The organism is Thermoanaerobacter brockii subsp. finnii Ako-1 (assembly GCF_000175295.2).
Lineage (GTDB): Bacteria > Bacillota > Thermoanaerobacteria > Thermoanaerobacterales > Thermoanaerobacteraceae > Thermoanaerobacter > Thermoanaerobacter pseudethanolicus.
In genome coordinates, this window is the sequence record NC_014964.1 from 115,344 (window position 1) to 346,029 (window position 230,686).

The 230,686-nt window shown below is 35.1% G+C and carries 181 protein-coding genes, 4 tRNA genes, 10 pseudogenes, 4 CRISPR repeat arrays and 2 riboswitches (2 of these 201 only partly in view); of the genes and pseudogenes, 155 read left to right on the forward strand and 40 right to left on the reverse strand.

Going from position 1 to position 230,686, the window contains the following annotated elements:
- The 5 genes in view from cas6 to THEBR_RS00645 are tightly spaced (at most 19 nt apart) and all read left to right on the forward strand, a layout consistent with a single transcriptional unit that may run on beyond the window.
- Nucleotides 1-375, forward strand: the end of a protein-coding gene (gene cas6, locus THEBR_RS00625; protein WP_004399630.1) for a CRISPR-associated endoribonuclease Cas6. 381 nt of this gene lie to the left of the window's left edge; only the last 375 of its 756 coding nucleotides appear in the window; the start codon falls outside the window, past its left edge; it ends in the stop codon at nucleotides 373-375.
- Between the two features lie 19 nt (nucleotides 376-394).
- Nucleotides 395-2,158, forward strand: a complete 1,764-nt coding sequence (locus THEBR_RS00630) for a TIGR02556 family CRISPR-associated protein (RefSeq protein WP_012268881.1) — start codon at nucleotides 395-397, stop codon at nucleotides 2,156-2,158.
- Nucleotides 2,159-3,070, forward strand: a complete 912-nt coding sequence (cas7b, locus tag THEBR_RS00635; RefSeq protein WP_012268882.1) for a type I-B CRISPR-associated protein Cas7/Csh2 — start codon at nucleotides 2,159-2,161, stop codon at nucleotides 3,068-3,070.
- A 12-nt stretch (nucleotides 3,071-3,082) separates the two neighbouring features.
- Complete coding sequence (cas5b, locus tag THEBR_RS00640; protein ID WP_003871404.1) at nucleotides 3,083-3,796, forward strand: type I-B CRISPR-associated protein Cas5b; 714 nt, start codon at nucleotides 3,083-3,085, stop codon at nucleotides 3,794-3,796.
- Nucleotides 3,780-6,134 (forward strand): CRISPR-associated helicase/endonuclease Cas3, encoded by a 2,355-nt coding sequence (locus THEBR_RS00645; protein ID WP_012268883.1) that lies wholly within the window; start codon nucleotides 3,780-3,782, stop codon nucleotides 6,132-6,134. Before cas5b ends, THEBR_RS00645 begins: the two co-directional genes overlap by 17 nt.
- A gap of 182 nt (nucleotides 6,135-6,316) precedes the next feature.
- Nucleotides 6,317-9,488: direct repeats of the CRISPR family, unit length 30 nt; unit sequence GTTTTTAGCCTACCTATAAGGAATTGAAAC.
- Nucleotides 9,489-9,639: 151 nt separating this feature from the next.
- On the opposite strand, the pseudogene THEBR_RS00650 reads toward THEBR_RS00645, so the two are convergent.
- The 5 genes and pseudogenes from THEBR_RS00650 to THEBR_RS00670 all read right to left on the reverse strand — a co-directional run bounded on the left by THEBR_RS00650 (nucleotide 9,640) and on the right by THEBR_RS00670 (nucleotide 22,845).
- Nucleotides 9,640-10,859, reverse strand: a pseudogene (locus THEBR_RS00650) (IS110 family RNA-guided transposase).
- 326 nt (nucleotides 10,860-11,185) lie between these two features.
- Nucleotides 11,186-12,620: direct repeats of the CRISPR family, unit length 30 nt; unit sequence GTTTTTAGCCTACCTATAAGGAATTGAAAC.
- A gap of 151 nt (nucleotides 12,621-12,771) precedes the next feature.
- Nucleotides 12,772-13,992 (reverse strand): annotated as a pseudogene (locus tag THEBR_RS00655) (IS110 family RNA-guided transposase).
- 438 nt (nucleotides 13,993-14,430) lie between these two features.
- Nucleotides 14,431-15,651, reverse strand: a complete 1,221-nt coding sequence (locus THEBR_RS00660) for an IS110 family RNA-guided transposase (RefSeq protein WP_003869923.1) — start codon at nucleotides 15,649-15,651, stop codon at nucleotides 14,431-14,433.
- A 322-nt stretch (nucleotides 15,652-15,973) separates the two neighbouring features.
- Nucleotides 15,974-18,145: a CRISPR direct-repeat array (repeat unit 30 nt; unit sequence GTTTTTAGCCTACCTATAAGGAATTGAAAC).
- A gap of 152 nt (nucleotides 18,146-18,297) precedes the next feature.
- Nucleotides 18,298-19,518: an IS110 family RNA-guided transposase gene (locus tag THEBR_RS00665; protein WP_003869923.1), complete on the reverse strand. Its 1,221-nt coding sequence runs from the start codon at nucleotides 19,516-19,518 to the stop codon at nucleotides 18,298-18,300.
- A gap of 322 nt (nucleotides 19,519-19,840) precedes the next feature.
- Nucleotides 19,841-21,471: direct repeats of the CRISPR family, unit length 30 nt; unit sequence GTTTTTAGCCTACCTATAAGGAATTGAAAC.
- Nucleotides 21,472-21,624: 153 nt separating this feature from the next.
- Nucleotides 21,625-22,845, reverse strand: coding sequence for an IS110 family RNA-guided transposase (locus THEBR_RS00670; RefSeq protein WP_012268884.1), 1,221 nt, complete (start codon nucleotides 22,843-22,845; stop codon nucleotides 21,625-21,627).
- 138 nt (nucleotides 22,846-22,983) lie between these two features.
- Here THEBR_RS00670 and THEBR_RS00675 point away from each other — a divergent pair, with 138 nt between their 5' ends.
- From THEBR_RS00675 to serA, 14 genes are all read left to right on the forward strand, one after another.
- Nucleotides 22,984-23,712, forward strand: a complete 729-nt coding sequence (locus tag THEBR_RS00675; protein WP_009052111.1) for a peptidase E — start codon at nucleotides 22,984-22,986, stop codon at nucleotides 23,710-23,712.
- A gap of 328 nt (nucleotides 23,713-24,040) precedes the next feature.
- A complete protein-coding gene (gene cas4, locus THEBR_RS00680; RefSeq protein WP_003867574.1) occupies nucleotides 24,041-24,538 on the forward strand; it encodes a CRISPR-associated protein Cas4 in 498 nt (165 codons plus the stop codon).
- Complete coding sequence (cas1b, locus tag THEBR_RS00685) at nucleotides 24,535-25,527, forward strand: type I-B CRISPR-associated endonuclease Cas1b (protein WP_004399636.1); 993 nt, start codon at nucleotides 24,535-24,537, stop codon at nucleotides 25,525-25,527. Before cas4 ends, cas1b begins: the two co-directional genes overlap by 4 nt.
- A gap of 16 nt (nucleotides 25,528-25,543) precedes the next feature.
- The gene (gene cas2 / locus THEBR_RS00690; RefSeq protein ID WP_003871087.1) at nucleotides 25,544-25,807 is read left to right on the forward strand and encodes a CRISPR-associated endonuclease Cas2; all 264 of its coding nucleotides are present in this window, start codon (nucleotides 25,544-25,546) and stop codon (nucleotides 25,805-25,807) included.
- 120 nt (nucleotides 25,808-25,927) lie between these two features.
- The gene (locus THEBR_RS00695; protein ID WP_012268885.1) at nucleotides 25,928-27,853 is read left to right on the forward strand and encodes an NAD(P)/FAD-dependent oxidoreductase; all 1,926 of its coding nucleotides are present in this window, start codon (nucleotides 25,928-25,930) and stop codon (nucleotides 27,851-27,853) included.
- Nucleotides 27,854-28,113: 260 nt separating this feature from the next.
- Nucleotides 28,114-28,893 carry an MBL fold metallo-hydrolase gene (locus tag THEBR_RS00700; protein WP_003871085.1) on the forward strand — a complete coding sequence of 260 codons (780 nt, stop codon included), beginning with the start codon at nucleotides 28,114-28,116 and terminating at the stop codon, nucleotides 28,891-28,893.
- Between the two features lie 454 nt (nucleotides 28,894-29,347).
- Nucleotides 29,348-30,760, forward strand: coding sequence for a group II intron reverse transcriptase/maturase (gene ltrA, locus THEBR_RS00705; protein WP_012268886.1), 1,413 nt, complete (start codon nucleotides 29,348-29,350; stop codon nucleotides 30,758-30,760).
- A 239-nt stretch (nucleotides 30,761-30,999) separates the two neighbouring features.
- The gene (locus THEBR_RS00710; RefSeq protein WP_003867580.1) at nucleotides 31,000-31,440 is read left to right on the forward strand and encodes an ACT domain-containing protein; all 441 of its coding nucleotides are present in this window, start codon (nucleotides 31,000-31,002) and stop codon (nucleotides 31,438-31,440) included.
- 12 nt (nucleotides 31,441-31,452) lie between these two features.
- Nucleotides 31,453-32,709 (forward strand): homoserine dehydrogenase, encoded by a 1,257-nt coding sequence (locus THEBR_RS00715; protein WP_012268887.1) that lies wholly within the window; start codon nucleotides 31,453-31,455, stop codon nucleotides 32,707-32,709.
- Between the two features lie 3 nt (nucleotides 32,710-32,712).
- Nucleotides 32,713-33,768 carry a threonine synthase gene (thrC, locus tag THEBR_RS00720; protein ID WP_009052114.1) on the forward strand — a complete coding sequence of 352 codons (1,056 nt, stop codon included), beginning with the start codon at nucleotides 32,713-32,715 and terminating at the stop codon, nucleotides 33,766-33,768.
- The gene (thrB, locus tag THEBR_RS00725) at nucleotides 33,758-34,684 is read left to right on the forward strand and encodes a homoserine kinase (RefSeq protein WP_012268888.1); all 927 of its coding nucleotides are present in this window, start codon (nucleotides 33,758-33,760) and stop codon (nucleotides 34,682-34,684) included. The genes thrC and thrB overlap by 11 nt, the downstream gene beginning before the upstream one ends.
- Before the next feature lie 449 nt (nucleotides 34,685-35,133).
- Nucleotides 35,134-40,464 carry an SH3 domain-containing protein gene (locus tag THEBR_RS00730; protein ID WP_012268889.1) on the forward strand — a complete coding sequence of 1,777 codons (5,331 nt, stop codon included), beginning with the start codon at nucleotides 35,134-35,136 and terminating at the stop codon, nucleotides 40,462-40,464.
- Between the two features lie 203 nt (nucleotides 40,465-40,667).
- Nucleotides 40,668-41,750, forward strand: coding sequence for a pyridoxal-phosphate-dependent aminotransferase family protein (locus THEBR_RS00735; protein ID WP_012268890.1), 1,083 nt, complete (start codon nucleotides 40,668-40,670; stop codon nucleotides 41,748-41,750).
- A gap of 13 nt (nucleotides 41,751-41,763) precedes the next feature.
- Entirely contained in the window at nucleotides 41,764-43,359 is a 1,596-nt protein-coding gene (serA, locus tag THEBR_RS00740; RefSeq protein ID WP_012268891.1) for a phosphoglycerate dehydrogenase, read from the forward strand.
- Between the two features lie 48 nt (nucleotides 43,360-43,407).
- On the opposite strand, the gene THEBR_RS00745 is transcribed toward serA, so the two are convergent.
- Complete coding sequence (locus THEBR_RS00745) at nucleotides 43,408-44,226, reverse strand: histidinol-phosphatase (protein WP_012268892.1); 819 nt, start codon at nucleotides 44,224-44,226, stop codon at nucleotides 43,408-43,410.
- A gap of 359 nt (nucleotides 44,227-44,585) precedes the next feature.
- Here THEBR_RS00745 and THEBR_RS00750 point away from each other — a divergent pair, with 359 nt between their 5' ends.
- The 7 genes and pseudogenes from THEBR_RS00750 to THEBR_RS00790 all read left to right on the forward strand — a co-directional run bounded on the left by THEBR_RS00750 (nucleotide 44,586) and on the right by THEBR_RS00790 (nucleotide 53,276).
- Nucleotides 44,586-46,187 carry a CTP synthase gene (locus THEBR_RS00750; RefSeq protein WP_012268893.1) on the forward strand — a complete coding sequence of 534 codons (1,602 nt, stop codon included), beginning with the start codon at nucleotides 44,586-44,588 and terminating at the stop codon, nucleotides 46,185-46,187.
- Between the two features lie 261 nt (nucleotides 46,188-46,448).
- A complete protein-coding gene (locus THEBR_RS00755) occupies nucleotides 46,449-47,492 on the forward strand; it encodes an IS30 family transposase (protein WP_011025138.1) in 1,044 nt (347 codons plus the stop codon).
- A gap of 649 nt (nucleotides 47,493-48,141) precedes the next feature.
- Nucleotides 48,142-49,552, forward strand: a pseudogene (ltrA, locus tag THEBR_RS11965) (group II intron reverse transcriptase/maturase).
- A 161-nt stretch (nucleotides 49,553-49,713) separates the two neighbouring features.
- Nucleotides 49,714-50,544, forward strand: coding sequence for a DeoR/GlpR family DNA-binding transcription regulator (locus THEBR_RS00775; protein WP_013570768.1), 831 nt, complete (start codon nucleotides 49,714-49,716; stop codon nucleotides 50,542-50,544).
- Nucleotides 50,510-51,442 carry a 1-phosphofructokinase gene (gene pfkB, locus THEBR_RS00780; RefSeq protein ID WP_012268895.1) on the forward strand — a complete coding sequence of 311 codons (933 nt, stop codon included), beginning with the start codon at nucleotides 50,510-50,512 and terminating at the stop codon, nucleotides 51,440-51,442. Before THEBR_RS00775 ends, pfkB begins: the two co-directional genes overlap by 35 nt.
- Nucleotides 51,443-51,447: 5 nt before the next feature.
- Nucleotides 51,448-51,894, forward strand: a complete 447-nt coding sequence (locus THEBR_RS00785; RefSeq protein ID WP_012268896.1) for a PTS sugar transporter subunit IIA — start codon at nucleotides 51,448-51,450, stop codon at nucleotides 51,892-51,894.
- Between the two features lie 23 nt (nucleotides 51,895-51,917).
- Nucleotides 51,918-53,276 (forward strand): PTS fructose transporter subunit IIC, encoded by a 1,359-nt coding sequence (locus THEBR_RS00790; RefSeq protein WP_012268897.1) that lies wholly within the window; start codon nucleotides 51,918-51,920, stop codon nucleotides 53,274-53,276.
- Nucleotides 53,277-53,304: 28 nt separating this feature from the next.
- Here the strand turns inward: THEBR_RS00790 and THEBR_RS00795 are convergent, their stop codons facing one another.
- Together THEBR_RS00795 and THEBR_RS00800 are read right to left on the reverse strand one after the other, a co-directional pair.
- Nucleotides 53,305-53,616 carry a hypothetical protein gene (locus THEBR_RS00795; RefSeq protein ID WP_012268898.1) on the reverse strand — a complete coding sequence of 104 codons (312 nt, stop codon included), beginning with the start codon at nucleotides 53,614-53,616 and terminating at the stop codon, nucleotides 53,305-53,307.
- A 1-nt stretch (nucleotide 53,617) separates the two neighbouring features.
- Nucleotides 53,618-54,055, reverse strand: coding sequence for an Hsp20/alpha crystallin family protein (locus tag THEBR_RS00800; RefSeq protein ID WP_004399058.1), 438 nt, complete (start codon nucleotides 54,053-54,055; stop codon nucleotides 53,618-53,620).
- 163 nt (nucleotides 54,056-54,218) lie between these two features.
- Between THEBR_RS00800 and THEBR_RS00805 the strand changes: the two genes are divergently transcribed.
- Nucleotides 54,219-55,127 (forward strand): CPBP family intramembrane glutamic endopeptidase, encoded by a 909-nt coding sequence (locus THEBR_RS00805; protein ID WP_012268899.1) that lies wholly within the window; start codon nucleotides 54,219-54,221, stop codon nucleotides 55,125-55,127.
- A 112-nt stretch (nucleotides 55,128-55,239) separates the two neighbouring features.
- A complete protein-coding gene (locus THEBR_RS00810) occupies nucleotides 55,240-56,253 on the forward strand; it encodes a LacI family DNA-binding transcriptional regulator (RefSeq protein ID WP_004399054.1) in 1,014 nt (337 codons plus the stop codon).
- A 13-nt stretch (nucleotides 56,254-56,266) separates the two neighbouring features.
- Here THEBR_RS00810 and murC read toward each other — a convergent pair whose 3' ends face one another.
- Entirely contained in the window at nucleotides 56,267-57,661 is a 1,395-nt protein-coding gene (gene murC / locus THEBR_RS00815) for a UDP-N-acetylmuramate--L-alanine ligase (RefSeq protein WP_012268900.1), read from the reverse strand.
- 174 nt (nucleotides 57,662-57,835) lie between these two features.
- On the opposite strand from murC, the gene purR reads away from it, so the two are divergent.
- The 40 genes from purR (at nucleotide 57,836) to THEBR_RS01010 (ending at nucleotide 101,370) form a co-directional block, all read left to right on the forward strand.
- Nucleotides 57,836-58,660, forward strand: coding sequence for a pur operon repressor (gene purR / locus THEBR_RS00820; protein ID WP_012268901.1), 825 nt, complete (start codon nucleotides 57,836-57,838; stop codon nucleotides 58,658-58,660).
- 142 nt (nucleotides 58,661-58,802) lie between these two features.
- Nucleotides 58,803-59,081 carry a septation regulator SpoVG gene (spoVG, locus tag THEBR_RS00825; protein WP_004399029.1) on the forward strand — a complete coding sequence of 93 codons (279 nt, stop codon included), beginning with the start codon at nucleotides 58,803-58,805 and terminating at the stop codon, nucleotides 59,079-59,081.
- A gap of 105 nt (nucleotides 59,082-59,186) precedes the next feature.
- On the forward strand, nucleotides 59,187-60,560 hold the full coding sequence (glmU, locus tag THEBR_RS00830; RefSeq protein WP_004399028.1) for a bifunctional UDP-N-acetylglucosamine diphosphorylase/glucosamine-1-phosphate N-acetyltransferase GlmU: 1,374 nt from the start codon (nucleotides 59,187-59,189) through the stop codon (nucleotides 60,558-60,560).
- A 5-nt stretch (nucleotides 60,561-60,565) separates the two neighbouring features.
- Nucleotides 60,566-61,516: a ribose-phosphate diphosphokinase gene (locus THEBR_RS00835; RefSeq protein ID WP_012268902.1), complete on the forward strand. Its 951-nt coding sequence runs from the start codon at nucleotides 60,566-60,568 to the stop codon at nucleotides 61,514-61,516.
- A 444-nt stretch (nucleotides 61,517-61,960) separates the two neighbouring features.
- Nucleotides 61,961-63,373, forward strand: a complete 1,413-nt coding sequence (ltrA, locus tag THEBR_RS00840; protein ID WP_012268903.1) for a group II intron reverse transcriptase/maturase — start codon at nucleotides 61,961-61,963, stop codon at nucleotides 63,371-63,373.
- A 139-nt stretch (nucleotides 63,374-63,512) separates the two neighbouring features.
- Nucleotides 63,513-64,196 (forward strand): response regulator transcription factor, encoded by a 684-nt coding sequence (locus tag THEBR_RS00845; RefSeq protein WP_003867604.1) that lies wholly within the window; start codon nucleotides 63,513-63,515, stop codon nucleotides 64,194-64,196.
- 2 nt (nucleotides 64,197-64,198) lie between these two features.
- The gene (locus THEBR_RS00850; RefSeq protein WP_003867605.1) at nucleotides 64,199-65,611 is read left to right on the forward strand and encodes a sensor histidine kinase; all 1,413 of its coding nucleotides are present in this window, start codon (nucleotides 64,199-64,201) and stop codon (nucleotides 65,609-65,611) included.
- A gap of 264 nt (nucleotides 65,612-65,875) precedes the next feature.
- Complete coding sequence (locus tag THEBR_RS00855; protein WP_012268904.1) at nucleotides 65,876-67,237, forward strand: S1C family serine protease; 1,362 nt, start codon at nucleotides 65,876-65,878, stop codon at nucleotides 67,235-67,237.
- Between the two features lie 128 nt (nucleotides 67,238-67,365).
- Complete coding sequence (gene pth / locus THEBR_RS00860; protein ID WP_012268905.1) at nucleotides 67,366-67,920, forward strand: aminoacyl-tRNA hydrolase; 555 nt, start codon at nucleotides 67,366-67,368, stop codon at nucleotides 67,918-67,920.
- Nucleotides 67,921-67,951: 31 nt separating this feature from the next.
- Nucleotides 67,952-68,320 (forward strand): hypothetical protein, encoded by a 369-nt coding sequence (locus THEBR_RS00865; RefSeq protein ID WP_012268906.1) that lies wholly within the window; start codon nucleotides 67,952-67,954, stop codon nucleotides 68,318-68,320.
- 5 nt (nucleotides 68,321-68,325) lie between these two features.
- Entirely contained in the window at nucleotides 68,326-71,823 is a 3,498-nt protein-coding gene (gene mfd, locus THEBR_RS00870; RefSeq protein ID WP_012268907.1) for a transcription-repair coupling factor, read from the forward strand.
- A 65-nt stretch (nucleotides 71,824-71,888) separates the two neighbouring features.
- Nucleotides 71,889-72,794 carry a peptidylprolyl isomerase gene (locus tag THEBR_RS00875; RefSeq protein ID WP_009052126.1) on the forward strand — a complete coding sequence of 302 codons (906 nt, stop codon included), beginning with the start codon at nucleotides 71,889-71,891 and terminating at the stop codon, nucleotides 72,792-72,794.
- Between the two features lie 105 nt (nucleotides 72,795-72,899).
- Nucleotides 72,900-73,451, forward strand: a complete 552-nt coding sequence (gene spoVT, locus THEBR_RS00880) for a stage V sporulation protein T (protein WP_003867613.1) — start codon at nucleotides 72,900-72,902, stop codon at nucleotides 73,449-73,451.
- A 72-nt stretch (nucleotides 73,452-73,523) separates the two neighbouring features.
- On the forward strand, nucleotides 73,524-74,378 hold the full coding sequence (gene yabG / locus THEBR_RS00885) for a sporulation peptidase YabG (RefSeq protein WP_012268908.1): 855 nt from the start codon (nucleotides 73,524-73,526) through the stop codon (nucleotides 74,376-74,378).
- A gap of 176 nt (nucleotides 74,379-74,554) precedes the next feature.
- Nucleotides 74,555-75,598, forward strand: a complete 1,044-nt coding sequence (locus THEBR_RS00890) for an IS30 family transposase (protein ID WP_011025138.1) — start codon at nucleotides 74,555-74,557, stop codon at nucleotides 75,596-75,598.
- A gap of 325 nt (nucleotides 75,599-75,923) precedes the next feature.
- A complete protein-coding gene (locus tag THEBR_RS00895) occupies nucleotides 75,924-76,193 on the forward strand; it encodes a Veg family protein (protein WP_003867615.1) in 270 nt (89 codons plus the stop codon).
- A 106-nt stretch (nucleotides 76,194-76,299) separates the two neighbouring features.
- Entirely contained in the window at nucleotides 76,300-77,826 is a 1,527-nt protein-coding gene (locus tag THEBR_RS00900) for a DUF3794 and LysM peptidoglycan-binding domain-containing protein (protein WP_012268909.1), read from the forward strand.
- A gap of 98 nt (nucleotides 77,827-77,924) precedes the next feature.
- On the forward strand, nucleotides 77,925-78,794 hold the full coding sequence (ispE, locus tag THEBR_RS00905) for a 4-(cytidine 5'-diphospho)-2-C-methyl-D-erythritol kinase (protein WP_012268910.1): 870 nt from the start codon (nucleotides 77,925-77,927) through the stop codon (nucleotides 78,792-78,794).
- A complete protein-coding gene (locus THEBR_RS00910; RefSeq protein ID WP_012268911.1) occupies nucleotides 78,787-79,464 on the forward strand; it encodes a GntR family transcriptional regulator in 678 nt (225 codons plus the stop codon). Before ispE ends, THEBR_RS00910 begins: the two co-directional genes overlap by 8 nt.
- Before the next feature lie 5 nt (nucleotides 79,465-79,469).
- Nucleotides 79,470-80,198 carry a nucleotidyltransferase family protein gene (locus THEBR_RS00915; protein WP_003867621.1) on the forward strand — a complete coding sequence of 243 codons (729 nt, stop codon included), beginning with the start codon at nucleotides 79,470-79,472 and terminating at the stop codon, nucleotides 80,196-80,198.
- 68 nt (nucleotides 80,199-80,266) lie between these two features.
- A complete protein-coding gene (locus THEBR_RS00920; protein ID WP_003867622.1) occupies nucleotides 80,267-80,479 on the forward strand; it encodes a CLC_0170 family protein in 213 nt (70 codons plus the stop codon).
- Nucleotides 80,480-80,489: 10 nt separating this feature from the next.
- Nucleotides 80,490-82,094, forward strand: a complete 1,605-nt coding sequence (locus tag THEBR_RS00925; protein ID WP_009052131.1) for a spore germination protein — start codon at nucleotides 80,490-80,492, stop codon at nucleotides 82,092-82,094.
- A complete protein-coding gene (locus THEBR_RS00930) occupies nucleotides 82,078-83,187 on the forward strand; it encodes a GerAB/ArcD/ProY family transporter (RefSeq protein WP_003867624.1) in 1,110 nt (369 codons plus the stop codon). The genes THEBR_RS00925 and THEBR_RS00930 overlap by 17 nt, the downstream gene beginning before the upstream one ends.
- A complete protein-coding gene (locus THEBR_RS00935) occupies nucleotides 83,171-84,322 on the forward strand; it encodes a Ger(x)C family spore germination protein (protein WP_003867625.1) in 1,152 nt (383 codons plus the stop codon). Before THEBR_RS00930 ends, THEBR_RS00935 begins: the two co-directional genes overlap by 17 nt.
- A gap of 69 nt (nucleotides 84,323-84,391) precedes the next feature.
- Nucleotides 84,392-85,027, forward strand: coding sequence for a stage II sporulation protein R (spoIIR, locus tag THEBR_RS00940; protein ID WP_012268912.1), 636 nt, complete (start codon nucleotides 84,392-84,394; stop codon nucleotides 85,025-85,027).
- 93 nt (nucleotides 85,028-85,120) lie between these two features.
- Nucleotides 85,121-85,831, forward strand: a complete 711-nt coding sequence (sleB, locus tag THEBR_RS00945; RefSeq protein WP_012268913.1) for a spore cortex-lytic enzyme — start codon at nucleotides 85,121-85,123, stop codon at nucleotides 85,829-85,831.
- A gap of 9 nt (nucleotides 85,832-85,840) precedes the next feature.
- A complete protein-coding gene (ypeB, locus tag THEBR_RS00950) occupies nucleotides 85,841-87,175 on the forward strand; it encodes a germination protein YpeB (RefSeq protein WP_009052134.1) in 1,335 nt (444 codons plus the stop codon).
- Between the two features lie 65 nt (nucleotides 87,176-87,240).
- Nucleotides 87,241-87,438, forward strand: coding sequence for a small, acid-soluble spore protein, alpha/beta type (locus tag THEBR_RS00955; protein WP_009052135.1), 198 nt, complete (start codon nucleotides 87,241-87,243; stop codon nucleotides 87,436-87,438).
- Between the two features lie 132 nt (nucleotides 87,439-87,570).
- The gene (locus THEBR_RS00960; RefSeq protein ID WP_009052136.1) at nucleotides 87,571-88,650 is read left to right on the forward strand and encodes a D-alanine--D-alanine ligase family protein; all 1,080 of its coding nucleotides are present in this window, start codon (nucleotides 87,571-87,573) and stop codon (nucleotides 88,648-88,650) included.
- 27 nt (nucleotides 88,651-88,677) lie between these two features.
- Nucleotides 88,678-89,100: a YwiB family protein gene (locus THEBR_RS00965; protein WP_012268914.1), complete on the forward strand. Its 423-nt coding sequence runs from the start codon at nucleotides 88,678-88,680 to the stop codon at nucleotides 89,098-89,100.
- Nucleotide 89,101: 1 nt separating this feature from the next.
- The gene (gene argS / locus THEBR_RS00970) at nucleotides 89,102-90,790 is read left to right on the forward strand and encodes an arginine--tRNA ligase (protein ID WP_012268915.1); all 1,689 of its coding nucleotides are present in this window, start codon (nucleotides 89,102-89,104) and stop codon (nucleotides 90,788-90,790) included.
- A gap of 46 nt (nucleotides 90,791-90,836) precedes the next feature.
- Nucleotides 90,837-92,576, forward strand: coding sequence for a MutS-related protein (locus THEBR_RS00975; protein ID WP_004398976.1), 1,740 nt, complete (start codon nucleotides 90,837-90,839; stop codon nucleotides 92,574-92,576).
- Between the two features lie 32 nt (nucleotides 92,577-92,608).
- On the forward strand, nucleotides 92,609-93,253 hold the full coding sequence (locus tag THEBR_RS00980; protein ID WP_004398975.1) for an MBL fold metallo-hydrolase: 645 nt from the start codon (nucleotides 92,609-92,611) through the stop codon (nucleotides 93,251-93,253).
- A gap of 690 nt (nucleotides 93,254-93,943) precedes the next feature.
- Complete coding sequence (locus THEBR_RS00985; RefSeq protein WP_004398974.1) at nucleotides 93,944-95,398, forward strand: TolB-like translocation protein; 1,455 nt, start codon at nucleotides 93,944-93,946, stop codon at nucleotides 95,396-95,398.
- 154 nt (nucleotides 95,399-95,552) lie between these two features.
- Entirely contained in the window at nucleotides 95,553-96,488 is a 936-nt protein-coding gene (locus tag THEBR_RS00990; protein ID WP_012268916.1) for an ABC transporter ATP-binding protein, read from the forward strand.
- Nucleotides 96,489-96,498: 10 nt separating this feature from the next.
- Complete coding sequence (locus tag THEBR_RS00995) at nucleotides 96,499-97,614, forward strand: ABC transporter permease (RefSeq protein WP_012268917.1); 1,116 nt, start codon at nucleotides 96,499-96,501, stop codon at nucleotides 97,612-97,614.
- The gene (locus tag THEBR_RS01000) at nucleotides 97,615-98,754 is read left to right on the forward strand and encodes an ABC transporter permease (RefSeq protein WP_004398968.1); all 1,140 of its coding nucleotides are present in this window, start codon (nucleotides 97,615-97,617) and stop codon (nucleotides 98,752-98,754) included.
- A gap of 70 nt (nucleotides 98,755-98,824) precedes the next feature.
- On the forward strand, nucleotides 98,825-99,628 hold the full coding sequence (locus tag THEBR_RS01005) for an REP-associated tyrosine transposase (protein ID WP_012268918.1): 804 nt from the start codon (nucleotides 98,825-98,827) through the stop codon (nucleotides 99,626-99,628).
- A 50-nt stretch (nucleotides 99,629-99,678) separates the two neighbouring features.
- Complete coding sequence (locus THEBR_RS12575) at nucleotides 99,679-99,810, forward strand: hypothetical protein (RefSeq protein ID WP_019908103.1); 132 nt, start codon at nucleotides 99,679-99,681, stop codon at nucleotides 99,808-99,810.
- 288 nt (nucleotides 99,811-100,098) lie between these two features.
- Entirely contained in the window at nucleotides 100,099-101,370 is a 1,272-nt protein-coding gene (locus THEBR_RS01010; protein ID WP_004398963.1) for an MFS transporter, read from the forward strand.
- Here THEBR_RS01010 and THEBR_RS01015 read toward each other — a convergent pair whose 3' ends face one another.
- From THEBR_RS01015 to THEBR_RS01035, 5 genes and pseudogenes are all read right to left on the reverse strand, one after another.
- On the reverse strand, nucleotides 101,371-102,336 hold the full coding sequence (locus THEBR_RS01015; protein WP_003869652.1) for an ABC transporter ATP-binding protein: 966 nt from the start codon (nucleotides 102,334-102,336) through the stop codon (nucleotides 101,371-101,373).
- A complete protein-coding gene (locus tag THEBR_RS01020) occupies nucleotides 102,333-103,316 on the reverse strand; it encodes an ABC transporter ATP-binding protein (RefSeq protein WP_012268919.1) in 984 nt (327 codons plus the stop codon). The genes THEBR_RS01015 and THEBR_RS01020 overlap by 4 nt, the downstream gene beginning before the upstream one ends.
- A gap of 11 nt (nucleotides 103,317-103,327) precedes the next feature.
- A pseudogene (gene opp4C / locus THEBR_RS01025) lies at nucleotides 103,328-104,256 on the reverse strand (oligopeptide ABC transporter permease).
- A gap of 13 nt (nucleotides 104,257-104,269) precedes the next feature.
- Nucleotides 104,270-105,235 (reverse strand): ABC transporter permease, encoded by a 966-nt coding sequence (locus tag THEBR_RS01030; RefSeq protein ID WP_004398960.1) that lies wholly within the window; start codon nucleotides 105,233-105,235, stop codon nucleotides 104,270-104,272.
- 61 nt (nucleotides 105,236-105,296) lie between these two features.
- Nucleotides 105,297-107,039, reverse strand: a complete 1,743-nt coding sequence (locus tag THEBR_RS01035) for an ABC transporter substrate-binding protein (protein ID WP_003869656.1) — start codon at nucleotides 107,037-107,039, stop codon at nucleotides 105,297-105,299.
- 518 nt (nucleotides 107,040-107,557) lie between these two features.
- Here THEBR_RS01035 and THEBR_RS01040 point away from each other — a divergent pair.
- From THEBR_RS01040 to THEBR_RS01050, 3 genes are all read left to right on the forward strand, one after another.
- Nucleotides 107,558-108,232, forward strand: coding sequence for a beta/alpha barrel domain-containing protein (locus THEBR_RS01040; RefSeq protein ID WP_003869657.1), 675 nt, complete (start codon nucleotides 107,558-107,560; stop codon nucleotides 108,230-108,232).
- 50 nt (nucleotides 108,233-108,282) lie between these two features.
- Entirely contained in the window at nucleotides 108,283-109,416 is a 1,134-nt protein-coding gene (locus THEBR_RS01045; RefSeq protein WP_012268920.1) for an aldo/keto reductase, read from the forward strand.
- Between the two features lie 276 nt (nucleotides 109,417-109,692).
- Nucleotides 109,693-110,976 (forward strand): C40 family peptidase, encoded by a 1,284-nt coding sequence (locus tag THEBR_RS01050; RefSeq protein ID WP_012268921.1) that lies wholly within the window; start codon nucleotides 109,693-109,695, stop codon nucleotides 110,974-110,976.
- Nucleotides 110,977-111,000: 24 nt separating this feature from the next.
- Here THEBR_RS01050 and adhE read toward each other — a convergent pair whose 3' ends face one another.
- Nucleotides 111,001-113,619: a bifunctional acetaldehyde-CoA/alcohol dehydrogenase gene (adhE, locus tag THEBR_RS01055; RefSeq protein WP_012268922.1), complete on the reverse strand. Its 2,619-nt coding sequence runs from the start codon at nucleotides 113,617-113,619 to the stop codon at nucleotides 111,001-111,003.
- Between the two features lie 306 nt (nucleotides 113,620-113,925).
- Between adhE and THEBR_RS01060 the strand changes: the two genes are divergently transcribed.
- The 9 genes from THEBR_RS01060 to polX all read left to right on the forward strand — a co-directional run bounded on the left by THEBR_RS01060 (nucleotide 113,926) and on the right by polX (nucleotide 126,175).
- Nucleotides 113,926-114,396 carry a methylated-DNA--[protein]-cysteine S-methyltransferase gene (locus THEBR_RS01060; protein ID WP_003868677.1) on the forward strand — a complete coding sequence of 157 codons (471 nt, stop codon included), beginning with the start codon at nucleotides 113,926-113,928 and terminating at the stop codon, nucleotides 114,394-114,396.
- A gap of 34 nt (nucleotides 114,397-114,430) precedes the next feature.
- The gene (locus THEBR_RS12205) at nucleotides 114,431-114,583 is read left to right on the forward strand and encodes a hypothetical protein (protein ID WP_012268614.1); all 153 of its coding nucleotides are present in this window, start codon (nucleotides 114,431-114,433) and stop codon (nucleotides 114,581-114,583) included.
- 155 nt (nucleotides 114,584-114,738) lie between these two features.
- Nucleotides 114,739-115,182: a MarR family winged helix-turn-helix transcriptional regulator gene (locus THEBR_RS01065; protein WP_009052150.1), complete on the forward strand. Its 444-nt coding sequence runs from the start codon at nucleotides 114,739-114,741 to the stop codon at nucleotides 115,180-115,182.
- Nucleotides 115,183-115,292: 110 nt separating this feature from the next.
- Entirely contained in the window at nucleotides 115,293-117,518 is a 2,226-nt protein-coding gene (locus tag THEBR_RS01070) for an ABC transporter ATP-binding protein (RefSeq protein ID WP_012268923.1), read from the forward strand.
- On the forward strand, nucleotides 117,515-119,398 hold the full coding sequence (locus THEBR_RS01075; protein WP_012268924.1) for an ABC transporter ATP-binding protein: 1,884 nt from the start codon (nucleotides 117,515-117,517) through the stop codon (nucleotides 119,396-119,398). The genes THEBR_RS01070 and THEBR_RS01075 overlap by 4 nt, the downstream gene beginning before the upstream one ends.
- A gap of 71 nt (nucleotides 119,399-119,469) precedes the next feature.
- A riboswitch (TPP riboswitch) is annotated at nucleotides 119,470-119,572 on the forward strand.
- A 62-nt stretch (nucleotides 119,573-119,634) separates the two neighbouring features.
- Nucleotides 119,635-120,273: an energy-coupled thiamine transporter ThiT gene (gene thiT / locus THEBR_RS01080; protein ID WP_003868682.1), complete on the forward strand. Its 639-nt coding sequence runs from the start codon at nucleotides 119,635-119,637 to the stop codon at nucleotides 120,271-120,273.
- A gap of 246 nt (nucleotides 120,274-120,519) precedes the next feature.
- On the forward strand, nucleotides 120,520-121,056 hold the full coding sequence (locus THEBR_RS01085) for a phosphatase PAP2 family protein (RefSeq protein WP_009052152.1): 537 nt from the start codon (nucleotides 120,520-120,522) through the stop codon (nucleotides 121,054-121,056).
- 63 nt (nucleotides 121,057-121,119) lie between these two features.
- Nucleotides 121,120-121,282: riboswitch (M-box (ykoK) riboswitch) on the forward strand.
- A 380-nt stretch (nucleotides 121,283-121,662) separates the two neighbouring features.
- Nucleotides 121,663-124,350 (forward strand): magnesium-translocating P-type ATPase, encoded by a 2,688-nt coding sequence (gene mgtA, locus THEBR_RS01090; protein WP_012268925.1) that lies wholly within the window; start codon nucleotides 121,663-121,665, stop codon nucleotides 124,348-124,350.
- A gap of 94 nt (nucleotides 124,351-124,444) precedes the next feature.
- On the forward strand, nucleotides 124,445-126,175 hold the full coding sequence (gene polX, locus THEBR_RS01095) for a DNA polymerase/3'-5' exonuclease PolX (protein WP_012268926.1): 1,731 nt from the start codon (nucleotides 124,445-124,447) through the stop codon (nucleotides 126,173-126,175).
- A gap of 162 nt (nucleotides 126,176-126,337) precedes the next feature.
- On the opposite strand, the gene gltA is transcribed toward polX, so the two are convergent.
- The 4 genes from gltA to THEBR_RS01115 all read right to left on the reverse strand — a co-directional run bounded on the left by gltA (nucleotide 126,338) and on the right by THEBR_RS01115 (nucleotide 131,419).
- Nucleotides 126,338-127,738 carry an NADPH-dependent glutamate synthase gene (gltA, locus tag THEBR_RS01100; protein WP_003868129.1) on the reverse strand — a complete coding sequence of 467 codons (1,401 nt, stop codon included), beginning with the start codon at nucleotides 127,736-127,738 and terminating at the stop codon, nucleotides 126,338-126,340.
- Complete coding sequence (locus tag THEBR_RS01105) at nucleotides 127,725-128,603, reverse strand: sulfide/dihydroorotate dehydrogenase-like FAD/NAD-binding protein (RefSeq protein WP_009610935.1); 879 nt, start codon at nucleotides 128,601-128,603, stop codon at nucleotides 127,725-127,727. The genes gltA and THEBR_RS01105 overlap by 14 nt, the downstream gene beginning before the upstream one ends.
- Nucleotides 128,604-128,802: 199 nt before the next feature.
- Nucleotides 128,803-129,861 carry an NADP-dependent isopropanol dehydrogenase gene (locus THEBR_RS01110; RefSeq protein WP_041589967.1) on the reverse strand — a complete coding sequence of 353 codons (1,059 nt, stop codon included), beginning with the start codon at nucleotides 129,859-129,861 and terminating at the stop codon, nucleotides 128,803-128,805.
- Between the two features lie 514 nt (nucleotides 129,862-130,375).
- Entirely contained in the window at nucleotides 130,376-131,419 is a 1,044-nt protein-coding gene (locus THEBR_RS01115; protein ID WP_011025138.1) for an IS30 family transposase, read from the reverse strand.
- Between the two features lie 215 nt (nucleotides 131,420-131,634).
- Between THEBR_RS01115 and THEBR_RS01120 the strand changes: the two genes are divergently transcribed.
- The 12 genes from THEBR_RS01120 (at nucleotide 131,635) to THEBR_RS01180 (ending at nucleotide 150,654) form a co-directional block, all read left to right on the forward strand.
- Nucleotides 131,635-132,846 (forward strand): iron-containing alcohol dehydrogenase, encoded by a 1,212-nt coding sequence (locus THEBR_RS01120; RefSeq protein ID WP_013570770.1) that lies wholly within the window; start codon nucleotides 131,635-131,637, stop codon nucleotides 132,844-132,846.
- Between the two features lie 271 nt (nucleotides 132,847-133,117).
- Nucleotides 133,118-134,845: a [Fe-Fe] hydrogenase large subunit C-terminal domain-containing protein gene (locus THEBR_RS01125; protein ID WP_013570771.1), complete on the forward strand. Its 1,728-nt coding sequence runs from the start codon at nucleotides 133,118-133,120 to the stop codon at nucleotides 134,843-134,845.
- Nucleotides 134,842-136,020 carry a PP2C family protein-serine/threonine phosphatase gene (locus tag THEBR_RS01130; RefSeq protein ID WP_003868134.1) on the forward strand — a complete coding sequence of 393 codons (1,179 nt, stop codon included), beginning with the start codon at nucleotides 134,842-134,844 and terminating at the stop codon, nucleotides 136,018-136,020. The genes THEBR_RS01125 and THEBR_RS01130 overlap by 4 nt, the downstream gene beginning before the upstream one ends.
- Before the next feature lie 384 nt (nucleotides 136,021-136,404).
- Nucleotides 136,405-137,439, forward strand: coding sequence for an N-acetyl-gamma-glutamyl-phosphate reductase (gene argC / locus THEBR_RS01140; RefSeq protein WP_012268930.1), 1,035 nt, complete (start codon nucleotides 136,405-136,407; stop codon nucleotides 137,437-137,439).
- Between the two features lie 46 nt (nucleotides 137,440-137,485).
- Nucleotides 137,486-138,706 (forward strand): bifunctional glutamate N-acetyltransferase/amino-acid acetyltransferase ArgJ, encoded by a 1,221-nt coding sequence (gene argJ, locus THEBR_RS01145; protein WP_012268931.1) that lies wholly within the window; start codon nucleotides 137,486-137,488, stop codon nucleotides 138,704-138,706.
- Nucleotides 138,703-139,602 carry an acetylglutamate kinase gene (gene argB, locus THEBR_RS01150; RefSeq protein ID WP_012268932.1) on the forward strand — a complete coding sequence of 300 codons (900 nt, stop codon included), beginning with the start codon at nucleotides 138,703-138,705 and terminating at the stop codon, nucleotides 139,600-139,602. The genes argJ and argB overlap by 4 nt, the downstream gene beginning before the upstream one ends.
- Nucleotides 139,589-140,773 (forward strand): acetylornithine transaminase, encoded by a 1,185-nt coding sequence (locus tag THEBR_RS01155; RefSeq protein WP_012268933.1) that lies wholly within the window; start codon nucleotides 139,589-139,591, stop codon nucleotides 140,771-140,773. Before argB ends, THEBR_RS01155 begins: the two co-directional genes overlap by 14 nt.
- Before the next feature lies 1 nt (nucleotide 140,774).
- Nucleotides 140,775-141,845 (forward strand): glutamine-hydrolyzing carbamoyl-phosphate synthase small subunit, encoded by a 1,071-nt coding sequence (gene carA / locus THEBR_RS01160; protein ID WP_012268934.1) that lies wholly within the window; start codon nucleotides 140,775-140,777, stop codon nucleotides 141,843-141,845.
- The gene (carB, locus tag THEBR_RS01165; protein ID WP_012268935.1) at nucleotides 141,832-145,050 is read left to right on the forward strand and encodes a carbamoyl-phosphate synthase (glutamine-hydrolyzing) large subunit; all 3,219 of its coding nucleotides are present in this window, start codon (nucleotides 141,832-141,834) and stop codon (nucleotides 145,048-145,050) included. Before carA ends, carB begins: the two co-directional genes overlap by 14 nt.
- 13 nt (nucleotides 145,051-145,063) lie before the next feature.
- A complete protein-coding gene (locus THEBR_RS01170; RefSeq protein ID WP_012268936.1) occupies nucleotides 145,064-146,296 on the forward strand; it encodes an argininosuccinate synthase in 1,233 nt (410 codons plus the stop codon).
- Nucleotides 146,277-147,602 carry an argininosuccinate lyase gene (gene argH / locus THEBR_RS01175; protein ID WP_003868143.1) on the forward strand — a complete coding sequence of 442 codons (1,326 nt, stop codon included), beginning with the start codon at nucleotides 146,277-146,279 and terminating at the stop codon, nucleotides 147,600-147,602. Before THEBR_RS01170 ends, argH begins: the two co-directional genes overlap by 20 nt.
- A 298-nt stretch (nucleotides 147,603-147,900) precedes the next feature.
- Nucleotides 147,901-150,654: a calcium-transporting P-type ATPase, PMR1-type gene (locus THEBR_RS01180; RefSeq protein ID WP_012268937.1), complete on the forward strand. Its 2,754-nt coding sequence runs from the start codon at nucleotides 147,901-147,903 to the stop codon at nucleotides 150,652-150,654.
- Between the two features lie 53 nt (nucleotides 150,655-150,707).
- Here the strand turns inward: THEBR_RS01180 and vapC are convergent, their stop codons facing one another.
- Nucleotides 150,708-150,974, reverse strand: a complete 267-nt coding sequence (gene vapC / locus THEBR_RS12325; protein ID WP_012268617.1) for a type II toxin-antitoxin system VapC family toxin — start codon at nucleotides 150,972-150,974, stop codon at nucleotides 150,708-150,710.
- Between the two features lie 231 nt (nucleotides 150,975-151,205).
- On the opposite strand from vapC, the gene gpmA reads away from it, so the two are divergent.
- The 8 genes and pseudogenes from gpmA to THEBR_RS01220 all read left to right on the forward strand — a co-directional run bounded on the left by gpmA (nucleotide 151,206) and on the right by THEBR_RS01220 (nucleotide 157,606).
- A complete protein-coding gene (gpmA, locus tag THEBR_RS01190; protein ID WP_003868146.1) occupies nucleotides 151,206-151,961 on the forward strand; it encodes a 2,3-diphosphoglycerate-dependent phosphoglycerate mutase in 756 nt (251 codons plus the stop codon).
- A gap of 91 nt (nucleotides 151,962-152,052) precedes the next feature.
- Nucleotides 152,053-152,574 carry a ferritin gene (locus THEBR_RS01195; protein WP_003868147.1) on the forward strand — a complete coding sequence of 174 codons (522 nt, stop codon included), beginning with the start codon at nucleotides 152,053-152,055 and terminating at the stop codon, nucleotides 152,572-152,574.
- Between the two features lie 246 nt (nucleotides 152,575-152,820).
- Nucleotides 152,821-154,606: pseudogene (locus THEBR_RS12585) on the forward strand (FAD-dependent oxidoreductase).
- Between the two features lie 24 nt (nucleotides 154,607-154,630).
- Nucleotides 154,631-155,011 carry a NusG domain II-containing protein gene (locus tag THEBR_RS01205; protein ID WP_013570772.1) on the forward strand — a complete coding sequence of 127 codons (381 nt, stop codon included), beginning with the start codon at nucleotides 154,631-154,633 and terminating at the stop codon, nucleotides 155,009-155,011.
- Nucleotides 154,983-155,537 (forward strand): Gx transporter family protein, encoded by a 555-nt coding sequence (locus THEBR_RS01210; RefSeq protein ID WP_012268939.1) that lies wholly within the window; start codon nucleotides 154,983-154,985, stop codon nucleotides 155,535-155,537. Before THEBR_RS01205 ends, THEBR_RS01210 begins: the two co-directional genes overlap by 29 nt.
- Nucleotides 155,538-155,550: 13 nt before the next feature.
- Nucleotides 155,551-156,033 (forward strand): polyprenyl synthetase family protein, encoded by a 483-nt coding sequence (locus THEBR_RS12590; protein ID WP_279624944.1) that lies wholly within the window; start codon nucleotides 155,551-155,553, stop codon nucleotides 156,031-156,033.
- On the forward strand, nucleotides 155,964-156,518 hold the full coding sequence (locus tag THEBR_RS01215) for a polyprenyl synthetase family protein (protein WP_279624945.1): 555 nt from the start codon (nucleotides 155,964-155,966) through the stop codon (nucleotides 156,516-156,518). Before THEBR_RS12590 ends, THEBR_RS01215 begins: the two co-directional genes overlap by 70 nt.
- Before the next feature lie 50 nt (nucleotides 156,519-156,568).
- Nucleotides 156,569-157,606, forward strand: a complete 1,038-nt coding sequence (locus THEBR_RS01220) for an FAD:protein FMN transferase (RefSeq protein ID WP_012268940.1) — start codon at nucleotides 156,569-156,571, stop codon at nucleotides 157,604-157,606.
- A 223-nt stretch (nucleotides 157,607-157,829) separates the two neighbouring features.
- On the opposite strand, the gene THEBR_RS01225 is transcribed toward THEBR_RS01220, so the two are convergent.
- Entirely contained in the window at nucleotides 157,830-158,861 is a 1,032-nt protein-coding gene (locus tag THEBR_RS01225) for an IS6-like element ISTps1 family transposase (protein ID WP_012268941.1), read from the reverse strand.
- A 124-nt stretch (nucleotides 158,862-158,985) separates the two neighbouring features.
- On the opposite strand from THEBR_RS01225, the gene THEBR_RS01230 reads away from it, so the two are divergent.
- A complete protein-coding gene (locus THEBR_RS01230) occupies nucleotides 158,986-159,402 on the forward strand; it encodes an FMN-binding protein (RefSeq protein WP_003868154.1) in 417 nt (138 codons plus the stop codon).
- Nucleotides 159,403-159,467: 65 nt separating this feature from the next.
- Here THEBR_RS01230 and THEBR_RS01235 read toward each other — a convergent pair whose 3' ends face one another.
- Nucleotides 159,468-159,845, reverse strand: coding sequence for a desulfoferrodoxin (locus THEBR_RS01235; protein WP_003868275.1), 378 nt, complete (start codon nucleotides 159,843-159,845; stop codon nucleotides 159,468-159,470).
- Between the two features lie 256 nt (nucleotides 159,846-160,101).
- Between THEBR_RS01235 and THEBR_RS01240 the strand changes: the two genes are divergently transcribed.
- The 3 genes from THEBR_RS01240 (at nucleotide 160,102) to hydF (ending at nucleotide 162,977) form a co-directional block, all read left to right on the forward strand.
- Nucleotides 160,102-160,257: an ATP-binding protein gene (locus THEBR_RS01240; protein ID WP_232195895.1), complete on the forward strand. Its 156-nt coding sequence runs from the start codon at nucleotides 160,102-160,104 to the stop codon at nucleotides 160,255-160,257.
- 72 nt (nucleotides 160,258-160,329) lie between these two features.
- Complete coding sequence (locus tag THEBR_RS01245) at nucleotides 160,330-161,748, forward strand: aspartate ammonia-lyase (protein ID WP_012268942.1); 1,419 nt, start codon at nucleotides 160,330-160,332, stop codon at nucleotides 161,746-161,748.
- Nucleotides 161,749-161,750: 2 nt separating this feature from the next.
- Entirely contained in the window at nucleotides 161,751-162,977 is a 1,227-nt protein-coding gene (hydF, locus tag THEBR_RS01250) for a [FeFe] hydrogenase H-cluster maturation GTPase HydF (RefSeq protein WP_012268943.1), read from the forward strand.
- Nucleotides 162,978-162,987: 10 nt separating this feature from the next.
- On the opposite strand, the gene THEBR_RS01255 is transcribed toward hydF, so the two are convergent.
- The gene (locus THEBR_RS01255; RefSeq protein WP_003868279.1) at nucleotides 162,988-164,226 is read right to left on the reverse strand and encodes an MFS transporter; all 1,239 of its coding nucleotides are present in this window, start codon (nucleotides 164,224-164,226) and stop codon (nucleotides 162,988-162,990) included.
- Between the two features lie 18 nt (nucleotides 164,227-164,244).
- The gene (locus THEBR_RS01260; RefSeq protein WP_012268944.1) at nucleotides 164,245-165,552 is read right to left on the reverse strand and encodes a tetratricopeptide repeat protein; all 1,308 of its coding nucleotides are present in this window, start codon (nucleotides 165,550-165,552) and stop codon (nucleotides 164,245-164,247) included.
- Nucleotides 165,553-165,704: 152 nt separating this feature from the next.
- Here THEBR_RS01260 and yabN point away from each other — a divergent pair, with 152 nt between their 5' ends.
- The 7 genes from yabN (at nucleotide 165,705) to THEBR_RS01295 (ending at nucleotide 170,700) form a co-directional block, all read left to right on the forward strand.
- The gene (yabN, locus tag THEBR_RS01265) at nucleotides 165,705-167,192 is read left to right on the forward strand and encodes a bifunctional methyltransferase/pyrophosphohydrolase YabN (RefSeq protein ID WP_003868281.1); all 1,488 of its coding nucleotides are present in this window, start codon (nucleotides 165,705-165,707) and stop codon (nucleotides 167,190-167,192) included.
- A gap of 77 nt (nucleotides 167,193-167,269) precedes the next feature.
- A complete protein-coding gene (locus tag THEBR_RS01270) occupies nucleotides 167,270-167,545 on the forward strand; it encodes an HU family DNA-binding protein (protein ID WP_003868282.1) in 276 nt (91 codons plus the stop codon).
- Nucleotides 167,546-167,599: 54 nt separating this feature from the next.
- Nucleotides 167,600-167,845 (forward strand): RNA-binding S4 domain-containing protein, encoded by a 246-nt coding sequence (locus THEBR_RS01275; RefSeq protein ID WP_003868283.1) that lies wholly within the window; start codon nucleotides 167,600-167,602, stop codon nucleotides 167,843-167,845.
- A 55-nt stretch (nucleotides 167,846-167,900) separates the two neighbouring features.
- Nucleotides 167,901-168,881: a SpoIID/LytB domain-containing protein gene (locus tag THEBR_RS01280; protein WP_012268945.1), complete on the forward strand. Its 981-nt coding sequence runs from the start codon at nucleotides 167,901-167,903 to the stop codon at nucleotides 168,879-168,881.
- Nucleotides 168,882-168,981: 100 nt separating this feature from the next.
- The gene (gene yabP / locus THEBR_RS01285) at nucleotides 168,982-169,278 is read left to right on the forward strand and encodes a sporulation protein YabP (RefSeq protein WP_009052175.1); all 297 of its coding nucleotides are present in this window, start codon (nucleotides 168,982-168,984) and stop codon (nucleotides 169,276-169,278) included.
- 108 nt (nucleotides 169,279-169,386) lie between these two features.
- Nucleotides 169,387-170,046: an extracellular solute-binding protein gene (locus THEBR_RS01290; RefSeq protein WP_003868286.1), complete on the forward strand. Its 660-nt coding sequence runs from the start codon at nucleotides 169,387-169,389 to the stop codon at nucleotides 170,044-170,046.
- A gap of 24 nt (nucleotides 170,047-170,070) precedes the next feature.
- Complete coding sequence (locus tag THEBR_RS01295; protein WP_038016417.1) at nucleotides 170,071-170,700, forward strand: MtnX-like HAD-IB family phosphatase; 630 nt, start codon at nucleotides 170,071-170,073, stop codon at nucleotides 170,698-170,700.
- Between the two features lie 3 nt (nucleotides 170,701-170,703).
- Here the strand turns inward: THEBR_RS01295 and THEBR_RS01300 are convergent, their stop codons facing one another.
- A complete protein-coding gene (locus tag THEBR_RS01300; protein ID WP_003868288.1) occupies nucleotides 170,704-172,323 on the reverse strand; it encodes a putative manganese-dependent inorganic diphosphatase in 1,620 nt (539 codons plus the stop codon).
- 77 nt (nucleotides 172,324-172,400) lie between these two features.
- Here THEBR_RS01300 and yabQ point away from each other — a divergent pair, with 77 nt between their 5' ends.
- The 15 genes and pseudogenes from yabQ (at nucleotide 172,401) to THEBR_RS11970 (ending at nucleotide 185,610) form a co-directional block, all read left to right on the forward strand.
- A complete protein-coding gene (gene yabQ, locus THEBR_RS01305) occupies nucleotides 172,401-172,877 on the forward strand; it encodes a spore cortex biosynthesis protein YabQ (RefSeq protein WP_003868289.1) in 477 nt (158 codons plus the stop codon).
- 68 nt (nucleotides 172,878-172,945) lie between these two features.
- Entirely contained in the window at nucleotides 172,946-173,233 is a 288-nt protein-coding gene (locus tag THEBR_RS01310) for an FtsB family cell division protein (protein ID WP_012268946.1), read from the forward strand.
- Between the two features lie 87 nt (nucleotides 173,234-173,320).
- A complete protein-coding gene (locus THEBR_RS01315; protein ID WP_012268947.1) occupies nucleotides 173,321-173,743 on the forward strand; it encodes a S1 domain-containing RNA-binding protein in 423 nt (140 codons plus the stop codon).
- Between the two features lie 79 nt (nucleotides 173,744-173,822).
- Entirely contained in the window at nucleotides 173,823-174,728 is a 906-nt protein-coding gene (locus THEBR_RS01320; RefSeq protein ID WP_003868292.1) for a Ppx/GppA phosphatase family protein, read from the forward strand.
- 97 nt (nucleotides 174,729-174,825) lie between these two features.
- A tRNA-Leu gene (locus tag THEBR_RS01325) sits at nucleotides 174,826-174,915 on the forward strand.
- Nucleotides 174,916-174,919: 4 nt separating this feature from the next.
- Nucleotides 174,920-174,996, forward strand: a tRNA-Met gene (locus THEBR_RS01330).
- 7 nt (nucleotides 174,997-175,003) lie between these two features.
- A tRNA-Met gene (locus THEBR_RS01335) sits at nucleotides 175,004-175,080 on the forward strand.
- A 121-nt stretch (nucleotides 175,081-175,201) separates the two neighbouring features.
- Complete coding sequence (locus tag THEBR_RS01340; RefSeq protein WP_012268949.1) at nucleotides 175,202-176,428, forward strand: ROK family transcriptional regulator; 1,227 nt, start codon at nucleotides 175,202-175,204, stop codon at nucleotides 176,426-176,428.
- A 124-nt stretch (nucleotides 176,429-176,552) separates the two neighbouring features.
- Complete coding sequence (locus THEBR_RS01345) at nucleotides 176,553-177,842, forward strand: extracellular solute-binding protein (protein ID WP_009052235.1); 1,290 nt, start codon at nucleotides 176,553-176,555, stop codon at nucleotides 177,840-177,842.
- A 66-nt stretch (nucleotides 177,843-177,908) separates the two neighbouring features.
- On the forward strand, nucleotides 177,909-178,856 hold the full coding sequence (locus THEBR_RS01350) for a carbohydrate ABC transporter permease (protein ID WP_012268950.1): 948 nt from the start codon (nucleotides 177,909-177,911) through the stop codon (nucleotides 178,854-178,856).
- Between the two features lie 15 nt (nucleotides 178,857-178,871).
- A complete protein-coding gene (locus THEBR_RS01355) occupies nucleotides 178,872-179,705 on the forward strand; it encodes a carbohydrate ABC transporter permease (RefSeq protein ID WP_012268951.1) in 834 nt (277 codons plus the stop codon).
- A gap of 39 nt (nucleotides 179,706-179,744) precedes the next feature.
- Nucleotides 179,745-181,577: a glycoside hydrolase family 66 protein gene (locus THEBR_RS01360; protein ID WP_012268952.1), complete on the forward strand. Its 1,833-nt coding sequence runs from the start codon at nucleotides 179,745-179,747 to the stop codon at nucleotides 181,575-181,577.
- Nucleotides 181,578-181,594: 17 nt separating this feature from the next.
- Nucleotides 181,595-182,686 carry a glycoside hydrolase family 15 protein gene (locus tag THEBR_RS01365; RefSeq protein WP_012268953.1) on the forward strand — a complete coding sequence of 364 codons (1,092 nt, stop codon included), beginning with the start codon at nucleotides 181,595-181,597 and terminating at the stop codon, nucleotides 182,684-182,686.
- A 4-nt stretch (nucleotides 182,687-182,690) separates the two neighbouring features.
- Complete coding sequence (locus THEBR_RS01370; RefSeq protein WP_013570773.1) at nucleotides 182,691-184,376, forward strand: glycoside hydrolase family 66 protein; 1,686 nt, start codon at nucleotides 182,691-182,693, stop codon at nucleotides 184,374-184,376.
- Nucleotides 184,377-184,771: 395 nt separating this feature from the next.
- A pseudogene (locus THEBR_RS11970) lies at nucleotides 184,772-185,610 on the forward strand (IS3 family transposase).
- Between the two features lie 411 nt (nucleotides 185,611-186,021).
- Here THEBR_RS11970 and THEBR_RS01385 read toward each other — a convergent pair.
- The 5 genes and pseudogenes from THEBR_RS01385 to THEBR_RS01395 all read right to left on the reverse strand — a co-directional run bounded on the left by THEBR_RS01385 (nucleotide 186,022) and on the right by THEBR_RS01395 (nucleotide 188,318).
- Nucleotides 186,022-187,239 carry an IS256 family transposase gene (locus tag THEBR_RS01385; protein WP_012268955.1) on the reverse strand — a complete coding sequence of 406 codons (1,218 nt, stop codon included), beginning with the start codon at nucleotides 187,237-187,239 and terminating at the stop codon, nucleotides 186,022-186,024.
- An 88-nt stretch (nucleotides 187,240-187,327) separates the two neighbouring features.
- Nucleotides 187,328-187,462, reverse strand: a pseudogene (locus THEBR_RS12730) (UPF0236 family transposase-like protein); the annotation flags it as partial.
- On the reverse strand, nucleotides 187,450-187,578 hold the full coding sequence (locus tag THEBR_RS12735) for a hypothetical protein (protein ID WP_003868302.1): 129 nt from the start codon (nucleotides 187,576-187,578) through the stop codon (nucleotides 187,450-187,452). The pseudogene THEBR_RS12730 and the gene THEBR_RS12735, both read right to left, overlap by 13 nt.
- Nucleotides 187,579-187,810: 232 nt before the next feature.
- On the reverse strand, nucleotides 187,811-188,095 hold the full coding sequence (locus tag THEBR_RS01390; protein ID WP_003868303.1) for an SHOCT domain-containing protein: 285 nt from the start codon (nucleotides 188,093-188,095) through the stop codon (nucleotides 187,811-187,813).
- A 31-nt stretch (nucleotides 188,096-188,126) separates the two neighbouring features.
- Nucleotides 188,127-188,318 (reverse strand): SHOCT domain-containing protein, encoded by a 192-nt coding sequence (locus tag THEBR_RS01395; protein WP_013570774.1) that lies wholly within the window; start codon nucleotides 188,316-188,318, stop codon nucleotides 188,127-188,129.
- 258 nt (nucleotides 188,319-188,576) lie between these two features.
- On the opposite strand from THEBR_RS01395, the gene THEBR_RS01400 reads away from it, so the two are divergent.
- From THEBR_RS01400 to THEBR_RS01410, 3 genes are all read left to right on the forward strand, one after another.
- On the forward strand, nucleotides 188,577-189,272 hold the full coding sequence (locus tag THEBR_RS01400) for a response regulator transcription factor (protein ID WP_012268958.1): 696 nt from the start codon (nucleotides 188,577-188,579) through the stop codon (nucleotides 189,270-189,272).
- A complete protein-coding gene (locus THEBR_RS01405; protein ID WP_013570775.1) occupies nucleotides 189,235-190,620 on the forward strand; it encodes a sensor histidine kinase in 1,386 nt (461 codons plus the stop codon). Before THEBR_RS01400 ends, THEBR_RS01405 begins: the two co-directional genes overlap by 38 nt.
- Nucleotides 190,621-190,694: 74 nt before the next feature.
- The gene (locus THEBR_RS01410) at nucleotides 190,695-190,943 is read left to right on the forward strand and encodes an SHOCT domain-containing protein (RefSeq protein WP_009053008.1); all 249 of its coding nucleotides are present in this window, start codon (nucleotides 190,695-190,697) and stop codon (nucleotides 190,941-190,943) included.
- 231 nt (nucleotides 190,944-191,174) lie between these two features.
- On the opposite strand, the pseudogene THEBR_RS11685 reads toward THEBR_RS01410, so the two are convergent.
- Nucleotides 191,175-191,270: pseudogene (locus THEBR_RS11685) on the reverse strand (DUF1540 domain-containing protein); the annotation flags it as partial.
- Nucleotides 191,271-191,687: 417 nt separating this feature from the next.
- Between THEBR_RS11685 and THEBR_RS01415 the strand changes: the two are divergent.
- From THEBR_RS01415 to THEBR_RS01440, 6 genes are all read left to right on the forward strand, one after another.
- Nucleotides 191,688-192,053 (forward strand): ArsR/SmtB family transcription factor, encoded by a 366-nt coding sequence (locus THEBR_RS01415; protein ID WP_009053006.1) that lies wholly within the window; start codon nucleotides 191,688-191,690, stop codon nucleotides 192,051-192,053.
- Between the two features lie 20 nt (nucleotides 192,054-192,073).
- Nucleotides 192,074-194,173, forward strand: coding sequence for a heavy metal translocating P-type ATPase (locus THEBR_RS01420; RefSeq protein WP_012268960.1), 2,100 nt, complete (start codon nucleotides 192,074-192,076; stop codon nucleotides 194,171-194,173).
- A gap of 170 nt (nucleotides 194,174-194,343) precedes the next feature.
- Complete coding sequence (gene cysK / locus THEBR_RS01425) at nucleotides 194,344-195,282, forward strand: cysteine synthase A (protein ID WP_009053004.1); 939 nt, start codon at nucleotides 194,344-194,346, stop codon at nucleotides 195,280-195,282.
- Nucleotides 195,283-195,358: 76 nt separating this feature from the next.
- A complete protein-coding gene (gene nifS / locus THEBR_RS01430) occupies nucleotides 195,359-196,513 on the forward strand; it encodes a cysteine desulfurase NifS (protein ID WP_009053003.1) in 1,155 nt (384 codons plus the stop codon).
- Complete coding sequence (gene mnmA, locus THEBR_RS01435; protein ID WP_012268961.1) at nucleotides 196,510-197,640, forward strand: tRNA 2-thiouridine(34) synthase MnmA; 1,131 nt, start codon at nucleotides 196,510-196,512, stop codon at nucleotides 197,638-197,640. The genes nifS and mnmA overlap by 4 nt, the downstream gene beginning before the upstream one ends.
- A gap of 70 nt (nucleotides 197,641-197,710) precedes the next feature.
- Nucleotides 197,711-200,104, forward strand: coding sequence for a heavy metal translocating P-type ATPase (locus tag THEBR_RS01440; RefSeq protein ID WP_009053001.1), 2,394 nt, complete (start codon nucleotides 197,711-197,713; stop codon nucleotides 200,102-200,104).
- 214 nt (nucleotides 200,105-200,318) lie between these two features.
- Here the strand turns inward: THEBR_RS01440 and THEBR_RS12740 are convergent, their stop codons facing one another.
- Together THEBR_RS12740 and THEBR_RS01445 are read right to left on the reverse strand one after the other, a co-directional pair.
- On the reverse strand, nucleotides 200,319-200,465 hold the full coding sequence (locus THEBR_RS12740) for an ATP-binding cassette domain-containing protein (RefSeq protein ID WP_081448153.1): 147 nt from the start codon (nucleotides 200,463-200,465) through the stop codon (nucleotides 200,319-200,321).
- Nucleotides 200,455-201,090: an EAL domain-containing protein gene (locus tag THEBR_RS01445; protein ID WP_009053000.1), complete on the reverse strand. Its 636-nt coding sequence runs from the start codon at nucleotides 201,088-201,090 to the stop codon at nucleotides 200,455-200,457. Before THEBR_RS01445 ends, THEBR_RS12740 begins: the two co-directional genes overlap by 11 nt.
- Nucleotides 201,091-201,186: 96 nt before the next feature.
- On the opposite strand from THEBR_RS01445, the gene THEBR_RS01450 reads away from it, so the two are divergent.
- The 3 genes from THEBR_RS01450 to THEBR_RS01460 all read left to right on the forward strand — a co-directional run bounded on the left by THEBR_RS01450 (nucleotide 201,187) and on the right by THEBR_RS01460 (nucleotide 204,383).
- Nucleotides 201,187-201,897: an N-acetylmuramoyl-L-alanine amidase family protein gene (locus THEBR_RS01450; RefSeq protein ID WP_003867780.1), complete on the forward strand. Its 711-nt coding sequence runs from the start codon at nucleotides 201,187-201,189 to the stop codon at nucleotides 201,895-201,897.
- Nucleotides 201,894-202,232 (forward strand): phage holin, encoded by a 339-nt coding sequence (locus tag THEBR_RS01455; protein WP_003867781.1) that lies wholly within the window; start codon nucleotides 201,894-201,896, stop codon nucleotides 202,230-202,232. Before THEBR_RS01450 ends, THEBR_RS01455 begins: the two co-directional genes overlap by 4 nt.
- 249 nt (nucleotides 202,233-202,481) lie before the next feature.
- On the forward strand, nucleotides 202,482-204,383 hold the full coding sequence (locus THEBR_RS01460) for a DUF4914 family protein (protein WP_009052999.1): 1,902 nt from the start codon (nucleotides 202,482-202,484) through the stop codon (nucleotides 204,381-204,383).
- Between the two features lie 297 nt (nucleotides 204,384-204,680).
- Here THEBR_RS01460 and THEBR_RS01465 read toward each other — a convergent pair whose 3' ends face one another.
- Both THEBR_RS01465 and tdh read right to left on the reverse strand, forming a co-directional pair.
- On the reverse strand, nucleotides 204,681-205,868 hold the full coding sequence (locus tag THEBR_RS01465) for a glycine C-acetyltransferase (RefSeq protein WP_003867784.1): 1,188 nt from the start codon (nucleotides 205,866-205,868) through the stop codon (nucleotides 204,681-204,683).
- 19 nt (nucleotides 205,869-205,887) lie between these two features.
- Nucleotides 205,888-206,934, reverse strand: a complete 1,047-nt coding sequence (tdh, locus tag THEBR_RS01470; RefSeq protein ID WP_003867785.1) for an L-threonine 3-dehydrogenase — start codon at nucleotides 206,932-206,934, stop codon at nucleotides 205,888-205,890.
- A 224-nt stretch (nucleotides 206,935-207,158) separates the two neighbouring features.
- On the opposite strand from tdh, the gene nifJ reads away from it, so the two are divergent.
- Nucleotides 207,159-210,674 carry a pyruvate:ferredoxin (flavodoxin) oxidoreductase gene (gene nifJ, locus THEBR_RS01475; protein WP_009052997.1) on the forward strand — a complete coding sequence of 1,172 codons (3,516 nt, stop codon included), beginning with the start codon at nucleotides 207,159-207,161 and terminating at the stop codon, nucleotides 210,672-210,674.
- A gap of 26 nt (nucleotides 210,675-210,700) precedes the next feature.
- Here the strand turns inward: nifJ and THEBR_RS11695 are convergent, their stop codons facing one another.
- Nucleotides 210,701-210,862: a CDIF630_02480 family spore surface protein gene (locus THEBR_RS11695; protein ID WP_009052996.1), complete on the reverse strand. Its 162-nt coding sequence runs from the start codon at nucleotides 210,860-210,862 to the stop codon at nucleotides 210,701-210,703.
- Nucleotides 210,863-211,018: 156 nt separating this feature from the next.
- Here THEBR_RS11695 and THEBR_RS01480 point away from each other — a divergent pair, with 156 nt between their 5' ends.
- Nucleotides 211,019-211,426, forward strand: a complete 408-nt coding sequence (locus tag THEBR_RS01480) for a DUF1284 domain-containing protein (RefSeq protein ID WP_003867788.1) — start codon at nucleotides 211,019-211,021, stop codon at nucleotides 211,424-211,426.
- A gap of 6 nt (nucleotides 211,427-211,432) precedes the next feature.
- On the opposite strand, the gene THEBR_RS01485 is transcribed toward THEBR_RS01480, so the two are convergent.
- The 4 genes and pseudogenes from THEBR_RS01485 to THEBR_RS01500 all read right to left on the reverse strand — a co-directional run bounded on the left by THEBR_RS01485 (nucleotide 211,433) and on the right by THEBR_RS01500 (nucleotide 214,861).
- Entirely contained in the window at nucleotides 211,433-212,293 is an 861-nt protein-coding gene (locus THEBR_RS01485) for an ABC transporter permease (RefSeq protein WP_009052995.1), read from the reverse strand.
- Nucleotides 212,290-213,192 (reverse strand): ABC transporter ATP-binding protein, encoded by a 903-nt coding sequence (locus THEBR_RS01490; RefSeq protein WP_009052994.1) that lies wholly within the window; start codon nucleotides 213,190-213,192, stop codon nucleotides 212,290-212,292. The genes THEBR_RS01485 and THEBR_RS01490 overlap by 4 nt, the downstream gene beginning before the upstream one ends.
- A 4-nt stretch (nucleotides 213,193-213,196) precedes the next feature.
- Nucleotides 213,197-214,357: a DUF2275 domain-containing protein gene (locus THEBR_RS01495; protein WP_012268962.1), complete on the reverse strand. Its 1,161-nt coding sequence runs from the start codon at nucleotides 214,355-214,357 to the stop codon at nucleotides 213,197-213,199.
- A gap of 2 nt (nucleotides 214,358-214,359) precedes the next feature.
- Nucleotides 214,360-214,861, reverse strand: a pseudogene (locus THEBR_RS01500) (RNA polymerase sigma factor SigX).
- Nucleotides 214,862-215,058: 197 nt separating this feature from the next.
- Here THEBR_RS01500 and THEBR_RS01505 point away from each other — a divergent pair.
- The 15 genes and pseudogenes from THEBR_RS01505 to THEBR_RS01575 form a co-directional block, all read left to right on the forward strand.
- The gene (locus THEBR_RS01505) at nucleotides 215,059-216,000 is read left to right on the forward strand and encodes a DMT family transporter (RefSeq protein WP_013570777.1); all 942 of its coding nucleotides are present in this window, start codon (nucleotides 215,059-215,061) and stop codon (nucleotides 215,998-216,000) included.
- A gap of 266 nt (nucleotides 216,001-216,266) precedes the next feature.
- Nucleotides 216,267-216,557: pseudogene (locus tag THEBR_RS01510) on the forward strand (class I SAM-dependent methyltransferase); the annotation flags it as partial.
- A gap of 68 nt (nucleotides 216,558-216,625) precedes the next feature.
- Nucleotides 216,626-216,700, forward strand: a tRNA-Glu gene (locus THEBR_RS01515).
- A gap of 144 nt (nucleotides 216,701-216,844) precedes the next feature.
- Nucleotides 216,845-219,190: a stage II sporulation protein E gene (gene spoIIE / locus THEBR_RS01520; protein ID WP_012268966.1), complete on the forward strand. Its 2,346-nt coding sequence runs from the start codon at nucleotides 216,845-216,847 to the stop codon at nucleotides 219,188-219,190.
- A gap of 161 nt (nucleotides 219,191-219,351) precedes the next feature.
- Entirely contained in the window at nucleotides 219,352-220,728 is a 1,377-nt protein-coding gene (tilS, locus tag THEBR_RS01525; protein WP_012268967.1) for a tRNA lysidine(34) synthetase TilS, read from the forward strand.
- A gap of 25 nt (nucleotides 220,729-220,753) precedes the next feature.
- The gene (hpt, locus tag THEBR_RS01530) at nucleotides 220,754-221,299 is read left to right on the forward strand and encodes a hypoxanthine phosphoribosyltransferase (protein ID WP_003867797.1); all 546 of its coding nucleotides are present in this window, start codon (nucleotides 220,754-220,756) and stop codon (nucleotides 221,297-221,299) included.
- 71 nt (nucleotides 221,300-221,370) lie between these two features.
- Nucleotides 221,371-223,206: an ATP-dependent zinc metalloprotease FtsH gene (ftsH, locus tag THEBR_RS01535; protein WP_003867798.1), complete on the forward strand. Its 1,836-nt coding sequence runs from the start codon at nucleotides 221,371-221,373 to the stop codon at nucleotides 223,204-223,206.
- A 173-nt stretch (nucleotides 223,207-223,379) separates the two neighbouring features.
- Nucleotides 223,380-224,762, forward strand: a complete 1,383-nt coding sequence (locus tag THEBR_RS01540; RefSeq protein ID WP_003867799.1) for an ATP-binding protein — start codon at nucleotides 223,380-223,382, stop codon at nucleotides 224,760-224,762.
- A 25-nt stretch (nucleotides 224,763-224,787) separates the two neighbouring features.
- Complete coding sequence (locus THEBR_RS01545) at nucleotides 224,788-226,455, forward strand: formate--tetrahydrofolate ligase (protein ID WP_012268968.1); 1,668 nt, start codon at nucleotides 224,788-224,790, stop codon at nucleotides 226,453-226,455.
- 10 nt (nucleotides 226,456-226,465) lie between these two features.
- On the forward strand, nucleotides 226,466-226,831 hold the full coding sequence (locus THEBR_RS01550) for a hypothetical protein (RefSeq protein ID WP_012268969.1): 366 nt from the start codon (nucleotides 226,466-226,468) through the stop codon (nucleotides 226,829-226,831).
- A gap of 277 nt (nucleotides 226,832-227,108) precedes the next feature.
- On the forward strand, nucleotides 227,109-228,659 hold the full coding sequence (locus THEBR_RS01555) for an acyl-CoA carboxylase subunit beta (protein WP_003867803.1): 1,551 nt from the start codon (nucleotides 227,109-227,111) through the stop codon (nucleotides 228,657-228,659).
- 12 nt (nucleotides 228,660-228,671) lie between these two features.
- Nucleotides 228,672-228,929 (forward strand): OadG family transporter subunit, encoded by a 258-nt coding sequence (locus THEBR_RS01560; protein ID WP_003867804.1) that lies wholly within the window; start codon nucleotides 228,672-228,674, stop codon nucleotides 228,927-228,929.
- 17 nt (nucleotides 228,930-228,946) lie between these two features.
- Nucleotides 228,947-229,345 (forward strand): biotin/lipoyl-containing protein, encoded by a 399-nt coding sequence (locus THEBR_RS01565; RefSeq protein WP_003867805.1) that lies wholly within the window; start codon nucleotides 228,947-228,949, stop codon nucleotides 229,343-229,345.
- 136 nt (nucleotides 229,346-229,481) lie between these two features.
- Nucleotides 229,482-230,009 carry an ECF transporter S component gene (locus THEBR_RS01570; protein ID WP_003867806.1) on the forward strand — a complete coding sequence of 176 codons (528 nt, stop codon included), beginning with the start codon at nucleotides 229,482-229,484 and terminating at the stop codon, nucleotides 230,007-230,009.
- A 47-nt stretch (nucleotides 230,010-230,056) separates the two neighbouring features.
- Nucleotides 230,057-230,686, forward strand: partial view of a type III pantothenate kinase gene (locus THEBR_RS01575; RefSeq protein ID WP_003867807.1) — the 5' portion only. The gene runs 138 nt beyond the window's last position; 630 of the gene's 768 nt are visible here — the first part of the coding sequence; it begins with the start codon at nucleotides 230,057-230,059; its stop codon lies off the right edge, out of view.

A 230,686-nucleotide genomic window follows, 5' to 3' on the forward strand; every position in this document is an offset into this window, starting at 1 on the left:
AAAAATAAAGCAAGGATAAAATTTATTTCTCCAGTTGTGATGTATACTACTTTAAAGGATGGTGACATAAAGTATACTTATTATTATTCCCCTTGGGATGAAAAATTTTCTCCTCTTTTACTTAATAATCTGCTTAAAAAGTATGAATTAGTATACAAAATAAAAGCGGAAGATCCATATTTTAAGCTTTATCCCTTATCAGAAAAGGAAGATAGGAGATATTCAAAGATGATTAAATACAAAAATGTTTATGTGAAGGGATGGATGGGTATATACGACGTAGAAAGCAGTCCTGAATTATTAGAACTTGCTTACTATACAGGTTTGGGTGCAAAAAACTCCCAAGGATTTGGATGTTTTGAGATAATTGGGTGAAAGAAAGGAGGGAGAGAGGATGATAACAGCAATAAAAGAGTTAGGGGAGATGGTGTTAAAATCTCAAAACAAAACTTTGCTGGACGTACTTATAGAAAATCCAAATCAAGATGGTAGATACTCTAAAATAATTGCTATAAATTTCATTGTAAAAGAAGATGAGATTGAATATGAAGGAATTAGACTTGAAGAGTATGACGATTCAAAAATAAGTAGATACCTTTTTACAGATACAGGTGGTAATGCTCCTGGATATACCCCTGCTGCAAAAATAACAGAAGTGCCAAAAACATTTAATGGCAAAATAAAAAATTGGTTTAATAAGGTGCTAAAAGACAAGTCTATAAAAATCGATGAAAAAGATAGAGCTTTTCTTGAAAGAATAAAAGACATATTAGAAGAAAAAAGTGATGAAATTATCAAAGAAGCAGAGAAAATTCGAGGAGATTTTCCCAAAAAAGAAGGATTATCTCTTATACTCAAATTTAATGTAGATGGAGAGTACAAATATATTGGTGATTTTAATGTATTTAGAGATTTGATGCTACAATTAGACAGTCAAAAGTATCAGAAAATTTATGCGGAAGATAAAGTATGTTCAATTTGCGGACAAAAGAAAGATATTGTTTTTGGTACAGTTGATACATATAAATTTTATACAATTGACAAACCAGGATATATTGCAGGCGGCTTTAATGAAAAAGAATCATGGAAGAACTATCCTGTATGTGCAGAATGTAGACTTGCTTTAGAAGAAGGGAAGAGATACCTTGAAAATGAACTTACTTTTAGATTTTATGGTTTGGAGTATCAGTTAATACCTAATTTCATTATAGGAAAAGAATTTGTAAGAAAAGAAGTACGAGAAATATTTGAGAGTTCGGAAAGACTTTTGTCTCTTAAGAGAGAAGTAAAAAAGAGATTTATTGGAGATGAAGATGAGATATTAGATTACCTGGCTGATGCAGAAGATTCTATGACTGTCAATTTGTTGTTTTTAAGAAAATCAAATTCAGCAGAAAGGATATTGCTTTTAATAGAAGATGTGTTTCCTTCTCATTTAAGAGAAATTTTTAATGCGAAAGAACAAGTAGATAAAATTTTTGGCAATAGTTTTACTTTTAAAAATATAAGAAGCTTTATGTCTAAATCTGACTCAAATAAAAGGGATAATGATTTGGACGGTTATTTTCTCGATATAACTGATAGGATTTTTAGAGGAAGGCCAGTGGATTTGGGATTTTTATACAACCTTATAATGAAAAAAATAAGAGAAGAGTTTGTGAAGGATGGTTATTATAAAGCTGCAACTGCAGATGGGTTAATGACGATAGCTTTTCTTGAAAAAATGAAATTGATAAAAATGGAGGTTATCCCAATGGAGGAAAGAATATTTGATAGCTTTTTTGCCAAATATGGTCCTACTTTTGAAATGCCTTTAAAAAGAGGACTTGTTCTTTTAGGGGCTTTAACAGAACTTTTATTGAGAAAACAGTACTCAGATAGAGAAGCTAAGCCTTTCATGAAAAATTTAAAAGGATTAAAAATGGATGAAAAAGACATAAAAGGTCTTCTTCCTAAAGTGCAAAATAAACTTGAAGAATACGATTCTTTTGAAAAAGGTAAAAGACTCTTAGCGAAAGAAGCTTCTAATTATCTTCTCTTAGCGGGAGATAATTGGAATATGTCTGTTGACGAAATAAATTTTTACTTTGCTTGTGGTATTAATTTAGCTGATGAATTGACAAGTATTATTTATAAAAAAGAAGGGGAGGAAAAATAAATGGAAAATGTTATTAAAAATCGTGCAGAGATTTTATTTCTCTATGATGTGAGCTTTGCAAATCCTAATGGTGACCCTGTAGACGAAAACAAGCCGCGTATAGATGAAGAAACGGGAATAAACATAGTGACAGATGTAAGACTTAAAAGGACGATAAGGGATTATCTTGCTTATTACAAAGGCAAAGAGGTGTTTATAATTGAAACAAGAAAAGATAATGGAGAACTCAGGACAAAAAAAGATAGGATAGAGGACTTTGGTACAAATGAAGACATAATAGCAAAATGCATTGATGTGAGATTATTTGGAGCTACAACTGCAGTAAAAGACAAAATGATGATTCTTACAGGTCCTGTCCAATTTAAATATGGTAAATCTCTTCACAGAGTAAATTTAATGTACGTAAAGGGTACAACGGTTATGCCTTCTGGAGAAGGTAGAGAACAAGGAACTTTTACAGAAAAATACATATTGCCCTATTCGCTAATTGCTTTTTATGGGATTGTTAATGAAAATGCTGCAATAAATCAGAATATACCTTTGACAGATGAAGATGTTGATTTGATGTTAGAAGGAATGTGGAATGGTACCAAAAATTTAATGTCAGGTTCAAAAATTGGACATATGCCAAGATTATTAATAGAAGTGGTATACCAAGAGAACAACTATCAAATAGGTGAGCTTGAAAAACGCATAAAATTTGTACATGAGATGGAAGACGAAGAAATAAGAGATATACAAGATGGCAAACTCGATATAACAGAACTTGTGGCAGTGCTAAAACAAAACCAAGAGAAAATAAAATTGATAAAATACATTTACGATGATAGAGTTACATTTACATGTAATGGAGAAGAATGTACATTAGAGAAAGCTTTGAAAGGATTAAACATTCAAAAACTCCAATATTAAGGGGATATAGAGATGAAGACTTTAGTTTTTGATGTGTTCGGGGACTATGGACATTTCAGAAAATACTATACTACTTCTTCCCCGCTTACTTTTTCCTTTCCACCACCCCCAACTGTCAAAGGCATGTTGGGGGCGATAGCGGGGATTGACAAAAAAGAATATCTCAAAGTTTTTTCAGAGGAAAACTGCAAAGTTGCTATCAGGATATTGAACCCTATTAAAAAAATCAGATTGGGACTGAATTTAATAAATACAAAAGGGAATTACTGGATACCTTATAAAGCTAAAAATCATGAGGCGAGAACGCAAGTGAAGACAGAATTTGTAAAAGATGCAGCGTATCGGATTTACTTTATGCATAAAGATAATGATTTATTTGAAGACATAGTGGAAAAAATAAAAAATCGCCGAAATGTGTATACTTTGTCTTTAGGGTTAAGTGAAATGATTGCTGATTATAAGTTTATAGGGGTATATGAAGCAGAAGAAATAGAAAATGCAGAAGTAGATATTTTATCAGTACTACCATTTCAATCTATTGTAGAGGACAAAATTTATTTTGAAAATGGCAAAAAATATTTTAAAGAAAAGATACCTGCAGGTATGAATGAAGATAGGGTTGTTTTGAGTTACGAAGATGTTTTATATGAAGTAAATGGACAAAGCATAAAGTGTCATGTAAAGAAATGTTGGGAGGTTAAGGGTGAACATGTCATCTTTTTCTGAATTATACTCCCATCCTGACAAATTTTTAGAAGACCATCTCATCAATACTTCTAAAATAATTAGAAGCTACTTTAACGAAAAAAAGGTGGCGATAATAGATAAAGAGACTTTCTTAAAAACAGCTACTATAATTTCTTTATGCCACGACTTTGGAAAAGCGACAAATTATTTTCAAAAGTATTTGTTTACTGAAAACGAGAAAGAGAGAAATAAATTAAAAACAATGGAAGAAATGCACCATTCTTTATTATCTGCAGTTGTAGCCTTTTATTTGGTTAAAAATGAAATAAATGCTCAGGATAGAAAGGGGATATTGTTTCCTTTTATAGCTTTTTTAATTGTTAAAAATCACCATGGAGATTTAAAAAATGTTTTTAATGAAGTTATATTAGATGATAAAGAGTTAGAAGTACTTAAAAAACAGCTTAACAGTATAGATGATGAAAAATTACAAGTATTAAATGGAAAGCTTAGAAATGCTGGCTTAAATGAAAATTTGACTAAATCAGCGATAAATGATTATATTGATAGTATTAATTCTGAATTAAGAAAAATCAAAAGAGAATTAAGAAGACTTAAAGAGGAGCAAGATGTTTCTATATATTTATTATTAAACTTTTTGTTTTCTTTACTTGTTGATGCCGATAAAACTGAAGTTGTTGTTGGAATTGACAATATAAAACGGCCAGAAATAAAGTTTGAAGAGCAGCTTGTAAAAGAGTATAAAGCATCTTTTCCAGATAAAGAAAGTAAAATTAATTTATTGAGAGAGGAAGCCTATAAAGAAGTATTAGAGAAGGATATAGATATTAAACAAAAAATAATGTCTATCAATCTTCCTACAGGCCTTGGCAAAACGTTGACTACAATTGCTTTTGCGATGAAATTATGGGCCAAATTGTATAAAGAAACCGGTGTAAAATATAGAATTATTTATTCTTTGCCATTTTTAAGTATTATAGAACAAAATTCTAATGTGCTTGAAGATTTGTTAAGATACAATGGAATTCAACCAGATACAGAAATAATATTGAAACATCATCATTTGTCAGATATAAGATATACTAAAAATAATACTGAATTTGAAGATGAACAAGCCAAAATATTGATAGAAGGATGGAATTCAGAAATAATAATAACTACTTTTGTTCAATTTTTTCATACATTAGTGTCTGAAAAAAATAAAACTTTGAGGAAGTTCCACAGATTAGCGAATTCTATAATTATACTTGATGAAGTCCAATCAATACCATTTAAATATTGGCTTTTGACAAAAGAACTTTTAAAAGCGGTTGCAAATGAATTAAATTCATATATAATTTTTGTAACTGCTACTCAGCCGTTAATATTTAGAGAAGAGGAAATTTATCCATTAGTAGCCAAGACTAAATATTTTACTCAAATGGATAGGGTAGAAATTATTCCCAAATTGAGTCGAGATATTACCTTAGAAGAGCTAAGCGAAATGTTTGATTTAAATGATGGTAAAAGCTATCTTTTCATACTAAATACCATAAAATCTGCTCAACAATTTTATAATATATTAAGGGCTAAGATACCTAATGATGAAATAATTTACATGTCAACACATGTAGTACCTATGGAAAGGATGGAAAGAATAGAAAAAATAAAAGAAGGTAAGATAAGGTTTGCTGTAACGACTCAATTAGTAGAAGCAGGGGTAGATATTGATTTTGATGTTGTTGTAAGAGATATAGCACCTCTTGATTCTATTAATCAATCAGCAGGAAGGTGCAATAGGAACTGGAGAGGAAAAGGAGAAGTCTATGTTGTATCATTGATAGATGAAAAAGGTCAAAAATATTCAAAATATGTTTATGATAAAATATTACTTGGCATAACGCGTGAAATACTAAGTAAATATGATACTATAAAAGAGCAAGAACTTTTGAAGATTATAGAGAAATATTATCAAGAAGTATCAGAGAGAATGTCCTCAAATGAAGGAAGAGAGCTATTAGATGCTATATACACATTGAGGTATGATAGCGAAGATGGAAATATGTGTATTTCCAAATTTGAATTAATTGAAGATGACTATTATAAAGTAGATGCATTTATTGAATTGAATGATGAAGCTAAAGAATTGTGGCATAAGTATGTTGAGCTTAAAGACATAAAAAATCTATTTGAAAGGAGAAATATTTTTAATCGATTTAAAGCTGACTTTTATAAATATGTAATATCAATACCTGCAACAGTGGAAAATATGCCTCCTGATATTTGGGGTTTTAAGTATGTAAATTATGATAGTTTAAATGATTATTATGACAAAGAAACAGGTTTTATAACAAAAGGAGTCACAAGTATATGGTAACAAATTTGTCGTCGATCCCAAATAAGGCAAAAACACCTGGGGATAGACGACATTTTTATTTTTCTGATTTTCATAAAGTAATTGATTTTATTGGACAATATGGTATAATAAAGTCAAGATACTTGACAGAAATTAAAAAATTGTAAGGTGTATAATGTGCTATTTATGCATGTTAGAATGAGGTTTTTAGCCTACCTATAAGGAATTGAAACAGCTGAAAGACATTTTAAAGTAGCAGGGCAAGGTACAGGTTTTTAGCCTACCTATAAGGAATTGAAACAGTCTATCTTGGCCGACAGGTCTATCCCGATGTAACGGTTTTTAGCCTACCTATAAGGAATTGAAACACAAAAGCGACATGACAATTACTTGCATGAATGGCAAGTTTTTAGCCTACCTATAAGGAATTGAAACGCAACATTGGCAAATGAGCTCAAGACGAAATTTAATGTTTTTAGCCTACCTATAAGGAATTGAAACGGCCGTACCTCGGTCCAGGCGATCCGAGGTTGAGGGTTTTTAGCCTACCTATAAGGAATTGAAACATTTATAATCTACAGATAAAACATAAGTTGTGCCTGGTTTTTAGCCTACCTATAAGGAATTGAAACTGCATTTCCCCACCTTCGCGGTAAAGCTCCACGAACGGTTTTTAGCCTACCTATAAGGAATTGAAACCCAAGAGCGAAGGCAGCGCCAAATGCGCCGGCATTAGTTTTTAGCCTACCTATAAGGAATTGAAACCGAGACCCAGAGCGGCAAGTTTGACATGATCAAGAAGTTTTTAGCCTACCTATAAGGAATTGAAACCGCCGAATTCAGCTGGAAGCATGGGGAGTGGAAGGAGGTTTTTAGCCTACCTATAAGGAATTGAAACATACTATCACGGCATAAGGCACAAAAGATTGTTTATATGTTTTTAGCCTACCTATAAGGAATTGAAACAAGTATAATCAAAGCGGATGTGCTGACCCAACAGTTTGTTTTTAGCCTACCTATAAGGAATTGAAACACGTATAGCTTCAAACTGGCCGTAATTATAGGCAAAGTTTTTAGCCTACCTATAAGGAATTGAAACATTTTCGACGATATACAGAAACCCACAACAATCCAGAGGTTTTTAGCCTACCTATAAGGAATTGAAACATTTATTGACATGCGGCATATTCGGATTTGGATGGCGTTTTTAGCCTACCTATAAGGAATTGAAACTTTGCTGGTGCTCCAGAATGGTGCGTCCGGTTCTTTGGTTTTTAGCCTACCTATAAGGAATTGAAACTTGACAATAAAATCGCTTTTTCTGTTCAATATCCTATGGTTTTTAGCCTACCTATAAGGAATTGAAACTGCAAAATTTCAGAAAATTTCAGGAAAGGAGGTATGCGGTTTTTAGCCTACCTATAAGGAATTGAAACTGGGATGGTCGGATAAAAAAATTGCTGAACAATTAGGGTTTTTAGCCTACCTATAAGGAATTGAAACAGATACTTTTTAACTTCTTTATATATTTAATAAAAAGTTTTTAGCCTACCTATAAGGAATTGAAACACCGATTCTTGTTCCTGCTGATTGTAGCAACATCAACGTTTTTAGCCTACCTATAAGGAATTGAAACAAACCCGTAGACCGTCATACCGTGAAATCCTCACCGGGTTTTTAGCCTACCTATAAGGAATTGAAACGCCTTTTTGTCTAACACTTGGAATGCTATTAGCACGGTTTTTAGCCTACCTATAAGGAATTGAAACACACAACTGAGGTGACTGTAAGCCGATGGAAGCAAAGGTTTTTAGCCTACCTATAAGGAATTGAAACGTTTAGGCACATCGTTTTCGCAGTTGCCGTTGCTAAGGTTTTTAGCCTACCTATAAGGAATTGAAACTGAGATTAAGGATTATCTTGTTGCTGACTGGGAGTTAGTTTTTAGCCTACCTATAAGGAATTGAAACACTCTTGATACTTGATTGCTTCTCTTTCTGCATTCCAAGTTTTTAGCCTACCTATAAGGAATTGAAACCAGCACTCTTCCACCCCGCCGTTGACTAGTACGTTAAGTTTTTAGCCTACCTATAAGGAATTGAAACTAATGATTGATTCTTCTCTGCCGTCTTTATAAAGCACAGGGTTTTTAGCCTACCTATAAGGAATTGAAACAACAACATATTATCAAAATTATGAAATTTCACAAACGGTTTTTAGCCTACCTATAAGGAATTGAAACACAAGCTCGCCTATCTTTCCACCAGCTGACTGCATGTTTTTAGCCTACCTATAAGGAATTGAAACAATCCTGGCCCCGGGCAAAGACCACTTCTTCATGCTCCGTTTTTAGCCTACCTATAAGGAATTGAAACTGTAAACGAGGGAAAGGATGAAAAAAAAATGATAAAGTTTTTAGCCTACCTATAAGGAATTGAAACTGATATTTAAGCGCGCGATGTGGAGGGGTCTCGTGGGTTTTTAGCCTACCTATAAGGAATTGAAACCGTGCCTGCAGACTGCAATGCCTACGACGTCATGGAGTTTTTAGCCTACCTATAAGGAATTGAAACAGTACTAAAGATTGAGGAGGTATAAACATGGAAGAGGTTTTTAGCCTACCTATAAGGAATTGAAACCAGCCTGTTGCTTATAATTAAGGTAACAGCAGGTTAGGTTTTTAGCCTACCTATAAGGAATTGAAACAGCTGTTCCTGCAAGGATGCGATGGTTGCAGTTTTTTGTTTTTAGCCTACCTATAAGGAATTGAAACCCACCTTTTTTACCTCAATTAGTTCTATAGTATTAAAGGTTTTTAGCCTACCTATAAGGAATTGAAACAAACTAGTGATGGATATGTTGATTGGCTAAGTATTGAGTTTTTAGCCTACCTATAAGGAATTGAAACTTGCTTTAGCAAGATTGTTATTTTTTAACATATTACGTTTTTAGCCTACCTATAAGGAATTGAAACGAAAAGCAGTTGGAGGAGGCAAAAGAACATGAAAAGGTTTTTAGCCTACCTATAAGGAATTGAAACCAGTATTGAAACATTAAAAAATAATGCAGAGCTGAAGGTTTTTAGCCTACCTATAAGGAATTGAAACCCTGTAGCACCTTTGTAGTTATCTAAAACCTCAATGGGTTTTTAGCCTACCTATAAGGAATTGAAACTAATATCCTGAAACAAAGAAAAAACGCTGAATCTCAGGTTTTTAGCCTACCTATAAGGAATTGAAACTAGAGCCTTTTAATATTGCAAAGGAAAAGGTGCTTTCGGTTTTTAGCCTACCTATAAGGAATTGAAACATCGCTTAAATTGTTCTTCTGTTAATTCATTCTCTGGTTTTTAGCCTACCTATAAGGAATTGAAACAGTATTAAAAATTAAGGAGGTTTAAAAAATGGAAAAGTTTTTAGCCTACCTATCCTGAAAATAGTGTCTCTCAAAAAGGCAACAAAAAACTAAACCCATACCGATGTAAAAATATGGGATAAATAAATGGTTAATAAAGTTAAATTAAAAGTTAAGACACTGCAGATTCGACCGTGACCTTAAGGCCTAAAGACTCTAGCTTTTTTAAAGATTGACGAATAATCATATTACGCTTTTTCTCTTCATAATAAGTAGGACCTAATTCAATATATGGTTGCTTTTGCTTGAGAATATGATAAACTATAATTAAAATGCTATGTGCCACTGCAACTGCTGCACGGTTTGCTCCTCTTCGAGCAGCGATGCGGTGGTACTGACTTGAGAGATAAGTATCTTTTGCCCTTGAGGCAGCTCTGGCAGCTTCAATAAGAGAGCTTCGCAATTTTTGGTTACCTTTTCGAGTTCTTGCAGACTTTTGTTTACCAGCACTTTCATTATGACCTGGACACAACCCTGCCCAAGAACACAAATGGGCAGCAGAGGGGAACTGTTCCATATTCGTGCCGATTTCGGCTATTATTTGTTCTGCAGTTCTTCTTCCGACTCCAGGGATTGTATCCAGCAGTGCCAGGTCTTTTTCAAAAGGGAGCATTCGATTTTTAATTTCTTCGTCTAATTTTGCTATTTCTTCATCAAGGTAATCAATATGTCTAAGCTGTATTTCCAGAAGCATCCTTTGGTGATGATTGATCAAGCCTTTTAAAGCGCGTTTTAGTTCATCCATTTTATTTTTAGCTTGCCTTGAGAAAGCTCAGCCAGGGTTTCGGGATTTTCTTCACCATTTATAATAGCCTCAAGTATAGAACGACTGGATGCCCCGTTGATATCAGAGACTACCGAAGACAGTTTGATATTAGCTCCTTCTAAAACCTTTTGTATGCGATTAAGTTCTCTTGATTTTTCTTCAATGAGGCTTTTTCTATAGCGTACAAGCTCGCGAAGTTCTCTTTGTTCACGATCTGGCACAAAGCTGCCTTGCAAAAGGCCATGTTGTAAGAGACTTGCTATCCACTCAGCATCTTTTACATCGGTTTTTCTACCAGGGACATTTTTAATATGCTTAGCATTGACGAGTAGGATTTTAATGCTCTCAAGCTCAAGTAGATTGTAAATAGGTTTCCAATAAGAGCCGGTACTTTCCATAGCAACAACAGAACAACCTTTAGCTTTAATAAATTCTTTTAATGCAATAAGGTCATCGGTCATAGTTGAAAAAGTGCGGATTTCTTTACCTTCTGGTGTTATTATACAAGCTACGACATTCTTTTTATGGACATCTAATCCGCAAACGTGAGAGTAAACTAAATCCATGAAAGAGCCAACTCCTTTTTTAAAATTTGAACGATAGCGACTGTAAAATTGAAGAGCTGGTGCAACAACCATAAGGGGTTATTCTATCCTGCGTGCTTCCCGTAAAGGGAGCAACAATCTGTGGTGCACCTGGTCGTTGGAGTCTGTCTATGAGTCGGGCTCAAAGCACCAAGGTAAGAACGACCTTTCTTCACCAGCCGCTGTACTGATTATATCATCAAAAAAGGACATTTTCATCCTCTGCTGGTGCCGCATTTGCGGCATGGGAGTCTATAAGGAATTGAAACCTAATTTGCTTTAAGCTTGTTGCTACAAGATAGACCTTGGTTTTTAGCCTACCTATAAGGAATTGAAACCGCCGAGGTCTTCTCCTGTCGCGATATAATGCGACAGGGTTTTTAGCCTACCTATAAGGAATTGAAACGGCAATAGTTTTATTACGTCCAAAACAAACTAAAAGGTTTTTAGCCTACCTATAAGGAATTGAAACAAAGGGCGGTTAAACTGCCTGAAAACGGCATAGTGGGGTTTTTAGCCTACCTATAAGGAATTGAAACCATGGAAGCAGCAGCCGAGGCCACAGGTGGAGTTTATGGTTTTTAGCCTACCTATAAGGAATTGAAACATGCACCTTGCTTTAGGAGTGCATAAGCCTCTCTCCCGGTTTTTAGCCTACCTATAAGGAATTGAAACTAAAGCAAAAAACCAGTGGCTTTGCTGCAAGGGTTGAGTTTTTAGCCTACCTATAAGGAATTGAAACAGCTGTTGTTTTGACATATTCATCATCCTTTCTGAAGTTTTTAGCCTACCTATAAGGAATTGAAACTGACATTGTCTTCTTTAATTACCTTTCTTATGAAATCCGGTTTTTAGCCTACCTATAAGGAATTGAAACGCAGGCAACCCAAAGCGGATGCATTTATGGATTGGGTTTTTAGCCTACCTATAAGGAATTGAAACATTAAGTTGTTGGGCCATGATATCAGGGGCAATAACGTTTTTAGCCTACCTATAAGGAATTGAAACTAAGAACCTGTCATAATCTTTTCATTCTTATTTCTAGTTTTTAGCCTACCTATAAGGAATTGAAACAAGGAATTTTGGCTAATAAGCTTGAAAACTTCCATCGTTTTTAGCCTACCTATAAGGAATTGAAACCAAAAATTCTGTACTTTATACCGTTGATTTTTTTATGGTTTTTAGCCTACCTATAAGGAATTGAAACTACGCAGTACATACAGCAAAGAAGCAGATATTACAGGGTTTTTAGCCTACCTATAAGGAATTGAAACTAGCACCGGCATCCAGTAATCATCATGGAAATTATGAGGTTTTTAGCCTACCTATAAGGAATTGAAACCCATGACGTGGCGGCATCATTACAATAAGACGATTAAGGTTTTTAGCCTACCTATAAGGAATTGAAACTCTACCGTGACGGGTCGGTGGTCCAGCCGACCGAATAGGTTTTTAGCCTACCTATAAGGAATTGAAACGTCCATCTTTTTATATTAGCCATCATTATCACCTCAACGTTTTTAGCCTACCTATAAGGAATTGAAACTGGATTACGTGGGCATAGAGAACAAGGTTGACGCCAGTTTTTAGCCTACCTATAAGGAATTGAAACCATAGGCCGTGGCTGGGCCGGTATCGGGTATAACGGTTTTTAGCCTACCTATAAGGAATTGAAACGGTATATAAACGTCTACGACAATGATGAAGATGTATGTTTTTAGCCTACCTATAAGGAATTGAAACAGAGGAACAATTGGAATGTATGAAATAGGACAAAGAGTTTTTAGCCTACCTATCCTGAAAATAGTGTCTCTCAAAAAGGCAACAAAAAACTAAACCCATACCGATGTAAAAATATGGGATAAATAAATGGTTAATAAAGTTAAATTAAAAGTTAAGACACTGCAGATTCGACCGTGACCTTAAGGCCTAAAGACTCTAGCTTTTTTAAAGATTGACGAATAATCATATTACGCTTTTTCTCTTCATAATAAGTAGGACCTAATTCAATATATGGTTGCTTTTGCTTGAGAATATGATAAACTATAATTAAAATGCTATGTGCCACTGCAACTGCTGCACGGTTTGCTCCTCTTCGAGCAGCGATGCGGTGGTACTGACTTGAGAGATAAGTATCTTTTGCCCTTGAGGCAGCTCTGGCAGCTTCAATAAGAGAGCTTCGCAATTTTTGGTTACCTTTTCGAGTTCTTGCAGACTTTTGTTTACCAGCACTTTCATTATGACCTGGACACAACCCTGCCCAAGAACACAAATGGGCAGCAGAGGGGAACTGTTCCATATTCGTGCCGATTTCGGCTATTATTTGTTCTGCAGTTCTTCTTCCGACTCCAGGGATTGTATCCAGCAGTGCCAGGTCTTTTTCAAAAGGGAGCATTCGATTTTTAATTTCTTCGTCTAATTTTGCTATTTCTTCATCAAGGTAATCAATATGTCTAAGCTGTATTTCCAGAAGCATCCTTTGGTGATGATTGATCAAGCCTTTTAAAGCGCGTTTTAGTTCATCCATTTTATTTTTTAGCTTGCCTTTGAGAAAGCTCAGCCAGGGTTTCGGGATTTTCTTCACCATTTATAATAGCCTCAAGTATAGAACGACTGGATGCCCCGTTGATATCAGAGACTACCGAAGACAGTTTGATATTAGCTCCTTCTAAAACCTTTTGTATGCGATTAAGTTCTCTTGATTTTTCTTCAATGAGGCTTTTTCTATAGCGTACAAGCTCGCGAAGTTCTCTTTGTTCACGATCTGGCACAAAGCTGCCTTGCAAAAGGCCATGTTGTAAGAGACTTGCTATCCACTCAGCATCTTTTACATCGGTTTTTCTACCAGGGACATTTTTAATATGCTTAGCATTGACGAGTAGGATTTTAATGCTCTCAAGCTCAAGTAGATTGTAAATAGGTTTCCAATAAGAGCCGGTACTTTCCATAGCAACAACAGAACAACCTTTAGCTTTAATAAATTCTTTTAATGCAATAAGGTCATCGGTCATAGTTGAAAAAGTGCGGATTTCTTTACCTTCTGGTGTTATTATACAAGCTACGACATTCTTTTATGGACATCTAATCCGCAAACATGAGAATAAACTAAATCCATGAAAGAACCAACTCCTTTTTTAAAATTTGAACGATAGCGACTGTAAAATTGAAGAGCTGGTGCAACAACCATAAGGGGTTATTCTATCCTGCGTGCTTCCCGTAAAGGGAGCAACAATCTGTGGTGCACCTGGTCGTTGGAGTCTGTCTATGAGTCGGGCTCAAAGCACCAAGGTAAGAACGACCTTTCTTCACCAGCCGCTGTACTGATTATATCATCAAAAAAGGACATTTTCATCCTCTGCTGGTGCCGCATTTGCGGCATGGGAGTCTATAAGGAATTGAAACTTCGCCATGTGGCTTCGTAGTTTATAACCGCAATCCGTTTTTAGCCTACCTATCCTGAAAATAGTGTCTCTCAAAAAGGCAACAAAAAACTAAACCCATACCGATGTAAAAATATGGGATAAATAAATGGTTAATAAAGTTAAATTAAAAGTTAAGACACTGCAGATTCGACCGTGACCTTAAGGCCTAAAGACTCTAGCTTTTTTAAAGATTGACGAATAATCATATTACGCTTTTTCTCTTCATAATAAGTAGGACCTAATTCAATATATGGTTGCTTTTGCTTGAGAATATGATAAACTATAATTAAAATGCTATGTGCCACTGCAACTGCTGCACGGTTTGCTCCTCTTCGAGCAGCGATGCGGTGGTACTGACTTGAGAGATAAGTATCTTTTGCCCTTGAGGCAGCTCTGGCAGCTTCAATAAGAGAGCTTCGCAATTTTTGGTTACCTTTTCGAGTTCTTGCAGACTTTTGTTTACCAGCACTTTCATTATGACCTGGACACAACCCTGCCCAAGAACACAAATGGGCAGCAGAGGGGAACTGTTCCATATTCGTGCCGATTTCGGCTATTATTTGTTCTGCAGTTCTTCTTCCGACTCCAGGGATTGTATCCAGCAGTGCCAGGTCTTTTTCAAAAGGGAGCATTCGATTTTTAATTTCTTCGTCTAATTTTGCTATTTCTTCATCAAGGTAATCAATATGTCTAAGCTGTATTTCCAGAAGCATCCTTTGGTGATGATTGATCAAGCCTTTTAAAGCGCGTTTTAGTTCATCCATTTTATTTTTTAGCTTGCCTTGAGAAAGCTCAGCCAGGGTTTCGGGATTTTCTTCACCATTTATAATAGCCTCAAGTATAGAACGACTGGATGCCCCGTTGATATCAGAGACTACCGAAGACAGTTTGATATTAGCTCCTTCTAAAACCTTTTGTATGCGATTAAGTTCTCTTGATTTTTCTTCAATGAGGCTTTTTCTATAGCGTACAAGCTCGCGAAGTTCTCTTTGTTCACGATCTGGCACAAAGCTGCCTTGCAAAAGGCCATGTTGTAAGAGACTTGCTATCCACTCAGCATCTTTTACATCGGTTTTTCTACCAGGGACATTTTTAATATGCTTAGCATTGACGAGTAGGATTTTAATGCTCTCAAGCTCAAGTAGATTGTAAATAGGTTTCCAATAAGAGCCGGTACTTTCCATAGCAACAACAGAACAACCTTTAGCTTTAATAAATTCTTTTAATGCAATAAGGTCATCGGTCATAGTTGAAAAAGTGCGGATTTCTTTACCTTCTGGTGTTATTATACAAGCTACGACATTCTTTTTATGGACATCTAATCCGCAAACATGAGAATAAACTAAATCCATGAAAGAACCAACTCCTTTTTTAAAATTTGAACGATAGCGACTGTAAAATTGAAGAGCTGGTGCAACAACCATAAGGGGTTATTCTATCCTGCGTGCTTCCCGTAAAGGGAGCAACAATCTGTGGTGCACCTGGTCGTTGGAGTCTGTCTATGAGTCGGGCTCAAAGCACCAAGGTAAGAACGACCTTTCTTCACCAGCCGCTGTACTGATTATATCATCAAAAAAGGACATTTTCATCCTCTGCTGGTGCCGCATTTGCGGCATGGGAGTCTATAAGGAATTGAAACAGGTCAAACCTGGGGCAAAGACTTACGACGGGAAAGTTTTTAGCCTACCTATAAGGAATTGAAACTGCCATCACCTATCATACTATCTCCATCCACTCTTAGTTTTTAGCCTACCTATAAGGAATTGAAACCCATCTCAGACCGTGCAGAAAGCAACTTGTCTAATTGGTTTTTAGCCTACCTATAAGGAATTGAAACAACTATGACATATAAAATTTAATGTGCCTTGTGGAGGTTTTTAGCCTACCTATAAGGAATTGAAACCCAGTACCGTAGCTTCCTACAAATATGATGCCTACTCGTTTTTAGCCTACCTATAAGGAATTGAAACTTTCCCTCTATATATTCAACAGGTTCAGGATATTTACGGTTTTTAGCCTACCTATAAGGAATTGAAACTTGAAAGTAAATTAGGAGAAAGATTTCGTGCAAGAAGGTTTTTAGCCTACCTATAAGGAATTGAAACCGTGTTCCCAAAAAAGTGGACATGGTTCTTGTTCTTCGTTTTTAGCCTACCTATAAGGAATTGAAACATTATTTGCTCAATAGCCGAGCAGAGAACGGATTTGCCTGTTTTTAGCCTACCTATAAGGAATTGAAACTTTCCTCTCGGACCGCCCCATCCATTACAGCAGCCGGTTTTTAGCCTACCTATAAGGAATTGAAACCATGCTCTCTCTGTAGTTGTGCGGCTGTTCCCGGTGGGGTTTTTAGCCTACCTATAAGGAATTGAAACTCTACCAATGCATGGACGATATGCAGGACACCTGGGTTTTTAGCCTACCTATAAGGAATTGAAACGCGAACCCATACTGCAAAGCCTCTTCTGCTGTCATCGTTTTTAGCCTACCTATAAGGAATTGAAACATGCTTCCATCTTTTTTCGCCTCCTCAGTATCTTTCCGTTTTTAGCCTACCTATAAGGAATTGAAACACAATAAGGCGATCCCGGCGCTGATTGATTTAAACGGGTTTTTAGCCTACCTATAAGGAATTGAAACGTTAATACGGCCGGCATGTTTGTCTTGCGAAGCACGGTTTTTAGCCTACCTATAAGGAATTGAAACCCTCGGACGATGCTAAAGCAACTCTTTCACCTTGCAGGTTTTTAGCCTACCTATAAGGAATTGAAACCAGAAAAGTGTATCATTGTGTATCATGTTTCTTGAGTTTGGTTTTTAGCCTACCTATAAGGAATTGAAACCACATTTCAGCAATTCTCGATACTATTGCATCGCCTGGTTTTTAGCCTACCTATAAGGAATTGAAACGAAGAAGAGGAATAGAGAGGGTTTACTCCCTCTCTTCGTTTTTAGCCTACCTATAAGGAATTGAAACTTTTGTCCGAGGGACTTGGTCTAAACGTGGACAGCGAGTTTTTAGCCTACCTATAAGGAATTGAAACAGATCTTTTTGAGGACAATTACCTTTCCGTCTATATGTTTTTAGCCTACCTATAAGGAATTGAAACTGTGTATTACATTGCCTTGTTTATCAAGTGGTTGTATAGTTTTTAGCCTACCTATAAGGAATTGAAACTTACGTGCGCAAAGATGGCAGCATCTTCCGAGGCAGAGGTTTTTAGCCTACCTATAAGGAATTGAAACATTATCTCTTGAAGCGCCTTTGCAGTGTCGAATTTTTGTTTTTAGCCTACCTATAAGGAATTGAAACTTTGGAATTCCTTTAGGCGCTCGAACTCACCCATCTGGTTTTTAGCCTACCTATAAGGAATTGAAACAAATACTCGCCGGCGCGAACCTTAATCTTCACCGGCCAGTTTTTAGCCTACCTATAAGGAATTGAAACCCCATAACCTTGGGAACACAAATTATATGGTGAACATGTTTTTAGCCTACCTATAAGGAATTGAAACAGAAACTCGCAGAACCCGGCCAACCTGCTGGCTATAGGTTTTTAGCCTACCTATAAGGAATTGAAACATAAAAAAGTTCCCCGTTGTTACCTCATGTTGCTGTGTTTTTAGCCTACCTATAAGGAATTGAAACCAAGATAAATGGGATAGCCTTGTTGAGGCAGCAAAAAGTTTTTAGCCTACCTATAAGGAATTGAAACCCAACGCTCCCGGTGGTCTTGCGCTGTTCTGGAGTAGTTTTTAGCCTACCTATAAGGAATTGAAACATGTCTAACCTATCAAGTACGTCTTTTATTGCTTGGTTTTTAGCCTACCTATAAGGAATTGAAACTGGATAGCAAAGGCAAGTGCAGAACTGGATAAAAAGAGTTTTTAGCCTACCTATCCTGAAAATAGTGTCTCTCAAAAAGGCAACAAAAAACTAAACCCATACCGATGTAAAAATATGGGATAAATAAATGGTTAATAAAGTTAAATTAAAAGTTAAGACACTGCAGATTCGACCGTGACCTTAAGGCCTAAAGACTCTAGCTTTTTTAAAGATTGACGAATAATCATATTACGCTTTTTCTCTTCATAATAAGTAGGACCTAATTCAATATATGGTTGCTTTTGCTTGAGAATATGATAAACTATAATTAAAATGCTATGTGCCACTGCAACTGCTGCACGGTTTGCTCCTCTTCGAGCAGCGATGCGGTGGTACTGACTTGAGAGATAAGTATCTTTTGCCCTTGAGGCAGCTCTGGCAGCTTCAATAAGAGAGCTTCGCAATTTTTGGTTACCTTTTCGAGTTCTTGCAGACTTTTGTTTACCAGCACTTTCATTATGACCTGGACACAACCCTGCCCAAGAACACAAATGGGCAGCAGAGGGGAACTGTTCCATATTCGTGCCGATTTCGGCTATTATTTGTTCTGCAGTTCTTCTTCCGACTCCAGGGATTGTATCCAGCAGTGCCAGGTCTTTTTCAAAAGGGAGCATTCGATTTTTAATTTCTTCGTCTAATTTTGCTATTTCTTCATCAAGGTAATCAATATGTCTAAGCTGTATTTCCAGAAGCATCCTTTGGTGATGATTGATCAAGCCTTTTAAAGCGCGTTTTAGTTCATCCATTTTATTTTTTAGCTTGCCTTGAGAAAGCTCAGCCAGGGTTTCGGGATTTTCTTCACCATTTATAATAGCCTCAAGTATAGAACGACTGGATGCCCCGTTGATATCAGAGACTACCGAAGACAGTTTGATATTAGCTCCTTCTAAAACCTTTTGTATGCGATTAAGTTCTCTTGATTTTTCTTCAATGAGGCTTTTTCTATAGCGTACAAGCTCGCGAAGTTCTCTTTGTTCACGATCTGGCACAAAGCTGCCTTGCAAAAGGCCATGTTGTAAGAGACTTGCTATCCACTCAGCATCTTTTACATCGGTTTTTCTACCAGGGACATTTTTAATATGCTTAGCATTGACGAGTAGGATTTTAATGCTCTCAAGCTCAAGTAGATTGTAAATAGGTTTCCAATAAGAGCCGGTACTTTCCATAGCAACAACAGAACAACCTTTAGCTTTAATAAATTCTTTTAATGCAATAAGGTCATCGGTCATAGTTGAAAAAGTGCGGATTTCTTTACCTTCTGGTGTTATTATACAAGCTACGACATTCTTTTTATGGACATCTAATCCGCAAACATGAGAATAAACTAAATCCATGAAAGAACCAACTCCTTTTTTAAAATTTGAACGATAGCGACTGTAAAATTGAAGAGCTGGTGCAACAACCATAAGGGGTTATTCTATCCTGCGTGCTTCCCGTAAAGGGAGCAACAATCTGTGGTGCACCTGGTCGTTGGAGTCTGTCTATGAGTCGGGCTCAAAGCACCAAGGTAAGAACGACCTTTCTTCACCAGCCGCTGTACTGATTATATCATCAAAAAAGGACATTTTCATCCTCTGCTGGTGCCGCATTTGCGGCATGGGAGTCTATAAGGAATTGAAACCCTATCAGCTCCGGTGGCACCCCAAACGCAATAGCGTTTTTAGCCTACCTATAAGGAATTGAAACGATAGCCTTCAGCTATTAACTTTGCCGCTTCCAATTGGTTTTTAGCCTACCTATAAGGAATTGAAACGCTGGTGCTTATTATTGGAAAGGATATAAACAAGCAGTTTTTAGCCTACCTATAAGGAATTGAAACCGCTGTCGTCTTTGTTAAAGGACCTGTACCCTGCAGTTTTTAGCCTACCTATAAGGAATTGAAACAGATATTGTTCAATATTGCATTTATCTCCGCTTCGCTTGTTTTTAGCCTACCTATAAGGAATTGAAACTGTAGAAAATGTCAAAAAACATCAAAAAGGAGGTGTGGTTTTTAGCCTACCTATAAGGAATTGAAACAGTAAATACGGGAACAGAAGCAGCACCCGTGTGGAGTTTTTAGCCTACCTATAAGGAATTGAAACCATTGCCACTACTTGCAGCAGCAGGAGCATCTATAAGTTTTTAGCCTACCTATAAGGAATTGAAACCGTAGAAATAGACCCACCATTTCATCCAGACACACACGTTTTTAGCCTACCTATAAGGAATTGAAACCTGATTGAGTACTAGGGAGGGAGAGAGATGTATCCGTTTTTAGCCTACCTATAAGGAATTGAAACAGCGCTTGAGGATGCATACATGAATAATACAATTTTAGTTTTTAGCCTACCTATAAGGAATTGAAACCGCCCAAAATGGCGCTTAAAACGGCTGCAAATTTGTCGTTTTTAGCCTACCTATAAGGAATTGAAACCCAGCCTGTAATGCAGGGTCGCCTACAAATCCGACGTGTTTTTAGCCTACCTATAAGGAATTGAAACTTCTTTAGATATACTTAAAAGCAATGTAGAGAAAGGTGGTTTTTAGCCTACCTATAAGGAATTGAAACCGAGTGAAAAGATGATACCATGTCGCTTTGAAATGAGGTTTTTAGCCTACCTATAAGGAATTGAAACTCCCTAGTAGTTTAGCCATATCAGCTTGTTTTAAAGTTTTTAGCCTACCTATAAGGAATTGAAACAGCTCTTTCATTAATTTTGCAGCTTTGTCTGTCGGAGTTTTTAGCCTACCTATAAGGAATTGAAACTTGCCAAGCTGTTTTGCTAATTTGCTCATTTTTGCCGTTTTTAGCCTACCTATAAGGAATTGAAACTCGATATAATAGCTCTAAACGTTTGGCTTTGCTTTGTGTTTTTAGCCTACCTATAAGGAATTGAAACATATCCTCGCCAGATACACATTGCTCGCTAACATACAGGCGTTTTTAGCCTACCTATAAGGAATTGAAACTAACGCAGACGTGGGAGGTTGCCGTGGATTCGGTTGGTTTTTAGCCTACCTATAAGGAATTGAAACTCATAATCTATCAAACCGCTTGCTATTGCAAGCATGAGTTTTTAGCCTACCTATAAGGAATTGAAACACATTGTTTGTAGTTTTGGTATGTTCTGTTGTATACGTTTTTAGCCTACCTATAAGGAATTGAAACTATCATTCCAACTACCAACTTTTGTTAAATAATATTCTCGTTTTTAGCCTACCTATAAGGAATTGAAACTATGCTGCATACGTCGAATACGGCACAAAAAAGATGGGTTTTTAGCCTACCTATAAGGAATTGAAACCCATGTTGGTTTTACGCTCAATCTCGGTTACGTAGAAAGTTTTTAGCCTACCTATCCTGAAAATAGTGTCTCTCAAAAAGGCAACAAAAAACTAAACCCATACCGATGTAAAAATATGGGATAAATAAATGGTTAATAAAGTTAAATTAAAAGTTAAGACACTGCAGATTCGACCGTGACCTTAAGGCCTAAAGACTCTAGCTTTTTTAAAGATTGACGAATAATCATATTACGCTTTTTCTCTTCATAATAAGTAGGACCTAATTCAATATATGGTTGCTTTTGCTTGAGAATATGATAAACTATAATTAAAATGCTATGTGCCACTGCAACTGCTGCACGGTTTGCTCCTCTTCGAGCAGCGATGCGGTGGTACTGACTTGAGAGATAAGTATCTTTTGCCCTTGAGGCAGCTCTGGCAGCTTCAATAAGAGAGCTTCGCAATTTTTGGTTACCTTTTCGAGTTCTTGCAGACTTTTGTTTACCAGCACTTTCATTATGACCTGGACACAACCCTGCCCAAGAACACAAATGGGCAGCAGAGGGGAACTGTTCCATATTCGTGCCGATTTCGGCTATTATTTGTTCTGCAGTTCTTCTTCCGACTCCAGGGATTGTATCCAGCAGTGCCAGGTCTTTTTCAAAAGGGAGCATTCGATTTTTAATTTCTTCGTCTAATTTTGCTATTTCTTCATCAAGGTAATCAATATGTCTAAGCTGTATTTCCAGAAGCATCCTTTGGTGATGATTGATCAAGCCTTTTAAAGCGCGTTTTAGTTCATCCATTTTATTTTTTAGCTTGCCTTGAGAAAGCTCAGCCAGGGTTTCGGGATTTTCTTCACCATTTATAATAGCCTCAAGTATAGAACGACTGGATGCCCCGTTGATATCAGAGACTACCGAAGACAGTTTGATATTAGCTCCTTCTAAAACCTTTTGTATGCGATTAAGTTCTCTTGATTTTTCTTCAATGAGGCTTTTTCTATAGCGTACAAGCTCGCGAAGTTCTCTTTGTTCACGATCTGGCACAAAGCTGCCTTGCAAAAGGCCATGTTGTAAGAGACTTGCTATCCACTCAGCATCTTTTACATCGGTTTTTCTACCAGGGACATTTTTAATATGCTTAGCATTGACGAGTAGGATTTTAATGCTCTCAAGCTCAAGTAGATTGTAAATAGGTTTCCAATAAGAGCCGGTACTTTCCATAGCAACAACAGAACAACCTTTAGCTTTAATAAATTCTTTTAATGCAATAAGGTCATCGGTCATGGTTGAAAAGGTGCGGATTTCTTTACCTTCCGGTGTTATTATACAAGCTACGACGCTCTTTTTATGGACATCTAATCCGCAAACGTGAGAATAAACTAAATCCATAAAAGAACCAGTTCCTTTTTTAATATTTGTACGATAGCGACTTTAATATTGAAGAGCTGGTGCAACAACCATAATGGGTTATCTGATTTAATGGTTTTAGGTCCTGTGATCTAATTCATTTATAAACGGGGTGAGGATATGAAAAAGGTAGTTGCCATAGGAGGAGGAGAGATTTCAAAATTTGAAACTTTTAAGATAGATGAAGAAATAGTCAAACTAACTGACAAGGCTAAGCCAAAAGCCCTTTTTGTACCAACGGCAAGTGGCGAACCTGAAGCGTATTGTGATAATTTTGACTTTGTCTATGGTAAAATGCTTGGATGTGAGACAGATATTTTATTCTTGATAAAAGATGATCCTGATAGTTCACAGATAGAGAAGAAGATCTCATGGGCAGATTTGATTTATGTCGGTGGTGGTAACACAAAAAGGATGATGGAGATCTGGAGATCGAAAGGTGTCGATAAGATGCTTATCGATGCTTATCAAAGAGGAACGGTACTTTCAGGGTTGAGTGCGGGAGCCATATGCTGGTTCAAATATGGATTCAGCGATTCACAGAGATTTGAAAATCAAGAAAACTGGCATTACACTAAAGTTGAAGGATTAGGGCTTTTCGATGCAATACTATGTCCTCATCTTAACGAGGAAAATAGAAGGGAACTTTTTGAGAAATTCATGATAGATTTCGAAGGAGTGGGTATAGGACTAGAAAATGGTTGCGCAATTGAAATCGTAGACGATACTTTTAAAATCATAAATTCTTTTGAAAATGCACATGCCTATGTGTTCAGAAGAAGTGAAAATAAATTGTTTGTGGATGAGATAAGGCATCGTGATTATATTCCATTCAATTTGCTGATTTAAATATAACAGGTTTTTAGCCTACATATAAGGAATTGAAATTAGGTAAAGGCATATAAAACATGAAGAAGAGACTATAGTTTTAAACTTTTATTAAAATTTCAAACAAAATAGAAAGGTTAATTGAAAATAGAAAAGATTAAACATTTTTTAATGATGAACAATTGGAGGTATTTAAAAATTAGGTAAACCAATCGAAGATAGGGAATATTCAGATGACAAGATAATGTAGTTAGAGTCATTAATAGCTGATAAGTTTATGTATTCCGGTTTTGATGAGGATTAAAAATAGTTTAATTAAAAAATATAAAAAACTTTTATAGGTGATACTATGGAATTTGAGGTTACAGGGGCATTGATGCAAAGTTATACCATTTGTAAAAGGCAAGTTTGGCTTATGGCACATCAGATAGTGCCTGACCAAGAACATCCTTATATTGAAATAGGTAGGCTTATTGATGAAAATTCTTATCAAAGGGATAGAAAAAAGATTCATTTTGAAAATGTGGTATTAGACCTTGTGAGAATGGAAAAAGATAATATTTTAATTGGCGAGGTAAAGAAAAGTTCAAAAGCGGAAGATAGTGCTAAAATGCAACTTTTATTTTATCTCTACAAGTTAAAGCAAAGCGGAATAACTGCAAAAGGGCAACTTTTTTTTCCAGAAGAAAGGAAGAGGGAAGTAGTAGAACTTACACCAGAATTTGAAAGAGAAGTTATAAAGGCAATTGAAGAAATTAAAGATATAGTATATAAAGAAAAGCCACCTGCTTTTATAAAAATTCCATATTGTAAAAATTGTGGGTATAAGGAGTTTTGTATGTCATGAAAAAAACGATTTATATTTTTTCAGATGGGGAATTAAAAAGAAAAGATAATACTCTATTTTTTGAAGGAGAAAATGGAAGAAAATTTATACCAGTAGAAAATACTTCTGAAATAATGGTTTTTGGAGAAGTAAGCCTTAACAAAAGACTTCTTGAGTTTTTAACACAATCAGAGATTATACTTCATTTTTTCAATCATTATGGATATTATGTAGGGTCTTATTATCCAAGAGAACATTTAAACTCAGGCTATATGATATTAAGACAAGCTGAGCACTATAATGATGAAAGTAAAAGGCTTTATCTTGCTCAAAAATTTGTCGAAGGAGCTTATAAGAATATAAGGCAAGTTTTGAAATATTATTCAAATAGAGGCAAAGATTTGGAAGATGTCATTTATTCCATAGAAAAATTAGGGGAGAGCGTTGATTCAACTTCTACAATAAATGAATTAATGGCAATAGAAGGTAATATTAGGGAATATTATTATAAGGCTTTTGATGAGATAATTCAAAACCCAGATTTTAAGTTTGACTTTAGAAGCAAAAGACCACCTCAAAATTTTTTGAATACATTGATAAGCTTTGGAAATTCTTTGATGTATACGACAACTTTAAGTGAAATATACAAAACCCACTTAGACCCGAGAATAGGTTTTTTGCATGCGACCAATTTTAGACGTTTTTCTTTAAATCTTGATGTTTCAGAGATTTTTAAGCCTATCATTGTAGATAGGACTATATTTACCTTGCTTAGCAAAAAAATGGTTACTAAAGAAGACTTTGAAGAAGATGCAGAAGGATTATTACTTAAAGAAAAAGGGAAAAAAGTATTTGTGCAGGAATTTGAAGATAAGCTTGCTACAACTATTAAACACAGGAATCTTTCTAACAATGTTTCTTATAGAAGACTTATAAGGTTAGAGCTGTATAAATTGGAAAAACACTTGATTGAAGAAGAACAGTACAAGCCTTTTATTGCACAATGGTAAATTTAGGTGATAAGATATGTTTTTAATTTTAGTATACGATGTGAATGAAAAAAGGGTCAATAAAGTCTTAAAAACTTGCAGAAAATACCTTCACTGGGTTCAAAATTCTGTTTTAGAAGGCGAAATATCAGAAGCCAATCTTAAAAAACTAAAAATAGAGCTTTCAAGAATAATAGACAAAGATGAGGATTCAGTTATTTTTTATATTTTACGGACTACCAAATATTCTGAAAGAGAAATCCTTGGGCTTAGAAAAGGTGGAGAAGACATAATTATATAAAATTTACATTTCAAAGCAAATAAAGACAAAAATTTAACAAAGCAGGAATTGACTATTTTATGTCGAATTTAATAGTTATGAACATTATTTTAAAATACACTGCACAAAAGGAGTGATATAATGGAGCTTACAAAGCCAATAAAAATAGGCAATTTAAGTTTAAAAAATCGGGTAGTAATGGCGCCTGTTAAAACTGGTTATGCTACACCAGAGGGACAGGTTACAGAGGAGCTAATTCAATATTATGTAAATAGGGCAAAAGGGGGAGTGGGTTTAATTGTTTTAGAATCAGCATATGTAGACCTCTCAGGGAAAGAAATTCCGCGTCAATTAGGTATTTATGATGATTCAATGGTAGAGGGGCTTCGCCGCCTTATTACCCCCCTACAGGAGGCTGGTAGCAAAGTCGCAGTTTATATTAATCATGCAGGGCGGATAGCAAATCCAATGGTAACTAAATTACCCCTTATCGCACCTTCTTCAATAGCTTGTCCAACTATTGGAGTTGAACCACAAGGAATACCTCATGAGGACATAAAGAAATGGCAAAATACTTACGTAAAAGCTGCTGTCAGAGCTTATGAAGCTGGTGCAGATGCATTGGAAATTCAATTTGGACATGGTTATCTCATTCACCAGTTTTTGTCACCTCATACTAACAAGAGAGAGGATGAATATGGTGGCAGTTTTGAGAATAGAATTCGCTTTGGGATGGAAATATTAGATGAAATAAAGAAAGAGATAGGTGCTGATTTTCCAATTATTGTACGCATTAGTGCTGATGAATTTGTGCCGGGAGGTTGGGCATTAGAGGATGCAATCCGTCTGGCTAAAATATTAGAAGATAAAGGTGTTGCTGCTATTGATGTTTCTTTAGGAAGTAGCTGTGAGTCTGGTGCTATTACATTGCAAACTTTGGGAACGCAAAAAGGATTGGCATGGGAATTTGCTTCAAAAATAAAAAAACAGGTCAATATTCCTGTTATCGCTGTTGGGCGAATCAATACGCCAGAATTGGCAGAAGAAATATTGGTATCAGGCAAAGCTGATTTAGTTGCTCTTGGACGTCCTTTGGTGGCTGATCCGCTATTTGTAGAAAAAGCTACCTCAGGACGCAGCAAGGAAATACGCCGTTGTGCTGCTTGTCACCAAGGCTGTTTAGATGAATTAAGAGCAGGACGCCGTTTTGGTTGTAATTTCAACCCATCAGTTGGCAAGGAGGAGGAAATCGAAATACAAAAAGCACCTCAACCTGGAAAGAAAGTATTTATCATTGGTGCTGGACTTGCAGGCTTGGAAGCAGCTTATACTGCTGCTGCAAGAGGACATAAAGTATACATTTATGAGGAAAAAGGAGAGATCGGAGGTCAAGTTTTGCCCGGTTCTGTTCCTCCTCACAAAGAAGAATTGAAAGGCATCGTGGAATACTATAAAGAGGTACTTCCAAAGGTTGGTGTCACTTTAAATCTTAATCATAAAGTTACAGCAGAAGAAATAGCAAAATGGGAGGCTGACGAAGTCGTCTTTGCGACAGGAGGACAGCCAATTGTACCACCTATTCCCGGACTTAAAGAATACGGCTTTTTGACAGCTGTGGAAGTATTAAGAGGAGAAAAACAAGCAGGCGATAAAGTTGCTATAATTGGTGGCGGCTTGATAGGCATGGAAACTGCTGATTATCTCTCAGAACAAGGCAAAAAGGTAATGGTTATTGAGCTTTTGGAGGAAGTAGCAAGAGACATGGGAGTTTTTGAGAAGATTCTCATTATGAAGCGCTTAAAAGAACGAGGTGTTGAAATTTATGTAAAAACTCGTTTAAAGGAAGTAGGAAAGGCCCTTTTGGTGGAGACACCTGAAGGGGAAAAAGAGCTGCCACTTCCCGATACTATAGTTTTAGCCGTAGGTTTAAAACCAGATCCTTCGCTTTACGAAGAGGTTAGTAAGATTTTACCACAAGAAAAGCTTCATGTTATAGGAGATGCTAAAGAAGTGAGAAAGATTGTTCACGCTATTTCTGAGGGACGTAATTTAGGTCTTTCCCTATAAGAGGGGTTATTCCCCTCTTATATTTTTAAATTATCAACTTATCCACAAATGTATGTGAATATGTTGATAATTTAATGTTGAAAGTCTTTCTGCTAGAATTATGAGGAATTTTTGAGCTATGAAAAATTTGCACACAGATCGAATGTGAATAATTACTTTTCCTTTAAAAAGAAAATTTCTTCACTTGCCTTAGAAAAATTGTTATAATTAATTGTGATAGCAAAAGAAAGGGGGATACCCGCAATGCGGGTATATTGGCTATGAAGTTTTGTTCCTTGAGGTCAGGAAGCAGTGGAAATGCTATTTACATAAATCATAAAGATGTACATATACTTGTTGATGCGGGTTTAAGCGGTAGAACAATTGAAAAAGCATTACTTAACATAGGGATAAACCCTAAAAGTCTATCTGCCATTCTTATAACTCATGAGCATAAAGATCATATTATCGGAGCCGGGGTACTTTCAAGGAGATACAATATACCTATATATGCCAATAAAGCTACATGGGAGGTAATGGAGAAAGACATAAAAGAAATTTCCGAAAAAAACAAACTCTATTTTACCACAGGAGAAGAATTTGAAATTGGGGATGTAAAAATAATGCCCTTTAAAAAGTCTCATGATGCCGTGGAACCGGTAGGTTTTTCCTTTAAATGTGGAGATAAAAAAATTTCCATTGCTACTGATTTAGGATACATGACGAGAGGTGTTGCAAATCATCTTATAGGTTCCGATATAGTACTTTTAGAAGCAAACCATGATATAGAAATGCTTATCAATGGTTCATATCCATGGCCTCTTAAAAAAAGGATTTTATCTAATTTAGGGCATCTTTCTAATGATGCTGCAGCAGACACTCTCATGAAGCTGTTTAAAATGAAAGCGATAGGGATAGCTTTTTTAGGCCATTTAAGCCAAAATAACAACAGACCAGAACTTGCCTTTGCGACTGTTACAAATGTACTTAAAAAATCAGGAGTAAAATTTGAGGTGCGTATGGCTTTAAGAAATATTGAAAGTGATTTAGTAGAAATATAAACAGGGCCTATTTTGCGAGGCCCTGTTTTTGTATGTGCGCCCGGCATGGGCGATAACTAGGCGGTGAAAGTCCGCTGTGGGCTTGGTAGTGGGAACCACTAGCCAAGAGCAAGGGTGTCCATCGTGAGGTGGAATCTGAAGGAAGCTTAAGGCAAAATCTCGGTCTGATGAATAAGAACCAGATAAGAGGCTGAATTGGGATGGATGAGTTTGCGTAACAAAACGAAGTCCAACACTACCCGAATCCCATACAGTAAATCTGGCAGATATATGAGATGAAAGTTATCGTTCTTACCCGGGGAGGTCTCAAGGATAAGTCATGGGAGTAAAATCTGAAGTGACAACCCATGCAGTGATGTATGGCTGAACCTTGAGAAGTCAGCAGAGGTCATAGTACTTATCTAGACATGAATAGATAAGGAAGGACCGAACGTTAGGAGGTTTTGGAAATCTTATGGACTCGAAAGATATGCAGAGACTGCAGACAACTCAACAAAGAGGCTATCCGTTGAATAGAGAAATGGAATTTCAAAAGACAACGGAAGTGCATAGTATATCATCGGCGTCGGAAGATGGAAGAAACGAGGTACAAAGATATACCAGCAAGATGCTTGAAATGATAGTAGAACGAGGGAACATGGAAGCAGCATACAAGCGCGTTGTTGCAAATAAAGGAAGCCATGGAGTCGATGGGATGGAAGTAGATGAACTTCTACCGTATCTCAAAGAAAACTGGGCAACCATAAAACAACAACTGCTGGAGGGGAAATACAAACCACAACCAGTGCGAAGAGTAGAAATTTCCAAACCAGATGGAGGAGTAAGACTACTAGGAATACCTACAGCACTAGATAGGCTAATACAACAAGCAATAGCCCAAATACTAAATAGAGTCTACAACCATACATTTTCTGATAGCAGTTATGGATTTAGACCAGGACGCAGTGCAAAAGACGCAATAAAAGCCGCAGAAGCATATATAAATGAAGGATATACATGGGTTGTAGATATGGACTTAGAAAAGTTCTTTGACAGAGTAAACCACGACATAATAATGTCCAAACTAGAAAAGCGGATAGGAGACAAAAGAGTACTAAAGTTAATAAGAAGATACTTAGAATCAGGAGTAATGATAAACGGAATCAAAGTATCAACAGAAGAAGGAACACCCCAAGGAGGGCCATTAAGTCCCCTATTAGCAAACATAATGTTGGACGAACTAGACAAAGAACTTGAAAAGAGAGGACACAAATTCTGTCGGTACGCAGATGACTGCAACATATATGTAAAAAGCAGGTCTGCAGGAAACAGAGTAATGAAGAGCATAAAGAAATTCATAGAAAGCAAATTAAAATTAAAAATCAATGAAGCAAAAAGTGCTGTAGATAGACCATGGAGAAGAAAATTTCTTGGATTTTCATTCTACACAAAAGAAAACGAAGTAAGAATAAGAATCCATGAAAAATCCATCAAAAGGTTTAAGGAAAAAGTAAGAGAAATAACCAATCGGAACAAGGGAATAAGCATGGAAAACAGAATAAAAAGACTAAATCAAATAACAACAGGATGGGTCAACTATTTTGGATTAGCAGACGCAAAAAGCATAATGAAAACCCTTGACGAATGGATAAGGCGAAGACTAAGGGCATGTATATGGAAACAATGGAAGAAGATAAAAACGAAGCATGATAACCTAGTAAAACTAGGAGTAGAAGAACAAAAAGCCTGGGAATACGCCAATACAAGGAAAGGCTACTGGAGAATATCCAATAGCCCAATCCTAAATAAGACTCTTACAAATAAATACTTTGAAAGCATAGGTTATAAGAGTTTATCCCAAAGATATCTAATTGTACACAATTCCTAATGAACCGCCGTATACCGAACGGTACGTACGGTGGTGTGAGAGGACGCTGAATAAAATAATTATTCAGCTCCTACTCGATTATTATTGCTGTCCATGGTACACCTGGAGCTTTAAATTTTCAATATTAGTTTTTTGTTTAGTAAACGTAAACCGCTATTGATTTTTATAATTTAATGTGATAAAATGTATTCCATATATGGAGTAATGTTTATACAACAAAAACAGTGGAGGTGAAATCCATGGGAGAAGATGGAAAACTCTATATAATAAGAGAAGAAATCCTTTCGGACTCTCTTAAAAAGACTTTAAAAGTGAAAGAATTATTAGAATCGGGCAAAGTGAAAACCATCAATGAAGCAGTAAAACAAGTAGGTATATCTCGCAGTGCTTTTTACAAGTATAGAGATTATGTTTTTCCTTTTTCTAAGTTTAGCAAAGGAAAAATCATAACTTTATCTATGGTGTTAGACCATATGCCAGGAGTGCTTTCTTCTATTTTGGACGTGGTAGCAAATGCGAGGGGGAATGTTGTCACCATAAATCAAAGTATGCCTTCTATGGGGGTTGCCAGCGTAACTATTTCTATTGATACCCAGTACATGGAAATGAGTTTGGAAAATTTCCTTGAGAAATTATCCAGTCAAAACGGAGTTAGGAAAATAGAAATTTTAGGAGAATGAGAGGGATTGAGAATGAAGATAGGACTAATGGGCCTTGGCACAGTTGGAACAGGTGTAGTTCATTTAATCAACCAAAACGGTAAAAACATTGAAAAAAAGATAGGTGAAAAGATTGAGATAAAGAAGATACTTGTGAAAGACCCCAATAAAAAGAGGACACCTCTTGCAGAGGGAAAAATAACTTTTGATGCAAATGATATTTTAGAAGATGAAGAAATAGATGTAGTGGTAGAAGTGATGGGGAAAGAACATCCTGCTTTAGAATATATCATAAAAGCTCTCAAAAAAGGTAAGCATGTTGTCACTGCAAACAAAGAAGTCATAGCAGTTCACGGTAAAGAGCTAATAAAACTTGCGACAGAAAATAAAGTAAGTCTTCTCTATGAAGCATCAGTTGGTGGTGGTATTCCCATCATCAGGCCATTAAAACAATGTCTTGCGGCAAATAAAATATACGAAATCAAAGGAATATTAAACGGAACTACAAATTATATATTAACAGAAATGAAAGAAAAAGGTTTTGACTTTGAAGAAGTCTTAAAGGAGGCTCAGCAAAAGGGTTACGCAGAAGCAGACCCGACAGATGACGTGGAAGGTTTTGATGCGGCAAGAAAACTTGCTATACTGTCCACTTTAGCTTTTAACAAATTCATTTTGCCTGAAAAAATTTACACAAAAGGTATAAAGTCTATTTCTAAATCTGACATAAAATATGCGGAAGAATTGGGGTACAATGTAAAACTCATTGCTTACGCAAAAATTGATGAAGAAGACCGTTTAGAAGCGTGGGTACATCCTGTCATGATAAAGAAAGATAATCCTTTAAACGGTGTAAATGGGGTTTTTAACGCTATTTTAGTTGATGGAAATGCAGTAGGGGAAGTCATGTTTTATGGTCAAGGTGCAGGTATGATGCCTACTGCCAGCGCAGTTGTTGCGGACATAATGGATGTAAAAAACCATATTGTAATTCAAAATGGGTGCGAAGATGGAGACCTTCTCCCTATTGTGGATACTGTATCCAAATATTATATAAGACTCATAGCCTTTGATAAACCTGGCGTAATGAGCAAAATTACTGGTATATTAGGAGATAAGGGAATAAGTCTTTTGTCTGTGGTGCAGAAAGGGGTTTTGGGAGATACTGCGGAGATTGTTTTGATCACTCATATTGCGAATACAGGGAAGGTATTTGAAGCCTTAGAGGAAATACAAAATCTGAAGGAAGTAGAATGTATAGAAAGTGTCATAAGAGTAGAGGGGGAATAATTAATGGGATGGGAAGGTCTAATAAAAGCATATAGAGAATTTATGCCTAAAATAAAAGAGGAAAACATAGTTACATTAAAAGAAGGTAATACACCTCTTTATGAGGCTGTAAATCTTCAAAAGCTTTTTCCAGGCATAAAAATATATCTGAAATACGAAGGATTAAACCCAACAGGTTCTTTTAAAGACAGGGGCATGACTGTAGCAGTGTCGCAGGCAAAAGAAGAAGGTTCTAATGCAGTTGTGTGTGCTTCAACAGGAAATACTTCTGCTTCTGCAGCTGCCTATGCAGCAAAGGCAGGACTTAAGAGCATTGTACTTATACCCGGCGGCAAAATTGCTTTAGGAAAGCTTGCTCAAGCCATTGCTTATGGTGCTAAAGTCATTGCTATAGATGGAAACTTTGATGATGCTTTAAGATTAGTCAGAGAAATTTCACAAAAATTCCCTATAACGCTGGTTAATTCCATAAATCCATATAGGTTGGAAGGACAAAAGACAGCTTCTTTTGAAATATGTGACGAACTTAAAGATGCTCCTTCTTATGTTGCGCTTCCTGTGGGAAATGCGGGGAATATAACAGCCTATTGGATGGGATTTAAAGAATATTATAATGCAAAAAGAATAACGAGGCTTCCTAAAATGTTAGGTTTTCAGGCGGCTGGAGCTGCACCTATAGTTGAAAACAGAGTAATTGAAAAACCTGAGACTATTGCAACAGCGATACGAATAGGTAATCCAGCCAGCTGGGAAAAGGCAGTTGCTGCAAGAGATGAGTCAGGTGGACTCATTGACAAAGTCACAGATGAAGAAATACTGGAGGCTTATGCGCTTTTAGCTAAGAGCGAAGGAATTTTTGCAGAGCCTGCTTCAGCAGCTTCTATTGCAGGAGTTATTAAGAAATACAAGGAAGGATTTTTTAAAGAAGGAGAATCTGTTGTTTGTGTCTTGACGGGAAATGGATTAAAAGATCCAGATACTGCTGTTAAATTAGGTGGCGAGATAAAAACGATAGAGGCGAATCTAAAAGCATTGGAGGAAGTTTTATATGGAGAGTGACATGGTAAAGGTAAAAGTTCCAGCCTCTTCTGCAAACTTAGGGCCCGGTTTTGACTCTATAGGAGTAGCACTAAATTTGTATACAGAAATTTCTATGGGATTTATAGAAGAAGGGCTCTTGATAGAGGTTTCAGGAGAGGACTATAAAGAAATTGAAACAACTGAGAATAATCTTGTCTATAAAGCGGCTAAAAAAGTTTTTGAAAAAACTGAGACACAATATGAGGGATTAAAAATAGAGATAAAAAATGGTATTCCGATAGGTAGTGGTCTTGGAAGTAGTGCGGCAGCAATAATTGGCGGAATGCTAGCAGCAAATGAACTTGCAGGGGGTATTTTAACACATAAGGAAATTTTAGACCTTGCGGCTTCTATGGAAGGACATGCCGATAATGTAGCTCCTGCTCTAAATGGAGGACTGAATGTAACGGTTTTTGACGGTAATACTACTTATTATGTAAAAAAAGAATTAGAAGAAGAATTAAAATTTATTGCCTTTACTCCCAAAAAACTTTTAAAAACAGAGATTGCAAGAAATATATTGCCCCAAAAAATAGATTTTAAAGATGCTGTATTCAATACAGGTAGGTCTTCTCTTTTAACAGCAGCTTTGTTTAGTGGAAGGTACGATTTGTTAAAGATTGCTTCTCAAGATATGCTACATCAAAAATATCGCTCTAAACTTATACCTGAAATGTATGCCTGTTTTGAAAAAGCTTTAGAAGCAGGTGCTTATTCTGTTTTTTTAAGTGGAGCAGGCCCCACAATTATGGCTATTTGTCCAGAGGAAAAGGTAAAAAGAGTAGTTTATGAAGTAAGCAAGGTATATATTGACCGGGGAATAGACTATAGAGTGTATAAACTTCACTGCGAAAATAACGGTGCCCAAGTTTTGAAGGCTTCTCTATCAATATAGAGGAGCTTTTTTTAATTATAATATTTATTTTTTTAAAATAAGTGTATGATAGGTTTAAAAAATAATAGAAAATGTTTCTTTACTTATTACTGGGATGGAAAACAGAGACAAAAAGTATTTACCAAAATAATAAAAACAGATAATAAATACTTAAATTTTAAAATATTTTAGTTATATATAGGTCATATGTAGTATATGTGGAAACTTTTTGGTTTTAGTGAAAATGAATAAATTCTTGCAATATTATAATTTTATAAATAAAAAAATTAGTATCCTCAAGAAGGAAAAAAATGATTTATATAGAATAATATTGAATAGAATGTTTATAATGCATTAAGGGCTTGTTCCCTTAGAAATAGATAGTTTATAGAATGGGGGGGATGAAAGGGGAAAAGGATAGATTTTTGTCGAAACAAATACAAAAGGGGTTGCAAGGGGGTTAAGATTTTATGGCCAAAAAGTTTCTTGTTTTTCTTGTTGTTTTTACTTTAGTATTTAGTGCTTTTGGTACTTTTGGCTATTCACAACAAATACCTACATCAGAGTATTCGAAACTTATAATTGATTTCTTAAAGGTCGATTACAATCTTTTAAAGCAAATTGCTCAGGATAACTTTAAACAAAATTTTCAACCTTATCAGAGTAAATCAAAAATTGCAGAGCGTCTGGGAAAAGAAATACAAAATTTAGGAGAGGACGCTCAGCAAGAAATTGAAAAATATTCTCCCGATGAGACAGTAAGAGTTATTATAGAATTACAACAAGACAGCGTTGCATCTTATGCTTTAAAAGCTAACAAAACTCTTAAAACTTTAGCAGAAACTGAAAAAGCAAATATATTAAATAAAATTGCTCAACAGCAAAATCAAGTAAAAAATGAATTAACTAAAAATTTTAACTTTAAGGTAAGACATATTTATAAAACAGCAATAAATGGCATAAGCGGCGAAGTAAAAGTCAAAGATATAGAAAAAATTAAGCTATTACCAGGAGTAAAGGATGTAAGAATTGCAAATGAGTATTTCCTTGATATGACATCGGCAGTTTATTCAACAAATGCTCCTACTGTGTGGAATGAATTAGGGTATAAAGGGGAAGGAATGGTTGTAGCAGTTATAGATACAGGAATAGATTATAGACATCAGGATATGAAAGTTGCAGACCCAAATCGGGTGAAATTGACTAAGGAAAAAGTGCAGCAAATAGCAGCTCAGACAGGCCTTCCTTATAAATATTTCACAGAAAAAGTGCCAGTTGGTTGGAACTGGGCAGACAACAATGATGAAATTATAGACATAGGTGCTACACAGTCAATGCATGGACAACACGTTGCGGGAATTATTGCAGCAAATGGTAATATTAAAGGTGTTGCACCTGAAGCGCAGCTCATAGTAGAAAAGGTATTTACAAACAATCCCAATTTCCCATCAGCTTTTTCAGACGATATAGTAGCAGGTATTGACCATGCAGTTGCCTTTGGAGCAGATGTCATAAACATGAGCCTTGGTTCAACAGCGGGTTTTGTGCGTCCTGATGATCCTGAGCATGTTGCAATAAAAAATGCAGTTGACAATGGCGTGATAGTTGTCGTTTCAGCTGGTAACTCCAGTTATTCGACGAGCGCAGAATTTTATCCATATGCAATGGATCCAGATATAGGAACTGTCGGTTCGCCTGGATTGTGGCTTGATGCTATTCAAGTAGCTGCTTCTATAAATCCTGGACTTACAGGAAAAAGCTTTTCTGTAAATCCTGCACCACAAGGATTTGACAAAGTAGTATACTCTGTAGGAAGTCCTTCAGACCATGACCCTATTGACCCTGCAGATGTATTAAAAGGGGAATATGAGGTAGTATACTGCGGATTAGGTAAGCCTGAGGATTTCCAAGGCAAAGATGTATCAGGCAAAGTTGCTCTTATTTCAAGAGGCTCTATTACATTTAACGCAAAGACAATAAATGCACAAAATGCTGGCGCAGTAGCTGCAATAATTTACAACAACACTACAGGGACAATATCAATGGCTTTAGGAGAAGGTACAAAAATTCCTTCTGTGTCTATTTTAAAAGATGCAGGTCTTGCAATTAAAGCCTTGTTAGATCAAGGGCAAAAAGTTACAGTAAAATTTGATGGTGCTATAGCGACTAATAATTTAGGAACTCCTCCTGGAGACAATGTAACAGACTTTTCTTCATGGGGTGTCACACCAAGCTTTGACTTTAAACCAGAAATAATGGCACCTGGCGGCGGAATATATTCAACACTTAACAAAGATTCTTATGGCTTAATGAGCGGTACTTCTATGTCATCTCCTTATGTGGCAGGTGCGATGGCGTTAATTGCAGAAGTTCTTAAAGAGAGGGTTGCTAAAGGCGAATTGAAATTTGAAAATGGCAGAGATTTTGTTGAAATGGCTAAAATAATGGCAATGAATACAGCTAAAGTTATAATTGATACAAACGACAATGCTGCTCCTTATACAGGTAAAATCTTAAGAAGTCCTAAGCCTTATTCACCGAGACAACAAGGAGCAGGTATGATTCAAATAGATAAGGCAATTGAGACACCTGTTACAATTACAGATGCAAATGGAAAAGCCGGTATTGCCCTTGGCAGTATTGGAAATAGTGTAACATTTACATTGATTCTTAAAAATCACAGCAATAGCGATGTTACGTATAACTTGAAAGATGAGTATGGAGTTTTGACAGATTATGTTCTTTGGGGATTTAACTTTGCCGAAACAACAACCCTTACAGGGGCGACGGTTAAATTTGACAAAGATACTGTGACAGTGCCTGCAAACGGACAAGCGACTGTAAATGTCACACTGATAATTCCACAAAATGCGCTACAAAATATTTTTGCAGAAGGATTTTTAAGCTTTATTCCCCAGGACAGCAGCCTTCCAAAGTTAAGTGTACCTTATACAGCTTTTTATGGCAGTTGGGATGAGCCGAGAATTATAGATTCACCTCTTTATGAGGATGACACTTATTATGGACTTACAGGTATGGCAGGAGTTATAAACAATGAATTATATTTCTTAGGAAATCTTGGTAGTAAAACACCTGATCCATCTACAATTGCTATATCTCCTAATGGCGATGGTGTATTTGACTTTGTACAACCAGTGCTTTCCTTCTTAAGAAATGCAAGAGAATTTAAAGTAAGTGTTGTAGATGAGAATGGAAATGTAATAAGAGAGATAACTCAAGAAGAGTATATAAGAAAGAATGTAGCAGCAACTTCTATGGCGAGAATTTCTGATTCTTGGATATGGGATGGTACAGCATTTAACCCCGCAACGGGAGAATTTGAAGTAGCCCCTGATGGGCAGTATTATATGTGTTTTGAATCAAAGATAGATTATCCAAATGCTAAGACACAACTTCTTGAAATGCCTGTTAAAGTTGATACAATAGCTCCTGAGGTTATGATAAATAAAGACTACATTGATCAATATGGCTACTTGAAAGACATATATATTTCTAATGGGAAGGCTACAATTGAATGGGGAGGTCAGGATGAAGGTTCAGGAATAGATTCTTATATTATACTTACTGGTAAGATTGATCCTATAACAGGAAATGTTACAAATGTGGAAGCAAAAGCATTACCAAGTGATGCAAATGTAGCAGACGTTTCAATTCCATATCGCTATACATTTATTGCTGTAGTGGGAGTAGATTATGCAGGAAATGTTTCTGAAACCACAATAGGGCAAAATGGATGCATTGCATTTAATAGCGACATAAAAGATAATTTTGGACCTGTAATCAATGTAGTTGAACCACAGGTAGGAGAAATAATTAATACGAGAGATATTGTTGTTTCAGGGAATATACAAGATGAGACAACGTTTATGGGTAAACTTTATATTAATGGTGAATTAGTGCCAGTTGACGAAAACAACAATTTCAAGACAACAGTACACTTTGACAGTGATGGAAGACAAAAGATACAATTCCTTGCAATTGATCATTTATATAATGAAAATGATCCATCAACTCATGAGCACAAAACAGAATTTGAAGTGCCAATTTATATAGACACTACAACTCCTGAAATTACTTTAGATACAAAGAATCTTAAAGGTTATATTTCGCCGAATGATATAAGCCTTATTATTAGTGGAAATGTACATGATACAGGATTTGGGTATAAACTTTATATAAATGGCAACATGAAGAGCAACAAAGAGGCAGACGATTATACGACTTTTGACGATACTTTTGCGGAAAAAATATCTCTTAGCAGAGAAGGCGATACTTTTATTTTGATAAAAGCAATAGATGAAGCAATGAATACTGCAGAAGTTAAAATAACTGCAAGGGTATATACTTCTGAAGTAGAAAATTACGCTATGCTAACTTATGAAGGAAATCAGATTAAAGTGCCTCTTGAAAATGTAGATTTAGTTTCGGTTGCTGCTGAGCCAAATCAAATTGAAATACCAGCAGGTAAAACAGCAAAAGTAGCTATTACTGCTGAGTTTAAAGATAGGACAGTAGATGTGACAAATAAAGTAAGATTTGAATCAGCAGATGAAAGCATTGCAAAAGTAGAAGCTGATGGAACTGTAAAAGGTATAAAACAAGGTGAAACGACAGTAACTGCAATGTATCAAAATAAAACTGTGGAAATAAAAGTTAAAGTTGTAGCTCCAGTACAAGAGGGAATAGAAGTACAACCATCTTCTATAGAAGTTCCAGCAGGTTTGACGTCAGCTATTAAAGTTTACAGTATTCTTTCAAACGGTGAAAAAATAGAGGTGACACAATCTGCAAAATATACAGTAGCAGATAAAACTATTGCTGAATACAACAATGGAGTTGTTAAAGGACTTGCGAAAGGTAATACAATACTTAAAGTTGAATATTCAGGTAGCTCTTTTGAGGTTCCAATTAAAGTTACTGAAGCTGTACTTAGAGATATAATAGTTCAGCCATTGTTAATAGAAGTACAAATAGATGGAACTTACCAGATGAAAGTTACAGGAATATATTCTGATGGTACAGAGAAAGATATAACAAAAGATGCCAATTATACCTCTAAAGACACAAGTATTGCTACAGTAGATAAAGGGCTTGTGAAGGGGGTCAAAAAAGGTACTACTGTAATTAATATAAATTATGGTGGGAAAACAATATCTGTAAATGTAACAGTAAAAGAGAAACCGCAACTTCAAGGCGTTGTAAAAGCATTAGCTCTCAATGTAAGAGAAGGAGCAAGTACTTCCACAAAGGTGATAGGAGTGCTTCCTCGTGGTACAGTAGTAACACTGCTCGAGGAAGTGAATGGATGGTATAAGATAAATTACAATGGCAAGACAGGGTATATATATGGAGTATATGTTACTGTAATGCCAAGCTCTTCTGAAGTAAAGACTGGAAGGGTTACAGCTTCGGTTCTTAACGTAAGAGAGGAAGCGAGCACTTCAACAAAAGTTATAGGAACACTTTCTAAAGGTACAGTAGTAACACTGCTCGAGGAAGTGAATGGATGGTATAAGATAAATTACAATGGCAAGATAGGGTATATATATGGAAAATATGTTGATGTGATATCAAGTTCATCTGATGTAACTATCATAAAAACTGTAAAAGTCACTGCTAAAAGTGGACTGAATGTGAGAGTTAGCAATTCTACAAGCGCAGCAAAATTAGGAGTAGTTCCTTATGGGGCAGAACTGAAAGTAGTTGGAGAATACAATGGTTGGTATAAGATATTGTATAAGGGTGGATTCGGATACGTATATGCCAAATATACAAAATGAATGAGAAGATAGCAAAGCCGAGTTAGCGGCTTTGCTATTTTTTTAAAACAGAGGAATCTAAAAATTTTGATGTTTGCCTATAAGGAATCGTTATTTTTCTAACAATGTCTTTGTATAATAGACAAATGTATTTTTTACTATTGCATTTTTTACTTTATTGATTTATCATATTAAATATACATCTAGTAACAAGGAGTGATAAAATGAAAGAAATGATATTGATGACACCAGGGCCTACAATGGTGCCGGAAGATGTAAAAAAAGTTGCGGGTGCACAACCTTTACACCATAGAACGGAAGATTTTTATGAATTATTTTCTAATCTCAATAAAAATTTAAAAGAAATATTTAAAACTAAAAATGAAGTTATCACGTTGACCTCATCAGGAACAGGTGGAATGGAAGCTGTCATTGCAAATCTTTTTTCCACGGGAGATAAAGTATTAGTCGCCAGTATAGGTTATTTTGGAGAAAGATTTTATGATATAGCAAGAGCTTATGGCCTTGATGCAGAACTTCAAGACTTTGGCTGGGGAAACGCCGTAGACCTTGACGTATTAGAAGATAAATTAAAAAATGGCAATTACAAAGCCCTTTTAGTTACCCATAATGAAACTTCCACAGGAGTTACAAATAACGTAAAAGAAATTGCAAAAATTGCTAATAAATACGGGGTAGCAATTGTCGTTGATGCTGTAAGCTCGTTAGGTGGTATACCCCTTGAAATGGACGAGTGGGGTATTGATGCAGTAATAACCTGTTCTCAAAAATGCCTTATGTCGCCTCCTGGACTTAGCTTTGTCGCTTTAAGTGAAAGAGCATGGAAAATGGCGGAGACTTCTAATCTTCCAAAATATTATTTTAACTTAAAAAAAGCGAAAGAAGGCGTTTTAAAGCCCAACCCCGATACTCCTGCTACTCCTGCTGTCTCTACAATAATGGCTGTAGCAAAAGCGACAAATATGATTTTGGAATTTGGACTGGATAATGTATACAAAAGGCAAGCCAACTATGGGAAAAGAGTGAGAGAATACGTAAAGAATTTGGGGCTAGAACTGCTGCCAGAAGAAGACATAGCTTCTGATTTAATAACTGCTATAAAAGTTCCTGAAAAATACAAAGCATCAGAGATTATAAGCCACATGAAAGAAAAACATGGGGTATTAATAACAGGAGGGCAAGGACCTTTAAAAGGGAAAATTATAAGAATAGGTCACATGGGTTATGTGACTGAAGAAATGCTTACTAAAACTCTTGAGGCGTTGAAAGACGCAACAGAGTGGTAAGGAGGGATATAACTTGAGGATAATTGTCACAGAGAAAATATCAGAAAATGGCATTGAATATCTAAAAAAACACGCTGACGTAGACGTGAAAACTAATATTTCAAGAGATGAGCTTTTAGAAATTATTAAAGATTATGACGCCATTATTGTCAGAAGTGCTACAAAAGTAGATAGAGAACTTATCGAAAAAGGTGAAAGATTAAAAGTCGTAGGTCGTGCGGGAAATGGCGTTGACAACATTGATGTGACAGCAGCTACTGAAAAAGGAATTCTTGTTGTAAATACTCCTGCTGGAAATACTGTAGCTGCTGCAGAATTGACCATTGGCCTTATGCTGGCTATAGCCAGAAATATACCGCAGGCATATCATGCTGGTCTTAATGGAGACTTTAGAAGGGATAAATTCAAAGGCGTTGAATTGAACGGAAAAACTGTAGGCATAATAGGTTTGGGTCGAATCGGTTCCCTTGTTGCTGCAAGGTTGGCAGCATTCAACATGAGAGTAATTGCTTACGACCCTTATATGCCTGATAGCCGTTTTGAAAAATACGGTGTGGAAAAAGTTACTTTAGATGAATTGCTTCAGCAATCAGACTTTATAACAATTCACCTTCCGAAAACGGAAGAGACCAAAAAAATGCTCAGCGAAAAAGAGTTCAAAAAAATGAAAAAGGGAGTTAGAATAGTAAATGCCGCACGAGGAGGCATCATTGATGAAAAAGCTCTTTACAATGCCATTAAAGAGGGTATTGTAGCGGCAGCAGGGTTAGACGTTCTTGAAGTAGAACCAAAATATAACGTAGAACGACAAGATTTTAACAATCCACTTCTTGAACTACCAAATGTCGTTTTTACGCCTCATCTTGGAGCTTCAACTTATGAAGCGCAAGAAAACATAGGCATATCCATTGCTCAAGAAGTAATTTCGGCTTTAAACGGTAATCTATACGGAAATATAGTAAATTTACCCGGCGTGAAATCCGACGAATTTTCACAGCTGAAACCTTATATGAAATTGGCTGAAGCCATGGGAGCATTTTATTATCAAATAAATGATACTCCTGTTAGATTAGTTGAAGTGATATATAGAGGAGAAATTTCGAAAACTAATACAGATATTGTTACTCTCTATGCTCTTAAAGGCTTTTTAAAGCCTGTATTAGAGGAGGATGTAAGTGTTGTAAATGCAAAATTAAGGGCAAAAGAAATGGGGATAGAAGTTGTAGAGGGTAAAATCGAAGAAATAAACCACTATTCAAGCCTTATCATTCTCAAGATTACAGATACCAATGGCAAAACAACACAATTTGCAGGAACCACATACGGAGAAGAAGTGAGGATTGTAGAGTATATGGGACATAAAGTAAATTTTGAACCTACGGAGTACATGCTATTTGTCAAGAATAAAGATGTACCAGGGGTTATAGGTCACATAGGGAACGTATTAGGAGACTTTGGCATAAACATCTCAACTATGCAAGTAAGCCCCAATAAAAATGATGGAACCGCATTAATGATTGTAAGTACAGACAAAGAAATCCCTGATGAAGCAGTAGAGTCTCTAAATAAATTAAATAGCATAATAAAAGCAAGAGCGGTAAGGGGTTAATATAAAAAAAGGAGCAAGTTTTTTCTTGCTCCTTTAAATATTATAAGGTTAAATATTATAAGGTGTTCTTTTTCTCCCTTCAAAATAATAAAGAGTATTTATCCCGTATGATTTTACATAAGCATAAGCTTTGTCAAAATCTCTTGCCACATCGTAAGGATTATGGGCATCAGAATTTACTACAATAGGTATATTATATTCCTTGATCATTCCCATTATTTCTTTTGAAGGATAGATTTCTCCTACGGGTTTTCTAAGCCCTGCAGTAGAAACTTCAATTACTATACCTGTTTTAGAGATTTCCTCAATATTTTGCCTTATTTTATCAAAAGTATAAGGCTTTGCCCTAAATCCAAAAATTTTTACAAGGTCAATATGTCCTATAATATCGAACAGACCTGTTTTAGCCATTTTTTCAATTATATTAAAATACTCAAGATAAACCTCATCAGTATCACGACTTTTCCACTCTTCTATAGATTCTTCAAGGTCTATTCCCCAATCTTCAATCCAATGAACAGACCCTATAACATAATCCCATGGATAAGGTTCAATAAATTCTTTTATTTCTTTTTCTTTTCCTGGGAAGTAGTCCGCTTCAATGCCCAATTTTACAGGCAAACCCATTGCTTTTGCTTCAGTAATTAATTCAACATACTCAGAAATGTTTTGGTTCATGTAGTTTTTTATCCATTCGCTTCTAAAACCGTCACTTTTATACGCATTGTACCCTTCTTTAAATCTATGTTCGTGTTCAGAAATGCCAATCTCAGTTAAACCTTTTTGTAGTGCTACATCAATGAACTTCTTAAGCCATTCTATTGTATAAGGCCCATTTTCTATGTGGACGTGATAATCTGCAGCCATAATTTTTCCTCCTTAAACAACTCAAAATCCTCGTTTTTCTCTTTAGCATCTTAAAACATTATAATATTTTGCAAAAACTAATGCAACTTGTGTTATAATAATTACAATAGGTGTTTTATTTTGTGAAGTGAGGGGTTCCATCCTCTTTACAATCACCTAAAAATACTATATAATAAATGAGTATTTATTTTTACGAGGTGTTTTTTTATGTACTGGCGGTATTGTAAAAAAACCAAAAAATCCATTTAAATCTAAAAGGGATACGAGTCTCTATTTTTCCAAAATAGAGATTTTTTTATGGGTTAAAAATACTTAAAAATTAATCATAAAAAACGATAATACACTTAAGAGGTGAGATAATGACAAAATATATTTTTGTAACAGGAGGAGTTGTATCCTCTCTTGGGAAAGGCATAACTGCTGCATCATTGGGAAGGCTTTTAAAAAGCCGCGGCATATCAGTTGCTATTCAAAAATTTGACCCTTATATAAACGTAGATCCCGGCACAATGAGTCCATACCAACATGGTGAAGTTTTTGTTACAGAAGATGGGGCGGAGACAGACTTAGACCTTGGCCATTATGAGAGGTTTATAGACATTAACCTTACCAAAAATAGCAATGTAACTGCAGGTAAAGTGTATTGGTCTGTCATCACAAAAGAGAGAAAAGGGGATTATCTTGGTGCCACAGTGCAAGTGATACCTCACATAACGAACGAAATTAAAGAAAGAGTATACAGAGTTGCAAAAGAAAAAAATGTGGACGTAGTAATAACAGAAATTGGCGGAACAGTAGGAGACATAGAAAGCCTTCCTTTCCTTGAAGCTATAAGACAAGTAGCAATTGAACAAGGTAAAGACAATGTTATGTTTATCCACGTCACATTAGTACCTCATCTTGGTAATACAGGGGAATTAAAAACAAAACCTACTCAACATAGCGTTAAAGAATTAAGGTCAATAGGTATTCAACCGGATATGATTGTATGCAGAACAGAACTTTCTCTAACGCAGGACTTAAAAGAAAAAATCGCTCTTTTTTGCAATGTAGATGTAGAAGCGGTTATAGAGAATAGAGATGTAGAATCAATTTATGAAGTACCATTGGAATTCGAAAAGCAAAAAGTAGATGAATATGTGCTAAGAAGATTAAATTTGCCCCTTGGCCAATCGGATTTAAAAGAGTGGAGAGAATATGTAGAAAGAGAAAAAAATCCCATAAAAGAGGTAGAAGTAGCGTTAGTAGGTAAGTATGTAGACCTTCATGATGCATATATAAGTGTGGTAGAGGCATTAAAACACGCAGGGGTTTATCATAGCGCTGCTGTGAATATAAGATGGGTAAATGCAGAGCATGTGAATGATGAGACAGTAGAAACACTTTTAAAAGGTGCAGACGGTATATTAGTGCCTGGAGGATTTGGCGATAGAGGCGTTGAAGGGAAGATAAGAGCTATACAATATGCAAGGGAAAACAAAATCCCTTATCTTGGATTGTGTCTTGGTATGCAATGCGCTGTAATAGAATTTGCAAGAAATGTAGCAGGACTAAAAGGAGCTAATTCTACAGAATTTGACCCAAATACTTCCTATCCTGTAATAGACCTTATGCCTGAACAAAAAGATATAGATGAAAAAGGCGGTACCATGAGATTAGGAGTGTATCCTTGCAAAGTGATTGAAGGTACAAAAGCTTATCAGGCTTATCAAGACGAATTAGTATATGAAAGGCATAGACATAGGTATGAATTTAATAACCAATACAGAGAACTTTTAACTTCAAAAGGCCTTGTACTTTCAGGACTTTCTCCTGATGAACGGTTGGTGGAAATAATAGAATTAAAGGACCATCCTTATTTTGTAGCATCCCAGTTTCATCCAGAGTTTAAATCAAGGCCTTTAAAACCTCATCCTCTGTTTAGGGATTTTATAGGGGCTATATTAAAGATTAAAGGGTAATTTTTGTGGGGGTAAGATGATTGTACCCCATAATTTATATGTGAAATAGGTATTTAAACAATTAGCTAATAAATCCGAAAATATATATATAAAAGTAAATAAAATACAACTGATGAGTTGAAAAATTTATTTGCAAATTATAAATAAAAAAAGGGGGGTTAGTTGTATAATTAAATGCAACAGATAAAAGAATAGAAACCATAGTGAAAATCGTGTATGATATAGGTGTCAACTAAACATCATACAAGGAGGATTTTCACTATGGTTCATAATAATGATACCACAAAAAAGCGTTCTTTTAAACACTTAAGTAGCTATGAACGAGGAGAAATCTATGCATTACTCAAAGAAGGAAGAAGTATTCGGTATATTGCTAAAAAACTTAATCGATCTCCAAGCACTATAAGCCGTGAAATTAAACGTGGAACTACTACACAACTTAGAAGTGATTTATCTTCTTATACAAGCTATTTTCCTGAAACCGGTCAAGCTATCTACGAAAAAAATCGCTCAAATTGCGGAGCTAAATTTAAAGTAGCTAAAGCAGAAGATTTTTTGAAATATGCTGAAAATAAAATATTAAATGAAAAATGGTCACCAGATGCAGTTGTAGGCTATTGTAAAAAAGACCCAAGCTGGAATAATAAAACTATTGTTTGTACTAAAACACTGTACAACTATATAGATAGAGGATTATTAAAAGTTAAAAACATTGATTTACCTTTAAAACTACGTTTAAAACCAAGAAAGAAACAAAATCGTAAAAATAAACGTATTATGGGTAAAAGTATTGATTTTAGGCCTAAAGAAGTTGAAAGCCGTGAAGTTTTTGGGCATTGGGAAATAGATACGTTAATTGGCAAGAAATCTAATGACAAGGTCCTTTTAACATTAATAGAGCGTAAGACTCGCCATGAAATAATATTCTTATTAGATGCAAAAGACAATAAATCTGTTAAAGATGCATTATCAAAATTAAAAGATATGTTTGGTGACAATTTAAGCAAGGTCTTTAAAACAATAACATCTGATAATGGTACAGAGTTTAGTGATTTAGAAAGTGCTCTTTTAGAATATGGCGTAGAAGTATATTATACACATCCATATTCATCTTGGGAAAGAGCTACAAATGAACGACATAACGGTCTTATACGACGTTTCATCCCTAAAGGTAAAAGTATTAAAGATTTATCTATAGATACGATAAAGAGAGTAGAAAACTGGCTTAATAACCTTCCACGAAAATTGTTAAATTACAAAACGCCTAAGGAATACTTTTATGAAGAGCTGGCAAAAATCTGTTAAGCCCATCCATTATAAAGTTTAGAGCTCGTTCGTGATTTGTCAAGGGCAGGCTTCGCCTGACTTTAACCCTTGACAAATCACGACCTTCGCTCAACTTGTTAACTAAGATGGGCTTAAGGTTATATATGATTTGTTCCAAATCCTATATCTACATGATTTTCATTAGGTGTTGCATTTAATATTGCAATTTATAATAAAAAAAGGGGTAGAAAACTACTCCTTTTTTTATGTGCGCCCGGCATGGGCGATAGCTAGGCGGTGAAAGTCCGCTGTGGGCTTGGTAGTGGGAACCACTAGCCAAAAGCAAGGGTGTCCATCGTGAGGTGGAATCTGAAGGAAGCTTAAGGCAAAATCTCGGTCTGATGAACAAGAACCAGATAAGAGGCTGAATTGGGATGGATGAGTTTGCGTAACAAAACGAAGTCCAACACTACCCGAATCCCATACAGTAAATCTGGCAGATATATGAGATGAAAGTTATCGTTCTTACCCGGGGAGGTCTCAAGGACAAGTCACTAAAGTGAACTCTGAAGTGACAACCCATACAGTGATGTATGGTTGAACCTTGAGAAGTCAGCAGAGGTCATAGTACTTATCTAGTCATGAATAGATAAGGAAGGGCCGAACGTTAGGAGGTTTTGGAAATCTTATGGACTCGAAAGATATGCAGAGACTGCAGACAACTCAACAAAGAGGCTATCCGTTGAATAGAGAAATGGAATTTCAAAAGACAACGGAAGTGCATAGTATATCATCGGCGTCAAAAGATAGAAGAAACGATGTACAAAGATATACCAGCAAGATGCTTGAAATGATAGTAGAACGAGGAAACATGAGAGCAGCATACAAGCGCGTTGTTGCAAATAAAGGAAGCCATGGAGTCGATGGGATGGAAGTAGATGAACTTCTACCGTATCTCAAAGAAAACTGGGCAACCATAAAACAACAACTGCTGGAGGGGAAATACAAACCACAACCAGTGCGAAGAGTAGAAATTTCCAAACCAGATGGAGGAGTAAGACTACTAGGAATACCTACAGCACTAGATAGGTTAATACAACAAGCAATAGCCCAAATACTAAATAGAGTCTACAACCATACATTTTCTGATAGCAGTTATGGATTTAGACCAGGACGCAGTGCAAAAGACGCAATAAAAGCCGCAGAAGCATATATAAATGAAGGATATACATGGGTTGTAGATATGGACTTAGAAAAGTTCTTTGACAGAGTAAACCACGACATAATAATGTCCAAACTAGAAAAGCGGATAGGAGACAAAGAGTACTAAAGTTAATAAGAAGATACTTAGAATCAGGAGTAATGATAAACGGAATCAAAGTATCAACAGAAGAAGGAACACCCCAAGGAGGGCCATTAAGTCCCCTATTAGCAAACATAATGTTGGACGAACTAGACAAAGAACTTGAAAAGAGAGGACACAAATTCTGTCGGTACGCAGATGACTGCAACATATATGTAAAAAGCAGGTCTGCAGGAAACAGAGTAATGAAGAGCATAAAGAAATTCATAGAAAGCAAATTAAAATTAAAAATCAATGAAGCAAAAAGTGCTGTAGATAGACCATGGAGAAGAAAATTTCTTGGATTTTCATTCTACACAAAAGAAAACGAAGTAAGAATAAGAATCCATGAAAAATCCATCAAAAGGTTTAAGGAAAAGTAAGAGAAATAACCAATCGGAACAAGGGAATAAGCATGGAAAACAGAATAAAAAGACTAAATCAAATAACAACAGGATGGGTCAACTATTTTGGATTAGCAGACGCGAAAAGCATAATGAAAACCCTTGACGAATGGATAAGGCGAAGACTAAGGGCATGTATATGGAAACAATGGAAGAAGATAAAAACGAAGCATGATAACCTAGTAAAACTAGGAGTAGAAGAACAAAAAGCCTGGGAATACGCCAATACAAGGAAAGGCTACTGGAGAATATCCAATAGCCCAATCCTAAATAAGACTCTTACAAATAAATACTTTGAAAGCATAGGTTATAAGAGTTTATCCCAAAGATATCTAATTGTACACAATTCCTAATGAACCGCCGTATACCGAACGGTACGTACGGTGGTGTGAGAGGACGCTGAATAAAATAATTATTCAGCTCCTACTCGATTGACAAAATGAAAGTGATAATATATAATCATAAATAAGCAAAAACAATCATAAATGAGCGGAATAACATTGAATGGATGTGAATGAATATGAGTATATCTGATAGGATGTTTGGTGAGGAGAGACGCTTAAAAATTGCGGAAATTATAAGTAAGGATAAAAGTATCAGTGTTTCTGAGCTTAGCAAACTCTTTAATGTTTCTGAGTCAACAATAAGAAGAGATTTGCACGTACTGGAAGAAAAGGGTTTCATACAAAGGACTCACGGTGGCGCGATATTGAATGTTGGCACTCATTATGAGCCTGCATTTTTTGAAAAAGAAGATGTGGAACTAGAGGCAAAAAGGAAGATAGGTAAAATTGCTGCATCAATGATAGAAGAAGGAGATTCTATAATTTTAGATGCCGGTACGACTACTCTTGAGATTGCGCGAAATCTTAAAAATACGAAACTTACTGTTGTCACTAATTCACCTCTTATTGCAATAGAGCTTTCAAAACACGAGGATATTGAGCTTATTGTGACAGGAGGTATACAGAGGTGGAGGACTAAGGCTTTAGTTGGTCCTATTGCTGAAATGGTAATAAGACAGTTTAAAGTGGATAAGGCTTTTATAGGCACAAATGCTATATCTTTTGAGGATGGGCTTATGACTCCAGACTTAATTGAGGCCAATACAAAAAAGGCCATGTGTGATGTGTCAAGTGAAGTTTATATAGTAGCAGATCACACTAAATTTGGAAAGAAGTCTTTTGTTAAATTTGCAGATATAAAGGACATTACGGCAATAATAACAGATGATGAGATTGACTATGAGATAGTGAGAAAATATGAACAGGCAAATATAGATATAGTAAGCTTTGGAAAGGATGAAAATAATGATAACGACGGTAACGGCGAATCCAGCAATTGACAGGACAATAATTGTTGAGGATTTGAAAATTGGTTATGTAAATAGGGTAATTCGATCAAGAGTAGATGCTGGGGGAAAAGGTATAAATGTCGCTAAAAACCTTAAAAATTTTGGAGATGATGTTATTGCTCTTGGCTTTATAGGACCTAATGCTAAATATATAATCGATTGTTTAGAAGATGAAGGCATAAAAACTGACTTTGTGAAAATAAAAAATGAGACGAGGACAAATATAAAGATTTCTGATATTTCAAGGATGGAAGTCACTGATTTGAATGAATATGGCCCATATGTAAGCGAAGAAGAAATAGAGCTACTTAAAAAAAGTATATTTAAATATGCTAAAGAGTCAAAAGTGCTTGTGCTTTCAGGAAGTTTACCACAAGGAGTGCCAAAGACTTTTTACAAAGACATAATTAGAGAAGTAAAAAGCGGTGATTTAAAAATAATTCTTGATGCTGACAAAGAAGCGCTTTTATACGGCATAGAAGAAAAGCCTTACATGATAAAGCCTAATGTGCAGGAGTTAGAAGATGTAGTAGGCAAAAAGCTTGAGAGTTTAGAAGAGGTTATTGAAGAAGGAAAAAAGCTGAAGGATTCAGGTATAGAAATAGTTGCGATTTCTATGGGAGGTCGCGGTAGTGTTGTGATAACAAAGGAAGGGATATATAGGGTAATGCCTGTAAAAGTTGAAGTAAAAGGGACAGTTGGAGCAGGAGATGCCTTTGTTGCAGGCTTTGCCCATGGAATATATAAAGGACTTCCGATTGAGGAGACAATAAAAATAGCAGCAGCTTTATCTACCTCCGTTGTCATGAAAGAAGGCACAAGAGCAGGCACTCTTGAGGAGGTAAATATATTAAAGGATAAGATTGGAATAGAGAGGATAGAAAGGTGAGGGAAATGGAAATAAAAGATGTATTGAACGAAAAAATGATGGTTTTTGACCTAAAGGCAAAGGACAAAAATGGAGTGTTGGAAGAGTTAGTAAGTGTTTTAAAAGAAAATGGAGTTGTAGATGATGAAGAAGGCTTTTTAGAAGTGGTGAAAAGAAGAGAAGAAGAGTTTTCTACAGGTATAGGTTATGGGGTTGCAATACCTCATGGCAAAAGCAGTCTTGTGAAAAAGCCAGCAATAGTATTTGGTAAGTCTCGCCAAGGAATAGACTATAACTCAATGGATGGCAAACCTGCCCATTTATTTTTCTTAATTGCTGTGCCAGACAACTCTGATGAGTTACATCTTAAAGTTTTGGCTGAGCTTTCAAGGTCTTTAATGCATAAGGAGGTGAGAGAAGAGTTAGAAAAAGCTTTGACACCTGAGGAAGTCATAAACGCTTTTAATAAGTAAATTTTTAAGAGAGGGGATTAATTATGAAAAAGGTAGTTGCTGTTACAGCCTGCCCTACAGGTATTGCTCATACCTATATGGCGGCGGAAAATCTTCAGATGGCAGCCAAAGAAATGGGAGTAGACATAAAGGTAGAGACTCAAGGGTCAATAGGTGCAGAAAACCAGCTTACTGAAGAAGATATAAAAGCTGCTGATGCTGTCATAATAGCAGCTGCGACAAAAGTTGATAAATCAAGATTTGCCGGTAAACCTGTACTTGAGGTACCAGTTGAAGATGCTATAAAGGATGCAAAAGGACTTATTGAAAAGGCTCTTAAGATGGAAAAGCCAAAAGATTATGTAGAAAAGGTAGAAGAAATTCATAAAGAAAGGTCAGCGCAAAGGACAGGTGCCTACAAACACCTTATGACAGGTGTTTCCTACATGATACCTTTTGTAGTTGCAGGTGGTATTTTAATTGCACTTTCCTTTTTCTGGGGATATAAAGCCTTTGAGGTAGAAGGAACTCTTCCTTGGGCTTTGATGAAAATTGGCGGTGGTTCAGCTTTTGCATTGATGGTGCCGATTTTGTCTGGCTATATAGCATTTTCTATTGCAGATAGGCCTGGTCTTGTTCCCGGCATGGTAGGCGGTATGCTGGCAGTATCCACTGGGGCAGGATTTTTAGGCGGTATCATTTCAGGATTTTTGGCAGGATATACGATAGTTTATCTGAAAAGGTTAATAAAGCTTCCTAAAACATTAGAAGGTTTAATGCCAATACTCATATTGCCGGTATTATCGACTTTAATAGTAGGACTTTTAATGATATATGTAATTGGTTCTCCAATGAAAGCCATAATGACATCTTTGACTGACTGGCTTACTGGGATGAGTTCTACAAATGCAGTGATTTTTGGAGCAATATTGGGACTTATGATGGCTTTTGATATGGGTGGTCCTGTAAACAAGACAGCTTATACTTTTGCAACAGGTCTTTTAGCATCAAATGTTTTTGCTCCAATGGCAGCGGTCATGGCAGCTGGTATGACTCCTCCACTTGGACTTGCACTTGCAACTGCTCTTTTCAAGAATAGATTTACAAAGGAAGAGATAGAAGCGGGTAAAGCGGCATGGGTTTTGGGAGCTTCGTTTATAACAGAAGGTGCTATACCATTTGCAGCAGCAGACCCCTTCAGGGTAATACCTTCAATAATGGTGGGCTCTGCTGTGACAGGTGCTCTTTCAATGCTTTTCCACATTGAATTAAGAGCTCCTCATGGAGGAATATTTGTAATACCGATAGCTGTGTCAAATCCTCTTCTTTACATTGGAGTAATAGCAGTTGGTACAGTAGTTACTGCATTAATGGTAGCGCTTCTTAAGAAAAAAGTAGAATAAAAAAGGAAGGCTGTTGCCTTCCAGTTTTTTATTTGCTAAAAGGATTTTGCACCTTTACTTTGCCAGAGTACTGACCTGAATTTAGGTCTCTATACAAATCTTCTCTGCTCCAGGTAAGTTCGCCTTCCGTACCCAAGTTAAAACCTTTTTCTAATATATGGCGTGACTTGGCTTTGTCATATGAATTTTCTTTTCTTACAATTTCCTCAAGAGTTTCTGTTAAAAGGCTAGATACTGATGTTTGTCTATCTATAGCTATATGTTTTATCTTTTGTAATAAACCCTTAGGCAAAGATAATGTGATATTTTGCATCTCCACTTTTTGCTTACCTTTGTTCATATTATTCTATATCTATTTTTCTTCCCTTTGGTTTGCTTGGATGTAATTTTGGCATTGTGATTTTGAGAATGCCGTTTTCAAATTTAGCAGTAGTTCTTTCAGGGTCTACTTCTGCGGGTAATTCTATTCTTCTGGCAAAACTTCCGTAATATCTTTCTCTCATGTAATAATTTTTATCTTCTCTTTCTTCATCTACTGTGGTTTGCCCTTTTATTTCCAGTATATTGTCATAGACATTTATTTCAATGTCTTTTTTGTCAACGCCCGGTAGTTCAGCTGTTGCCACTATTTCTGTTTCAGATTCGGTGATGTCCACTCTTGGCCGAGAAAATAGACCTGAAATAGATGGGAAATTCACATCAAAAATGCTTGGCAAATTTCTAATATTGAAATCGAAGGGCCAATCCCACCAGTCGCGTCCTCGTCTCATAAGGCTCATTTACATCACCTCCATATTTTTCTATTATTTATTATATCACATTAATTGAAATTTTCAATTATTAGGTTTCACAAAATCCTCACATTTAATTCTTACTTTTTTATTCTTTTTATGTTAAAATCTATAAGGGTGAAATTGACGATGTAAAAAAGGAAGTGATTAGATGCGACCAGATGAAAAAGATGTAAGTAAGTTGTACTTTTTTGTCATGTTACTTTTCATAACAGTGGGATATTTGGTGCAAAAGGCTTCTTTATATATAGGTATACTCATCACAGAATTTTTTCTTGTTTTACTGCCTGTTATTCTTTATCTTTTTTTAAAAAAATATGATGTAAAATATGTTTTAAGGTTAAATCCTATAAAAGGGGATAAAGTTTTTTTAGTGATAATAATAGCTATTTTAGGCTGGATAGTATCGGGTTTTTTTGCACTTTTGACAAATTATTTTCTATCTAAATTGGGTAAAATTCCTGTCATGCAAATGCCTGCAGCTTCCAATATACAAGAACTTTTTATGCAAATTTTAATATTTGGAGCTGTAGCTGCCTGTAGTGAAGAAATATTTATGCGGGGACTTGTTATGAGAAGTTTTGAAATGAGGGGTTCTATAAAGAGTATTTTTATAACCGCTATATTCTTTGCAATGCTTCATTTAAATGTACAAAATTTTTTAAGTATACTTTTTCTCGGTAGTTTATTAGGATATGTAGTGTATAGAACTAATTCCATATATGCGGGAATGATAGGCCATTTTACAAATAACACTATTTCTGTGTTGTTATCATATTTTGTAGCACAACAAAACTTAGGAAAAGCAACTCCATTACAACAAGTAAATATTCCATTTATTGTAGTCGTTGGTTATGGGATTTTTGCATTGTTTGCTTCTGTTCTTTTGTATGTGCTATTGAGATATTTGAAGAAAATAACTGACCCATATATTATACGCGGTACTACAACAGTAAAAGAAGATTTACACATTTTCTTATATTGGCCTGTGCTTTTGTCAGTTTTAGTGTTTGTATATAGGATCAGTTGGGAAATATTAAAGATAGCAGGAGTTATATAAAAGTGTACACTGCATGTTTAAAAAAATGAAAAGTGTTGACGTAAATAAAAGAATAGGATAGAATAATAAATAGAAGAGATGCAATCGGTTTCATTTTGAAGGTGGTGGTATAATGAATGTAACGATTAAAGATGTGGCCAAAAGGGCAAATGTTGCTCCTTCTACTGTATCGAGGGTTATTGCTGATAATCCTCGTATAAGCAAAGAGACAAAAGAGAGAGTTTGGAAGGCGATGGAGGAATTGGGGTATTATCCAAATGCCATTGCCAGAAGCCTTGCAAGTAAAGTGACAAATACATTAGGGCTTATAATGCCTCGCTCTACAGAGGAAGCTTTTTCAAATCCCTTTTTCCCAGAAGTGATGAGAGGAATAAGTGTTGTTGCCCACAGAGAAAAATATGATTTGCTTTTATCAACATCTGGGAATCAAGAAGAGGAAAAAGAAGCGGTTATAAATATGGTAAAAGGCAAACGAGTTGATGGAATAATTCTTTTATCTTCCCGTACAACCGATGAGCTTATACCTTGGTTAAGAGATGAAAAATTTCCTTTTGTTGTTATAGGTAAGCCTTTAGACGCCAAGGGTGTGTATTGGGTTGACAATGACAATATAGGGGCTTCTAAGCTTGCTACTAATTACCTTATTAAACATGGGCATAGAGAAATTGCTTTTATAAGTGGTTCATTGGAATATGTAGTGAGTTTAGATAGGTTAGATGGTTATAAACTTGCCCTTGAGGAAAATGGAATACCTTTTAAGAGAGAGTTGGTGGAACAAGACGAGTTTTCAGAAGACGGTGGATACAGGGCGATGATGAGAATATTAGAAAGAGAAAAACCTACTGCAGTTGTGGTTACTGATGATGTTATGGCATTTGGTGTTATAAGGGCTGCAATAGATAAAGGATATAGAGTTCCTGAGGATATATCAATAGTAGGGTTTAACAACATTCCCTTGTCAGCTTTTGCAAACCCACCCCTTACGACAATAGATATTTCTACATTTGATTTGGGAATTAAGTCTGCAGAACTTTTGATTGCAAGGTTAAAGCAAAAGGATGTAGACACAGACCACATCATTGTGCCTGTAAAGCTTGTGGAGAGGAAATCTTGTGTTGCAAGATGAAAAGCTGTAGGGTTTACATTCCTACAGCTTTTTTATGGCCTTTTAAAAACATTTCTCCTACTTCGTAGATATTTCCTGCTCCAACTGTTAATACTAAATCGCCTGCTTTTGCATTTTTATTTAAATACTCCACTATAGAGTCAAAGTCTTTTAAGTACAAAACATCCTTTCCTCTTTGAGAGATTAGTTCCACTAAATCTTTAGAAGAAACAATTCCTGTATCTTTCTCTCTTGCGGCGTATATGTCAGCTATTATTATTTTATCCGCATTGTCAAAGGATCCTGCAAAATCATTAAGCAAAGATTTAGTTCTTGAGTAAGTATGTGGCTGGAATATACAAATAATTCTTTTATGAGGATAATTTTTTGCTGCTTCTAAAGTTGCTTTAATTTCAGCAGGGTGATGAGCATAGTCATCCACAATTGTTATGCCATCAACTATTCCTTTTATTTCGAATCTTCTATGAGTGCCTTTGAATTCAGTTAAATAATGAGAAGCTTTTTTTATGTCAATTCCTACAAGGTGACTTACTGCCAAAGCAGCTAAGGCGTTGTAAACATTGTGTTTTCCGGGTATTGATAATTTAAAATTGCCCATATATTCCTCTTTATAATAAACGTCAAAAATTGCACAGCCTTTGTCATCAAAACTTATGTTTTTTGCTTTCCAATCACTATCTTGGTAAATACCATAGGTCACAATGTTTTTATTTAACCCATTTACAACATACATGGTGTTTGCATCATCTTTGCATGCTACCACGAATCCGTCTGGTGGAACTAAATTAGCAAATTGCCTAAAAGACTGTTTTATGTTGTCAATATTTTTGAAGTAATCTAAGTGGTCTGAATCGACATTTAGTATAACAGCTATGTAAGGATAAAACTTTAGAAAACTATCTGTATATTCACAAGCTTCTGTGACAAAATATTCACTGCTTCCAACTCTCACATTTCCTCCTATTACATCAACTTCTCCTCCTACTAAAACTGTTGGGTCAAATTCCATACCATCGAGTATTACAGATATTAAAGAAGTAGTAGTTGTCTTTCCATGACTTCCTGCAACAGCAATGCCGTATTTGTATTTTTTCATAATGAGACCTAAAAGGGTAGCTCTATCTATAATAGGTATATTTAATTCCTTAGCTTTTTGATATTCAGGATTATCTTCATGGATAGCAGCTGTATACACTACTAAATCAGCACCTATGACACTATTTTCGTTGTGAGGTATTGTTATAACTGCTCCTTCTTGTCTTAACCTTTCGATTATATGAGAATTTTTTATATCTGAGCCTGTTACTATATGGCCGTTATTCAAAAGTATATGAGCTAAACCGCTCATACTTATACCGCCAATTCCTATAAAATGCACTCTTTTAAAGTTTTCAAGATTTATATCCATAGTTTACGCTCCTCTCAGTTCCTATTGTTATTATTGCCTTTTCATGGTTAAAATATGATTAAAGCTTGTCAAAAGCAACTATATTTATAAAAAAATTATATCACATGTTGCAGAAAAGTGAACTTTTAAATATAATTTTGGTATAAAAGTTTGTATGTGCGGAGGTTATTTTTTATGGATAAGTACAAACGGTATGAACGATTGGCAGCAATCGTTAAGATATTTAGTGAAAATCCTAATACCCTCATAAATTTAGAATATTTTGTGAATTTTTTTGGTATAGCTAAATCTACTGCCTCGGAAGATATCGATATTTTAAAGAATGTGATAGAAAAATTTAGTTTTGGCAAATTAATTACATTACCTGGAGCTGGTGGTGGAGTAAAATACATTCCTATAGCTAATATTAAAAGTTATTTGCCTTTTGTACAAGAAATAAAGGAAAAATTAAAGGATCCGTCGAGAATAATTCCCGGAGGTTTTTTGTACACTGCCGATTTGATTTATTCTCCCAATATTGTAACAAAAATTGGTGAAATTTTAGTATTTCCTTTTTTGGATAAAAACGTTGATGCGATTGTAACTGTGGAGACAAAGGGTATACCTATTGCCTTGATGTGCGCAAGGACGCTTAATGTTCCCCTTGTAATAATTAGAAAAGATAGCAGAGTTACAGAAGGTTCTTTTGTTTCTATTAATTATATTTCTGGGTCTCAAAGACACATACGTTCTATGTCTTTGGCTAGAAGATCTTTACAGAAAGGTTCTAAAGTATTGTTGATAGATGACTTTATGAAAGCAGGCGGAACGATTAGAGGTATGATGGAACTTATGGAGGAATTTGATGCAGAAGTAGTTGGTGCAGGAGTTATGATTTCGACGGAAAAACCGGAGAATAAGCTGGTGGATAATTACATTTCGGTTTTTGTGTTAAAAAATATGGAGGAGGAGAAAAATATAATTGATATTGAAATAAGTGACTGGATATTGAAGGGTTAAAGAGAGTAAAAAATTTTTTTAAAAATTTTTCGGAATTTTAGTTTTTCCTGAAGGAAATTTTGATTTTATGGCGAATATTTATTAGTGTAAGAGAGTTTGCAAATGCTAACTTAGGGTTTAACTTCAGGAAGGTGGTGAGCTTATGGAAATTACAGACGTAAGGGTGAGAAAACTTAATGAGGAAGGCAAAATGAAGGCTGTAGTTTCTGTAACCTTTGACAATGAGTTTGTGGTTCACGACATAAAGGTTATAGAGGGCCAAAATGGGTTGTTTATTGCTATGCCAAGTCGAAAGACTCCCGAAGGGGAGTTTAAAGATATTGCTCACCCTATAAATTCAGACACAAGAAATAGATTACAAAGCGCTATTTTAAAAGAATATGAAAAAGCAAAAGAACAAGAAGCTGCACATAAGGAATAAAAAGGAGCTGGTCTCCTTTTTATTTTTTTTGTTGAACTTTATTGCAATTATAGTTAAAATAGTATAGGGTATGAAAATTAAATTTAGTATAGAGGGTGTGGAAAATTGGAAGGGCTAGTGACGCTTATTTTAGCAGCGGGGCTTGGAAAAAGGATGAAATCTAAGCATCCAAAGGTGGTTCATAAAGTCTGTGGTAAACCGATGATAGAATGGGTAGTAGATGCGGTAGAAGAGATAGGCAGTAAAGAAGTAATTGTAGTAGTCGGCCACAAAGCAGAAGAGGTAAAGGAAGTTTTAAAAGAAAGAGTCAAGTATGCTTATCAAGAAGTGCAGTTAGGCACAGGTCATGCTGTGATGATGGCAGAAGACTTACTCCCTGAGGAAGGCAATGTGCTGATTTTGACAGGAGATACACCTCTTATTACCTCCAATACCTTAAAAGAATTAATAAATTTTCATATTAAAGAGGGCAACAGTGTTACAATTTTGTCTTCAGTATTAGAGGACCCTACAGGTTATGGGAGGATAATAAGGGATAAAAGTGGAAACGTTATAAGGATTGTGGAAGATAAAGATGCAACGGAAGAAGAAAAAAGCATCCATGAGATAAATTCTGCCATGTACGTTATGGATATAGCCAAACTAAAAAAAGCGCTAAGAATGATAACAAATAATAACGCACAGGGTGAATATTATCTGACGGATGCTGTGGAAATTATAAGAGATATGGATGGAAAAATTGGCGCTTTTACTGTACCTTCAGAGGAGATAACGGGAGTAAATTCAAGGGTGCAGCTTTTTGAAGCAGAGAAAATAATGAGAAAGCGGATTAATTATCGTCATATGGAAAACGGAGTAACAATAGTGGACCCTGATACCACTTATATAGGGGCTGAAGTGGAGATTGGAGCAGATACTGTAGTATTGCCTGGTTGTGTTATAGAAGGGAAAACGAAAATAGGAAGTGATTGTGAGATAGGGCCTAATTGTAGGATTGTTGATTCGGAAATTGGTGATGGATGTAGTGTCACGTATTCGGTAATACTCTCTTCAAAAATAAAAAATAATGTTAAAATAGGACCTTTTGCCCACATAAGACCAGAAACTGTGATACAGAGTAATGTCAAAATAGGGGACTTTGTGGAGATAAAGAAGTCAATAATTGATGAAGGAAGTAAAGTTCCTCATCTTACGTATGTGGGAGACGCGGAAGTTGGTAAAAATGTCAATATGGGATGTGGCTCTATTACAGTTAATTATGATGGTAAACAAAAGCACAAGACAGTGATAGGAGATAATGTTTTCGTGGGGTGCAATGTAAATCTTGTAGCGCCAGTAAAGATTGGAAATAATGCTTATATTGCTGCTGGTTCAACTATAACAGAGGATGTTCCTGAAGGAGCACTTGCCATAGCCAGAAGTAGGCAAACTAATAAAGAGGGCTGGGTACAGGAAAGAATAAAAAAAGGGAGGCTTTAAATTAAATGGCGAGATATACTAATTCTCTAAAAATTTTTTCAGGAAATTCAAATCCTAAGTTAGCCAGTGAAATAGCAGAGCATCTTGGACTCAAGCTTTGCGATTCAGAAGTAGGGACTTTTAGTGATGGTGAGATTAGTGTAAGGATTGGAGAAAGTGTAAGAGGTGCAAGCGTTTTTGTAATACAGTCAACTTGTGCGCCTGTTAACAACAACTTAATGGAATTATTGATAATGATTGATGCTTTTAAAAGGGCATCTGCGGCTGAAATTAATGCAGTTATACCCTACTATGGTTATGCAAGACAAGACAGAAAAGCAAAGGCGAGGGACCCAATTACTGCAAAGCTTGTAGCTGACCTTATAACTGCAGCAGGAGCCCATAGAGTTGTTACAATGGACCTTCATGCTCCACAAATACAAGGGTATTTTAATATTCCTGTAGACCATCTTTTAGGAGGACCAATACTTGCGAAATATTTTCTTGACAAGGAATTGGGAAATGATGTAGTAGTTGTTTCCCCTGACCATGGCAGTGTGACAAGAGCGAGGTATTTTGCAGAAAAATTGAATGCTCCTCTTGCTATTATTGACAAAAGAAGGCCAAAAGCTAATGTAGCAGAGATAATGAATATAATAGGTGATGTAAGAGGGAAAAAGGCTATTTTGGTAGATGACCTTATTGATACCGCTGGTACTTTGGTACAAGGGGCGGAGGCTCTTCTTGACAGTGGTGCTACTGAAGTTTATGCTTGCGCGACTCATGGGGTGTTGTCAGGCCCTGCGATTGAAAGGCTTAAGGAATCACCAATAAAAGAATTGGTTATAACCGATACAATCCCTCTTCCCGAAGAGAAAAAAATTGACAAAATTAAAGTGAGGTCTGTAGCTCCTTTATTTGCAGAAGCGATTTTGAGAATCCATGAAGGAATGTCTGTAAGTAAATTGTTTGTATAGGCACTTTATGTGCCTTTTTTATATGTGCGCCCGGCATGGGCGATAGCTAGGCGGTGAAAGTCCGCTGTGGGCTTGGTAGTGGGAACCACTAGCCAAGAGCAAGGGTGTCCATCGTGAGGTGGAATCTGAAGGAAGCTTAAGGCAAAATCTCGGTCTGATGAACAAGAACCAGATAAGAGGCTGAATTGGGATGGATGAGTTTGCGTAACAAAACGAAGTCCAACACTACCCGAATCCCATATAGTAAATCTGGCAGATATATGAGATGAAAGTTATCGTTCTTACCCGGGGAGGTCTCAAGGATAAGTCACTAAAGTGAACTCTGAAGTGACAACCCATACAGTGATGTATGGTTGAACCTTGAGAAGTCAGCAGAGGTCATAGTACTTATCTAGACATGAATAGATAAGGAAGGACCGAACGTTAGGAGGTTTTGGAAATCTTATGGACTCGAAAGATATGCAAAGACTGCAGACAACTCAACAAAGAGGCTATCCGTTGGATAGAGAAATGGAATTTCAAAAGACAACGGAAGTGCATAGTATATCATCGGCGTCAAGAGATGGAAGAAACGAGGTACAAAGATATACCAGCAAGATGCTTGAAATGATAGTAGAACGAGGAAACATGAGAGCAGCATACAAGCGCGTTGTTGCAAATAAAGGAAGCCATGGAGTCGATGGGATGGAAGTAGATGAACTTCTACCGTATCTCAAAGAAAACTGGCCAACCATAAAACAACAACTGCTGGAGGGGAAATACAAACCACAACCAGTGCGAAGAGTAGAAATTCCCAAACCAGATGGAGGAGTAAGACTACTAGGAATACCTACAGCACTAGATAGGTTAATACAACAAGCAATAGCCCAAATACTAAATAGAGTCTACAACCATACATTTTCTGATAGCAGTTATGGATTCAGACCAGGACGCAGTGCAAAAGACGCAATAAAAGCCGCAGAAGCATATATAAATGAAGGATATACATGGGTTGTAGATATGGACTTAGAAAAGTTCTTTGACAGAGTAAACCACGACATAATAATGTCCAAACTAGAAAAGCGGATAGGAGACAAAAGAGTACTAAAGTTAATAAGAAGATACTTAGAATCAGGAGTAATGATAAACGGAGTCAAAGTATCAACAGAAGAAGGGACACCCCAAGGAGGGCCATTAAGTCCCCTATTAGCAAACATAATGTTGGACGAACTAGACAAAGAACTTGAAAAGAGAGGACACAAATTCTGTCGGTACGCAGATGACTGCAACATATATGTAAAAAGCAGGTCTGCAGGAAACAGAGTAATGAAGAGCATAAAGAAATTCATAGAAAGCAAATTAAAACTAAAAGTCAACGAAGCAAAAAGTGCTGTAGATAGACCATGGAGAAGAAAATTTCTTGGATTTTCATTCTACACAAAAGAAAACGAAGTAAGAATAAGAATCCATGAAAAATCCATCAAAAGGTTTAAGGAAAAAGTAAGAGAAATAACCAATCGGAACAAGGGAATAAGCATGGAAAACAGAATAAAAAGACTAAATCAAATAACAACAGGATGGGTCAACTATTTTGGATTAGCAGACGCAAAAAGCATAATGAAAACCCTTGACGAATGGATAAGGCGAAGACTAAGGGCATGTATATGGAAACAATGGAAGAAGATAAAAACGAAGCATGATAACCTAGTAAAACTAGGAGTAGAAGAACAAAAAGCCTGGGAATACGCCAATACAAGGAAAGGCTACTGGAGAATATCCAATAGCCCAATCCTAAATAAGACTCTTACAAATAAATACTTTGAAAGCATAGGTTATAAGAGTTTATCCCAAAGATATCTAATTGTACACAATTCCTAATGAACCGCCGTATACCGAACGGTACGTACGGTGGTGTGAGAGGACGCTGAATAAAATAATTATTCAGCTCCTACTCGATTATTTAAAATTTTATTATGATATAATTTAAGCAAGGAAACTTGAAGTAGAGGGTGGTTTTGTGGGAGATAACCGAAAGATTTATGTAGTGGATGATGACAAGAATATATGTGAAATAGTTTCTTTGTACCTTGAAAAAGAGGGTTTTGATGTAGAGCAGATATACGATGGGCAAACCGCACTAAAGAAAATACAAGAAAAACCTCCAAAGCTCGTCATACTTGACATAATGTTGCCAGGAATTGATGGTATAGCTCTTTGCAGAGAAGTCAGAAAATTTTCAAAGGTGCCTATAATAATGCTTACCGCAAAAGGGGATACACTTGATAAGGTATTGGCTTTAGAGATTGGCGCTGATGACTACATCGTAAAGCCATTTGACGGGAAAGAATTAGTAGCAAGAGTTAAAGCGGTTTTAAGAAGATATGAACCGGAAAGTGAGGAAAAACAGGCTGTTTCTTATCCAGAACTTTATGTAAGTTTAAGCGAATATAAAGTTGTTTATAAAGGGCAAAATGTAGATTTAACTCCCAAAGAGTTAGAACTTTTATATTTCTTATGTACACATCCTAACAGGGTTTTCACGAGAGACCAGCTATTAGAAAATGTATGGGGTTATGATTATATGGGAGATAGTCGTACAGTAGATGTTCATATAAAGCGGCTTAGAGAGAAAATGGGAGATGGCCCTAATTGGAAACTTACCACCGTATGGGGTGTAGGTTATAAATTTGAGGTGAACTAAATTTGAGCAAAAATAGACTTTTTAAAAAACTTTTTATAAGCAATATGATTATCATCCTTATTACTTTGTCTATTCTTTCAGGGATGTTTTATCTGATGTTTCAAAACTATTACTTTGCTGACAAAGAAAAAATAATGTTAGAAGAGGCTCAAGAAATAAATGCAATTTTAAATGAATTTGCGGTAGGAGACATAAACATAGATAAATGGAATCAAGAACTAAACGTTGTTACTAGATTGATTAATGCTACTGTATGGATCGTAGATAAAGAAGGGCTAATTTACAGTCAATCACAACAGCAGGGCAAAGCATGGACAGGAGTAAGCCTCAGTAAAGAAGAAATAAAAAGCATTTTAGATGGACAATCTGTTGTAAAAAAAGGATATTTTGGTGGCAAATTCAATCAGCCTGTTTTGACAGTAGGAGTGCCTCTTGTTATAAATGGCCGAATTGAAGGTGCTATATTTATGCATGCTCCTTTGACAGAAATGAATAAAACTATTATTAACATCTTTATTTTAATGCTTTTATCTGGAGGAGTAGCTCTTATAATAGGTTTTGTGCTCATTTCTTATACTTCCAGTAAAATATCTCAGCCTCTTAAAGAGATGAGCTTAGCTGTTCAGCAGGTAGCGAAGGGGAATTTTTCTGCAAGGGTACAACATAAGGAAGAAGATGAAATAGGGGATTTGGCTAAATCCTTTAATATTATGGCAAAAGAATTAGAACAATTAGAAAACATGAGAAAAGATTTTGTGGCAAATGTTTCTCACGAATTGAGGTCTCCATTGACCTCTATACAAGGATATATAGATGGGATATTAGACGGTACTATTCCAAAGGAAAAAGCTTGCGATTATCTTAAAATAGTACAAAAAGAAACACGGAGGATGTCTCGGCTCATAGACGATTTTCTTGAAATGACTAAACTTGAGTCAGGTCAATTTCCACTGCATAAGACGGAATTTGATATAAATGAACTTATAAGACTGGCCGTTATAAAGTTTGAAAAAAGAATAGTGGAAAAAGATCTAACCGTTAAAGTTGATTTTGAAGAAGACAGACGAATAGTTATAGGTGATAAGGACAAGATAGAACAAGTTTTGACAAATCTTATAGACAATGCAATAAAATTTTCTAAAGAAAAGGGTATAATTCATATTTTTACTGAAATAAAAGATGACAAAGTATTCATTACTATAAAAGATAATGGAATAGGTATTTCTCCAGAAGACCAAGAGCATATATGGGATAGATTTTATAAAGCGGACAAATCGAGAGGAAAAGATGGAGCAGGCCTTGGGCTTTATATAGTAAAGCGTATTATAAATGCTCATAACGAGGAAATATGGGTAGAAAGTGAAGTTGGTAAAGGTACAGCATTTACTTTTACTTTGTCGGTGAAAAAATTTTAAAAAATCACAATAAAATATTTACACTTTGTTAACACTTTATTCATAAATAAGGGATACAATAATATTTGAGAGCGACAAATGCCTCTCCTTGACCTCCCTTATCATAGCGGTCCAAGTGAATACTTGGGCCGCACATTTATTTATAAAAAACAACGCGGAAATTTTTTAATAAAAACTACTTAAAATCTTTACATCATGTTCATAATTTGTTAATAAAAAGGGGTTATAATTAAAAGCAAGAAAGAACAAAAGGAGTGAGTGATTATGGATTACGAAAAAGACTTTGAAGATAAAATTGAAAAGAATGATCCGGAGAATGTAGTTCTTCCAGAAGAAAATGAAAAAGAAGAGCTATATCAAACAGAAGAATTAAATAGCGAAATATTAAAAGCAGAGGAACAAAAGCAAGAGGAGTTGGAAACTACTGCGCCAATTCCTAAAGTGGTATTTAGAAACAACAAAAAGAGTTTGGGGAAGATGGTAAAAAGATTCAGAAAGAGAATGTTAGCTTCTTTTATCGCAGTAGCGTTGGTGGCAGCTTTAATCGGCGGAGGAATTACAGGAACTGTAATGAAATACTATGGAACCCAAAATGATGCGTCAGCACAAGTTGTTACAAGATATTTACCTCTAGATGCTACTTCGTCAGACGAAAGCGGTATTTTAAATTTGATACCCAACATTTACAAAATAGTGAGCCCAGCAGTTGTAGAAATTAGTACAAGTGTTGCTTACAACTACGGTTATAGAACTAGAGGTAGCGGTTCTGGATTTATCATAAGCTCTGATGGATACATTGTCACAAATAACCATGTAATTGACGGAGCATCAAAAATCACAGTAAAACTTTCAGATGGAAGAAGTGCTGATGCAAAACTTGTAGGAAAAGATGATAGAACAGACCTCGCAGTACTTAAAATAAACCTTCCTAATTTACCCATTGTAAAACTAGGAGATTCTTCCAAACTCCAACCTGGGGAATTGGCAATTGCTATAGGCAATCCTCTTGGAGAATCCTTTGCAGGTACAGTCACAGCAGGTATAATAAGCGGACTCAACAGGAATCTCCAAAGTGATTATGGGCCTGTCAAACTCATACAAACAGATGCAGCTATAAATCCTGGTAACAGCGGCGGACCTCTTGTGAACAGTAAAGCAGAAGTTATAGGTATAACAAGTGTTAAGCTCACTTCAATAGGACCAAGTATACAAGACCCTTTTGGAATGTTCCAGAGCCAAGGAACCCCTGTTGAAGGTATGGGTTTTGCAATTCCAATAAACGAAGCAAAACCTATAATTGACCAGATAATAAAACACGGCTATGTAGAAAGGCCTATGATGGGAATAGGTGCTCAAACTATTACACAACAAGATGCTGCCCAATATAATTTGCCTGTAGGAGTGTATGTAGTACAAGTTCAGCCAAATAGTGGAGCAGAAAAAGCTGGTATCCAACCAGGAGATGTGATAATAAAGGCTGATGGCAAAACCATTACTTCCTTTGAGGATTTGCAAAGCATAATAAATAACCACAAAGTTGGAGATGTAATAAGTGTAACAGTTTGGAGAAATGGCAAAACATTTACAGTTCCTGTAAAATTGCAAAGCAGTGCAAACTTTCAATAAATGAAATAAAGGCCTCCCACGCACAAAAGACTACCGGCAAGTGGCAACTTGCCGGTAGTCTTTTGTAAATGCTATAGCTTTTTTTTGCTTAATTGTGTATAATTAATTTGATAAGGAAGGGTGGTCGTATGTACGTAATTGCAGGTTTAGGAAATCCTGGTAGAGAATATGAAGGAACGAGACATAATGTAGGATTTATGGTAATAGATGAATTGGCAAAAAAATTAGGTATGAATGTCACAAAATTAAAATTTAAATCCCTTGTGGGTGAAGGGAATTTTAAAGGAGAGAAAATAATTCTTTTAAAGCCTCAGACATTTGTGAATTCAAGTGGTGAAGCTTTATACGATGCTGTAAATTTTTATAAAATTCCACTTGAAAATGTAATTGTGATTTATGACGATAAAGACTTGGATGTGGGCAAAATAAGGATAAGAAAAAAAGGAAGTTCAGGCGGTCACAATGGAATGAATTCTATCATATATCTTTTAAATAGCGAAGAATTTCCACGAGTTAGAATAGGAATTGGAAAACCGCAAAAGGATTTAGTAAGTCATGTATTAGGAAAGTTTGAAGAGTCAGAGAAAAAACTAATTGATGAAGCTGTTATAAAAGCAGCAGATGCGGTGATAGATATTATAGAAAATGGGATAGAACATGCTATGAGCAAATTTAACGGTTGATAAAAAGGCAATAAAGGAGAAAAATGAATACATGTGGCTATTATCTGGAATTGGTGGTGTAATTTTAGCATATTTTCTAAATAGGATGGCAGTAACTAAATACAAGAGAAGAGCTATAATTTATCTTGTACCAGCCATTGAAGAAACTTGTAAGACAGTGGTAGGGTATTTGACTTCCTCTATTCTTTTGTCTCATTTGATATTTGGAATTGCAGAGGCAGTAAATGATTACATAAAAGCTTCATATAAAATCAATTTAAGGGCTTCTATTTTAAGTATCTTAAGCCACAGCTTTTTTGGTATAACCTCTTACATATTAGTGATGCAAACAAATATTTTTTTGGCTATTATTGTAACTTCTTTAATACATGGCTTATGGAATAGTCTTATGTTGAGGTGATGAACATGTTTACTCGCCAAATAGAAGAATTAAAAGAGATTAAAACAATAGAAGAATTTCTTCAACAGAGGAAGGGACCTGTTTTGGCTTATGGGCTTACAGATTCTCAAAAAGCCCATATTGCCCATTATATAATGACTAAGTTTAACAAAAAGGTGTTAGTTATTGCTCCTGATGAGGTGGAAGCAAGAAAAATATACGAAGATTTGTATTCTTTTAATTTTGGCAATGCTTCTTTATTTCCTAAAAGAGAAGCCTTGTTTTATAAAATAGATGCTGCGAGTCAAGAAGTGGTGTCTCAGAGATTGCAGGTAATTAAAAAATTGTCAGAAGAAAGTCCCCATGCTGTAGTTACTTCTATAGATGCAGCAGTAGGCAAGCTCATACCTATGGATTTGTTTAAAAAGTATCAGTTTGTTTTTAAATTAGGTGATACTGTAAATTTAGAAGAAGTTATAAAAAGTTTGGTGACCATGGGGTATGAAAGGGTTCAAATAGTGGAAGGAAAAGGGCAATTTAGTGTGAGGGGAGGAATAATCGATGTTTTTTCTCCTACGGAAGAATATCCTTATAGGATTGAACTTTTTGACGATGAAATAGATTCCATAAGGACTTTTGATGTGATTACCCAAAGGTCTTTAGAAAATATTGATAAAATAAATATTTTTCCAGCTACAGAGTTTATCGCAGAGGCAGAGCACATCAAAAAGGGGATTTCGGCAGTTTCGAACTATTTAAATTCCTATTTGTCAAAAATAAAAAAACCGAAAAGTGGTATTGCAGAAAAATTACAGCAAAAATTTGAAGAAATTATGGAGGAGATTACGGAATCTAAAAGGGTAGAAAATATTTATGAGCTTATAGATTATTTTTATGATGACGTTTATTCTATTGTTGACTATATGGGAGAAGATGCAGTTATTATTTTAGATGAAAGCAGTCGCATTAAACAAAGGGTAAATAACCTTCAAATGGAATTTAATGAAAATTTCAAGGCTTTGTTAGAAAAAGGAGAGGTTTTGCCAGAGCAAAGTAAGCTTTTTTTTGATTATGAGGAAATATTAAAAAGAGTGAAAAATAATTTTTTACTCATAATGAATACTTTAGCAAAGCCAGGCAATGAGTTACAACCTCAAACGATTGTTAATTTTGTATCAAGGTCTATGCATCATTTTCACGGCAATATGGATATTTTAGTAGATGATTTGAAGTATTACAAAAACGCAGGATATAAAGTGTTGCTTTTAAGTGGGAATCAAGAAAGAGCAAGAATTTTAAAAGATACTCTTGACAGTTTTAATATTGATACTGTAGTGATTAAAGACAGTGAATACGATATACAAAAAGGGCAAGTGGTCATATATGCTGCCTCTGTTAGCAAGGGATTTGAGTATGTGGATGCAAAATTTGCTGTTATAAGCGATGGAGAAATTTTTGGTCAGACTAAAAGGAGAAAAAGAACTGTAAAAATTAAAAATGCTGACAAGATAAAGAGCTTTACTGAATTAGAAATAGGGTCATATGTTGTGCATGTAAATTATGGCATAGGAAAGTATGAAGGCATAGAAAAGATAAAAGTAGATGGAATTGTAAGGGATTATTTAAAAATAATTTATGCAGGGGGAGATACCCTTTTTGTACCAGTAGAACAATTAGACCTTGTGCAAAAATATGTGGGTCCTACAGACAATCCTCCTAAATTAAATAAATTAGGGGGTAGTGAATGGCTTAGAGCAAAAAGAAAAGCAAAAAAAGCAGTGGAAGACCTTGCTAAGGATTTGATACAACTTTACGCCAAAAGGCAGATGGTGAAAGGACATGCTTTTTCTCCTGATACTCCATGGCAAAAGGAGTTTGAAGAGCAATTTCCCTATGAAGAGACAGAAGACCAGTTAAGGTGTATAAAAGAAATTAAAGAGGATATGGAAAAAGACAGGCCAATGGATAGACTTCTTTGTGGAGATGTGGGATATGGTAAAACAGAAGTGGCTTTAAGGGCTGCCTTTAAAGCGGTGGCTGATGGGAAACAGGTGGCTTTTTTGTGTCCTACTACTATACTTGCTTATCAACATTATGCTAATTTTATTGAAAGGTTTAAAGAATTTCCTGTAAAGATAGAGATGCTCAGCCGTTTTAGAACTCCTAAAGAACAGAGTAAGATAATTAAAGAGTTAGCGGAAGGAAATATAGATATTATAGTAGGTACTCATAGGCTTTTACAAAATGATATAAAGTTCAAAGATTTAGGACTTTTAATTATAGACGAAGAACAGAGGTTTGGAGTTGTTCATAAAGAAAAAATAAAAAAACTTAAGGAAAATATAGACGTTTTGACATTATCAGCAACTCCTATTCCCAGGACTTTACACATGTCCTTGATTGGTATAAGGGATATGAGTGTATTGGAGAATCCTCCTGAAGACAGATTTCCAGTAGAAACCTATGTAGTGGAATTTAATGAAGAATTAATAAAAGATGCTATTTTAAGGGAAATTGCAAGAGGGGGACAAGTCTATTTTGTTTACAATAGGGTAAATGGCATAGAAAAGATGGCTTCTTTTGTAAAAGATTTAGTTCCTGGTTGTAGAGTAGCTGTGGCTCATGGGCAAATGGAAGAAAGTCAATTAGAAAAAGTGATGATTGACTTTCTAAATGGGGAATACGATGTTTTAGTAAGTACTACAATAATTGAGACAGGGCTTGATATACCAAATGTAAATACTATTATAGTTTATGATGCCGATAAGTTAGGGCTTTCCCAATTGTATCAATTAAGAGGAAGAGTAGGTAGGTCAAATAGACTTGCTTATGCCTATTTTACCTATAGAAAGGATAAAGTTTTAAGTGAAGTGGCGGAAAAAAGGTTGGAGGCGATAAAAGAATTTACTGAATTTGGTTCTGGATTTAAAATTGCCATGAGGGATTTGGAGATAAGAGGTGCAGGCAATCTCCTAGGAGCAGAACAACATGGCCATATTGATGCTATTGGTTATGACTTGTATTTAAAACTTTTAGAGGAGGCTATACGGAATTTAAAGGGAGAAGCTCCCAAAGAGGAGATTACTACCACAATAGACATAAAGGTCAATGCTTATATTGATTCTTCCTATATTGAAGACGAAAATTTAAGATTGGAGATGTACAAGAAAATAGCCTCTATAAAATCTAGAGAAGATATGATAGAGATTTCAGAAGAGCTTGTAGATAGGTTTGGCGATTATCCAAAGCCTGTAGAGGCACTATTGGAAATTGCCTATTTAAAGGCTATTGCCTCTCAAGTCAATATTACCGAAATAACTGAAAAAGGGAATTCTGTTATTTTAAAGTTTAATGATATGAATTTGGTAAATATGGAGGTTATAGAGAAAGTAATAAAGGAGTATGGAGGGAATTTAGTATTTTCAAGTCAAGTACAGCCATACCTCACTTATAAATTCAATAAAAAAGAGACTCTGCAAAAAGAACTTATTGAATTGGTAGAAAAAATAAAAAGTTTGCAGTGAGGATAAAAATGATATATAATTAAATTATGCCCATGTAAACTTTTTAAAGTCAGGAGGATGTCATTTTGAAGAGGAAAATTGCATTACTTTTATCTTTCGTTTTTATAGTATTTTTAACAGTATCGTGTTCTGCCGAAAAAGACGTGGTAGCAGTTGTCAACGGTGAAAATATAACTAATGCGGAATATAAAAAAGTTTTTGACCAAGTAAAGGCACAAATTGAAAGTAGTCCCCAATATACAAAAGATATATGGGATGAGGATTATCAAGGGAAAAAGTTTTTAGATGTAGTAAAAGAAAATGTGCTTGATAGTTTAATTGCTGAAAAATTGCTTGTGCAAGAAGCTCTAAAAAATAATATTACAGTTACAGATAAAGAAATAGAGGATGAATATCAAAAACAAAAAGAAGTTAATAAAGATATTACAAAGGAAGATGTGAAAAATTATCTTTTAATAAATAAGCTCTTTGACGAATATACAAAAGATGTAAAAGTTACAGAAGAAGAGTTAAAAAAGTATTATGAGGATAATGAAGAGCAATTCGAAACAGTGAAGGCTAGTCATATATTAGTGGTTGATGAAAAAACAGCAGAAGATATATACAATCGACTTATGAAAGGCGAAGATTTTGCTACATTAGCAAAAGAGTATTCTGTTGATACGGCTACAAAAGACCAAGGAGGAGATCTGGGAGAATTTCCTCATGGCGTTATGGTTCCAGAGTTTGACCAAGTAGTTTTTTCACTTAAGAAAGGTGAAATATCAAAACCTGTTAAAACTGATTATGGATACCATATAATAAAGTCAGATGGTGTTATAATAAAACCTTTTGATGAAGTAAAAGATACTATAGAAAGTTATTTGTTAGATGATAAGAAAAATCAAGTTATTATAGAAAAATATGATGCCCTTGAGAAAGCAGCAAAAATACAAAAGTTTCCTCAAAACATAAAAGTAACAGTAGGATAAAAAAGCCGGCAATTTAGTTGCCGGTCTTTTTTTTGCGAATAAATTTATGGAAAAATATAAATACTAATCTTGAGCTAAAAATTTTAGGAAATGGAGGTATTTACTTTGAAGGCTACAGGAATTGTACGCAGAATAGATGATTTAGGGAGAGTTGTTATTCCTAAAGAAATCCGAAGAACATTAAGAATCAAGGAAGGAGACCCTTTGGAAATTTTTACAGATAGAGAAGGAGAGATAATTTTAAAGAAATATTCTCCAATAAGTGAATTAAGCGATTTTGCGCAAGAATACGCTGATAGCATATATCAATCTACCAAACACCCTGTATGTATTACAGATACAGATAATGTAATAGCTGTTTCCGGAGTTGCAAAAAAAGAATTAATTGATAAACCAATAAGTCAAGAATTAGAAAAATATTTGGAAGCAAAAAAGACGATAATGCTTGGAACAGGGAAAGATAAAGGACCGATTAAAATAGCAGATGGACAGGAATTTAACATTACATCTCAAGTTATAGTTCCTATTATTTCAAGAGGAGATACAATAGGAAGTGTGGTGATTTTTACTAAAGAAGCCGGTGAAGCAGTTACAGAAGTTGAAGCAAAAATCGCTGAAACGGCTGCTGCTTTTTTGGGTAAACAGATGGAAGAATAAATTTATATACACCTATATATACCCCTCTGCATATTATAAACTATAAATTAAGCTGCGCAGGGGGGTTAATTTATGGCTTTTCGCATTAATGACATTGTAATGAGAAAGTCTTATGGCTCTGACATTTTGTTTAGAGTCATTAATGTTATAGATAATAAAGGAGTAAGACATTATCTTTTACACGGTTTAAACATGAGAATAATTGCAGATGCACCAGAAGATGACCTTATAGAGGTTTCTCGCGCCAAAATTGCGGAATATGATAGGCCTTATAAAGAAAAGGCAGAATACCTTTTAAAAAAAATTGCTTCTTCAAAAAGCCTTCAGCGAAAAAAAGGGATGGTACGTGCAAGTCGGCAAGAGCCTTACGGAAGGCCAGGAAAAGTCCTTCACATAGACGGAGATGAAGAATATTTAAATATATGTCTTGATGCCTATAAAAAGGTGGGTATGGAAGTCGTAGGAGTAGTAGTAAAGGAAGAAGAACAACCAGATAAGGTGTATGACCTTTTAGAAAAATATAGGCCGGATATATTGGTTCTTACAGGTCATGATAGTATAAGAAGCAATAGTAGGGATTATGGCGATATAAATAACTACAGAAATTCTAAATATTTTGTGGAAGCGGTTAAAAATGCAAGGAAATACGAACCTGCACTTGACAATTTAGTGATTTTTGCAGGAGCTTGTCAATCAAATTACGAAGCTCTTATAAAGGCGGGAGCTAATTATGCCAGCTCTCCAGAAAGGGTTTTAATACACTGCCTTGATCCAGTCTTGGTAAGTGAAAAAGTAGCTTTTTTCCATATAAATGAGCTTGTAAAAATTGAAGAATTAATAGAAAACACTATAACGGGAGCACCAGGAATTGGAGGATTGCAGACAATAGGAAAATTTAGATATGGCATTCCAAAAGGCAAATATTAAATTAATTTACTCCTTAAGCTAAAAATTATTGATTAAATGCAAATATCTCTGAGATTTGCATATTTTTTTTTGGTTAGTTGTATAATTAAATGCAACAGATAAAAGAATAGAAACCATAGTGAAAATCGTGTATGATATAGGTGTCAACTAAACATCATACAAGGAGGATTTTCACTATGGTTCATAATAATGATACCACAAAAAAGCGTTCTTTTAAACACTTAAGTAGCTATGAACGAGGAGAAATCTATGCATTACTCAAAGAAGGAAGAAGTATTCGGTATATTGCTAAAAAACTTAATCGATCTCCAAGCACTATAAGCCGTGAAATTAAACGTGGAACTACTACACAACTTAGAAGTGATTTATCTTCTTATACAAGCTATTTTCCTGAAACCGGTCAAGCTATCTACGAAAAAAATCGCTCAAATTGCGGAGCTAAATTTAAAGTAGCTAAAGCAGAAGATTTTTTGAAATATGCTGAAAATAAAATATTAAATGAAAAATGGTCACCAGATGCAGTTGTAGGCTATTGTAAAAAAGACCCAAGCTGGAATAATAAAACTATTGTTTGTACTAAAACACTGTACAACTATATAGATAGAGGATTATTAAAAGTTAAAAACATTGATTTACCTTTAAAACTACGTTTAAAACCAAGAAAGAAACAAAATCGTAAAAATAAACGTATTATGGGTAAAAGTATTGATTTTAGGCCTAAAGAAGTTGAAAGCCGTGAAGTTTTTGGGCATTGGGAAATAGATACGTTAATTGGCAAGAAATCTAATGACAAGGTCCTTTTAACATTAATAGAGCGTAAGACTCGCCATGAAATAATATTCTTATTAGATGCAAAAGACAATAAATCTGTTAAAGATGCATTATCAAAATTAAAAGATATGTTTGGTGACAATTTAAGCAAGGTCTTTAAAACAATAACATCTGATAATGGTACAGAGTTTAGTGATTTAGAAAGTGCTCTTTTAGAATATGGCGTAGAAGTATATTATACACATCCATATTCATCTTGGGAAAGAGCTACAAATGAACGACATAACGGTCTTATACGACGTTTCATCCCTAAAGGTAAAAGTATTAAAGATTTATCTATAGATACGATAAAGAGAGTAGAAAACTGGCTTAATAACCTTCCACGAAAATTGTTAAATTACAAAACGCCTAAGGAATACTTTTATGAAGAGCTGGCAAAAATCTGTTAAGCCCATCCATTATAAAGTTTAGAGCTCGTTCGTGATTTGTCAAGGGGCAGGCTTCGCCTGACTTTAACCCTTGACAAATCACGACCTTCGCTCAACTTGTTAACTAAGATGGGCTTAAGGTTATATATGATTTGTTCCAAATCCTATATCTACATGATTTTCATTAGGTGTTGCATTTAATATTGCAATTTATACATATTTTTTTTTGTTTTTTGTATAAAAATCATTATTGACAAGTAGGCAGGTGCACTGATATAATATTATACCCTTGACATTGTCTGAAAATTGTGGTACAATATTCACAGCATGTGCTAAGGAGTTGATAGTGGTGGCAGATAGATCAACCCTTGATGAAATAAAAAAACAATTGGATAAACATATAGGTGCTCGAGTTCGCCTTAAAACAAATGGTGGCAGAAAAAAGACCATAATAAAAGAGGGATTATTAGAAAAGACATATCCGAGCATTTTTATTGTGGTATTAGATGGACAAGGAGCGACCCGGAGGGTTTCTTACAGTTATTCAGATATTTTGACAGATACAGTAGAGTTGACAGTGATGGAAGGAAATAAAAAAATCCAGTGTCTCCAATGACCGAAGATATTCGGTCTTATTTTTTTGGCATAATTTTACCTCAATAACTATATATTATATTAGCATATCTTATTGTGAAGGACTATTATTTTAAGGAGGTAAAAGCATGCCACAGGTGTATAAAGATATTTTAGAGTTTGATTCTGTATCGGGTACATATGATACTCAACTTCTGGTAGAGAGTGATATAATTGTTCCTGAGAATGAACCGGACGTGCTGGTACTTTTGGCATTAAATCCTCGGACATATATTAATGAAGTTTTTGTGACAGAAGGAAAAGTTCAGTTTGAAGGTAAATTAGCATTAGATATTTTGTATTTGGGCGAAAAAAATGGAGAGCTTGAAAGGATTGAAAAAGAAATTGACTATTCACATGTAATTGAGGATGAAGGTATTGATAAGAGGAGCAGATGTATGTTAGTTGCAAATGTTGAAAATGTTGACTACAAGTTGGTAAACAGTAGAAAAATAAGTATGAGAGCTGTAATAAAGATACAATGTAGGTTAGTAGTATCTGATAAAAAAGAAGTAGTAATAGGAGCTGAAGATTCGATAAAAGTGGAATCCCTAAAGAAAAAAGTGAAGTTAATGCATACAGTGGGGCAAAATAGTGTAGAAGTCTTTGTAAAAGATAAAATAAAAGTTCCTGAGGGGGAAGCCCCTATTCAAAAAGTCGTAAAAACAGATGTGGCAGTAAAACCGGAGGAAATTAAAGTCACTGATAACAAAGTAATAGTTCAAGGAAGTGTACAATGTAATATTTTATATATTTCACAGGAAGGAGAATTTGGAAATTTAGAAGCAGATTTAAATTATGCAAATTTTGTAGATATTCCTGGGGCTTTAAGTTATATGTCGGCTAAAACTCAAGAGGAACTCATGGAGGTAATTACAACCGCAGTGGAGGATGAAAAGGGAGAAAATACTATTTTAGATATAGAAGTCACAATAAGGGTAAAAGTTCAAGTGTTTGAGACGGAGGATAGAGAGCTTCCTGTTGATGCCTATGGTACAAAAGCTTATATTCAACCCATGAAAGAAAATTTAACTGTGATAGAGGAATTACAATCTTATAAATCTCAATTTGTAGTCAAAACTAATGTAGAATTACCTTCTCTCTTAAAAAGATTTATAGATGTTGTGGTTATTCCTATTATATCTGACTACAGTGTAGATGTAGATAAATTGGTTTTAGAAGGAATATTAGATTATACTATTTTATATTTGTCTGAAGAAGGTAGTGTAAAGTCTTATAGAGATGAATATCCTTTTAAGACTTTTGTTGAGATAAGTCAAGTTAAAGGACCCATGTTGGTTGATATAAAAATTTCTCATGTTTCCTATGAAATAATAGCCATGAAAGAAATTGAATTAAAGTTTGCAATTGATAATACAGTTGATTTACTTGCAGAGAAAGAAATAGAGGTTATTGTAGACCTTAAAGAAATCGAAGCCCCAAGAGAAATCGATAATAAACACAGCATTGTTGTTTACATGATTCAAAAAGGTGAAACCTTGTGGGATATCGCTAAAAGGTATAGAGTAGGCCTTGAAGAATTAATTTCTGCCAATGGTTTAGAAGAAGAAAAAGTTTCAGAGGGAATGAAATTAATAATACCTATGGAAGAATGATACGCAGGAGACTGCGTATTTTTTTTACAGAAAATTTATTGTATAATGTATAATATATAACTATAATATTATTGAAAGAGCGTGGATGGGATGGAGAAATGAAAAAAATCAAAGTAAAGGCCTATGCTAAAATTAATTTATCTTTAGATGTATTAGGAAAGAGAGAAGATGGGTATCATGAAATTTCTACAATAATGCAATCAATTGATTTGGCTGATATTTTAGAGTTTGAAAAAAGCGAAATAGTCAAGGTTTTTTGCAATGACCATAGAGTACCTTTAGGAGAAGATAATTTAATAGTGAAGGTCATTAACCTTCTAAAAGAAAAATACCAAATGGAAGAAGGGGTGTTAGTCAAGCTTGACAAGAGAATCCCTTTAGCTGCCGGCCTTGCTGGGGGAAGTGCTGATGCTGCTGCTACAATTGTTGCATTAGACAAATTATGGAATTTAAATATGTCAAAAGAAGAAAAAAAAGAAATTGCTCTGAAAGTCGGAGCAGATGTTCCTTTCTGTCTGGAAGGTGGGACAAAGCTTGCGAAAGGCATAGGGGAAATTTTTGAGGATTTAAAAATTACATCTATGAATTTACTTCTTGTAAAACCTGATATTGAAATTTCCACAAAAGAAATTTATGATAAATGGGATAGGCTTAATTTTAAAAGTCATCATGCTACTGTTCCAGTAGTCCAAGCTATACAAGAAGGAAACATATACAAAATTGCAGAAAATATAAAAAATGATTTAGAATTAGTGACTTCTCAGAAATATGGAATTATTAATAAAATAAAAGAGGAATTGCTTAAAAAAGGCGCATTAGGATGTGCTATGTCAGGTAGTGGTCCCACTGTTTATGGAATTTTTGACGATTTAGAAAAGCTTAGAAAAGCTTATGAGGATTTAAAAGAAGTTTACAGTTTTGTGTTTTTTTCAAAAACTATAGATAAGGGGTTAGAATTGTATGAATGATTTTCTTCCATTGGAAAATTATAAACCGTTAAGAGATGTAGTTTTTGATTACATGAAGGATGCCATAATTACAGGTAAGTTAAAACCTGGAGAGAGACTTATGGAAGTTCAACTGGCAGAAAAGCTGGGCGCAAGCAGAACTCCAGTAAGAGAAGCGATTAGGAAATTGGAGCTTGAGGGGCTAGTTGTTATGGTTCCTCGAAAGGGAGCTTATGTGGCAGATTTGGATGCAAAGGACCTTTTGAATGTTTTAGAAGTAAGAAGTTCGTTAGAAGGATTAGCTGCTTCCCTAGCTGCTGAAAGAATAACGGAGGAGGAAATTGATAAATTAAAAAAAATTATAGAAGAATTTCAAAAAAAAATAGAAGAAGGTGATAATGAAGGGCTAGTAAAATTGGACAAGGAGTTTCATGATTTAATTTTTACTGCTTCACGAAATGACAAATTAATTCAAATAATGAATAATTTACAAGAACATGTACACAGATTTAGAGTCAGATATATAAATGAAGAGAAAAAAGCGAAAAAAATACATCAAGAACATAAAAAAATTACAGAGGCTATCGAAGCAAGAGATACGGATGCTGCACGAAAATGGGCAGAGAAACACATACGCAATTTCCAGACAGAGGTTGTAAAAGACATAAAGTATTTTAGTTACAAGGAGTGAGTTAGGTGAATGCCATAATTTTGGCCGGCAGTACTAAAGAGGATAAGTTGCCTGATAAAGCCTTTATAGAAATAAAAGGGAAATATATGATCTCTTATGTAATTGAGGCTTTAAGAGGTTGTGATAAAATAGATAAAATTGCAGTAGTTGGAGATCCTGAAAAACTTAAAAAAGTAGTAGGTATAGATGTTATCATTGAGCAAGCTGATAATATAATGGATAATGTTTTAAAAGGAGTAGAACTTTTTAAAAATGACAAAAGAGTTTTGATTCTTACTTGTGATATTCCTATGTTGACTAAAGAAGCTGTTTGTGATTTTATTGAAAAGTCAGAAGCTACAGGAGCGGACTTGTGTTATCCTATTGTTAGAAAAGAAGATAACTTAAAAAAGTTTCCTGAGGCTAAAAGGACTTATGCACGGGTAAAGGAAGGAGTTTTTACAGGTGGTAATATTTTTTATGTTAATCCTGGAATCATAGATAGATTAATTAAAGATGCGAAACAATTTATAACTTATAGAAAAAGACCATGGAAATTAGGGAAATTATTAGGAGGAAAGATATTATTTTTATTTTTAATAGGAAGACTTTCAATTTCTCATATTGAGAAAAAAGCAGAAGAGTTATTTAACATAAATGGAAAGGCTATCATATCCGAATATCCAGAGATAGGTAACGATGTTGATAAAGAAGAAGATGTAGTAATGGCAACTAAATATCTCAGTCGAAAATAGGCATAGGCCTATTTTTTTTTTGTATATTTTTTTTCTGAGTGCAAAATATATATTCAGAAGGTGATGGTATGTATAGTTTACTGCATTTTGTAAGACAATACTTTACAGTTTATATGTTTGCTAATGTATTCATTGTAGGGATTTATGAAGCTTTTATTGAGCCTAAATTTTTAGAGAGAAAAGGACTGGATAGGGATGCTAAGCTGTGTAGGTGGATTGGATTGTTTTATGTTTTTATTGGGATAGTTGCTATTATTTTACGAACCTTTTTTCCTATGTAAGGAGGAGAATATGAGATTTTTTGATAAGATATTTGGCAAAAAAAACGATAAAAAGGAAGCGAAAAATGGTACACTAGCTTCAAATAGTCTTAAGGTAAATTTAGATTATATAAAAAATAAATTAAAAGATTGTGATGATGTAATATATAGAGATATTTGGGTGGGGGAAAACCAGCAATATAATCTTGCAATTGTATTTATAGATGGGCTTGTAGACAAAGACCTCATAAATGACCATGTACTCCACTCTTTGCTTTTGGATTCAAGACAAGCAGCCCCTTCTATTGAGAAGATAAAAGGTAATTTATATGAGGTTATAAAAAAAGGGACTATAACTGGAGGGGACATAAAACAGATTACAGACTTGGATAAATGTATTTTATCAATATTGAGTGGAGACACTGCATTATTGTTTGAAGGCTCACCTGAAATAGTCATTATTTCTAGTAAAGGTTGGCAAATGAGGTCAATTTCTTCTCCTGAAGCAGAGACAGTTATAAGAGGTCCCCGGGAAGGTTTTACTGAGACAATAAGGGTAAATACTGCCCTTGTAAGAAGACGGATAAGGGACCCTAATTTGAAAATAAAACAAATACAGATTGGGGAAAGAACTCATACAGACGTAGCAGTGCTTTATATCGAGGATATTGTTGATAGAAATGTGTTGGATAAAGTGATGAAAAGACTTAAAAATATAAAAATAGATGGAGTGTTTGAAAGTGGATACATAGAACAATTGATTGAAGAGGATTGGCATTCACCATTTCCTCAAGTTTTGAGCACAGAAAGGCCTGACAAGGTTGCGGCTTCCCTTTTGGAGGGAAGAGTGGCAATTTTGACAGATAATACTCCTTTTGCTCTCATAATACCTACTACTCTCGCCACTCTTTTTCAATCGCCTGAAGATTATTATGAAAGGTGGATGATATCTTCCCTTTTAAGAATTTTAAGGTTTCTTGCAGCAATTGTAGCATTGGTTTCACCAGCAGTTTACATAGCTTTTACGGCTTATCATCCTGGCCTTATACCGACTAAATTAACTTTATATGTTGCAGCAACACGACAAGGTATTCCCTTTCCTGCTTTTTTTGAAGCTTTAATTATGGAAGCGACTTTTGAGCTTTTAAGAGAGGCGGGAGTTAGGCTTCCTGTACCTATAGGGCAAACTATTGGCATTGTGGGTGGTCTCATTATAGGGCAAGCTGCTGTCGAAGCGGGTATTGTAAGTCCTCTCATGGTAATAGTAGTAGCTGTTACAGCTGTAGCTTCTTTTGCAATACCCAGTTACAGCGCTGCCATTGCTTTTAGAATGCTTAGGTTTATATTTATGCTTCTTGCTGCTGTCTTTGGCTTATATGGCATAATGCTTGGGTTTATGGTGGTTCTCACTCACTTGGTTGTTTTAAAAAGTTTTGGAGTTCCTTATCTTTCTCCATTTGTGGAAATAGACATAAGCGACCTTGCGGATACTTTGATAAAGGCTCCTTTGATGTATTTTAAAAACAGGCCGGAGATTTTAGATACCCCTGATAGAAAAAAGATGAAGGATTTAAGAGAAGAAAAAATAGAAAGCATAGAAGATGATAGGAGAGACAACAATGATAAAAAACAATGACAAAATCTCTGCGAATCAAGTTGCTATAATACTTTTTACTACCATGGTAGGAGCTGGAATATTAAGTCTTCCTGCAGATGTTTCAAAAGAGGTAGGGCCTAATGGGCTTATAGCTATTTTAGGAGGAGGAATTGCTTCTCTTTTTTTTGCAAGGCTGATACTTTATTTATCTTCTAAATTTCCTACAGAAACTTTTGTTGAATATGCCGGTAAACTTATAACAAGACCTATTTCTATTGTTATAAGTGCTGTGCTGGTGTTTTACTTTGTAATGTTTGTAAGCCTTGATGCAAGAATTTTTGGGGAAGTTTTAAAAATATATCTGTTACCTAGTACTCCTATTGAAATTATAATTCTTACTATGCTTTTTAGTTCTGCTTATTTGGTAAGATATGGACTTGAACCAATTGCACGAATGTCAGAAATTTTGTTTCCTATAATGGTGATACCCCTTGTATTACTTTTTTTGCCGGCTTTAACTGATGTAGACTTAAGCAATTTTCTTCCGTTTATGAGAGTTTCATTAATTAAGTTTTTTAAAGGAATGCTTATGACTACATATAGTTTTGTTGGTTTTGAGATATTGTACTTGCTTTTTCCATATGTAATTGATAGGGACAAATTAAAAAGAAGTGTCAATTCAGCAATGTTCTCTACGATGTTGTTTTACATGTATATAACTTTTTTTGTAATCGGCATATTTGGATACAAGGAAACAAGGGAACAGTTGTGGCCTTTTTTGACCCTCATTAAATCGATTAATTTCCCTGTATTTTTCATTGAAAATGTAGAGGGAATTATAATGGGAATATGGACATTCACCATTTTTACTACCATTTATTCTTTTCACTATTTTGCCACTTTGATTCTTTCAAAACTTTTAAAGGCAAGAGAACATTCTTATTTTGTATTGCCGGCAGTTCCAATAATATATTTGATATCCTTAATCCCTGATTCTATTGTGACAGTTTATAAATATGCGGGTTATGTTTCTCAGTACATGTCAGTGTTTTTTATTGCTATATTGCCAATACTGCTGTATATCATTTTAAAAGTTAAAAGATTAGGTGGTAAAGATGAAGAGAAAACTTAAAATAGTGATATTATGGGTTTTAATTCTTCTCATGTTGACAGGCTGTTGGGATAAAATTGAAATAGAAGATAGAGCTTTTGTGATGGCAATTGGCATAGATTTATCTTCTTCGAATAAAAGATATGTTGTGACTTTTCAATTTCCTAATGCTGCCCAAATAACAAAAGGTACCAGCGGTGGTGGAGGAGGAAGTGAAAAGCCAAGTTTTGCTGTTTCTGAAGTAGCTGATACAATTTTTTCTGCATCAAGGCATATAAGTACAAGAATTGATAAAGCGTTGTATTTAGGTCATACACAAGCTATTATTTTTGGCAAAGACGTAGTGGAAAACAAGGATAAATTTCAACAAGTTTTAGATTCTCTTGACAGGAGTTATGAATTGAGCCGTAAAGTTTATCTTCTTGTAACTCCGCAAAAAGCTCAGGATATTCTTCTAAAAAAATATGAGATGGAACCAAATACAGGAGCTTATATTCGAGATATATTCAAACATTACAACAGGACATCAAGATTTCCAACAATTGACTATAATAAAATCACTAAGTCTCTTCATGAGACAAATGGTAATGCGATAATTCCAAAAATAATTGCAGGAAAAGATGAAATTAAAATAGCAGGTTCTGCTATTATCAAAAATTATAAATTAGCAGGTTGGATGGAAGATGATGAAAACATGGGATATATGTTGCTAACTGGACTTGTAAAAGGTGGAGATGTTGCTGTTAGCACGCCTGGCGATGAAGAAAGAATAGAAATTCCTTTTAATATTTCAAATGTTATTAGAAGGCGAGCTGTTAAAGAAGAAAATGGAAAAATTATTTATAGAGTTATACTGGAGGTGGAAGGAGATATAACAGAATATACTTTTGAAAAGCATGGAGAAATGATGAAAGGTGATTTGTTAAACGTCATAGAAAGAAAAACTAGTGACGAAATAAAGAAGATGACACAAAAAGCTATAAATAGATTTCAAAAAGAATTGAAAGTAGACATGCTAGGTATAGGAGATTATATTGAAAAATATCATCCGAGTTTATGGGAAAAGGTGGGGAAAGACTGGGATAAAATTTTCCCGGAAGTAGAGATAAAAGTAGATGTTACTTCTCATGTCCGAAGGATAGGGCTTTTCAGGTAGAAGGGTATATTTTTTAATATATTTGGCAATACTTTAGTTAGACTAAAGATTTGTAATGGAGGATAAGACATGAAACGGTTAATTGCGTTGTTGGTATTAGCAATTATTATAGCAGTAAATTTTTATGGGGCTAAATCTTCCAATTTGCAAAAAGAAGACTTATCCCGTAAATTAATAAGGTTTCATGTGATTGCTAACAGCGATTCCGAAGAAGACCAGGAATTAAAACTTAAGGTGAGAGATGCTATACTTGTTGATTTAACGCCTAAATTTGAAAAAGTAAAAGATTTAAAAGATTCGGAAAGGATTATAAAACAAAGTATTGAGGAGATTAAAAAGGTTGCTGAGGAAGTAATTCGTAAAGAGGGTAAGAATTATGATGTGAAAGTTGCCTATGGCACCTTTGATTTTCCTACACGGTATTATGGAACTATTACTCTTCCTGCGGGGAATTATAATGCGATTAAAGTAGTTATCGGAAACGGCGAAGGTAAAAATTGGTGGTGTGTGATATTTCCTCCCCTTTGCTTTATTGACGTTACTCACGGATTTACAGATACACAAACTGCAGAAGAAGTGGCTAAATATCTTTCTCAAGATGAAATAGAACTTATTGAGGAAGAAAAACCAAAAGTTAAATTTAAAATACTTGAAATTATAGAAGAGTATTATAATAAATTTAAAATGGCATGGATGGCGCCTTAAAGGGCGCTTTAATTTTTTTAGGTTAAAATCGGCGTATAATACTTTTACTACTACAAAAAATATTTACGAATACTAAAGAAAAGGAGGTTCAAAATGAGAAAAGATTTTATTCTCCGCATAAAGATTATAATAACAGTTTTGGTCATTTTTATAACAGCAGTTTTTGAGTATGCAGCTTATGATTTGACTAAAACAGCTATGTCTAACCTTTATTGGGGGAATACAGGTAGTGATGTTGCCAAAGTGCAAGCACGGCTTAAAGACTGGGGATATTATACGGGAGCTGTAGATGGATTTTTTGGGGTTAGAACGTGGCTGGCAGTTCGAAAATTTCAAGCATATAATGGCCTTAGAGTTACTGGCATTGTAGATGATGATACAAAAGTAGCTCTAGGTTTTACGACTACTGCACAGGATTTAGCGGCTTATTACGCTTCTTCTTCTGTTACTACAAATGACGATGTCTATCTTTTGGCAATGCTTATAAATGGAGAAGCCAGAGGGGAACCTTACATTGGAAAAGTTGCAGTTGGAGCTGTGGTGATGAATAGAGTAAGAGACCCGAGGTTTCCAAAAACTATAGCAGGTGTTATATTTCAACCTGGGGCTTTTTCAGCAGTAGATGATGGTCAAATGTGGCTACCTCCTACAAATGACAGCATAAGGGCGGCAAGAGATGCGATTGCTGGATGGGACCCTACTGGTGGTGCATTGTATTATTACAACGCTGCGAGAGTGACAAGTTATTGGATATTTAACAGGCCAATTATAACCCAAATAGGCAGCCATATCTTTGCAAGGTGAGGTGAAAAAATGTTAAAACGGGGCTTGACGGCTTTTGCTTTAATTTTAATATTAATCCTCGGAGCATGGGGATATAGACAATATATTGAAAAAATTTCTTATCACAGGTATTTACAAGCACAATATGATAGGTCTTTTTATCAATTGGTGTCTAACGTAGAGAACATCGAAACTTCTATGGGAAAACTAATGGTAGCTTCTTCAGATAAAACTACTATTCCAATTTTAGATGAAATATGGAGAGAAGCTTTTTCAGGGCAAGAGCACTTAAATCAACTTCCTATAGGGCAGCCTGAAATAGATAATACTTCAAAGTTTTTGACACAAATTGGCGATTACGCTTACAGTCTTACAAAAAAAGTTGCTTCAGGGCAAAAATTATCACAACAAGATTTAGAAACCCTTACGAAATTACAGAATTATGCGGTATTTTTAGGTAAAAACTTACAAGACTTAAGAAAAAAAATTCAAGGTGGATATGAACTTGGAAACTTACGTCAAAAAGGTACACAAAAAATGGGAGAGATTGATAGAAAGATTTTAAATGTAAAAATGAGTAATGTCAATCAGACTATGACAAATTACCCTACTTTGATATATGACGGCCCTTTTTCTGAAAGTTTAGCAAAGACTACACCTAAAGGTTTAGTTGGGAAAGAAGTTTCTTACGATAGAGCTTTACAAATAGCAAAAGATTTTTATGGAAAGCCTGTAGAATCACAAAACAAGTATAGTCCTAACAATGGAAAAATAAAAGCCTATGGCGTAGAATTAAAATCTCCAGGTAAATTACCTGTTTATATAAATGTCAGTCAAAAAGGTGGATATGTTGTATGGATGATGGATCAGAGAAGTGTGAATAAAATAAATATTTCTCAATCACAAGCTTTGCAGTATGCTAAAAAATTTTTAGAAAAACACGGTTTCAAAAACGTGGAAAGTACTTATTCTATGAAGGCAGATGGTAGTGTACAGTTTAATTTTGTTCCTGTACAAGATGAGGTATATTTGTATCCAGACATTGTCAAAGTGAAAGTGGCACTTGACAATGGTGACATAATCGGATTTGACGCTACAGCTTACTACATGAATCATACGGAAAGAAAATTAGAAAAACCAAAACTTACGGAAAAAGAAGCGGAACAAAAAGTAAATAAAAATTTAAAAATAGAAGGAAGGAAATTAACACTTATTCCTTTAGAAAGCGGGAAAGAAGTATTAGCTTATGAATTTAAGGGGACCTACAAAGGAGATACTTTTTACGTCTATATAAATGCATTAAATGGAAATGAAGAAAAAATTTTAAAGGTTATAAAAACAGAACATGGAGATTTGACCATGTAGTCCATAACATAAAAGTGCTTTTAAAGTGCAAAATAATTGTAGGGCAAAAGAAGGAGGGGATAAAAATGGGTAGACGCAGAGGCTTAATGTCTGACCAACTTAAATATGAGTTGGCTAAAGAACTCGGCGTTTACGACACAGTAATGAAGGAAGGTTGGGGAAGTGTTTCTTCTAGAAATTGCGGTAATCTTGTAAAACTTGCAATCGAAAAAGCAGAAAAAATGCTTGTGGGAAATTATAACAACGGAAATACCACCTTCTAAATGCCCACCAAGCTGGGGAAGAAACATCTTCTTTCCCGGCTTTAAATTTATAAAATAAAATTTTTCTTGAATACATATTCTTAAAAGAGTAGAATAAAGATAATGTAAGAAAAATTAGTGGAGTGTGAGAGAATGGAAAAGAAGAAAATAGCTGTTTTATTTGGCGGACAATCAGGAGAACATGAAGTTTCTTTAATGTCTGCAAAGTCTATAATAAACAACCTTGATAAAGATAAATACGAGATTTACATGGTAGGTATTACAAAAAAAGGAGAATGGTATCTGTATAGAGGAGATGTGGGGAAAATAGAAACTGGAGAATGGGAAAAAGAAGGAATTCCTGCAATTATGGGAGCTTCTACAAAGTATAGAGGAATAATAACTTTCGAAGATGGAGAAAACGGTTTTTATCCTATAGACGTGGTATTTCCTGTTTTACATGGTCCTAATGGAGAAGATGGGACTATACAAGGGCTTTTAGAACTATTAGACATGCCTTATGTAGGTGCTAATGTGCTTTCTTCTGCTTTATGCATGGATAAAGTTTTTACAAAAAGAATTTTTAAGGAAGCGGGGTTACCTACACCTGATTTTGTAGTAGTGTATGGAAAAGAGATTGAAGACTTAGAAGCTATAAAGAAAAAAATTGAACACTTAGGATATCCTTGTTTTGTAAAACCTGCTAATTTGGGGTCGAGTGTTGGCATTACTAAAGTCCACAACGAGGAAGAACTTCCTGGGGCCTTGAAATTAGCTGCGAAATATGATAGAAAATTATTAATAGAAAGAGGAATAGATGCCAGAGAGATTGAATGCTCTGTTTTGGGTAATGAAAATCCCGAGGCCTCTATTGCAGGAGAAATTGTTCCTTCTAATGAATTCTATGATTATAATGCTAAATATTTTGATGGGGGTAAATCTCTTCTCTTAATACCTGCACCACTTCCAGATGAAAAAATGGAAGAGGTAAGAAAGCTTGCTATAAAGGCCTACAAAGCTTTGGATTTGAGAGGTATGGCGAGAGTAGACTTTTTAATGGATAGAAATACAGGTACTCTTTATTTAAATGAAGTTAATACCATTCCGGGGTTTACAAAAATAAGCATGTATCCCAAATTATGGGAATCAAGTGGAAAGTCTTATTCAACATTATTGGATGAGCTTATAAACTTAGCAGTAGAGAGCCATAATGAAAAATGTAGGGAATGGTGAGAAATAAGGGAAGAAGGGGAGAGGTAATTGAAAAAAGCGATTATATCCGTAAAAGGTACTCAAAAAAACGATCAAAATGAATCTGATACAATAGAACTTATTACAGAAGGCAATTTTTACATTAAAGGTAATACTTTTTATGTAGTATATGAAGAAAGTGAACTATCGGGAATGGATGGAACTACTACTACTTTAAAAATTACAGAAGACAAAGTTACATTATTGCGGTTTGGCACTAACAAATCGAAAATGGTTTTTGAGAAAAACAAAAGATACGAATCGGACTATGATACCCCTTATGGAAAAATTCTTTTGGGAATACTGCCAACAGATGTAAAAGTGGCTATGTCCGAAGCTGGTGGTGAGATTACTATAAAATATGCTCTTGACCTTAATAACAAGACTGTGAGCAATAATGAACTATACTTAAAAGTGTGGGAGGTAAACTGATTTGGAAAACATTATACAAAAAGTAAAAGATGAAATAAAAGACATGGTGACTACCGCTATTAAGAATTCTGTAAAAGAAGGTTTGATGAATATAGAGGTTATTCCAGAGATAGAAATAGAGGAGCCAAAAGAAAAACAACATGGTGACCTTGCAATAAACACAGCGATGGTAATAGCAAAGCAGGCTAAAATGCCCCCTAAGAAAATTGCGGAAATCATTGTTTCAAAAATGGACCCTTCAAATACTTTTATAGAAAAGATTGAAATTGCAGGACCTGGCTTTATCAATTTCTTTTTGAAGGATAAATTTTTGGAAGAAACTTTAAAGCTCGTTTATGAACGAGGAAAAGATTATGGACGTGTAAATATAGGAAATGGCAAGAAAGTGCAAGTGGAATTTGTATCGGCAAATCCGACGGGTCCTATGCATATGGGAAACGCAAGAGGTGGTGCTTTGGGAGATGCCTTGGCGGCAGTACTTGACTATGCAGGATACGATGTTACAAGAGAATTTTATATAAACGACGCAGGAAATCAAATAGAAAAATTTGGATATTCCCTTGAGGCAAGATACCTGCAATTATTGGGTATACCAGCTGAAGTGCCCGAAGGTGGCTACCAAGGAGAGGACATAATAGATAGAGCGAGAGAATTTTTAGAAATATACGGAGATAAATATAAAGATGTGCCATCAGAAGTGAGAAGAAAGGCACTCATAGATTATGGACTTAAGAAAAATTTAGAAAAAATAAAAGAGGATTTAGCTCTTTACGGGATAGAATATGACGTGTGGTTTTCTGAGCAATCTCTTTATGACAGCGGAGAAGTGTATAAAGTAATTGAAGAGCTTAAGCAAAAAGGATACACTTATGAAAAAGACGGGGCTTTGTGGTTTAAAATGACATTATTTGGCGCAGAAAAAGACGATGTATTAGTTAGGACCAATGGATTTCCTACATATCTCGCTTCTGACATAGCCTATCACAAAAATAAATTTATAACTCGCGGATTTGACTGGGTTATAAATGTGTGGGGGGCAGATCACCACGGCCATGTTGCTCCTATGAAAGGAGCGATGCAGGCACTTGGTATAGACCCTGATAGGCTTGATGTTGTTTTAATGCAGCTTGTGAAACTCATAGAGGGCGGTCAAGTTGTTAAAATGTCCAAAAGGACAGGCAGAATGGTGACACTACGAGATCTGATAGATGAAGTAGGGAAAGATGCAGCGCGGTTTTTCTTCAACATGAGGTCTGCAGACAGTTCCATTGATTTTGACCTTGACCTAGCTAAAGAACAGTCAAATGAAAACCCTGTCTTTTATGTCCAGTATGCCCATGCGAGGATTTGCTCCATAATAAGGCAGTTAGAAGAAGAGGGTGTAAAGATAGATAATATAGATGAAGTAGATTTAAGCCTTTTAAAAGAAGAAGAGGAAAAAGAATTAATTAAAAAATTGGCATATTTCCCTGAAGAAATTACTATTGCTGCAAAGACATTGGCACCCCACAGAATTACGAGGTACATACTTGATGTAGCATCGCTTTTCCATTCTTTTTATAACAGCCATAGAGTAAAAGGCGTAGAAGAAGATTTGATGAAAGCAAGGTTTGTGCTCATATTAGCAGTAAAGACTGTTATAAAGAACGCTTTAGATATATTGAAAATAACAGCACCAGAGAGAATGTAAAAGGCGGTTTTTCCGCCTTTATTTTGTGGTATAGAGGAGGATTACAGTGTTTAACAATGAGATGGTATTAGAGATTCTATATGTAATTTTAATAGGTGGAGGATTAATATTAGGCTTTGAGGTGAACACTTTATTTTTTCTATTACTTTTTGTAGCAATAATCCTTATTTTCATCATAAATAACTACAAAAAAACGGCAAAAATAAAAGAAATAAAAGAAAAGATTGAAGAACAATGGGGAAAAGAACATGTGGAAAAGCGAAACTTTGAGTTTATTAAAAAGCTATATGATATTCTTTTATTAGATAGTAGAAATTCTTCAAATATAGATGACATAACATGGAGAGATTTGGATATGGACTTTGTTTTTGGAAAACTTGATCATACCATGTCAAATCCAGGTCAGCAGTATCTATATAACCTTTTAAGAAACCCGGTTTATGACAAGAAAGAATTAGAGGGTAGAAGCAAAATTATAAATAATTTTATGAAAAATAATGATTTTGCAAAGAGAATTCAATTGTATCTTCATTTTCTTGGGAAAGATCCAAAAGAGGATGTTACAGAATTTTTGTGGAATGGCATAAAAATTACCAGCAATCCGGTACTTTTATATAAGCTTTTAGTATTTTTACTTATAATATCTCCTCTGATAATTATTTTTGTTAATCCCGGTGCAGGTATATTTATGTTAATGTTGCTGCTTATTTCTAATAGCATGATATATTCTAGTACAAAATACAAGATATATTCGGAAATGATGACATTTAAATATGTATTAAAACTTATATCCTGTGCAAAGAATATAATTAAAGAAAGCGACGGTAATCCAGAATTTGATATTGAAAGATTAAAAGATCTATACAACAATACGAAAATTATTAGACGAAACCTCAACTATCTAGATTATTTAAGCAACAGTACAGGGGTAGCTGACAATTTGGGTATAACAGGATTTTTTAGTATAATTTTTTTGATGGAGCCTATAGGCTTTTATGAAGCTGCTAATTTGATAAATAAGCATTTAAAAGATTTACAGGAGCTATATATTGAAATAGGCAAAATTGATACCTATATTGCTCTTGCTTCATATAGGGCAAGCTTAAAATATTGTACTGAGCCTCAACTTACAAAAAGTGATGTACGTTTCATAAAAGCGGAAGATATTTATCATCCTTTGCTTAAAGATCCTGTTCCAAATTCTATAGAAGTTAGGGATAGGGGTATATTAATTACAGGTTCAAATGCGTCCGGCAAGTCAACTTTTTTGAAAACAATAGGAATTAATGCGATTTTTGCACATACTTTTTATACAGTACTTGCAAAAAGCTATTCCTCTAATTACTTTAAAATATTAACTTCGATTGGAACGCTTGACAATATTATTGGTGGAGATAGTTATTTTATGGTTGAGGCTAAATCGCTAAAGAGGATAATTGATGTGATAGATGACAATGTCACAGTTTTATGTATTCTTGATGAAATTTTCAGGGGTACCAATACAATAGAGAGGATTAGTGCTGCCAATGAAGTGCTTAAATATATGATAAGAAGAAATTGCCTGGTTGTTGCTGCTACACATGATATAGAGCTTACAAGATTGGCAGCAGATTATTACGATAATTATCATTTTGAAGAAGAAGTCAATGACAAGGATATTAAATTCAATTATATATTGAAAGAAGGACCGTCAAAAAGCAGAAATGCAATAAAGATTTTAAAATTATTGGGATATCCAGAAGAAATATATAAAAACGCTTTAGACAATACTCAAAAGATTTTATGACTGTGGTATAATATGGTTAGGAGGTGTTTTTTATGAATATAAAATGGTTGGGACATGCCTGTTTTAAGTTGACATCCGAGAAGGGTACGGTCATTGTCACAGACCCTTTTGATGAATCAGTTGGGTACCCTATGCCAAATGTGAAGGCAGACATTGTGACATCTTCTCATTCCCATTTTGACCACAATTATTTTAAGGCGGTAAAGGGAAACTTTGATATTGTTGACACAGTAGGAGAACATAATATAAAAGGTATCAACATAAAAGGTGTAAATACATTTCACGATGACGAGCATGGTGCAAAAAGAGGTAAAAATATAGTTTTTGTCTTTGATATTGATGGAATCAGAGTCTGTCACATGGGAGATTTGGGACATGTTTTAACAGAAAAGCAAGTTGAAGAAATAGGACCAGTTGATGTTCTACTCATTCCTGTTGGAGGCTATTATACAATTGATGCAAAACAAGCGGTAGAAGTGATGAACCAGTTAAAGCCTAAAATAACCATACCAATGCACTATAAAACGGAGTTTATTAATTTCCCTATTGATACTGTGGATAACTTTTTGGATATGACAGGTGGCAAAAAGATTTTATCCACAGAAATGGATGTAAAGAAAGAAGATTTAGAAGGGGAACCAAGAGTAGTTGCTTTAAATTATCAGTATTCTGTATAATTTAAAATGAAGTACAGTTCCTTTGTTCTCACTAAGAGCTTTAGCTTAAACCAAAAAAGTGGGTATCTCATTCCTTTTTAAATTTTTTTAAAAACAAATGAATATAAAAAGACAAAAAGGGCAATATAATAGTGTAAGGTTCGTAATGGTCGAGCCAAGATCATCACAGGACGCAAGTTCTGTGATGGTCGGCCAAAGATTGGTATTCGATCAAAAGGTCGGATGCTAGTCGGCGGGCAGATTATAATATGTCCATGTAGAGCCTTAATTTTAAGGCTAAAAAGGATGTATTATAGTCGAGCTAAGACTATTATAGGTGCCGCAGGTCGAAGTACGTCATGTACTTAGACTGGAGGTCTTATGCAAAGTGCATAAGGTTTCTAAGGTATCTATAATAGTCGAGCATAGGTCAGTATGGGTTTTGCAATACCTTGCCTTTTAAGTGAGGTATGAAGAGATTTGTACTGGCTGAAGCGAAGACCATTACGAGCCTTACTTTTTTATTGGCATAACACAGACAAAGGGGACGGTTCCTTTTGTCTGAAAATCAAAATAAACGGACAAGAGGAACCGTCCCCTTTGTCTGCTTTGTCTGAATTTTTAAAAATAGATGATGTGGAAATTTTTGTTTTATTATGATATAATCGTTTTAAAAAGGAGGGAAAAATTATAAGATTAGAGGGATAGTAAATGAGAAAATTATTTTTATTTCTTACGGTGATGTTCTTTTTAACTTCCTGTGATGTAGTAAAGCTTAAAGAATCATCCACAACTAGGAAAGAACCACCTATAAGGCTGGTATTTTCACTTCCTAATTCAAGCGAAGATTTTGATAATACCCTTTATACCGTCCTTTTGTATGATGGCAATTCTAACAAAATAGCAAGTGAATTTTTAAAAAATAAACGCATTGGATATTATAAATTATTACCAAGACAAGACAAAAATGTTGTGGGAATCCATTACGATGCTGCTTCATTTGAATACTATGTGATAAACATTGATGGCAGCGCTCCAGAAAGACTTACTCTTCCTGTAAGAGATGGAATATATCCAGTGTGGAGTGATGATGGGGAGTATATCTATGGTATTTCACCGGATTCTTTAAATGCTAAAAGTGGGTATATATTTTCTTATGATGTAAATAAAGGAACATTTGAGAAGTATCCTTTAGAAAGTGAAATAAATTCTTGTGGCAAAATCAAACCATATTTTGACAATAAAGGGGTGCTGTTTATTTGTGATAACAAAATAAACTATCTAAATTTTGAAAACAAGGTCGTAAAGCCGGTTTACAGTTTTAACGGAAGTGTAACGTATGGGAGTTTAGATAAAAGTAGAACTATATTTGTGCTAAACGATGAGAAAAACTGCTTAGATGTTTTGGATGGAAATAACTTCAAAATAATAAAAACGTACAAAAACATTTTAAAATACAAATTTTATTCGCTTGACAGTATGGCATTTCCGGATGGTGAACATGTTATATTCAAGATTTATAAATATGACGATAAAGGTAATTTTATAGGCGCACCTATAGTAAGTGTTGATTTAAATGGAAATGTGAGGGAATTAAAGGAAAGCGATAATTTGGAATGGAATTCAGTGAAATTTATTTCTGAAAGGAAGCTGGCTGGCGTTAGTCGAGCTGAGAAAGTACTCTTTTATGATTTAAATAGCTTTCAAGATATGCCCTATATGGAGATGGTGCTTTGTCGTAATAACGAAATTGGTTATTTGAAAAAACTCAAAATTGCTCTGCCAAATGGGTGGAAGGAGAAATTTACAGGCGGAAATGAAGTTTATATCTTAAATTCAAAGGATGAAATTAACGGTGGTATATATGTTATAAGTTATTACAAAGACCAATATTTTGGAGGTTTTCTTCCAAATCACAGCGAACTTTTAAAAGAAGAAGATATAAAAACTCCTATCGGAGAAGGAAAAATTGCCGTTTTGAGGAGAAGCCCTCCTGCTGCTTCCAATGATCCTGCAACATATATTGAGATTTTTGGAATTATTCCAATTGCAGACAATGATTTAGCTTACTGCATATGGCTTGGACCATTAAAGGATGATGTAAAAACTATAAATGAGGCTGTAAGAATAATGGAATACATGATGAAAAATTTAAATACAATGTGACTTTAGTCATGAGGAAATGGTGACTTTGTATACTACAAAACTTTCACCATTTCCTTTATTATATTCCTAGAAAACCAAATCAATTTCAGACAAAGCAGACAAAGGGGACGGTTCCTTTCGTCTGAAAATTTATTTTGAAAGGAGAGGGTGTTGCATGAAGATAGTTAAAATGAAGGAGGTAATAAAAAGGTTTGGTGATGTTATAGCTTTAGACAATGTAAATTTAGAAATAGAAGAAGGAGAAATTTACGGTCTATTAGGTCCTAATGGGGCAGGGAAGACGACAGCTATAAGCATAATCTGCGGACTGATAAGTTTTGACAGGGGTGAAGTCTATGTTTTTGACAAAGACATACGTAAAGATGCTGAATTTATAAAGAAAAATATAGGTATTGTTCCTCAGGATGTTGCTATTTATGGAGATTTAACGGCCTATGAAAATGTAAAGTTTTTTGCAAGTCTTTATGGACTTAGGGGAAAAGAGCTAAAAGAAAGTGTAGAGATGGCATTAGAGTTTGTAGGTCTTTCAGATAAAGCGAAAGAAGTACCAAATAAATTTTCAGGTGGTATGAAAAGAAGGCTAAATATTGCCTGTGCCATTGCCCATAGACCTAAATTGATAATAATGGATGAACCTACAGTAGGTATAGACCCTCAATCGAGGAATCACATTTTGGAATCTGTTAAAAAGTTAAATGAAATGGGTAGTACAATTATTTACACAAGTCACTATATGGAGGAAGTAGAGGCTATCTGCACGCGGATTTCTATAATGGACCATGGCAAGGTTATAGCTGAAGGAACAAAGGAAGAACTCACTTCAATGGTTACAGATGTGAATACAGTTTATATTGAAATTGGCTCAATTGATGGAATAAAAGAGGAGGAATTGAAAGGAATAAAGGGTGTAAAAGCTGTTGAGATAAGAGATAGCACGATAAAGATAACAAGCTTAAAAGATGTGAGCAATTTTGATGATATAATCCACTATTTTATTTCAAAAAACATACCAATACGTAACCTAAGAAACGAAATTCCCGATTTGGAGACAGTTTTTCTTACCCTGACAGGAAGAAAATTGAGAGATTAGAGGTGAGAATATGAGAATCTTTACCATAATGCTCAAAGAAATAAAAGAAATCCTTTATGACAAGCAAGTAATGGCACTCATGATACTATTGCCAATAGTTCTTATTGGAATTTTAGGTTTTGCGTTTTCGTCAACATCAGATATAAAATTAAGGGATATAAAAGTTATATATACAGATGAAGGAGATACAATACTTTCACAGGGTTTTGATATTTTCATTAAAGAAACTGATAAAATGGGAGTAAAATTTGTAGAAATAAAAGATGTCAACAAAGGAATAAGTGATATAGAAAAACGCAAATACGATGGTTATGTTTTTTTAAAAGGTAAAGATATAACTTTTTATAAGAATGCACATGGAGATATAAAAACGGAGATTGCAGCAAGTATGATTGACTCTTTTGCTGATACTTTTAAAGGAATGACAGCTATAGCTTCACAAAATCCTGCCTTTCTTAAAAATAGCGGCGATATAAATTTAAATAGAGAATTTATAAAAATAACCTCTATTGACAGAAAAGTTAAACAAACATCATTCGATTATTATTCTGTTACAATGCTTACTTTAATAATTTTATACGGTGCTATGAGTGGTGTATTTTCAATAGATATGGAAAGGACAAAAAAGACAGGGCGCAGAATATTAGCTTCTCCTATTAAGAAATATGAAATATTTATGGGGAAGGTGTTAGGGGTAACTTTTTCTGTTTTTATACAGGCCTTGATTATTGTTCTTTTTAGCAAATACATCTTCGGAGCTAATTGGGGAAAGGATATTGTAACAGTTTTTGTGATTATAATTAGTGAGATAATTTTTGTGGTGGGCTTGGGAGTGAGTTTGGGGTTTATTATAAAAAATGGAGCAATGGCACAAGGTTTACTAAACGGTATAATTCCTTTTATAGCCTTCTTAGGTGGTTCTTATATTCCTGTAAAAGAAATGGGAAGTCAATTTATTGAGAAACTTTCAAATTTTTCTCCAATTACATGGACAAATACAGCCATATTTAATGTGATATTGGGAGGCAATTATCAATATGTACCTACAGCCCTCATGGTAAATTTAATTCCTGCAGCTTTTTTCATAGTGTTGTCAGCTTACTTATTCAGAAGGGAGGCTTTTTAAGTGAGAGAGCTATTTTTGGTTATGAAGAATACAGTAAAGTTGTTTTTTAGAAGGAAAGGGAATATTATTTTATTGATTTCTGGTATTATAATTCCACTTTTCTTTTTGCTTTTTACCTATGGTGGCAGCGGGCAACTTAGAATAGGTGTTGTAAATAGAGATAAAAGTCAGATTTCAACAGATTTAATTAATTCATTGGAAAAAACGGATAAATTCAAGGTTGTTTTTCTGAAAGAAAATGAGATAAATGATAAAGTATCGAAAGGAGAAGTTGACAGCGCTATAGTGATTCCTCAAAGATTTGAAGAAGAAATTTTGAAGGGAAATCCAAAGGATGTAGAGATTGTATCAATAAAAGGGGAAGAAACCACCTTATTTTTGAAAAGTTATCTTGACCGCAAGATAAATGTTCTTTACAATTTAAGCAAGGCATCTGAAGGAAATAAAGAAAATTTTTATAAGATGTACGACCTTTATAAGAACAGTCCTTTTAGCTTGAAAACATATATTGTTGAAGATATAGGGAAGACGGCAGTGGCAACAACAAGAAGTTTAGGATTTTTTATAATGTTTTTGATGTTTAGCACTTTTAATATTTCTAATTTTATACTTGTGGAGAAAAGAGATAAAACTTTTTACAGAATTTTTGCTTCTCCTTTAAAGCCAAGAACTTATTTAGTGAGCAATTTTTTTGTAAATTTAATTTTGACAGTTTTTCAGATAGCTTTTATACTTGCGTTGATTACCTTTATATTAAACTTAGGCTTCACAAAAGCGACATTTGATGTTTTTTTAGTACTGGTTTCTTTTGGAATAACATCTATTGGTTTAAGTTCAATGATAGTTGCTTTTTCACCCTCTACAAGTTATTCTAATACCTTGTCTACTTTAATTATTACACCTACTTGTATGTTAGGGGGAGCTTTCTGGCCATTATATTTAATGCCTGAAGCACTTCAAAAGCTTTCTGATTTTATACCACAGAAATGGGCAATAGACGCTATAGAAAAAATTCAAATGGGTGGTAGTTTAAGCGATGTTTATATGAATATAATCATACTGTTGGCTTTTGCGTTAACCTTTATCCTGTTAGGAATATATAAAATTAAAACTTCTGAAAAAATGGGAGATTTTATCTAATTTATATGTTATAATCAGGCAAGAGGGATGGGTCCTTTTGTCTGAATTATTGTTTTTGGAGTGGATGTAAATGCCTAGAAAGTCAAGAGTTAAAAGCAAGAGCGGGTATTATCATGTGATGTTGCGGGGAAATGAAAAGAAAAATATATTCAGAAGTGATGAGGATAAAAAGCGCTTTATAGAAATATTGGCAGAGAAAAAGCTAGGCGGGAAGTTTTATTTAACTGCTTTTTGTCTTATGAGCAACCACGTTCATTTGATGATCAAGGAAGGCAATGAGGATTTGTCAAGTTCTATCAAGAGGATTGCAGGAATTTATGCTTCTTATTTTAATAAAAAATACGATAGGACAGGTCATTTATTTCAGGATAGGTTTAGAAGTGAGCCAGTTGAAGATGAGAGTTACGTTATAGCATTAGTAAGATACATTCATCAGAATCCGGTAAAAGCGGGGCTAGTGAAAAAAGTTTCTGATTATAAGTGGAGCAGTTATAGCTGTTATCTTAGCGATAATGATGAAATGTGTCAAATTGTAGATACAGACTTGATTTTAGGTATTTTCTCTGATGATAAAAAGAAAGCTATAGAACAGTTTAAGAAATATATGGAGCAGACAGAAGGCACTGAAGTTTTTATCGACATTGAAGAAGAAAAAATGAGTACGGAAGAAGCCAAAGAGTTATTTAAAGAAATGGCGATGGAATTTGGGATTAAAGATATAGAAAATCTGGAAATTAAAAAACGTAAAGAATGGCATGACTTAATAAAAAAATACAGAGAAAAAACCGGACTTTCAATTAAAGATATTGCTTCTATTGCTGGGGTGACTAGGTATAGTATACATAAGATTTTGAAAGAAAAAGGCAAAGCCTGACTATATAGGCTGATTAAATTTAAAAGATCAGACAAGAGGAACCGTCCCCTTTGTCTGCTTTGTCTGCAGACTTAATTTTGGGGATTTTCTCAAAAGACAAGGAAAAGGCACTCAAATTGCTCTTTACTTTTCCTGCAATAGAGAATTTGACTGATTGCAATTTGCAGTTATTAGGAGTATAATGAAAATGAAAGAAAAAGTAAAAAGGTGATATTTTATGGAAGACAAAAGTGTTGAAGTAAAAAAGTGCTTTACATAAAATGAGTGTTGATGAAGTAATTCGCAATTTAAAAGTTGAAGTTAACAACGGTGATGGTAGTAATTGGTTTGTCTGTTTTGCTTTCCTTTGGAATCAATGACTTTGTGAAATACCTTTTTTAAGAAGACATGGATAACTTTTGAGTATTTCTAAAGCCGCCTTTTAAAGCGGCTTTTTTGGAGGATATATACGGGAGGAAAGGAGAACATATATGTCGTTCATCGCCCAGGTTAAATTTTTGCCCAAAGAAGTAAAACGTTTTATAGCAACTGAAGCCTTATTGGGTATAGGAATGGGGATTTTTGGTTTAGTATTAAATTTGCATTTGCTTGCTTTAAACGTTTCTCCTGAACAAATAGGAGCTCTTAATTCTGTAGGAACTTTAGTGATGGGGGCAGCTGCTATTCCAGCAGGTTTTTTTGCTAATTATATTGGGAGAAAACGAATTTTTATATCAGGAATAACTCTTACAGGGATAGGATATGGGCTTTTTGGATTAGGGGAATCTATAGGAGTTTTTTATTTGGCACAGATTATACAATTTATAGGAATTTCCTTTTTGATTACAACAGAAATACAGCTTTTATTTTCATATGCTGAGACAAATGAATTGGAAACTGTAAGTTATAGCCTTTTATTTGCTGTTTTTACTCTATTTAGTGGAGTAGGTACGCTTTTGGGAGGCTTTATACCCAATTGGTTTCCATATGGTAATACAAAATATCAAAGTTCTGTGTATATATCAGCCGTGTTAATTTTAGTGGCGGCTTTATTAAGAGGGATTTTGTTGCCATGCGTAAACAATAGTTTTGATAAAGGTAAGAGTAAGTTGTTATTGTCAAATATTAGAATTTACCAAGTTTTTGATAAAAAAATTCTTTTAATTATTTTTTATCTTTTTTTGGCGGGTATGGCTTTTTCTACGATAATTCCTTTCCAAAACGTGATTGTGAAATTTCGGATGGGTTGGAGCGATGAATATGTCTCCTATTTGCTTACAATAAATGGGCTAATTTTGTTTTTTGCTTCTATGATAATGCCATGGATAATAAATAAATTTGGAACCATTAAAGCTTATTACTATGTATATGGGATGAATTTATTGTTTGCACTTATATTAGCCTTTAATAATATTTCTGTAATGATGTTTTCAACAATATTTTTACTAAGAAGTGGTAGTTTTACGCTTTTGAATAATATGATAGAAAGTCAAACAATGTCTGTTGTAGAGGAAGAAAAAAGGGATTTTTTTGCTGGAGTAAAATCACTTTTAAGGAGTATAGGATCAGCAATAGCCAGCTATTTAGCTGGCTATATCCTAGAAAATCAAAATTATACTTATCCCTTTCTAATTACGTTTGTAATACTATTAGTAAGTCTTTTGTATTTTGCTATATTTATTAAACCGATTTTTATTGAGAAGCTAAACAATAGTAACTTTTCTTTTGAAGAAGAAATTCAAAAAGATGTGGAAGGCATCTAGCTATACCAAATGGCAAGCTACGAAATGCCCTCCTCCTACATCTTTGTATTCTGGTACTTGTTCTCTACAAATGTCTTTAGCAAGTGGGCATCTTGTGTGGAATTTGCATCCTTTTGGTGGATTCGCAGGGCTTGGGATATCTCCTTCTAAGATTATTCTTTCTCTTTTTAAGTCTGGGTCTGGAATTGGAACGGCAGACAAAAGGGCTTGTGTATAGGGGTGAAGTGGATGTGCAAAAAGTTCGTCTCGTGCTGCCATTTCAACTATAGACCCAAGATACATTACTGCAACTCTTGTGCTTATATGCTCTACTACACTCAAATCGTGAGAAATAAACAAATAAGTTAACCCTTTTTGCTCTTGCAAATCCATAAGCAGGTTGATTATTTGGGCTTGTATTGATACGTCAAGAGAAGATACAGGTTCGTCTAACACAATAAATTCAGGATCTAAAATGAGTGCACGAGCTATTCCTATTCTCTGACGCTGACCACCAGAAAATTCGTGAGGATAGCGGTCTATATGGTACGGAGCTAATCCGCATATCTCCATTGTTTCTATGACTTTATCCCGCAATTCATTTTTAGAAATAAGGCCATGGTCTAAAAGAGCTTCTCCTATGGCATCTCCTACTCTAAGGCGTGGGTTTAAAGAGCTAAAGGGGTCTTGGAAAACCAATTGCATTTTAGGTCTTAGTTTTCTAAGCTCGCTTTTTTTGAGACTGTGAATAGGAATAGATTTGTAAAAAACTTCTCCGTCAGTTTTATCATACAACCTTATTATAGTACGCCCGACTGTGCTTTTACCACAACCAGATTCGCCAACAAGACTTAAAGTTTCACCTTTATTTATAGTGAATGTCACTCCATCTACTGCTTTTACATATCCTATCGTCCTTTGTAAAATACCGCCTCGTATTGGGAAGTATTTTTTAAGGTTTTTTACTTCTATTAAAGGTTCACTCATTTTTTCCACTCTCCTTCATAGAGCCAGCAGGCGACTTTGTGCCCATTTTCGTCAGCTGCAAGTTGAGGTATCTTTTGGCGGCAAATGTCCATTGCATATTCGCACCTATCGCTAAAATAACAATAGTCTCCCAAACCAATAGGGTTAGGCACTTGCCCTGGGATTGTGTATAGTCTTTCTTGCCTTTGACCAATTATTGGTTTTGCCTTTAAAAGACCTCTTGTATATGGGTGTTTAGGGTTTTTGAAAAGTTCTCTTACAGGAGCTTCTTCAATAACTTTTCCAGCATACATAACTACTACGTAGTCAGCTATTTCAGCAACAATTCCAAGGTCATGGGTTATAAGCATTAAAGCCATATTTCTTTCCTGCTTTATTTTTCTCAAAAGGTCAAGGATTTGGGCTTGAATTGTTACATCAAGAGCAGTGGTTGGTTCATCAGCTATTAAAAGTTTTGGATCGCAACTTAGAGCTATTGCAATCATTATACGCTGTCTCATACCACCGCTTAGTTCATGAGGATAACTTGTCATTATCTGTTCAGCTCTTGGTATGCCAACTTGTTTAATAAGTTCAATAGCCTTATTCCAAGCCTCTTTTTTAGTCATGAGTTTATGCACAATTAAAGGCTCCATTATTTGTTCTCCAATTGTTAAAACAGGGTTTAAAGAAGTCATTGGCTCCTGGAATATCATGCCTATTTCATTACCGCGTATTCTTCTCATTTCTGCCTCACTTAATTTAAGAATATCTCGCCCATCAAAGATTATTTCGCCACCTTCAATTTTCCCAGGAGGAGACTGAATTAATCTCATTAGGGATAAAGCAGTTACACTTTTGCCGCAGCCAGATTCACCGACAATGCACACCGTTTCCCCTTCTCGTATAGAGAAACTTACATCATTTACTGCTTTTACAACACCTTCTTCAGTGTAGAAAAAAGTTTTGAGATTGCGAAATTCTACTAGATTTTTTGCCATTTTGATTCCTCCTAAATTTTTTGTCTAGGATCGAAAGCGTCTCTTAAAGCATCACCAATGAAGTTGATAGCTACGACAGTTAGCATTATAGCAACACCTGGCGGAATCCAAAGCCATGGACGCTTTGCAAAATCGATCATATTATTTGCAGCAGACAGCATATATCCCCAAGAAGGTGTTGGAGGGATGACACCTAGTCCTAAGAAACTTAAAGCAGATTCTGATAATATGCGCCAGCTACTCCCAATGTTGCAGAAACTATAACAGTAGGTAATACATTGGGGAAAAGGTGTTTTATTATTTTTTTACTATCTCTTAAACCTAAAACTTCTGTTGCCAGCATAAATTCTTGTTCTTTTAAACTTAGTATCTGACTTCGTACAAGCCTTGCAAGGCCTACCCATGATATAAATCCTAAGATAAACATGACGTAATATATTCTTTGAGATGGTGGAATCTTTAAGTCAGACATTATTGCACCTAACATGACTAGGATAGGAAGACCTGGCATGGCATATATAATATCTGCTAATCTCATTATTATGACATCTAACCAGCCTCCGTAATATCCTGCGATAGAGCCTAACATTCCACCGATTAAAACGATTATCAAAGTAGCTGCAATCCCTATTGTAAGGGAAATTCTACCTGCAAGCATAAGCCTTAAAAGCACATCTCTTCCTAGATTATCTGTACCAAGCCAATGTTCTGTACTTGGTGGTTGATTCCCTTTTGATACATCTATTTTTGCATCCAGATAAGGCGAAAAATAAGGCCCTACAAAAGAGAAAAGGAACATAAAAGTCAAAATTACCAGTCCCAATATGGCGTATTTATTTTTTAAAAATCTATGGAAAGCGTCTCTCCAAATCGAAGGTGCTTTTTTCAGATTATTTTTCTTTTTATAATCAAGAGGTTGATTTACATTGACTTGATCCAAAGCTTTATCCCCCCTATTTAAGTCTTACACGTGGATCAGCAACGCCATACAAAACGTCAGCTAAAATATTTGCTAAAATTGTAAGAACGGTTATGAGCATTGTGTATCCCAAAAACAATGGATAATCCCTTATATAAATTCCTTCTAGAACGACTTTACCAATGCCGGGCCAGTTGAATATCCTCTCAGTTATCATTGCACCTGCAAATAAGCTAGGTAATTCTAAAGTAAACAAAGTGATCAAAGGTAGAAGAGCATTTCTTAAAGCATGTTTAAAAATAACAGTTCTTTCCTTTAAGCCTTTAGCTCTGGCAGTCCTTATATAATCTTGCTTTATGACTTCTAGCATATTTGCCCTAAAATAGCGGCTTAAGCCCCCTACACTTATTAAAGTTAGAGTAGCAACAGGAAGCACCATGTGCTTTGCAACATCAACTATATGGGCCCAACCAGTATAATTGGATCCTGTTGTTATCATTCCACCTAAGGGGAACCATTTGAGGTCTACTGCAAAAACTTTAAGCATAACAAGACCTAAGAAGAAAGAGGGTAAAGAGTAAAGGATAAATACAAGCAAGGTAGCTATAGTGTCAAATACAGAATACTGCCGTATAGCAGAATAGATACCTATTATAGAGGCAATTAACCATTCAAAGAACATTATAGCTACTCCCAATATAAAGGAATTCCATATAAAATCATTTATTACCTGTATAACAGGTTTTTTAAACATTAAAGAGTCGCCCAAATCACCTTTTAAGACACCGCTTGCCCAAGAAATATACCTTTCGGGTAGTGGTTTGTCCAATCCATAAAGGGCCCTTAATTGTGCAGCCCTTTCCTCAGTCATCTTAGGATTTTGAAGTTGAGAGGTGACGTAGTCACCAGGTGCCATTGCAAAAATTAAAAATATTATTATAGAAGCTCCAATTAATGTAGGAATACTCTGTAGTAGTCTGCGTATAATAAACTGTGTCATTCTATCCCTCCTAATAGATGAAAAGCCCGGCCCTTAACAGCCCGGGCTTTTTAAATTTAAATTAGTACTGAAGAATTTCTGCTTGATACAGTGAATAAGTAAAATCTCTGAAAGATGAGATCTGGAATCCTACTACTCTGCTGTTCTTTGCATTGAGGTCATTTCTCTGATACAGGAAGATGTATGGCAAGTCATCGTTTAATACTTTGTAAAGTTCATGGTAAATTTCCTTGCGTTTATTAATATCTGTTTCTTCACGGCCCTTTAGTATGAGTTCATCAACTTTTGGATTTGCATACCCTATTTTATTCTGAGACCCTTTTGAGAAGAATATAGTATAAGGATCTGGTTCAGGAGTTAAGCCCCAAGCCATGAAGTACATTTCAAAATCGCCTTTATTGACCTTGTCAATTATGGCGTTGAATTCAAGAGGTTCTGCCACAAATTCTATACCCAATTCTTTATAATTTTCTACTGCCATTGGCACTAAAGCATCATTTACTGGATTAGGTGATGAAGCTAAGAAGTGTATTGTAAATTTCTGACCATCTTTATAACGATAACCATCTGGTCCTAATTTCCAACCAGCTTCATCTAAAAGCTGCTTTGCTTTTTCTGGGTTATAGTCATAATGTATTATGTCTTTTTCATCAGGATATGCCCATGATACTTTAGACTGTGGCACATCTCTTACTTCTGCTAAGCCCTGATATACAGCATCAACTATAGCTTTGCGGTTAAGACCATAAGCTAATGCTTTACGCACTCTTACATCCTGGAATTTTGGCAATTTGTGATTGAAAGCTATATAACCATAACCATTAGTTGGAAGTAAGCTATAATCAACAAATCCAAGGCTTTCTAGCAACTCTACGTTATCTTTCTTTGCTGTGATGTTTGAGGTCTCATAGTCTGTTTCACCGGTTTGTAACATTTGAACAGCTGTTTCCTCTGTTGTAGTTTTGTAAATTAAGTGTTTAATTTTTGGAGCACCTTTCCAGTAATTCTCATTTGCTACTAAGCGAACTTCTTGACCAGGAACAAATTTTTCAAATACATAGGGACCTGAGCCGAGTGGCTGCTGTTCTAAAGCCTTTACTCCGTCTAATTTGCCTTTAGCAAAGTCTTTTCCATAATAATGTTGTGGGATAACTGGGATATTAAGGTCTGACAAAGATGTTCCGAGAACTTTTTCTAATTGAATCTGTATTGTATGGTCATCTATTACTTTTATTCCTTCAATTTTGTCTGCATTTCCTTCATTATATTCTTTAAACCCTTTGATTCCTGCTGCAGATAAAGCAATTGGCCCATCATAAGTAGGATCAGCTAGTACATAATAAGAAAATTCTACGTCCTTAGCTGTCAAAGGTGTTCCATCACTAAATTTTACGTCATCTCGTAAATGGAAGGTGATAGTATTGTTATCTTTGTCTATATCCCAACTCTTTGCAAGAGATGGAATGTATGTTCCATCGAAGTCTACCTCTAGTAAACTATCAAAAATAGCGCTGTTTACATAATTGTCATATGATGTTTCAGAATAGAGAGGATTGAAAACTCCTTTTGGCTCATGAAGACCTATTATAAGTGTGTCGGTACGAGCCTTTGATGCTTCTGGTATTTTTGAAGTGTCTTTTGCTTTAGTCCAGTTGTCGCTATCTTGAACTGAAGCTGTAGGTGTTGTTTTTTGTTCTTGAGATTGTTGTGGCGTTTGAGTTTCTGTCTTACCACAGGAGGTCAAAAAAACAGATAGGATAAAAATTAGGGTCACAACTAGAGGAAGCCACTTTTTTCTTAGCATTTTTTAAATCCCCGTTACATTTTATTTTAAATTATATTTATTTTGTACACAATTACTATTATAGCATATTTAATACATATTGACAACATACCCATTAAAAGTGTAAATCTTTTGCAGGCTTTTTTTAATTTTGTATATATATTTTTAAAATCTATTAGAATGTGAAGATAAAAATTATTAACTTTTAAATCCCTATTTAAATTTTATGCAAACAAAGATGATTTTTGTACATATTTTGTGAAATTTTTTCACAAAAATTTAATAAGCCTTCAAAAAAAGTGGCAAAAACACAATACAATTTAAAATTTAATATTATTTTTAAACTAAAATTGTTTTCAAACACTAAAAAGTAAAGAAATAATAAGATAATTTTAATAGTGTCTTCTTGCTTTGTATGGACTTTATACGGTAAGAAATGGATCTTTGAAAAATATGGAATTAATTCTTAAAAGGCATTGATTTATAAACAATTATTGATATAATATTTTTATAAAATAAGAGCAAAAGATGGTGATAAAATGTCTGATAATTTTGTTCCCGAGATAACTTCACCTTTAAGGCAAAAGATGGTTTTAGTTCCTGAAGTTATTCATCAAAAAGCTTCGGGAATAAAGGTCTATGGTAAATTAATAAAATCCCTTGTTTTTACAACAGATATTGCTTTGATTAGAAATACTAATGCTCATGCTGTTTTAGCAGTATATCCGTTTACTCCTCAGCCAGTTATTACTCACGCTCTTATGATGGCAGCGGATATACCGGTATTTTGCGGGGTGGGTGGAGGACTTACACAAGGAAAGAGAGTTGTTAACTTGGCTCTTGACGCGGAATTTTCTGGAGCAATGGGAGTTGTTGTAAATGCTCCTACTGCCAATGATATAATCAAAAAAATTAGAGCGACAATAGATATACCTATTGTTGTAACTATAGTGTCGGAGAAAGAGGACATAAAAGGGAGAGTAGAAGCTGGCGCTACAATACTTAACATATCTGGTGCACAAAAGACACCTGATTTAGTAAAACGTGTAAAAGATATTTGTCCCGACATACCCATTATTGCAACAGGAGGTCCTACTGAGGAAACCATTTTAAAGACGATAGAAGCAGGCGCTAATGCTATATCCTATACTCCTCCTACAAATGCAGAGATTTTCTCAGAGATAATGGACAAATACAGAAAAGAAAGGGAATAAATATATGATATAATATAAATTAAAATATTTTACAAAGGGGAGAGGATGATATGCAATACAGACAATTTGGCAAACTAAATATAGCAATATCTGCATTAGGATTTGGTTTAATGAGACTTCCTGCAATTGATAATGATAACAGCAAAATAGATGAAGCGGAAGCGATAAGGATGATAAGATACGCCATTGACAATGGCGTGAATTATATTGATACAGCATGGCCGTATCATGGAGGTAACAGCGAAATAGTTGCAGGTAAAGCTTTAAAAGATGGTTACCGAGAAAAAACTTTTCTTGCTACGAAACTTCCCACCTGGCTAATTAACGAGAAAGAAGATATGGACAAATATTTAAATGAACAGCTCAAGAAACTTCAGACAGACCACATAGATTTTTATCTTTTGCATGCTTTAGATAAAAATAAATGGGAGAACATGAAAAAAGTTGATGCTTTAAGCTGGGCTGAAAAGAAGAAGCAAGAAGGGAAGATAAGATACATAGGGTTTTCCTTCCATGATGAGTATCCTGTATTCCAAGAGATTGTAGATTATTATGACAAATGGGATTTCTGTCAAATACAGTACAACTATATGGACATAGATGTGCAGGCTGGAGAGAAGGGATTAAAATATGCTGCTTCAAAAGGCTTAGGTGTTGTAATAATGGAGCCTATAAGAGGAGGAAGGCTTGCCAACCCTCCAAAAGCAGTGCAAGACATTTGGGATACTGCAAAGGTTAAGCGTACCCCTGCAGAGTGGGCACTTCAATGGTTATGGAATCAGCCGGAGGTTTCGGTTGTGTTAAGTGGCATGAGCACGTTTGAGCAACTAAAAGAAAATATTGAAAGCGCAAAAAGGTCAGGAATAAATACCTTAACAAAAGAAGAACTTGAGATTGTGAGTAAAGTTAGAAACAAATACAAAGAGCTTTCACCAATTGCCTGTACAGGGTGTAACTACTGCATGCCTTGTCCAAATGGTGTAAATATACCAAGGAACTTTGAACTTTACAACGAAGCTCATATGTATAACACCTATGAAGCTAACCGCAGGGATTACGAAAACTTGGGAGATGCAAAAGCGAGTTCCTGCATTGAATGTGGTACCTGTGAGAGCGTATGTCCACAACATCTTACAATAATTGATTATCTTAAAGAGGTTGCAGATTATTTTGAAAGAGCATAACGAAAAAGGAGAAGGAGTTTTACATTTCGTTCCTTCTCCTTTTTATGTAATACCATGATGAAAAGCAGTTAAAAATATTGTTATCCCAAGAAGAAGACATATCAGACTTAGTATTAAAATGATGACTAAATAAAATTTTTTTCCATTTAGTATACCGCCCCTTTTAAAAACATATCTCTATAGTATAGACGAAAAACTTCGCTTTTAGTTTCATTTTTTTAAAATTTTTTCTATAAATTTTTGCCTGCTTTTATTGTTTATGAGGGGAGAGTTTGTATGTTTGAGGTTTTTGAAGATATGTTAAGTCCAGAATATTGGATTAGGAAAATAGACAATACCGACAAAGTTATTATGACACAACAAGAGATTGAAAACTTTAACAGAAAGATAATAAATAAGGTAGTTACAGTATATGACCTTGAGACATACAAAAAAAGTTTAAAAAAAGATGAGCTTATTAAGTTAATTAAAAGTTATGAGATGCCTAAAAAGCCTATGTACGATAAGTATGGCAACCTCATAGAAGAAGACTTTTATGACGATGTAATAAAAAATACGAATTTGGAGGGAATTAAGGATGTAAATCCAGTAAGGTATGGTATAGCGATTAGAAATACTTCTATAAGAAGTTTTCCTACGAAAGAAGCTGTTTTTGACAAACAAGGAGATATAGAATTTGATAGGTTTCAAGAGACGGGATGTCAAGCTTTAGAGCCTGTAGTTATTTTACACGAGAGTAAAGACAGAAAATGGTTATTTATACAGATGTATAATTACAGAGGATGGATTAAAGCAGAAGATATTGCAATTGCGAAAGACAAAAAAGAGTTATTTGACTATATAAATTCACTAAGTTTTTTAGTAGTCACAGGAAACTATATAAAGACTCAAAGCAATCCCTTTGATAAAAATGTTTCTAAATTGGAATTTACAATGGGGACGAAAATATATCTAGAAGAAGGAAATGTTTTACATCAAGTTGGCAATCAATCAGTTATTGGACATTATCTTATAAAACTGCCTATTAGAAATGAAGAAAGGAATCTTGAGTTTAGATATGCTCTAATTTCAAAGAAAGAAGATGTAAATGTTGGATATCTTCCCTATACAAGAGAAAACATTTTGAAGCAGGCTTTCAAACTTATAGGTGATAGATACGGTTGGGGGGATAGTTTAGGAGGTAGAGATTGTTCTAGTTATATAATGTATATTTTTAAGACTTTTGGTATAAGGCTTCCTAGAAATGCAGATGAGCAAGAGGTTAGTGAGGGGAAATCTTATAAATTTACTGAGGAAATGCCAATTGAAGAAAGAATAAAAGTATTTGACAGTGTAAAGCCAGGAGCATTAGTCTATATGCCAGGGCATGCCATGATTTACATTGGGAAAGAAAAAGGTGTTCCTTATATGATACATGATTTTCATGGGTATGGAGAGAAAAAAGAAGATAAATATGAGTTTGTTCCTGTAAATGAAGTTATGGTAACCTCAAGCCTTTTGCTGACAGCTTCGGGAGTGTCTTTTATAGAAAAATTTACGTCTGTTTTGGAAATTGAATAAGGGTAAAACCTTTCGGTTTTACCCTTATTCTCCATAGGCTTTTCTGTAAATTTCTGCAATTTCGGATACCAATGGCATTCTTGGATTTGAGCCAGTGCACTGGTCATTAAAGGCTATATCCGACATTTCCATTATTTGTTTTTCGAATTCTTCTTTATTTATGCCTGCTTCTTTAAGTGTCAAAGGAAGATTAAGTTCTTTCATGAGATTTTTTATCGCTTCAATGAGGCTTTGTACTCCTTCTTCAACGGTTGATGCAGGAAGTCCTAACATTTTTGCAATTTCTGCATATTTTTCGGCTGCTTTTGGATATTCATATTGCGGGAATGCTGCAAATTTCTTGGGGAGTTCTGCATTGTATTCTATGACATAGGGCAGAAGTATTGCATTTGCTCTTCCGTGTGGAAGATGGAATTTAGCACCAAGTATATGAGCCATACTATGGTTTATTCCTAAAAATGCATTTGTGAAGGCCATTCCAGCTATGCATGAAGCATTGTGCATCTTTTCGCGGGCGACTTTATCTTGCCCGTTTTTGTATGCTTTAGGTAGATATTCAAATATCAATTTTATAGCTTTTTCTGCGAGAGCGTCTGTATAGTCTGATGCCATTACAGATACATAGGCTTCAATAGCATGGGTTAAAGCGTCCATACCAGTGTCTGCTGTGACAGAGGGTGGTATTGTCATTGTGAGGTCAGGGTCTATTATAGCGATATCTGGTGTTAATTCGTAATCTGTGAGAGGGTACTTTATATTTTTCTTTTTGTCTGTTATAACTGCAAAGGCAGTAACTTCAGAACCTGTACCGCTGGTGGTTGGTATTGCGATAAATAAAGCTTTTTTCCCCAGTTCAGGAAATCTATAAGTTCTTTTTCTTATGTCCATAAATTTTAACCTTAAGTCTTCGAATTTTGTATCAGGGTATTCGTAGAAAAGCCACATTCCCTTCGCTGCATCTATTGCAGAACCACCACCTACAGCTATTAGTAAGTCAGGCTCAAACCCTCTCATTATTTTTACCCCTTTTTCTACAGTGTCAACTGAAGGATCTGGTTCAACTTCAGAGAATATTTCATATTTAATATTTGCCTTATCTAATTGATACGTTACTTTATCTACAAAACCTAATTTAACCATCACAGGGTCTGTTACAATAAAGGCTTTTTTGCCTTTTACTTGTGACAGATATTGTAATGACCCTCTTTCAAAATAAATTTGTGGTGGAACTCTGAACCATTTCATTCTCTCTTTTCTTATAAAAACTCGTTTTATGTTTATAAGGTTATAAACACTTACATTATCTGTTGTTGAATTTCTACCCATTGTACCGCAACCCAAAGTCAAAGATGGGATAGCCGTGTTATAAATATCTCCAATAGCTCCTTGAGAAGCAGGGGCGTTTACAAGAATTCTTCCTGCTCGTACTCTTTTTGCAAATTCATTAATAATTTGTTGGTTTTCAGAATGTATTACTGCAGAGTGACCAAGTCCGCCGAATTCTGTCATATCTTCACATCTTTTTATGCCTTCGTTGTAATCTTTGACTGTGTATAAAGCAAGTATTGGACTTAGCTTTTCTCTGGAGAGAGGATATTCTGGTCCTACAGCAGGATATTCAGCTACAAGTATTTTTGTGTTTTCAGGTACTTTAAATCCAGCCATTTCAGCAATTTTTGTTGCCGGTTGACCTACAACTGCTGGATTCATTAAACCGGTGTTTTTGTCTATAGCGAATTCTTCTAGCATTTTAGTCTCTTCTTTATTGAGAAAATAGCAACCATATTCTTTCATTAATTTTTTCACTTCATCTGCTATTTCTTCGTCTATTATCACAGCTTGTTCTGATGCGCATACTGTGCCATTGTCAAAAGTTTTGCTAAGTATTAGGTCTGAGACTGCTCTTTTAATATTTGCAGTTTTTTCAATGTAGCAGGGGACATTGCCAGGACCTACGCCAAGGGCGGGTTTTCCTGAGCTGTAAGCAGCTTTTACCATTCCGGCGCCGCCTGTTGCTAGGATAAGAGATATATCGGGATGTGTCATGAGAAGTTGTGTTGCTTCAATTGAGGGTGTCTCAATCCATCCTATACATCCTTCTGGTGCACCAGCCTTTAATGCTGCCTCGTACATCGTCTTTGCTGCTTCTATACTACATTTTAATGCTTTTGGGTGGAAGCTGAAAATTATTGGATTTCTTGTTTTGATAGCAATGAGGCATTTGAACATTGTTGTAGAAGTCGGGTTTGTGACAGGTGTTACGCCGGCTATAACTCCTACAGGTTCTGCCACTTCCATATAATTTTCTTCTAAGTTTTCTTTGAGGATGCCGACAGTTTTTTTGTCTTTTATATAATTGTACACATATTCTACTGCAAAAAGGTTTTTGGTTATTTTGTCTTCATAAACCCCCATTTTCGTCTCTTCATGAGCTAATTTTGCCAGTTCTACATGCTTTTCTATGCCTGCTAGTGCCATGGCTTTGACTATTTCATTAATTTGCTCTTGGGTGTATGACATGAATTTTTCTTGTGCTCTTTTCGCTCTTTCTACTAATAGGTCTATCTGCTTTTTAACATCTGTTGTTTCTTTTACTTCTGTTTTTTCTTTTGTTTCCTTTTTTTCTTGTAATAAGGTAGGCATAAGAACACCTCCATGTGTTAATAATTTAACAAAATATTTTATTTAAATAAAGAGATTGTCAGATGATTCTAAAAAATTTCAGGGTATATTACACAAATTTTAGGCATCAACGATATTTTGTGCAATATTTCAATTGTTATTCATTTAACAATCTCTTTACACTTTGATAGTACAACAACGATTGAATCTTGTCAATAGAGTTAAAATAGCCTGAAACGATTACTCAAAAAATTTTACAATATTTTTTCTTTTCATATTGTGTTATAATTAATTTACCAGTTTTTATAGATTCAAGGAGATGAGACTGTGCTATATAAAAAATTTATCTCTCCTGTTGGTGTTCTCACTATTTTTTCATCAGGAAAAGGTATATGCCGCATTGACTTTGAAAATGAGAAATCTTCATTAGAAGGTTTTAAAGAAGGCAGCGATTTTTATATTGAAGAGTGTATTAGGCAGCTTGACCTATATTTTCAAAAGAAATTAAAAAATTTTGACGTGCGGTTGGATTTGCAAGGTACAGAGTTTCAGAAGGCCGTGTGGAAGGAGATTTTAAAAATTCCTTATGGTGAAGTTAAGACATATGGAGAGATTGCGAGATTAATTGGAAAGCCAAAGGCGGCAAGAGCAGTAGGGCAGGCTCTTAATAAGAATCCTATTCCCATTATTATCCCTTGCCACAGAGTCATTGGAAGCAGTGAAGATTTGACAGGCTTTGGCGGGGGAATTGAAATAAAAAAATTTTTATTAAGACATGAAGGAGTAGAGGTTCATTAAAAATTTATGTTTCATGGAAAGTAAGGTGATGAGGATGGATTATTTAAAAATTTTAAAGGAGTTTTTTAAAAATAAGGACAATATAGTTATGGCTTTTTTATTTGGTTCTGTTGCTGTATTTAATATATATAGACTTAGACAAGAAAGAAGGGAGATTAATTTATATAAAATAGTAGCTGTATCCTAAAACCGCCGTAAAAATTTGAGCGGTTTTTTTATTTTATTTTTTTGAAAAGCTTTAAGAAATCTTGACATGATATTATGAGAAGAGTAAAATATATTTTGCGTCCAAAATATTTGCATACAAAATATTTTAATACGAAATAATTTGCGGTGGTGAAGATGGAAGAGATAAACAATGGATTAAAGATACTTAAGCTTTTAAAACAAATAATGGATATTATAAAGCATTCTATGAAATATGAGTGTAAAGATTTTGATATTACGGGTCCTCAAGGAATGCTTATGGGCATTTTAGCTCATTACGGTGAAATGAAGGTGAGTGACCTAAGTCAAAAATTAGGGCTTTCCAATAGTACAGTTTCTGGCATTATTGACAGATTAGAAAAGCAAGGCTTGGTAGAGAGGACGAGAAGCACTGAAGATAGAAGAGTTGTTTATGTCAGTGTGACTCCTAAGTTTAAAGATACTTTTCAAAAACATTTCAAAGAAGCTGAAGAGAAGTTTGAAAAATTAATAAGTAGAGCAAGCCCACAAGACCTTAATAAAATAATTGAAGGATTAGAAGCACTGAAAAAAATATTGGAAAAACAACATGATTTATAGTGAGGAAGTATAACAAAATTAAGTAAATAAGTTGAGGAAGTAGAAATTTAAAAAGAAGTAGTTCTCACAAAAGAAATCGAGGCAAATTTTTAGGAGGAGAAGGTGTTGGTATGGTAAAACTGGCGAAATATTTAAAACCCTATATTCTGTTGATTTTTTTAGCAGTGTTCTTTATATTTGTTCAAGCAATGAGTGATTTGTCATTGCCTGACTATATGTCCAAGATAGTTAACAATGGAATACAGCAAGGTGGCATAGTAAATGCAGTTCCTGAGGCTATAAGGAAAAGCGAAATGGATAAACTTTTGCTATTTGTTACACCTGAAGAAAAGGAAGAGATTTTAAAAGATTATACATTAGTAGACAAATCCAGTCCTGATTATGATAAATATGTAAAAAAATATCCTATTCTTTCAAAAGAGCCTGTATATGTCCTTAAAAGCGTAGATAAATCAGAAATTGACAAAATAAATTTACCTATGGGGAAAGCCTTTTTAGCTGTTACAGGTGTGGAAAAAGCTAAAGCCAGTGCAAAAAACGGAAGTATAGAATTTAATGGAAAGAAAATACCGGCAAATGTAGACCTCTTTGCTATGATGTCTCAACTGCCAGAAGAGCAACTTATTCAAATAAGAGATGAAATGAACAAAAAGTTTGCTTCTTTAGGTGACAATATGGTTATACAAGCTGCAACAATGGCTGTAAAAGAAGAATACAAGGCAATTGGCATAAATACAGACAAAATTCAAACTGATTACATTCTTCATACTGGCCTTATAATGCTATTGATAACTGGACTGAGTGCATTAAGCACTATTATGGTAGCATTTTTTGCATCAAAAGTGGCAGCTGGAGTAGCGAGAGATTTGAGAAGAGATTTATTTGCAAGAGTAGAGAGCTTCTCTAATGCTGAATTTGACAAATTTTCTACGGCTTCTTTGATAACAAGAACTACAAATGATATTACACAAATACAAATGCTTCTTGTAATTATGATAAGAATGGTGTTTTATGCGCCTATAATGGGTATAGGTGGTGTATTTAGAGCACTTAGCAAAAGTGTTTCAATGTCTTGGATTATAGCTTTAGCAGTAATAGTACTTTTAGGTATAATATCAGCATTGTACTCCATTGCGATGCCCAAGTTTATGCTAATGCAAAAATTGATTGATAGATTAAACTTAGTTACTCGTGAAAATTTGTCAGGAATAATGGTGGTAAGAGCTTTTAATAATCAAAAATTTGAAGAAGAGCGCTTTGACAAAGCTAATCAAGATATTACAAAAGTAGGGCTTTTTGTAAATCGTGCTATGGCATTTATATTTCCATCTATGATGCTTGTGATGAATGGAATTACTCTTTTGATAGTATGGGTAGGAGCTCACCAAATCCAAAATTCCAGCATGCAAGTTGGAGACATGATGGCATTTATGCAATACGCTATACAGATTATCTTTGCATTTTTGATGTTCTCAATGCTGTTTATAATGATACCAAGAGCATCAGTATCGGCAGAGCGTATTGCTGAGGTTTTGGCTACAGAGCCTTCTATAAAAGACCCAGAAAATCCAAAACAATTTAATGAAAATATGGCTGGAACTGTAGAATTTAGGAATGTATCTTTTAAATATCCAGGTGCTGAAGAGTACGCTTTAAAGGACATAAACTTCAAGGTTTTGCCAGGGCAGACAGTAGGCATAATAGGAAGAACAGGTTCTGGAAAGAGTACCTTAGTGAATTTGATCTTGAGATTTTACGATGTGACAGAAGGACAGGTTTTGGTTGATGGTGTAGATGTAAGAGAGGTAAGGCAGGAAGATTTACGCAGCAGAATAGGATATGTACCCCAAAAAAGTTGGCTTTTCAGTGGTACAATTAAATCAAATTTGAAATACGGAAATGACCAGGCTACGGACGAGGAAGTAAAAGAAGCAGCAGAAATTGCACAAGCAATGGAATTTATAAATGAAAAGACCAAGAAATTTGATTCAGAGATTGCACAAGGAGGAACAAACGTTTCAGGAGGGCAAAAGCAGAGGCTTTCCATTGCTCGTGCTCTTGTTAAAAAGCCTGAAATATACATTTTTGATGAAAGTTTTTCAGCTCTTGACTTCAAAACAGAGTCAGCTTTAAGGAAAGCCTTAAGAGAAAGGCTAAAATCAAGCACTGTTATAATGGTGTCGCAAAGGGTGTCAACTCTTTTACATGCAGATCAAATAATAGTACTTGAAGAAGGGAAAATTGTGGGCATAGGGAAACACAAAGAATTACTTAAAAACTGTCAAACTTACAGAGAAATAGCTTTATCACAGCTATCGGAGGAGGAATTGGCATGAGTGAAAATAGAAGAATAGACCCCAAACAGATGCCCAGACTTCGCGGGCCAGGAATGGGAGGCGGCCCCCATGGCATGGTTCGCGGTGGAGAAAAAGCGCGAGATTTTAAGGGTACAATGAAAAAATTGATAAAATATTTATCTGTTTATAAAGCTTCTATTATAAGTGTATTTGTATTAGCAGCACTTAGTGCTTCCTTCTCCATTGCGGGTCCTAAAATACTCAGTAAAGCGATAACGAAAATTTTTGAAGGCGTAATGGATAAGATAACTGGAAAAGGCAGTGGAATAGATTTTGAATATGTAGAGAAGATAATTCTAATTCTCATAGGCTTATATGGTTTAAGTGCTTTATTTGGATACCTGCAAGGATGGATAATGTCAGGTGTTTCAATGAAAGTTACCTATAGGTTTAGAAAAGAAATCTCACAAAAAATCAATCGCTTGCCTTTGAAGTATTTTGAAAGCACGAATCAAGGGGAAATATTGTCTCGTATTACAAATGACGTGGATACAATTACTCAGACTCTTAATCAAAGTTTAACTCAGATAATTACTTCTGTGACGACAGTAGTAGGCGTTTTGATTATGATGTTTACCATAAACTGGCTTATGACTTTAGTAGCACTTTTGATAATTCCTTTGTCTTCTTTGGTAATTGCCTTTATTGTCAAACATTCACAAAGGTATTTTAGAGAGCAGCAGGATTATTTAGGGCATGTAAATGGTCATGTAGAGGAAATGTATGGAGGCCATAATATAGTAAAGGCTTTTAATGGAGAGAAAAAAAGTATTGAAAAGTTTAATGTATTAAATAACTCTTTGTACGGAGCAGCTTGGAAGTCACAGTTTTTGACAGGTATTATGATGCCTCTTATGAATGTAACAGGAAACTTGGGTTATGTGGCGGTTACAGTTTTGGGTAGTTGGTTGGTAATAAAAAATGCAATAGAAGTAGGGGATATTCAGGCGTTTATACAGTATATCCGCTCTTTTACACAGCCTATTGCTCAGATCGCAAATATTTCCAATATACTACAACAAACTGCTGCTTGCGCAGAAAGAGTATTTGAATTTTTGGAGGAGGAAGAAGAAGTTCCAGATAATTCACAGCCTGTAAAAATTGAAGATATAAAAGGAAATGTGGAGTTTAGAAATGTTCGTTTTGGATATAGATCTGATAAAATGGTAATAAATAACTTTTCTGCTTCTATTAAGGCAGGACAAAAAGTTGCAATTGTTGGTCCTACTGGGGCAGGAAAGACTACTATAGTGAAACTTTTAATGCGCTTTTACGATGTGAATGAAGGAGCTATTTTAATTGACGGGCATGATATAAGAGATTTTACGAGGGAAGATTTGCGTTCACTTTTTGGCATGGTACTTCAAGATACATGGCTTTACAATGGTACTATTATGGACAATATAAGATATGGCCGTCTTGACGCTACTGAGGAGGAAGTTATAAAAGCTGCTAAGGCAGCTTATGTGGATCATTTTGTAAGGACATTGCCAGGGGGCTATAACATGGTATTAAATGAAGAGACCACAAATATTTCTCAAGGGCAAAAGCAGTTACTAACTATAGCAAGAGCTATTTTGAAAGATCCAAAAATTCTCATACTCGATGAGGCTACAAGCTCTGTAGATACCCTTACAGAAATACAAATACAAAAAGCGATGGATTACCTTATGAAAGGACGCACAAGCTTTATAATCGTTCATAGGCTTTCTACAATACGGGATGCTGACTTGATACTTGTCATGAACCATGGAGATATTGTAGAGCAGGGTACCCACGAAGAGCTTCTTAAAAAAGGCGGTTTTTATGCAAGCCTCTATAACAGCCAGTTTGAAAAAGAGGAAGAGATGGCAAGTTGATAGCATTTAATAATTATTATTGACATATGAAACAAAAAGTGATAAAGTAAAAGAGAAAATAAAATAGAGGTTATGTCCGCTGGGGGAGCCTTAACGGCTGAGATGGCATTGATGCCAAACCCTTGGAACCTGATGAGGGTAATGCCTCCGTAGGGAATGCGGCTCAAAAATACCGCATTTCGCGGTATTTTTTTCAGCGAACATAGCCTCCTTGAAAAATGGAGGTGTTTTTGTTTATGTCCTACCTTTTAAGTATTTTTTCTGATTTTGCTCAAATAAAACCAGTGACTTTATCGGTTATATTAGCAATTTTATTGGCAGCTTTTCTTTTATATCTGATGCGAAAAAGTGTCAAATTTGACACAAAAATGCTTGTCTACGGAGCACTTTCAATCGCTATTTCTTTCGTGCTGTCTTATATAAGATTTTATCACTGGCCTCAAGGTGGTTCTATTACACCTGCCAGCATGTTGCCGCTTTTTATCTTTGCCTATTATTATGGACCAGGTCCTGGTGTGATTGTAGGAATGGCGTATGGATTTTTACAACTTATTCAAGACCCATTTATTGTCCAATGGGTGCAAGTACTTCTCGACTATCCTTTGGCCTTCGGTGCTTTAGGACTTGCTGGCTTTTTTAGAAAAAACCTAAGTTTGGGAATTTTAGTCGGTGGATTTGGACGATTTTTCTCTCACTTTTTATCGGGAGTGTTCTTTTTTGCAAGCTATGCACCAGAAGGAATGAGCCCTATAGTTTATTCACTTTTAGTCAATGGAAGCATAATAGGTGTAGAAGTGGCAATATGTTTTGCGGTTTCACTAATTCCTCAAGTTAGAAATGCTATTGAAGAAATTAAAAAGAAAGCAATTGCTTAAAGGGGTATTTCCCCTTTTTATTTTTTGCAGTGGATAGCTGAAATAATGGTATAATATATGGTATAATATTATGTAAGAAAAAATTTAACGCAGAATTAACATTGATACCTGACAAACCTGAGGATATGAAAGAAAGAAGGGAATAATTGATTTATAAAAATTCTGCTGATAGAGTGTGTGAAATTGTGCTGAAAAATTTCGATAAAAGCATTAGTGAAATGAGATTGTAGGGAGGGGATTTTGCTGATGCAAATAAAAAGAGTGCTTCTTGACAAAGACAAAAACATTTTTTTCTATATAAACGAAAGAATAAAATGTAATATATTGGACAAAATAATGCCTAAAATAACTCATATAGGCGGTCCTTTTTTTACAATATTTTCTTGCTTGTTTTTAATTTTTTTTGGAAAAAACGATGTAAAAGCCTCTGCTGTAGAAGCTTTAACTGCACTTGTAAGCAGCCATTTGTTTGTTCAACTTTTAAAAAGAAAATATACAAGACCAAGGCCTTATATGGTATTAGCTAATACAAACACTTTTAAACATCTTTTAAAGGATTATTCTTTTCCTTCTGGTCATGCTACTGCCAGTTTTTCACTTGCTATGACTTTTTCAATATTTTTTCCAAGCCTTGCAGTATTCTTTATTTCACTGGCGGTACTTGTGGGACTTTCGAGGATATATATGGGACTGCATTATCCTTCAGATGTATTAATGGGCTCAACGATAGGTATTACTTTTTCTTATCTAACCCATTTTATAGGTACAAAGTTGTTTTTGTAAAAAATTTTTCAAAATAGATTGACAAATTGTAAATAGAAGAATATAATGTAGAAGGACACAAGTTAATACAATCGTTAGGTGAGGCTCCTATACAGATACACGCTGCTGCCCGGAAACATCGAGAGATGCTAACGGGTCAACAAGTATTACCGAATTAAGGTTTTACTTAATGCAGCTGGAGGATGCTCCAAAGCTGTATAGTGCCAAAGCTCAACGAATTGAAATGTCTAAAAACCTCTTTCATTCGTTGAGAGGTTTTTTAATTTGCTAAAAAACGGAGGTGAGAAGAATGGACGGTGGAGGTAGTAGTAAAAGCTACAAAGGTATATGTAATGTGACATTAAAGAAGGATGGGCAAAGTTTGAGGCCACGTCCATTCTTCTCACAGGTGGCTTTTCTATAAATTTTGCTCTTCGTAGGATTGCCCATTTATCCCTTCTTTTGATGTCCTATTACATATACCTCCAAAACAATTCTCAGACTAACTCCATTTAATTCCATCGTCTAAATGCGAAAGTTTTTTACAAAAAAACAAATACTGTAACTGGAAGGTTGCAGTAGACACGGCAGCCTTAGTCTATTATTGTGTTTTGGAGGTGTATGGGAATGATCAAAATCGCAAAGAAAAATGGCTTCACAGATTCGATACTCACACAATTAATTGAGTTTGCTAGAAAAGATGTTGATGAAATTTTAGCACAATTAGGTACAGATAGAGAAGGACTGACTTCTGAGGAAGCGCAAGACAGGCTTGAAATGTATGGGTTAAATGAGATAGCCCATGAAAAACCGGCTCCATGGTATATTCAATTGATTAAAGCTTTTGTAAATCCCTTTATAGGTATATTGGTATTTTTAGCAATTGTATCATATATAACGGATGTACTTTTTACTGCACCTCAAGACAGAGATTGGAGCACGATAATTATTATTTCTATAATGGTAACGGTTAGTGGACTACTTCGTTTTGTTCAAGAGTACCGTTCTAATGTGGAAGCTGAAAAACTAAAAGCTCTTGTCTATACAACAGCTGCAGTTATTCGCAAAGATACAGGTGAAAAAGAGATAAAAATAGAGGAAATAGTGCCGGGTGACATAATACATTTGGCAGCAGGTGACATGGTACCTGCGGATGTTAGGGTTATTACTTCTAAAGACTTGTTTATAAACCAAGCAACTTTGACGGGAGAATCCGAACCTGTGGAGAAATATCCAGATTTAAAAGAAGAAAAAAGAAAAGCTAAGGATTTAAACCTTTCAGATTTAGAAAATATATGTTTTATGGGTACTAATGTAGTAAGTGGTTCTGCAATTGCTGTAGTTCTTTCAACAGGTGACCGTACTTATTTTGGTTCAATGGCAAAATCCCTTGTAGGGCATAGAGTGATGACAAGTTTTGAAAGAGGAATTAACAATGTAAGTAAAGTGCTCATCAAGTTTATGACAGTGATGTTTCCAATTGTTTTTGTTATAAATGGTCTTACAAAGGGTAATTGGTTGGATGCATTGCTTTTTGCCTTAGCTGTAGCTGTTGGACTTACTCCCGAAATGCTTCCAATGATAGTCACTACCAACCTTGCTAAAGGTGCTGTGACAATGGCAAAGCGCAAAACAATTGTCAAAAGATTAGATGCTATACAAAATTTTGGAGCAATGGATGTACTTTGTACTGATAAAACTGGTACTTTGACGTTAAATAAAATAGTTGTAGAAAAACATCTTGACATACATGGGAATGAAGATGACAGAGTTTTAAGGCATGCGTATCTGAACAGTTTTTATCAAACGGGCTTAAGAAACTTAATGGATGTAGCCATTTTAGAGTATGGAGCTGAAAAGGGTTTTAATGGATTGGAGAAAATATATAAAAAAGTTGATGAGATACCCTTTGATTTTGTAAGGCGCAGAATGTCCGTAGTTTTAGAGAGCGAGGGTGGAAAAAGGCAGCTGGTGACTAAAGGTGCCGTTGAAGAGGTTCTTTCTATCTGTGAATATGCTGAGTACAAAGGCGAAGTAGTTCCTTTGACAGATGAAATACGCCAAGAAGTAAGAGAAATGGTAAAAAGACTAAATGAAGATGGAATGAGGGTGCTTGCCGTAGCTCAAAAAAATGATGTTCCACCAGAGGGAGTTTTCAGTGTAGCAGATGAAAGTAAGATGGTTCTCATGGGTTATATAGGTTTTCTCGATCCGCCAAAAGAATCTGCACCTTATGCGATAAAAGCATTGAAAGAGCATGGCGTAGATGTAAAAATTCTCACTGGTGACAATGAAATAGTGACAAAGAAGATCTGTAAAGAAGTGGGGATTAATGTAGAGAATGTTTTGTTGGGAAATGAAATAGAGAATATGACAGATGAAGAATTAGCAGAAGTAGCGGAAAAAACGACAATTTTTGCAAAACTTTCTCCTATGCAAAAATCGAAAATAATAAAGACTTTACAAAATAAAGGCCACATTGTTGGATATATGGGAGATGGAATTAATGATGCTCCTGCCTTAAGAGAAGCAGACGTTGGAATTTCAGTTGACTCTGCAGTAGATATCGCTAAAGAATCTGCGGATATAATACTTTTGGAAAAAAGTCTTACAGTATTAGAAGAAGGAGTTGTGGAAGGGCGCAGAATTTTTGGTAATATCATGAAATACATTGCAATTACATCGAGCTCTAATTTTGGTAATGTATTTTCAGTTTTAGTAGCAAGTGCATTTTTACCTTTTTTGCCAATGCATCCATTGCAACTACTCTTCCTTAACTTGATTTATGATTTATCAATGACATCAGTGCCTTGGGATACAGTGGATAAAGAATATATACAAAAGCCAAGAAAATGGGATGCCGCAAATATAGGCAATTTCATGGTATGGTTTGGACCTACAAGTTCAATTTTTGATATTACAACTTATGCTTTGATGTTTTTCTTGATTGGTCCAATAGTTATAGGTGGCTCTTACTTCCTGTTGCCTGAAGTGCTTAAACAGAATTTTGTTTCGCTCTTCCAAACAGGCTGGTTTGTGGAAAGCTTATGGACACAAACAATGGTAGTTCACATGCTTAGGACCGAAAAGATTCCGTTTATACAAAGCATTGCTTCATGGCCGCTATTACTTTTTACCTCGGCAGCTGTTACAGTAGGAACAATTGTGCCATTTACTTCTTTTGGTGCGAAACTTGGAATGATGCCTCTACCGGGAATATACTTCTTGTTCTTGGCAGCTACGCTTCTTGCATACTTGACTTTGGCACAATCCGTTAAAATGAGATTTATAAAAAGATTTGGAAGCTTGCTGTAATTAGAGAGGAAAGAGAGGTTTTATCTCCTCTCTTTTTCATTTTTTCTGTGGTATAATGTACTAAGGATTTTGTGTGTTAAAGGGGAAATGTAAAATGGATAAAAAGGAAATTGCCAATATTTTAAACGATATAGGTTTATTGCTAGAGCTTAAAGGGGAAAATCCTTTTAAATCGAGAGCTTATTATAATGCTGCAAGGACAATAGAGCTATTGGAGGAAGATATAGAAACTCTTGTCAAAGAAGACAGGTTAAAAGAGATAAAGGGAATAGGGGAAGCAATTAATAAAAAGATTACAGAGCTGGTTTTAACGGGTAAAATGGAATATTATGAGAATTTAAAAGCATCTATTCCTGAAGGGCTTGTTGAAATGCTTAAAATTCCCGGACTTGGTCCGAAAAAGATAAAGATTATATACGAAAAATTGAATATCACCACAATTAGAGAATTGGAGTACGCTTGTATAGAGAATAGATTGGTAGACCTTCCGGGGTTTGGGGTAAAGACTCAAAAGAAAATTTTTGAAGGGATACAGTTTGTGAAACAATTTAGCGGTCAGCATTTATTTGCAGAAGTTTACACAGAAGCGCTTAAATTAAAGGAATATTTAGATATGACTAAAACTGCATTAGTGACGGAAATTGCAGGAAGTTTGCGAAGGAAAAAAGAGATAGTAAAAGATATTGATATTTTGGCTTCAGCATCAGATTCCTCAAAGGTTATGGAAGCCTTTGTAAATTACCAAGATGTAAGGGAAGTTATAGCAAAAGGAGATACAAAAACCAGTGTCACTTTAAAGTCGGGTATAAATACAGATTTAAGAGTTGTAACGGAAAAAGAATTTCCTTATGCACTTCATCATTTCACAGGCAGCAAAGAGCACAATACTGCAATGAGGCATAGGGCGAAGCAAATGGGTATCAAAATGAACGAGTACGGCCTTTTTAAAGGAGACAAACTTATAGAATGTAAAAGCGAAGAGGAGATATTTAATAAATTAGGACTTTTATATATTCCTCCGGAATTAAGAGAAAACATGGGAGAGATAGAAGCGGCAGAAAAAGGTGAGCTTCCGAAATTAATAGAAGAAAAAGATATAAAGGGAGTTTTCCACGTTCATACGACTTACAGCGATGGGGCTAATACCCTGGTAGAAATGGTAGAGGCGGCGAGAAAATTGGGGTATAAGTATATAGGCATCACAGACCACAGCAAATCTGCTTTTTATGCAGGAGGTCTTAAAGAAGAAGACTTAGTAAGGCAATGGGAGGAAATAGAGGAGTTAAATAAAAAATATAACGATATAGTCATTTTCAAAGGGATAGAGTCTGATATACTGCCTGACGGTTCTTTAGATTATGGAGAGGAGATATTAAAGCAATTTGAATTTGTGATTGCATCCATCCATTCTCATTTCAGGATGAGTAAAGAAGATATGACAAAAAGAATGATAAAGGCCATAGAAAATAAATATACAACTATAATAGGGCATGTTACAGGGAGGCTTCTTTTAGCGAGAGACAGTTATGAAATAGATATATATGAAGTTATAGAAGCAGCAGCCCATTATGGCAAGATAATTGAGATAAACGCAAACCCTTATAGGCTTGATTTAGACTGGCGATATGTAAAACATGCAAAAGAAAAAGGGGTAAAACTTGCGATATGCCCTGATGCCCACAGCATAGAAGGCTTAAATGATGTAAAGTATGGGGTAGGAATTGCCAGAAAAGGCTGGTTGGAGGCAAAAGACGTAATAAACACTTATGAAGTTCATGAAATCTGTGGCTCTTTGTTTTTTCAAAAGATGCAAAATAGGAGGTAGCTTTTATTAATAGATGCAAGCAACAAAATTTTAAAAACGATTGCTGAACAGGAAATAAATGAGCAGGCAAAAGATAAATTCATAAATAAAAGAGACGATAGCTGGATGTATATCCTTCCACAGCACCGACTGCTATCGCCTCTTTAGTTTACCGAAAAATGTTTACCGCCATTTTTTGTTTTGTAGGTATTCATGGATGGAGCGAGCTGCTTTTTTTCCGGCACCCATGGCCAAAATTACAGTAGCTGAACCCGTTACAATATCGCCTCCAGCCCATACCCCTTCTCTGGAAGTCCTTCCCTCCTCATCGACAGCGATATAACCGTGTTTTGTAAGTTCTAAGCCTTCAGTGGTCTTTGTGAGGAGGGGATTAGGGCCAGTACCTATGGCGATTACTACCGTATTAACATCCATGATAAATTCAGAACCCGTTATAGGAACTGGACGGCGACGACCCGAAGCGTCAGGTTCTCCAAGTTCCATGCGGATACACTCAATACCTTTGACCCAACCATTTTCGTTACCTATTATTCTCACTGGATTTGTGAGGAAATCAAATATAATACCTTCCTCTTTAGCGTTCTCGAATTCTTCTTTTCTTGCGGGCATTTCTTCTTCAGAACGGCGATACACAATATGAACTTCGTCAGCTCCCATTCTTAGAGCAGACCTGGCTGCATCCATAGCTACATTGCCACCCCCTATTACTGCTACTTTTTTGCCTACCTTTATGGGGGTGTCAGTGTTGGGAAAAGAATAGGCTTTCATCAGGTTTATCCTGGTTAGAAACTCGTTGGCTGAATACACACCCAGGTAGTTTTCACCAGGTATGCCCATAAATTTCGGGAGGCCAGCTCCAGTGCCGATAAAGACAGCCTCATACCCCATTTCAAAAAGGTCGTCTATCGTCAGAACTTTGCCCATAACCATGTTGGTTTTAATTTCTACGCCCAGCTGTTGTATAAACTTTACTTCTTGTTCCACTATAATTTTCGGTAGCCTGAATTCAGGAATACCGTATACCAGTACGCCACCGGGTTTGTGAAGAGCTTCAAAGATCGTTACATCGTAGCCGAGTTTAGCCAAATCTCCTGCACAGGTGAGACCGGCGGGCCCGGAACCGATGATGGCCACTTTTTTACCAAGCTTTTTAGGAATTACCGGGGGACGGATGCCTTTGGCTCTTTCCCAGTCTGCTGCAAACCGTTCTAGGCGACCTATGGCCACAGGTTCACCTACTTTGCCCAAAACACAGTTTTTCTCGCATTGCGTTTCTTGTGGACAGACTCTGCCACATATGGCGGGCAAGCTGTTGGTTTCCTTTATAATCTTTATAGCTCCTTCAAAATCTCTTTCTGCAATACGCTTTATAAACTGGGGAATTTGTACCTGAACGGGGCACCCTTCAACACATCCTGGTTTTTTACACTGAAGACACCTCTGGGCTTCACTTACTGCCTCCTCTTCCGAATAGCCCAAAGCTACTTCGTTAAAATTACGCCTGCGGACTTCAGGCTTTTGGGTAGGCATGGGTGTTTTCTTTTTGCTTCTATTTAACGGCATCTTTATCAGCTCCTTCTATTTTGTTGATTAATTTGCACTCATGAACTTCATTAAATCTTTCGAGGGAAATTTTTTCTTCCTCTTTATAAGTGGCCAATCTTTTTATTAGTTCATCGAAATCTACTTTATGGCCGTCGAAAGCCGGACCATCAACGCAAGCAAATTTGATTTCTCCGTCTACGGTGACACGGCACCCACCGCACATGCCTGTGCCGTCTACCATTATGGGATTAAGGCTCACCATCGTGGGTATGCCATAAGGCTTGGTAATTTCGCTTCCTATTTTCATCAAAATCGGGGGACCTATGATAATAATCTCATCAAATTTTTCACCTTGTTCTAAAAGCTCTTTAAGTACTACTGTGACAAACCCATGGCGGCCTTTTGAGCCGTCGTCGGTGCAGATATACATCCTGTCACTTACAGCTTTTATCTCTTCTTCCAAGATTAGCAATTCAGCTGTCCTAGCACCTATAATAGAAACTACTTCTACCCCCTGTTGATGAAGCATTTTGAGTTTAGGATAAAGTGGAGCAATACCAAGGCCTCCGCCTATTCCTAAAACTTTCTTGTGATTAGGAAACTCCACCGGCACACCTAAAGGCCCAACAAAGTCCTGGATATAGTCTCCAGCTTCTAGAGTTCCTAATTCCCGTGTGGTTTTACCTACTTCTTGGAATACTATTGTGACAGTGCCATTTTCTGAATTGTAATCTGCAATGGTAAGAGGAATTCTTTCTCCTCCTTCTTTTATCCTTAGCATAACGAATTGGCCTGGCCTTGCTTTTTTGGCTACTAGTGGTGCCTCTATTACAAACAACTTGATGGAAGGTGCCAATTCTCTTTTTTCTAAAATTTTGAACATGATAATCCTCCTTCTTCTTTTATTTAATAGTTGTTTATTTACTTCGATGATGTTATCAAGTGTTAATGGTGTAAAAATGTTAAGAAAATAACTATTTTTTGTTATTTTTTTACCAAGAGTTTACTGGCCGATGTGTCATATAAAAAAACCAGTGTATTTAGCCTTATTAGCATAAAAATGGGGGACTAAGTCCCCATTTTTATGCTAATATTACAACAGGTTTGATTAGGTCTTTTGGTTTGTCTTTCATCAACATAAAGGCTTTTTCAATATTGTCAAATCCCCGGAAAACGTGAGTGACGAGCTTAGAAGGATCGACACGCTTATAAAAAACAAGGTCAATCAGTCTTTCCATTCTTAGACGTCCACCGGGGCATAGCCCGCCTTTTATAGTTTTATGAGCCATGCCGCAACCCCATTCAAGACGAGGAACAGGCAAAACCTCTCCTTCGCCAAAATAATTTACATTAGCGATGGTGCCACCAGGTTTAACAATCTTAACTGCTGTAGCCATAATGTCAGCATTTCCTCCAGCGATGATGGCAGCATCGACACCTTTGCCTTCAGTTAGATTCATAATCTGACTTTCGATAGGACCATCTTTATAGTTTACAATATCAGTAGCTCCATAGTATTTTGCAGCATCTACACAAACTGGTCTACTGCCTACGGCAATAATTCTTCCGGCTCCACGCAATTTGGCACCAGCGACTGCCATAAGACCTACTGGGCCAATACCCAAAACTGCTACCGTCGCACCTAATTCTATATCTGCCAGTTCAGCTCCGTGAAAACCAGTGGTCATCATATCGGGAATCATAACTGCAGCTTCCAATGGAATTTCTTTAGGCAGATGTGCTAAATTCATATCAGCATCATTCACATGAAAAAATTCACCAAAAACACCATCTTTTACATTCGAAAATTTCCAGCCTGCCAGCATTCCACCGGAGTGCTGGTGATATCCTCTTTGTACTTCAGAGGTCCGCCAATCAGGGGTAATAGCTGGCACAACAACGCGATCACCAGGTTTAAAATCTTTTACCTCACTACCTACTTCAACTACTTCACCTACAGCTTCGTGACCGAGTATCATGTTATGTCTTTCGCCAATGGCGCCTTCAAAAACGGTATGAATGTCCGAAGTGCAAGGGGCCACAGCTAGAGGTCTTACAATAGCATCAAATGGGCCAGGAGCAGGCTTTTCCTTCTCAATCCAGCCAACTTTACCGATACTGAGCATTGCAAAACCTTTCATCATTAAAACACCTCCTAAAATACTGGGTAAGTCATTAATGTGAAAACTAGCTTACGCGATGATTGTTAAATTTTTTGCAATAATATAATAGCACATAGTTAAAAATTTATCAATAATTTATTCGGACATAGTTTAAAATTTCGTAGGGTTTTTTTAAGTAAAAAAGAACTAGAGAAATCTCTTGTGATAAAATAGCATTTGCAAAAAACAAGATCACAGAAAGGGGTTGTCTATTGTTCAAAATCTAGAAAGCATCATACACAATTTGCAGTATTTATTTGTCAAGCAAAAAATACTCCAAATTTCAGTTGAAATTTTTTTATAAATTGCAATATTAAATGCAACACCTAATGAAAATCATGTAGATATAGGATTTGGAACAAATCATATATAACCTTAAGCCCATCTTAGTTAACAAGTTGAGCGAAGGTCGTGATTTGTCAAGGGTTAAAGTCAGGCGAAGCCTGCCCCTTGACAAATCACGAACGAGCTCTAAACTTTATAATGGATGGGCTTAACAGATTTTTGCCAGCTCTTCATAAAAGTATTCCTTAGGCGTTTTGTAATTTAACAATTTTCGTGGAAGGTTATTAAGCCAGTTTTCTACTCTCTTTATCGTATCTATAGATAAATCTTTAATACTTTTACCTTTAGGGATGAAACGTCGTATAAGACCGTTATGTCGTTCATTTGTAGCTCTTTCCCAAGATGAATATGGATGTGTATAATATACTTCTACGCCATATTCTAAAAGAGCACTTTCTAAATCACTAAACTCTGTACCATTATCAGATGTTATTGTTTTAAAGACCTTGCTTAAATTGTCACCAAACATATCTTTTAATTTTGATAATGCATCTTTAACAGATTTATTGTCTTTTGCATCTAATAAGAATATTATTTCATGGCGAGTCTTACGCTCTATTAATGTTAAAAGGACCTTGTCATTAGATTTCTTGCCAATTAACGTATCTATTTCCCAATGCCCAAAAACTTCACGGCTTTCAACTTCTTTAGGCCTAAAATCAATACTTTTACCCATAATACGTTTATTTTTACGATTTTGTTTCTTTCTTGGTTTTAAACGTAGTTTTAAAGGTAAATCAATGTTTTTAACTTTTAATAATCCTCTATCTATATAGTTGTACAGTGTTTTAGTACAAACAATAGTTTTATTATTCCAGCTTGGGTCTTTTTTACAATAGCCTACAACTGCATCTGGTGACCATTTTTCATTTAATATTTTATTTTCAGCATATTTCAAAAAATCTTCTGCTTTAGCTACTTTAAATTTAGCTCCGCAATTTGAGCGATTTTTTTCGTAGATAGCTTGACCGGTTTCAGGAAAATAGCTTGTATAAGAAGATAAATCACTTCTAAGTTGTGTAGTAGTTCCACGTTTAATTTCACGGCTTATAGTGCTTGGAGATCGATTAAGTTTTTTAGCAATATACCGAATACTTCTTCCTTCTTTGAGTAATGCATAGATTTCTCCTCGTTCATAGCTACTTAAGTGTTTAAAAGAACGCTTTTTTGTGGTATCATTATTATGAACCATAGTGAAAATCCTCCTTGTATGATGTTTAGTTGACACCTATATCATACACGATTTTCACTATGGTTTCTATTCTTTTATCTGTTGCATTTAATTATACAACTAACCGTTGAAATTTTTTTCTTGGCTCTAAAAATAAATCAAAAGTTTAATATTGATTATTTTTTAACAAAATGCTATAATTAGATTGATATAAATTTTACAAGGAGGTAATTGAAATGTGGGAAACTAAAATAAATCCCACCAGGATTTTTGAACTTCGGTGCAAGAATACAACTTATTTTGGAGTAGGTAGTATAAAGAAGATAGAAGACATTCTAGAAGTTCTAAAACATAAGGGTATCGATAATGTCATTTTTGTAACCGGAAAGAATTCATACAAAGTTAGTGGAGCTTGGGATGTGATAGAACCGGCTCTAAATACACTCGGCTTTAAATATTCACTTTATGACAAGGTCGGACCTAATCCTACTGTTGATATGGTCGATGAAGCGGCCAAATTCGGCCGGGAAACTGGGGCGAAGGCTGTTATTGGCATTGGTGGTGGAAGCCCTATAGATACTGCAAAAAGTGTGGCTGTACTGTTAGAATATACTGATAAAAATGCAAGAGAACTTTATGAACTGAAATTCACGCCCGAAAAAGCTGCTCCTATTATAGCTATAAATCTTACTCATGGTACTGGTACGGAAGTAGACCGATTTGCAGTAGCTACAATTCCAGAAAAAAATTATAAGCCTGCAATAGCTTATGAGTGCCTCTATCCTATGTATGCTATAGATGATCCTGCTCTCATGATAAAGCTTGATAAAAAACAGACAATAGCTGTTACTATAGATGCTTTAAATCACGTTACCGAAGCTGCCACTACTCTTGTGACATCACCTTACAGTATTCTATTGGCGAAAGAGGCAGTGAGGTTGATAGTTCGTTACCTCCCTGTTGCTGTAAATGACCCTGAAAACCTTGTGGCTAGATATTATTTGCTTTATGCTTCTGCTATAGCTGGTATTTCTTTTGACAATGGTCTCTTGCACCTTACTCATGCACTGGAGCACCCACTAAGTGCAGTAAAACCTGAGATTGCCCACGGTCTTGGGCTTGGTGCTATACTGCCTGCAGTGGTAAAGACTATTTATCCTGCTGTTGCAGAGGTGTTAGCTGACATATACAGCCCTATCGTGCCTGGACTAAAAGGACTGCCTGCTGAAGCAGAATATGTAGCTAAAAAAGTCGAAGAATGGCTCTTCAATGTAGGATGTACTCAAAAACTTTCAGACTTTGGATTTACAAAAGATGATGTTCCAACCCTAGTAAAGCTTGCTAAAACGACACCTTCTCTCGATGGATTACTTTCTATTGCACCAGTGGAAGCCACTGAAACTGTTATTGCCAAGATTTATGAAGAATCTCTTAACCCAATCTCTTAACCCATAGCCAAAGGCTATTCTGATACAAAGTGCCAAAAGGTTCAACAATTTAAAAAAACCCCACTTTTAGCCAATACAAAAAGTGGGGTTTTCATCTTTATGTATTTAATTATTGCAAAAAACACAAAAGTAAAGATTTTATAATTGGATATGAGGGTGTGTCAAAGGAGTAATGATTAAGGTTGCCGATAAATATTTCACTTCTGTGACGCGCCGGAGGTGGCGAGGATTTAGAAGCTATAAAAAATAGTAAATGGGAGGAGGATTGATTTTGGATGTAATCAGTGTATCTAAGGCAAACTGCAAAAATTGCTACCGGTGCGTTAGGCATTGTCCTGTCAAAGCTATAAAAGTAGTCGGCGGTCAGGCGGAAGTTGTGGATAGCTTATGTATATACTGTGGAAGGTGTGTCATCGAATGCCCCCAGAATGCCAAGAAAATACGGAACGACCTACATGCAGTAAAAGAATTCATAAATGCCGGTGAAAAGGTTGTAGCCTCCATAGCTCCTTCTTACCCTGCTGTCTTTGACGTAACTTCTCCTCAGGAGATGTTTTCCATACTGAAGGCCCTAGGGTTTTATGGAGCTGAGGAAACAGCGGTGGGAGCTGAAATGGTATCTATGGAGTACCAGCATTTGATCAAAAAGGGGCAGAAGGGTCCCATTATAACCACGGCTTGCCCGGTTGTAAAAAATCTGGTAGAGAAATATTATCCAGGACTTATAAGGAATCTAGCTCCGGTGGTTTCCCCGATGGTTGCTCATGCAAGGTCATTGAAGCAAAGATATGGGTTGGACATTAAAGTTGTTTTTATAGGTCCCTGCATTGCCAAAAAAGCTGAAGCCCTAGATAGAAGCGTTTTAGGGAACGTAGATGCAGTACTAACTTTTCAAGAATTGGCCGATTGGATAGATGAGAAAGCTTCCGCGGTAGCTGGAGTAGACTTTGGAGAGCGAGAAAATGTATTAGAACCTTTTATTGCTAGGAGTTATCCCTTGCCAGGGGGGCTTTTAAAGACTTCTTCAATGGAGGATGACCTTTTGTCCCGAGAGGTCGTAGTCGTAGACGGCATGGAGGACTGCATGGAACTTTTAGATGCCCTGGAGCGCGGAAGCGTAAGCGGCCGGCTCTTTGAGATGATGGCGTGCAGGGGCGGCTGTATCAATGGGCCCTCGATGCCGTGTGACAGTTCCCTTTATGAAAGAAGGGAAAGGTTGCTTTCATTTATAGAAAATAATCAACAGCAGCAGGGATATGAGGATATAAAGGCTTCTGCGGCGGGTATTGACCTCAGGAGGTCTTTCGAGCCGAAGGCCTTTAAAGCGCCTAGGCCAACCGAATCAGAGATAAGAGAAATACTGGCTTCAATAGGCAAAACGACTCCAGAAAAGGAACTGAACTGCGGGGCATGCGGATATCCTTCCTGCCGCAAAAAAGCCGAGGCCGTCTACCGGGGAATGGCGGAGCCGGACATGTGTATCCCCTACATGAGGTCCAGGGCCGAATCTCTGGCCAACCTGATCATAGACCACACCCCGAACGGCATCATTTTGGTAGACAGTAATTTGAATATAAAGGAAATAAACAGAGCGGCGGAAAAAATGTTCGGTGTTGAAAAGGAACAGGTCCAGGGGAAGCCCCTTTCCACCGTCATCGACGACAGGGATTTTGCCTGGGTACTGGCCAATAAAACTAACCTGCAGGATAAAAAGGTGAACTATCCCCGGAATTTTTTAACTACCCTCCAGACTATATGCTATATCGAGGAAGAGGACCTGGTACTGGCGATTATTCAGGATATTACCGAACAGGAAAAGCAGAGGATGGAACTGGAAAGGGTGAGAGAGGAGACCCTGGAGAAGGCCCAGGAAGTAATAAACAGGCAGATGTGCGTGGCCCAGGAAATAGCGGGACTACTTGGAGAGACGACGGCGGAGAGCAAGATGCTGCTCCTTAAGCTTATAGAACTGGTTAAAGGCAGGGAAGAAGAAAAGTGAAGGTCTTTGCTGAAGTGTTCACCAAAAGCCTTACCAAAAAAGGAGAAGAGCTGTGCGGGGACAGCGTTGAGGTTATGCAATCCGAAGACGGCATAATTGCCGTAATGGCCGATGGCCTGGGGAGCGGGGTAAAGGCCAGTATACTTTCCACTCTTACCGTAAGGATTGCTTCTACCATGATAAAAAACAGAGCTTCCATAGAAGAAGTGGTCAGGACCCTGATTAATACTCTCCCAGTGTGCCGCGTCCGGCAGCTTGCTTACTCCACTTTTTCCATTCTCGAGATTAACGATGACGGAGAGGGAAGGCTTTTTGAATTTGATAATCCACCTGTGATCTACATCCGGGACGGAAGGGTTCTTAAGCTACCTTACAGGGAACTGAGGGTGGAAGAGAGGAGGATTCTGGAGTACCGGTTTGAAGCCTTTCCGGGGGATAAAATATTCCTGGTAAGCGACGGAGTCATTCACGCAGGGGTGGGAGGTGTCCTGAACCTGGGATGGCAGTGGCCTAATGTGGCCGAATACCTGCAGAGGCTTGACAGAAGTGGATGCTTCGTGTCGGAAATGGTGGACCAGCTGATCAAAACGTGTAGCCACCTTTATTCCGGTAATCCGGGGGACGATACCACGGTCGTGGGAGTAGGTTTAAGAAAGTCGGAGCTGATCACGGTACTAGTTGGGCCCCCTGAAGATAGGTCAAAGGATACAGAAGTCGTGAAAAAACTTATCGACAGCGAAGGCAAAAAGGTGGTCTGTGGAGGTACTACTGCAAATATTGTTTCTAGGGAAACTGGAAGGAAAGTAGTCACAAATATGGACTATGCCGACCCGGCTATACCTCCCGTCGGTAGCATAGAGGGAATAGACCTCGTAACCGAAGGTTTGATAACTTTAAGCAGGTGTGTCGAGATACTGAGAAATTTTGTAAACACGTATTCCTTTTCTCCCCACTTCTTGGACGATATAAGGAAAAAGAAAGACGGAGCTTCAATGCTGGCAGACCTGCTTGTCAATCGCTCCACCCACATCCGATTTCTGGTGGGGCGAGCGGTCAATCCCGCCCACCGGAATGCATACCTGCCGGAAGGCGTAAGCGACAAGCTCAAGATAGTAGAGGAACTGGCCCAAATCCTGAAAAAATGCGGCAAGAGGGTGTATATAGAGCTTTATTAGATGAAAAAGAGGCATTGGCTGCTCAAGCCGCTTTTTATATTTTTGCTGTTTTTGAGACATTTAAAAAGGATTTCACACATTTTAATTATACCAGACAGAAGGGAGGCAGCCTCTACTCTTTTTATTGTATTTTCTTCTTCAATGTTTTTGCAATTATTCTCCAAGTGGTAAATATGTCTATACCTATTCAAGAAATTTTTTTGAAAAACTCTTGAAAAAAATTTTTATGGTGGTATAATGTAAAATAAAAGTTGCATAATTATAAATTAAATATTGTATTTATACAGCAAAGAATATTTTTTTAACACTTTATGCATAAATATAAATTAAAACGTATATATATTAATTGGCGATAAAGGATGTAAACAAGGGAGGCAGTTTTAAATGGTGAAGGTAGGAATATTTGGGGCAACGGGTTATACAGGGGTCGAACTTATAAGAATACTTTCAAAGCATGAAAAAGTAGAGATAAAATATCTTTCTTCTCAAAGTTATAATACCAAAGCAATTTCGGATGTTTATTCATCCCTCATTGGTTTTTGCGACAAAGTGTTGGAAGAGGTAGACTTCCAAAAGGCAATGTCAGAGTGCGATGTCATATTTACGGCTTTGCCTTCAGGTCATGCTTCAAAAATCGCCAGAGAAGCTGTAAAAAAAGGAGTAAAGGTGATTGACTTAGGAGCTGACTTTAGATTTGACGATTATTCTGTCTATAAAGAATGGTATAGTGGAGATTATGAGGATTATGGAGATATTAAAAGAGTATATGGTATCCCTGAAATTTATAGAGATGACATAAAAGAGGCTCAAGTTGTAGGAAATCCTGGATGTTATCCTACAAGTGTTATATTAGGGCTTATGCCTCTTTTGAAAAATGGCATAATAGAGGGGAATATAATTGTTGATTCAAAGTCAGGAGTATCAGGGGCAGGTCACAATCCCTCCTATAACAATATGTATGCAGAATGCAATGAAAACATAAAAGCGTATAATGTTGCAAAACACCGACATATTCCAGAGATGGAGCAAGAGCTTTCAAAAATTTTTGGTGAAAAAGTGTCAGTTGTGTTTACACCCCACCTTGCGCCAATGACAAGAGGAATTTTAAGTACTATGTATTGCAAACTAAAAAAAGATATGGATGTAAACACTGTTTATAATATTTATACTGATTTTTATAAAAATGAGTATTTTGTAAAAGTGCTAAAACCAGGCAATTACCCTGCAACAAAAAATGTGTATGGGTCGAATTTTTGTCACATAGGGTTTGAAGTTGATAAGCATACTAATACTTTAATAGTTATGTCTGCCATTGATAATCTCGTTAAAGGGGCCTCAGGCCAGGCAGTGCAAAATATGAATATTATGTTTGGAATAGAGGAAAATACAGCACTTGATATTGTTCCAATATATCCATAGATAAAAGATAAAAACAAAAATAAAAAAGGATGTGGAGGATTTGATAATGGAAAAATTGGAGATTTTAGAAGGAAGCATTGAACTGCCGAAAGGCTTTTTAGCTTCGGGAATCTTTGCCGGGATTAAGAAAAGAAAAAAAGATGTCGCACTCATATATTCTGAAAAAGTGGCAAATGCATCAGCTGTATTTACAACGAATAAAGTTAAAGCGGCACCAGTCATTCTTGATATGGAAAGAATAAAAAAAGGAGTAGCACAGGCGATTGTTATAAACAGTGGCAATGCCAATGCCTGCACAGGAGAAAAAGGTTTTGAGGATGCGGTTAACATGGCAAAAAAAGTGTCACAACTTCTTAAAATAGATGAAGAAAATGTGCTGGTATGTTCGACAGGAGTGATTGGTGTACCTCTTCCTATGGAAAAAGTTTTAAAAGGGATTGAGGCTGCGGCAGAAAATCTTTCAACCGAGGGTGGGTACCAAGCGGCTGAAGCTATAATGACAACAGATACTTTTTTAAAAGGTGTGACAGCCAAGTTTGTAATAGAAGGTAAAATTGTTACAATGACAGGGTTTGCAAAAGGCTCAGGTATGATACATCCAAATATGGCCACAATGCTTTCTTTTGTACTTACAGACGCGAATATAACTAAAACTGCATTAAACAAAGCTTTTAAAGAAACTGTAGACAAAACTTATAACATGATTTCTGTTGATGGAGATATGAGCACAAATGATACAGCGATAATACTTGCAAATGGGGAAGCGCAAAACAAAACAATAGAAGAGGGGACTCATGAATTTGATATATTTTATAGAGCCTTAGAGCATGTGAATAAAATTCTTGCAAAACTTATTGTGAAGGATGGGGAAGGAGCAACTAAGTTCATGGAAGTAAATATTGTAAATGCAAAAACTGAAAAAGATGCAAGATTAGCTGCAAAGTCTATTGTAAACTCAAATCTTGTAAAGACAGCTATATTCGGTGAAGATGCCAACTGGGGAAGGATTCTCGCGGCAGTGGGATATTCAGGAGCAGATTTTGACGCAAGTAGAGTTGACATATATTTAAAAAGCATGAAAGGAGAAATTAAAGTTTGTGAAAACGGAGGTTACATCTTTTTTGATGAGGCTTTAGCCAAAGAAATTTTAAAAGAAAAAGAGATTACTGTAACCGTAGATATGAAGGCCGGGGAATATAGCGGAACTGCATGGGGGTGCGACTTAAGCTATGACTATGTAAAAATTAACGGGAGTTATAGAACATGATTAGAAGGCAAAAATATGGCGACGAAATCGCAAAAGCCCAGGTTTTAATAGAAGCACTCCCATACATTAAAAAGTTCTCCGGCAAGACAGTTGTAATAAAATACGGTGGAAGTGCAATGTTAGACTGCAATTTAAAAAGAATGGTGATGCAGGACATTGTATTGATGAAATTTGTAGGATTAAATCCTATAGTTGTACATGGCGGTGGACCAGAAATAAATAAGATGCTGGAGAGGCTAGGTATAGAATCAAAGTTTGTAAATGGCTTGAGGGTTACCGACGAGGCCACGATGGAGATTGTTGAAATGGTGCTGACAGGTCGTATCAACAAAGAAATTGTATCCTTGATCAATGAACTAGGGGGCCAGGCGATTGGCGTAAGCGGGAAAGATGGGAGACTTTTAAAGGCGGAAAAAGACACCTCAAACGGCGACATAGGATACGTAGGAAAAATTGTAGATGTAAACATAGATGTAATAACAATGATGCTGGAAAAAGGATATATACCTGTTATTGCACCGACATCTTTCGGAGATGACGGCAAAACATACAATGTGAATGCAGATACTGCCGCGGGGAAAATTGCAGAAGCATTAAAGGCTGAAAAGCTAATTTTACTTACAGATGTCGAAGGAATTCTATCAAATATAAACGATAAAAGCAGCCTAATATCCCGAATGGACTTAGAGCATGCAAAAGAATTTATGAATTCGGGACGCATAAACGGTGGGATGATACCAAAACTTGAATGTTGCATAAAAGCTGTTGAAAATGGTGTAAAAAGAGCTCACATCATTGACGGAAGGCTTACACATTCACTACTTCTTGAAATTTTTACTGATGAAGGCATAGGTACTATGATAGGAAAGGAATGTTTTGACGATGATAACCTTTGAGGATAAGAAATATCTAATGAATACTTATAGCAGATACCCTATTACCTTGGTAGAGGGAAAAGGGACAAAAGTATGGGATGACAAAGGAAATGTCTATCTGGATTTTATTGCAGGTATTGCAGTAAATTCACTGGGGCACTGTCATCCAGCATTAGTTAATGCTCTAAAGAATCAATCTGAAAAACTTATACACTGTTCTAATCTTTATTGGAATGAGAATCAAATAGAACTTGCAAAGATAATTGCGGAAAATTCATTTGGAGGCAAAGTATTTTTTGCAAATAGTGGCGCAGAAGCAAATGAAGGTGCTATAAAACTTGCTAGAAAATATGCATCATTAAAGCACGGTGATAAAAGGCATAAGGTTATATCTGCCAAAAATTCTTTTCATGGAAGAACTTTTGGGGCATTGACAGCGACAGGCCAAGAAAAGTATCACAAGGGTTTTGGACCACTTCTTTCTGGTTTTAAATATGTACCTTTTAATGATATTGACGCTCTTTATGAAGCAATTGATGATGAAGTGTGTGCAATTATGCTGGAAGTAGTGCAAGGCGAAGGTGGTATCCATGAAGCTACACCGGAGTATATAAAGGCAGTAAGAGAAATATGTGACGAAAATGACATCCTCTTTATAATAGACGAAGTTCAGACAGGTATAGGAAGGACGGGAAAACTTTTTGGATATGAACATTACGGCATAACTCCTGACATTATGACTTTGGCAAAGGGATTGGGAGGAGGCTTCCCAATAGGAGCTATTGTCGCAAAAGAAGATAAATCAGTTTTTTCACCAGGAGACCATGCCTCCACATTTGGCGGAAATCCTTTAGCTTGTGCTGCAGGGATTGCGGTTATGAAAGAAATAACAAAGGAAGGTTTTCTAGATAGTGTGGCTCAAAAAGGTGAGTATTTCAAGGGAAAACTTGAAAGTTTAAAGGAGAAACACAGTGTCATAAAAGAGGTGAGAGGGAAAGGACTTATGATAGGCTGCGAAATGGATATGGAAGAGGCTTCGGATATTGTGACAAAGGCGATGGGAAAAGGCTTACTTATAAATTGTATCAGTCACAATGTCTTAAGGTTTGTTCCTCCTCTTACTGTGACAGAAGAGGAAATAGATACTGCAATAATAATACTGGATGATGTATTTTGTGAAATGGGGTTTTAGTATGAAAGGTTATTTAAAGCTTGAGGATGGAAGCATATTTGAAGGCAAGTTAATAAGCAAAAACAAAAAAGGATATGGAGAAGTTGTTTTTACTACAGGGATGACAGGCTATCAAGAAGCTATAACGGATCCTTCCTATGCAGGCCAAATAGTTGTCATGACATATCCTTTAATAGGAAATTATGGTATTAACAAATACGACTTTCAATCAGAAAAACCTCATATAAGGGGGTTTGTGATACGGGAATATTGTGATAAGCCTAGTAATTTCCAGAGTGAGAAGTCGCTTTTGAGCTATCTTGATGAGCACAACATACCGGTATTATCAGGTGTTGATACAAGAGCTTTGACAAAAAAACTTAGAGAAAATGGAACTATGAGAGGAATTATAACTTCTAACGCTGACGACAACATAGAATTTGACCAAACAAATCTTTTAGAAGAAGTTTCTACAAAAAGGTCATACCGTATAGCGGGCATTGGTCCAAAACTTGCCTTTATTGACCTTGGCACAAAAAAGAGTATTTTAAAAATGCTAAATTCAGTTGGATTTGACATTTATGTGTTTCCTTACAATGCAAGTTATGATGATGTTATGCAAATAAATCCCGATGCAATATTTCTTTCAAATGGACCGGGTGACCCTAAAGATGCAGTTTATGCAATAGAACTTACTAAACACTTTATAGGTATAAAACCTGTGTTGGGGATATGCCTAGGTCATCAGATAATAGCGCTCGCTCTTGGATGCAATACAGTAAAAATGAAATTCGGCCACAGAGGTGCAAATCAACCTGTTAAAGATTTGCTGACAAATAAAGACTATATAACTTCTCAAAACCACGGATACGCTGTTGAAGAGGAATCAATAGATAAAGACAAGATAACTGTTACCCATATAAACTTAAACGATGGAACAGTAGAAGGCATTATGCATAAGTTTCTGCCAGTTTTTTCTGTACAATATCATCCTGAGGCATGTCCTGGACCCCGTGATTCAACAGATATTTTTGATAAATTCATGGATATAGTCATGGTTTACAAAAGGAGGTCTTATTTTGCCGAAGTATAAGGATATTAATAAGGTTCTGGTAATAGGCTCAGGCCCTATTATAATAGGGCAAGCCGCAGAGTTTGATTATTCAGGAACCCAAGCCTGCAAATCCTTAAAAGAAGAAGGCGTACAAGTTGTCCTGGTAAACAACAATCCAGCTACCATAATGACTGACACTGATATAGCAGATATTGTTTATATTGAAAATCCTACTGTTTCTGTAGTTGAAAAAATAATAGCAAAAGAAAGGCCGGAGGGGATACTTGCCACATTAGGAGGACAGACAGGGCTCAACCTTGCTGTCAAACTCAAAGAAGAGGGTATTTTAGACAAATACAATGTAAAACTTTTGGGAACTTCTTTTGAATCAATAAAAACTGCAGAAGATAGAGAGCTTTTTAAAAGAAAAATGCAGGAAATAGGGGAACCAGTCGCTGAAAGTGTCACCGTCACAAATATAGAGGATGCACTTAAATTTGCTAAAAATTACGGTTATCCTTTGATAATAAGGCCTGCGTATACCCTCGGAGGTACAGGTGGTGGTATAGCCCACAATGACGAAGAACTTATTTCAATTGTAGATTTAGGCCTTAAAAAGAGCATGGTGGGAGAAGTACTTGTTGAAAAATCATTATATGGATGGAAAGAAATAGAGTTTGAAGTAATGAGGGATGCTGCTGATAATTGCATTACGATTTGCAGCATGGAAAATTTTGATCCTGTGGGTGTTCATACTGGAGACAGTATAGTCGTAGCACCAACTCAAACTTTGTCAGACTATGAATATCAAATGTTAAGAAGTGCAAGCATTAAAATAATCAAGGCTTTAAAAATTGAGGGAGGATGTAATATCCAATTTGCTCTTGACCCTAAAAGCCACAAATACTATGTTATAGAAGTAAACCCAAGGGTTAGCCGTTCAAGCGCACTGGCATCAAAAGCGACAGGATATCCTATTGCAAAGATTGCTGCAAAAATTGCAATAGGGCTTAGGCTTGATGAAATAAAAAATCCTGTAACAGGTAAAACAACTGCATTTTTTGAACCTGCACTGGATTATGTTGTAACAAAAATACCGAGATGGCCTTTCGACAAATTTTATACTACTGATAGAAAAATAGGCACACAAATGAAGGCGACAGGGGAAGTAATGGCAATAGAAAGGTCTTTTGAAGCCTCCCTCTTGAAGGCCGTAAGGTCATTAGAGATAAAAGCTTATGGTCTTCGATTAAACAATGTAAAAGCGATGAAAACAGAAGAAATATTAAAAGGAATATCAGTTCCTAATGATATGAGGCTGTTTTATATAGCAGAGGCTCTTCGCCGCGATATAGATATTGATTATATAAACGAGGTTACAAAAATAGACAAATGGTTTTTAAACAAGCTTTTAAATATTGTAAATATGGAAAGAGAAGTAGAAAAAAGCGAATTAAGTGAAGGAATTCTTAAAAAAGCGAAGAGAATGGGATTTTCAGATAGAGAGATTGCAACGATAAAGGGAATTAAAGAAGAAGATGTGAGAATGTTGAGAAAACAACATGGCATATATCCTTCCTATAAAATGGTAGATACCTGTGCAGCAGAGTTTGAGTCCGTCACACAATATATATATTCAACTTATGGTGAAGAAGATGAGGTTGAAATCCATGATATGCCAAAAGTAATTGTAATAGGCTCTGGACCCATAAGAATTGGACAGGGAATTGAATTTGATTATTGTTCTGTTAAAGCATTGTGGGCTTTAAGAGAGGCCGGAATTAAATCTATCATAATAAACAACAATCCTGAAACTGTCAGCACAGACTTTGACACAGGAGACAGGTTGTACTTTGAGCCTATTACATTGGAGGATGTTTTAAACATATATGAAAAAGAAAAACCACTTGGTGTAATGGTAATGTTTGGCGGCCAGACAGCAATAAATCTTACAGAAGGGTTAGTCAAAAACAGAGTAAAAATATTAGGCACATCGTATGAAAGCATTGACATAAGTGAAGACAGGGAAAAGTTCTCAAAACTTTTAAGAGAGTTAAACATCAATCAACCTAAAGGCGATTATGCATTGACAGTAGAAGATGCAAAAGATATTGCGCTAAAACTTGGTTTTCCACTTCTTATAAGACCCTCCTATGTTATAGGCGGTCAGTCCATGGAAAAAGTTAACACACTTCAAGAGATTATTGACTATGTTTCAAATGCAACTCAAGTATCTCCCGGCAGGCCTATCTTAATAGATAAATATATAGATGGACGAGAAGTAGAAGTTGACGCAGTGTCAGATGGTGAGTGTGTATTAATACCCGGAATAATGGAGCACATAGAAAGAGCTGGAGTGCATTCAGGAGATAGTTTTTCAATATATCCTGCAAGAAATTTGTCCGAACGGGAGATAAACACTATTATCGAATATACAGAGAGGATTTCAAAAGCTTTAAATGTAAAAGGACTTATAAATATTCAATTTGCTGTAAAAGAAGGTACTGTATACGTGTTAGAAGTAAATCCCAGAGCTTCACGTACTGTACCTATTATGAGCAAAGCAACAGGTGTACCTATGGTGAAACTGGCAGTGGAAGTGGCCTTGGGCAAAAAGCTAAAAGAATTAGGATATAAAAGCGGTTTATGGCCGCAGACCCCATATACGGTTGTAAAAGCTCCTGTATTTTCTATGGAAAAATTGACAGATGCTGAGGTTTCATTAGGTCCTGAAATGAAATCAACGGGAGAAATAATGGGTATAGATTTAAGCTATGAAGGGGCTCTTTACAAAGCCTTAGAAGGAGCGGGTCTTAAAATACCTAAAAAAGGGAAAATACTTCTTTCGATAGCGGAAAGAGATTTTCAAGAAGTGCCCTCTTTGGTTGAAAAATTGCAGAGTTTAGGGTATGAGATATATGCCACATATAGGACAGGTAAATATTTGAGTTTGATGGGCATTCATGTAAATGTGATATCTCTTGATAATGCAATAAAATTACTGAAGGATGGATATTTTGATGCGGTAATAAATACACCGACAAAAGGCAAAAAACCTGATAATACAGGATTTAAACTGAGAAGGACAGCGGTAGAATACAGAATTCCTCTATTTACCTCTATGGATACTATAAAGGCGGCATTAAATGCTGTAGCAAAAGTAAATGTGAATGGTTTGTCTATTTTATCTATAAACGAATATGAAGAAATACAAAAAGATAATGTCAAAAATTTGGTTTTGTAAGGAGTGTTTAAAAATGTTAAAAGGTGAAAAAGTAGTACTTGCTTATTCAGGAGGGCTTGACACATCAGTAATCATACCGTGGCTTAAAGAAAACTATGAATGTGAGATAATAGCAGCTTGCATTAATGTAGGACAGGGGGAAGAGCTTAAATATATAAAAGATAAAGCTTTGGCAAGTGGTGCCAGCAAAGTGTATATTGAAGACGTAAAAGAAGAATTTGTTAAAGATTATATATTTCCTACTTTAAAGGCTGGTGCTGTTTACGAAGGGAAATACCTTTTAGGCACTTCTATGGCGAGGCCTTTAATTGCTAAAAAACTTGTGGAAATTGCCCATAAAGAGGGTGCAAAGGCAATAGCTCATGGTGCAACAGGAAAAGGCAATGACCAGGTGAGGTTTGAGGTATCAATACATGCTCTTGACCCGTCAATAAAAATCATAGCCCCGTGGAGGATATGGGATTTAAAATCAAGGGAAGACGAAATAGACTATGCCAAAAAGAAAGGGATTCCGATTCCTGCAACTTATGAAAAAATATACAGTGTCGATAATAATTTGTGGCATGTAAGCCATGAAGGTGGCGACCTTGAAGACCCGTGGAATGAGCCTAAAAGTGACCTTTACGATATAATCACTCCACCTGACAAAGCCCCAGATAAGCCAGAATATGTGCTTATAGAATTTGAAAAGGGCATACCTGTGAAAGTAAACGGCAAAGCCTTAGAACCTGTCAAATTAATAGAAGAATTAAACGCAATTGCAGGAAGAAACGGCGTAGGAATAGCCGACCTTGTGGAAAATAGACTTGTAGGAATGAAGTCTCGCGGTGTTTATGAAACTCCTGCAGGGACACTGCTTTACGCTGCTCATAAAGAACTTGAATATCTTGTGCTTGATAAGGAAACAATGAGGTTTAAGGATTTGGTTTCGCAGAAATATGCAGACCTTGTTTACAACGGTTTGTGGTTTTCACCACTTAAAGCCGCGCTAGACGCTTTTGTGGAGGAAACGCAAAAAAATGTAACGGGTGTTGTAAGGCTAAAGCTTTATAAAGGAAATGTCATAAACGCAGGAGTAAAATCCCCTTATTCTCTCTATAATCAGGAATTTGTTACTTTTGGCAAAGACGAAGTCTACAACCAAAAAGACGCAGAAGGATTTATAAACCTCTTTGGGCTTTCTTTAAAAATTAAGGCGTTGATGGAAATGGAGAGGAAGGATATGGATGAAGCTGTGGGGAGGTAGGTTTAAAAGCGAGACGGACAAACTAATGGAGGAGTTTAATTCCTCCATTTCTTTTGATATTAGGCTTTTAAAGCATGACATATTAGGCTCAATTGCCCATGCAAAAGGACTTTATAAAGCTGGAGTGCTGACAGAAGATGAACTCAATTTAATAGAAAAAGGGTTAAAGGAAATTCTTGATGAAACCAATGTTGGAGAGATACCAAATGATGAAGATGTTCATTCTTATGTTGAAAGGCTTTTAACTGAGAAAATAGGCGATGTAGGGCGCAAACTTCACACAGGAAGAAGTCGAAACGACCAAGTTGCGACAGATGAAAGGCTTTATTTAAGAGATGAGATAGACAAAATAAAAGAGGATTTAATAAAACTTATAGATACCTTAAAAGAAATGGCTGAAACTTATAAAAAGGCGATTATGCCGGGATATACGCATCTGCAAAGGGCTCAGCCTGTGACTTTTGGACATCATCTTCTTGCCTATGTTGAAATGTTTAAAAGAGATTTATCAAGGCTTGAGGATATGTACAAGAGGGTCAATGTAATGCCTTTAGGTTCAGGTGCTCTTGCAGGTACTACATTTGATATTGATAGAAAATATGTAGCCTCCCTTTTAGGGTTCGATGATATAACTTTAAATAGTATGGACGGTGTAAGCGATAGAGACTTTGTAATAGAATTTTTAAGCTTTGCCTCTATTACGATGATGCATTTAAGTAGATTTTGTGAAGAATTGATTTTGTGGTCTACAAAAGAATTTGATTTTATTGAGATGGACGATAGATTCTCAACAGGAAGCAGCATGATGCCACAAAAGAAAAACCCCGATGCAGCAGAATTAATAAGGGGTAAAACCGGCAGGGTTTACGGCGATTTGATTACAATACTTACTGTGATGAAAGGACTCTCTCTTGCATATAACAAAGACATGCAGGAGGATAAAGAGGCTTTGTTTGATGGAATAGACACTTTAAAAATGTCTTTGAAAGTATTTACTGAGATGATAAAGACGATTAAAGTAAAGACTGACAACATGGAAAAAGCCGCAAAATATGGTTATATGAATGCCACAGATTTTGCGGACTATCTCGTGTCAAAGGGTATCCCTTTCAGAACTGCCCATGAAATTGCAGGCAAAGTCGTTTTATACGCAATAGAGAGAAACTTAGCTATTGAAGATTTGCCACTTAATGAACTTAAAAAATTCAGCGATGTGATAGATGAAGATGTATATGAGGCAATAGACCTTAAAAACACATTAAAAAAGAAAAAGACAATAGGTGCGCCAACGTCAATCCAATCTTGATTTTACGAATAGATCCATTCTTTACAAAAAGTATTTTTTATTATATAATAAGTATTGAAAATAAAAAACTAGATTATTCTTTACGTTAAAGGGGAGTAGCCGAAAGATAAAGCCATCATCACGGTAATCTATTGTGATTACCTGGCTTTATCCTCCAGGTTTATATTTCCGGAGGGCAAGACCTTTGACTTGATTCCTTATGGGAATTGAGGTCAAAGGTTTTTTTATCTTCTTTTGTTGTAGGAGGTGAGGGTGGTTAAATTCATATAAAAAATTTGATTAATAAATAGAGGTTAAAATGAGGAAAAATAAATGTAGATACAATAAGGGAGGGTCGCTGTTGGAGAATAGAAAATGGTATACCTTACATGCAACGGATATTGCCGAATTACTTAGCACTCATTTGTCAAAGGGACTTTCATCCGAAGTCGCCCGACAAAGGCTTGAGGAACAAGGATACAACGAGCTTGTAAGCAAAAGAGGGTTGACTTTTTTTGAAATGTTTTTGAGTCAATTCAAGGATTTCCTAGTAATTATACTTATCATTGCTAGCCTGGTATCTATGCTGGTGGGCGAAGTAATCGATTCGGCTGTAATTATAATGATAGTTATTCTAAATGCGATACTAGGTGTAATACAGGAATATAGGGCGAATAAAGCCCTAGATGCTTTAAAGAAGATGGCAGCTCCTGAGGCGCGGGTTATAAGAGACGGCACGGTCCAGGTTATCCCCGCTCGCGAACTGGTCCCAGGGGACATAGTTTTGCTCGAAGCCGGAAACTACGTGCCAGCAGATTTGAGATTGGTGGAAAGTGTAAATCTAAAAATCGACGAATCAGCGCTTACCGGGGAATCGGTTCCTGTTGAAAAAAACGCCGATATAGTGTTCAACGAAGAGATGCCACTTGGAGACAGGGCTAATTCTGCTTTTATGGGCACTGTCGTTACTTACGGCAGGGGCAAAGGCATAGTGGTATCAACGGGCATGAAGACTGAAATAGGTATGATAGCCGAAATGCTCGAGTCTTACCAGGATGAAGTCACGCCTCTCCAGAAAAAATTGGAACAAACGGGGAAAGCACTTGGAATCGCCAGCCTCGTTATATCCGGCATTGTCTTTTTACTGGGGCTTTTAAGAGGCATCCAATTTTTAGAGATGTTCATGACTGCTGTCAGCCTTGCGGTAGCGGCTATACCTGAAGGCCTTCCTGCAATAGTAACAATAGTCCTGGCCCTCGGCATGCAGCGCATGGTAAAGCGTAATGCACTCGTAAAAAAACTACACGCTGTGGAGACCCTTGGAAGTACTACAGTTATATGTTCCGATAAAACGGGTACCCTCACCCAGAACCAGATGACTGCAACAAAAATTTTTACGAATGGCCAATTTTTTTCTATTAGCGGTGAAGGTTACAGGCCTTACGGAGAATTTTACATTGACAGCTCCAAAATCGATCCGAAATCCGATACATGTCTGGAACTGCTCTTAAAAATTGGAGCTCTTTGTAACGATTCCAGGTTGGAGGGAAGCGGTACCGAACACGAAGATCAAAAATCCTGGAGAATTCTCGGTGATCCCACCGAGGGAGCTCTTGTAGTTGCTGCTGCTAAAGCCGGAATATTCGTTGAAGACCTAGAGAAAACACAGCCCCGCCTTAACGAAATTCCCTTTGATTCTGATAGAAAGCTTATGACGACAATTCATCCTTTTGACGGAAAATATATAGCATATACAAAAGGGGCACCGGATGTCCTCTTAAGTCTTTCAAGTTATATTTACAAAAATGGCCAGGAGGTACCTTTAACACAGGAGGATATAGAAGCTATAATTGCGGCCAATAAAGCCATGGCGTCTCAGGCTCTCAGGGTGCTTGCTCTGGCTTACAAGCCTTTGAATGATTTGCCAGAGGAACCGAAGGCGGAAGATATTGAAAAAGATTTTGTATTCGTCGGTTTGATAGGTATGATTGATCCTCCGCGACCTGAAGCCATAGAGGCAATAAAGACATGTAAGCAGGCAGGTATATGGCCTGTAATGATTACCGGCGATCACAGAGACACCGCGGTAGCCATAGCGAAGGATCTAGGCCTAATTGAGAGCGAGGCAGGTGTACTGACAGGTGCCGAACTGGACTCCATGAGCGACGACGAGATGTTCCAGAAGTCCAGGGAGGTATCGGTTTACGCCAGAGTATCACCAATCCATAAACTTAGAATAGTAGAAGCCATAAAAAATAACGGCCACATCGTGGCAATGACAGGAGACGGTGTTAACGACGCACCGGCCTTAAAGAAAGCTGATATAGGTGTGGCTATGGGTATTACCGGCACTGATGTCGCCAAGGAAACCGCTGATATGATTCTGGTCGACGACAATTTTGCCAGCATAGTTTCTGCAGTGGAGGAAGGCAGGGTTATTTACTCCAACATACGTAAATTCATATTTTTCCTACTCTCGTGCAACATCGCGGAGATACTCATTATATTTGTCTCCATGCTGGCGGGATTGCCTATACCGCTGAAACCCGTTCAGCTTTTGTGGATAAACGTGCTCACAGACGCATTCCCGGCTCTGGCTCTGGGTATGGAAAAGAAGGAGCCGGATATAATGCAACAGCCGCCCAGGAGACCGGAAGAACCTATAATAGACACCCGCATGAGGTGGCAAATTGCGATACAGAGCATTTTTATGACCGTTTCTATAATCGGAGTATTCGTTTTTGCTTTGAAATATACCGACAGTATCGAAAAGGCAAGGACTTTTGCTTTTGCTACGCTAATTTTCAGCGAACTCTTGCGGGCTTTCTCTGCCCGTTCTGAGACCCATTCAGTATTTAAAATTGGATTTTTTACCAACCATTTTATGCTCTGGGGCACATTTATCTCGCTAATCCTGCTGCTGGCTGTAATCTATGTGCCATTCTTGAGAACTATCTTTGACACGACGTACCTATCATTCTACGAAATGGATATCGTCATAATATTCGGTTTGATACCCTTCGCCGCTGCGGAGATAAGCAAAATATTCTTGTCTTCCAGAGGTCATCGGTAAGACAATTTTAAAATAGATACTCAGGAGCACGGAAAATGCCCCGTGCTCCTTTATTAATACTCTTTTAATCTTTCATCAACTTGTGCAATTAAAGAGAAAACGTCATCATCATGTAACAAATATAAATTATTTTCAATGGCTGTTTCTGCTATAAGCAAATCTATAGTGCTGCGAATAGTGATTCCCTTTTTCCTACACTTGAAATACATTTTTGCAGCATCTTCATAGGATTTGATACCATATTTTAGGTCATAGAATTTTTGAGTACTTAAATATTCTTTAATTAAATTAAACTCATTTTCAGTCTTTGCTCCTTGCAATAATTATGCTGAAATTTTTATGCGTGTTAAGCACAAAATACTTATTATTTTGTAAAAGATTATGTAAGTAGATATTATTTTTAAAGAAAGATTAGTGAATACATATAAATATTAAATAATAATGATTATTAATACTGTTGTAATTGCTTGATAATTGAGATATAATTAAGAAAACAGGATAGAGTGGGAAAAGACAGAAAATGTTTGTAAATATGAAAGGTGGGGATATGTATGCATAAAGTTGTTTTGCTAAGACATGGAGAAAGCCTGTGGAATATGGAAAACAGATTTACTGGCTGGACGGATGTTGATTTATCTCCAAAGGGCATTGAAGAAGCTCGGGAAAGCGGCAAGACTTTAAAGGCAGAAGGGTACACTTTTGACTGTGCTTTTACTTCTGTTTTAAAAAGAGCTATAAGAACTTTGTGGATTGTTCTTGACGAATTAGACAGGATGTGGATACCGGTTTATAAATCATGGAGGCTCAATGAAAGGCATTATGGAGCACTGCAAGGGCTTAATAAAGCTGAGACCGCCAAGAAATACGGAGAAGAGCAGGTAAAAATATGGAGAAGATCTGTTGATGTAAGGCCTCCCGCCTTAGAAAAAGATGACCCGAGATATCCCGGTTTTGACCCCAGATATGCTGACCTTTCTGAGGAAGAAATCCCCCTTACTGAAAATTTGATTGATACAATTAACAGAGTTATTCCATATTGGGAGTCCACAATTGCACCGACTATAAAATCAGGTAAAAAAGTGCTAATAGTTGCTCATGGAAATAGTTTGAGAGGGCTTGTAAAATACCTTGACAATCTTTCTAAGCAGGAGATAATGGAGTTAAATATTCCTACAGGAATTCCGTTAGTTTATGAGCTTGACGATGATTTAAAACCTATAAGGCATTATTATCTTGCCGATGAAGAGAAAGTAAAAGAGAAGAAAGAATTAGTAGAAAACCAAGGAAAGATTCAAGGGAATTCTTAAAATATTATCTTGTCTTATTTTTACTTGTTTTTTGGCTTCTAAAAGTGTACAATAGAAATATAAGGAATATAGAATGAGAGGTGTATTTTGTATGTTGAGTAACAGGATGTTAGAAGGATTAAATAAACAGTTGAATTACGAAATTTATTCTGCATATCTATATGTTGCAATGGAAAATTATTTTCAAGAGAAAAACCTAGAGGGTTTTGCTAATTTCTTCAAGGTTCAGACACAAGAAGAACTTGCACATGCGAGAATTTTTTACGAGTACATATATCGCATGGGCGGGAAAGTTACTCTTTATCCTATAGAAAAACCAGAGGAAAATTTTGAAAGTATTTTAGAACTTTTTAAAAAGGCTTTGAGCCATGAAAAGACTGTAACTGAAAGGATTCATAAGCTTGTTGATATAGCAATTGAGGAGAAGGATCATGCCACCAATGCATTTTTGCAGTGGTTTGTCAACGAGCAGGTAGAAGAAGAAGAGAGCTTCCAGAGGCTTGTTGACAAGTTAGAGCTTATAGGAGATAACATACAGCCTATATTCATACTGGATGCTGAATTGGCTCAAAGGATATTTGTATTACCTGCTCCACTTGCACAAGGACAATAAAAAATGGCTTGCTGTTTGTTTAAATTTAGGCATTGTTTAAAGCAAAGACCTTGCTTATTAAATAATTGTAGAAATCGCGTAAATACGGTATGGGGGTATACTTTTTAATAAGGTATATCCCCATAATTTTTTAAAGGGATATTAAGATAATGTTTTCGTTGTCAAACTATAGACAGACTACAATTAATATAGTAAAATATATGTAAAGAATGTTGTTATAATTATATCAAATAAGAGGTGTTTTTTATGAGTGATCATAAAAGAATTATCATCATTGGGGCCGGGTATGGGGGCGTACATGCCGCTAAATTACTACACAAAAAATTTAAAAATGACAGCAATATAGAAATAATTCTTATTGACAAAAAACCTTATCATACATTGTTAACAGATTTACATGAAGTAGCTGGCTCCAGAATAGAACCCGACAGTGTTCGTGTGTATTTACACAAGATTTTTGCAAATAAAAAAGTAGAAGTCATAATAGATGAAGTAGAAAAGATTGATTATGAAAAGCAAAGCGTAATTGGAAAAGATGGGGAGTATAACTATGATTATTTGATTTTAGGAATTGGAAGTGAGCCATGTGATTTTGGTATACCCGGTGTATTTGAGTATGGGTTTACGGTAGGAACGTTAGAAGCTGCTATTAAGACAAGGGAACATATTGAGGAGATGTTTAGAAAAGCGAGTGTTGAAAGTAATGCAGAAAAGAAAAATGCTTACCTTTGTGGTAGCTGGCGCAGGGTTTACGGGAATTGAAACTGCAGGCGAATTGATGGAATGGACAAAAAGTTTATGCGATAAATATCATTTAGATCACAATGATGTTAAAATTATGGTGATAGAAGCGTTGAATACCATACTTCCTAATTTAAATGCAAAATTAGCTAATAAAGCTGCTAAATTTTTGGCCAAAAAAGGTGTAGAAGTTTTAACAAATGCTCCTATAGTAGAAGTAGCAAAAGATTATATAGTTTTAAAAGATGGCAGAAAAATTGAAACAAAAACTCTTATATGGACGTGTGGAGTTCAGGGTAACAAATGTGTTGAGAATTTTGGTTTAGAGTTAGGTAGAAGATCTAGAGTTCAGACGAATGAGTACATGCAGGCAGTAGGCAAAGAAAACATTTATGTAATAGGAGATTTAGCTTATTATGAGTTAGATGGTAAACCTATTCCACAAATAGTAGAGACTGCCTTGCAGTCTGCCGAAACTGTAGTACACAATATAGTAGCTGATATAAAAGGAGGAGAAAAACAACCTTTTAAACCGAAATATCATGGTTTTATGGTTTCTATAGGAAGTAGGTATGCAGTGGCAGAACTTATGGGTGTATCTTTGACAGGTTTTTTAGCTATGGCTATGAAACACCTTGTAAATATGCATTATCTTTTTGGTGTAGCAGGTTTTAATGCGGTGTTATCATACATTTATCACGAGTTCTTTGAAATTAAAAACAATCGTTCAATATTAGGAGGACATATTGCTGCACATATCCCCATATTTTGGCTGGTTCTTTTAAGGATATATGTAGGTGCATTGTGGCTTATAGAAGGTATAAACAAAATACAGCAAGGATGGCTTGACCCTACAAAAATATTTATTATAACTACCTCTGATGTATCTGGTGCTACTGCTAAAGCTGGTGAAGCTGCTACTGCAGCACAAACTTTGCAACCTTTGTTAAAAGAACCTCCTGCTTTTTACAAATGGTTTATGGATACTTTTGTGGCGCCACATGCCTTTTTGTTCCAAGCGATGGTAGTACTAGCGGAAGTAGCAATAGGCTTGGCTTTAATAGCAGGTTTGTTTACTGTTTTAGCATCAGCTGGTTCTATATTCTTAGCACTTAATTTTATATTATCTGCGATGGCAGATAAGTCTATATTATGGTATATATTTGCAGCTATAGCTTTAATGGGAGGGGCAGGAAGAGCTTTTGGACTGGATTATTACGTGATACCTTGGATAAAGAATTGGTGGAAAAAGACCTCTTTTGCACGAAAAACGTATCTTTATATCAGTTGATGGGATGGAAGAGGGTTATTTAGTGTGAAAAAAGGTGATATCTTAATTATGCTTTTTGTAGTTGTTTTAGCTATTGGGTTGTTGGTATTTTATAAAATATCAACAACCCAACATTATCACCACAAATATGCGGTAATAATGGTAGACGGAAAGATATATAAAGAGATATCATTGGAGGATGTAAATTATCGAGAAGAGATACCTATAGTTACAAAGTATGGAAAAAATGTATTGTTGGTTAAAAATGGTGGGATACAGGTTATTTATGCTGAATGTCCAGACAAAATTTGTATAAAAGAAGGGTTTATTGATAAACCGGGGCAAAGTATAGTATGTTTGCCATTTAGAATGGTTGTAGAGATACGAGGTGTTAAAAATGCCGAAGTCGACCAAGTTGTCTATTGAGTCTACAACTATGTCGAAGACTCATAGAATGGTTTTTCTCGCAATACTTGCTACTAATTCTCTAATCTTATATATTATAGAAGGAATGCTACCTGTTCCTTTTGTTGCTCCCGGTGCTAAATTAGGACTTGCTAACATAATCACGGTCATATCTTTGTATTTGTTTGGATTCTTTGATACGTTTATTGTGCTATTTGTGAGAATATTGTTAGCAACTCTTTTTGCTTCTTTACCTTCTACTTTTTTTTATAGCATAGGAGGGGGAGTATTAAGCCTTTTTGCTATGTATTTTGCCAAGAGTATAGGTAAAGAAAACATAAGTGAAGTTGGTGTAAGTGTTATAGGTGCTGTATTTCACAACATTGGGCAAATGTTGGTAGCCTCTCTTGTAGTGCAAAATATTAATATAATGGTGTATTTACCTATTTTGATGATAGCTGGAATAGGAACTGGCGTTTTTGTGGGACTTACTGCGAAATTTGTTTTAAAACATTGGAGAAAATTAAAAAATTTAAATTTACATTGATCAAGGTGGTTAGATGGATAAATTTTGGGATAAAAATTTAGAGATAAAAAGTGAGCTTACTGAAGTTATAAAAATAATGGAAAAGCGTATTAAAAACTCTAACAAATCAATCAGGAATATATTGTTAGATATGATCTACAATAGTGGTAAAATGCTCAGACCCGCTTTTGTAATTTTAGCCGGGAAATTCGGAGAATACGATAGAGAGAAAATATTGCCTTTAGCAGCTGCTATAGAAATGCTCCACATGGCGACTTTGGTACATGATGATATAATTGATAATGCTTTGATAAGGCGAAGCAAGCCCACTATCCAAGCAGAATATGGAAAAGATTATGCTGTATTTATAGGAGATTTCCTTTTTTCTGAGAGTTTTTTGTTGTTATCAGATAATATTACTGTTAGTAATCTAAAAAAGTGTCAAAAGTGGTCTCAAAGATATGCAAAGGTGAAATTGGACAATTTGAGAGTCGTCACAATATCTACATTACGATAAATGATTATTTGAGGCGAATAGCTGCGAAAACTGCTGCTCTTTTTGCTTTAAGCTTTTATGTTGGGGCTTATGAAAGCAAGTGTGACGAAAGCTTGGCTAAAGCATTGGGAAGTATAGGCTACAATATTGGCATGGCTTTTCAAATTATAGACGATATTTTAGATTATACTGGTCAAGAGGCTGTAGTTGGGAAACCTCTGGGCAATGATATAAGAGAAGGGGTTTTTACTCTGCCTTTAATCTATTCGCTGGATAAGAATAAAGATAAAAAAATATTAGAATTACTTAAAAAAGAAAGTTATTCTGATGATGACATCCAACAAATAATTGAATTTGTTCAGCAAAATGGCGGGATAGATAAGTCAAAAATGCTGGCACAAAAATATACTAAAAAGGCTTTTGATAAAATATCTATGTTGAAAGACTCTCCATCTAAACAAGTTTTAATTGAAGTTACTGGTAAACTTTTATATAGAAATTATTAATTAAAATAATTAAAAAGAGATGTAAAGTCTTTTTTGGAGGAGATCATTATATGAAAAAATCTATGACTTTTTTTGCAGCTTTTTTTCTAATATTCACTGTTGCCAGTATATTTTCTGGGTGTTCAAATAAAAATTCACAGCCTATATCTGATACACAATTTGCTTTAGATACTTATTGTACAATAAGCATATACGATAATGTGCCGAAAAAGGTTTTAGATGAGGGATTTAAAGCTATAAAAGATGTAGAAGACAAGATGAGTGTTACCATCAAAAACAGTGAAGTGAATCAAATTAATGAGAATGCAGGTATTAGACCTGTTAAGGTTTCACCTGACACCTTTTATGTGATAAAAAAAGCGGTACATTTTTCTGATGTTGAAAAGGGGTATTTTGATATTACAGTAGGACCTATAGTAAAACTTTGGAATATAGGAACTGATAAAGCTAAAGTACCTTCCCCTGAAGAAATAAAAGCTAAACTCCCTCTTGTAAATTATAAGGATATAATATTGGACGAAAAGAATATGACTATTATGCTGAAAAATAAAGGTATGAGTATAGATTTAGGAGGTATTGCAAAAGGATATGCGGCAGATAAAGTAGCACAAGTTTTAAAGAAAGAGGGTGTAAAACATGCCATAATTAATTTAGGAGGTGATGTTCTTACAATAGGAACAAAACCTGATGGTGGTAACTGGCGTATAGGTATTCAAACTCCTTTTAAACCAAGAGGTGAATATTTGGGCATAGTAGAGGTTTCCAATAAAGCTGTTGTTACTTCTGGAGTTTATGAAAGGTATTTTAAAAAAGATGGAAAATTATATCATCACATACTAAATCCTTTTACAGGTTATCCTGTAGATAATCACTTATACAGTGTGACAATAATAACTGATACTTCTATAGATGGTGATGCTCTTTCAAAAATTTTTGTAATTGGCTTAGAAGAAGGTTTGAAGTTGGCAGAAAGTTTACCTGGAGTGCAAGCTATATTTGTTACAGACGATAAAAAAGTATATATAACCTCTGGTCTAAAAGGCAACTTTAAAGTTACTGATCCTGAATATACTTTAATGACTAAATAATTTCGGCTTTGTAAAGTAAATATGAAAAAATAGCATAGGATTTCTCATGATAGCTTCAAAATTTGTCCAAAATATAGCGAAACGAGGTAAAAAATCAATAAAAAGAATGAGGAAAACCGAAATCCAATTTATAGCAAAAGCAAAAAAGGCATAGGGAAGCATACCCTTGCTATTTCCAAGGGTAACCATTTACTAGTTTATTGATTAAGAAGAGAAGACTGCTTCAAGCAACTAACAAATACTTTTTCTTTTCTTTTGGAGTAAGATTTAAACCAGCCACCTGAGCCGGTGTCCAACCATTGAGAGAAGAATGAGGCCTTACAAAATTGTAAAAAAACACAAACATACTGATTAAATTATTAGCTGATTCAAAAGAAGCAAAACCCTGTTTAGCCTTATACCAGGCCTTAAACTGATGGTGGAAAGATTCTATCAAATTATTAGAGATGTCATTCTTAAAGCTTTCAACCCTAATATGTTTAACACTGTAACCAAATAAAGACTTAACAGGTACTTTATAAGCACTGTAGCGATCACTCACAATAGCAGAAGGAGTTCCTAAATTTCTAACAGAATTAAGCAAAGCAAAAGCTTGCCTAGAGTCTCTATAAGGAGTGAGGTGAAAACCCAGAATAAAACGAGTTTCAGAATCTATAACAAACCAGATATAATATTTTTCACCAGCGATTTTAACTACAGTTTCATCTACATGCCATTCATCAGAATTAAAATTCAACATAGGAATAAGTTCTAGAGAAATATTGTGAAACAAAGGAGCAAACTTTCTACACCAATTACTGATAGTAGTATGAGAGACCTCAACATTAAAGGTAGTTTTTAAAATTAAAGAAATATTTCTAAATGAATTTTTACCAAGAAAAAACATAGACAAAGCAGAGAGAATGATATGTAGAGGATAGCGCATGCGTTTAAAGTTAGTTTTGCCAACGAGCTTAGACATAGAAGTAGAGGGGATAGCAGTAGGTTTTGGGACAAAAAACGAATGATTACACTTTTTATCGCAACAACGGTAATTAGAGTAATACTCATAATCATGATGAAGGAAAGAAGCTTTACCACAAACAGGGCAGCGAGGATATTTAGGAGTTTTTTTAGAAGAAGGTTTATCAGGAGCAAATTGATGGTGGCATTTACGGCAAAGATACTTTTGATAACCATCTTTAGTTTTGCCATATTTGTAGAACAGACTAGTATTATTGCATTTTGGACACTTTAATGGTACAATGTTTTGCATGAGGACTTCATCCTTTCTGGGAGGTATTTTGTTTTTCCTGCAAAACATTGTACCAGAAAGGATTGAAGTCCTCAACTTTCATTTAAGTTTACAAAACGCACATTTGAGGAGAGGTGTAAATTTTATGAAAAGAGTTTTAGCTCTTGTGCTGGTGGGGTTGTTTGCACTGGTTGTTATGAGTGGCTGTTCTTCAAAAACAGCAAGTGGTGGTTACAAAGATGGTACTTATAAGGCGGAACAACCTGATTTTGACGATCATGGTTGGAAAGGACAAATAGAAGTGACTGTAAAGGATGGCAAGATAGCCTCTGTAACTTATAATGAAGTTAACAAAGATGGTCAATTAAAGAGAGATGACCAACAATATGCTGAAAACATGAAGGCAAAAGTTAATATCACGCCTAAAGAAGCATATGAAAAGTTGGAACAGCAACTAGTAGAAAAGCAAGATCCTGCTAAAGTAGATGCAGTTACAGGAGCTACACACACATCAGAAACTTTCAAAGAGTTAGCTACAGAGGCTTTGAAAAACGCAAAATAATTTAATGGAGAGATAGAAAAGAGTATAAGTTAGATAGTAAAAATAAGGGCTTTTTGCCCTTATTTTTACTCAGATTTCCATAGACCGTGCAAATTGCAGTAGGACCATGCTTTTAAGTTTTTAGCGTCTGTTACAAAAACCGCTTCTGGTTTTTCACCTGGTTTTAATACTTTTCTCATATATACACCATCAGCTAAGAGAGAAATCCATTCAATCCAATGCTTTTCCTCCATTGGATGTGGTATGCTACCTACCTTAACCGTTACAATATTGCCATTTCTTTCAATAACTGGTGTGTGCTTTTCTGTACCTGCATCTCCTGTTTTTTCTTGCATTTTAACCATTGGCTCGCCACAGCATACCAATGTCCCTTGGCCAGCATGAAGCACTTCTACAATATTTCCACACTTTTCGCATTTATAAACTCCATATAAGTCAGCCATTTTGATTCCTCCTTTAAATTATGTAAAACTGTGCAACTAGAATTAATTTGCCTTGGATAATACATCTTAATGGAAATATATTATCCTTTATATTTATAATACATTAAAATTTTTTGGATTTCAAGAGGGAAAAGAAATTTTTTAGTAAATAACAATATCGGAAAAGTGAAAAAATGCATTTGTTAATTTTTATGAAAGTATGATAATATATGTACTTACAAAACCTCTTAACATGGTGAAAAAGGCGACTCAGGAGATGGCAAGAGGCAATTTTAAAGTTCATAAGCAACAAGGATTGGGACTTGCCATAGCAAAAAAAATAATTGAAGAACATGGTGGAAGTATAACCGTTGAAAGCGAAGTAAACAAGGGTGCTGCTTTTACTGTAAGTTTGACTATTAAATATCGATAAATTGTTGACAATCTGACGTTTCTGTATTATTGATTATATTGATGATTTATATATAAAGTGGAGGCAATTTTTATGAAATATAGAATTGAGCATGATTTGCTAGGGCAAAAAGAGGTTCCAGTTGATGCTTATTATGGCATACATACATTAAGAGCTTATGAAAATTTTAATATATCAGGACAAAAAATTCATAGAGAACTTATTATATCGCTTGCGATGGTCAAAAAGGCTGCAGCAATTGCAAATATGAAAGCTGGTTTGCTTGATGAAAAAAGAGCGAAGGCAATAATTTTAGCTTGTGATGAGATAATATCAGGTAAATACCATGATCAATTTATTGTTGATGCCCTCCAGGGAGGTGCAGGTACTTCTTCTAATATGAATGCTAACGAAGTTATTGCAAATAGGGCAATAGAACTACTGGGGGGTAGTAAAGGGGACTATTCTATTGTACACCCACTGGAACATGTAAACTTGAGTCAATCTACAAATGATGTTTTCCCGACAGCGGTGAGAATTGCAGCAATACGTCTTTTAAAGCCTTTGAGTGAAGATTTAGCTGAGCTTCAAAGTGTGCTTCAAGAAAAAGAAGAAGAGTTTTCTGATGTATGTAAAATGGGACGAACCGAGTTACAGGATGCTCTTCCTGTTATGCTTGGTCAGGAATTTGGTGCATATGCACAAGCAGTTGCAAGGGACAGATGGAGGATATATAAAGTTGAAGAAAGGTTGAGACAGGTAAACATTGGCGGTACTGCTGTTGGGACAGGAGTAAATGCCGAGCTAAAGTATATATTCTCAGTTATAGAAATATTAAGAGAAATAACAGGACTAGGACTTGCAAGAGCGGAATATATGATGGATCCTACTCAGAACAATGATGTTTTTGTTGAGGTATCTGGGCTTTTAAAAGCGGCAGCCGTTAACCTTATAAAAATTTCGAATGATATAAGGCTTATGTCGTCAGGACCTAAATGTGGGCTTATGGAAATTAATATACCAGAGGTACAGTCAGGTTCTTCGATTATGCCTGGAAAAGTGAATCCTGTTATACCTGAGGCTGTAAAGCAGGCAGCGTTTCAAGTTATAGCATGTGACCATGCAATAACTTTGTGTGCCCAAGCAGGTGAATTTGAGCTTAATTTCACATTACCTCAAATTGCATATAATCTTTTTATGCAGATAGGTCTATTAAGAAATGCTATACGAATATTTATAGATAAATGCATTAAGGGAATAACTGCGAATAAAGATTACTTAAAAGAAACTATTGAAAAAAGTTATTCGTATGCAACAGCGCTAGTTCCTTACATTGGGTATGAAAAGGCAACGGAAATTGCAAAAATGGCTAAAGAAAAAGGAAAAACGATAAGGGAAGTTGTGTTAGAGGCTGGACTCTTTACAGAGGAAGAACTTGATATAATATTTAACCCTTATGAAATGACAAAACCAGGAATACCAGGGAAAAGAAGATTGAAAGGAGAAAAATAATTATGAACACGACACCTATTTCTTCCAGGCTCCACATAGCTATTTTTGGCAGGAGAAATGCAGGTAAATCAAGCCTTATAAATGCTCTTACAAACCAGGAAGTAGCCCTTGTATCTGATGTTGCAGGTACTACTACTGATCCTGTGTCGAAGGCAATGGAAATACTTCCAATAGGACCAGTTGTAATCATCGATACTGCTGGACTTGATGATACGGGAGAGTTAGGGGAACTTAGGGTAAAAAAAACCTATGAAGTTTTAAACAGAACAGACCTTGCAATTCTTGTCATAGATGGCACTATAGGGCTTTCAGAGTTCGAAGAAAATGTCTTGAAAATCATTAGAGATAAAAATATTCCAGTTGTAGGGGTAATAAATAAAAAAGATTTGTCACAATATTCTGAGGAAGATAAGAGAAAATGGGAAGAAAAATTAAAACTAGAGCTTATTGAAGTTTCTGCTTTAAAAAAACATGGAATTGAAGCCCTAAAAATGATGTTAATAAAGAAAGCACCATATGACGACAGGGAACTTTCGATTGTAGGTGATCTAATAAAACCGGGAGACTTTGTAGTTCTTGTTATTCCTATAGATAAAGCTGCTCCAAAAGGAAGACTTATACTTCCGCAGCAACAGACAATAAGAGATATTCTTGACAATGATGCGATGGCTATTGTTACAAAAGAGCATGAGCTAAAAGAGACACTTCAAAATCTAGGGAAAAAGCCATCATTGGTTATTACAGATTCTCAGGCTTTTTTGAAAGTTAGCGCTGATACGCCCAAAGATATACCGCTTACATCTTTTTCTATTCTTTTTGCACGATATAAAGGTGATTTGGAGGAACTTGTAAGAGGTGTAAAAGCAATAAAAAAACTAAAACCTGGTGATAAAGTCCTCATTGCTGAAGGATGTACACATCACAGGCAGTCTGATGATATAGGAAAAGTAAAAATACCCAGATGGATACGCCAGATTGTTGGAGGAGACATACAATTTGACTGGTCAAGTGGCATAACTTTTCCAGACAATCTCGAAGAATATAGCTTGATTGTACATTGTGGAGCATGTATGTTGAACAGAAGGGAAATGATGTATAGAATTTCATATGCAAAAAGCAAAAACATTCCAATAGTAAACTATGGGGTATTAATAGCTTATGTTCAAGGTTTAATGCCGAGAGCTATAGAAATGTTTCCACTGGCAAAAATGATTTATGAAGAAGAATAGAATGGGACAATTATACCTTTGTCCCATAAACTTTTTTATATTGAAACACTAAAACATAAAGTGTATACGATAGTGCGATTATTCCACTTACTATAAAAGTTATATGGGGGCCAAATTTTTGAGATAGTGTGCCAGCATATAGTGAGCCTATAGGAGTTACTCCACCAAAAACCAAAGAATAAACACTCATCACTCTCCCTCTGAATTCATCTGCTGCATTAATTTGTATTGTGGTGTTGGCAGAAGAGTTGAAGGTTATCATAAACCAGCCTGATAAAGCTAAAAGTAAAGCTGTTAATAAATAACTACTTTGTATACCTATAAGTATTTGAAAAATACCAAGTCCAATGCCACCGCCAAACAAATAGACAGGCTTTACTCCTCTTCTACTTACCGAAGCTAGTGTCAATGCTCCTATCAGGGCTCCCGTTCCCATTGCTGACATTAGTAAGCCATAATCTGTCGCTTCTCTGTGGAGAACATCTTTGGTAAAAACAGGTACTAATACGTTGAAGTTCATAGAGAAAGTGCTTAAAATAGCAATCATGAGTATTGTAGTGAATATAACAGGGGTATTTTTGATGTATCTCAATCCGTCCCTTAAGTCATCAAAGATTTTTGTTTTGCCGTCATTAGCTTTTGGTGTTATACCTTCTACTGTAATTAATATAAGCCCTATTATCACAGCAATAAAGCTTGCAGAATTCAAATAAAAACATATGGAATATCCTAATTTGCCAATTAATATTCCTGCGATTCCTGGACCTATTATCCTTGCTGCGTTAAACACTGCTGAGTTTAAAGCAATGGCATTCATTAAATCTTTTTTTCCTACTAAATCAATGATAAAAGATTGTCTTGCTGGCATGTCTATCGTGTTTAAAAAACCATTAACCAAAGCTAAAGCTAATATTTCCCAATAATTTATTATCTTTAGGGCAGTCAAAGTTGCTAGGATAAAGGCGGAAATTGCAAAACTTATTTGAGTAAATAAAATCAATTTTCTCTTTGGAAATCTATCTATTATGACTCCTGCAAACAAAGAAAAAAGCATTACAGGCAAAAACTGAACAGCACTTACCAGCCCTAATAAGAAAGAAGAATTTGTTAGTTCAAGGACTAACCAACCCTGGCCTATGTTTTGCATCCACGTGCCTATAAGGGAAATCATCTGTCCAAACCAGAAGAGCCTAAAATTTCTGTGTTTAAGAGCAGGAAAAGAATATTCTAATTTTTCCACTGTATTCATTTATTTTTCTCCTTGCTATTAATTTTCATATAACAGCTCTATTGATTGATTAAAATATTTTTTAGCTTCTTCTGGATTATTTAGGGCAATATACAGATTTCCCAATCCTTTATAGGCTTCGGACAAGTCCTTTTTAAGGCCAAGGGTTTTGAGTATTTCTACAGATTTTAAAAGTTCTTTTTCACTTAATTCGAACTGGCCTTGTTTTAAATGTAAATTTCCTAATATCGTATAAATTCTACCCATTTCTTCTTCTCCTAGTTTTGTTACGATTTCTAAAGATTGATTTAAATATTCTAATGCTTTGGGATAATCTTCTTTTAAATAGTAAATTCTTCCGATTTCTGTGAGATTGTATGCCATTCCTCTTTCATTTCCTAAATCTTTATACAGCGAATAGCTCTTTACAAAATATTTTTCTGCAATATCATACTTTTTTAAATCGGTATATACAAAACCTAAATAATTGTATTCATTAGCAATATCTTCTTTTAAATTTAGGGTTTTACTTATCAGAATAGCACGCCTTATATATTTTAAAGCATCCTTATATTGTTTAAGCTCGTGATTTACAAGTCCTAGTCCATTATTTGACAAAGCAATAAAATCTACTGCTTTAATTTGAGTAGAATATTCAAGGCATTTCATATAATAATCTCTTGCTTTAATAAATTCTCCCATTTTACTGTATAAATTTGCTATACTATAAAGTATGCGGGATTTCAATTGTGTGTGTTTTAAAGAGTATTTTTCAAAACCATCTAAAGCTTTTAAATAATTTTCCAATGATGATTGAAATTTTTGCAGATTGCCCAAACACAATCCTTTCATGTAATGCATTTCTACTATAATTTCATTCAATGAGCTTTTTTCAAAATATGGAGATATTTTATCTAAAATTTCAAGAACTTTTGTATAGTCTTTGATAGCAAAATAAGATTTGGCTAGGTAAAAATTTATCAAATTTGTTGAATACTCATCTATTGCATTGTCTAAAATATCGATGTATAATTTAATAGCTTCCTCATAATTTTTGTTATCAAAAGCTTTTTGAGCAGTTAAGAACTTTTCTAAAATATTTTTGTATTTTGCAAGTTCCTTTTTTAATTCTTCTTTTTCTACATAGTCTTCATCTAAAAAGTACACAACCGGCTTATTTAATTTTTGAGCGATAAAATTTAAAGCTTTTAAGGAAGGACTTATTTTACCTTTTTCTATAAGGCTTATATAGCCTTTGGAAAATTCGTCTCCTGATAAATCTCCTTGTTTTAAGAATTGCCTTTTTCTTTCTTCTCTAATTCTTTTGCCCAATTCCACCATATCCATGTACTACCACTCCTTAATGTGCGTACTAAAATATATTATAATTTAATTTAGCAGATTTTTCAACGGCTAAGTATAAGATAAATTTAATTATATAAAAATCCAAATAAGTGATATAATATTATTTGTACATTTTAGCTTTTGGGGTGGTTACTGTGAATAAACTATTTATAGTAGGCTTAGGGCCGGGTTCGGCAGATTCCATTACACTGGGTACGATAGAGAAAATGAAAAATGCTGATAAGGTTTTTTTGCGGACAGAAAAGCATCCGGTAGTTCCTTATCTTAAAACGCAGGGAATTATTTTTGACACTTTTGACAAGATGTACGAAAAAAGTACTACTTTTGAAGAAGTTTATGAAAATATTGCGCGGGAAATAATAGATATAGCAAAAAAATATCGAAAGGTTGTGTATGCTGTTCCAGGACATCCTTATGTAGCGGAAAAATCTGTGGAATACATATTAAACTTTTGTAACGATTGTGCCGATATATCAATAGAGGTTATACCAGCTATTTCTTTTATTGATGCCATTATAGGCGAATTGAAAATTGACCCTATATATGGCCTCAAAATAATTGATGGTTTGTCTTTGGATGTTCAAAAGCCTGATAAGAGATGTGGCAATATTGTTGTGCAGGTGTATGATAGATTTATAGCTTCAGAAGTGAAGTTAAAACTGGCAGAAGTGTATGGAGACAGTTATCCTGTGACTGTTATAAAAAATGCGGGGATTCCAGGGAAACAAGTAATAGAGACAATACCCCTTTATATGATTGACAGGCTCGATTGGATTGATTATCTTACTTCTTTATACATACCTCCTGTACAAACACTCTTTCAAGAAAAGTATGACATATATGACCTTTTAGAGATAATGAGAATTTTAAGAAGTGAAAAGGGATGTCCATGGGATAAAGAGCAGACTCATCAAAGCCTTGAAAAATATTTGGTGGAAGAGAGTTATGAGTTAGTTGATGCGATTGAAAAAGAATCTGAGGATAAGATGGTAGAAGAGTTAGGAGATGTGCTTTTACAAGTTGTATTCCATTCACAAATTGCAAAGGAGAGGGGAACATTCAATTTTGGCGATGTAGTAGATGGCATATGCAAAAAGATGATTTGGAGGCATCCTCACGTTTTTGGGACAGAAGAATTAAAAACTTCTAAAGCCGTATTAGAAAAATGGGATGAGTTGAAAAAAGAGGAGAAAGATTTAAATTCTTATACGGAAGTTTTAAAAGATGTGCCAAGGTATATGCCTGCTCTTATGCGAAGCTATAAGATTCAAGAAAAAGCTGCAAAGGTGGGTTTTGATTGGGAGAGGGTTGAGGATGCACTTTCTAAAGTCTATGAGGAATTAGAAGAATTAAAGGAGGTGTATAAAGGGAAAGATAAAGAAAAGATTATTGAGGAAGTTGGAGATTTAATTTTTGCAGTGGTAAATGTAGCTAGATTTTTAGATGTAGAACCAGAAAGCGCAACTCACAACACAGTGGAAAAATTTATAAAGCGATTTGAATACATTGAAAAAACTGCGGCAAAGAATGGACAAAAATTGGATGAAATGACTTTAAGTGACATGGATAAGCTGTGGAATGAAGCAAAGATGAATAATTTTAATAAAAAAAATGAAAAATAAGCGTAAATTAGCAGGATTTTTCGATTTTGTGAAGAATAAATAAGAGTAAAACATATTTAAACTAAGGAGGTATTGTTGTGAATAAGGCAGATCTTGTTGCGAAAATTGCAGAAAAAAGTGAGTTAACAAAAAAGGATGCTGAAAAGGCATTAAATGCTTTCATTGAAGCAGTAGAAGAAGCATTGAAGAATGGTGACAAAGTTCAATTAGTAGGGTTTGGCACATTTGAAGTAAGAGAAAGAGCTGAAAGAAAAGGTAGAAATCCTCAGACAAAAGAAGAAATAACTATTCCTGCTTCAAAAGCTCCTATTTTCAAAGCAGGAAAAGCGTTAAAGGATTTAGTAAATTCTTAAGAAAATCAGGTCTTTATGACCTGATTTTCTTACTTTTGTCTGGAGGTAAGAAGTATGAGAGTCGACAAGTTTTTGAAAGTTTCAAGGCTTATCAAAAGGCGTACGATTGCAAAAGAGGCCTGTGACAAGGGATTAGTTTTTATAAATGGCAAGCAAGCAAAAGCTAGTGACGAAGTAAAAGAACATGATATAATAGAGATAAACTTTGGAAATAAAATTGTCAAAGTAGAGGTTTTAGATGTAAAAGAACATGCTTTAAAAGACGAGGCTTACAAAATGTATAAATTGATAGAAGAATGAATGATTTGTGAAAATCCCTCAAATACTATAAACAAAAGTATAGGAGGGATTTTAATTGTATAGGAACATACTGAAATTAATTGCGGTGTTAGTAGCTTTGTTATTTGCCATGACTTCCTGCAAGCCGCCTACAAAAAAACCAGAACCTATTAGGAAGCCACGAATGGAACTACCTAAAATACCCGCAAAAATAAATGTGGGTGAAAACAAAGAACCTGTTCTTAAAGTTTATGTTGTGCAAACAGGTAAAATTGAAAATATGCCTTTGGAGAAATATGTTGAAGGTACAGTGGCGGGAGAGATAAAAAATTATTGGCCAATTGAGGCTTTAAAAGCCCAGGCGATTTTAGCTAGGACATATGTTTTAAATTTTGTAAGTACTAAAAAGTCAAAATATCCTGGAGCCGACATATCAACAGATTTTGAGGAGGCTCAGGCTTGGAACCCTTCAAATATAAATTCTAAAATAAAAGAAGCCGTAAAAGATACGCGAGGTGTAGTTGCTGTATATGACGGAAAATTTATAAATGCATGGTTTCACTCTCATGCAGCAGGACAAACTGCTTTGGCTAAGGAAGGCCTTAATTACAAAGAGCCAGAACCTCCTTATATTGTGAGTGTAAAGTCAAATGAAAGTCCTAGTGCACCGGCTAATGTAAAGCATTGGACAGCTATTTTTACCAAAAGTGAAGTGATTGATGCATTAAAAAAAATGGGGCTGGGCATAAACGATTTTAAAACTGTGAAAATAGGTACAAAAGGGGCTTCAGGAAGAACTGTAAACTTTCTTTTTGACAAAACGCCTGTAAATGCTCCCGATTTTAGAATGGCAATTGGAAGTGAAAGGCTAAAGTCCACTATGATAGATGAAGTTTCTTACGATGGAAGTAAATTGGTGATAAAAGGGAGAGGGTTTGGGCATGGTGTAGGAATGTCTCAATGGGGAGCATATCAGATGGCTAAAGAGGGGAAAAAGGCAAAAGATATACTAAACTATTATTTTAAAGGCATAAATATAGTAAAAATTTGGGATTAAAATCCTCCGGAAGGAGGATTTTTTTTTGTTCTAAAAAAAGTACAAGATTCATAGATAATAATAGTCTATTAAAAAGAAGGGAGGTTTAAAGAGGGTTAAAATGGAAGATAAAAGGAACTTTTCAAGAACTGGGAAACCTCATAATATTACAATTGAAAATAGAGAAAGAATCAGTATTTCTGGGGTAACGAATGTTGTAAGCTTTGACGAAGAAACAGTAATATTAGAGACGGATTTAGGAGTTTTGACGATAAGAGGTCAGGGGCTTCACATTAATAAATTGAACCTTGATGATGGACAAGTGTCAATTGATGGTGAAGTAATAAATCTAAATTACAGTGACAAAAGTGGTCTTATAGGAAAATCAGGGGGGTTTATAAGTAGAATGTTTCGATAAGTCGCATGTTGCGGCTTATTTTGTTTTATGTACTCGATTTTAAAAAGTTTAATTGCTATAATAAATTTGGATATTTTTGCGCAAAGGAAGTAGAGAGGTGTGAAACAAATGAGTGAGGAGAGAAAAAATTGGTTTAAAAACATGACTACAAAAGAAAAAGTAGAATATATATGGGACTATTATAAAGTTTATATTATCGTAAGTATATTAGTAATCTATTTGTTGGTTTCTTTTACAAGTAGTATTATTAATAGAAAGGATTACGTATTAAATATCGCTTTAATTGGCAAATATATGGATTTTGATAGACAAAGTGAATTTTCTAAAAAAGTCACTAAAGAATTAATTGGCGATCCTTCTGGAAAAAAACAAGCTTCTATTGATTTTTATAGGTTTGTAAAGGGTCCGAATGGTAATTTTACTCTTGACCCTGCCTCAACTCAAAAATTAATGGCTAGAATGGGGGCTCAAGATATAGATGTCATTGTTTTAGATAAAAATAATTTTGATATATTGGCAAGACAAGGAGCTTTTTTGCGATTAGATAAGGTAAAAGAGTTAAATTTATCAGGGTTAAATGTAGCAAAAGTAGAGAAACCCTCTGGTGAGTTAAAACCAGGTGTTTACGGAATATATGTTGGATGGAATAATGAATATTTAAAAAATCTGGGATATGACTATAATGATAAAATTATTGCAATTATGGCGAATGGACAACGCAAAGATTTGGCTATAAAATTTGTAAAATGGCTTTTGGATGTAAAATAAAGGAGGAGAGATCAATTGAAAAAAATGAAAAAAGTCTTTTTAGTAGATTTTGATGGTACTGTTACTAAAGTGGATACTGTTGATTTGATGGTGAAAAAGTTTGCAAAAGATGGATGGCAGTATTATGAGGAACTATGGGAAAAAGGGGAAATGTCTACTGAGGAATGCGCAATTGAAACATTAAAACTTATGGAAGTAGATGAGAAAAAGCTTTTAGATTTGCTTTACACAATTGAAATAGATGATTATTTTATGGAGTTTTTAAATTTTTGCAGAACAAAAGATTATGAAGTTGTAATAGTGAGCGATGGATATGACTTTAATATAAAAGCTATTATGGACAAATATGGTTTTAATATAAAATTTTACAGTAACAAACTTTGGTTTGAGGATGGAATAATAAAAGTGGATTTTCCACATAAAAGCAAGGATTGTGATAAATGCGGCATGTGTAAACTGGAAGTATTGAATAGATACAAAATTAGGGGATATTATGTAGTTTATATAGGTGATGGATATTCAGACTTTTGCGTCTCTCAACATGCAGATAAAGTCTTTGCAAAAGGAGTTTTGGAAAAATACTGTAAAGAAAATGAGATTCCATGCACTCCTTTTAGAAATTTTGGCGATATTATAGAAAAGTTAAAGCGATAAACTTCAGTGGGTGTTTATCGCTTTAACAAGGGGTGGTAATACTTGTTTTTTTCTAGATATGACATAAGGCAAATAAAAGCTGTTGTTTTTTATTTCAACGTTAAAAGCCCTTTGTAACAGCTCTTTGTTGTTTCCTACAAAAAGTATTTCAGATCCCTCATTTATTATGTCTGTCAACATAAGCAATAAAATGTCGTAGTCTTTGTCTTTTTTCACTTTTTCCATAAAGCTTATAAGCTGTTGTTTTAATTCTCCTGCATCTGTAAGAGTGTTTACCTGTCCTATGCCGATTTTATAATTATTTATTGTAAATTCTTTAAAATCTGTATAAAATATTTCTTCAACAGTTTTCCCTTCTAAAGAGGTACCTGCTTTGAACATTTCAGTTCCAAACTCATTTATGTCTATGTTGGCAATTTCTGCAAGTTTCTTAGCTGCTCTTACGTCTTCTGGTGTGCAAGTAGGAGATTTAAATACAAGAGTATCTGATAAAATAGCAGCGCACATTATTCCCGCTATTTTTGGTTCTGGAATTAGCCCTTTTTCTTCAAAAAGTCGATTTATAATTGTAGCAGTAGAGCCTACTGGATGGTTTCTAAATAGTATTGGTTGCTCTGTTTCTATCGTCCCAATCCTGTGATGGTCAATTATTTCTAATATTCTTGCTTGTTCTATTCCTTCAACTGCTTGCGAAAATTCATTGTGATCTACCATTATGACGTTTTTTCTTTCGTAGTCTAAAATATGTCGCCTTGCAAGTAGTCCTACAACTTTTCCTTCTTCATCGACAACTGGAAAGTTGCGGTATCTATATTTTAACATTACTTCTTTTACATCATCAATATAATCGCTGACTCTAAATGTTAATAGGTCTTCTTTTTTTATTACATATGATAATGGTATACTTTGGTTTAATAATTTAACAGTGTCAAAAGTATCTGGTACAACTTTTATAATTGTTACTTTGTATTGTTTAGCTAGTTCAAGAATTTTTTCTGAAATTCCGTTATTGCCAGTAATTATGAGAGCTTTTATTCCTTGTTGAATTGCAGCTTGCTGTATATCATCTCTGTCTCCAACGATTAAGATATCTCCTTTCTTTATTCTTTTTAATACATTTTCTTTAGACATTGCAGCTACTAAAATGTCTCCTTCAAGATAATCTACATATCTTAAAATTTCTTCTCCTTTCAAAGTAGCTAATATATTGTCAATAGGAATTTTATATTTAGATAATTCATGAGAAGAGGAAAGATATGCCTTTGCCAAATCTCCTACTGTTGCAATTCCTATTAATTTGTTTTCATTATCTACTACTGCTATTGTTCTAATGTTTTTTTCCATCATAGCGTTCCATGCTTCAAACATGGAGGTGTTTTCTTTAAAAACAAGAGGTTTATCAAATTTAATGTCTTGTACTTGAGTATATACATTTTCAATAAAAATAGGCTCTTCTACTCCAAAATAGTCTAATACAAATTTTGTCTCTCGGTTTATAGGACCTAATCTAACAGGTATAGCATTTATACCTTCAGATATGCGCTTTAGATAGGCATAAGCAATAGCTGAGCAAATAGAATCGGTATCTGGATTTCTATGTCCGGAAACATATACTGTTGTCATGATGCATCGCCCCTATTTTAGTTTCATTCTTATTGCAATGGATAAATATAATATAACAAGAAAAGGAGGGTATGTAAATGGTAATAACAATACAAAATCAAGTTTATGCATTTTTAGTAACAGTATATGGTGGTTTTGTGCTGGGATTTATATACGATATTTTTAAAGTAACAAGGCGAGTTTTTAGGCTTAAAAAAACTTTTTCTAATATTGCCGATATTATATTTTGGCTTTTTGGGACAATTACTATGCTTTATTTTATGTATATAAGCAATTACGTTGAAATCAGGTTTTATAGTTTTTTAGGATTTGCAATTGGAGTTATTCTTTATTATGTGTTACTAAGTTATTTCATCACCCAAGCTTTAATTGGAATTTATGAATTTACAATAAAGTTTTTAAAAAAGATGGCAGAGATTATTATATACCCTGTTAAAATAGTAGTCAATTTTTTTATTGTTCCTTATAGGTTTACAAGAAAAATTTTAACTTTGCCTGGTGCTTTTCTAAAAAATAATTTAACCCATTTTAAGATTTTTAAGAGGAAAAAATAAAGGATTTTTTAAAGAAATGTCGAATAAAAATAATAGATTAATCCGCATTGTGAAAGTAGGTGTTTTGAGTGAAAAAACTAAAGAAGATATTGTTTTTTGCCTTTATTGCATATGTTGCCTTTACTTTTTTTCAGCAGCAAGTAGCATTAGAGAAACTTAATAATAGGTATAGGGATTTGAAAAATAAAGAAGCTGCAGTAATAAAAGAGAATAAGTATTTAAATGAATTACTTCACCAGATGAATAGTGAAAGTTTTATTGAAAATGAGGCAAGGCAAAAATTGGGGTTGGTTAAAAAAGGAGAAATAATTTATGTAGATATTTCAAAAACTAAGACACAAGAGACAAAAAAGTGATTTCGAAAAATTTATCTTGAAATATTTTGTATTTTAATATATAATGAACTCATTAATAAAATTTTTAGAGGGAGGATCTTTATTTATATGCCATTTGAGGTTGGAGATGTTGTTGAGGGCACTGTGTTAAACATCACAGATTTTGGAGCATTTATTCAGCTACCAGAGGGAAAAACTGGGTTGGTGCATATTTCGGAAGTTGCTAATACCTATGTAAAAGACATTAGGGAGCATTTGAAGGAGCATGATAAAGTAAAAGTAAAAATATTGTCCATGGATGCTAATGGAAGAATAAGTTTGTCAATCAAAAAGGCTTTGCCTAAAAATAATAAAGAAAGAGATCCAAAGGATTTTGTATGGCAGAGCAATAGGAATTATAATACTAATAGTTCTTTTGAAGAGAGATTGCTTAAGTTTTTAAAGGATTCAGACGAAAGACAGCAACAGCTGCGAAAGAATTTTGATTCCAAGAGAAGAAATACTGGCTATAGAAAAAGCAATGGATATTAACTTCGGGTTATGCCCGAAGATTTTTCATAAGCGAAGGAGAAATTTTACAGGTTTTTACCTGTGATAGTTGGGGGTTATTATGAGAATTTGTGCGATTGATATAGGGACAAATTCAATACGCCAACTTATATGTGACATAGATAATGAAAATATAAACAAGATACAAAAAGACGTTGAAATAACTCGATTAGGGGAAGGAATATCTAAAACGGGGAAGTTAAATAATAATGCGATACAGAGAAGCATTGAAGTGATTGAACGCTTTGTGAAATTGGCCCAAGAAAAAGGCGCAGAAGTTATATATGCTTTTGCAACATCTGCGATGAGGGATGCTAAAAATAAAGATGCTTTTTTTGAGCAAATTGGAAAACTTGGGCTAGAGGTAGAAATCATAGATGGAGAAACAGAGAGCTTGTTTGGATATATGGGAGCGGTGATGGGGGTTAATAAGGAAAATGCACTGGTGTTAGATATAGGAGGAGGAAGTACTGAATTAGCATATAAAGGTAGAGAATTTGTAAAAGAAAGTTTCGATATTGGGGCTGTGAGGCTTACTGAAAAATTTATTAAAAATGACCCTCCTACAGCTGAGGAATATGATGAAATCAGGTTGCATATAATAGATACAATGGTAAATTCCATTAATAAGTACAAAGAAGTTGAAAATGTCATCGGCATAGGGGGAACGATAACAACTCTTGCTGCTGTTTCTCAGCAATTGGAAATTTATTCTCAAGAAAAAGTTCATGGCTATCAGCTAAAAAAAGAAGAAATTAAGAGGATTTTAGATAAATTTATGTCTGTTACATTGGAAGAGCGGAAAAAATTTTTTGGATTGCAACCACAAAGGGCTGATATAATAATTGCGGGAACTGCTATATTACTGACCATATTAGAAATGCTGAGTTTCAAAGAAATAACCGTTAGTGAGTGGGATAATTTAGAAGGAGCAGTCCTATATAAATTTCGGGAATTTAAGTTATGAAAATGGAATTTTCATTTGAAGTTGCAAAAGTGGATAAAAAAACTATTGACTTAGAGATATAGATATAATATAATAAATACTGTCTCAAGGAGATGAAGCCGGAGTGGCGGAACTGGCAGACGCACAGGACTTAAAATCCTGCGGGCCCTAAAAGCCCGTACCGGTTCGAGTCCGGTCTCCGGCACCAATGTCGCGGGGTGGAGCAGTCCGGTAGCTCGTCGGGCTCATAACCCGGAGGTCGTAGGTTCAAATCCTACCCCCGCAACCAAAAATATGGCGGCGTAGCTCAGTTGGCCAGAGCATGCGGTTCATACCCGCAGTGTCGGTGGTTCAAATCCACTCGCCGCTACCAATTTCTTCCATAAAAACTATTGTTTTTTATATCCTATCAAAGTAATGTGTGGATATTTTTTTAATTAAAAATACTTGATTCAGTGAAAAAAGTATGTTATTATATATACAGGTGATGGCAAATGAAACTAAGGATAGGAAACAAGGAACTTATAAAAGATATTAATCGCTCTTTAGTAATAAATGAAATAAGAATGAACGGACCTATTAGCCGTACTGATATTTCAAAAAATCTTAATTTAGGATTATCTACTGTTACAAACATTGTTGAAGAATTAGAAAACCAAAATCTCGTTCATGAAGTAGGAGAGGCTGATTCTACAGGTGGAAGAAAACCTATTCTTTTGGAATTTAATTATAATTACGGATATATTATAGGCATTAAAATTGAGGAGAATAACTTGATATTTGCTTTGACAAATCTTAAAAGTGAGATTATTGAAAAGAGAGTTGTACCATTTAAAAAAGGGACAAATAGTAATACGGTATTAAACATGGTGGTTGAAAACATAGAAAAATTAATTACAAAGATTCCTTATAACAAAAATTTGATGGGTATAGGAGTCGCAGTTTCTGGTTTAGTTGATCAACAAAAAGGAAAACTTATATATTCTGGTATGTTAAATTGGAGCAATGTTGAAATTGGTAATATTTTAGAAAATAAATTTAACGTTCCTGTATACATTGATAATGACGTGAATGCCTATACATTAGCTGAATTGTGGTATGGACATGGAAGAGAATTAAATAATTTTATAGTGGTAACTTATGGTTCTGGTATTGGTTCAGGAATAGTAATTAATAAAAAATTGTATACTGGTGATTTTGGCGGTGCTGGAGAAATAGGACATATGGTGTTGGTTGCTGAAGGCAGAAAATGTGAATGCGGACAAAGGGGTTGCTTGGAAGCATATGCTTCAGAAGATTTCATAGTAGATTATATTAGAGATAATATAAAAATGTATAGTGAAAGTAAAATAGATTTAACAGAAGATTTATCTATTGAAAAAGTCTATGAATATGCAAAAGAAGGAGATATGCTTGCGATTGATGTATTAAGGTTGTCTGCAAAATATTTGGGGTATGGTTTATTAAGCGTGATAAATCTATTAAATCCATCAACAATAATTCTTGCAGGAGAAGGAATGATTGCTAAAGATATTATTTTACCTGTTATAAATGATATTGTAAAAAATAATTTTTTCAAAATGCATGAAAAAAAAGTACAGATAAAAGTATCTGAACTTGGAGATGAAGGATGGGTGATTGGTGCTTCAACATTAGCGATTAGCAAACTTTTTGAAATACCTTTGTATGAAGGGCAAGATAATGCATTAACAGTATTTTAAGTGAGTTTAATTAATTTATTTTTAATACTTCATTCACTGAAAAAAGTTGAAGGGAGGGGTAAAGGGAACAAATTAAATAAATATTTGACTTATAGATTTGATTAATAAAAGGGGGAAATTTAGAATGAGTAAAAAGATGATAAGTGTTTTAGTAGCAGCTATTTTGGTTTTGACATTTGTACTGCCAGGGTGTGGTTCAAACAGTAGTACGAAGCAATCTACTGATAATACCTCTGCAAACGATACACAAAAAGTAGAACCTGTTACAATTGAATTTTGGCATACTTTCAGTGATACGGAAGATAAAATTTTAAATGAGCAAATTATCCCTGATTTTGAGCAGAAATATCCCAATATTAAAGTAAAAGCTACACGAATGCCTTACGATGGATTAAAACAACAAGTAATATCAGCAGTTGCAGGTAATGCAACTCCAGATGTAATGAGGATGGATATAATTTGGGTACCAGAATTTGCGAAATTGGGTGCACTACAACCGGTGGATAACCTTGAGGGTTTTGATGCTATAAAAGAAAAAGCATTTAAAGGACCTATGGAAACTAACTATTTCAATGGTCATTATTATGGAATTCCTCAAGATACAAATACTAAGATAGCAATATATAATAAAACGTTATTACAACAAGCAGGATTAACAGAACCGCCAAAGACTTTTGATGAACTTGTTGCAGCTGCGGAAAAAATAAAGGGAAAAGATAGATGGGGTATAGCAATCAGTGGAACAGGACCTTGGGGAATTGCTCCTTATTTCCTTTCATTAGGTGGTAAAGTTACTGACGACAAATATACAAAAGCTACAGGATATTTGAATAGCCCTGAAAGTGTAGCTGCGTTGCAGAAATTACTAGATTTATATAATAAAAAATTAATTGGACCTTGCATTTTAGGAGGACAGCCAGACACGTGGGGTGGTATGAAAGGTAATAATTATCTCATGATTGACGATGGCCCATGGTTTTACAGCATACAAGGAGATGCTGCAAAGCAATCTACAGTACCTGCTTTATTTCCGCAAGGACCTGGAGGAAGCATATCAGTTGTAGGCGGTGAAGACCTTGTTTTATTTAAAACTACTAAACATCCTAAAGAGGCATGGATATTTATGAAATATATGTTTTCTGAAACACCTCAGAAGTTGCTGGCAAAACAAGCAGGGCTTATACCAACAAATATGGATGTAGCTAATTCACCTGAGGTAAGTGGTGAGCCGATTATTAGCCTTTATGTTGAACAATTAAAAACTGCATGGCCAAGGACACCAAGTCCAAATTGGGGTAAGATAGACGAAACTTTAGGTCAAGCCTTTGAGAAAGTATTTAGAGGTAAAGCAACACCTCAACAGGCATTGGATGAAGCTGCAAAACAAATAGATGAATTTTTGCAAAATAATTAAAATTAGTTTTGTAAGAAGGATTAGGAGTGTACTCTTAATCCTTCTTACAAAAAGGAGTTGGATTCAATGTTATCACAGCCTATATTAGAAAATAAAAGTAAAAATAACAAAAAGAATAGCCATTTTAAGCAAAAATTTAAAGAATGGTTTGAGGTTTTGCCTTTTATAGGATTAGGGTTAGTTTTATTATCTGTATTTGTTGTTTATCCACAAATAAAAAATATTTATATGGCTTTTACAAATTACAATATAATGCCAGGGCAACCCAGTGAGTTTGTAGGGTTTGCAAATTTTATGAGAGCGTTTCACAGTGAAAAATTTTGGTTAGCTTTTAGAAATACGGTTTTATATGGAGTTGTTACAGTACCTGGTCAAATGGCGATAGGGCTTATTGTTGCAGTTTTAATTAACAATGTAATCAAAGGGAAAAATTTATATAAAGTTATGATATATATACCTGTAATTACTTCCTGGATAGTTGTTTCATTAATTTTTAAATATTTATTTACAGATGGTAAAGAAGGTCTAATTAATTATGCATTGTTGAAGCTACATTTAATTTCTAATCCTATTTCCTGGCTTCAGAATACATGGACAGCTAACTTTGTAATCTGGGTTCTTGGCATATGGAAGGGTATAGGATGGGTAATGGTTATATACTTGGCAGCACTTCAAGGTATACCAAATGAGCTGTACGAAGCTGCTGAAGTAGACGGGGCTAACCCTGTTCAAACGTTTTTTAAGATTATTATACCGTTAATAAAACCTACCACTTTTTTTATATTGATAAATCTAATTATAGGTGCATTTGGAGTATTTATACAAGTTATGATGATAACAAATGGTGCTCCACTTGGTACAACGGATGTGCTTTTGAATTATATGTATAATAGGGCGTTTTCAGATTTTGAATTCGGATATGCATCTGCAATTAGTGTAATAATTGGTATAGTAATTATGGCTATAACTTTGTTACTAAAAAGACTCTTGAAGTATGATGAGTTTAATTATTAAAAAGGGGCAATATTTATGGTTAAAAGCAAATTTGGTCAATTTATTATTCATATTTTGCTATTGATTTGTTCTGCTGCCATGGTTATTCCTTTTATGTACATGGTAGCTACAGCTTTGACACAAGATACGTATGTTATGCCATATCCTCCTATTTTGATACCAAAATCTTTATACTTAGGCAATTTTATAGAGGCGTGGAATGCTAACAATTTCGAAAGATACTTTTTAAATAGCTTATTTCTCGCAATAACGAATACAATATTGTCTCTCTTTATTTCTACCTTATCAGCATATGGGTTTGCAAGGTTCAATTTTCCTGGCAAAAATTTAATTTTTAATATCTATCTTTTTACAATGATGGTACCAGGAGTTTTAAACATTGTAGCACAATATACGGTTATTAATGGAATGCATCTTGTTGACACATATACAGGACTTTTACTCCTATATGTAGGAGGAGGAATTGCAGGAAATACATTTTTTTTGAAGGGCTTTTTTGAACAGATACCAAGAGAATTGGAAGAGTCAATTATTATTGATGGAGGTTCTAGGTGGACTATATACAGACACATAATACTGCCACTTTCAAAACCTGCATTAGCAACTTTTGCAATTTTTGCTTTTTCAGGTACATGGGATGAGTTTTTCACTGCATTGACACTAATAAAGACCCCAATAAAAAGAACATTGCCCATTGCGATAAGAATGTTTCAGGGACAGTTTGCAACAAAATGGGGACTTGTATTTGCAGCATCATTGATAGCTGTTATACCAATAATTTTAATATTTATCATATTCCAAAAGTATTTTATAAGGGGAGGTATCCAAGAAGGAGCTTTGAAAGGTTGAGCATAATAGAGTTTCATAAATATGGGAGAGGATTAAAAATTGAGTAAAAAGATTATTGCGTTAATATTAATAATATCAACTGCTATATTTGGAGCACTCTACATGTATAGAAATATTTTTAGTTTTAAAGATGACAATAATATAGTAGCTTTAACAAAAGGCAAACTAATAAGCGATGTATATACAGATAAAGCAAGATATTATCCAAGTGATAAAGTAACCGTAAAGATAGAATTGAATAATGAACTACAAGAAGATTTTCGTGGAACGATTTATATTTTTTATAAACATCTTGAGAGTATTGTGGGGAAAGCAAAAATACAAGTAAATATAAAAAGTGGTCAGAAAAAACAATTGAATATATTTTGGGAAGCTCCGAAAGATGATTTTAAAGGATATTTAGTGGAAGTCTATGCCGTAAAAGGAAATAAAGCAATAGATAACAAGAATACTGCTGTGGATGTTTCTTCTGATTGGTCAAAATTCCCAAGATACGGATATATAGCTAATTTTCCGGAACAGAGCAAAGAAAAGTCTGCCCTTATTATTGAAGACCTTAATAAATATCATTTAAACGGATTATTGTTTTATGACTGGCAATACAAACATAACAAGCCGTTAGCCGGGACAGTTGAAAACCCAGATCCAAAATGGAAAGACATAGCAAACAGGGATATCTATGGCCAGACAGTTAAGGACTACATTGAACTTGCTCACTCTAAAAACATAATGGTTGCAAATTATAATCTTATGTATGGAGGATATTTCGATTATGTAAAAGACGGGGCGAAACCAGAGTGGGGTCTTTATAAAGATCCCAATCATGAAGAACAAGATAACCATCCACTTCCACATACATGGGCGACAGATAGATTGTACCTTTTTAATCCTGCAAATAAAGACTGGCAAAACTACATTTTTAATGCTGAAAAAGATGCTTTTAGGGTTTATAACTTTGATGTATGGCATGTAGATACATTAGGGCCAAGAGGTATGGTTTATGACTACAACGGAAATCCAGTAGAACTATCTTTTACGTATGCAGATTTTCTAAACAATGCGAAAAATGCATTAGGGAAAAGAATAGTATGCAATACTGTAAATGAATATGGTCTTATTAATGTTGCGTCTGGTGCTGACGTAGACTTTTTATATGTGGAAATTTGGCCGCCGGCAAGAGCTCATTATAACTTTTTAAAACAAACTGTCGATAATGGATATAATTATTCTGATGGCAAGAAAGCTACTGTTGTAGCTGCGTATATGAATTATGGCATTGCAGATAGAAGTGCTGAATTTAATAAACATAGTGTAAGACTTACTGATGCTGCAATATTTGCTGCTGGTGGCGACCATATTGAGCTTGGTGATACGGGAATGCTTTCAAAAGAGTATTTTCCGTCAGCAAATTTAAAAATGTCGGAATCACTTGTAAAAGCTATGAGAAATTACTATGACTTTTTAACAGCATATGAAAATCTGTTAAGAGATGGGCTTAAAGAATCAGATAACAAAATAGAGATACCTGGAATTGAGATAAGTAACAATGGTTCAGCACGAACAGTATGGACATATGCGAAACAAAAAGATGGGTATGATGTTATACACATGATAAATTTACTTGGTATTGAGGTTTCGAACTGGAGAGATGATCTAGGGAATTATAGCGCGCCACCTATAATAAAAGATTTTAAGGTGAAGTATTACTTAGAGAATGATAATATTAAAAATGTTTATCTTGCTTCACCAGATATTAATGATGGTAAGGTTATGAAACTTCAATTTAAAAAGAAGGAAGATAGTAAAGGTAAATATCTGGAAATATCTGTTCCTGAACTGCAATACTGGGACATGATATTTATTAAAAAATAATTTTTGGAGGAATTGAAATGGAGAATTTGGTAGAAAAGAGTATTAAAATTATTAAAAATAATCAATCAGAATATGGTTCATTTGTAGCATCACCTTCATTCCCAACATATCATTTCAGTTGGTTGAGAGATGGCAGTTTCATTGCGTATTCTATGGATTTAATGGGTCAGTATGCTGAAGCAGAGAAATTTTATCGTTGGGTAAATGAAGTGATAATAAGATATAGTTATAAAGTGGATAAAATTATAGAGAAAATAAAAAATGGCAATAAACTTGAACCGAATGACTTTCTTTATGCGCGATATACGCTGGAAGGTTATGAAGAGAAAGATAGTGGATGGGGTAATTTTCAACTTGATGGATATGGCACATGGCTTTGGGGATTATCAGAACATATAAAAATTACAGGTAAGACGGAACTCATAAATGATTTTTTCAAAAGCATAGATATTACAATTAAATACATTGATAATTTATGGTATTATCCTAATTTTGATGTATGGGAAGAAAATAGTGATAAAATACATACCTCTACGCTAGCATGCCTTTATGGGGGACTTAATTCTATAAACAAGTATTTAAATGATGATAAAGTTAAAGAATTAGCGAATAAAATAAAGACCTATATTTTGACAAACTGTGTTGTTGAAAATAGTTTTGTAAAATACGTAGGAAGCAATAGTGTTGACAGTAGTTTGATATGGCTGGCAATACCTTTTGAAGTAGTTGATGTAAATGATGAGATATTTCTAAATACAATTAAAAGAATAGAAAAAGAACTTTTACACAATGGGGGAATGCACCGCTATAGAAAAGATACTTATTATGGTGGCGGCCAATGGATATTGTTATCTGCATGGATGGGGCTTTACTATTGCAAATCAGGTGATTATAAAAAAGCGGAAGAAGTAAAAAAATGGATAGAAGAGCAAGCGGATGAAAATGGATATCTGCCAGAACAGGTACCTTATCATTTAAATAATGAAGTTTATTATCCCTATTGGGTTAATAAGTGGGGTAATATTGCAAAGCCATTATTGTGGTCACACGCTATGTATTTAGTACTTGACTATGAACTTAAAAAGGCAGGTGTACAACTTGAGGATTAAAGATGTGTATCCGTCAAAATCACAATATAGGCCTGGTGAAAAAGTTGAAATTATTGCAACATTTGAGGTAACGGATGATTTAGGTAACTATACTGTATCGTGTACTGTTTTAAATTTTTATGACATACTTTATAAAACAGAAAAAGAATTAAAATTGCATGACGAAAAAGTTGTTTTTGAGTTTAATATAGAAAAAAACGAAAAAGAAATGATGGGCTTTGGGGTTGAAGTGGATTTGTACAGGAATAATGAAAAGATTAACAGTTTATCAACATCGTTTGATATTACCGAGTCATGGAAATTAGCACCGAGATACGGTTTTCTATCGGATTTTTTTGATAGAGATAAAAACGATGATAAAGATTTAGTACAGTTGAACAAATATCATATAAATGTAGTACAGTTTTATGACTGGATGTATAGACATCATGAACTGTTACCCCCGACTAATAGTTTTGCTGATCCTCTTGGTAGGAATTTGTCAATTGATGTGGTAAAACAGAAAATTGATTATGCTCACAAATTTGGTATGATGGCTATTGCTTATGGTGCTGTTTATGGCTGTGAAAAGGAATTTTATGAGGAGCATAAAGTTTGGGCACTGTATAAAAATGATGGAACTGTTTTTGATCTTATAAATTTGATTTACATTATGGATATATCAAAGAAATGTGGATGGCATGATCACATAATATCTGAATTTTTAAAGGCCATTAAATTTGGATTTGATGGTATACACATGGACCAGTACGGTTTCCCCAAAGAGGCATTGAGTGTTACTGACCAGGTTAAAAAAATAAGAAAGCTAAGGGACGAATTTACTGTTTTAATAAATGATACAAGGGAGTATATTGAGAAAAACGGATATAAACCTGCCTTAATTTTTAATGCTGTAAATAACTGGCCTATTGATACAGTAGCAAGTGCAAAACAAGACGTTGTATATATAGAAGTATGGCCTCCAAATGATACGTATCAGGATTTATATAATTTAATTACAAATGCGAAAAAATATGCTCCTGATAAGCAGGTTATTCTTGCAGCATATATGGAGCCTTTTTCAAAGAGGTCAAATATACCGATAGAATATGCAGAAAATGCTACAATTATGGTGATGGCTACAATATTTGCAAGCGGTGGTTTTCACCTTTTGCTTGGTGAATTAAACGGCATATTAACAGAGGCCTATTACCCTAATTATACAACAATAGACAGTGAAAGATTTATTAGAGAGTTAAGAGACTATTATGATTTTATTGTAAGATATGAAGAATTCTTATATGATTTTAACATTGTTGATAATACCATGACATATACTGGAGGAATAAATACTGAGTATGTTTTTAAAGGTACAAAGTTTTCACCAAAAGCTGAAAAGAATAGTGTATGGACTCTGGTAAAGGAAAAAGAGGGATATAAAATAATACATCTTGTCAACTTTACTGGAGTACAAAGCATGAAATGGAATGAGGGCAAGGAGATAAGGCCCAAAATTATAAATAATATTGAAGCTACTGTACTTGTAGCAGAAAGTGTAAAAGGTGTATATTTAGCATCACCAGACATTGATTCTGGTAAACCGAAGAAACTGGATTATGAATATGTACCTCATGAACATGGGAAAGCTATTAGATTTGTTATACCAGAATTAAGAGTTTGGGATATGGTTTATATAGTTTGTGAGAGTTAAACTAATGTAATATTGTTTAATAATGGATAAATATGATATATTGAGCTATTTACCACCTTTATAGTTAGTTTTTTAGCTTTAATTACTTTAGTTTTAACTGCAGGGTAGGGAAAGGTTCAATCCATTTTTACACAATTATATAAAGTTAACTAATAAATAGTAAATCATATTTAGCTATTATGTTTAAAAAATAGGAATATATAGAATATTTTAGGATCAAAATTATGTAGCTATTAGTACATCTTAAAGTTGGACGCTAAACTAGAAGCTGGGTTTGCACCTAAATTTATGTCTATATAAAGTATTTCATGGAGAATTGGTGTTAGTATATTATTGTAGACACTTTAACTCGAACAGGATAAAATAAAAATATAAAGAGAGGAAGTGTCTACAAAATGCCAAGAGGACAAAGAAAATATAATGATGAATTCAAGAATACTATAGTAGAGTTGTATAACCATGGTAAAAGTCTATCAGAGCTTTCAAGCGAATATGGCATCTCAAAATCCACAATATCAGGTTGGTTAAAAAAAGCAAAACCAATAAATATAGACAACAAAGGCACAACAATTACAGTAGAAGAATATCAGGCTATGTTAAAGAAGATGGCAAGACTTGAAGAGGAGAATGAAATATTAAAAAAAGCCATGGCCATATTCGAAAAGGAGTAAGCTCTATATTTGAGTTTATTGAGGAAAATAAAAAATATTATGATGTTAAATAAATGTGTGAAGTTTTAAAGGTTTTAAGGAGCTCCTATATAACGCATATTTACACTGTCAAGGACAAATGGTGTTACCTTGCCACAGTAATAGATCTTTATACCAAGAAAGTCATTGGCTATGCGTTTTCTAAAACGATGGATACAGAGCTTGCTATTCGTGCTGTAGAAAATGCCTATAATGCTCAAAAGCCACAGGGAAAGCTTATACTCCATAGTGATTTAGGTTCACAGTATACAAGCACCAAATTTCAAGAATATATATTATCCAAAGGTAACATAAAACACTCATTTAGTCACAAAGGATGCCCTTATGATAATGCATGTATAGAATCTTTTCATGCTTCTTTAAAAAAGGAAGAAGTAAATTTAGCTACTTACTATGATTTTGATACTGCCAGACTTGCTATATTCGAGTATATTGAATCCTGGTATAATAGAAAGAGACTACATAGTAGTATAGGGTATATGACTCCGCAACAATTTGAGGTTTTGATTAAAAAGTCAGCATAAAAATTTCGAGTTTTTGTGTCTACTATATTGACATAAATCCACATAAATCCAATTCCGCCAAGCAAGTTTTACAAAGAAATTTTACGAAACAATGCGAGCCGAGGAGTTTTAGTCGTTTAAGTCCAAATAAATAGGGGCCAGTACATTCTTCTCCTACATATGTTTTGTAATAGAGGGAGTGAAAAATATTTTGTGTATTTAGATTAATTTTATCCTCTTTCTCAGCAAGAATCAGTTAACATTTTTTATTTGATCAATCTTTAGTATAACCTTTTTTCTACATCTTATGCATGAAAGTGAATAATTTTGGTTAAAATATTTAATTAGGGATACTGTAAGCTTTTCTCTAGAACCTTTGAAGACCCAGGGATTCAAAGGTTCTAGAGAAAAAATTTTTTCGGGCTTCGCCCCCTATAAGTATTTTTCAAGTCTTCCAGGATACATTATGATTAATTGATTTAATACTATATCCCAGTTTTTATACCTCACTGTCCATTTCTTTAATACATTCATTGTTACTAAGTATAGCATTTTTTCTAATGCTTCATCAGATGGAAATATTGTTTTTGATTTTGTAACTTTCCTTAACTGCCTGTGGAATCCTTCAATTATGTTTGTTGTATACATTATTTTCCTTACTTCTTCAGGGAATTTGTAAAATGGACTTAATACATCCCAGTTATTCTCCCAACTCTTTATGGCATAAGGATATAGATTCTGCCATTTGTTTTTTAATTTCTCAAATTCATCCCTTGCTATTTCTTCATTAGCTGATTGATATACTGCTTTAAAATCTTTACTGAATTCTTTAAGGTGTTTATATGACACATATTTGAAGCAGTTCCTTAATTGATGTATTATACATCTTTGTATCTCTGATTTTGGAAATGCTGCTTGTATTGCTTCTTTTATCCCTGTTAATCCATCTACAGAAAATACTATAACATCTTCTACTCCTCTGTTCTTTAGCTCATTTAATACTCCAAGCCAGAATCTTGAACTCTCATTTTCTCCAATCCAAATCCCTAATACATCTTTTATGCCTTCTATCGTTACCCCTAATACTACATAAGCTGCTCTATTGATAATATGACCGTCTGTTCTTACTTTGTAATGGATGGCATCCATAAATATGAAAGTGTATATCTTTTCTAATGGCCTTGATTGCCATTCTTTTATTTCTGGTACTATTCTTTCGGTTATTTTGCTTACCATTTCTGCAGATAGTTCTATTCCATACAGGTCTTTTATCTGGTCATGAATATCTCTTGTTGACATTCCTCTTGCATATAGAGCTATTACTTTTTCTTCAATTCCTGATATGTCTCTTTTGTATTTTGGAACTATTTTAGGTTCAAATTCTCCTTGTCTGTCTCTTGGAATATCAATTTCCATCTCACCAAATTGAGTTTTTACCGTCTTTTGAGTATAGCCATTTCTTGAATTTTGAGTATCTTTGTCTTTTTTGTCATATCTTTCGTAGCCAAGTTCTGTTGAAAGTTCTGCTTCAAGCATTTCTTGAATAGTATCTTTAAAAAGGTTTTTTAATGATGTATAAAGGTCTGGAATAGATTGAATATTGTTTTCACTAATGAAATTTCTTAATTGTTCTTTTGTCAATAGTGACATTTTTAAAACCTCCTTCTTGGTTTTGTATATATTCTAATTCTTACCAAGAAAGAGGTTTTTAATCAGTTTACACAAAATTTTTTACAGTCTCGTAATAGACGTTCTTTAGTTTATTCCTACCATTTTTTGTTTCTCTTCCTTCATGTATGTATACAAGCCTTGGCATTTCTTTTTTTCCATCTTGTAAAGCTACATGGTCTTCATCCGCTTCTATGTATAATACTCCTTTTTGTCCTCTTTTATTATCTTGTCTAATTCCTCTATAAATAGCACAGCTACCTTCGCTCCTAATTCATCTGACTTTTTCTTGATTTCCGGAATAATCTCAGTTAAATCCATCCCTTCTTCTAACTCTTTTTAAATATTTTCATCATATCATTACTGAAATCCAATGAAATTGTAGTATAATATTATTTAGATTATTGTTCACAAGAGACAACTCCTTTCTGTGATTTTGTGTTTGCAAATTCTATTTTATCACAGGGGTTGTCTCTTGTTTATTTTTTTACTTAAAAAATCCTACGATAATTTTACACTATGATGTAACAACAATAATATTAAATTATTTGGTTTATTTTTTTAACATTTTTACTATTTCTGTATATTCGTCTAAAGTGATTTCACCGCGAACGTATCTTAACTTGGCAATTTCTAATGCTTCATTATTAGGATCTGTATCGTGTTTCTTAAAAAAGTTAACATTTCTAATCTGTTTTACTAGCAAGTAAATTACTACACCTATTAAAATTAAGAACAATATATTGGTAAGTCCACCACCGAACCAAGTTCCATAACCACAAGGATAATATCCTCCAAACCAACGACCTAAACCACCCATCATATATCCTCCAAACATTATTTTCTCCTCCTCTCTAAATATTTAAATTTTACAAAATACTTTTTAATTTGTTATATTCTTCTTCTTCTGTAATTTCACCTTTAGCCAAGCGTATATCGAGTATTCTTTTTGCTTCGTTTGTTTGGTAATTTTTGTTTTCATGTAAATTATTAATCATTCTTTGCAGGTTACCTGTTTTGTACAAATAAAAGCCAATTGCCAAGATTAATATAAGACCCATACTTTTCAACTCCTTTCTATTTATCGAAAAATTGTTAACTTGCTTTCACCTTTATTTTAAAACTTACTTTTGAAGAAAATATGAAGAGAAAAAAGATATAAACTGTTGGTAAATACAGCTTAATTAGAATGATTTCTAAAAATAGATGGTTAGATTTTCATAAGCCGTGATGTATAATATATGAAGAAAGAAATTTATCAAGCTATTTTCATACATTATTCATAATTTTACAATAAAATGATAAAGGATGGTTGAAAAATGGGTAAAAAGATATTTGTTGTTGATGACGAAATAAAAATACTGGAAGTTGTAAAGTCATATCTTGAACATGAGGGATTTAGCGTTATTACCGAAACCAATGGCAATAACGTTTTAAATACATTCAAAAAAGAAAAACCGGATCTTGTTATACTTGATCTTATGTTGCCAGGTATTTCAGGAGAGGAACTGTGCAAGAGGATACGGCAGTTTTCCAATGTTCCGATATTGATGCTTACAGCAAAAGTTCAAGAAAGTGATAAAATTAATGGATTTTCTATAGGTGCTGATGACTATCTTACAAAACCATTCAGCCCACGTGAATTGGTTATGAGAGTAAAGGCAATATTAAGGAGGACAAGTGATGATGTACCTCTTGCTGAAGTAATGTCTTTTAATAATGATGACCTTGTGGTCGATTTTAAAGCACACACGGTGAAGAAAAAAGGAGTAGTTGTAAATCTCACTCCAAACGAATTTAAAATTTTAAAGTTTTTAATTCGCAATCCTAACAGAGTCTTTACAAGAGAAGAATTAATTGAAAAAGTTATGGGATTTGACTATGAAGGCTATGACAGGACGATTGATGCACATATTAAAAATTTAAGACAAAAAATTGAAGACGATACGAAAAATCCAGTGTATATTAAAACGGTGTATGGTGTTGGATATAAATTTGGTGATGGAAATGTTTAGAAATAATTTAAGAACAAGGACGGCTATTGTATTTATTTCAATAGCTCTTATATCGATTGTTATTGTAAGTATTACAACAAACATCTTAATAATAAATAGCTTTGGAAATTATGTTACAAAGTCAACAGATAAAGAATTTAGCAATATAGCTAACACTCTTGCTGCAGTGTATAAATCTGAGGGGGGGTGGAAAAGTACAACAGGGCGTGAAATTGGTCATGCAGCTATGATGGAAGGATATGGATTAAGACTTAGAGATAAAGATGGCAAGATTATATGGGATTTTTCTTCAATGTCATATATGATGAATATGATGGGAAAATGGAATAAGAAAAATATTTCTGAAAAAACTCTTCCCATCATTGTAGATGAAAAAACAGTGGGATATGTGGATATAATTTATTATGGGCCGATAATGATGAGTGACTTGGATTTTAAGTTTTTATATGACATTAGTAGATATAATGTTATAGCAACGGTGATAGCTATTTTTATAGCATTGATTATAAGTATTTATGTGTCAAATTATATTACAAGACCGTTAATTAATATTACGGAAGTTGCTAAAAAGCTTGAAAAAGGTGATTTTACTGCAAAGGTTTATGATATACCTAAAGAAGAAGAGCTATTTAAGCTCACAGCTGCAATAAACCACCTTGGAGAATCTTTAAAATATCAAGAAATACTAAGAAAACAAATGACCTCTGACATTGCACATGAGCTTAGAACACCATTGACAACATTGCACAGTCATATTGAAGCAATGCTTGATGGGGTTTGGGAGCCTACGTATGAAAGACTGAAGAGTTTAAATGAAGAGGTCTTAAGACTTATAAATATTGTAAAAGACCTTGAAACATTGAATAAATTTGAATCTGACATGTTAAAGCTTAATAAAATCAAATTTGACGCAAGCGAATTAGTAAAGAGCATTTTAACAAATTTTGAAGCATCTTTTGCTGAAAAAGAACAAGAAGTTGTAAAGAACATCGAAGATAACATTATGTTGTTTGGCGATAAGGACAGGATAGCACAGGTCTTTGTTAACCTAATATCAAATTCAAATAAATATACTCCTGTAGGTGGCAAAATAAAAATAGACTTTTATAAAGATGGCGATTATGCAGTATTTATTGTAGAAGATAATGGAATGGGTATATCAAAAGATGATATTCCTTTTATTTTTGAAAGGTTTTACAGAGGAGAAAAATCAAGAAATCGTGAAACAGGTGGAAGTGGAATAGGGCTTTCGATTGCAAAAGCCATAGTACTAGCCCATGGAGGCAAAATAAACGTTGAAAGCGAGATAAATAAAGGGAGTAAGTTTATTGTTAAAATTCCCCTATAAAAACTGGTTCATAAGTTTTTCATAATGGCGGTGTATAATTATTTTTGAAAGGAAGAAGGGATGGTGAAAACATTATGATGAGAATGATGTATGGCTGGGGCTGGGGATATGGAATAGGTGGATTTATTTGGAGCATTGTCTGGATGGCAATAGAGATAGGTTTAATAGTTGCTGCAATATATCTTATTATATCATTATTTCGAGGCACAAAAAATAGAAACAAAGAGAGGGATGCGATAGAAATTTTAAAAGAAAGATATGCAAGAGGGGAAATAAGCGAAGAAGAATATCTTGAACGAAAAAAACGACTTGAAGAAAAATGATTATATCATTGCATGCAGGCATCTTTAAATTGATTTGTATTATATATTAATAGGGAAAGGGTCTTCTATATGAATCTGCAAATAGTGAGAGACCACTTTGGATTGGTAACAATTGCGATAATTGTAATATCAGTAATACCTGCATTGTAAGCTTTGTAAATGCGGAGACTTTTCTGTTATGTCTAAAGTCTGAAACGTTGAATACTTATCAATGGTTTTCTTTAGTTATTTTTATCTTGGTTTAAATGTTGTGCATTCTGTTTCTGCACTAGTTTTTGCAGGCATTACTTTTGAACTTACTTCAATTGATGGAGCGTGGCATTTCATTAAAAACTATTCACCGAAAATGTCATTGTTATCGTAATAATTAACCCAAAAATAGAATTTATTACCATAAGACAGCTTTAACAATAGGAAAGTAGTTTACATTAGTAGTATACAAATACAATTATTCCCTGTAAAATAACAAAAAAAGACAATACCACTTTATGGCTTACAATGCAGCTTCCCTCACTGTTAGTGTTCTTGCATTTGTTTTTTTGAATGATGATTAATTTTTGTAATTCCCTCTTTGCCATATTATTTCTCCCCTTTTCATACTGACATTATCGCAGAATACTTTTAATATGGCAATATCACAGAATAATAACATTCATCAGATTTCTGATATTGACATGAGGGAAAAATAATTATATACTAATATATGAACAATTATTCATATGTTCAAGTATTGAGGTGCTTTTTATGAAGGAGAAAGGAAATAAAGCAGAGGCTTGTGAAGTTACTATAATACATGAAGATATTGTAAACAAAGTAAAAGAAATTATGCCCGAAGAAACAAAATTATATGACCTTGCAGAATTATTCAAAGTATTTGGGGATACTACAAGGATAAAAATACTCTGTGCGTTATTTGAATCAGAGATGTGTGTTTGTGACATTGCGGCACTTCTTGGCATGAGCCAGTCTGCTGTTTCCCACCAACTTCGAGTATTAAAGCAAAATAAATTAGTGAAATTTAAAAAAGAAGGAAAAGTAGTGTATTATTCTTTAGCGGATGACCATGTAAAGAAAATATTTGAGCAGGGATTTAATCATATTAATGAGTGAATGAATAGAGGGTGAGTAATGTGCAAAATAATAACAAGTCATTTATTTTAAAAGGGCTTGATTGCGCAAGCTGTGCTGCCAAAATAGAAGAGGGTGTGAAAAGGATAGAGGGTGTGACTTATGCTAATTGTGATTTTGTCAACAGCAAGCTTTCCGTTGAAATAGATGATTCATATGAGCTGGAAAAAACGATAAAAGAATTGAAAAAACTCGTAAAAAATATAGAACCAAATGTTGAAATTATTGAATATGAAAATGAAAAGATTAAAGATGATAATGAGCTATTGAGAAGGGGCATTCGATATGGAATTTCTGCTATCTTGTTTACTGTTGCATTGATATTTAATTTATCTGTTTATGTTAAATTTACTTTATTTTTCATAAGCTATATAATCGTAGGTGGAGAAGTCATCTTAACAGCTGGTAAAAAGATTTTAAAAGGGCAGGTTTTTGATGAACATTTTCTTATGAGCATAGCGACAATTGGTGCTTTTGTTATTGGAGAGTATCCGGAAAGTGTAGCTGTAATGCTTTTTTACCAAATTGGGGAACTTCTGCAGGATATTGCTGTTGACCGTTCGAAAAGGTCTATTAAAGAGTTAATGAATATTCGTCCCGATTATGCTAACTTAAAAATTGGATATGAAATAAAGAGGGTTTCACCACAAGAAGTAAGACCGGGAGACGTCATCATAGTAAAGCCTGGTGAAAAAATACCACTTGATGGGAAGGTAATCGAAGGGGAATCGATGGTGGATACTTCTGCATTAACAGGAGAATCTGTTTTAAAAGAGGTTTATAAAGGCGCGGACGTTTTAAGTGGCTTTATAAATAAAAATGGACTTCTCACAATAGAAGTAACCAGAGAGTTTGCAGAATCAACTGTTTCAAAAATACTAGGACTTATTGAAGAGGCTAGCAGTAAGAAAGCTCCTACAGAAAAATTTATGACAAAGTTTGCCAAATATTACACTCCTATTGTTGTTTTTTTGGCATTGATTATTGCAGTAATTCCTCCTTTAATTATACCAGCAGCAACCTTCAAGGAATTTATATATAGAGCACTTATTTTTCTTGTAATATCGTGCCCCTGTGCACTGGTGTTATCGATTCCTTTAACCTTTTTTGCTGGTATAGGTGCTGCCTCAAAAAATGGCATCCTTGTAAAAGGAAGTAACTATTTGGAAGCGTTAAGCAATGTAGAAACTGTTGTATTTGATAAAACAGGTACCCTTACAAAAGGGGTATTTAAGGTGACGAAAATTAAATCTGTAAATGGCATGAGCAGGGATGCGCTTTTGGAATATGCGGCATATGCCGAAAGTTTTTCAAATCATCCTATAGCAGAATCCATTTTAAAAGCCTATGGGAAAGAAGTAGACAGATCTAAAATAAAAAAGTATGAAGAAATTTCAGGAAATGGCGTAAGAGCAAATATAGAAGGAAAAGAAGTCCTTGTGGGCAATGCTAAATTAATGAAGATGGGAAATATTGATTGTGTTACCGGTGACTCAACAGGCACTATCATCCATGTAGCTATAGATAACAAATACTGTGGTTATATCCTCATATCTGATGAGGTAAAGGAAGATTCCCCAAAAGCTATAGAAAGTCTCAGGAAAATGGGCATTAAAAGGATTGTCATGCTTACGGGGGATAACAAAGCTATCAGCGATAAAATCGCTGCTTCATTAAGGATTGATGAAGTGTATTCAGAACTTTTTCCAAATGAGAAAGTTGGTATACTTGAGAAGTTATATGCTAACAATAAAAAGGGCAAACTCATATTTGTCGGTGATGGCATAAATGATGCACCGGTTTTAGCGAGAGCTGATGTTGGTGTTGCAATGGGTGGAATCGGGTCAGATGTTGCTATAGAAGCAGCCGATGTAGTTTTAATGACAGATGAACCTTCAAAACTGGTAACAGCTATAAAGATATCCAAAAAAACAAAATTAATAGTATGGGAAAATATCCTTCTTGCGCTGGGAGTAAAAATAGTAGTTTTAGCACTTGGTGCTTTAGGGGTTCCTACAATGTGGGAAGCTGTATTCGCCGACGTTGGTGTTGCTCTCCTTGCAGTCCTTAATGCATTGCGTGTGCTAACTGGGGCGGTTTAAAACCGCCCCTTAAGTTTATGGAAACACAGAAATCTTCGTGACTTTTTTGCCTATAAATAAACTGAATTTTGAAAGTATCTATTGACATTGATATAAGATTGTGATACTTTAAGAAGAGAAAATTTATAATTCTTATCGGAATACTCGGAATTAAAAGGAGGCAAAAAATTATGTCTGAAAGAGAAGACAAAATTTATGAGGATATAACCCAGCTTATAGGCAATACACCTATGATTAGGTTAAATAAAATTGTTCCTGAAAATGCAGCGGAGGTCATAGTAAAATTAGAGTCTTTTAACCCAGGTGGGAGCGTTAAGGACAGAATTGCATTAAATATGATAAAAAGGGCTGAGGAAGAAGGAAGATTAAAACCTGGTGGGACAATTGTTGAAGCTACCAGTGGAAATACAGGCATTGGTCTTGCAATGGTCAGTGCTGTAAAAGGGTATAAATTGATTCTTGTCATGCCTGATACGATGAGTATAGAACGACGAAATTTACTTTTGTCATATGGAGCAGAGCTTGTTTTAACACCCGGTGCAGAGGGCATGAAAGGAGCCATAAAAAAGGCACAAGAAATTTTGGAATTGAATCCTGATTATATAATTTTAGATCAGTTTAAAAATTCTGCGAATCCAGAAATACATGAGCTTACAACGGCAAAAGAAATATTAAAAGATACAAATGGAATAGTAGATGCATTTGTAGCAGGTGTAGGCACAGGGGGAACAATATCCGGAGTAGGGAAAGTTTTAAAGCAATATAACAAAGATATAAAGATTTTTGCAGTAGAACCAGAGGAATCTCCTGTATTGTCAGGCGGCAAACCTGGACCTCATAAGATACAAGGAATAGGAGCTGGATTTATTCCCGACACATTAAATCTTGACGTTATCGATGAAATTATAAAGGTAAAAGAGAGAGATGCTTTTGAGATGTCAATGAAACTTGCAAAACAAGAAGGAATTCTTTGTGGTATTTCTTCAGGCGCAAATGTTTTTGCGGCAATTGAAGTTGCAAATCGCATCGGGAAAGGAAAACGAGTTGTAACTGTGTTGCCTGATACTGGGGAAAGATATTTAAGTATGCACAAATTTTTTGAATATTGAACTCCATAATGAATAAAAAATGCAGAATATGAACAGATACTAAGAAGTAGAAGATAAATAGAGAGAGGCGATTTTTGTGAGCACAATTTATTTAGACAATGCGGCGACTACTCCAGTTGATAAAAGGGTATTAGAGGCGATGTTACCATATTATAGTGATGTTTTTGGTAATCCCTCTTCTTTACATTCACATGGTCAAGAGGCGAAAAAAGCTATTGAAGAAGCGAGGGAAAAAGTAGCAAAAGCACTAGGTGCAGATTCTGAGGAAATATATTTTACCAGTGGAGGGTCTGAGTCAGATAATTGGGCATTAAAAGGTGTAGCATATGCGTTGAAAGAAAAAGGAAATCATATTATTACAACAGAAATTGAACATCATGCAGTGCTCCATACTTGCCGATATCTTGAAAAAGAAGGATTCAAAGTAACATATCTTCCAGTTGACGAATATGGACTTGTAAAACCTGAAGATTTAAAAAAGGCGATTACAGATAAAACAATCCTTGTTTCTATAATGTTTGCTAATAATGAGATAGGTACGATAGAGCCAATTGAGGAGCTTGTCAAAATAGCTCATGAAAAAAACATATATTTTCATACTGATGCTGTGCAAGCAGTTGGAAATGTACCGATAGATGTAAAAAAATTAGATGTTGATTTGTTATCTTTGTCTGCTCATAAGATATATGGACCCAAAGGTGTAGGAGCATTATATATAAAGAAGGGGGTAAAGATTCATTCGCTTATACAGGGAGGAACACAGGAAAAAAATAGAAGAGCAGGTACTGAAAATGTTCCAGGAATAGTAGGACTGGGGGAAGCGATAGAGCTTATCACGAAAAATTTGGATTCTCATATAAATAAACTTACATTTTTAAGAGATAAACTTATAAATGGAATATTAGAAAAAATACCTTATACGAGGTTAAACGGGCATCCAACAAAAAGGCTTCCAGGCAATGTTAATGTATCATTTGAATTTATAGATGGCGAATCCCTTATTTTAAACTTAGATATGGCAGGAATATGTGCTTCAAGTGGTTCAGCATGCACTTCTGGTTCACTTGAGCCATCTCATGTGCTTCTGGCAATTGGGCTCTCAAAAGAATTAGCTCGAGGGTCTTTGAGACTTACAATAGGTAAAGATAACACTGAAGAAGATATAGATAAGGTTTTAGAAGCACTTCCACAAATTGTTAAAAGATTAAGGTCAATATCACAGATTGTATGAGAGAATCTACAAGGAGGTTAGAAAATTTTTTTATGAAAAAGAATAACAGAGTAGTTGTGGGAATGAGCGGAGGTGTTGATAGCTCTGTTTCAGCGTATCTTTTAAAAGAGCAGGGATTTGATGTTATAGGTGTTACGATGCAAATATGGCAGGACAAAGATGAGGAAGCCGTAAGAGTTGAAGGCGGCTGTTGTTCATTAAGTGCTGTTAATGACGCCAGAAGAGTAGCGAATAAGATTGGCATTAAATATTATGTAATGAATTTTAAGGATGTTTTTAAAGAAAAAGTAATAGATTACTTTGTAGATGAATATTTAAAAGGTAGGACTCCTAATCCATGTATTGCTTGCAATAAATATATAAAATTTGAAGAACTTTTAAAAAGAGCCTGGATGATAGATGCATATTATGTGGCAACAGGCCATTATGCGATTAAAGAGTACGATGAAGAAAGAGGAAGGTATTTATTAAAGAAATCTGTAGATACTTCCAAAGACCAGACTTATGTACTATATAATCTTACTCAAACTCAGCTTGAGCATATTTTGTTTCCACTGGGTAAATATAAAAAAGATGAGGTCAGAGAGTTAGCTAAAAATTTAGGCCTGCCTGTTGCATCAAAGCCAGACAGTCAAGAAATTTGTTTTGTAACTGATAATGATTATGGAAAATTTATTAGAGAAAATGCCAAAGAAGAAATAAAACCAGGAGAATTTCGTGATACGAGAGGTAGATTTTTAGGCTATCATAAAGGGATTATACATTATACAATAGGACAAAGGAAAGGTTTAGGAATTTCTGTTGGTAAACCCCTCTATGTTGTTGATATTGATGCAGAAAATAATGTGGTAGTATTAGGATACGGTGACGAAGTATTTGGGGATGAACTCATTTCCTACAATAATAATTTTATTTCAATTGACAAACTTGAAAGAGAAATGAGAGTAAAAGCAAAGATACGGTACAATGCAAAAGAACAGGATGCAGTAATACGACCACTTGAAGACGGCAAAGTTTTTGTGAAATTTGATAATCCACAAAGGGCTATTACACCAGGACAGTCAGTAGTTTTTTATGAGGGAGATATTGTTGTAGGAGGGGGAACAATAGAAAGAAAAGTTAGATAAAATTTCGGAATCTCCTTTTATGTGGAAGAATTTCCTATAAGAAACTAAAAGATGAAGAGGAGATGAAAATATGGCCGAAAAAGCTAATTTAAAAATAACAGGGATGTCTTGTGCAGCTTGCGCAACAAAAATAGAAAAAGGGCTTAAAAGCTTAGATGGAGTTTTAGATGCAAATGTAAATCTTGCGATTGAAAAAGCAACAGTTATATATGATCCAGATAAAATTAATATATGCGATATGGAGAAAAAAATAGAAGATATAGGATATGGTGTAATAAAAGATAAAGTAGAGCTTGCACTTATGGGTATGTCCTGCGCATCCTGCGCTGCTAAAATCGAAAAAACCTTAAAAAACCTTCCTGGTGTAAGCAACGCATCAGTCAACTTTGCGACGGAAACGGCAACTGTTGAATATGATTCAAATGAAATTGATACAGAAAAAATGATTAAAGCGATAAAAGATATAGGATATGATGCAAAAGAGAAGACTGGAGTAGGTATTGACACTGAAAAAGAGATAAAGGAGAGGGAAATAAATACATTAAGAAAATTGGTAATATATTCAGCGATTTTAACTGTCCCACTGGTATTATCAATGTTTTTGGTAATGTTTAAAGTTCCAGGAGGGATACTTGAGAATCCGTGGTTGCAGGTGTTTTTATCTTCACCTGTTCAGTTTATTGTGGGTCTTAGATATTATAAAGGGGCGTGGAACAATTTAAAAAATATGACGGCAAATATGGATACTTTGGTAGCTATGGGAACATCTGCAGCATATTTTTATAGTTTGTACAATGTATTTACAAAACCCTCTCATGAGATACACAATTACTTGTATTTTGAGGCATCAGCAGTTATTATAACGCTTGTAACATTGGGTAAGCTGCTTGAAGCTACAGCCAAAGGGAAAACATCTGAAGCAATAAAAAACCTCATGGGACTACAAGCAAAGACCGCAAGAGTGATAAGGGATGGACAAGAATTAGATATACCTATTGAAGAAGTCAAAGTCGGGGACATCGTTGTTGTAAGACCGGGCGAAAAAATACCAGTTGACGGTAAAATAGTTGAAGGTAGTTCCACAATAGATGAATCTATGATAACTGGAGAATCTATTCCTGTAGAAAAAGGCGTTGGTGATGAAGTAATTGGTGCTACAATAAATAAAACAGGAACGTTTAAATTTGAAGCGACAAAAGTGGGTAAAGATACGGTACTATCGCAAATTATTAAAATGGTGGAAGACGCCCAAGGTTCCAAAGCACCAATTCAACAAATTGCTGATAAAATCTCTGGTATTTTTGTACCCACAGTTATGGGTATAGCTGCTACCACATTTTTAATCTGGTATTTTGGGTATGGAGATTTTAATGCGGGCATAATAAATGCAGTATCTGTGCTTGTAATTGCGTGCCCGTGTGCGCTTGGACTTGCAGTTCCCACTTCTGTGATGGTAGGGACAGGAAAAGGAGCAGAAAATGGTATACTCATAAAGGGAGGAGAACATCTGCAGAGGGCAGGAAAAATAACGACAATAGTGCTTGATAAGACTGGGACGATAACAAAAGGAGAACCGGAAGTTACAGACATAGAAGCTTTTGGAAATTTCACCGAAGAGGAGATACTAAAAATAGCGGGAATTGCGGAAAAAAATTCTGAGCATCCATTGGGACAAGCAATTGTCAATAAAGCAAAAGAAAAATTCAAAATATTGGAAGTTCCTGAGAAATTTGAGGCTATACCAGGCTACGGTATATGCATTACGATAAATGAAAAAGAATTTTATATTGGCAATAGAAGGCTTATGGATAGACAAAATATTGATATAACGCCAATTGAAGACAAACTTGTAAATTTAGAAATACAAGGTAAAACATCAATGATTTTGGCTTCCAAAGATTGTGTTTATGGCATTATAGCAGTTGCAGATACAGTAAAGAGTGACTCGGCAAAAGCTATTAAAGAGTTACAGGCTATGGGTATTGAAGTGTACATGATTACGGGAGATAATAAAAGGACTGCTGAGGCAATAGCAAAACAAGTTGGTATAAAAAATGTGTTGGCAGAAGTATTGCCAGAAGATAAAGCTGAAGAGGTTGCCAAGCTTCAAAAAATGGGAAAGGTAGTTGCAATGGTGGGAGATGGTATTAATGATGCTCCTGCTTTAGCTACTGCGGATGTTGGCATAGCGATAGGTACAGGTACAGATGTGGCGATAGAAACCTCAGATATAACGTTGATAAGTGGAAATCTTATGGGTATTGTGACCGCCATAAAATTAAGCAAAGCTACCATGAGAAATATATATCAAAATTTATTCTGGGCTTTTATATACAACACAATCGGTATACCATTTGCTGCAATGGGATTTTTAACTCCAGCTATAGCGGGAGGGGCGATGGCGTTTAGCTCAGTATCAGTTGTTTTAAATGCTCTGAGATTAAGAAGGTTTAGGGAGGGATAAATATTTAAAATGAGTTTGGAATTGTCCAAACTCATTCTTTTAATGCAGGAAGCCACACTACAAAAGTTGCTTCTTTTCTCTTTTTACTGTAGATTTTGATCAACTCTTTGCTGTTGTCCACCACTTAATTCATGGGATATCTTTTTCATCAAGTATTTTTTCCTGTTCTGTTTTTTCCATTTTTTCTATTCCAAATAAGATATTTTTTCAACTGTCATGTGTGGAAATAATGCATAGTAGCAATTAGTCTTAAAATTGTACATTTACCGCTTCCACTGGGACCTAAAAGTGCTACAATCTCTCCTTTTTCAATAGATAAATTAAAGTCCTTTAATAGATAAAGGACTGCACTAATAAGCATAATTGAACATTAATTCTATCTCCTTTGAAGTTTTAGGTCTCGATATATAATAACCTTGTATTTTGTCACAACCCCATTCCTTTAGCATACTAAGCTGTTCCTCTGTTTCTACCCCTTCCGCTACGACTTCATAGTTCATTTCCTTTGAGATATACAAAATTCCCTTAATTAATGTTTTTACTTTGTTTTCGTCAATCCTGTCAATAAGGCTTTTGTCCATCTTAATAGTGCTTATAGGAAACTCTATCATGTTTATTAAGGAAGAATATCCAACTCCAAAATCATCTAGCGAAATCTTTATTCCCCTTCTTAAAAATTCGTCTATTTTATTTACCCTTTGCTCTTTAATATCTAATATTTGAGTTTCAGTAAATTCTATGCCGATGAGATTTGATGGTATATTGTATTTACTAATAAGCTCATCAAATTTAAAGAAAAACTCATCGTCCCTAAGCTGAAGGGGAGAAACATTGATGTTAACCTTAAGCTCGATACCCTTATTCCGCCAATCTTTTATTTGTTTAAAAATATCTTCAATAATAAAAATACCAAATTCTTTGATAAGACATACGCCTGATAGATGAACGCGATCGTGATACCTGGAAAGTAGTAGGATTTGAAGCAAAGCAAGCTCTTAGCACTTTTGAGGAATTTACCTACAAAAGGCGCATTTACATTTTTTATTTTTTATATAAACTTGTTAATTTTCTTTGCATATTATATGATTATGATAGAAGAATTTACAAAATTTATTTTAATGGTGGTGAGTGAAGTGCTCATAGCTATTGATCCAGGTCACGGAGGGAAAGATCCGGGAGCAGTGGTTGAAAACTATAAGGAAAAAGACTTAAATCTAGATATCGCTTTAAAATTAAGGGAGATTTTATTGGACAAAAATATAAGCGTGATTATGACAAGAGATAAAGATGAAACTGTAGATTTGCAACAAAGGTGTGATATTGCTAATAAGAACAAAGTAGACTACTTTATTTCAATTCATTGCAATAGTTTTAAGGACCCTACTGCAAATGGTACGGAAACTTATGCATATCCGGGAAGCATTGTAGGCCAAAATTTAGCTCAATATGTCCAAAATGAGATAGTAGAAATGTTAAAAACGGCGAATAGGGGGGTAAAGTATGCAACTTTTTATGTTTTAAAACACACCGTAATGCCAGCAATATTGGTTGAAACAGCTTTTATGTCAAATCCGCAAAATTTAGATTTGCTTTTACACAGACCAGATATTTTTGCACAGGCGATTTCAAATGGGATAATTAAATTTTTAGAAAGTATAAATTATCAACAAACTGATGATATTAAAAAATTGCGCAGGAAAGGGATTATAAATGAGCATTATGATCCTAAAAGTTTTGTCACATGGGGAGAATTTGCTTCTGTTATAATAAAAATATTGGGGGGAACAAAATGAGAGATTTGATTATGACAATTTTGACTGCTGGTGTTCAACTTGGTATAATGGTCGTGCTTGGATATTTGATTGATTATTTAAATACCAAAATTGGTATGGAAAAAATGAAAAGATATTACGAAATTGCAAAAACTTTTGTGCAAGCAGTAGAACAACAAATAGGGCCTGGCAAAGGACCAGATAAGAAAACAGAAGTTTTTAATTTATTAAAGAAAGTGATTGGCAATAAGTTGACAGATGAAGAGATAGATAAATTAATAGAAGCGGCAGTTTTTGAAATGAATTATATATTGAAATTGAAAGGTCTAGAAAAGCAAGCTGAAGTGAATAAGTAAAAGCGCTCCATTAGGAGTGCTTTTGTTTTTATCACCTATTACTAATCAAAATTGCAAGAATGCGATTCAAAAATTTCATCAATGTAAAAGATTACAGAAGATATGTGCGCAAAAGAACGATATTATGACAAAAAGTTCGGAATGTAGATACATACTAAAAATTATTTTGCAAATTTTATTATTCAAATTGCAAACTTGAAAAATTTTTTGTATAATATTCTTATACTTATTATTGTGAGGTGGTATAAGATGGACTTTTCTCTCATTACTAATAAGGAAACAATGGAAATTATAAGTAAAATGAGCCTACCAGAAGAAGTAGAGGAAATATTAAAAAAGTGTCCTAAAATAACAATTCCAGAAAGTAGACAACATCTTCTTGAAATTTCTGTTGGGGGGAATAATGACTTTTTTGAAGTTTTTTATGATGTTCCAGGGAAAGGAAAAGTATTAGAAGCCACCGTGGCAAGATGTAAAAACGGATTAGCAGTTAATTATCCTGAGCCTTATATGAGAAGGAGAGAGCCAGACTGTCTCGTCGTTGCCGATAATGGGGAGACAGATAAGCCAAGATTTATGGAAAGATATAAATACGATTTTGAGGAGTTAAGACAGAAGACTTTTGAATGGTTAAAAGATCAGAATTTAATTGTTATGCCTTTTATGGCCGGTGGTGAAGAATACGGCTATCCTTCGCTTTTATTGGCACCCGAAAATGCTGGTTTCTTTGCTACAGCTCTTGCAGATATTCAAGGATTTATACCTAAAAAGGAAATACCGGAAGGTTTTACTCCGAAAGCAATAGTATATTCAGCTCCTCCATTTAGGCATACCCACTTTAATGGAAAGCAAGTAGTTGTACACAACCGCTTAGAGAATCTTTATGAACTTTTTTCGTATAACTTGTATCCTGGCCCAAGTGCAAAAAAAGGAATATATGGAGTACTCTTAACAATGGGAGAAAAAGAAGGGTGGATTACTGCTCATGCTTCTGCAGTAAGAATAATTACTCCTTATGACAATATATTGACTATTATGCATGAGGGTGCCAGCGGTGGCGGAAAGAGTGAAATGTTGGAACAGATTCATAGAGAACCTGATGGTTCTATAAAGGTAGGACGCAATTTAGTAACAGGGGATGAAATATATGTAGAGTTGAAAGAGGCTTGTGAGTTGCAGCCTGTAACTGACGATATGGCCTTATGTCATCCTAAATTGCAGCAAGGCAAAAAGTTGGTTATAAAAGATGCAGAAAAAGGTTGGTTTATACGTGTAGATCATATGAATGAATATGGAACAGACCCTCATTTTGAAAAGTTATGTATCTATCCTAAAGAGCCTTTAATCTTTTTAAACATAGACGGAGTGCCTAAATCCACTTGTCTTATATGGGAACATATTATGGATGCACCTGGCAAACCTTGTCCTAATCCTCGTGTAGTTATGCCAAAAAGATTTATGCCAAATGTAGTTGATGAACCTGTAGAAGTGGATGTAAGAAGTTTTGGTGTGAGGACTCCGCCCTCCTCAAAGGAAAAACCATCATATGGGATAATAGGTATGTTACATTTGTTACCACCTGCTCTTGCTTGGTTGTGGAGACTAGTGGCGCCGAGAGGTCATGCAAATCCCAGCATTGTAGAAACTGAAGGGCTTCAAAGTGAAGGAGTAGGCTCATATTGGCCTTTTGCAACGGGGAAAAGAGTAACCCATGCAAATCTCTTGCTCCAACAGATTATAAATACGCCTGGTACTCGATACATTCTTGTTCCAAATCAACACATAGGTGTATGGAAAGTTGGATTTATGCCTGAATGGATAGCTCGTGAATATCTTGCAAGAAGAGGAAGCGTGAGATTCAGGCCAGACCAAATTACACCAGCGAGAAGTAGTCTCTTAGGTTATGCTTTAAATACATTAAAAATAAACGGAAGCTTTATTCCTCGTGAATTACTGCAAGTCAACAAGCAGCCAGAAGTGGGAGATGAAGGATATGACAAGGGTGCAGAGATGTTAAATGAATTTTTCAAAAGAGAATTAAAACAATTTTTAGTACCTGAACTTGATCCCCTCGGCAGAAAGATTATTGAAACGTGTTTAGAAAATGGAACTTTAGAGGACTATATAAAACTTTTAGGAGATTATAGATAAATTGAAAGAGAAAAGAGCCTGTACTAAGTTGTATGGGCTCTTTTTTTGTGGTTCTTTGTCAAGAGTTGGGGTGGGTATTTTTCTGAATGCCGCCCTTTAGTTTTAAACTGAAATATGTAATCGTTGTGTCAGCTTTCAGAAATTTTGTGATATAATTGGTATGCACTTATTCTGATGCTTCTTTTTGATAAATTTTGTTATTTAACCAATTTTATTATAACAGGCATTCAGAATAAGTGCGCTATTTTTTATGGATGATTTTTATCCACCCCAACATTTGTTAGAGAACCAAATTTTTTAAATTATATTCAATTGTTTTCCGACTTTTTCAAAAGCTTTTAAGGCAGCGTCTAAGTCTTCTTTTGTATGGGCAGCTGTTACAATTGTTCTTACTCTGGCTTTGTTTTTAGGTACAGTTGGATATACTATTCCTTGCGCGAAAACTCCTTCTTCAAAGAGTTTTCTGCTAAATTCGAGAGCTTTAGTTTCTTCGCCTATTATTACAGGGGTGATAGGTGTTTCACTCTTGCCGGTATCAAAACCTAAAGATTTTAACTTTTCTTTGAAATATTTTGCGTTATCCCACAGCTTGCGAGTGAGAGCATCACTTTCACTTAAAATATTTATAGCTTCTATTGATGCTGCAACTGCCGCAGGAGGTAGAGCTGTACTGAAGAGGAAGGGTCTGCCTCTATGATTTAGCCATTCTATAAGCTCTCTTTTGCCAGCTACATATCCTCCAACAACTCCGATTGCTTTGGAAAGTGTGCCTATTTGTATATCAATTCTTCCGTGTAAGTTGAAATGGTCAGCAGAGCCTCTTCCGCTTTCACCTAAAACGCCACTGGCATGTGCGTCATCTACATAAGTTATTGCACTGTATTTTTCTGCCAATTTCACTATTTCGGGGAGTTTCGCTATATCGCCATCCATGCTGAATACTCCGTCAGTTATTATCATTTTGACTCTGTATTTATCTTTTACTTCTTTTAATACTCTTTCTAGGTCCTCCATGTCACTGTGTTTGTATATTACCACATCTGCTCGGCTTAATCTGCAGCCATCGATGATACTGGCGTGGTTTAATTCGTCACTTATTATGACGTCTCCTTTGTCAACAACTGCTTGAATGACGCCCATGTTTGCTGTAAAACCTGATTGGAAAGTGAGAACTGCTTCTTCTCTTTTAAATTCAGCTAATTTTCTTTCAAGTTCTTCGTGAATTGTCATGTTTCCTATTATCGTTCTTACGGCGCCAGCACCAACTCCCCATTTTTCAATAGCTTCTATTGCGGCTTTTTTTAACCGCGGATGATTTGCAAGGCCGAGGTAGTTGTTTGAAGAAAGGTTTATAACTTCCTTTCCATCGATTATAGAACGGGGGCCAGAGGGACTTTCAAGGACAGTTAATTTTCTATACACACCTGCTTTTTTGAGTTCTTCCAGCTTTTCTTTTATAAAGTCAAGGTCATGAATGCTTGACATATTAAAAACCTCCTTTTGTTTATGGATATAATACAACTTTGCCACATTGGCCTTTTATCATTAGTTCCATCCCTTTTTGGTATTCAGTGAGAGGGAAGGTATGGGTGATTATTGGCTTTAATGCATCTTTTAATCCTGAGCGCAATAAACCTTTTACTTGGTACCAAGTATCGTACATTCGCCTTCCTGTGATGCCGTGTATAGTTATGCCTTTAAAAATGACATCATTGGTTATGTCTATAGGGACTTCATTGTCAGGAAGACCTAAAATAGACATTCTTCCGCCTTTTGCGATATATTTAAGACCTTGCCTTATTGCAATCGAGCTTCCAGAGAAGTCCAATACTACATCCGCGCCGTAGCCTTCTGTTTCGCTTTTTATTATACTGACAACGTCTTCTTTAAGAGGGTTTATAACTCGTGTTGCACCTAATTTATGAGCAAGTTCCCTTCTGTATTCGACAGGTTCTATTGCAAATACAGCTGAAGCTCCTGTTGTTTTAAGAAGTGGTATCGCCATCATACCTATAGGACCGCAACCTACTACAGCGACAGTTTTTCCTACTACCTCTCCAGAAAATACTGTGTGAACGGCGTTTCCAAGGGGTTCTTGTATGGAGAGAAGTTCTAAAGGTATGTCTTTATCGTTTAGCCATACATTGCTTTCCGGGACTTTAATGTATTCTGCAAAAGCACCGTCTGTATCAACACCGAGTATGAGGGTGTTTTCGCAGATGTGGGCATTACCTGTTCTGCAAGCTTTGCATTTTCCACATACTATGTGAGTTTCCGCACTTACTAAATCTCCAACCTTTACAGATGTTACATTTTTACCTATTTCTACAACTTCTCCTACAAATTCATGTCCCATTGTCTTTGGAGGTTTTATGCGGCTTTTTGCCCATTCATTCCAAACGTAAATGTGAACGTCTGTGCCGCAAATAGATGTAGCTTTGACTTTTATTAAGACTTCATCCGGTCCTATTATTGGTATTTCTTTTTTTATTATATCTGCACCCTCTGTGGTATGTTGTTTAACAACAGCGGTCATATATCCTTCCACCATGGACAACTCCTTTTCTTGTACACTCAACTTAATACATAATATATTCTATATTTTTAGAAGAATTCCTTCTTACATTACAAAAAAATTTGAAGAACTACATTTTTTCCAGAAAAGTTTCACTAAATAAAGGTGAAAAAGGCTTTAAAATGTATGATAATCCTTTTTTGTCAAATAATATATCTGAATATATGAATACAAATTTAAAATTGGTGAGGAGGAAACTTATGAAAAAGTCAATGAAAACAATGGACGGAAATACAGCTGCTGCCTATGCCTCTTATGCTTTTACTGAGGTTGCAGCAATTTACCCTATTACGCCTTCTTCTCCAATGGCAGAAAATGTCGATGAATGGGCTGCCCACGGCAAAAAGAACATATTTGGACAACCCGTGAAGGTTGTTGAAATGCAGTCAGAAGCAGGTGCTGCAGGTGCTGTCCATGGTTCTTTAACTGCAGGCGCTTTGACAACCACATATACCGCATCACAAGGACTTCTTTTAATGATACCAAACATGTATAAAATAGCAGGAGAGCTTTTGCCGGGGGTTTTTCATGTAAGTGCCCGTGCTATTTCTGCCCATGCACTTTCTATATTTGGTGACCATCAGGATGTAATGGCAGTAAGACAAACAGGTTTTGCACTTCTTTCTTCTTCAAATGTCCAAGAAGCTATGGATATGGGTTTTATAGCACATCTTTGCGCGATAAAATCGAGAGTACCTTTTTTGCATTTTTTCGATGGTTTTAGAACCTCTCACGAAATGCAGAAAATAGAAGTGGTGGAATATGAGGATATTGCAAAGCTTTTGGACTTAAAAGCAGTAAAAGAGTTTAGAGATAGGGCACTTAATCCAGAACACCCTGTTGTAAGGGGTACTGCTCAAAATCCTGATATATACTTTCAGGGAAGAGAGGTAGCTAATAAATTTTATGAAAAAGTTCCCGAAATAGTGGAAGATTACATGAAAAAATTTAAAGAATTGACTGGAAGGGAATATCATCCCTTTGATTATTATGGAGCAAAGGATGCAGAGTACATAATTGTTGCAATGGGGTCGGTGTGTGACACAATAGAAGAGACAATTGATTATTTGATGAAAAAAGGTGAAAAAGTAGGCTTAATTAAAGTGCATCTTTACAGGCCTTTTTCAGAGAAGCATTTTTTTAATGTGCTTCCTGGTACAGTAAAGAAAATCGCTGTGTTGGACAGAACAAAAGAACCTGGTTCTATAGGTGAACCGCTATATCTTGATTTGGTTAAAGCTTTTTACCACAAAGATAAGAAGCCTGTAATAGTAGGAGGAAGGTATGGCCTTGGCTCAAAAGACACAACTCCTTCTCAAATTATTGCTGTGTATGATAATTTAAAGAAAGACTATCCAAAAGATCGATTTACAATAGGAATTGTAGACGATGTAACTTATACCTCATTAGAAGAAGGTGAATTTGTAGAGACAACTCCTGAAGGCACTGTAAGCTGTAAGTTTTGGGGATTAGGCTCTGACGGTACAGTTGGTGCAAATAAATCGGCTATTAAGATAATTGGGGACAATACAGATTTGTATGTGCAGGCATATTTTCAGTATGACAGCAAAAAATCAGGTGGAACTACTATTTCCCATTTGAGGTTTGGTAAAAAGCCGATTAAATCCAGCTATCTTGTAAATCACGCTGATTACATTGCTTGTCACAATAAATCTTTTATTTATAACTATGATGTGCTAAAAGGCCTTAAAAAAGGTGGCACCTTTGTGCTAAATTGTCCTTGGAGCAAAGAGGAACTTGATGACAAACTGCCTGCCTCAATGAAAAGATACATTGCTGAAAACAGCATCAATTTTTATATAATAGATGCAGTGTCTATTGCGCAAGAGGTAGGATTAGGTGGCAGAATAAACATGATAATGCAGACTGTGTTTTTTAAACTAATAAACATAATACCTTTTGAAGAAGCGGTTAAGTATTTAAAAGATTCTATACAGAAAGCCTATGGCAAAAAAGGGCAGGATATAGTGGAGATGAACTTAAGAGCTGTAGATAAAAGCATAGAAGCACTTGTAAAGGTAGAAGTGCCTGAAGAGTGGAAAAACGCAAAAGAAGGGCAAAAAATTATAAAGCCAGAGCCTGATTTTGTTAAAAACATACAAAGACCTATAGAAAGAAACGAGGGAGACCTGCTTCCTGTAAGTGCTTTTGTCGGCATGGAAGATGGCACATTTCCTACTGGCACTACCGCATACGAAAAGCGAGGGATTGCGGTACTGATACCTGAATGGCAAATAGACAATTGCATACAGTGTAACCAGTGTTCATTTGTTTGTCCTCATGCGGTTATAAGACCGTTTTTGTTAACTGAGAAAGAGGTAAAGAAAGCGCCGCCAACTTTCAACGTAAAAAAGGCTATAGGGAGAGGTTTAGAGGGACTTTGGTATAGGATACAGGTAAGTCCTCTTGACTGTACGGGATGTGGCAATTGTGCAGATGTGTGTCCTGCACCTACAAAGGCCCTTATAATGAAGCCTGCTGAAGAACAAATAGAAAAAGAAGCGAGAAATTGGGAGTATGCTGTGACACTTGATGTTAAAGATAATTTAGTGGATAAGACAACTTTAAAAGGCAGTCAATTTGCTAAGCCCTTATTTGAATTTAGCGGTGCATGCCCCGGCTGCGGTGAGACACCTTATATAAAGCTTTTGACTCAGCTTTTTGGGGACAGAATGATGATAGCAAATGCTACAGGTTGTTCCTCTATTTATGGAGCAAGTGCGCCTTCTATTCCTTATACTACTAATAAAGAAGGAAAAGGGCCTGCGTGGGCTAACTCACTTTTTGAAGACAATGCCGAATTCGGCTACGGCATGTTTTTGGCAAATAAGCAGATAAGGGAAAGGCTTAGAGATTTGATGAAAGAAGCTATAAATATGACTATTGACGATGAATTAAAAGCCGCATTCCAAGAGTGGATTGATGGGATGGAGGATGGAGATAAATCTAAACTTGCTTCACAGAAGATATTGAATATTATAAACAAAGGTAGCTATACAAATAATGAGATAATAAAAGAGATACTTGACAAAAAAGATTTTCTTGTAAAAAAATCTCAGTGGATAATAGGGGGAGATGGGTGGGCATATGACATTGGTTTTGGAGGGCTTGACCATGTCATAGCATCAGGGGAAGATGTAAATATCCTGGTGCTGGATACAGAAGTTTATTCCAATACAGGAGGACAGTCCTCAAAATCTACGCCGTTAGGGGCAATTGCAAAATTTGCGGCAGCAGGTAAGAGGACAAGCAAAAAGGATTTAGGTTTGATGGCTATGAGTTATGGATACGTGTATGTGGCACAAATTGCAATGGGAGCAAATATGAACCAGATGATAAAGGCTTTTGTGGAGGCAGAAAAGTACAAAGGACCGTCACTTATAATAGCATACGCTCCTTGCATAAACCATGGCATAAAGTCAGGCATGGGGACAAGTATAATGGAGGAGAAAAAAGCTGTGGAGTCTGGTTATTGGCACCTTTACAGGTTTAATCCAGAACTTAAAAAAGAAGGGAAGAATCCTTTTGTACTTGATTTTAAAGAGCCAACAAAATCTTTTAGAGAATTTATTGAAGGTGAGATACGGTATTCTTCACTTAAAAACGTGTTTCCTGATATTGCAGAAAAACTTTATCAAATGGCAGAAGAGACTGCGAAAGAGCGATTTAAAAGATATAAAAAGCTGGCAGAATAACAATTCCGGGCGTATGCCCGGAATCGTTATTTTTTGTTTTCTTCTACCCATTCTTTTGCGTTTATTACTTCATTTTCACTTGGGATAGGCACATTTGATTCTTCTTTTACATTTTGTATGTTTGCCCAGGAAGCAGTCTTATGATTTTCTATTGGCATTTTGTGAGGTTTTTTTGGTTTTTTAGTCATACAATCACTCCTTTAAATGTATTATTTTCGATAATTGAAGAAATTATGACTATTATTGTGATAACCTGAGGGGTGTAAATTTCTTTTCTTTCTTAGGTTACAGTTCAAAATAGCAGTATAATTATTGTTATAATCATGGGATGAGGAGAGATTGAAATGGAGATAAGAGGACATCACTTTTTGTGTATGTTGGGCTTTAGAGGGCTTGGTTATGATGAAAAATTTGTTAAAAATATGGATGAAATTATTAGAAAATTAAATAATGAACAGGACATGTTGATAAAAGTTGTGGATAATGTGGATAATATTTGCGCCATGTGTCCAAACAATGTAGATGGAGAGTGCAAAATAGAGAATTATCCGGGAAGTGTGAGGGAAAAGGATAGGGCTATTTTAGAGGTTCTAGGTATAGAAGTAGGAGAAATATTAAGCTATAAAAAAATTATAAATCGAATTAGAGAAAAAATGACAGAAGAAAAGATGAGAGATATATGTAGGGATTGTGAATGGTTTAGCCTTGGGTATTGTTTAGAAGGGCTTAAAAAGTTAAAAGGCGGTGTGTGACCGCCTTTATAAGTCTCTTTGTGAAAAGCGCTTTGCACCGTAATAGAGGAGAAATACCACGTAGAAAAAGATGTATATGAACATGTAAATACTGGGTTGAGACATGCCGCCAAAGAGTCCTTGTGTCATAAAACTTATCCCACTACTTTGTGTCAAAAGCTCTGCGGTCATTTTTCTATATATGACATCTGTAGGAAGGATGAGGCTTGTAATTATCCCTGCGTTTATAAGGCTTTCTCCGCTTTTTAAGCCAAAGGTACCGACTTGACTTTGTTGCATTGCTGTTCCAATTTGTTCAAGAACACCTCCGACGAGGGCAATTCCATAAGCCATAATAGCTATGATGCCTGTGTTTACAGTCGAAAAAATTGAGCTGGAAGCTATTATAAGGGCTAAAAATACAATCGGTCCTAAGTCGAAGAAAAAAAGTCCTCTTAAAATATTGCTTGCTTCAAAGGTTATTTTAGCCCCCATAAAGATGTTTAAACCTACTACAGACAAAAACATGATGGAGCTGTATATTACAATCATAGTGCCTAACCCTATAAATTTTCCCAAAACCAGTTCATATCTTTTTATAGGTTTCGATAAAACGGCGTATATGGTGCCGCTTTCTATTTCTCCTGATATGGCATTTACTGATGTCAAAACTACAAGAAAAGCCACTATGAAATTTGCGAAAAATAGACCGGCAGACAAAATTTGAGATTGAAAGATGATGTCATATATAGAATCGTTGGGACGCTCAAATATTTTACTTAAGCCGAAGGCATATATGGAAAGGTAGAGGAGGGACAAAAGGGAGACTAATAGAAAAGCCCGTTTTTTTAGCATCTCTTTAAATGTGTATTTTATTATAGTTATCACGACACCTCATCCTTTCCAATTAAGTTTATGAATAAGTCTTCCAATGAAGAAGTTTGAGTATTTAATTGATATAGCTTTGCACCTGCTTCTATTACCATTTTAGCTATAACTGGTATTTTTTCTCTGTCTTCTACTTTAAAAGAGAGTTTACCTTCTTCAAATTGAAATTCTTTTGATAAGCGAGAAATTTTTTCAATCAACTCTGAAGTATAGTCTGATACAATCATTTCTACATGGGTGTGTTCTTTTAATAGCTCTTCCAGTTTTCCTTCGGCTATTATTCGGCCATGGTTTATTATGGCTACTTCATCGCATACCATTTCCACTTCACCTAAAAGGTGGCTATTTAAAAAAACAGTTTTGCCTTGGGATTTTAACTCTTTTATGATTTCTCTTACGTCAATTCGTCCTACAGGGTCAAGGGCTGACGTAGGTTCGTCTAAAAATACTATTTCTGGGTCGTTTAAAAGAGCTATCGCAAGTCCAATTCTTTGCTGCATTCCTTTGCTGTAATTTTTTATCTTTTTATTTTCATGGCCTTTTAGTTTTACCAACTCAAAAAGACTATCAATTTTTTTATTAGGATTTTTTATTTTGTGAAGTTCAGCGTGAAAAGTCAAAAGTTCTCTTCCTGTCATCCAGTCATGATATCTAAAGTTTTCGGGCAAAAATCCTATTTTTTCTCTTGACTTAGGAGTACCTATGGGTTTGCCAAGAATCCAAGCAAAACCAGAGGCAGGGTGAAGTAACCCCACCATGGTTTTTACAAAAGTGCTTTTTCCAGCACCATTTGGACCTAAAAATCCAAAAACCTGCCCTTTTTCTACAGAGAGTGTGACTTCTTTAAAGCCGCCTTTTCCATTAAACTGTTTTGTGAGATTTCGTGTTTCTAAAACCATTTAATCACCTCATTGAATTTGCAATTTGAATTAAGGTATTAATATTTACATCCCTAATCTGTGGATCTGTTTTTTCAGGAGAAGAACTTGTACCGAACATAGACAAGGCATACATTACTCCATTTTCATTCCAAGCAAGTGTAACCGTATCAGGAGAATACTTACTTGTGATTAAGAAGGCTTTGTTGCCTCTTATGTTTATTTCTTGGACGCTTTGTGCTTCAGTGATAGGTATAGGCAAAGTTTCTTTCCAGTTGTTTACATCTGCAATCTGTTTTTTCAAATGGTCAGGTAAAAAGGGTAAGTTAGCCAAAGCATCTATTACTTTATCCACATCTACTCCTTCTGGTACTATCACTTCAGGAGCGTTGTTTATTGAAATGTGTATGCCTCTATAATTTTCTGAAGCATTTTTGTCTTTCATGGAGATATTAACTGTTTTGCCGATGTTTAAAATTACAGGTTTTTTATTGAGTTCTGAAGGGAATAGATGTGTTCCTCCAAATGTTTTAATGAGCTCATTAATTTTGTCGATATTGAGTACAAATTCAAAACCCTGATCTTTTCCTACATAAATGTGTTCTATTTCGAAATTGCTATCTGTCGGGAGCTTAATTTCATAATCCACCATAGATTTTAATTTGTCAATTTCATTTGGGGATACATCATATCCTTCAGGACCTCCATTTTTTAATATTTCTCCATATTCCTTTAAGTCAATATTTTTTATATCTCTTCTGTAAAACTCATTTTGAATTTGCCTCATATCATCAGGAGTTATTGTTATTACCTGCATCTTGTTAAGCCTTAGAAGGTTTAAAAGTTTAGCTTCTACATTTTTAAGGGGTGGGAAAAATACTGAGGCAGCTATAAATGCAATTACAATGGCAGCAGCAATAGCTTTTTTGTATTTTGTAAACATGGCAAAAATTCCTCCTTTTTTATTATTTTCACTCAATTTTTCATTAAAACTTGCCCATGCTTCATTTAAGTCTATATTAGTAGTTTCTAAAGCTTTTGAGGTAAATTCATTTATAGACTTTAATTCTTCTAATTTTTCTCTGCATACATCACAGGTTTTTAAATGTTCTTCAACATTTTTTGCTGTAATTTCATCAAGTTCGTTGTCTATATATGCTTGGAGTGTTCCTTCATCGTAGCACATTTTTACACCTCCTTTTCATATAATTCTTTAAACTTTTTTTGTGCTCTTGCTATGGTTGTGCCGACGGAGGTTTTCTTAAATTCCCAATGATATTGCTATTTCTTCGTAACTATATCCTGAATGTTTAAGTATTAGACACATCATATCTCTTTTACTCATTTTTAGGAGGACTTCTTTCACTTTAGCTCTTTCAAATTTTTTAATTGCTATTTCTTCAGGGTCTTCAAAAAATTCCTCTTGCGTGTTTTTAAAAACTTCCAGTTCTCTTATTTTTGTGTTTTTTTCACTGCGGATATAATTTAAGGCATGATTTATTGCCACTTTGGATAACCAACCTCCTATATTTTCATTGTGACGGGGAGGATTTTTAAAATACTTTATAAAAACTTCTTGAGTAATGTCTTCCGCTTTGAATTCGTCTTTTATCATCCAAGAAATTTGATTTAAAACTTTTGGATAATATTTTTCAAAGATATCTTTGAAACTTTCCTCTATTTTGAACACCTCCCCTATGTCTTTTCACTAATAATAACACATCTAAAGTCAATTTTGTGACAAAAACTTTTCAGACGAAGGGGACGGTTCCTCTTGTCTGAATTTTTCAGATGAAAAGAACCGTCCCCTTCGTCTGGATTTTATTTTTTGTGGGAAGTGCTATATAATTATATCGGTGTTTTTAAAAAGGTGCGGGGGTGTTAAATTTGGAGAGGATAAAGAGTTATTATCCTTATTTAGCAGGAATAGGAATGGCATCAATTTTTGGATTTTCTTTTATGTTTACCTCTATGGGGCTTGATGTAGCTTCTCCTATGGAGCTTATAGCCTATCGTTTTTTACTTGCAGCATTTATGATTACTCTTTTGTGGGTATTTGGAATTATTAAACTTAATTATAGAGGGAAAAATCTGTGGCCATTGTTTTTATTGTCTCTATCAGAGCCTGTTGTGTATTTTATATTTGAAACATATGGTGTAAAATATACATCCTCTTCTCTTTCTGGTTTGATGATAGCTTTAATTCCTGTTGCTGTTACCGCTTTGGCGGCGGTATTTTTAAAGGAAAGGCCTTCTTTGTATCAGCTTTTCTTTATTCTTTTGTCTGTTACAGGAGTTGCTTTTATAATTTTTATGACAGGTGTTGAAAGCCGTAATACGTCAATTATAGGTTTTGTATATCTTTTAGGAGCAGTCTTATCTGCAGCTTTTTACAGTATTTTAGCAAGAAAGTCTTCTTTAGAATTTTCACCTATTGAGATAACCTTTGTCATGATGTGGTTTGCCGCAATTTCTTTCAATCTTTTAAATTTAATTGATAGATTAGCAAAAGGCTATCCTATTTCTGACTATTTCAGGGATTTAACTGATTACAGAGTACTTATTCCTGTGCTATATCTAGGTGTTTTATCTTCTGTTGTAGCGTATTTTTTAAACAATTACGCTCTTTCAAAATTGCCTGCATCTCAAGCTTCAGTTTTTGCAAATTTGACCACAGTAATTTCGGTAATAGCGGGGATCACCATAAGACGTGAAGCTTTTTATTGGTATCATATAATAGGAGCTATTATGATATTGATAGGAGTATGGGGGACAAATTATTTTGGAAAAGTGTCTCAACCGATTATTTCTTCAGAAGAAACACACTGAAATTCTGTATTTACATTACATAGAGAATGTGATATACTTTTAACGTAACCCTATACCATACGGGGGCATATATTAGTCCAAAAAGGATGCGGTATAAAAATACCGCATTTATTATAGAGGAGTGATTTTATTAGTACTTTAATTAGTATAGCATGTTTTTGCGTTTTATTAAAGTACAAAAAGAGAGATAATAAATATAAAAAGTTTTTGAGGTGAAACTATGGAGAGAGATGTAAAAGAAGCTCTAGAAATGTTAGGCAGAGGGAGATGAAACTTTTGAGGTTGTGGCTACATACAATGCCATGCATCACATGAGGAATTATAAAAAGGTACTGGATGAGATGGTGAGGGTCTGTAAAAAAGGCGGTAGTATTCTTATATCCGAATTAAACGAATATGGGAGGAAAGTTGTTGCTGAAAGACACAAAGAGAGAGGAAGCTATCATGAAGCAAATATAAGCATTGAAGATATTGCAAAGTATTTAGAAGTCGAATATGCTTTAATAGGAGAAATAAAAAAGGCAGAAAGGACAGATATTTTTATATCCAAAAAATGACAATTATTAAGGAAAAATTTATCGTTGACAAGACATGAAAATATGATAAAATAAGTAATGTCTTTTGTGGCCCCGTGGTCAAGAGGTTAAGACACCGCCCTTTCACGGCGGCAACACGGGTTCGAATCCCGTCGGGGTCACCATTTAAGTTAAGAAATAAAATGTCGCACAAAGGTGCGACATTATTTTTTATGTCGAAAGAAAAATTACATATATAACAAAAATTAACAAATAAAACCATCACCTTAATGTTATAATTTAGAAAAAACGAGAGGTGGTGGTTTTTTATGCAAAATATAAATATTTTACCTTATAAAAGAGTTATAAAAACTCCCTTTACGGAAAATACACAAAAAAATCTTTATAAAAACATTCAACAGATTATATTATTGTCAATTATAAGCTTTTTTATAGGGCGAGCTGTTATTTTCAATAGTCTTTTGCCTTTCGGCATTGCTTTTTTTGCAACCCTTTTAATGTATAAAAAGCGATATCTTTTAACAGGAATAGGAGTATGGTTGGGAATATTAACTTTACCCAATGTCAATAGTTTTAAATACCTTTTAGTCCTTATTTTGATCTTTTTATTGGAGGGGCTTTTAAAAGTTAAACCTCAAAATATTATTAAAACCTCTTTCATTACTTTTATTTCTCTTTTTAGCACAGGTCTTATCTTCAGCTATATTTATGGCTTTTTGCTTTTTGACATCATAATGAGCCTATATGAGTCTGTCACTGCAATGTTAATGGTTTTTATTTTTAATCACGCTGTTTCATTTATTTTGAATGTAAACAGAAAAATTGTTTCCAATGAAGAGTTGATATCTTTGAGTATATTTATAGTGCTATTTATTTTAGGAATGAATCATCTGAATGTATGGAAATTTACTCTCAATGGGATATTAGGGATATTTATAATACTTTTAGCCTCTTATATAGGTGGGGTTGGAGTAGGAGCAAGTATCGGCACGACTATGGGACTTATTGGGAGTTTATCTTTTTTCCAAATGCCAGTCTCCATAGGGCTTTTTGGATTTGCAGGCTTGTTGGCCGGTAGTTTGAAAAAATTGCATAGAATTGGAGTTATTATAGGCTTCTTAACTGCCATTTTTATTATTACATTTTATGTAACATCAAGTGTGGATATGCTTGTAAATCCTTATGATATTGTGTTAGCTTCTTTAATGTTTGCAGCGCTTCCTAAGAAGTACATAGTAAAGGCGGAGGAAATAGTAAAAGGAAATAAAAATTTAAACAACAGAAATTACAATGAAAAGCTAAAGGAAGTAGTGACAGATAGATTAAAAGAGTATTCTCAAGTATTTGAAGAGCTCTCTAAAAGTTTTAAACAGGTAAATGAAAAGGTACTAGACCACAAAGATATTTCTTATTTGTTTGAGGAAATTGCCAATAAGACTTGTACTCAATGTGTCATGTATAAAACTTGTTGGGACAAGGAATTTTACAATACTTATAAAAGCATGTTTGAATTGATAGAACATCTTGAAAGAAATAGCAGTATTGAAGACAATAAACTTTATAGAAAATGTATAAGATTTTCTGAGCTTATAAGTACAACTAAATATTATTTAGGCATTTATAAAATAAGCATGCAGTGGAGAGAGAGGTTAAAAGATGCAAAAGGGCTGATTGCTACTCAGTTGAAGGGAGTTGCTGATGCAATATCTAATATGGCTAGTGATATTAGCATGAATGTCACTTTTAAAGATGAATTAGAACAGATGATGATGATAGAATTGGATAAAAAGGGCATACCTGTAGAGGATGTGTTAATTTATGACACAGGAGATGGAAATGTTAACGTAAAAATATACAAAAAGGTATGTTTTGCTAAGGAATGTGACAAAAAGATTGCCCCAATTGTGTCTGAAATTATGGGGGAAAGATATGAGAGAAAAAGTAGGTTATGCTCTATAGACCACAATGGAAGGTGCGTACTTACTCTTACAAAAGCAGAGAGTTTGCAAGTTTTGACAGGTATAAGCAGAGTTAGCAAGTCAAAAAACAAGATTTCTGGAGATACTTATTCTTTTATGGATTTAGAAGATGGAAAATACATGGCAGCTTTAAGCGATGGAATGGGGATTGGATATAAAGCGGCTGCAGAGAGCAGTACTACCATTTCTTTGCTGGAGAAATTTATAGAAGCAGGTTTTGATAAATATTTAGTTATTCAAACATTAAACTCTATTTTGGCTTTGCGATCTGCAGAAGAAATGTTTTCTACTGTGGATATAATGTTTCTGGACAAATTTACTGGAGAAACAGAATTTATCAAAATTGGTTCTTGTGCTACTTTTATAAAGAGGGGAAATGAGGTTGAAATTATAGAATCTAGTTCTTTGCCCATTGGCATTTTGGAAGATATAGAGGCAGATATACATGAAAGAAAATTAAAAGATGGAGATTTTGTGATTTTAGTTACTGATGGAGTGTTGGAGTGTTTTGAGAAAGATAAAGAAGTAGAATTTTCAAGGTTAATCAGTGAAATTAACACGAGGAATCCTCAGGATATGGCGGAGGTGTTGATGAAAAAATGTTTGGAATTGTGTAATAATACTCCAAAGGACGATATGACAATTTTGGTTTCAAAGGTATGGAAGAAAATATAAAAATTAATAAATTGGAATAACCCTTCCACAATGTGGAGACAATATATCGAGGTGATTAAAGGAATACTTTTGTGGAGGGGTTTTTTAGGTTTGATTTAGAAAGGAGGATATTATATAATCATTATATAACATGAGTATATATCGTTATAAGGGGTTAAGAAATGATTGATAAGGTTGTTTCTACAATTAAAAGGTATAAAATGATTGAGACAAATGATAAAATTGTAATGGGGGTTTCCGGTGGACCTGATTCTTTGTGTATGCTGGATATTTTATACAATTTAAAAGATTTATTTAATCTTAAGTTGTATATAGTACATGTTAATCATATGATAAGAGGAGAAGCAGCTAAAAGGGATGCGCAATTTGTTGAAGATATGTGTCGCAAATTGAAACTCCCATTTTTTTTATTTGAAAAAGATGTAAAAAAAATAGCCAAAGAAATGGGATATTCAGAAGAAGAGGCTGGTCGATATGTGAGGTATCAGGCTTTTGAGGAAGTATTAAAAGAAGTTAAGGGTAATAAAATAGCAGTAGCTCATAATAAAAATGATGTAGTGGAAACAGTTTTTTTAAATTTAATAAGAGGTTCTGGAATGGCTGGCCTCATTGGAATAAAACCGGTAAATGGAAATATAATAAGGCCTCTCATTGAAATAGAAAGGGAAGAAATAGAGAAATACCTTAAGGAAAAAGATTTAAAGCCGGCAATAGATTTTACAAATTATGAGGATTTATATAAGAGAAATAAAGTAAGACTTAAATTAATTCCCTTTATAAATGAAACTTTTGAAGTAGATATAATAGAAAATATCTACAGGATGGCAAAAATTATTTTAGAGGAGAATGACTATTTAGAAAAAGAGTGTGAAAAGATTTTTAATGAGGTTTGCTATTTTAATCAAGAGGAAATTTTTGCTGATATAAAAAAACTGAAGACACAGCATCCTGCTATTCAGCGGCGCTTAGTTAGGCTTATGTACCAAAAATTAAAAGGAGATATTTATGGGTTAGAATACATCCATGTAGAGGATGTTTTAAGCCTTTTAGACAAACCAACTTCCTCAAAAATTGATTTACCCTTTGAAATTGAAGCTTTAAAAAGCTATAATAATCTTATAATGAGAAAAGTAAAAGAAAAAGAGGTCAAGACTTTTTGGGCAAAATTAAATATTCCTGGAATTACTAAGATATGTGGTATTGGTCAATTTAAAACTGCTGTTTTAGCTATTGATGAGGTAAAAAAACTCAACATAGGAAAATACACGAAATTTTTTGACTATGATAAAATACAGGGAGATGTAATAGTTAGAAATAGGCAAGCAGGGGATATTTTTTCTCCTCTTAACTTGGGGGGGAGTAAAAAATTAAAAGAATTTTTTATTGACGAGAAAATACCCCGCGAAATAAGAGATAGCATTCCTTTATTAGCCATAGACAATGAAATTGTGTGGGTTGTAGGTTATAGAATGAGTGATAAATTTAAAGTAGATGAAAATACAAAAAAAGTCCTTGTGATAGAGTATACCAAAGGATAAAATAAAAAAAGAGGAGGTTAAATTTATGTCGAGTCCAACACAAGATATACAGGAGATTTTGATTACGGAAGAGCAATTAAAAGAAAAAGTGAAAGAGTTAGGACAAATAATTACAAAAGACTACCAAGGGAAAGACCTTGTCCTCCTTGGGGTTTTAAAAGGAGCAATAATGTTTATGGCAGACTTATCTCGTGCGATAGATTTACCTTTATCAATAGATTTTATGGCAGTCTCCAGTTATGGTTCTTCTACTCAGTCTTCTGGAATAGTAAAAATAATTAAAGACCATGACATAAACATTGAAGGGAAAGATGTGCTCATAGTTGAGGATATTATAGATAGCGGTTTAACACTTTCTTATTTAAGAAAGACTTTATTAGAAAGAAAACCCAGAAGTTTAAAAATTTGCACTATTTTAGATAAACCTGAAAGAAGAGAAGCAGACGTTAAAGTAGATTATTGTGGATTTAAAATTCCTGACAAATTTGTAGTTGGTTATGGATTAGATTTTGATGAAAAATACAGAAATCTCCCATTTATAGGGGTTTTAAAGCCAGAGCTGTACAAATGATTTGGTTTTTTAAAGGAGATATGATATTATAGATTAAAGGTAGTTGGACTTGTTTGAAGGAGGGGCCTTATTTGAACGATAATAACAAAATAATTAGAAGCATGGTGCTCTATTTATTAATATTTATAGCTATTTACGCAATGGTACAATTGTATTCTCAAAGCACCGAACCAATAACCGATATTGATTACGGACAGCTAATAAAATACATTGATGCCAATCAAGTAAAAAGCATTACCCTTGTGGGTAATGATGTTAAAGGTGTATTAAAAAATGGTACCGAGTTTAAGAGCCGTGTACCAGATGTAACAAACTTTATGAGTTTTGTAAATCCTTACATTTTACAAGGAAAACTGGATTTTAAAAGTGAGCCGCAAGTAGGCCCGCCATGGTGGGTACAAATGCTTCCTTCTCTCTTTTTAATCGTAATTTTTATCATATTTTGGTATATTTTTATGCAACAGGCACAAGGTGGGGGAGGAAGCAAAGTGATGTCTTTTGGCAAAAGCAGAGCCAGAATGATTACAGACAAAGATAAAAGAGTAACTTTTAATGACGTGGCGGGAGCGGATGAAGAAAAAGAAGAACTACAAGAAATTGTTGAATTTTTAAAATATCCCAAAAAGTTTCTTGAGCTTGGAGCCAGAATACCTAAAGGGGTTCTTTTAGTAGGGCCTCCAGGTACAGGAAAAACTCTTCTCGCAAAAGCTGTAGCAGGAGAAGCGGGGGTACCGTTTTTTAGCATCAGCGGTTCCGATTTTGTGGAGATGTTTGTCGGTGTAGGTGCTGCGAGAGTAAGAGATTTATTTGATCAAGCCAAAAAGAATGCGCCTTGTATTGTTTTTATTGATGAAATAGACGCAGTAGGAAGGCAAAGAGGTGCGGGTTTAGGTGGCGGACATGATGAAAGAGAGCAAACACTAAACCAGTTGTTAGTTGAAATGGATGGTTTCAGTGTCAATGAAGGTATAATTGTGATTGCCGCAACAAACAGGCCAGATATATTAGACCCTGCTCTTTTAAGACCAGGAAGATTTGATAGGCACATTACTGTTGGTATTCCTGATATAAAAGGAAGAGAAGAAATTTTGAAGATACATTCAAGAAATAAGCCATTGGCTCCAGATGTATCATTGCAAGTATTGGCAAGAAGGACGCCTGGGTTTACTGGGGCCGACCTTGAAAATCTTATGAATGAAGCGGCTCTCTTAGCAGCAAGGAGAGGGCTTAAGCAGATAACTATGGCGGAGTTGGAAGAGGCTATAACGAGAGTAATAGCAGGACCTGAAAAGAGAAGCAGGATTATGTCTGAAAAAGACAAGAAATTGGTGGCATACCACGAAGCGGGGCATGCTGTTGTAGCAAAGCTTTTGCCAAACACTCCTCCTGTTCATGAGGTAACGATAATTCCGAGAGGCAGAGCTGGAGGCTATACTATGCTTCTTCCCGAAGAAGATAAATATTACATGTCAAAATCTGAAATGATGGATGAGATAGTTCACCTTTTAGGTGGACGTGTGGCAGAGAGTTTAGTGCTAAATGATATAAGTACAGGTGCACAAAATGACATTGAGAGAGCTACAAATATTGCAAGAAAGATGGTTACAGAGTATGGCATGAGTGAAAGGTTAGGGCCCATGACTTTTGGTACTAAAAGTGAAGAAGTGTTTTTAGGGCGGGATTTAGGAAGAACAAGAAATTATAGTGAAGAAGTAGCTGCAGAAATTGATAGAGAGATAAAGAGAATAATTGAAGAAGCGTATAAAAGAGCAGAATCATTGTTAAAGGAAAATATTGATAAACTCCACAGAGTAGCAAAAGCTCTTATTGAAAAAGAAAAGCTTAATGGGGAAGAGTTTGAAAAAGTCTTTAACGGAGAGGATATAGAAGGGGTGCAGTTTGCATAAAACACCAAATAATGTATAAGTCTTTGGACTTATACATTATTTTTTTAAAAATTTTTAGTTAACAATAAAAAAATTATTGACAAAAAGGAGGATTTTTCTACTTTAATGTCTAATTATATTAGTGGGACTAAGGCTTTTGAACGAAAGATAAGGGAGATAAAAGGGGGACAGTCATGAAAGTGAACAAAGCTTTTGCTACAGATAAAAATTCCTTGCAGTGGATATGCAACCTTTTAGATAATTCACACGATTTTTTTGTCTTAAAAGATTTAAATGGTAAGGTAGTTCATGTAAATAAAAGACTTCTTGAAACATTAGGCTATACCGTTGATGAGTTAGATAATTATGATTATTTTTTTTACCATATATTAAAATACAAAGAAGTAGGACCGTACGAAGATGGTCTTATCATAGAGCTTACGGCAAAATACAATATAAGAATGTCTTTTAGCATAAAATTTAGTCCTATAGCTAACAGTGTTGGTGATAAAATAGCTTTTTTAGGGTTTGTGAAGTTGCGAAGCTATTGTAAAGAAAAACCTGAAGATTATTTTAACTTCTTCAAACATCCAAATGACGTAATGGATATGACAGAGGAAGGTGTTGTGATAGTTGATAATAGGTTTAACGTGGTCTATGTGAATAACAGGACATGTGAATTATTTGGCATTAAATATACAAAATTCATAAATGCAAAGTTTATGGACATTATAAAAAAATACAAACCGGATGCTTCAGAAAATAATTTAATTAACGGAGAAAAAATTGTAATCCCATTGAAAGGGAGTTTTGACGAAATAGTGCTTTTGCTTAAGTATGGGAAGTTAAACAGTGGGCATTGGAAAACTATTATTGTGAAAAATATAACTGAAGACTTAAAATATCAAAAATTAATTGAGCAAACGGAAAAATACACAATTGCTGGTGAATTTGCTGCCACAACCATTCATGAAATAAAAAATTCTTTAACTTCTATAAAAGGCTTTATACAACTTCTACAAGCTAAACATAAAGAAAGTTCTACTTACTATGAGACTATTTTAGATGAAGTGGACAGAATATTAGCTTTAATAAAAAATTACCTTGGTATAGTTAGAAGCAATGAAGAAGGAGAAACTGAAATAGACATAAATGGCGTTATAAATCAATATTTACTTCTTTTTGAAGCAGAAGCTGTTCGCAAAAAAATTAAAATAGAAAAAAGGTTTGGCGATGTCCCTCCTATAAAAATGGACAAAAATCATCTTAAGCAGCTTATTCTAAATGTAGTTCAAAATTCTCTTCATGCCATTGGGGAGAATGGTAAAATAATATTAGATACAAGATATTACACTCTCAAAAAGAGGGTGGTAATAAGAATTGTTGATAATGGAGGTGGTATAGAGAAGAAATATTTAAAAAAAGTTATTGAGCCCTTGTTTACAACTAAAAGAGAAGGAACAGGCCTGGGACTTGCAATTTGCAAAAGTATTGTAGAATTGTACAATGGTGATATTAAAATTTTTAGTAAAAAAGGCAAAGGTACACTTGTAAAAATAATTTTAGGTGAGAGATAAAAATAAAAGCTGGAGGGGAAAATTTATGAAATCTGATATTGAAATAGCTCAAGAAGCGAAAATGCTACATATAAGGGAGGTTGCAAAAAAGTTAGACATTGAGGAAGACTACCTAGAATACTACGGCAAGTATAAAGCAAAAATTTCTCCTGCGTTATCGGAGAAAATAAAGGACAGAAAAGATGGTAAGCTTATTCTTGTCACAGCGATAACTCCCACCCCTGCAGGCGAGGGTAAGACTACACTTACTGTAGGATTAGGACAGGCTCTTGCTAAAATAGGTAAAAAAGCCATGATAGCTTTAAGAGAGCCCTCATTAGGACCTTGTATGGGAATAAAAGGTGGAGCGGCTGGGGGAGGATATTCTCAAGTTGTACCTATGGAGGACATAAATTTGCACTTTACAGGAGATTTACATGCGATTACTGCTGCTCATAATTTATTGGCTGCTATGATTGACAATCACATCCATCATGGAAATGAACTTAATATTGACATAAGGGCTATTACATGGAAAAGAGCTATGGACATGAATGATAGGGCTTTAAGAGAAATAATAGTAGGGCTTGGAGGAAAAGCAAATGGCTTTCCGCGGCAAGACGGATTTATAATAACAGTTGCCTCAGAAGTAATGGCGATTTTATGTCTAGCTCAAGACTTGATGGATCTGAAAAGAAGAATTGGTGATATAATAGTGGCTTATGATAAAGATGGCAATCCTGTAACTGCAAGAGATTTAAAAGCCGATGGAGCTATGACAGTCTTATTAAAAGATGCTATAAAGCCTAATTTAGTACAAACGATTGAAAACGTTCCAGCATTTGTTCACGGAGGACCTTTTGCAAATATTGCTCATGGATGCAATAGCTTAATTGCCACTAAATATGGTTTAAAATTGGCAGATTATTTGGTCACAGAGGCAGGCTTTGGTGCGGATTTAGGAGCTGAAAAATTCTTTGACATAAAGTCAAGGTTTGGAGGACTAACACCCAATGCAGCCGTCATAGTAGCGACTGTAAAAGCTTTAAAGATGCATGGAGGAGTTAAAAAGGAACACTTACAAAAAGAAGATGTGGAAGCAGTAAGAAGAGGAATAGAAAATCTTGAAAAGCAAGTTGAAAATGTGAGGAAATTTGGAGTACCAGTGGTTGTAGCTCTCAACAGGTTTGTTTTTGATACTGAAAGGGAAATTGAAGAGGTAAGAAAGGCCTGCGAAGAAATGGGAGTAGATATGGCAGTAGCGGAAGTTTGGGAAAAAGGAGGGGAAGGCGGAATAGAGTTAGCTGAAAAAGTTGTGAAAGCTTGTGAGACACCTTCCAACTTCCACGTTTTGTATGATGAAACACTTCCAATTAAAGATAAATTGCACATAATTGCAACAGAAATATATGGAGCTGATGGAGTAGAATATACTGCTTCTGCTCTTAAAGATATAGCAAACCTTGAAAGACTAGGCTTTGACAAGATGCCAATAGTTGTAGCAAAAACTCAATATTCTCTTTCAGATGACCCAAAACTTTTAGGCCGTCCGAGAGGGTTTAAGATAACAGTAAGAGAATTGAGAGTTTCAAGAGGTGCAGGGTTTATTGTGGCTCTGACAGGGGATATAATGACAATGCCAGGACTTCCAAAACATCCTGCAGCAGAAAACATAGACATTGATGAAAATGGAAGAATAACAGGGCTGTTTTGAGGGAGTGTAGATGAAAAAAGAAATATTAGATATACAAAATTTGTCACAGGCGAAAAAGGAACTTAGCCAAATAAAAGCTGAAGAAATTTCTATAGATATTATGGCGCCAAAAGCTGTTTTTAGGGTTGTCAAGCTGTTTGATGTACATCCAGCAGCTGCTAACATAATAAAACAGGAGATGTTAGCTATAGGAGGAGAAGCAGCTGTAGCAAGAGGTTGCGTCAATATGAGCGTTGAAAAATCTGACGTTATTATAATGGGAACATTAAGACAATATCAAAGGCTTTTGGCGAAACTTAAAATGCAAAAGGGCTATTTTGGGCTTAATGAGGTTGTAGAAGAATTAAAAAGTGTTATTGAGGAAATGTCTAGATAGGCGGCAAAGAGGCTTTTTCTTTGGCCGCTTTTTTACGGGAAAAAATTTCAAATGAAAAGGTAAACATTTGTTAAAAATTTATGTTATAATGTTAAGGGGAAAATCAAAGGAAGGTGTTTTATGGTTGACAAGGAAGAATTAGAAAGTACTTTTGGAACTTTGTCAAAGGGATTAAATTTATTGTGTATTTGGGAAGTATGTGGTATATTATTTTAGTAGGTACTAATAATAACTGCTACTATTCGGTCGCAGTGAGGCTGTAAGGAGGTATAATTGTATGAGTGTTCATGATATGATAGAAGAGCTAAAAAGAAGAAGAGAAAAAGTTTTAGAAGGTGGAGGGGCTAAAAGAATAGCTGCTCAGCACGAAAAGGGTAAATTGACTGCAAGGGAAAGGATACATAAGCTTCTTGACAAGGACAGTTTTGTAGAAATAGACCCTTTTGTAGAGCATCGGTGTTATGACTTTGGGATGGAAAAGCAAAAATATCCTGGAGAAGGGGTTGTGACAGGTTACGGTACGATAGACGGAAGATTGGTATATGTATATGCGCAGGACTTTACTGTGTTAGGTGGGTCATTAGGAGAGTACCATGCGAAAAAGATAACAAAAGTTATGGATATGGCGATGAAAATGGGAGCGCCTATAATAGGGCTTAACGATTCGGGGGGTGCTCGCATACAGGAAGGGGTGGATGCTCTTTCTGGGTATGGAAACATATTTTACAGGAATACTTTGGCCTCCGGTGTCATACCGCAAATATCGGTAATAATGGGGCCGAGCGCTGGGGGAGCCGTGTATTCACCGGCATTGACAGATTTTATTTTTATGGTAGACAAAACTAGTCAAATGTTTATAACAGGTCCACAAGTTATAAAAGCTGTAACTGGAGAAGAAGTTACTCCTGAAGAATTGGGAGGATCAATAACTCACAATAGATTAAGCGGTGTTGCTCATTTTAGGGGTCCAAATGATGAAGAAGTTCTTAAGATGGTGAGGAATTTATTGAGTTATTTACCTTCTAACAACTTAGAAGACCCACCACAATACGAGACAGGGGATAATCCCAATAGAGTTTCTCAAAGACTTATGGAGATAATTCCAGACAATCCTAATAAGCCTTATGACATGAAAGAATTAATAAGAGAAATAGTCGACAATGGAGAATTTTTAGAGTCACAAGAGATGTACGCAGAAAATATCATCACAGCTTTTGCAAGACTTAATGGAAAGACAATAGGAATTGTTGCAAATCAGCCAAGAGTATTAGCAGGAGTACTTGACATAAATGCTTCTGACAAAGCGGCCAGATTTATTCGTTTTTGTGATGCTTTTAATATACCTATACTTAGCATAGTGGATGTGCCTGGATTTTTGCCAGGGACAAATCAAGAATATGGTGGGATAATAAGACATGGGGCAAAAATGCTTTACGCTTATTCTGAGGCTACTGTTCCTAAGGTTACTTTGATTGTAAGGAAGGCTTACGGTGGGGCTTATCTTGCTATGTGCAGCAAAGACTTAGGGGCTGACATGGTGTTTGCATGGCCTACGGCAGAGATTGCGGTTATGGGACCAGAAGGAGCAGCTAACATAGTTTTTAAAAATGAAATCAATGAGGCAGAAAATCCTGCAGAAGTGAGGCAGCAAAAGATAAATGAATACAGAGATAATTTTGCAAATCCATACAGAGCTGCAGCTCGTGGCTATGTAGATGATGTAATTCTTCCTTCTGAGACAAGGCCAAGACTCATATCAGCTTTTGATATGTTATCTAGCAAAAGAGAGAGTCGTCCTCCTAAGAAACATGGCAATATACCTCTGTAAGGTGGTGCTTTTATGGAAGGGTTTTTGGAGTTTTTGAAGAAAATCTTTAATAATAAAGAGGAAGAGAAAGTAAAGAAGGAAGAAAAAATAGATAAAAATGGAGAAAACGAGGAGGAAACTGAGCTTGTTGCTGCGATTACAGCCGCAGTTGCTTTGTATTTACAAGCCGATGTTAGTAGTTTTTACGTAAAGTCTATAGTGAGACTTCCAGAGACTGCTCCTGTTTGGGCTAAAGTAGGGCGGCAGGAGCAAATGAGAACAAGATTGTAACTGAAGGAGGGATTTCTGTGAAGAAGTTTAAAGTAACAGTAAATGGAAAAGTATATGAGGTTGAAGTAGAAGAGATAAAAGATAAGGATGAAATTTCAAACATAATACAAACGGCAACTGTTTCACAGCCTAAAGTGACTGCAACTCAGGCGACTTTCCAGCCAGTTTCAAAAGCTGAAGCGCCTTCTTCGGCAGATAAAGGTTCTAAAATAATTTCTGCCCCTATGCCAGGCACAATTCTTGATGTGAAAGTTAAAGAAGGTGACAGGGTAAAGCGGGGAGATGTGGTAGTAATTTTAGAGGCTATGAAAATGGAAAATGAAATAATGGCACCTGAAGAAGGAGTTATAGCAAGCATACATGTTTCTAAAGGCTCTTCCGTAAACACAGGGGATGTGCTTGTGACTATGAATTAAAAAATTATTGATGAGTAAGACTTTTTTTGGTAAAATAAAATTGCGGGTATCGTCTTTGAACCTGACATGATAATTAAATAATTAAATGGAGTTCGGAACGGTATCCTGAAAAGGAACCGGAACGGAGGTGAGGAAAGTGCAAATTAAAGCGACAAGAGAAGGGAAAGCGGCAAAAATTTCTTTGAGGCAGATAACTGTAGCAGGAATGCTGGCTGCGATATCCATTGTTTTATCTACAACCATTTTAGGGTACATTCCTTTAGGTATTGCTAATGCTACTACAATGCACATACCAGCAATTATAGGAGGAGTATTAGAAGGACCTATTGTAGGAGCTTTTATAGGTTTGATTTTTGGATTGACCAGCTTCATAAGGCAAAACACTCCTCTTTTTGCGGACCCTGTAATTGCTATATTGCCCAGGATTTTTATAGGGGTTGTGGCATATTATTCTTATAAGTTGACTAAAAATGTTGGTATTGCAGCAGCCGCAGGCACGTTGACAAATACCATCGGAGTTTTGGGCTTAGCAGTGCTTCTAAAATATCTGCCGCTTAAGGTTGCATTATTTGTAGCTTTAAAAAATGGCATATTTGAAATTATTGTCGCTGTGATATTGACAACAATGATAGTAAAGTCTTTGAAAAAAGTGTATGATAAATAAATATAAAAGCAGGCATTTGCCTGCTTAATTTTAAGAAGGTGATGATTTTGCTTTTAGTCTTTGACGTAGGGAATACCAACATTGTAATGGGGATTTACAAAGGGAAAAAGCTTCTACATTCTTTTAGAATATCTACCGAAAAAAGCAAAACCTCCGATGAATATGGGATGTTGATAAATCAGTTGTTTGAGTACAATGGTCTGAAGCTTAAAGATGTAGATGCGGTAATAATTTCTTCTGTTGTACCTCCTATTATGCATACACTTGAATCGATGACTATAAAATATTGCAATACAAAGCCTTTGATTGTGGGACCAGGGATAAAGACAGGCATAAATATAAAGTATGATAATCCCAAAGAAGTAGGTGCAGATAGGATTGTAAATGCTGTTGCCGCATATGAAATTTACGGAGGACCAGTCATAGTAATAGATTTCGGCACAGCTACTACTTTTTGTGCAATTTCTAAAAATTGTGAGTATTTAGGTGGAATAATTGCCCCTGGATTGGCAATATCTGCTGATGCGCTTTTTCAAAGGACTGCTAAACTTCCTAAAATCGAACTTACAAAACCGTCTACTGTTATTTGCAAAAATACAGTGTCTAGTATGCAGTCAGGTATTATATATGGACATGTTGGTATGGTGGATTATATAGTAAGCAGAATGAAAGAAGAA

Coding starts and splice junctions, on each gene's coding strand:
- THEBR_RS00630 (WP_012268881.1), top strand. CDS start 395: ATGATAACAGCAATAAAAGAGTTAGGGGAGATGGTGTTAAAATCTCAA.
- cas7b (WP_012268882.1), top strand. CDS start 2,159: ATGGAAAATGTTATTAAAAATCGTGCAGAGATTTTATTTCTCTATGAT.
- cas5b (WP_003871404.1), top strand. CDS start 3,083: ATGAAGACTTTAGTTTTTGATGTGTTCGGGGACTATGGACATTTCAGA.
- THEBR_RS00645 (WP_012268883.1), top strand. CDS start 3,780: ATGTCATCTTTTTCTGAATTATACTCCCATCCTGACAAATTTTTAGAA.
- THEBR_RS00660 (WP_003869923.1), bottom strand. CDS start 15,651: ATGGATTTAGTTTATTCTCATGTTTGCGGATTAGATGTCCATAAAAAG.
- THEBR_RS00665 (WP_003869923.1), bottom strand. CDS start 19,518: ATGGATTTAGTTTATTCTCATGTTTGCGGATTAGATGTCCATAAAAAG.
- THEBR_RS00670 (WP_012268884.1), bottom strand. CDS start 22,845: ATGGATTTAGTTTATTCTCACGTTTGCGGATTAGATGTCCATAAAAAG.
- THEBR_RS00675 (WP_009052111.1), top strand. CDS start 22,984: ATGAAAAAGGTAGTTGCCATAGGAGGAGGAGAGATTTCAAAATTTGAA.
- cas4 (WP_003867574.1), top strand. CDS start 24,041: ATGGAATTTGAGGTTACAGGGGCATTGATGCAAAGTTATACCATTTGT.
- cas1b (WP_004399636.1), top strand. CDS start 24,535: ATGAAAAAAACGATTTATATTTTTTCAGATGGGGAATTAAAAAGAAAA.
- cas2 (WP_003871087.1), top strand. CDS start 25,544: ATGTTTTTAATTTTAGTATACGATGTGAATGAAAAAAGGGTCAATAAA.
- THEBR_RS00695 (WP_012268885.1), top strand. CDS start 25,928: ATGGAGCTTACAAAGCCAATAAAAATAGGCAATTTAAGTTTAAAAAAT.
- THEBR_RS00700 (WP_003871085.1), top strand. CDS start 28,114: ATGAAGTTTTGTTCCTTGAGGTCAGGAAGCAGTGGAAATGCTATTTAC.
- ltrA (WP_012268886.1), top strand. CDS start 29,348: ATGGACTCGAAAGATATGCAGAGACTGCAGACAACTCAACAAAGAGGC.
- THEBR_RS00710 (WP_003867580.1), top strand. CDS start 31,000: ATGGGAGAAGATGGAAAACTCTATATAATAAGAGAAGAAATCCTTTCG.
- THEBR_RS00715 (WP_012268887.1), top strand. CDS start 31,453: ATGAAGATAGGACTAATGGGCCTTGGCACAGTTGGAACAGGTGTAGTT.
- thrC (WP_009052114.1), top strand. CDS start 32,713: ATGGGATGGGAAGGTCTAATAAAAGCATATAGAGAATTTATGCCTAAA.
- thrB (WP_012268888.1), top strand. CDS start 33,758: ATGGAGAGTGACATGGTAAAGGTAAAAGTTCCAGCCTCTTCTGCAAAC.
- THEBR_RS00730 (WP_012268889.1), top strand. CDS start 35,134: ATGGCCAAAAAGTTTCTTGTTTTTCTTGTTGTTTTTACTTTAGTATTT.
- THEBR_RS00735 (WP_012268890.1), top strand. CDS start 40,668: ATGAAAGAAATGATATTGATGACACCAGGGCCTACAATGGTGCCGGAA.
- THEBR_RS00745 (WP_012268892.1), bottom strand. CDS start 44,226: ATGGCTGCAGATTATCACGTCCACATAGAAAATGGGCCTTATACAATA.
- THEBR_RS00750 (WP_012268893.1), top strand. CDS start 44,586: ATGACAAAATATATTTTTGTAACAGGAGGAGTTGTATCCTCTCTTGGG.
- THEBR_RS00755 (WP_011025138.1), top strand. CDS start 46,449: ATGGTTCATAATAATGATACCACAAAAAAGCGTTCTTTTAAACACTTA.
- THEBR_RS00775 (WP_013570768.1), top strand. CDS start 49,714: ATGAATATGAGTATATCTGATAGGATGTTTGGTGAGGAGAGACGCTTA.
- pfkB (WP_012268895.1), top strand. CDS start 50,510: ATGATAACGACGGTAACGGCGAATCCAGCAATTGACAGGACAATAATT.
- THEBR_RS00785 (WP_012268896.1), top strand. CDS start 51,448: ATGGAAATAAAAGATGTATTGAACGAAAAAATGATGGTTTTTGACCTA.
- THEBR_RS00790 (WP_012268897.1), top strand. CDS start 51,918: ATGAAAAAGGTAGTTGCTGTTACAGCCTGCCCTACAGGTATTGCTCAT.
- THEBR_RS00795 (WP_012268898.1), bottom strand. CDS start 53,616: ATGAACAAAGGTAAGCAAAAAGTGGAGATGCAAAATATCACATTATCT.
- THEBR_RS00800 (WP_004399058.1), bottom strand. CDS start 54,055: ATGAGCCTTATGAGACGAGGACGCGACTGGTGGGATTGGCCCTTCGAT.
- THEBR_RS00805 (WP_012268899.1), top strand. CDS start 54,219: ATGCGACCAGATGAAAAAGATGTAAGTAAGTTGTACTTTTTTGTCATG.
- THEBR_RS00810 (WP_004399054.1), top strand. CDS start 55,240: ATGAATGTAACGATTAAAGATGTGGCCAAAAGGGCAAATGTTGCTCCT.
- murC (WP_012268900.1), bottom strand. CDS start 57,661: ATGGATATAAATCTTGAAAACTTTAAAAGAGTGCATTTTATAGGAATT.
- purR (WP_012268901.1), top strand. CDS start 57,836: ATGGATAAGTACAAACGGTATGAACGATTGGCAGCAATCGTTAAGATA.
- spoVG (WP_004399029.1), top strand. CDS start 58,803: ATGGAAATTACAGACGTAAGGGTGAGAAAACTTAATGAGGAAGGCAAA.
- THEBR_RS00835 (WP_012268902.1), top strand. CDS start 60,566: ATGGCGAGATATACTAATTCTCTAAAAATTTTTTCAGGAAATTCAAAT.
- ltrA (WP_012268903.1), top strand. CDS start 61,961: ATGGACTCGAAAGATATGCAAAGACTGCAGACAACTCAACAAAGAGGC.
- THEBR_RS00855 (WP_012268904.1), top strand. CDS start 65,876: ATGGATTACGAAAAAGACTTTGAAGATAAAATTGAAAAGAATGATCCG.
- pth (WP_012268905.1), top strand. CDS start 67,366: ATGTACGTAATTGCAGGTTTAGGAAATCCTGGTAGAGAATATGAAGGA.
- THEBR_RS00865 (WP_012268906.1), top strand. CDS start 67,952: ATGTGGCTATTATCTGGAATTGGTGGTGTAATTTTAGCATATTTTCTA.
- mfd (WP_012268907.1), top strand. CDS start 68,326: ATGTTTACTCGCCAAATAGAAGAATTAAAAGAGATTAAAACAATAGAA.
- yabG (WP_012268908.1), top strand. CDS start 73,524: ATGGCTTTTCGCATTAATGACATTGTAATGAGAAAGTCTTATGGCTCT.
- THEBR_RS00890 (WP_011025138.1), top strand. CDS start 74,555: ATGGTTCATAATAATGATACCACAAAAAAGCGTTCTTTTAAACACTTA.
- THEBR_RS00900 (WP_012268909.1), top strand. CDS start 76,300: ATGCCACAGGTGTATAAAGATATTTTAGAGTTTGATTCTGTATCGGGT.
- ispE (WP_012268910.1), top strand. CDS start 77,925: ATGAAAAAAATCAAAGTAAAGGCCTATGCTAAAATTAATTTATCTTTA.
- THEBR_RS00910 (WP_012268911.1), top strand. CDS start 78,787: ATGAATGATTTTCTTCCATTGGAAAATTATAAACCGTTAAGAGATGTA.
- THEBR_RS00920 (WP_003867622.1), top strand. CDS start 80,267: ATGTATAGTTTACTGCATTTTGTAAGACAATACTTTACAGTTTATATG.
- THEBR_RS00925 (WP_009052131.1), top strand. CDS start 80,490: ATGAGATTTTTTGATAAGATATTTGGCAAAAAAAACGATAAAAAGGAA.
- THEBR_RS00930 (WP_003867624.1), top strand. CDS start 82,078: ATGATAAAAAACAATGACAAAATCTCTGCGAATCAAGTTGCTATAATA.
- THEBR_RS00935 (WP_003867625.1), top strand. CDS start 83,171: ATGAAGAGAAAACTTAAAATAGTGATATTATGGGTTTTAATTCTTCTC.
- spoIIR (WP_012268912.1), top strand. CDS start 84,392: ATGAAACGGTTAATTGCGTTGTTGGTATTAGCAATTATTATAGCAGTA.
- sleB (WP_012268913.1), top strand. CDS start 85,121: ATGAGAAAAGATTTTATTCTCCGCATAAAGATTATAATAACAGTTTTG.
- ypeB (WP_009052134.1), top strand. CDS start 85,841: ATGTTAAAACGGGGCTTGACGGCTTTTGCTTTAATTTTAATATTAATC.
- THEBR_RS00955 (WP_009052135.1), top strand. CDS start 87,241: ATGGGTAGACGCAGAGGCTTAATGTCTGACCAACTTAAATATGAGTTG.
- THEBR_RS00960 (WP_009052136.1), top strand. CDS start 87,571: ATGGAAAAGAAGAAAATAGCTGTTTTATTTGGCGGACAATCAGGAGAA.
- THEBR_RS00980 (WP_004398975.1), top strand. CDS start 92,609: ATGAATATAAAATGGTTGGGACATGCCTGTTTTAAGTTGACATCCGAG.
- THEBR_RS00985 (WP_004398974.1), top strand. CDS start 93,944: ATGAGAAAATTATTTTTATTTCTTACGGTGATGTTCTTTTTAACTTCC.
- THEBR_RS00990 (WP_012268916.1), top strand. CDS start 95,553: ATGAAGATAGTTAAAATGAAGGAGGTAATAAAAAGGTTTGGTGATGTT.
- THEBR_RS00995 (WP_012268917.1), top strand. CDS start 96,499: ATGAGAATCTTTACCATAATGCTCAAAGAAATAAAAGAAATCCTTTAT.
- THEBR_RS01005 (WP_012268918.1), top strand. CDS start 98,825: ATGCCTAGAAAGTCAAGAGTTAAAAGCAAGAGCGGGTATTATCATGTG.
- THEBR_RS01010 (WP_004398963.1), top strand. CDS start 100,099: ATGTCGTTCATCGCCCAGGTTAAATTTTTGCCCAAAGAAGTAAAACGT.
- THEBR_RS01015 (WP_003869652.1), bottom strand. CDS start 102,336: ATGAGTGAACCTTTAATAGAAGTAAAAAACCTTAAAAAATACTTCCCA.
- THEBR_RS01020 (WP_012268919.1), bottom strand. CDS start 103,316: ATGGCAAAAAATCTAGTAGAATTTCGCAATCTCAAAACTTTTTTCTAC.
- THEBR_RS01030 (WP_004398960.1), bottom strand. CDS start 105,235: ATGACACAGTTTATTATACGCAGACTACTACAGAGTATTCCTACATTA.
- THEBR_RS01035 (WP_003869656.1), bottom strand. CDS start 107,039: ATGCTAAGAAAAAAGTGGCTTCCTCTAGTTGTGACCCTAATTTTTATC.
- THEBR_RS01040 (WP_003869657.1), top strand. CDS start 107,558: ATGTCTGATAATTTTGTTCCCGAGATAACTTCACCTTTAAGGCAAAAG.
- THEBR_RS01045 (WP_012268920.1), top strand. CDS start 108,283: ATGCAATACAGACAATTTGGCAAACTAAATATAGCAATATCTGCATTA.
- THEBR_RS01050 (WP_012268921.1), top strand. CDS start 109,693: ATGTTTGAGGTTTTTGAAGATATGTTAAGTCCAGAATATTGGATTAGG.
- adhE (WP_012268922.1), bottom strand. CDS start 113,619: ATGCCTACCTTATTACAAGAAAAAAAGGAAACAAAAGAAAAAACAGAA.
- THEBR_RS12205 (WP_012268614.1), top strand. CDS start 114,431: ATGGATTATTTAAAAATTTTAAAGGAGTTTTTTAAAAATAAGGACAAT.
- THEBR_RS01065 (WP_009052150.1), top strand. CDS start 114,739: ATGGAAGAGATAAACAATGGATTAAAGATACTTAAGCTTTTAAAACAA.
- THEBR_RS01070 (WP_012268923.1), top strand. CDS start 115,293: ATGGTAAAACTGGCGAAATATTTAAAACCCTATATTCTGTTGATTTTT.
- THEBR_RS01075 (WP_012268924.1), top strand. CDS start 117,515: ATGAGTGAAAATAGAAGAATAGACCCCAAACAGATGCCCAGACTTCGC.
- thiT (WP_003868682.1), top strand. CDS start 119,635: ATGTCCTACCTTTTAAGTATTTTTTCTGATTTTGCTCAAATAAAACCA.
- THEBR_RS01085 (WP_009052152.1), top strand. CDS start 120,520: ATGCAAATAAAAAGAGTGCTTCTTGACAAAGACAAAAACATTTTTTTC.
- mgtA (WP_012268925.1), top strand. CDS start 121,663: ATGATCAAAATCGCAAAGAAAAATGGCTTCACAGATTCGATACTCACA.
- polX (WP_012268926.1), top strand. CDS start 124,445: ATGGATAAAAAGGAAATTGCCAATATTTTAAACGATATAGGTTTATTG.
- gltA (WP_003868129.1), bottom strand. CDS start 127,738: ATGCCGTTAAATAGAAGCAAAAAGAAAACACCCATGCCTACCCAAAAG.
- THEBR_RS01105 (WP_009610935.1), bottom strand. CDS start 128,603: ATGTTCAAAATTTTAGAAAAAAGAGAATTGGCACCTTCCATCAAGTTG.
- THEBR_RS01110 (WP_041589967.1), bottom strand. CDS start 129,861: ATGAAAGGTTTTGCAATGCTCAGTATCGGTAAAGTTGGCTGGATTGAG.
- THEBR_RS01115 (WP_011025138.1), bottom strand. CDS start 131,419: ATGGTTCATAATAATGATACCACAAAAAAGCGTTCTTTTAAACACTTA.
- THEBR_RS01120 (WP_013570770.1), top strand. CDS start 131,635: ATGTGGGAAACTAAAATAAATCCCACCAGGATTTTTGAACTTCGGTGC.
- argC (WP_012268930.1), top strand. CDS start 136,405: ATGGTGAAGGTAGGAATATTTGGGGCAACGGGTTATACAGGGGTCGAA.
- argJ (WP_012268931.1), top strand. CDS start 137,486: ATGGAAAAATTGGAGATTTTAGAAGGAAGCATTGAACTGCCGAAAGGC.
- argB (WP_012268932.1), top strand. CDS start 138,703: ATGATTAGAAGGCAAAAATATGGCGACGAAATCGCAAAAGCCCAGGTT.
- THEBR_RS01155 (WP_012268933.1), top strand. CDS start 139,589: ATGATAACCTTTGAGGATAAGAAATATCTAATGAATACTTATAGCAGA.
- carA (WP_012268934.1), top strand. CDS start 140,775: ATGAAAGGTTATTTAAAGCTTGAGGATGGAAGCATATTTGAAGGCAAG.
- THEBR_RS01170 (WP_012268936.1), top strand. CDS start 145,064: ATGTTAAAAGGTGAAAAAGTAGTACTTGCTTATTCAGGAGGGCTTGAC.
- argH (WP_003868143.1), top strand. CDS start 146,277: ATGAAGCTGTGGGGAGGTAGGTTTAAAAGCGAGACGGACAAACTAATG.
- THEBR_RS01180 (WP_012268937.1), top strand. CDS start 147,901: ATGAGGAAAAATAAATGTAGATACAATAAGGGAGGGTCGCTGTTGGAG.
- gpmA (WP_003868146.1), top strand. CDS start 151,206: ATGCATAAAGTTGTTTTGCTAAGACATGGAGAAAGCCTGTGGAATATG.
- THEBR_RS01195 (WP_003868147.1), top strand. CDS start 152,053: ATGTTGAGTAACAGGATGTTAGAAGGATTAAATAAACAGTTGAATTAC.
- THEBR_RS01210 (WP_012268939.1), top strand. CDS start 154,983: ATGCCGAAGTCGACCAAGTTGTCTATTGAGTCTACAACTATGTCGAAG.
- THEBR_RS12590 (WP_279624944.1), top strand. CDS start 155,551: ATGGATAAATTTTGGGATAAAAATTTAGAGATAAAAAGTGAGCTTACT.
- THEBR_RS01220 (WP_012268940.1), top strand. CDS start 156,569: ATGAAAAAATCTATGACTTTTTTTGCAGCTTTTTTTCTAATATTCACT.
- THEBR_RS01225 (WP_012268941.1), bottom strand. CDS start 158,861: ATGCAAAACATTGTACCATTAAAGTGTCCAAAATGCAATAATACTAGT.
- THEBR_RS01230 (WP_003868154.1), top strand. CDS start 158,986: ATGAAAAGAGTTTTAGCTCTTGTGCTGGTGGGGTTGTTTGCACTGGTT.
- THEBR_RS01235 (WP_003868275.1), bottom strand. CDS start 159,845: ATGGCTGACTTATATGGAGTTTATAAATGCGAAAAGTGTGGAAATATT.
- THEBR_RS01240 (WP_232195895.1), top strand. CDS start 160,102: ATGGCAAGAGGCAATTTTAAAGTTCATAAGCAACAAGGATTGGGACTT.
- THEBR_RS01245 (WP_012268942.1), top strand. CDS start 160,330: ATGAAATATAGAATTGAGCATGATTTGCTAGGGCAAAAAGAGGTTCCA.
- hydF (WP_012268943.1), top strand. CDS start 161,751: ATGAACACGACACCTATTTCTTCCAGGCTCCACATAGCTATTTTTGGC.
- THEBR_RS01255 (WP_003868279.1), bottom strand. CDS start 164,226: ATGAATACAGTGGAAAAATTAGAATATTCTTTTCCTGCTCTTAAACAC.
- THEBR_RS01260 (WP_012268944.1), bottom strand. CDS start 165,552: ATGGATATGGTGGAATTGGGCAAAAGAATTAGAGAAGAAAGAAAAAGG.
- THEBR_RS01275 (WP_003868283.1), top strand. CDS start 167,600: ATGAGAGTCGACAAGTTTTTGAAAGTTTCAAGGCTTATCAAAAGGCGT.
- yabP (WP_009052175.1), top strand. CDS start 168,982: ATGGAAGATAAAAGGAACTTTTCAAGAACTGGGAAACCTCATAATATT.
- THEBR_RS01290 (WP_003868286.1), top strand. CDS start 169,387: ATGAGTGAGGAGAGAAAAAATTGGTTTAAAAACATGACTACAAAAGAA.
- THEBR_RS01295 (WP_038016417.1), top strand. CDS start 170,071: ATGAAAAAAGTCTTTTTAGTAGATTTTGATGGTACTGTTACTAAAGTG.
- THEBR_RS01300 (WP_003868288.1), bottom strand. CDS start 172,323: ATGACAACAGTATATGTTTCCGGACATAGAAATCCAGATACCGATTCT.
- yabQ (WP_003868289.1), top strand. CDS start 172,401: ATGGTAATAACAATACAAAATCAAGTTTATGCATTTTTAGTAACAGTA.
- THEBR_RS01315 (WP_012268947.1), top strand. CDS start 173,321: ATGCCATTTGAGGTTGGAGATGTTGTTGAGGGCACTGTGTTAAACATC.
- THEBR_RS01320 (WP_003868292.1), top strand. CDS start 173,823: ATGAGAATTTGTGCGATTGATATAGGGACAAATTCAATACGCCAACTT.
- THEBR_RS01340 (WP_012268949.1), top strand. CDS start 175,202: ATGAAACTAAGGATAGGAAACAAGGAACTTATAAAAGATATTAATCGC.
- THEBR_RS01345 (WP_009052235.1), top strand. CDS start 176,553: ATGAGTAAAAAGATGATAAGTGTTTTAGTAGCAGCTATTTTGGTTTTG.
- THEBR_RS01350 (WP_012268950.1), top strand. CDS start 177,909: ATGTTATCACAGCCTATATTAGAAAATAAAAGTAAAAATAACAAAAAG.
- THEBR_RS01355 (WP_012268951.1), top strand. CDS start 178,872: ATGGTTAAAAGCAAATTTGGTCAATTTATTATTCATATTTTGCTATTG.
- THEBR_RS01365 (WP_012268953.1), top strand. CDS start 181,595: ATGGAGAATTTGGTAGAAAAGAGTATTAAAATTATTAAAAATAATCAA.
- THEBR_RS01385 (WP_012268955.1), bottom strand. CDS start 187,239: ATGTCACTATTGACAAAAGAACAATTAAGAAATTTCATTAGTGAAAAC.
- THEBR_RS12735 (WP_003868302.1), bottom strand. CDS start 187,578: ATGGATTTAACTGAGATTATTCCGGAAATCAAGAAAAAGTCAGATGAA.
- THEBR_RS01390 (WP_003868303.1), bottom strand. CDS start 188,095: ATGTTTGGAGGATATATGATGGGTGGTTTAGGTCGTTGGTTTGGAGGA.
- THEBR_RS01395 (WP_013570774.1), bottom strand. CDS start 188,318: ATGGGTCTTATATTAATCTTGGCAATTGGCTTTTATTTGTACAAAACA.
- THEBR_RS01400 (WP_012268958.1), top strand. CDS start 188,577: ATGGGTAAAAAGATATTTGTTGTTGATGACGAAATAAAAATACTGGAA.
- THEBR_RS01405 (WP_013570775.1), top strand. CDS start 189,235: ATGGTGTTGGATATAAATTTGGTGATGGAAATGTTTAGAAATAATTTA.
- THEBR_RS01410 (WP_009053008.1), top strand. CDS start 190,695: ATGATGAGAATGATGTATGGCTGGGGCTGGGGATATGGAATAGGTGGA.
- THEBR_RS01415 (WP_009053006.1), top strand. CDS start 191,688: ATGAAGGAGAAAGGAAATAAAGCAGAGGCTTGTGAAGTTACTATAATA.
- cysK (WP_009053004.1), top strand. CDS start 194,344: ATGTCTGAAAGAGAAGACAAAATTTATGAGGATATAACCCAGCTTATA.
- mnmA (WP_012268961.1), top strand. CDS start 196,510: ATGAGAGAATCTACAAGGAGGTTAGAAAATTTTTTTATGAAAAAGAAT.
- THEBR_RS01440 (WP_009053001.1), top strand. CDS start 197,711: ATGGCCGAAAAAGCTAATTTAAAAATAACAGGGATGTCTTGTGCAGCT.
- THEBR_RS12740 (WP_081448153.1), bottom strand. CDS start 200,465: ATGCTTATTAGTGCAGTCCTTTATCTATTAAAGGACTTTAATTTATCT.
- THEBR_RS01450 (WP_003867780.1), top strand. CDS start 201,187: ATGATTATGATAGAAGAATTTACAAAATTTATTTTAATGGTGGTGAGT.
- THEBR_RS01455 (WP_003867781.1), top strand. CDS start 201,894: ATGAGAGATTTGATTATGACAATTTTGACTGCTGGTGTTCAACTTGGT.
- THEBR_RS01460 (WP_009052999.1), top strand. CDS start 202,482: ATGGACTTTTCTCTCATTACTAATAAGGAAACAATGGAAATTATAAGT.
- THEBR_RS01465 (WP_003867784.1), bottom strand. CDS start 205,868: ATGTCAAGCATTCATGACCTTGACTTTATAAAAGAAAAGCTGGAAGAA.
- tdh (WP_003867785.1), bottom strand. CDS start 206,934: ATGGTGGAAGGATATATGACCGCTGTTGTTAAACAACATACCACAGAG.
- nifJ (WP_009052997.1), top strand. CDS start 207,159: ATGAAAAAGTCAATGAAAACAATGGACGGAAATACAGCTGCTGCCTAT.
- THEBR_RS11695 (WP_009052996.1), bottom strand. CDS start 210,862: ATGACTAAAAAACCAAAAAAACCTCACAAAATGCCAATAGAAAATCAT.
- THEBR_RS01480 (WP_003867788.1), top strand. CDS start 211,019: ATGGAGATAAGAGGACATCACTTTTTGTGTATGTTGGGCTTTAGAGGG.
- THEBR_RS01490 (WP_009052994.1), bottom strand. CDS start 213,192: ATGGTTTTAGAAACACGAAATCTCACAAAACAGTTTAATGGAAAAGGC.
- THEBR_RS01495 (WP_012268962.1), bottom strand. CDS start 214,357: ATGTGCTACGATGAAGGAACACTCCAAGCATATATAGACAACGAACTT.
- spoIIE (WP_012268966.1), top strand. CDS start 216,845: ATGCAAAATATAAATATTTTACCTTATAAAAGAGTTATAAAAACTCCC.
- tilS (WP_012268967.1), top strand. CDS start 219,352: ATGATTGATAAGGTTGTTTCTACAATTAAAAGGTATAAAATGATTGAG.
- hpt (WP_003867797.1), top strand. CDS start 220,754: ATGTCGAGTCCAACACAAGATATACAGGAGATTTTGATTACGGAAGAG.
- THEBR_RS01540 (WP_003867799.1), top strand. CDS start 223,380: ATGAAAGTGAACAAAGCTTTTGCTACAGATAAAAATTCCTTGCAGTGG.
- THEBR_RS01545 (WP_012268968.1), top strand. CDS start 224,788: ATGAAATCTGATATTGAAATAGCTCAAGAAGCGAAAATGCTACATATA.
- THEBR_RS01550 (WP_012268969.1), top strand. CDS start 226,466: ATGAAAAAAGAAATATTAGATATACAAAATTTGTCACAGGCGAAAAAG.
- THEBR_RS01555 (WP_003867803.1), top strand. CDS start 227,109: ATGAGTGTTCATGATATGATAGAAGAGCTAAAAAGAAGAAGAGAAAAA.
- THEBR_RS01560 (WP_003867804.1), top strand. CDS start 228,672: ATGGAAGGGTTTTTGGAGTTTTTGAAGAAAATCTTTAATAATAAAGAG.